Raw genomic sequence first — 223857 nt, forward strand, 5'->3', positions numbered from 1 at the left:
GAGCGGCTCTGCGCCGACCAGCTCGCGGCCATCGTCGAGCAGGAGGCCGACTCCGGCATGCCGCAGGCAGCCCGGGACGCCCTGACCAACCTCGGCGCCGGCGTGATGAAGCAGGGCCTGGGCGTGGTGACCACCGAGGTCGACGGCAAGCACTACGTCAGCCCGCTGCGCACGTTCACCGAGCTCGGCATGACGGTGCTGCGCAGCATGCAGCCGGAGGACGTGCAGGCCATGATGGAGGGCGCCAACTGACCTCTCCGCGGCCGCACCGGCGACCGCAGGCCCGGGCCCGGTACCACACGTGGTGCCGGGCCCGGCTCGTACCTCCCCTTGAAGCGAAAAAAGGACAAGCGTACTGTTTGAGGTCAGCAGGGCGTCATCGAGCCCACCTCTGCGGGCGCGACGGGGGTGCGCAAGACTCGGCCCTGGGTACCCGAACGAACCGCCGCATGGAGTTACACGTGACTGCACCTGCCAGCAAGAACAGCTTCGGCGCTCGAGACACGCTGAAGGTCGGTGACGCCTCCTACGAGGTGTTCCGGCTCGACAAGGTCGAGGGGTCGCAGCGGCTTCCCTACAGCCTGAAGATCCTGCTCGAGAACCTGCTGCGGACGGAGGACGGCGCCAACATCACCGCCGAGCACATCCGCGCGCTCGGCAACTGGGACCCGAAGGCCGACCCGTCGATCGAGATCCAGTTCACCCCGGCCCGGGTGGTCATGCAGGACTTCACCGGTGTGCCGTGTGTGGTCGACCTCGCCACCATGCGGGAGGCCGTCACGGAGCTCGGCGGCGACCCGGACAAGGTCAACCCGCTCGCGCCCGCCGAGCTGGTGATCGACCACTCCGTGATCATCGACATCTTCGGCCGCGCCGACGCCTTCGAGCGCAACGTCGAGATCGAGTACGAGCGCAACCGCGAGCGCTACCAGTTCCTGCGCTGGGGCCAGAACGCCTTCGAGGAGTTCAAGGTCGTCCCGCCGGGCACCGGCATCGTGCACCAGGTCAACATCGAGTACCTCGCGCGCACCGTCATGGCCCGGAACGGCCAGGCCTACCCCGACACCTGCGTGGGCACCGACTCGCACACCACGATGGTCAACGGCCTCGGCGTGCTGGGCTGGGGCGTCGGCGGCATCGAGGCCGAGGCGGCGATGCTCGGCCAGCCGGTGTCGATGCTCATCCCGCGGGTGGTCGGCTTCAAGCTCACCGGCGAGATCCCGGCCGGTGCCACCGCCACCGACGTCGTGCTGACGATCACCGAGATGCTGCGCAAGCACGGCGTGGTCGGCAAGTTCGTCGAGTTCTACGGTGAGGGCGTGGGCGCGGTGCCGCTGGCCAACCGGGCCACCATCGGCAACATGAGCCCCGAGTTCGGCTCGACCGCCGCGATCTTCCCGATCGACGACGAGACCATGCGTTACCTCAAGCTCACCGGCCGCTCGGAGGAGCAGCTGGCGCTGGTGGAGGCCTACGCCAAGGAGCAGGGCCTGTGGCACGACCCGAGCCACGAGCCCGAGTACTCCGAGTACCTCGAGCTGGACCTGTCGACGGTGGTCCCGTCGATCGCCGGCCCGAAGCGCCCGCAGGACCGCATCGAGCTCACCGACGCGAAGTCGTCGTTCCGCAAGTCGCTGCACGACTACGTCGAGCAGGACTACCCGGCGCCGCACACCAAGGTCGACGAGAAGGTCGAGGAGAGCTTCCCGGCCAGCGACGCGCCCGCCCTGTCCTTCGCCGACGAGGACGCCGCGCCCGCCCACTCGGCGGCGAACGGCGCGTCGGGCCGCCCGTCGAAGCCGGTGAAGGTGACCTCGGCCGAGCGGGGCGAGTTCGTGCTCGACCACGGTGCCGTGGTGATCGCCTCGATCACCTCCTGCACCAACACCTCCAACCCGTCGGTGATGCTCGGTGCCGCGCTGCTCGCCCGCAACGCGGTGGAGAAGGGCCTGACCGTCAAGCCGTGGGTCAAGACGTCGATGGCTCCGGGCTCCCAGGTCGTCACCGACTACTACGAGAAGGCCGGGTTGTGGCCGTACCTGGAGAAGCTCGGCTACCACCTGGTCGGCTACGGCTGCACCACCTGCATCGGCAACTCCGGCCCGCTGCCCGAGGAGATCTCCAACGCGGTGCAGGAGAACGACCTGACCGTCGTGTCGGTGCTGTCCGGTAACCGCAACTTCGAGGGCCGGATCAACCCCGACGTCAAGATGAACTACCTGGCCTCGCCGCCGCTGGTCATCGCCTACGCGCTGGCCGGGACGATGGACTTCGACTTCGAGAATCAGCCGCTGGGCCAGGACTCGGACGGCAACGACGTCTTCCTGCGCGACATCTGGCCCTCGCCCCAGGAGATCCAGCAGACGATCGACCAGGCGATCACGCAGGAGATGTTCACCAAGGACTACGCCGACGTCTTCGACGGCGGCGAGCGTTGGAAGTCGCTGCCGACGCCCGAGGGCAAGACGTTCTCGTGGGACCCGGAGTCGACCTACGTGCGCAAGCCCCCGTACTTCGAGGGCATGACCGCCGAGCCGGAGCCCGTCACCGACATCCACGGTGCGCGGGTGCTGGCCAAGCTGGGCGACTCGGTGACGACCGACCACATCTCGCCCGCCGGCGCGATCAAGGCCGACTCCCCCGCCGGCCGGTACCTGACCGAGCACGGCATCGACCGCAAGGACTTCAACTCCTACGGCTCGCGCCGGGGTAACCACGAGGTGATGATCCGCGGTACGTTCGCCAACATCCGGCTGCGCAACCAGCTCCTCGACGACGTGCAAGGCGGCTACACGCGCGACTTCACGCAGGAGGGCGGCCCGCAGGCGTTCATCTACGACGCCGCGCAGAACTACGCCAAGGCCGGTATCCCGCTGGTCGTCCTGGGCGGCAAGGAATACGGCTCCGGCTCGTCGCGGGACTGGGCGGCCAAGGGCACCCGGCTGCTCGGCGTACGCGCCGTGATCGCCGAGTCCTTCGAGCGGATCCACCGGTCCAACTTGATCGGCATGGGCGTCATCCCGCTGCAGTTCCCGGACGGCGAGTCGGCGGAGTCGCTCGGCCTGGACGGCACCGAGACGTTCGACTTCGAGGGCATCACGAAGCTCAACGAGGGCGAGACGCCGCGGACCATCAAGGTCACCGCGACCAAGGAGAACGGCGACAAGGTCACCTTCGACGCGGTCGTCCGGATCGACACCCCCGGTGAGGCGGACTACTACCGCAACGGCGGCATCCTGCAGTACGTGCTGCGGAAGATGACACGTTCCTGAGTGCGCTCGGCACCGCTGACGGCCCGGTTCCCGCGTTCGCCGCGGGGGCCGGGCCGTTCCCGTCGGAGGATCCCCGCCCGTGATGGACTGGCTCGTCGTGCCGGGGGCGCTTGTGCCGTTCCCTGCGTGCCGGCCATCTGCATACGCTGCGAGAAGCCGATCCGGGTGAGCCGGGAGCCAGAAACCCTCATGAGCTGCTCCGCTGACACTCCTCGTCGACAGAACGGTCCGCGAACACTCGTGGAACGGTCTTTACACGTTGCCGCGGACCACGGCGCGGGCGTCCCGCCGGCGGAATCCCTGAAGTCAGTGCGCGCTGGGTAGTGAGTCGGTGGGAGACGCCGATGAGCACCCGCCGTCGCGCCTGGAACAACGCACTCGCGTAGGCGAGGACCTGGCCACGTCTGCCACGCAGAACACGCACCGGCGGCCCCAACGGAGACGGAGCAGCTGCATCGCACCCGCGGATGTGCGCGGCAGCGAGCCGCACCTCCAGTGTAAAACGATCGTGGTACATTGGTCGGGTGACGACGACTCGTGAACGGATCATCAGCAGCACCGAACCTGTCTTCGACCAGCACGGTTTCGCCGGCATCGGCGTGGACCGGCTCACTGAGGCAGCCGGGGTCTCGTCCCGCACCTTGTACAAGCACATGGGAAGCAAGACCGGGCTCATCGCCGCGGTCCTGGATGCTCGCCGGGAACGCTTCAGCCGGGTATTCGATGTCTCGACGGTCGATGAGCTCTTCGATGCACTGGCGGCCTGGGTCCGGTCCGAGGGGGCACGCGGGTGCCTGTTCCTGCGTGCGCTGGGCGAGGGCGGACGCAGCATCCCGGAGGTGGATCGCGCGGTCTCGCAATACCGGGAACTACTGCACCGCGTGATGTCCCGGATCGTCGAGCACGAAACCGGCGGTGCGGACGAGCTTCTCGCCGAGCAGTTGCTCGTGGTCTTCGAGGGAGCGACCTCTGCGGCGTCCTACCGCGGGCAGCGGGCCATTGACGCCGCGCGGATCGTCGCGAGGTCCCTTGTCGTCACACGCACCTGAGTCAGTCCTCGCCTGTCGAACGGAGTTCCTCCTTATATGCATCTGCTGACCGTCTTCTCCCACCCCTTCACCGATCGCTATCCGGCCGCGGTGATGGAGGCTTTCCACGAACCATTCCGGCGGGCGGGACACACGATCGATGTCCTTGACCTGCACCGGGAAGGTTTCGACCCGCGATTCACCGAAGCTGACCACGCACATTTCTGGGGTGGCCCGATCCCGGACGGGATCGCCGAGATGCACCGCCGGGTCGAAGCCGCGGACAGGCTCGCTTTCGTTTACCCCGTCTACTGGTGGGGGATGCCCGCGATGATGAAGGGGTGGATCGAGCGCGTCTTCACCGGCGGCTGGGCGTACCAGTACGGCGATGGTGTCGACGACCGCGGCAAGCAGCCGCTCAACGCGCTGCTGCCGAGTATCCCCACTGTGCTCATCGGCGTGGCCGGGTCGAAGCAGCGAACCTATGACAAGTACGGCTACCGCGAGGCGATGCGCACCCAGATCGACGTCGGCATCTCGGCCTACTGCGGTATCGACGACGTCGAGAGCCACCTCATCTACGACGTCGAAGGCGATCACAACGCACCTCGGCGCGAGGCTGGGCTGGTTCAAGCCCGTGGCATCGCCGAGGCGTTCATCGCGCCTGACCGGGTGGCGCGGACAGCGAAGGCCGACCACTTGGCCGCCCGGCAGGAGCAGTCGTCGTCTCTCTGACTCGGCCCAGCGTCCGAGCCGGAAGGCATCGCCTCAGGCTACGCGTCCTCTTCGCAGTTGCCGCAGCAAAGCTGTGAACACGACATTTGTGCAGTGCGTGGGAGTGAGCCGGGTCGCGACGGTGGATGGAGTTGACAAGGTGCTGCCGACGGATGGGAGAGGGCGTGCTGTGGAGGACGACGCGTTCCTGAGCCTGCGCGGCACCGCTGACGGCCCGGTTCCCGTGTTCGCCGCCGGGGCCGGCACGTTCCCGTCGGAGGGTGCCCGCCCGTGATGGACTGGCTCGTCGTGGCGGGCCCGATCCTGCTGGTCGGGGCGGTGGTGCAGGGCGCGGCGGGTTTCGGCATGAACCTCGTCGCCGCACCGCTCTTGGCACTCGTCGAGCCCGCGCTCGTACCGGTGCCGCTGCTGATCGTGGCGAGCGCGCACGGCCTACTCACGATCGCGCAGGAGTACCGGGACACCGACTGGCGGGGCGTGGCCTGGGTGACGCTCGGCAGGCTACCGGGGACCGTGCTGGGTGTGCTGGCCGTGGCCACGCTCGCCGAGCGCCCGTTCGCCGCGATCGTGGGCGGGGCCGTGCTCGTGTGCGTGGTGCTGTCCGTGGTGTCGTGGCGCCCGCAGCCGCGGCCCGCCACGTTGTGGACCGCGGGCGTCGCGAGCGGCACCTTCGGCACGGCCGCGTCGATCGGCGGGCCGCCGATCGCGCTGGTCTACCAGCATCAGCCCGGTCCGCGAATCCGGGCGACGCTCGCCGCGTGCTTCGGCATCGGCACGGCCATCTCCCTGGCCGGACTCGGCATCGGTGGGCAGCTGCACCTGTCGCAGCTCGTCCTCGCCGCGGGGCTGCTGCCGTTTCTCGTGGCGGGTTTCCTGCTCTCGGGGCCGCTGCGGCGCGTGCTGGACAACGGCCGGATCAGGGTCGCCGTGCTCGTCATCTCGGGCGGCAGCGGACTGGCGCTGCTCCTGCGGAGCATCGTCGGCTGACGTATGGCCCCGGGCTGAAGGGCCCTCGGTTACCCGCTTCTATCCGGCGTCCCGCCGTGGGGCGTGAGGACGAAGATCGGGAACTCGCGGCCCGCCTCGTCCCGCTCCATGGCGTAGCCGGGCCAGAACTCCAGCAGCCGCCGCCACATTCGGTCCCGGTCCTCTCCGGTCAGTTCCCGCGCCCGTACCGGGACCTCGCGGCCACGAACGAGGACGGTCGCCTCCGCGCAGGCGCGCAGGTTGAGTGTCCACGCGGGATGGTGTTCGCGGCCCCAATTCGAGCCGGTGACGACGAAATCGGCGCCATCCGGGTAGTACAGCAGGTTTGTCGCGCGGGGCACGCCCGTCTTCCGACCTCGCGTGGTGAGCCGCAGCGACGGCAGCCCGGCGATGGTGACGAGGCTGACCCGGCCCTTCGACAGCCGATGCAGGCGGGTGTCGGCCCAGACGATGCCCTTCGCCAGCTTCATCAGCCACCGCTGCGTCCCCAGCGCGCGGGCGAGGACCGATAACGGGTTCGGCATGCCGCTATTCGATCATGCCGTGTCCCCACTGCACCGCGCGTGCCAGCGACACGCCGAACCGCCCCTCGTCGTCGGTCCACCATCGCTCCAGGGCGAGCCCGGCGTCGGCGAGCTCGGCGCGCACGCCGTCGGGCCGGAACTTCGCCGAGATCTCGGTCCGCAGGTGTTCCCCGGCCGCGAACGTGACCTCCATGCCGGCCCCGGGAATCCGCACCCGGACGTCCTGCTTCGCGCGTAGTCGCATCTCGATCCACTCGGTGTCCGGATCCCAGTGGGACACGTGCTCGAACGCGTCCGGATCGAAGTCCGCGCCGAGCCGCTGGTTGAGCACGTTCAGCACGTTCCGGTTGAACGCCGCCGTCACTCCGGCCGCGTCGTCGTAGGCTCGCACGAGCGTGCCGGGGTCCTTCACGAGATCGGTACCGAGCAGCAGCCACTCCCCCTCGCTGAGAACGTCGCGCACCGAGCGCAGGAATTTCGCGCGCTCGGCGGGCAGGAAGTTGCCGATGGTGCCGCCGAGGAACACCACCAGCCGCGGCCGTGTGCCCGGCAGTACCCCGAGGTGCTCGGTGAAGTCACCGACTACCCCGTGCACACCGATGCCGGGATAATCGGCCGCGATGGCGTCGGCCGCCGCCCGCAACGCCGACTCCGAGACGTCGAGGGGCACGAACTGCTCGAGCGATCCGTGCGCGGCGAGGGCATCGAGCAGGGTGCGCGTCTTCTCGCTCGACCCGGACCCGAGCTCGACGAGCGTGTGCGCGCCGGTGGCCGCCGCGATGGCGCCGGCCTCCCGGCGCAGCACCTCGCGCTCGGCGCGCGTCGGGTAGTACTCGGGCAGCTCGGTGATCCGCTCGAACAGTTCGCTGCCCCGCGCGTCGTAGAACCACTTGGGCGGCAACCACTTCTGCGTCGCCGAAAGCCCTTCACGCACGTCCTCCCGCAGTTCCCGCGTGACGTCCTCGGTGCTGCGCTGCACCTCGAGATTCACATCGCTCACGCCTGTCTCCGTTCTGTCGCACGGCCCGCATCGAGGGCGGTGGTCTCCACCGACGGCGGGCGACCCGGCCGGACCACCACGAGGTGGCCGTCCGGCACCGGGCGCCAGCCGGGGTCGTCGTCGCAGGGTTCGGATGCCACGAGCACCCCGTCGGCGCCCGCGTGCACCGACAACGCGTGTGTCCACGCGGTGCCGATGACGATGTCCCGCCCGGCCAGCAGCAGGTTCAGGCGCGAACCCGGCGCCGCCCGCTCGACGTCGGTGACGAGCTGGGCGATCTCGCCCACCGGGTCGGCGCTGCCGCGCAGCCGGTGCCGCAGCAGTGCCCACAGCAGGGCGGAGTCCGTCCGGGCCTCTAGCCGCAGCAGGTCGGCGACCGGCAGCTTCTCCGCGAGCCCGGCGACCGAGTCGGGCCAGCCGCGGACGACGCCGTTGTGGCTGAACAACCAGTCTTCGTCGGCGAACGGCGCGCACGCCGCCTCGGCCACCGGCATGCCCGCCGTGCCCGAGCGCACCGCGCCAACGTACACGGGTGCGCGCACGGTCTCCGCCAGCCGCGGCACCGTCTCGTCCGTCCAGATCGGACTCGACCGCCGGTGGCGTACGGTCCTGCCGTCGTCGGCGAACCAGCCGAGCCCGAAGCCGTCGGCGTTGACGGCGCCTCCGCCCCGCATGTCGCGCGGCGCGTAGGACTGGACCAGCAGCGAGTGCGGAGCCTGGAACGCCGGCCCAGCGGGTGAGCGCGGCGCACCGAGGTAGGCCAGGTGGCGGCACACGCTCAGACCTCGCCGGGACGCAGGTCGCGGGCACAGCGGAAGCCGGCGAAGATCTGCCTGCGGATCGGGTAGTCCCAGTTCCGGAACGTGCCGCGGATCGCGACCGGGTCGGTGCCGAACGACCCGCCCCGCAGCACCTTGTACTCCGGTCCGAAGAAGACCTCCGAGTACTCACGGTAGGGAAACGCCGTGAAGCCCGGGTAGCCGGCGAAGTCGCTGCTCGTCCACTCCCAGACATCACCGATCAGCTGGTGCACACCGAGCGGCGACGCACCCCGGGGATAGGCGCCCACGGCGGCGGGGCGAAGGTGGCGCTGGCCGAGGTTCGCGTGCTCGGCGGTCGGGTCCGCGTCACCCCACGGGTAACGCCGCGAGCGTCCGGAGACCGGGTCGTGACGGGCGGCCTTCTCCCATTCGGCTTCGGTGGGCAGCCGTTTGCCAGCCCATGCCGCGTACGCCTCGGCCTCGTGGAACGACACGTGCACCACGGGCTCGTCGGCGGGAACACGTTCGTACACGCCGAATCGGGTGCGCCACCAGCCGCCGGCCTCGCGGCGCCAGAACCGGGGCGCGGCGATGCCGTGCTGCTTGAGGTAGGCCCAGCCCGCCTCGCTCCACCACCGCCGGTCGGTGTAACCGCCGGAGTCCAGGAATGCCGTGTACTGGCCGTTGGTGACGGGGAAGGTGTCGATCGCGAACCCGTCGACGTGCACCTCGTGGGCGGGGCGCTCGTTGTCCAGCGCCCACGGCTCCACCGACGTGCCCATCACGAACGGGCCCGCGGGCACGATCACCTCGGCGGGCGCGGCCGCCGTGCGGCACGGCGGCGGGGCGGGCGCGTGCAGGACCGGCTCGCCCTTCCGCAGCTGATGGGTGGCGAGCATCGTCTCGTCGTGCTGTTGCTCGTGCTGGGCGACCATGCCGAACGCGAACGCCGACGCGGTGAGCCGGCGGCCCTCCAGTGGCGCCCGGTCGAGCGCCTCGAGGGCCTTCGCCCGGACCTGGCCGACGTAGTCGCGGGCCTCGGCGGGCCCCAGCAGCGGCAGCGACGGCCGATCGGCGCGCGGATGCTGGAAGGCGTCGTAGAGGTCGTCGATGTCGGGGCGCAGGGGTTCGCGGCCTCCGACGTCACGCACGAGCCAGATCTCCTCCTGGCTGCCGATGTGCGCGAGGTCCCACACCAGCGGCGACATGAGCTTCGAGTGCTGGCGGGTCAGATCGTCGTCGTCGACCGCGTCGGTGAGCGCGGCGGTGCGCTCGCGCGCCCGGGCCAGGGCCGCGGCGGCGTGGGCGCGCACATCCTCGGGGGCCAGCTCGGCGAGCGGGTTCGGCGACTCGATGTGAACGGCGGTCATGGTCACTCCCCTCCTCGGTACCGGACGCGCCGCTGGACGGCGTACGCGATGTCGGCGATCGTGTCGGCAGGCAGGTCGACGGTGGTCAGCTCGGCGCAGCCGAGGTCGGCGATGCGCCGGGCGGCATCGGCCAGCGCACGGTCGGCGAGTCCGAAGCGGGCGGCGTCGGACCAGCGCCCGGCCACCGGTTCGCACACGTCCAGCACGCGATCCACTGTGGATGGACGGCGCAGCAGGGCCGTCAGCAACGCCACGGGGTGCAGCCATCTGCCCGGCGGCTGGGCGTCGAGGTAGCGGATCTCCAGGTAGCCGTGGGGCCGCACCGGGGTGAACAGGGTCGTGAGGTGGTAGTCGAGGTCGTCGTAGGTGGGCGGTGGGAGTCCCGCCGCGGGACCGCGGCGACCGATCCAGTCGGCGAAGGTCAGTCCCGCGGGTGCGTCCCACGTGCCCTCGGGTCTGCGCAGCACCATGAGTGGCGTGTCCAGCACCCGCGCCGACCATGCCGCGGCCGGGTCCGCTCCGACCTCCGCGGCCGTGGTGCGCGCCGGCTCGGTGTCCATCACCGACCGCCAGCGCGCCGAGGCCAGTCCCGTGTCCCTGCCCGCGTGCGTCCGGGAGTTCGCGAACGCGGCCACCAGCACCGGGCCCAGGGCGTGGATGGCGGCCCAGCGCGCGGGCAGCTGCGCCTGCTCGCCGACGTCGACGCACACCTGGAGGGCCGCCGTGCTGCACATCATCGTCACGCCCGCCGGACCGAGCGGGGAGAACCGGCGTTCCATGGCGGCGTAGCGCTCGGTAGTCAGCGTGCGGACGGGCGGCCGGAACGGGTCGATGGCGTGCGGGCCGAGGCGGAGCCCGGCCGGGGCGAGCAGATCGGTGACGTAGGCGAGATCGGTCTGGGCCGCGGTGACGAGGTCGCGCAGGGAGCCATGGGGGGCGGTGGAAATCTCCACCTGGCAGCCGGGTTCGAGAGTGAGTGCGGAGCCCCCGGGCAACGGGACGGACGGACTGTCCGGGCGCAGTGTCCGCGGTGTGTGGGGACCGAGTGCCGAGCAGAGGCGAGCCGGATCGACGGGACGGCGGGGATCGGTGGCGTCGTGGACGAGGTATTCGAGTTCGACTCCGGTCAGCCGGGGCGGCCCGTGCTTGAAGCACACCGAGGCCACGTACGCCTCCCCCTCGGCGCGGTCCGCGACGACCCGGGCGGCGACATCCGTCGCCGTGACCGTGCTGTCACGCACCACCTGGCCGGCTGGCTCTGCGTGGGGAGGACCGTGTACCGCCGTCATCAGACCACCCGCCTCGGCTTGGGAGACCGTCGGTTCCGGACGCTACCCGGGGGGTCCGACAATCGCAGCCCTTCGCGTGCGGCCGGGGTACACCGACTCCCAGTACGTACGTACGGTTTGCGTTGGCCTCGGCCGGGGTGTCAAGATCGGTGAATGCCACGGGTGAGCCAAGACCACCTCGACGCGCGGAGGCGACAGATCCTCGACGGCGCGCGGGTGTGCTTCGGGCGCTTCGGCTACGAGGGTGCCACGGTGCGCAGGCTGGAGGAAGCCACCGGCCTGTCCCGCGGCGCCATCTTCCATCACTTCCGCGACAAGGAGTCGCTGTTCCTCGCCCTCGCCGAGGACGACGCCGCGCGCATGGCCGACGTCGTCGCGCAGCAGGGACTCGTGCAGGTCATGCGCGACCTGCTCGCCGGCGACACCGAACACCCTGCCGACTGGCTCGGCACGCGGCTGGAGGTGTCCCGCAGGCTCCGCACCGATCCGGAATTCCGGGCACGGTGGGCCGAACGCTCCGAACAGCTCACCACCGCGACCCGCAAGCGCCTCCTCTGGCAGCGCGAGGCCGGCAACCTGCGCGACGACATCAGCATCGAGGTGCTCACCGCCTACCTGGAGCTCTTCCTTGAAGGCCTGGTCTCGCACCTCGCGATGGGGCTGCCCGCCGACGACCTCGAACCCGTGCTGGATCTCGTGGAGGAAAGCGTCCGCAGGCATCGCGCCTCCGGCGGCGCCGGCTGACCCACTCGGGAACACGGCGGAGCCACGCCGCGTTTCACCTGGTTAAGATGGGTCCACTTCCCTGTTTCGTCGTGTTCCACGAGGAGTGACGTCGTTCGTGCGCGATGCGCAGTCACCTGGTGACAGTATCCGGCCGGGTGACCGACCCGGCTTTCTGATCTCTCCCGCCCGGGCCACCGAAGGCGGTGCGCGCTGATGGACGTGCTGCTCACGGTCCTCGGCCTCCTGTTCGTCGTGCTGCTGACCGTCGGAACCGGTCTCGCGGTCGCCGCGGAGTTCTCGCTCACCACGCTCGAGCGCAGCACCATCGAGTCGAATGTCCGCCAGGTCGGCGACCGCAGGTCGAAGACCGTGCTGAGGGCGCATCGCACGCTGTCCTTCCAGCTCTCCGGCGCGCAGGTGGCCATCACCCTCACCACGCTCGTCACGGGCTACGTCGCCGAGCCGCTGCTGGGCCGCGTCATCCGGCCCGCGCTCACCTCGCTCGGCATGTCCGGGGGCGCCGCGGCCGGCACGTCGCTGGTGGTGGCCATGCTGCTCGCGACGATGCTGTCGATGGTGATCGGCGAGATGGTGCCGAAGAACCTCGCCGTCGCTCGCCCACTGCAGACCGCCCGGGCCGTCGCCGGCTACCACTCCCGGTTCTCGGCCCTGTTTCGCTGGCTCATCGCCCTGATGAACAACAGCGCGAACTGGGTGGTCCGCAAGCTCGGCATCGAGCCTCAGGAGGAGCTCCGTTCGGCGCGCTCGCCTCAGGAGCTCGGGTCGATCGTGCGCACCAGCGCCCAGACCGGCACCCTCGACGTCTCCACGGCGCAGCTGCTCGACCGGTCGCTGCGCTTCGGCGAGCGCACGGCGGGCGAGCTGATGACGCCCCGCGTGCGGCTGGAGTCGCTCCACATCGACGACACCGTGCAGGACCTGGTGGCGCTGTCGCAGCGCACCGGGTTCTCGCGCTTCCCCGTCTATCGCGAGGACCTCGACGACGTCCAGGGCGCGGTGCACGTCAAGCAGGCGTTCACCGTGCCGGCGGCCGAGCGCACGACCGTGCCCATCGGCTCGGTGATGCGGCCGGTGCCGACCGTGCCGGAGTCGCTGCCGGGTGACGCCCTGCTCGACCGCCTGCGCGCGTCACGGTTCCAGCTCGCCATCGTGGTCGACGAATACGGCGGCAGCGCCGGTCTGGTGACGCTTGAGGACGTGGTCGAGGAGATCATCGGCGACGTCCGCGACGAGCACGACGAACGCGAGCAGCCCGCGTCCCAGCAGATCGGCGCCGACAGCTGGATGGTGTCGGGGCAGCTGCGCGACGACGAGGTCCTGGACGTCACCGGGTTCAAGATGCCGGAGGGTGATTACGAGACGATCGCCGGTCTCCTGCTGGAGCGGCTCGGCCGCATCCCGGCCGTCGGCGACTCGCTCGACCTCGACGGCTGGCGGCTCACGGTCACCGAGATGGACCGGCACCGCGTCGCGGAGGTCAACGTGGAGCGCCGGGAGGTGAGCGCGTGAACGACTGGGTCGCGATCTCGCTCATCGGGATCCTGCTGCTGCTGAACGCGTTCTTCGTCGGCGCGGAGTTCTCCCTCATCTCCTCCCGCCGCGACCGCCTGGAGGCGCTGCTCGACCAGGGCAAGGCTCGCGCGAAGATCGTCATGAACGCGGGTGAGCAGGTCTCGCTCATGCTCGCCGGCGCCCAGCTGGGCATCACGATCTGTTCACTGCTGTTGCTGCAGTTCGGTGAGCCCGCGGTCGCCCACCAGCTCGAAGCCGCCGTCCATGCCCTCGGCGTGCCGCTGCCCAGCTACCTCGTGCACGCCGTGGCGTTCGTCGTGACGCTCGTGGCGATCACGCTGCTGCACGTGCTGATCGGCGAGATGGTGCCGAAGAACCTCGCCATCGCCGAGCCCGAGCGAATGGCCCTGTGGCTGGTGCCCGTGCACGTCGCGTGGGTGCGGCTGACGAAGCCGTTCATCTGGCTGCTCAACGGCCTCGCCAACGGCGTGCTGCGGCTGATGCGGGTGGAGCCCAAGGACGGCATCGACTCCGGGTACACCTCGGACGAGCTGGCCGCCCTGCTCAGCGAGTCGCGCCGGGAGGGCCTGCTCGACCAGTCCGAGCACCGGCGGCTGTCGCAGACGCTGTCGTCGGTGGAGAAAACCGTGTCGGACGTGCTGGTGCCGGTGGACGAGCTGACCACCCTGCCCGCCCAGCCGACGGTCGGGGACGTGGAGCGCGCGGTGTCCTCCACCGGGTTCTCGCGCTTTCCGCTGCGCGCCGACACCGGCACGCTGGTCGGCTACCTGCACGTCAAGGACGTGCTGGATCAGGTCGGGGACGATCCCGGCGCCCGGGTCCCGGTGCGCAAGACACGGCGGCTGACCCAGCTCCCCCTCTACGCGCGGCTGGACCGGGCGCTGTCGGCGATGCGGCGCGAGGGCAGCCATCTGGCGACGGCGGTGGACGACACGGGACGGATCGCCGGCGTGGTCGCCCTCGAGGACCTCGTCGAGGAGTACGTGGGTACCGTCCGCGACGGCACCCACGTCGGGATGTAGGTATGCGGCTGACCGAAACCCAGTGGCGGGCACGAGCGGACGCGCACGCCGCGCGCATGCGCGTGTGGACGCTGCCACACCAGCGGCGCCGCTCCCGCGGCGAGAAGCACCCCGTGCTCGACTTCCTGTTCACCTACTACTCGCTGCCGCCGACGCATCTGGAACGCTGGCAGCCCGGCCCCGGTGTCGTCCTGGAAGGGCCCTCGGCACGCCGGTTCCTCGACCGTAAGGGCTACCACGAGGTGGACGGGGGCGTGGCGCTCGACCCGGCCGCGTTCACCGGCAAGCAGGCGCGGACGGCGCGCTACGTGCTGCGACTGCTGGAGGCGACGGCGTCCCGGGCACCGCGGCTGAGCTGCTTCGGACTGCACGAGTGGGCCATGGTGTACCGCCAGCCGCGGGACGAGATCCGCCACGCACAGTTACCCCTGCGGCTGGGCTCCGCCGGCACCGACGACGTCGTCGAGTCGCTCGACATCCGGTGCGGGCACTACGACGCGTTCCGGTTCTTCACCGCGCCCGCCCGTCCGCGCAACGCGCTGCAGCCGACGCGCGAGACGCAGCCCGAGCTCGACCAGCCGGGTTGCCTGCACGTCGGTATGGACCTGTACAAGTGGGCGTACAAGCTCGGCCCGTTCGTGCCGTCCGAGCTGCTCGGCGACTGTTTCGAGCTGGCGGCGGACATCCGCCTCCTCGACATGCGTGCCAGCCCGTACGATCTGTCGTCCCTGGGCCACAGTCCGGTCCGCATCGAGACGGCGGAGGGACGCGCCGAGTACGCCCGCGCGCAGGCGGCGTTCGCCCGCCGCGCCGCGCCGCTGCGGGAGCGGCTGATCGGCCTGTATCGCGAGCTGCTCGGCAGTGACCACCGTGCCGCGCGGGAAGTCGGATCGGGATCACACTGAACTCTCCCGCTCGCCTGTTAGAGTGGTAACGTTTTGGTCTCATACACAGAGCGTAGTCGACGCTCGACGCAGGCGAGAGGACACGCATGGGGCGGCACAGCAGGGTGGAGCACCCGGCTTCCGATCGGTCCGGCGCAGTGACGCCGGCCGCCGAGCGACCCGCCGTGGACGCGGCCACGATCCGCTTCCACAGCGTGCGTGGCCCGGCCGCCGAGCGTCGCGCCGGCGAGCGGACGTCGCCGCCGTCCCGCAGCACGGCGGGAGCCCGGGGCGGACACCGGACCACCCCGAGCACGCCCCCACGACCTGAGGGCCCGGCGTCCACAGGGCCACGGCGGGTGGCCGGCTCGGCCACCCGCCGCCGGCACGTCGAGTCCTCTCCCGAGCGGCCGGACGCACTCTCCTCGACCGGCAGCCAAGACGCCCTCACCGCGACCGGCAGCCACCGCGCCGTCGGCCGCAAGCCGAAGCGGCGCGTCGCGGCGTGGCCCATCGCCTGTCTGGTCCTCGTCGGCCTGCTCGTGGCCGGCTGGTTCGGCTGGAACTGGGCGGACGGCGTCGTCGCCAGCCGCGCGGAGGCCCAGGCGGCGGCGTGCGACGAGGGTGAGGCCACCTTGCGGGTGGCCGTCGCGCCCGCCGCCATGACGCCCGTGAGGCAGGCCGCGAAGACGTGGAACGACGCCAAGACCGTCGTGCACGGCCACTGCATCACCGTCGACCTCCGATCGGCACCATCCGAGCGGGTGCTCACGAGCCTCACCGGCGCGGGTGCCACCGGGGACGTCCCGGCCGCCTGGATCGCAGAGGACCCGTCGTGGATCGACAGGCTCCGTTCGCAGCAGGCCGACCGGATCGGTTCGACGCCCGAGACGCTCGCGCAGGGCCCGAAGGGCACCTTCACCTACGTCAGCCTTACCGGTGACGGTGTCGACGGCGTGCAGGAGCGCGCCGCCCAGTCGTTCCGGTCCTACCTGCTCGAACCGGCGCAGCGCCGCCACTTCACCGCGGCCGGCCTCATCGCGCACTGAGCGCGTCCGCCGTCGCCGCATCGGCGGGATAGAACGCCTCGATCGAGAGCTCGGACAGGGTCACGTCCAACGGCGTGCCGAACGTCGCAACCGTGCTGAAGAACGACAACTCGCGGCCGTCGCGGCGCAGGCGAAGCGGGAGGACCACATCTCCGGGGCCGGGCACCTCGATCTCCGGCTCCGGGTCCGCGCACGGGTAACCGCGGAGCTCCTCCAGCAGCCCCGCGAGTCCCGGATCCGCGGTGGCCGCCACCTCACGGCGCAGTCTGCCGAGCACGTGCGCCCGCCACTGCCCGAGGTTGGCGATGTGCGGCGCCATGCCGTCGGGATGCAGCGTCACGCGCAGCACGTTGACCGGCGGTTCCAGCAGCTCCGCCGCGACGGCCTCGACGAGCAGGCCGATCCCGTCGTTGCCGTCCACGAGATGCCAGCTCCGGTCGATCACCACGGCCGGGTACGGCTCGTGCGCCGCGAGGAGCCGCCGCACGGCGTCCCTGGCCGCGGCCAGTTCGCCACCGTCGAGCGGGCTGTGCGGGTACACCGGCGCGTAGCCGGCGGCGAGCAGCAGCCGGTTCCGCTCGCGCAGCGGCAGGTCGAGGTGCTCGCCGAGCCGCATCAGGAGATGCCTGCTCGGACTGGACCGCCCGGTCTCGACGAAACTCAGGTGGCGCGTCGAGACGTCCGCGGCCAGGCTCAGCTCCAGCTGGCTGATGCGGCGGCGTTCGCGCCACTGCCGGAGCAGCTCCCCCACCGGCTCGCGCGCCGCCGCCGTCACCGTGGTCACCGTCGTCATGAGAGATCACGCTACGGACCGCGCCGCCTCCCGGCCATGACGTGGCAGGTAATCGACGAGGCACGCCCGGGCCGCCAGTGTGGTCACCACGGTCGTTCACGACGGCCCGGCCGTATAGGTCGTTATACGGACTCTTACCGATTACCACCTCGGAGGAACGCACCCATGCCCGAGTTCACCACCCTGGCCGAGCGCTACCTGTCCATCTGGAACACCACGGACGCCGACACCCGGCAGAGCCTGGTGCGAGAGTTGTTCACCCCCGACGCCACCTACACCGACCCGCTGGGTTCGGTCCGGGGCTGGAGCGGCATCGACACCTTCATCGCCACCGCACAGGACCAGTTCGCCGGGCTGTCGTTCCGGCGCAGCGGCGCCGTCGACGGCCACCACGACATCGCACGATTCGGCTGGCATCTCGGGCCGGACGGGGAGCTGCCGATCGTGATGGGTTTCGACGTGATCGTCACCGCCGACGACCGCATTCGCGGCGTCTCCGGATTCCTCGACAAAGACCCCGGCCTGATCGACGGGCCGGTCAGCCGGTGCGGCGAGCCTTGCGGCGCTCGGACAACTCGTCCGGCACGGGCGTCTCGAGCTCGCCGCCGTCGGCACGCTCGGCGGGAAACTCGTGGATCGTTCCGGTGATCTCCTGCATGGCACCGCTGACGGCGATACCGAAAACCCCCTGGCCGCCCTGCAGTAAATCGACGATCTCCTCGGGCGAGGTGCACTCGTACACCGTGGTGCCGTCGGAGAACAACGTCACGCGCGCCAGGTCGCGCACTCCCCTGGCCCGTAGGTGCTCGACGGCCACCCGGATGTTCTGCAGGGAGACGCCGGTGTCGAGAAGGCGCTTGACGATCTTGAGGACGAGAATGTCCTTGAACGAGTAGAGACGCTGCGAGCCGGACCCGTGAGCGGTGCGGATACTCGGCGCCACCAGCTTCGTGCGTGCCCAGTAGTCGAGCTGCCGGTACGTGATGCCGGCAATCTGGCACGCTGCGGGACCGCGGTAGCCAACCAGCTCGTCCGGCAGCGACGCGTCGGGAAACAGCTCTCCCTGCTCGCCGTCGGCAGCCCTGATCGGGCTCTCGTCGACCACGCATGCCTCCTCTCGCCCGGCCGAAGCCGGCGAAACAAGACCGCCGGTCCGGGCCGGACCGACCGGTAGGAGAACCACGCCGGGCAGGCCACCCGCGGCCCGGTAATCACACCGGCGCGATTCATCGTTCCTTCGACGGTATGCCTGCCGAAGTGACCGGTCAACGCGACGCGCGGGGAGCACACGTCGATATCACGACTCGGCGGCGTCGGCACGCCGAAAACGGAGGAATCTTGCGGCATTTACTCAGGTAAGTTATTGTTTACTCATGCGAGTAAACACCAGAGACGAGTTCGGTGCGGGCACCGGGCTCACCGTGACCGAATCCGCCCGCCGGGCCCAGATCATCGCGGCCACCATCCGCACCCTGGCCGAGCTGGGCTACCAGAAGACGTCGTTCACGCGGATCGTCGAGCGCGCCGGGCTGAGCAGCACGCGGATGATCTCGTACCACTTCGGCACCAAGGACGACCTGATGCTCGCCACCGTCGGCGAGATCGTCGACCACCAGGACGCCTTCCTCGCCGAACGGCTCGGCAACGACACCGACCGCGCGAGCATGTTGCGTGCCTACATCACCTCGGAGGTCGCCTTTCTCGGCGCGTTCCCGCAGGAGGCGCGGGCGCTGTGGGAGATCGGGACCAACGCGCGCGACGCGGCCGGTACACCGTTGCTGGAGCACACCTGGAAGGCCATCACCGTCGGGCGACTACAGCGGCAGCTGATGCAGGGGCAACAGGAGGGCGCCTTCGGCACGTTCGACGTCGAGGTGATGGCGCTGGCGATCCGCCAGGCCATCGATGGGGTCGCCGGCAAGCTCGCTCGGCAACCGGAGCTGGACCTGGCCGCCTACGGCGAAGAACTGGCCAGACTGTTCGTGCGGGCAACCGCACCGGACCCGGCTCGGCGATAGCCGCGCCGTGCCTGTGGGACTAGGTGTCGGCGCCCCGGAAGTCCTCGGGAGAGACGGAGTCGAGGAACTCGCGGAACTTCTCGACTTCGTCCTCCTGCTCGTCGGGGATGATGAGCCCGGCTTCCTCGAGCACACCTTCCTCGGCGTGAATCGGCACACCCACCCGCAGAGCCAGGGCGACGGAGTCGCTGGGCCGCGCGGACACGCGGACATCACCATCGAACACGAGCTCGGCGAAGAACGTGCCCTCGCGAAGATCGGTGATGATGACCTGCTGGAGCTCCCGGCCGAGCGCGCCGATGACTTCCTTGAGCAGATCATGGGTCAACGGGCGGGCGGGACGGACACCCTGCTGCTCCAGCGCGATCGCGGTGGCCTCGACCGAGCCGATCCAGATCGGCAGATACCGCTCGCCTTCCGTCTCCCGCAGCAACAAGATCGGCTGGTTCGCGGGCAGCTCGACCCGGACGCCGACGACGCGCATCTCGCTCATCGGGCTTCGCCTCCCTCTCCTGCGCGCGGGCTGCAGCGCTCTGTTGAGGATCTCGCATCGACACTCTCGACGCTACCCGTCCTATGGGCGCTGTGCTCGCTACGAAGATCTGTAACTCGCTCGATTTTCGAGCCCTGCCACTAACCGTACGGCATCCCGGCGGCAACGTTGAGGGCTCACGACGGGGCTTAACCGCGGCGACACGTCGGTGGCCGCACAGCTCCGTCCGGATCAACCGCCCGTCATGCCGCGTATGCCCGCTTTGACCAACAGCGTGTGCAACGTGACGGACAGGGCCGCCAATTCCCGCACGAGCTCGTCGCCGCGTTCCCGGGCCCCGGCGTCGGGGTGCCGGTACACGGGCGCGGCGATCTGCTCCAGCAGCCCCACCTCCCGGTCGGCCGACGCACGGAAGGCGCGCAGGTGCCGCGGCTCGATTCCGAACTCGGTCATCGCCTTGACCGTCCGGGCGATCCGGACCGCGTCCGCGTCGTAGAAGCCGGCTGGACCGGGGCGGAGCAGTCCGTACTGCTGGAGCTCGCCCAGCATCGCGTCGTCGATACCCGCCTCGGCGACCAGTTGTTCCTGCGTCAGCCGGGTCTCGTGGGCGGTGACGAAGTCGTCCGCGGTCGGCATCGGCGACGAGCCGTCGTCGGCGTCCGCGCGGCCCAGCGGAACGAGCTTGCGCGGCAGGCGTGGCGACGACACACCGGGATCCGCGCCGCGATCGGCGGCGTCGAGCTGCTCCTTGATCACTTTGAGGGGCAGATAGTGATCCCGTTGTGCCGCCAGGACGAAGCGCAGCCGTTCGACGTCGGCGGCGGTGAACTGGCGGTAGCCGGACGGCGTGCGACCAGGCTGGACCAAGCCCTCGCTCTCGAGAAACCTGATCTTGGAGATCGTGACGTCGGGAAAGTCCTTGCGCAGTTGCGCCAGCACGGCCCCGATGCTCAACCCCTCACGCTGTGGCCGCCCGGCAGCCGTCACTGCGCCCCCTGACCTCCGTGCCCCGGGCCGGTCAGGAACACGAGGCGGAACTTGCCGATCTGCACCTCGTCGCCACCGGCGAGCACCGCCTGATCCACCGGCTCGCGGTTGACGTAGGTCCCGTTAAGGCTGCCCACGTCGATCACCACGAACGAACCGCCCTCGCGCCGGAACTCCGCGTGCCGCCGCGACACGGTGACGTCGTCGAGGAAGATGTCGCTGTCCGGGTGGCGGCCCGCGCTCGTGGTGTCACGATCGAGCAGGAACCGGGAGCCCGCGTTCGGGCCGCGCTTGACCACGAGCAACGCGGAGCCCGCAGGCAGCGCATCGACGCCGGCCTCCTGCGGCTCGACCGCCGGGGCCTCCTGACCCTCCGACTCCGACAGGAAGTCGGCCCGGAAAACGGAGGTCCGCTCCGGAGACTGCTCCGGGGGAACGCCGGGCCCGTCGTTCGTGCTCACCTGAGCTCTCCTTACGCACTGAAGTGTCGTCGTGAAAACGTGGTGTTGCCAACGTACCGTGCCGGACCGGTCGCGAGGTCCGGGGCTCCCCGATCAACCTTCGGTCAACCGCTGGTAGGCCTCGGCATCGAGCAGGCTCTCGACGCTGCCCGTGTCATCGAGTTTGATCTCGACGAGCCAGCCCTCTCCGTACGGGTCGCTGTTGATCAGCTCGGGCGTCTGCGTCACGGCCTCGTTGACCGCGACGATCTCGCCGTCCAGCGGAGCGAACACCTCGGACACGCTCTTGGTCGATTCGACCTCGCCGAACACGTCACCGGCGTCCAGCTGCCTGCCGACCTCGGGAAGATCGACGAACACGACGTCGCCGAGCTGGTCCTGGGCGTACTCGGTGATACCCACCCGCACCACCCCGCCCTCCCGCACGGCGACCCACTCGTGTTCCTCGGTGTAGCGCAGTTCCTCCGGAGTGGACAACTCCGTTCCCCTTTCCCGTTTCCGGCGCTCGCGTGGTGGTGCGCCATCTTCGCACAACGATCAGGTGCCGCGGCGGCGGGAAACGGCAATGACCGTCTGCGCGATGTAGAGCGCGCCGGACCAGAGGTAGAGGGCGCCGCCCCAGATGGTGAAGGCGTACGCGAACGGCCGCGCGATCTCGGCCGCGGTCGAGGCGCCCTGGGTCAGCAGGAGCAGCGGAAACGCGTACATGAGATTGAAGGTCGCGCCCTTGCCGACGTAGGTGACCTCGGGTGGCGCGAACCCGTTGCGGCGCAGCACCAGCAGTGCGACGCCGACGAGCAGCTCGCGACCCAGCAGCGCCGCGACTACCCACCAGGGCACGATCCCGCGGACCAGGAACGCCACGAGCGTGGCCGCGATGTAGAGCCGGTCGGCCGCCGGATCGAGCAGCTGACCGAGCCGGCTGGCCTGATCGAGCCATCGGGCGAGCTTGCCGTCGAGCCAGTCGGTCAGCGCGCTGAAGACCAGGACGGCAAGCGCCCAGCCGTCCTCCTCGGGACCGAGCAGCAACCACAGGAACACCGGCACGCCGGCCAGCCGCAGCAGGGACAGCATGTTCGGCACGGTCAGCGCCTGCCGGGCCAGTGATGGTTCGAGCGCAGCCGGGTCCGGCTGAACGTCGTCGCGCTCGCGGGGTCTTGCCGACTCGGTCACCCGCTCACCGTATCCGTTCGCCGGTGAACACCTGTCACGTGGAGCGCCGGAAACTCCAGCCACGACGGCGCAGGTCCTCCCCCGTCAACGCCTGCGGCCGGCCGTGCCGGTCGGTGCCCATCCAGCGCGGCCTGCCCGCGCCGCTCTCGAGGACGAAGGGCCTGCCCTGGCTCCACACCACGGTGCACGGCGTGGTGGGCGGGGTGTCCGCCGCGCGGTCGGTGCGGGCGGAACTGGACGCGTCGGGTGTGCTGTCGCTGCTCATCGCTCTCTGTACTCGTCTCCGGGTCGAAGGCCCTGGGTAGCCCGTCGGCGCGGCTCGAAACCTGCGGTCGGCCGCACTCACCTGGAGCATCGGCTCGCGGGCGCGATCCGTTAACTGTCAACGCGGATCTTCACCCGGGTGGTCACCCGCGAGCCGAGCACTCCAGGTCAACGACCGTCCAGAGTGGACGCAGCGACGAACGCCCGTCCGTCACGGAGCGTGATGGTCAGCTCTTCAGATTCGGGAAGTCCTCCTCCCGGAATTCCCCCGCGGGCCGTCCGTCGGCCGTCTCCTTCTCCTTGCCCCGCAGCTCGACGCGGCGGATCTTGCCGGAGATGGTCTTGGGCAGCTCGGCGAACTCCAGCCGGCGGATTCGCTTGTACGGAGCCAGATTCTCCCGGCAGAAGGCGAGAATGCTCTCCGCCGTCGCCGCGTCGGGCTGGTGGCCGGCCGCGAGCACCACGTAGGCCTTGGGCACCGCGAGCCGGATCGGGTCCGGCGCGGGCACCACGGCGGCCTCCGCGACGGCCTCGTGCTCCAGCAGGACACTTTCGAGCTCGAACGGCGAGATCCGGTAGTCCGAGGCCTTGAAGACGTCGTCGGTGCGGCCGACGTAGGTGATGTAGCCGTCCTCGTCGATCGACCCGACGTCGCCCGTGTGGTAGTAGCCGTTCGCGAACGCGGTCGCCGTGCGTTCCTCGTCGTCCGCGTAGCCGACCATGAGGCCGGCCGGTCGCCGCGACAGGTCGAGGCAGATCTCGCCCTCGCTCGCGCGCTCCCCCGTGACCGGGTCGACGAGCACGACCGAGAAGCCCGGCACGGCGCGGCCCATCGAGCCGGGCTTGACCCGCTGACCGGGCGTGTTCGCGATCTGCACGCTCGTCTCGGTCTGCCCGAAGCCGTCGCGGATGGTGACCCCCCAGGCCTTGCGAACCTGCTCGATCACCTCGGGGTTCAACGGCTCCCCCGCGCCCACGACCTTCGTCGGCGGCGTAGGCAGCGCGGTGAGGTCTGCCTGGATGAGCATGCGCCACACGGTCGGTGGCGCGCAGAAGCTCGTGATGCCGCACCGCTGCATCTGGCTCATCAGCGCGGCGGGGTCGAACCGCGTGTAGTTGTAGAGAAACACCGTGGCCTCGGCGTTCCACGGCGCGAACACGTTGCTCCACGCGTGCTTGGCCCAGCCCGGCGAGGAGATGTTGAGGTGCACGTCGCCGGGTTCGAGGCCGATCCAGTACATCGTGGACAGGTGCCCGACCGGGTAGGACACATGCGTGTGCTGCACGAGTTTCGGCTTCGCCGTGGTGCCGGAGGTGAAGTACAGCAGCAGCGGATCGGTCGCGGCCGTGGGGCCGTCGGCGCTGAAATCGGCGTCGGCGGCGTAGGCGTCGGCGTAGGGCAGCCAGCCCTCGACCGGCTCGCCCACCGCGATGCGCGTGTAGTCACCGGGCACGTCGGCGAACTTCTCCGCGTCGGCCGAGCGGATCACGACATGCTTCGCCGCGCCGCGGTCGACCCGGTCGCGCAGGTCCGCGGGACCGAGCAGGGTCGACGCGGGAATGATCACCGCGCCGAGCTTGATCGCCGCCAGGATGGTCTCCCACAGTTCCACCTGGTTGCCCAGCATCAGGATGAGCCGGTCGCCGCGCCGGACGCCGCGCGCCCGCAGCCAGTTGGCGACCTGGTTGGAGCGGGCGGACATCTCCGGGTAGGTCCAGCGGCCCTCCGAGCCGTCCTCCTCCACGATCCACAATGCGTACCGCTCGGCGTTGGCCGGATCGGCGGCGACGCGGTCGAACCAGTCCAGCGCCCAGTTGAACTCGGTGAACTCCGGCCACGCGAAGTTCGCATACGCGGTGTCGTAGTCCTCGCGGTGCGCGACAAGGAAGTCGCGCGCCTCGCGGAAGGCCTGGTGTGCCGCCGCAGCGTCGTTGCTCACGATGTCGTTCTCCTTGCTCGCCGCTCTACTCGCCGGTGAAGCGGGGCTGCCGCTTCTCCAGGAACGCTTGTACCGCCTCGCCGAGGTCCTTGCTGGGCAGGAACGCCGCGTTCCACGCCGAGACGTACCGCAGGCCGGCCTCGACCTGCTGCTCGGTGTTGACGGACAGTACGTCCTTGATCCCCTGCACCACCAGTGGTGGGTTGGCCGCCATCTCGCCGGCCAGCTCGCGGGCGGCCGTGAGCACCGCGTCGCGATCCGGGTACACGTCGTTGACCAGGCCGATCTTCTCGGCACGCGCCGCGTCGATGTCACGACCGGTCAGGGCGAGCTCGCGCAGGTGCCCCTCGCCGATGATGGTGGCCAGCCGCTGCAGGCTGCCGATATCGGCGACGATGGCGACCTTCACCTCACGCACGCTGAACGTCGCGTCGGCGCTGGCGAGGCGGACATCGACGGCGCTGATCAGGTCGACCCCGCCGCCGATGCACCAGCCGGACACCGCAGCGATCACCGGGGTGCGGCAGCGGGCCACGGCGGTGACCGAGTCCTGCATGCGGCGGATCTCGGCGAGGAACCGCATCCGCGGCCCGGCCTGTGCGTCACCGGCGAGGAAGTCGGCCCAGCCCGGCAGCATCGCGTTGAGGTCGAGACCGTAGGAGAAGTGCTCGCCGCTGCCGGTGAGCACGATCGCGCGCACCTCGGGGTCGGCGTCGAGCGCGCGGAAGATCAGCGGCAGCTCCCGCCAGAAGTCGGGGCCCATCGCGTTGCCCTTCGCGGGGCCGAGCAAGGTCACCTCGGCGACGTGCCCGCTGCGGCGCACGTCGAAGGCGACCGGATTCTCGGGAATCTCAGGCGCGTCGTTCATGAACGTCATCCTGTCGTACGCCGTTGACGGGCTGCCAGCCGCGTTAGCCTGGGATCATGAGCAGCCTCCCCGAGCTCGAGGAGACGCCGGCCCCGCGTCCGGTCGCTCCGGCACACGCGATCGAGCTGGCGGGCTCGTTCCAGTTCGGCGGGCACCGGCTGGCCTACACCGAGTTCGGGGCGGGCGACGCCGTGGTGGTGCTGACCCACGGCATCCTGTTCACCCGGCGCATGCACGCCCCGCTCGCGCGGGCGCTGGCCAGCGAGGGATTCCGGGTCGTGACGCTCGACCTTCTGGGGCACGGCGACTCCGACCGCCCCACCGAGTCGTGGCTGTACTCGATGCCCGCCTTCGCGGAGCAGACCGTGGCGCTCCTCGATCACCTGGGTGTCGACCGGGCCGTCGTCGGGGGTACGTCGCTGGGTGCGAACGTGACGCTCGAGGTCGCCGTCACCGCGCCCGACCGGGTACGCGGCCTCATCGTGGAGATGCCGGTGCTCGACAACGCGCTCGTGGGTGGGCTGCTCACGTTCGGCTCGCTGTTGTTCGCGGCCCGGTTCGTGCCGTTGTCGGTCCGGCTGGTCGGGGCGCTCGCCCGGCTGGTGCCGCACGGCAACCAGTGGGTGGACGTCGTCACCGACACGCTGGACCAGCGCCCCGCGTCGCTGGCCGCGCTGCTGCACGGCGTGTTCTTCGGCCGGATCGCGCCGCCGAAGTCGGTGCGGAGCGAGATCCGGCTGCCCGCGCTCGTGATCGGTCACCAGCGTGACCCGATCCACCCCTTCGGCGACGCCGACACACTGGCCGCCGACCTGCCCGAGGCGGAGTTCCTGCACGCGCGCAGCCCCGTGGAGCTGCGGCTGGACCCGGCGCGGCTGACCGACGCGATCACCGCGTTCGTCCGGCGTCGTTACGAGGGCTGACCGAGCTCGGCGACCGGGCCGATCACGGTGACCGCGGGCGGACGGATGCCCTGGGCCGCGGCGTCCGCGCCCACCTTCTTGAGCGTGGACCGCAGCACCTTCTGGGTGGGCATGGTGCCCTCCTGGATCATGGCGACCGGTGTGTCGTCCGGGCGCCCCGCGGCCATCAGCGCCTCGGCGAACTTCTCGATGCGCTCGACGCCCATCATCAGCACGATGGTGCCCTTCAGGCGGCCGAGCGCGTCCCAGTCCACGAGTGACTGGTCGTGCCCCGGCGGGACGTGCCCGGACACGACGACCACCTCGTGCGCCACGCCGCGGTGGGTCACCGGCACGTCGGCGACGGCGGGCACGGCGAACGCGCTGGTGATCCCGGGGACCACGGTCACGGGCACCCCAGCCTCGGCACAGGCGAGCACCTCCTCGAACCCGCGCCCGAACACGTACGGATCTCCGCCCTTGAGCCGGACGACGAACTTGCCCGCCCGGGCGTTGTCGATGAGCGCGCGGTTGATGACCTCCTGGCTCGCGGCGCGGCCGTACGGGATCTTGGCGGCGTCGACCACTTCGACGTGCGGGGCGAGTTCGTCGAGCAGGTCCCGCGGGGCGAGCCGGTCCACCACGACCACGTCGGCGCGCGCGAGCAGCCTGCGGCCACGCACGGTGATCAGCTCCGGGTCGCCAGGCCCGCCGCCGACCAGCGCGACGCCGGCAGTGGCCTGCTCGACGTCGTCTCCCGGATCCTCCACCGTGCCCGCCCGCAGCGCGTGGAGCAGGTTGTCGCGCACGGCGGCCGATCGGCGGTGGGTGCCCCCGGAGAGCACGCCCACGAGGAGGCCGTCGTGCTCACCCACGGCCGGGGTGACCGCGCTGCCCTGGAGCCCCGCGTCGGCGCGGACGCAGAAGACCCGGCGCCGCTCGGCCTCGGCGCAGACCGCCGCGTTCACCTCGGGGTCGTCCGTGCACGCCAGCGCATACCAGGCGGCGTCGAGGTCACCGTCGCGGTACGGCCGCTGCCGCCAGGTGATCTCCCCCGCGTCGGCCATGGCGCTCACCGACGGTGTGGTGTCCGGCGAGATCACCTCGACCACCGCACCGGCTCGGACCAGCCGGGGAAGCCGCCGCTGCGCGACCGTGCCACCGCCCACGACGACGACCCGGCGTCCCGCGAGGTCGAGACCGGCCAGGTAGTGCTGCTCCTCCACCATGAGGCAAGCATGCCGCCAGCCGATCGTGGCCGTGCGGTCAGGGTTGCAGCAGCGCGAGCATCTCCTCGTTGCCGAACATCCGCGCGGTCTCGATCGCCGACGGCTGCCCGGCATGCGGGTCCGCACCGCCCGCGAGCAGGGCTTTCACCACCTCGGGCTCCGCTTTGAACACGGCACCGGCGAGCGGGCTCTGGCCGCGGTCGTTGAGCCGGTTCGGGTCGGCACCGCGCCGCAGCAGCGCTGTCACGGTCCCGGCGTGACCGTGATACGCGGCCAACATCACAAGGGTGTCGCCCTTGTCGTTGGTGAGATTGACCGGGACGCCGGCGTCGACGTACGCGCCGAGGCGGTCGGTGTCCCCGTCGCGGGCGAAGTCGAACACGCGGGCCGCCAGCTCGAGCAGCTCGGGATCGGGCTGTCCGGGATCCGTCTCGCTCATGCCTCCAGCGTCCCACAACGTGGCCGGGCTCGGCCGGTCGTCGCGGTCGCGGTCGCGGTCGCGGTCCGGATAGTATTGATAATCGTTTTCATCTAGGATTCGGTCGTGACCGATTCGCAGCGTGTACCCCTCGTCCTGGTCGGCGGCCTGGCCGACGTTCCGGTGCGGCTGGTCGCCGACCGGCTGTGCGGCACCGACCGCGCGACCGCCTACGTCCACCACGACCTGCGCCGCATCGACGACGGCGTGGTGCGCCGCCACATCAGGCTGGGTGCGTGCGAGCACCTGGCCACGCTCCAGCTCGCCCACGGCTGCGTCTCGTGCACGCTGCGGGAAGACCTGCTGCCGCTGCTCCGCGGGCTCGCCCGGCAGCCCGAGGTGCGGCGCATCGTGGTCCGCCTGGACGCGGCGATGGCACCCGAGCGGGTGTGCCGGGAGCTGCACAACGGCGTCGTGGACGACGTGCCCGTGCTCGACGACATGGAGATCGAGGCCGTCGTGACCGCGCTCGACCAGTCGACCTGGTTCGCCGCCGCCACCGGCGACGACTCCCTGCGCGAACACGGCCTGCACGGCGGCCCGGACGACGACCGCACGCTCGCCCAGCTCGCCGTGGCCCAGGTGGAGTTCGCCGACGTGGTCGTGCTGGCGGGCACGGCCCCGGACGCCTGGACGGCCGCCAGGACCGGCGCCGTCCTGGAACGGCTCGCCCCGTCGGCTGCGCTGCTCGAGCTGTCCGGCGTGGACGCCGAGTCCGTCCGTGCCGCCGCGCCACCGGACTCGCCGCATGGGCTGCCCCGCGACCCGCACGGCTGGCTGGTCCAGGGCGAGCCGCCGCTGCAGCCGGACTGCGGCGTGGAGCTGCTGACGTTCGAGGCGCAGCGCCCGTTCCACCCGCTGCGGCTGCACGAGGCCATCGACGTGCTGCTCGACGGGGTCGTGCGCACGCGAGGCCGGGCGTGGGTGGCGAGCAGACCGGACGAGATGTTCTGGATCGAGTCGGCGGGTGGCGGACTCGGCATCCGGCACGCCGGGCCGTGGCTGGCCTCGCCGCACGGGCCCGCGTGGGAGGACGTCTCGGCGGAACGCCGGACGGTGGCCGCGCTGCGCTGGCACCCGGTGTGGGGCGACCGCGCGCAGGAGCTCGTCATCCTGACCCACCGAGCCGACCCGGCCGAGCTGGAGCAGGCGCTGCGACACGCGTTGCTGACCGACCGGGAACTCGCGGACGGGCGCGAGGCGTGGGCGCGCTATCCCGATCCCTTCGGCACCTGGCACACCGACCCGTGCGACGACGCGGGCAGTGCCGCCGAGCGCGAGGCCCTGGACGTACCCGCACGACCCGACGAACTCCCCTAGCGATCATCGATCGGTGACGCCACCACGCTGGTCCCCGGCACTCGGGCCGGGCACACCGGGCGCGTCACGCGCCTGCCGAGGGCCGGTACAGCAGGCCGAGGAACTCCAGCAGCAGGCGCTCACGCAGCCGCGCCGGTGCCACGGCGAGGAGGGCGTTGATCTCCGCCATCCGGGACGGCAGCCCACCGTCGCCGGCGAGGCGCGCCGCGGCGAGCAGGCCGGCGAACTCCTCCGCTGTCAGCCTGTCCGGGTCGAGAGCGGCGAGCAGCGCCTCGACGCCGGCGTCCACCTCGACGGGCCCGGCGTCGCGGGCGGCGGCGACGGCGGCCTCGAGGGCGGCCAGCAGCGCCGGTTCGTTCCCGCGGTTGGCGGCAGTGATCGTCAGGTGCAGGTTGGCGGGCGAGTCACCGTGGGCGAACTGCGGCTGGACGTACCACCCGCGCTCGGCCATCTCGTCGGCGACGGTGAACAGGTCGAACCCGGGCTCGCCGTCGAGCGCCACCGCCAGCAGGGTCGACTGCGGCTCGCCGAGCACCCGCAGGCCGTCGATCACCTCCACGCCGTCGCGGATCCACGCGGTGGCGGCGCGCGCGTCGAGGGCGAGGCGGGCGTAGCCGTCGTCCCCGATGTGCCGCAGCACCGCCCACGCCGCCGCGAGCGGACCGCCGGAGCGCGTGGACTGCAGCGTGGTGTTGAGCATCGGGTAGCCGGGCCAGTCGGCGCTCGCGAAGTACTGGCCACGGCGCAGGTCCGGGCCGGCGTGCAGCAGCACCGACACGCCCTTCGGACAGTACGCGTACTTGTGCAGGTCCACCGAGATGCTCGTGACCCCCGCGACGGTGAAATCGAACGCGGGTACGTCCGCACCGGCCCGCCTCAGGTAGGGCAGCACCCAGCCGCCGATGCACGCGTCGACGTGCAGCCGCACGCCCCGCTCGGCGGCGGCCACTGCGATCTCGGGCACCGGGTCGACGACGCCGTGCGCGTACGACGGCGCGCCCGCCACCACCAGCACGGTGGTGTCGTCGATGGCCTCCGCCATGGCCCGCGGGTCGGCCCGGAACGTCACCGGATCGACCGGTACGTCCACCGCGCGCACGCCGAACAGATGTGCGGCCTTACGGAACGCCGCGTGCGCGGTGGTCGGAACCACCATGGACGGTTCGGCGATCTCCCGGCGCCCCTCGCGCGCGGCGAGCACGGCCAGCAGGCAGGATTCCGTCCCGCCGGAGGTGACCGACCCGGCCGTGCCGGCGTCCCCGCCGAGCAGGCGCGCGGCTGCGCCGACGAGGTCGTTCTCCATCCGCAGCAGGCTGGGGAACGCGGTGGGGTCGAGCCCGTTGGCCGACGCGGCCAGCGCGTGGGCGCGGGCGGCCAGGGTGTCCACATCGGGCAGTCCGCTGTCGTAGACGTAGGCGAGTGTGCGGCCACCCTGTGTGGGCAGGTCCGCCTCGCGCAGCGCGGCCAGTTCGGCGAGGACGGCGTCCGCCGGTGTCCCGGCGGTCATCGGGCGGCGGGCGCCGCGTCCGCGGGCCGTCCGGTGTCGAGGACGCTGCGCCGAAGCAGGGGGATGGCCAGCGCGATGAGCACGGCGGGCAACGCCGAGAAGCCGAGCGTGATGGCCGTGACGGCACTGTCGGGTTGCGTGGCCGACGAGTCCGAACTGGACACGTATCCGCCCGCGGAGAGCACGAGACCGAACAGTCCCGGGCCCAGCGCGAGGCCGAGCGTCTCGGCCGCCGTCCACACTCCCGCGGTGACCCCCGCTCGCGTGGCGCCGGTGCGCTCCTCCTCCGCCGTGATCAGGTCGGGCAGGATCGCCAGCGGGAACACCTGGATACCGGCGTAGCCGACGCCGGCGAGCGCGACGAGCACGAACACCACCGCCAGCGGCAGTGCCTGGGCGAAAGCGAGCCCGGCGAGTGCGACGGCGAACACCGCCGAGGCGACACGGAATCCGGCGAGCTTGCCACCGGTCCGGCCGAGCCGGTCCCACACCGGCATCACGAGCAGCGCGGGGCCGACGAACCCGGCGAAGAGCAGCGATTGCAGACCCGGGTCGCCGAGGACGTAGCGGGCCACGTACCCGACCCCGGCCAGCAACGTCGCGGCGCCGAGCGCCTGGACGAAGTAGACGGCCAGCAGCCAGCGGAACGACCGCCACTCACGCATGGTCCGCAGCAGCGCCCGCCAGGTCGGCGTCGGCTGCCGCAACCGGCCGACCGGGGCGCCGCGGATGCCGACGTAGACGCACACGGTGCCGACCGCGATGAGCGCCCCGACGAACAGGCCCATCATCCGGTATCCGGCCACGCCGCCCAGCGCGTTCGCGATCGCGGGAGCCACGGCCCCCGAGACGAGAATCGCCAGTGCCAGCACGGAGATCCGCCACGATGTGAGGCGCGTGCGTTCGTGGTATCCCTCGGTGAGCTCGGCGGGCAGCGCGTTGAACGGCACCTGGAAGAACGCGAAAGCCGTGGCGCACAGGAAGAACACGACCACGACGTAGGCCGCGTCGGCACCCACCGACCCCAGTCCTGGATGGGCGAACAGGCCCGCGAAGCACACCGCGAGCACCAGACCACCCAGCAGCAGGAACCGCCGCCTGCTGCCGTGCCGGGCGAGCGCGCTGTCGGAGATGCGCCCGGCGACCGGGTTGAACAGCACGTCCCACGCCTTCGGCAACAGCACGATGGCACCCGCCGCGGCGGCGGGGACGGCCATCGTGTCGGTCAGATACGGCAGCAACAGCAGGCCGGGCACCGTGCCGAACGCACCGGTGACGAACGACCCGAGCGAGTAACCGAGACGTGTCCTCGTCCCCAGCGCCGACATGGCCCTCCTCGGATGATGCGGGTGGGGGAATCGTGTCACCCCCACCGGCATCCGCCCGAGGCGACCCGCCGTCAGGAGAGCGCGTCGGCGACCTTGCGCAACGTCGCGGCGTCGCCGCGGACGAGCAGCGTGGTCACCACGGTCTCCTCCCACGCCGCGAGCTCGTCTCGGATCTTCTCCGGCGGGCCGATGAGGGAGGTGTCCTCCACCAGTTGCGTCGGGATGGCGGCAGTGGCCTCGTCCTTGCGGCCGGCCAGATAGAGGTCCTGGACCTTGTCGGCGACGTCCGCATAGCCCATGCGCGCGAAGACGTCGTGATGGAAGTTCATGTTCTTGGCGCCCATGCCGCCGATGTAGAGAGCCAGCGACGGCCGGATGAGGTCCGCCGCCTGCTCGACGTCGTCGTGGACGATCACCCGCACCGACGCCGCCACCTCGAACTCGGCCGGACGTCCGGACCTGCGGGCGAAGCCCTCCTCGAGGGCGGCCCGGTAGAACCCGTCGCTCTTCGGCGAGAAGAACAGCGGCAGCCAGCCGTCGCAGATCTCGGCCGAGAGTGCCACGTTCTTCGGCCCCTCCGCGGCGAGGTAGATGGGAATGTGCCGGCGCAGGGGGTGCACGGTCGGCTTGAGGGGCTTGCCGAGACCGGTGCCGCCCTGCACCGGCAACTGGTAGAACGCCCCGTCATGGGTCACGGGCGCGTCCCGCGCCACGACCTTGCGGATGATGTCGACGTACTCGCGGGTGCGGGCGAGCGGCTTCGGGTAGGGCTGGCCGTACCAGCCCTCGACCACCTGTGGTCCGGAGGCGCCGAGGCCGAGCACGAACCGGCCGCCGCTGAGGTGGTCCAAGGTCAGCGCCGCCATGGCGGTGGCGGTGGGCGTACGGGCCGACATCTGGACGATGTTGGTGCCCAGTGTGACCCGGGACGTGGCGGCGCCCCACCACGCGAGCGGCGTCAGGGCGTCCGAACCGTACCCTTCGGCTGTCCACACCGAGTCGAACCCGAGCTCCTCCGCCGTCCGGATGGCGTCCAGCGCGCCGGCGGGCGGGCCGGAGGACCAATACCCGATGTGGTAACCGAGTTTCACGTCGCAGTCTCCTTCGACCTCTGCGTGCTGCCGGACGGCATCGTCCGCAGCGCGGCGGGAACGTAGTGCGTCGGCGAGTCGAGCTCGTCGGCGGGCGGCAGGTTCCGCGGCGGCGTCTCGACGGGCGGGGCGTCCACCGGATCCTTGCCCAGCGCTCGCCGCCAGCCCGCCCTGGCCCTCGGATGGTAACGCCGTTCCCACGGCACCAGACTGAACGCGGCGTTGAGCACGCGGCCGGCGAACCGGTGCAGCCGCGCGTCGCGCGCCGTCCAGCGGTAGCCGAGCCGGTCGCGGACCGGCTGGTCGTACATGCCGACGGTGAGCCACACGAAACCCCGGTGCAGCGGGCGGCGCAGCAGCGCCCACACCGCGTCGGGCAGGAAACGCAGGAACGGCGGCTTGCCGATGCGGGAGAGGTCCAGCACGTCGCGGGTCGCCTTGTTGTCCTCCAGCACGTCCCGGCACATGTGGTCCCAGTAGCGCTGGAACTCCTCCCACGTCGCGGGGACCGGCCGCATGGACATGTCGTACAGGCGGTACCAGCGCACGTGCTCGTCGAAGAGCCGGCGCTTCTCCTCCTCGGTGAGCCCGCCCATGAAGTGCTTCGCGATCAGCAGCGTGCTGACGAAGAAGGTGGCGTGCGCCCAGTAGAAGGTGTGCGGGTTGAGCGCGTGGTAGCGGCGGCCGGACGTATCGACGCCCTTGATCGTGGTGTGGTAGCCGCGGACCTCCAGGGCCGTCTCGCGGGCCCTCGGGCCGTCGTAGACCACGCCGCCGATCGGGTAGAGCGAGCGGAACAGACGCTCCCAGCGTTCGTCGAAGAACCTGGAGTGCTCCTCGACGCCCGCGCCGAGCTCCGGGTGCATGTTCTGCATGGATCCCGCCCAGAGCGCGATGAGCAGTCCGCGCCAGTCGCCGAAGATGCGCCACGTCAACGAGTCGGGACCGAGCGGCTCCACCTGTGTCATCGTCAACACCCCAAAGTGACTACGGCCGTTGTCAGGCTACGATTGACAACGTTCGTAGTCAATCAGGGGATCCGACATGCCTGTCGAGGGGCGCACGTGGGCGGGCACCACGCTGTCCGACCGCAAGGCCGCGCGCCGACGCCAGTTGCTGGAGGCCGGCCTGGACCTGCTGGGTTCGGGCGGGAGCAGCTCGGTGAGCGTGCGGGCGGTGTGCCGGCAGTGCAAGCTCACCGAGCGCTACTTCTACGAGAACTTCGCCGACCGCGACGAGCTCATCATCGCCGTGTACGAGAACGTGGTCACCGAGGCGCATCAGGCGCTGGTGGACGCCGTGTCCACCGCTCCCCGCGAGCGCCGGGCCCGGGCCGAGGCCGCGGTGACGGCCTTCGTCGAGCTCATCATCGACGACCCGCGCAAGGGCCGCGTGCTGCTGCTCGCCCCGTTCGCCGATCCGGCATTGAGCCGGCGCGGCGTCGAGCGGATCCCCATGTTCGCCGAACTCGTCCGCGACCAGCTGTCGGACAAGGTCGACGAGGACGACCGCGCCATGACCGCGACCGCCCTCGTCGGCGGCCTCGCCAACCTGTTCACCGCCTACCTCGGCGGCACGCTTCAGGTGAGCCGCGAGCGGCTCATCGCCCACTGCGTCCGGCTCGTGCTGGGTGTCGACGCGCTCCATTCCTGACCCCGCCGTCAGCCGGCCGCGCCTTCCTTCTCCCGCTCCGCGACCAGTTGCAGGGCGATGTCGATGATCATGTCCTCCTGACCGCCGACGTAGCGCTTCTCCCCCACCCGGTAGAGGATCTCGTGCGCCGGGACACCGTAGCGCTCGGCGGCCCGCTCGGCATGCAGCAGGAAACTGGAGTAGACCCCGGCGAAGCCCTGCACGATCGACGACCGGTCCATCACGGGCAGCCGCGTGATGTAGGGCCGCACCACGTTCTCCGCGGCGTCCATCAGGATGTCCTTGTCCACTCCGGTCTCGATGCCGAGCCGTTCGAAGGCGGCCGCGAGCACCTCGGTCGGGGAATTGCCCGCGCCCGCGCCGAGCGCCATCAGCGAACCGTCGATCTGGCGAGCACCCGCCCGGTAGGCCAGCACCGAGTTGGCGACGCCGAAGCTGAGGTTCTGGTGGCCGTGGTACCCGACCTGGGCCTCGCCGCCGACCTCCGCGACGAGCGCGGCGACACGGTCGGAGGCGTCCTCGAGGATCAGCGCCCCCGCCGAGTCGACGACGTACACGCACTGGCATCCGGCGTCGACCATGATGCGCGCCTGCTTGGCGAGGTTCTCGGGATCCGACATGTGCGCCAGCATCAGGAAACCGACGGTTTCCAGGCCGAGCTTGCGTGCCTCGGTGAAGTGCTGGATGGAGACGTCGGCCTCGGTGCAGTGGGTGGCGATGCGCACCGCCCCCGCGCCGAGATCGGCGGCGGCCTTCATGTCGCTCACGGTGCCCAGACCGGGCAGCAGCAGGACCGCGATGGTGGCCTGTTTCGCCTCCTCGACCGCGGCCTTGATCAGCGTGCGCTCGTCGACGAGGGAGAACCCGTAGTTGAACGTCGAACCCCCGAGCCCGTCGCCGTGGGTCACCTCGATCAGCGAGATGCCCGCCGCGTCGAGCGCCCGGACGGTGTCGCGCACGTTCTGCTCGGTGAACTGGTGGGCCATGGCGTGACTGCCGTCGCGCAGCGTTGTGTCCACCAGCCGGACCTCCCCGCTCATGCGCGCACCACCTTCCGCTCCACGATCCGCCCGGCGAGCAACTCGCCCACCTTCGCGGCGGCCGCGGTCATGATGTCGAGGTTGCCGGCATAGGCGGGGAGGTAGTCGCCGTTACCGGCGACCTCGAGGAACACGGCCACCCGGGCGCACCCGTTCCACTCCGGCCTCGGCTCGTCGAACTGGGGTTCCGCCTTGAGCGCATATCCGGGCACATAGGACTGTACACTTCGGACCATCCGGTGGATGGACTCCGTGACGGCATCCCGGTCGGCGGCCGGGTCGATCGCGCAGAACACGGTGTCCCGCATGATCATCGGCGGCTCCATCGGGTTGATGATGATGATCGCCTTGCCCCGCTCGGCGCCGCCGACCACCTCGAGGCCGCGCGCCGTCGTCTGGGTGAACTCGTCGATGTTCGCGCGGGTGCCCGGGCCCGCCGAGCGGGAGGACACCGAGGCGACGATCTCCGCGTACGGCACCGGGGTCACCCGGCTCACCGCGTGCACGATCGGGATCGTCGCCTGCCCGCCGCAGGTGATCATGTTGAGGTTGGGCGTGTCGAGGTGCTCGGGCAGGTTCACCACCGGGCAGGTGAACGGACCGACCGCCGCCGGGGTGAGGTCGATCGCCTGGATCCCGGCTTCGGCGTAGCGCGGCGCGCCTGCGAGGTGCGCTTTCGCCGACGTCGCCTCGAACACGAGATCGGGTTTGTCGTCCTGCGCGAGCAGCCAGTCGACGCCCTCCGCGGACGTGCGCACCCCCAGTGCCTCGGCGCGCGCCAGGCCCTCCGAGGCCGGGTCGACGCCGACCATGTAGCGCACGTCGATCAGCTCGCTGCGGCGCAGCTTGGCGAGCAGGTCCGTGCCGATGTTTCCGGGGCCGACGATCGCGGCCACCGCTCGGGCTTCGCTCATGCCATGACGCTGCGCCACCGCGTGGGGCATTATCAACGAATGTGTCCCGCTCACCGGAACGACGACGCGTCGACCGCCGCCCGGCTCACGGCCCTGCTCACGGCGTTCCGGCCCGGTGACGAGGCGCTGGGCGTGTCCCAGCTCGCGCGCCGGACCGGCCTGCCCAAGTCGAGCGTCCACCGGCTGGCCGGACACCTCGTCGCGCACGGGCTGCTGGAGCGCGACGATCGCGGCGCTGTGCGGCTGGCGCTCAAGCTGTTCGAGGTCGGGCAACTGGCCGTGCAGCAGCGCGGTCTGGTGGACGCGGCGCGACCGCATCTCGCCGACCTGCGCGAGGCCACCCGCAACACCGTGCACCTCGCGGTGCTGGAGGGCACCGAGGTCGTCTACCTCGACATTCTGCGCGGGCCCGACGCTCCCGCTCTGCCGTCCCGGGTCGGCGGCCGGTTCCCGGCGCACGCCACTGCGGTGGGCAAGGCGATCCTGGCCTTCTCGCCGGAGTCCGTCGTGGACGGTGTGATCGGCGGCGGTCTGGCGCGGGTCAGCAGGCGCACGGTCACCGCGCCGGGCATCCTGCGCAGGCAGCTGACGCGGATCGCCGAGGAGGGTGTCGCCTATGACCGCGAGGAGTCCGGCATCGGAGTCGTGTGCGCGGCCGCCCCGCTGCTCGGCTCGGACGGCTCCGCCCGCGGGGCGATCTCGCTGTCGGGCTGGACCAACCGGATGCGGCTGGACCGCGTCGCCCCCGCGGTGCGCACCGCGGCCCTCGCCCTCTCGCGCACGCTGCACTGACCGTCGCGCCGTGTCCGCCGTTCGCGCAGACGGCCGGCACGGCGGCCGGAGTCGGTGCCGGGCGTGGCTAGGGTGTCCGGCATGCCGAGCGACGAGCTGACCGAGTTCTGGCGCGAACGTCACCTGTGCACCCTCACGACGCTGCGGGCGGACGGCACCCCGCACGTCGTGCCGGTCGGCGTGACCGTGGACGAGGACTTCACCCTCGCCCGGGTGATCTGCTCGGGGGACAGCGTGAAGGCCCGCAACGTCCGGCGGGCCGGTGAGTCCGGCGCGCCGGTGGCGGTGAGCCAGGTGGACGGCCGCCGGTGGTCCACACTGGAGGGCCGCGCCGTGGTGCGGGACGACCCGGACTCGGTGCGGGAGGCCGAAGAGCGCTACGCGCGGCGCTACCGCACGCCCCGGGTCAACCCGAAGCGCGTCGTTCTGGAGATCACCATCGAACGCCGGCTCGGCCTGCGCTGACCGGTCAGCCGAACATCGCCCGCCACTGTTCGAGCGAGCTGGCCCGGAACACGACGTTGTCCCGCTTCACGGCCGACAGCGGCGCCGACGGTTCGGCCGAGTACAGGTGTCCCGGGTAGACCACCGGGTCGCCGGGCAGGTCGGCCAGCCAGCGCAGACTGCGGTACATCGCGTCGGCGTCGCCGCCGGGGAAGTCGGTGCGGCCGCAGCCCTCGAGAAACAGCGTGTCCCCGGCGACGAGCCGGCCGTCGACGAGGAAGCACTGGCTGCCGGGCGTGTGGCCGGGCGTGTGCAGCAGACGGACGCCGATCGCGCCGACGTCCACCTGGTCGTCGTGGTCGTGCGCGACGAGGTCGGTCCCGGACACGCCCGTGGTGCGCCGGACCCAATCCGACTCGGCGGAGCTGACGTGCACCGGCACCTGCTCGCGGGCGAGCAACTCGATGAGCCCGGGCAGCGCGATGCCCATCAGGTCGCCGCCGACGTGGTCGGGGTGGTGGTGGGTGACGAGCACACCCGCCAGCCGCATGTCGTCCGCCGCCAGAGCGTCGAGCAGATCCCCGACGGCGTAGGCAGGGTCGACGACGACGGCCTCCCGGGTCTCCCGGTCGCCGATGAGGTAGGCGAAGTTGCGCATCTGGGTGGCGACCGGGTCGCCGACGGCGAAGTCGCGGCCCGCGAGCAGTTGGCGGAAGTACAGCCGATCGGACATACGGTGATCGTAGACATCCGGGGTGGGGAGTGCTCGTGAGCGCGACGCGACGCTGGCAGGCCCAGCTGGAGGCCTGGCGGATCCCGGAATCGATCCTGGCCACCGCCGAGGACTCGCCGTGGGTGCTGCCGCGGCACCTGTTCACGCGGCGCGCCGACATGCTCGCCGGCCACCCCGAGGGCGCGTCGTTCCCCGCCGCGTGGCAGGCGCTCGAGAAGCCGGGCTCGGTGCTCGACGTCGGGGCCGGCGCGGGGGCGGCGAGCCTGCCGCTGGCGGCCCGGTGCACCACGATCACCGCCGTCGACCACGACGCCACGCTCCTCGCGGGGTTCCGCGCACGGGCGCGTGAACTGCGCGTCACCGCCCGCACCGTCGAGGGCACGTGGCCGGAGGCCGCGGCCGAGGCCGGGCCTGCCGATGTCGTGGTGTGCCACCACGTGCTCTACAACGTGCCCGACCCGGCGCCGTTCGTCCGGGCGCTCACGGTAGCCGCCCGCCGGCTCGTGGTGGTGGAGCTGGCGGCACGTCATCCGCTGACGGCGCTGGCCGACCTCTGGCGCCACTTCCATGGTCTCGACCGGCCCGACGGGCCCGCCGCCGAGGACGCGCTGGCCGTGCTGGGCGAGCTCGGGATCACGCCGGCCGTGCGCCGGTGGCGACGCGAGCGGTCCGCCTCGGCCGGTCATCCCGACTTCGCCGCCCTCGTCGAAGTCACCCGGCGGCGGCTGTGCCTGCCCCGCGAACGCGCCGGCGAGGTCGCCGAGGCGCTGCGGTCGCGGCCGGTGCCGGACACCGACATCGTCACGCTGACGTGGGTTCCGTGATGCGCTGGGTAGTCCTGCGGGCACGGATGCGACAATCCGCAGAACCTGCCCCCGTCCGTGAGGAGGGAGCGCGCCCGTGCTGCGCGCAGTGCTCACCGCGCTCGTCGCCGCGATGATCCTGGCCACCGGCGTGGCGAGTACGGCCATCGAGCCGCCGCGTGCCCGTCCGGCGGCCGCCGCTGCGTCCCGCGCCGAGCAGCCGCACCACATCCGCATCGTCGTCTCCGGACCGCCGGACACGCTGATGCGCGTGATCCGCGGCAGGACCGGCACCGACGTGGCCCTGGGCGGCCATACCTTCGACCACGCCTTCGTCGAACCCGCCGGCAGCAAGGGCTACCTCGGCATCAAGGTGCTCGCCGCGAGCAGGGAGCCGCGCGGTATCCCGGTGCGCTGCCGCATCGTCATCGACGGCAAGGTCGTGTCGTCCCATGCGGCGGCGCGGCCCGACCAGACCGGGCTCGCGCAAGTCCTGTGCACGGTGCCCCAGGGCGTCTAGCAGACTGGCGCCCATGAGCGGAACGGTTGTCGTCCTCGGCGGACGCAGTGAGATCGGCCTCGCGGTGGCCACCCGCCTCGCCCGGCAGGGCTCACGGGACTTCGTGCTGGCCGCCCGGCGCAGTCACGACCTCGACGCCGAGGAGGCCGCGCTGCGGGAGGCCGGGGCGACGACGGTGGCGCGGGTCGAGTTCGACGCCGACGACATCGACCGGCACCCGGACGTGCTCGGCGAGATCATGACCGCGCACGGCCCGGTCGACGTCGTGGTGACGGCCTTCGGCATCCTCGGCGACCAGCAGCGTGCCGAGCGCGACGCCGCGCACGCGCTGGCCATCGTCCATACCGACTACACCGCCCACGTCAGCGTGCTCACGCATCTGGCGAATCTGCTACGCGCGCAGGGCAGCGGCAACCTGGTCGTGTTCTCGTCGGTGGCCGGAGTGCGGGTGCGCCGGGCGAACTACGTCTACGGTTCGGCGAAGGCCGGCCTCGACGGCTTCGCGAGCGGACTGGCCGACGCCCTGGCGGGCAGCGGCGTCCACCTGCTTCTGGTACGGCCCGGATTCGTCGTCGGGCGGATGACCGACGGCATGTCGCCCGCTCCGTTCTCGAGCACCCCCGGCCAGGTCGCGGACGCGACGGTGGCCGCGCTGCGGCGCGGCAGGCACACCGTGTGGGTGCCACCGATCCTGCGGCTCGCGTTCGGCGCGCTGCGGCTGCTCCCGCGTCCGCTCTGGCGCCGGCTTCCCCGCTGATCGGCCGGGCGAAGCGGCAGGACCAACGGCCCTATGCGCATGCCCGAACAGGGCCGACGGTGGGGCAGGGACTCTCGAGAATGCGCGAGACCCCGACCACGCGGAAAGGCGTCGGATGCTGGACTCCTTCGGATTCGAGGTACTCCGTCGCGATCAATGCCTGGAGCTGCTCGCCGGGCTGGACGTCGGACGGGTGATCTTCACGCATCGTGGGCTGCCGGCCGTGCAGCCGGTGCGCTACATCAGTCACGGCGAGGAGGTGCTCTGCTGCGCACCGGAGGTCAGCGCACTCTTCCATGCCGCGGGCGACGCCGTCGTGGCGTTCGAGGTCGACGACTTCGCCGCCGACCGGGAGTCGGGCTGGTTCGTCACGGTGCTCGGCCGAGCCCGGTTGCAGGGGGCGGAGGGGGTTCCCGAATCGCTGCCCGCGATGTCGTGGCGGTCGGTCGGCGACGACCGCTACCTGTGCATTCCGATCGAGGTGGTGTCCGGGCGCCGGCGCAAGTAGTTCCCGCCGGAACGGAACGCACCTAGACTGCGACAGCAACAGCGCCGACCTTGGGGGCGTGGTGACGTACCGCAGCGACCGCCGCCTGCTCGAGGCAGTGGTGAGCGTCGCTCAGGATCTCCGACTCCAGGACGTGCTGCAGCGGATCGTCCGCGCGGCACGGGATCTCGTCGACGCCGAGTACGGCGCGCTCGGCGTCATCGGCGAGGACGGGCAGCTCAGCGAATTCATCACCGTGGGTATGGATGCCGGCACACGCGAACGCATCGGGCCCCTGCCCACCGGCGGGGGCGTGCTGGGCCAGCTCATTACCCACCCGCACCCGCTGCGGCTCGCCGACCTGCGGGAGCACCCCGCCGCGACGGGATTCCCGCCGCAGCACCCGCCGATGCGGTCCTTCCTCGGCGTGCCCATCCGTGTCCGGGACGCGGTGTTCGGCAACCTGTACCTCACCGACAAGCGCGGCGGTGAGTTCACCCAGTACGACCAGGACCTCGTGTGCGCGCTCGCCGCCTCGGCGGGCCTGGCCATCCACAACGCGTCGCTGTACGAACGCACCCGGCTGCGGCAACGCTGGCTCGAGGCCTCCCACGAGGTGACCAGCACGCTGTTGAGCGGCGGGAACCCGGCCGACGCGCTGCCACTCATCGCCGAGCGTGCCCGCACGGTGTCCGGCGCGTCGGTGGCGGCCATCGCACGCCCGGTACCGGGCGACGCGTCCCGACTGCGGTTCGACGCCATCGACACCGGTGACCTCGTCGCCGGTGACCTCTCCGGCCTGTGGGTGGCGGCCGAGGGCACAGCGACCGGCGAGGCGTTCAGCACCGGCAAGCCGGTGTCGGTCCGCGGCTACGGGCGCCTCGCGGCGGAGTACCAGCAGGGCTTCGGCACCCGCCTGCCCCCGTTCGTCGCCCACCTGGATTCCGCGCTCGCCGTTCCGCTCACCGTCGGGGACACCACGCTGGGTGTGCTCGTGGTGGCGAAGGTCGACGACACGGTGCCGTTCTCCGACGACGAGATGGAGTTCGTGCAGGGCTTCGCCACGCACGCCGCACTGGCGCTGGAGTTCGTGCGGGCGGCCGAGGACCGCGAGCGCATCGCGGTGTTCGAGGACCGTGAGCGCATCGCCCACGACCTGCACGACCTCGTGATCCAGCGGCTGTTCGCCATCGGGCTCGGGCTCGAGGCGCTCGGCAAGAGCACCGGCGAGCCCCGCGTCGCCGCCCAGGTCGGCACGTTCGTCGCCAATCTGGATCAGACCATTCGCGACATTCGCGACAGCATCTTCTCGCTGCAGGAGCCGAGCGAGGCACCCGGCAGCCTGCGCGGCCACCTGCTCGGTCTCGCACTCGAGGCGGCACCGGCGCTCGGGTTCCACCCGCGTGTGGGTTTCGACGGCCCGCTGGACACGGCGGTCCCGGACGTGGTGCGGCCGGACGTCACGGCCGCGTTGCGGGAGGCACTGTCCAACATCACCCGGCACGCTCGGGCTCGCTCGGTGTCGGCCGACGTGGCGGTCGACCGCACCGGCACCACGCTCACCCTCACCGTGGCCGACGACGGTGCCGGCATGCCGCCCCGGCCGCGCCACCGGGGCGGGCTCGACGCCCTCGCCCGCCGGGCCGCCCGCTGGGACGGACGGCTGTCCCTGCGCGAGACTCCCGGCGGTGGTACCACGCTGACGTGGGCCATTCACCTGCCTCGCGATGAGGAGGACAGCCCATGATCTCCGTCTTCCTGCTTGACGACCACGAGGTCGTGCGCGCGGGGCTGCGCACCGTGCTGGAGACCGAGCCCGACATCCATGTCACCGGTGAGGCCGGCACGGCCGCCGAGGCGCTCGCGCGGGTACCCCGGGTGCGCCCCGACGTGGCCATCCTGGATGTGCGCCTGCCCGACGGCGAGGGTGTGTCGGTGTGCCGCGACGTCCGGGCCGCCCTCGACCCGCCACCGGCATGCCTGATGCTCACGTCCTACTCCGACGACGACGCCCTGTTCGGCGCCGTGATGGCGGGGGCGGCCGGGTACCTGCTCAAGCAGGTCTCCGGCACGTCACTGGTGTCGGCGGTGCGCACGGTCGCCGGCGGGGGGTCGCTGCTCGACCCGCACCTGACCGAGCAGATGCTGGCCCGGCTGCGCGCCGACCGGGAACCGGATCCGCGCTATGCCGCTCTCAGCCCGCAGGAACGGCGCGTGCTCGACCTGGTGGCAAGGGGACTGACCAACCGGCAGATCGCCGAGGAGCTCACCCTCGCGGAGAAGACGGTCAAGAACTACGTGTCGTCGTTGCTGCACAAGCTGGGGTTCGAACGCCGCACGGAGGCGGCCGTGTTCGCGGCCAGGCGCAGGCGCACGCCGTTCGGCCGCAGGCCTTAGCTCCGCAGGGGGCACGGCATGCGGTAGGCACCCCAGGGCACGTAACCCGCCGGATGGCCCACGCGCATGAGCAGCTGCGGGACTCCGGTGATGCCGAGCCTGTCCACCAGCACCTGCCGGACACGCGGCCGGTGCAGCGGCCGGGTCTGCACGGCCGCCGCGAGTCCCATGTCCACCGCGGCCAGCCACGCGTGCTCCATCGCGATGCCGGTGCGCAGGTGGTCGATCCTGGTGTCCTCGGGTGCTGCGAACACGAGCAGGGTCTCGGCGCTCAACCGCTCCCGCAGCCGCTGGGGATCCGGCACCGTCGTGCCCGGCCGGACCAGACCCGCCCACGGCAGCGACGACCCGAGTGTCCCGAGGCGCGCGACGTCGCCCGCCCGCGGGTGCGGCCATTCGCCACCGGAGGTCCACAAGGGGACCTCGCCGTGGTCGTCCGGCGTCGCCTGCGCGTAGGACGCAGCGCAGGCCTGCACCTCGGCGAGCACGCCGGCCTGCTCCTCGCCGGCGACGAGCAGGCCCTGCACGCCGTCGTACGCGGCCGCCGTGGCCAGGTCCTTGCGATCGCAATCGGACACCGGCTGGGACAGGAACGGATACCGGTAACTGCAGCGGCGCGCGATGGCCGAGAAGCGGTGCAGGTCCACCTCGCTCGGCACCCGCGGCCCACGGGCACGCACGCGTGCGAGCAGATCCGGCTCGGTGTGGTCGGGAAGCAGGTGGATCTCCGTGTCCCGGCCGAGCACGCGCATACCCAGCTCGACGTTCGCGACGGCCGCGCCGCACGAGATGGCGACGTCGGGCGCGGACGCCCCGTCCCCCGGTCCCCGCCCGGCGACCGCGTACAGCAGGGCCTCGCCGCCGGGCAACCGCAGCGCCCACGGCTGTGTGTTGCCGACGGAGGGCGCCCGAACGACGGCGCGGGCCAGCACATCGGTCTCCCCCACCGACCACTCGGACACTGCTCTCATGGTGACCACGATCCTCTCCGGACGGAGCCGGGGCGCCGTGCGGAAGTCCCTTCCCGGAGGGACTTCCGGCCCGCGGGGCCCGCTCCCGTCGGATGTCGTGCGCGAGCCGGCACCGACGGCTACCGTGATGAGGTGCCCATCCGTGTGTTCCTGGTCGACGACCACGAGATCGTGCGCCGGGGCCTCGCGGACCTCCTCGAGGGTGAGCCGGACATGGAGATCGTCGGCGAGGCCGCGTCGGTCAGCGAGGCATTGGCGCGGGTTCCTGCCGCCGGGGCCGATGTGGCGGTGCTCGACGTGCGGCTGCCCGACGGCAACGGCGTCGAGCTGTGCCGGGAGCTGTCGTCCCGAGTGGACGGCCTGCGTTGCCTGATGCTCACCTCGTACGCCGACGACGAGGCCCTGTTCAACGCGATCATGGCGGGAGCGTCGGGTTTCGTGCTCAAGCAGGTGCTGGGCTCGGACCTCATCTCGGCCGTCCGCACGGTGGGGTCGGGCGGCTCGCTGCTGGACAGCCGCACCACGGCCGCGCTCATGAGCCGGATCCGGCGGGAGCGAGCCGAAGCCGATCCCGTGGCCGCGTTGTCGGAGCAGGAACGCGCGGTGTTCGACCTCATCGGTGAGGGCCTCACCAACCGCGAGATCGCGCAGCGGCTCTTCCTCGCCGAGAAGACGGTGAAGAACTACGTGTCCCGGTTGCTGGGCAAGCTGGGCATGCAGCGCAGGACGCAGGCCGCGGTGCTCGCCACGGAATTGCGCCGGGCGGGCCAGCAACCGCCCGAGAAGTGAGGCTCAGCGGATCAGCGCGTGCCACCGCACCGCGGTGCCACCGCCGGTCCGGTCGCTGATCTCCATCGACCCGCGGCACTGGCGGGCCCGCTGCAGGAGGTTGTCCAGGCCGCTGCGCCGAACGCCGGGCGGAATGCCCGTCCCGTTGTCGGTCACCTCGATGGTCAGCTCGTCCGCGGTCACGTCGACCGACACGGTGATCTCGTCGGCGCCCGAGTGCCGCAGCGCGTTGCTCAACCCCTCGCGGAGCACGGCCTCGGCGTGCTCGCCGACCTGAGGCGGCACGAACGTGTCGACCGCCCCGGAAATGCGCATCGCGGGCGAGACGGTGGTGTCGGTGGTCAGCTCGGCGGCGATGTCGAGCAGCCGCCTGCGCAGGCTGGACGGGCGCTCGGTGCCGGTGGTGTGCAGGTCGAAGATCGACGTGCGGATCTCGCGCACGGTGCGGTCGAGCTGTTCCACCGAGTGCTGGACGCGTTCCCGGGCGTGCTCGTCGGTGATCCTGCGCAGTGTGCCCTGCAAGCTCATGCCGGTGGCGAACAGCCGCTGGATCACGTGGTCGTGCAGGTCCTGGGCGATACGGTCGCGGTCGGCGAGCACGTCCAGCAGCCGCTGGTTGCGTTGCTTGTCGGCGAACTCCAGGGCGACCGCCGCCTGGTCGGCGAGCGAGGTCAGCATCGGCAGCTGGTCGGTGCGGAACACCGGCGCGCCCTTGGACCGAGCGACGACCACGACCCCGCCGGTGCCGGAGGCGCTGCACACCGGAACGGCCGCGGCCGGGCCGAACCCGCCGGAGGTCACCCGGGGCTCGTCGAGTGCGACAGCGAGATCCGGCAGCAGCAGGGGCTCACCGGAGCGGAGTATCCCCGCAATCGGCGAGTCGCCGGCGCCGTCGACAGTGAGCCCCATGAGCCCGGCTCCCCGTTCGCCCGCGGCGACGCTCACCGAGATGAGGTCGCTGCCCTCCTCGCCCGGCAGCAGCATGAAGGCGTCCTCGGCGCCGGCCAGCTCTCGTGCCCGCTCGGCGATGAGGCGCAGCGTCGCGGCCACCGAGGCGCCGCCGAGCAGCTCGCCGTTGATCTCCGCGACCGCGCCGAGCCAGCGCTCGCGCATCCGGGACTTCTGGAACAGCCGCGCGTTGTCCACGGCCACCCCGGCGGCCGCGGCCAATGCCTGCAGCACCACCTCGTCGGCCGAGGTGAACACCTCGCCGCCGCGTTTCTCGGTGAGGTAGACGTTGCCGAACACCCGGTCGCGCACCCGGATCGGCGCGCCCAGGAACGTCTTCATAGGCGGGTGGTTGCGCGGGAAACCCGTCGACGCGGGGTGCTGGGACAGGTCGTCCAGGCGCACCGGTTTCGGATCCTCGATCAGCAGCCCGAGCAGCCCACGCCCCTCGGGCAGGTGGCCCATCGAGGCGCGGGTCTCGTCGTCGATGCCCACATGGACGAACTCGGACAGGCCACCGTCGTCGGAGAGCACGCCGAGCGCCCCGTAGCGGGCGTCCACGAGATCCACGGCGGCCTGGACGATGCGCTGCAACGTCGAGTCCAGGTCGAGGCCGGTCGCCACTGCGAGCACCGCGTCGAGGAGGCCCTGCAGCCGGTCGCGGGTCTTGACGATCTCGTCGAGCCGGTCCTGGACCTCGTGCAGCAGTTCGTCCAGCCGTAGTCCCCCGAGCGCGCGGATGCCGGGCTCGGCGGGACCTTGACCCTCGGGCTCTGACGGATTCGCCGGCATCGGTCTCCGATCGTTCTGGCGTCCGCACCAGACACCTCGCACCGCGAACATCGAACGGGGATCCGACGGTATTACCTCGGCGAGCCGGTTCTCAACCCTCTGCCCTGCCCAGACGCAGCAACAGTTGCGGGCTGCCGCCGGGCCTGCGGGTGCGCACGACTCGCTGCCGGAACTCCCGGAACTGGAACGGACTGGTCTGCGGAGCCACCGTGAGCCCGCGTGCCCGCGCCGCGAGTGAGGCCTCCTGCAGGGCGGCACCGGCCAGCACCTGGTCGCGCCTGCTGTCGGACGTGGTGACCACGAGCAGTCCGGGATCCGGGGTGTGCCTGCGGCCCGCCGTAGTGAACGCGGGCAGCGGCACCAGCCATACCCCGGGCATGGTGCCGGCCTGGGCAATCTCGTCGACGAGATCGACGGGCAGCGCGGACGGGTCGACGGTGTGCCGGTGCGGTCTGTGGTCGAAGATCGCCTGGAACCGGCGAGCGTCGGCCGCGGACGGGCGTCGACGGTCCCGCGCGGTCACGGTCGCGATGGTGTCCGCGCGCGACGGATCGCCCAGCAACGCTGTCTCGGGCCGCCAGCCGAGCATGCGCACCGCGACCGCGACGCAGGCCACCGCGGTGCCGCAGGCGATCACCCGGTCGCGCCCCGTTCCCTCGTGATTCCAGGTGGGTGCGTCGAACCGCTCGTAGAGCTCGACGCGGGAACCGTGGATCTCGAGCGTCCACGGACCGCCCACGCCGCACGGGTAGGAGTTGAGCGCGGCGCGGGTGAGCACGCTGCGCTCATGCCCCGACCATGCGTGCTCGACGGGCCGGGTGAGCAAGGGACTACTGGTCATAGGGCCACTCCTGCATCGTGACGTCCTCGACGGGGCGACGCCGGGTGATCGAGACCGGGCAGCCGTAGCCGAGCCGGAACACCGTCTGGGGGTGGTGGCGGTCGCCGAGCATCGCGTGTAACACCGCCCGCGCGGAGGACACCTCGACCAGCGGCGACAGGAACGAGGCGCCGAGCCCGGCGGCCGTGGCGGCCAGCAGCACCCGCTGCATGGCCTGGCCCGCTCGGATGACGTCGCGCCGCGTGTCCCCGGGTGTGGTGAGCACGGCGACCAGGGGCCCGCGGCGCAATCCGCTGCCGCCGGGGCCCTCGGGCACGGTGTCGTCGGGCCGGGCGAGCAGCGGTTCGCCGGGCGTGGCACGGGGTCCGCCCGCGGTGGCGGGCACGCCGTCCGGCCGCCGTCCGGTGCGGGTCCACGCCCGCACCTCCTCCTGGAAGCCTTCGTCGCGGGCCTGCACGGCGTCGGCACGCCGCAGCAGCGCGGCGAGGGCGGCGAGCCGCGGCGGCTGTTCCAGGAGGAGCAGCTGGCCGCCCTCGGCGTGCGCGGCCATGACGAGTGTGTGCCGCACCGCCGTGGGCACCGGCCGGTCGAGGAAGGGCCTGCGGTTGGTGTGCCGGTGGCCGATGGCCGTGGCCAGCCGCAGCTCGTCCGGTGCCGGGCGATGCGGTCCGCCGACATGGACGCGCGCCAGCAGCCGGGGCCGGGCGGGGTCGGGCTGGATCCGCACCTCGGAGGCGTGCCCGCGTGCCGCGAGCACGAGGCGGATGTTGAGCAGGGCGGCGCCGCACGCGAGGGTCGCCTCCCGCGCGCCCGGGTCGCAGACGCCCAGGATCCGGGTCTCGTCGAGCAGCACGTCGATGCGGCCCGTGCCGACCCGGAACTCCCAGGGCTGGGTGTTGTGCGGCGACGGTGCCCGGACGGCCGCGAGCAGCGCCGCGTGGAGCAATCCGGTGAGGGGTGGGGTGGTCGTGTCGGTCATGGGGTGCTCCCGCCGCCTGGTGGCCGGACCGTGCGTCCGGGTGCCTGCCTCGTCGTGCTGCGCTGGGCGTGCAGGGCGCCCCCTGTCCTCCGCCGGCACGCGCGGCGCGGTGTCCGGGGCCGGTTCCCCGGCCCGGGACGGCTCGGCACACGACCGGCTCGACCGTGGGCGGGCGCGACACAGGCGTGGACCACCCGCAGTGGGACGGACCGGTGACCGGCCTCCACCGCGGCGGGCTCGTCACCGGCGACGGCCCGGTTCCGTACCCGTTCTCCCTGGCTCGGCACGGTTCCATCGTGCGCGGCAGGCAGGGGTGCGCGCGTGGGCCGAAAGCCCTTCGTTGTCCGGGTCCCTTGATCCCTTTCCGGCCCGGTTCCACCCGGGACGCAGCCGCGGACGGTCCCGGCCGGCGCGCGCGACGGCGGTGACCACCGGGTTTGGCGTCGCGTGCAGGGCGGCGTGGACGGATCGGAACCGACGACCGCACGATCCCGGGCCTCCGGCTCCGGCCACTCCGCCCAGGCAGCTCGCGGGCGTTCCCGGGCTCGGTGGCGGCGCGCTCCCCACCGGCCAGCCGCGCACCGCGCAGGATCCGATGGTTTTCCGCCGGCGTCCGATGCGCCCGCCGTGAGGAGGCGGCAGGCCATAGTGGACCGACGAGGCGCGGTGCGCCACGCGGCGTCGATCGTCGGGTCCGGCCACCGACGGCAACGCGGCGCCGGGTGACGAACACGGCCTACCGTGAACACCGACGGCAGGCCTGCGCGGCAATCCAGGAGGACTCATGACCGAAGCAGGGCACGTCCGTGGTCCCGTGGTGGCCGGTGTCGACGGCACCGAGGCATCGCTGCGTGGAGTGCGCTGGGCGGCGGCCACGGCGGCTCGCCACCGCGTGCCGCTGCGGCTGGTCCACGCGGCCGGCTACGCCGACTTCTACACCGGTGAGAGCATCCCGCCCCCGGAGCGGTTCAAGGAAGACCTGCGCAGGCAACGGTGGGAGTTCTTGCATGCCGCCCGCCGCGTCGCCGCCGAAGAGGGCAGCCCCGAGGTCCACACCGTCCTCGACGCCGACCCGCCCATCCCGTGCCTGGTCCGCATGTCCAGGACCGCGCGGATGGTGGTGCTCGGCTCGTCCGGGCACAGCGGCCTGGTGGGCCTGCTCGTCGGCTCGGCGACGCTCGCCCTGGTCAGCCACGCGTACTGCCCGGTCGTGTCCGTGCGGGGACAGCTCCCCGAGCCGGCCGAGGCCGACCCGCGGCCCGTGGTCGTCGGTGTCGACGGCAGCCCGCTGAGCGAGCGGGCCATCGGGTACGCCTTCGACGAGGCGTGCTTCCGCGGCGTCGACCTCGTGGCCGTGCACACCTGGAGCGACTCGGACACCGACATCTTCAGCCAGGCGCGGATGTACTTCGACTGGGAGCCCATGCGCGACACCGAGGAACGCCGGCTCGCCGAGCGCCTCGCAGGATGGCGGGAGCTCTATCCGGACGTCACCGTGCACCGGGTACTGGTCAAGGACCGCCCCCGCCACGAGCTGCTGGAGTGGAGCCGCAAGGCACAGCTCGTCGTCGTGGGCAGCCGTGGCCGGGGCGGGTTCCGCGGCATGCTGCTGGGTTCGACCAGTCATGCCCTCGTCCACAACGCGGAGTGCCCGGTGATGATCGCGCGCCCCGTACCGAGCCCGGCCGCGTGACCGCACCCGCCGGTCACCGCGGCACGAGCAGCACCCACACCGGCCCGGGTGCCAGCGGCAGCGGCCGGCCGGACCCGGTAACGAAGCGCGTCCCTTCGCCCGCCGCCGGCCTCGACCACCTGCCCTCGTAGGCCATGCCGTCCCGTAGGACGGTCGCCGGGCCGTCGCCGACCGTGATCGCCACCGGGGAGACCTGACCGGCCGCATCCCGCACCTGCATGCCTTCCCGGACCCGGATGCGCTGCACCACGACGGTCGCCGCGCCGACCCGCCCGCTCTCGGTCGTGATCAGCGGTTCGTCGTTCATCGAGACGACCCAGCGTCCCGCCTCGGGTGACCAGCTGAAGCGGTACGACGCCGCCCGGTACCCGACGTCGTGGCGAGTGGTGGCCGTTCCGCCCGCCGGGGCGGCACCGAACTGGAACACATGGCGTGGCCCGGGGCCTCCGCCGCCGCGCGGCAACCGGCCGGGCCGGACGTAGAGGTTGTGCGGGATCCGGCGGTCCGGGTCGCGGTAGAAGGCGCGGGGCGCGTCCCGGTCGGTGACCAGCATCATCGGCGCGCGACGCAGCAGCGGCTGGATCTCCGGTGCGCCGCCCGAGTACGCCAGGACCGGGTGGCCGTACTGTGCCAGCAGCTGGATGTCGGTCTCGCGTGCGCTGCGGACAGGCCCCACCACGTCGGGCAGGCGCGCGGAGTAGAGCGCGGCGAGCCGGGTCAGGCCGCCTTCCACCGGCTCGACGTACACGACGTCGGCCGCCGAGAGCCCGGTCTGGGGTTTGGCCGCGGCGACGTTGTCGATCTTGACGACCAGCACGTGGTCGGCCTGCGGGGGAACCGGCACGGCGGTGCCCGGCGGCGTGGCCGGTTCGTCCTCGCCGCCGTAGACCAGCAGCGCCGCGATCCCCGCCGCGACGACCACGAACACGCCGACGGCCGCGATCAGCTGCCGGACGGCCTTGGAGGGCACGGCGACCACCTCCTCCTCGCCGTGGCGACCACGCAGATCCACGACCGCCGCGGCAGAGCCGATCGGCTCCTCCAGTTCAGCACGGCGGGGCCGTGTCCGCGATTCCGGCGAGGCCGGTCAGGGGTCGAAGGCGGTGCGGTGTCAGCGCCGGGTCCACTCCCGCTCGACGCGTTCCCACTCCCGCTCCCAGTACACGCTGCGCGCGCGGGCCAGCAAGGCACGGAACCCGGCGTAGACGAGACCGCACAGTCCGACCACGGCGAGCCAGGCCGAAACACCGACACTCACACCGTCGGTGATCGCACCGGCCGGGGTGGCGGGCGGGGACGTCAGGTCGCCGGCGTCGTCGACCCACACCGCGATCTCGGTGCCCTGCGCCATGCCCCGGTAGGTCGAGACATCGCCGACACGGGGCGCGCCGTCCGGGGTGTACCACCGGGCGGGCACCTCGACATTGCGCAACTCGGTGGTCGACGTGCCGACCGGCGCGTCGGCGAGCAGCACCGCGGTCGTCTGGTGCTTGGTCCCGGCCTCGCGCTCGAGCGTGGCCATCCGCTCCGCGTAGACGTCACTCCCCCACGACGCGGCCACGGGGATCGCGCACAGGGCAAGCAGGATGAAGGACACCAGCAGCCGTGCCTCCCAGCGGTCCCCCGGCCGGGCCAGCGGGTTGCGACCGACGTGCAGCCGTCGCCACAGCCGCACCACCCTGCTCTCCCCCGATCCCACGTGTCCCCCTTCCACACCGGAAAACGGCAGACGCCTCTCTTCATTATTCCCGGGAGTTCCCGTTCCTATTCAACGACTACGTTCCCGAGAACACACGAAGGTGTCTGTGACGATGGCGACACCTTCGCTCAGTGTCACCGGCGCCGAAGGGGTCGACTGTCCACAGTGTCCGGTTGATGCGGCGCGGGTCACGACCCCGACTTCACCCGGGTGCCGTCCGGGGTGTCGTCCCAGACGTAGCCGAGCCGGTTCCGGACCTCGGCCACCCCGGGCACGCCCCGCGCCAGCCTGCCGGCGAGCTCGGCGTCGCTGCGGCTCTCGACCTGACCGAGCAGGGTCACGACCCCGTGCTCCACGGCGATGCCGACCGTGTCGGGTTCCACCCACAGGATGCGCGTGAACACGTCGGTGGCGATGTCGTGCCGGATGTCGTCGTCGGGCCGGGCGGGGACGCCCGCGACGTGCCGGTACGACAGGACGCCGGCGAGCACGCCGTCGTCCACCACGAACATCCAGCGCAGCCTACGCTGCTCGAGTTCCCTGGCCACCCGGCTCACCGGAGTGGCGGCATCGACGGTCGATGCGGGCGAGGTCATCACGTCACCGGCGCGGCGGTCTTGGGCGCTGCGCAGGCGCTGCTTGGCCCGCTGCCACTCGAGCCACGTCCGCCGAGCGCGGTGCCGCGCCCCGCCCCACGCACACATCAGGTCGGCCTCCGAAACCACGCCGACCGGCCGACCACGAGCGTCCACGACCGCGACGGCTCCCGCTTCCGCCGCGGCGAGCACCCGGGCGACCGTGCCCAGATCGGTCTCGGGTGTGACGCTGCGCGGGTCCGGGGTCATCACGTCCCGCGCGGTGAGTTCTGACATGGTGTGCTCCTCCCCTCGGGCCCGCGCCCGCGGCGACGGCCTGCGCCTTCACGGTCCGATTCGCGTCCCGCCCGCTGGTAGGGCACAACTGCCCTGACCGCGGAGTAGCCCGCGCTCGCCACCCGAACGGCCCATCGCCAGGGCGGGGTCCCCGCTCGGCCGATAGCCCGTTCGGACGCAAGCCTTCCCGCCTCGGTCGACAGCCCGGGGCAGGGACCGCCGTCCGCCGCCGCGGCCAGGGCCCGACGGCCCACGCGACGCCGGAGCGGTAGTGGCCGTAAGCGCCCTAAGCCCCGCGTCCGGACGGTGCCGCCCGGCCTCGGGCGGCGGCCACTCCCCCGCACGCAGCCATCGGTCCGCGGGAGCCACCGCCCCGGGAGCCGCGGTGCCCACGGGCGCGGCCGCCCGCCGTGAGCCGCGCGAGTTCCTTTACACCCCGCGGGGTGACCGCCAGACTGCTCGCGTCACCAACCGTGTCCAGTCAGCTGCTCAGGGGGAACCGTGTCCGCCGCGTCGTCGCCGAGTACCGCACCGAGCCGGGTGCGAGCCCTGGGTCTCGTCGCGGGGGCGCTCGGCCTCGCGGTCGTCGGCGCGCTTCTGCCCTGGCCCGCCGGCGCGATCACGCGGGCGCTCGCCGGATCCGCCCAGCCGGTGCCGCTCCCCGCGGGAACCGGCACCACCGCTGCCTGGGGACTGCCCGCGGTCGCCTGTCACGGCCTGGCGCTGTGGCTCGGCGGCACCGCGGCACGCTGGGTCGCCTGCACCGTGCGGGAGGCCCGAGCCGCCCGGTTCGCACGGACGGCGGCCGTGATCGCCGGGGTGGCCGGCTTCCTCGGCAACCTTCTCCTGCTCCTGGCGACCAGGGCGCGGGGCACTGCGGTCTGGGCACTGGAGGCCACGAGTGCCCTGGCCGTCCTCGCGTGCGCCGCCGCGCTCCCGGCGGCCGTGCTCGCCGGGTACGGTCTCGCCGTCCTGCTCTGGCGCTGCGTCGTCCACACACCCGAACGGCTCGCCGCCCGGCAGAGCGGCGACGTCCGGACCGAACCTCCCCGGCCACTTGAGGTGGATGACCCGGTCGTGCCCGGCGGCGCCGCGCCGGACAGGACCCGGTGGCACAACGCGTACGCCGTCCCGGACGTCGACCCGGGTGCGGTCACCGAGCGCTGGCGGCGCGGCGAGCACACGACCGGGATCTGCCTGTCCGGCGGCGGCATCCGCGCGGCGAGCGTGGCACTGGGCGCCCTTCAGTCACTCCGAACGGACCTGCTCGACGCGGACTACCTCGTATCGGTCTCCGGCGGCGGCTACACAGCCGGCGCCTTCCAGCAGGCGCTCACCGGCGCCTCCGCGGACGGCGGGGCGAGCGGCAACGGCCAGGTCGTGCGGGACCCTCGTTCGGTCTTCACGGAGGGCACAGCGGAGCTCCACCACATCCGCAGGAATTCGAGCTACCTGGCCGACACCCCGGCGCGCATGCTCGGCGCGCTCGGCCGGATCGCCCGCGGTCTGGTGCTGTCCCTGACGGTCCTGTTCGGACCCGCGATCGTGCTCGGTGTCCTCTTCGGACTCTTCTACGATCGAGTACCGATCACCGAGCTCGAACCCGGCCTGAGCGGCGTCCCGGTTCCGCGCCCCGGTGGCCTGTTGGCGCTCGGTGCGGTCACCGCTCTGGCGTTCCTGCTTGCGCTGTTCGCGCGCGGGAACGCACCCCGGCGCGTCCGTTCCGCGCGCCTCGCGCCGTCGGTCACGGCGCTCGCCGTCGTGCTGGCGGCGCTCGTCGTGGTCGTGCCCGCGCTGGTCTGGGCCGCGGGACGGTTGGTGTCCACGATGGACGCGGTGCGCGGCTTCGGTCCCGTGGGCACGGTTCTGCTGACCTACGCCGCCGCGCTGGCGTCGATGTTCTGGAAGCACCGTAGCCGGATCGGCGGCCAGGCCACGGGCATGTTCCGGCGCCGTTCAGGCGGGGTACCGGCCGCGCTCCCGAGTGGCGTCCTGCAGCGGTTGCTCGTCATCGTCACCACCGGCATCCTCGTCGTCGCGTGGCTGCTCGTCTTCGCCGGGTCCGCGGGAACACTCGGCGATCCGGCGGCACTCTGGACGGCCGCCGGGGTGGCCGTGGTGGTGCTCGTGCTCGGCATGGGCTTCGACAACACATCGCTGAGCCTGCATCCCTTCTACCGCAGGCGCCTCGCCGCCGCCTTCGCGGTGCGCCGGGTACGGCGCTCGGCAGACGGCCAGCTCGTCGCGGTGCCGTACGACCCGGCCGAGCGGACGACGCTGTCCGCCTACGGCAGGGTGGCCGGGGACGTCCGGTTCCCGCAGGTGATCTTCGCCGCCTCCGCCAACCTGACCGGCGAGAACCGGACCGCTCCTGGCCTGGGCTCCGTGTCGTTCACCCTCGGCGCGGACTGGACCGGCGGGCCCGACGTGGGCTGGGTCCGCACGCGCGACCTCGAGGAGGCGGTCACCCCGCGGTTCCGGCGCGACCTCACCGTGCAGGGTGCGGTGGCCATCAGCGGGGCCGCGTTCGCGTCGTCGATGGGCCGGTCGAGCCGCTGGTTCCAGGTGCTGCTCGCGGTGTCCGGCGCCCGGCTCGGCGCGTGGCTGCCCAACCCCGCGTTCGTCCGGCACGCGCGCGAGGCCGCCGACCGCGGCAACTGGGCGCATCCGTGGCTGCCCCGGGCACGCCGGTTGCCCTACCTCGTCCGGGAGGTGTTCGGCCTCCACCCGCACGACGAGCGGCTGCTGCACGTGACGGACGGCGGGCACTACGACAACCTCGGCCTCGTCGAGCTGTTCCGGCGCCGCTGCACCCGCATCTACTGCGTCGACGTGAGCAACGACACACCACCCAGCGCGAGCACTCTGGCGCAGGCCCTCACCCTTGCCCGGCAGGAGCTGGGCGTCCGGGTCGACCTCGACGAACCGTGGCGGGCCGATCCGGGCACGGCCGAACCGCAGGACACGGGCACGCCGGAGCTCACGGCCAGGCTGGCGTCCTCGCCGCTCATCACGGGAACCATCGTGTACCCGCCCGAGTCCGGGATCGCGCCGGAGGTCCGGGGCCGGCTCGTGGTGGCGCGGGCACAGCTCTGGCCGGAGCTGCCGTACTCCCTGCTGTCCTACGCCGCCCACCATCCGGAGTTCCCGAACGACAGTACCGGCGACCAGTGGTTCGACGACGCCAAGTTCTCCGCCTACACCGAGCTCGGCCGCCGGACCGGCGCGGAGGCCCGCCAGGCCATGGGCTCACCACAGGTCACCGTGGCGCCCCAGAAGGCCGCGGAGGACACCGGGGCAGCACCCGTGTTGCCGGATACGGCGTGACGGGCCCGCACACACACGTGGCCGGACCGGCAGGGCACGCCGGTCCGGCCACGCGGTGGGTTCGGTCAGTTCGAGACGCTCGCCAGGTAGGCGGCCGCCTTGTCCGGGTCCAGGAACCAGTGCTGGAAGTCCGTCGGGTCGGTGAAGCCATTGGCGAACCGTCGCGCCACCGCCGGGTTCTGCGCCGCGGCACCGACGATCTCGAGCACGTGCGGAGGCGGCGGCTGCAGCATCGCGTTGGTCCACTCGGTCACGTGCTTGGCGTAGTCCCAGTACCGTTCGAACGTCTGAACCATCCACGACTCGTCGAACGGCTGGTCCCCACGCTCCAGAATGGACTCCAAATACACCGCCGCGCACTTCGCCGCGTTGTTGGAGCCCTGGCCGGTGATCGGGTCGTTGGCCACCACGACGTCGGCCATGCCCAGCACCTTGCCGCCGGAGGGCAGCTTGCCGACCGGCTTGCGCACCACCGGGGTGTAGCCGCCGGCGAGTGTCGCTCGCGAGTCGGTGAGCTCGGCGTTGCGGGCGCGGTCGTACTCCCACGGCAGGAACCGCTTCATGAGGCTGAGAATGCGCTCGAAGTGCTCCTGCGGCCCGGGCCGGTCGGAGAAGCAGTCGAGCGGCCCGCCCGGAATCCCTTCGAAGAAGAGGATCTCGCAGTTGCCGGTGACGGTGTAGGCCGGGATGACGAACAGTTCACCGACTCCGGGGATGAGGTTGAACCGCACCGCCCGGTACTCCGGGTGCTCCGGCCGCGGGTCCACGCCGTGCGCGTACGCCAGCGACAGCGCGCGCTGCGGCTTCGTGTACGGCGAGCGGGAGGGATCACGGTCGAAGAGCTGCACGAGCTCGCCCTTGCCGGCCGCGACCACCACGAGGTCGTACATCTCGGCCAGCGAGTTCAGGTCCGCCGTCGTGACGCCGTGGATGATCAGCTTGCCACCGCGTTCCTCGAACAGTTCCAGCCAGCCGGCCATCTTCACGCGCTGGTCGACCGACTGCGCATAGTTGTCGAGGCGCGCGAACCAGTCGATCGCCCGGCTCGAATCCGGTGCGGCGACCGAGACACCCAGTCCCTCGACCTTGACCGTCTGCTCCTCCCAGAGGTTCAGACCGTACCGGCGCTCCGTCTCCAGCGAGTCGTGGAACATGCACTGCGTGGACATGACCCGGCCGTTGCGGATCTCGTCCGCCGTGCGCGCCGACATCACCGTGACGTCGTAGTCGTGCTGCTGCAGCGACAAGGCCAGCTGGAGGCCCGACTGCCCCGCGCCGACGACCAGAACCTTACGCATGTGCTCTTGCCCTTCCCGGTTCCGACAGTTCTGCCAGCGACAACGTGTAGCGCACGAGTTCCCGCAACGCTTCCGCCGTCGATTTCGGATCGCGCGCGTCACACGTGATGAGCGGAATCGCCGGGTCGAGGGCCAGCGCGTCCCGCACCTCGTCGAGGTCGTGGTGCACTTCGCCGTTGAACCGGTTGACCGCCACGATGAACGGCAGATCCGAGTCGTTCTCGAAATAGTTGATAGCCGCGAACGACTGCTCGATCCGGCGGGTGTCGACCAGCACGATGGCCCCCAGCGCGCCCCGCGACAGGTCGTCCCACAGGAACCAGAACCGCGCCTGGCCAGGGGTGCCGAACAGGTACAGCAACAAATCCGAGTGCAGAGTGATCCTGCCGAAGTCCATGGCGACGGTGGTCGTGGACTTGGTGCCGTCCACCGGCAGGTCGTCCACGCCGGTGCTCGCCTCGGTCATCCAGGCTTCGGTGTTGAGCGGAGGGACCTCGGAGACCGAACCGACGAACGTCGTCTTGCCGACGCCGAAGCCGCCGGCGATCACGATCTTCGCGGAAACCGTCAGCAGCCCCGCGTCGGCTCCTTCTTCCGTGGCCGCCTCCGCGCCGTCAGACCGGTAGCCGCTTGAGTCCATCGAGGATCCTCTCGAGTACGTTCCGATCGTGCTGATACGCGTACGCCGTGGGATGGATGTAGATCGCCCCCTGCGCGGCCAGGTCGCTGACCAGGACCCGGACCACGCCGAGCGGCAGCGACAGCGACACCGACAACTCGGCGATCGACACCCGGGTACGCGCACGCTCGTACAGCATGCGTGACTCCGGCATCAGGGAGTCGCTGAGGCTCGGGTCGTAGCGCGGCACCGACACCAGCGTTTCGACGAGCAGGTCGTAACGCGGTTTGGTGCGTCCGCCGGTGAGCGCATAGGGACGAATTCGCTTGCTGCGCATCCGCTTCGGCTGACCGGACCCATTCTCTGTGGACACGGTGATCACTTCCTCACCAGTGGGGTCACGCCTGCGCCCGGCGGGCGGTCAGCACGCGTCGCATGTCGGCACGGATCTCAGGAGTCAGGGCGTGGCCGGCGTTGCGCACGAACTGGGTCATCTCGTACGCCACGACCTTCATGTCGCAGTCGGGTCCGGTCAGCACGGCCAGTCCCGCGCCGGCCCCGATGCCCATGAACAGGAAGTAGCCGTGCGTGAGCCGGATGATGATCTGCTCACACGTGCCCTTGTCGAACAAGGTCGCACTGTTGCGGGCCAGGCTGAGCAACCCGCTCGCGATCGCCGCCAGCTGCTCGGCGTCCTCGTTGCTCACCTGCTCGGACGCCGTCAGCGGGAAGCCGTCGGAGGACATGATGAGCGCGTGCGTGACCCCGTGGACCTTGCGTACGAAGTCGTTGATCAGCCACGAGAAGTTCTGTTTCTGGGAGCTGTTCATGTCGGGTGTCACTGGCTGTCCTCAGAGCTGGTGTCCGCCTCGTCGCTGTCCGGCTGCGCATGCTTGGGCCGCCGCTCCTGCTCGGCGAGCGAGTTCGCGGCCGCCTGCTCGCCGTCACTGAACGCGTCCAGGTCGGCGAGGAGCTTGTCGTGGCTCTCCTCGAGCGACATGGGGTCCTCGGGCGGCGGCTCGTGCTCGCCTTCCGTCGAGCTGTTCCGCAGACTCCGGGACACGCGGCGGGGCAGCCCGCTCGGGGTGGTCCCGCCCACGGCGGGTGGCTGAATCGGCGGCCTGGGCCGCGGGCTGGGCGGGCTGGGGGGCGACGCGGGCGTATGACTCGCGCCGCGCTGCGGGAGCCGCCGGGGCAGCTCGCCGGAGATCGCGCCCGGCTGCTCGGTGAGCACGGCGGCGGGCTCGGGCTCGCGCTGCTCGACGACGCCACCGCCGCCGGGTCCCTTGGCGTAGAACACCGTGTCCGTGCCCGACCACGTCGCCTCGGGCAGCTCCGCCACCAGTCCGGGCGGCAGCAGCACGGTCGCGGTCGTGCCGTGCGGCACGCGGCGGGACAGCGACACCTTCATGCCGTGCCGCTCCGCGAGCCGGCGCACGACGGCGAGACCCATGTGGCGCACGCTGTCGTCGTCCAGCACCGGCGCGTGGGAGAGCCGGTCGTTGAGCTCGGCCAGCCGCTCCTCGGGCAGCCCGATGCCCTCGTCCTCGATCCGGATGAGCACGCTGCCCTGCTCGGTAAGGTGCGCGCTGACCCGGACCGGGGAGTTCGGCGGCGACTGGTTCGCCGCGTTGTCGAGCAGCTCCGCCAGCAGCCGGCTCAGGTCCTCCGCCGCGAAGCCGACCACGCCGAGCGAGACGACCCGGCCGATCGTGATCCGGGCGTACTGGTCGATCGACGACATCGCCGCGCGGACGGTATCGACGAGCGACGACGTCTCGGTGCTGGCGTCACCGGCGTCACGCCCCGCGAGCACACGCAGGTTCTCGGCGTTGCGCCGCAGCCGCGTCGCGAGGTGGTCGAGCCGGTAGAGCTGGCTCAGCCGGTCCTCGTTGTCTTCCCGGGTCTCCATCTCCTCGAGCTCGGACAGCAACGAGTCCACGAGGTTGAGGTCGCGCAGCGCGATACTCGCGCAGATGTCCACCAGCGCCTGCTCGGACGCCGGCTCGCGCCTCTCGGCCGGCTTCGCCGGTGCTTCGATCGCCAGTCGATCCGCACCGTACCTCGGAGGATCGAGGAATTGCGCTGCCGCCACCCGGGAGCGGTCCAGCAGCACTCGTGAGCGGTCCAGCAACTCTCTCGCTCTTGCCCGCCTCGCCATGCAGTCCACACTTTCTCGTCGCGTTACGGGCCTTCTGATCGGCCGTTCCCCCCGACCAACGGACGCCTATGCAAGCAGACGTCGCGAGTCTTGTCCACAACCGGTCCCCGTTCCATCGCTGGGCGTGACGACTACCTGTGACAACGCCGCTGGCGACCGCCCCGGCGCGCGTGTCGGGCGACCTAGATCACGACCGGAAACCCGTGCGGGGACACGGAAATCGCGCCTACAGTCACGGCTTTCGGCCGTCGCGGTGTGTCACCGGGCGGCAACGGACCCGAGTCGTCGCCGGGGTGGGCCGCTTTGGCAAGATACGGGCCTCCGGGACCAGCCTGCAGCTGCAGTGGCACGCGACCGCGGAAGGATTCTTCAGTGAGCACCCACACCGCGCAGGTCGACGATCTTCGTCTCGTCGCCTTGCCCAGCGCCCTGAACTGCACCGAGATGTTCGTGCGCTTCTCGCTGACCGAATGGTCGCTGCCGATGTTGCTGGAGCCGGTGACCGAATCCGCGCGACGGCTCGTGCAGCGCGTGATCGACAACACCGACCAGAAGGCTCCCGGCTTCGTCACCGTGCGGCTGCGGCTGGCCGGGGACTGCCTGGTGATCGAGGTCGAGGACGACCAGCTCGCGCACGTGCACGACGGCGCACCGAACCTCCGGGGCCGCAGGACGGGCACCGTCCCGCTGGAGGGCCGCGGCAAGCTCGTGTGGTGCGAGGTGCCCCTCCCGCCGGGATTGTCGGCATCGGACGTGCGGTTGCCGCACCGCGGCGAGCGGCGCCGCGCGCCCGAACCGCCTGCCCCGTCCCGGGCCGAGCCCGGCGGCGTCGACCCCGCCCTCGTCGACCGGGTGCTGGTCGGCCTCAAGAACCGCGAGTGGTGACGGCGGACACGCTCGCGGCCGCCTTCTACGAGCTCTGCACGCGGCGCCGCGACGTCCGGGCGGAGTTCACCGGCGAGCCCGTCGACGACGCGGCGCTGCACCGGGTGCTGGCGGCCGCGCACGCCGCGCCCAGCGTCGGGCTGAGCCAGCCGTGGGACTTCGTGCTCGTGCGGGACCGCGCCGTGCGGGAACGGTTTCGGGAGCACGTCCGCGTCGAGCGCGACACGTTCGCCCGGGACCTCAGCGGCGAGCGCGCGGCGACGTTCTCGCGGATCAAGATCGAGGGAATCCTGGAGTCGACACTGTCGGTGGTCGTGACCTACGACCCGGACCGCGGGTCCCCCGCCGTGCTCGGCAGGCACGCGATCGCCGACGCGGGCCTGTACTCGGTGTGCCTGGCGATCCAGAACCTGTGGCTGGCGGCCACCGCCGAAGGGCTCGGCGTCGGCTGGGTCAGCTTCTATCGCGAGGACGTGGTGCGCGAGCTCCTCGGCATCCCGGCCCACGTGCGGCCCGTGGCGTGGCTGTGCCTCGGACCGGTCACGCATCTGCAGCACACGCCGGACCTCGAGCGGCATGGCTGGCGCGAGCGGCTACCGCTGGAGGCGGTCGTGCACGAGGAGCGTTACCCGGCCGCGGCGGCGCGGAGGACGGCATCGGCGGAGCGGTCGACGTCCTCCTCCGTGGTCGACCAGTTCGACACCGACACCCGCACGTAGCGCCGGCCGCGCCAGGTGGTGCCGCCGAGCCAGCAGGTGCCGTCGCGCTGCACTCGCTCGATGACGCGGTCGGTCCGCGCGTAATCGCCGAACCGCGCGAGCACCTGATTGAGCACCACCTCGTTGCCGATCTCGGCGCCCCCGGCGGCCAGGCGTGAGGCGAACCGGCGCGCCAGCCGGCAGCACCGGTCCACGAGGCCGGCGACACCGGCACGGCCGAGCTCCCGCAGCGCCGCCCACACGGCGAACCCGCGCGCCCGGCGCGACGACTCCAGCGCGAAGTCGGCGAGACCGCCGGTCCCCGACGAGCCGACCAGATAGGCGGCGCTGTAGGAGACGGCGGCCGCGTGCACGTCCGGCCTGGCGCAGACGGCGAAGCCGCAGTCGTACGGGACGTTCAGCCATTTGTGCCCGTCACAGGCCAGGAATCGGCCAGCTCGACTCCGGCGACCAGGTGCGCCGTCCGCGGGCTCGCCGCGGCCCACAATCCGAACGCACCGTCCACATGCGACCAGCCGCCGTGGGCACGCACGAGGTGGCAGGCGGCGCCGAGGTCGTCGCAGGCACCGGTGTTGACGTTGCCCGCCTGCAGGCACACGATCGCCGGCCCACCCCGCGCGAGGACGCGCTCGAGGTCGGCGATGTCGATCGAGCCGTCCGGGGCCGCCGCGACCGGCTCGACGACCGCCGTGCCGAACCCCAGCAGGCGCAGCGACCGGTCGATGGTGGCGTGCCGCTCCTGCCCGGACACGACCCGGATACGGGGCCCGCCCGCGAGTCCGTCCCGTTCGACGTCCCAGCCGGCCTCGGCCAGCAGGTGATGCCGGGCGGCGGCCAACCCGACGGTGTTGGCGGCCTGGCCGTCGGTGACGAACCCCACCGACGCGGTGGCGGGCAGGCCCAGCAGGTCCTTGAGCCACTCCCCGCGCACTGCTCCGCTGCGGCGGCCGCCGGGGACCGCACGGCGTTGAACGCGCACTGGTCCCAGCCGGTGGTCAGCACGTCCGCCGCGGTCGCGGCCGGCAGCGAGCCGCCGATGACGAAGCCGAAGAAGCGCGGGCTCGCCGTCGCGATGAGGCCGGCCTCGGCGGCGTCCCGCAGCTCGGCGAGCACCCGCTCGGGCGGGCACGGGGCATCGGGCAACGGACCGCCGAAGGCCCGGGTGACGGCGCGGGTGTCGACGGGCCGGGCCACGGGCCGGTCGCGCAGTGACTCCCGGTACCGCGCGACATGCCCCACCGTCTCGGTCAGCAGCTCGTCCAGCTCCATGACCCGACCCTAGGACCACGACCGTCACGGGACCTTCAGCGCAGCCCGCACCAGCTCGAGCGGATGGCGCGCCTGCCGGTGCGTGCCGTGCGCGATCTGCTGCCGGCACGACACCCCGGTGGCCGCGACGACCGTGTCCTCGGGTTCCGCTCGGACCGCGGGGAACAGGCGGTCGGCACCCACGGTCATCGACACGTCGTAGTGTTCGGCCTCGAAGCCGAACGAGCCCGCCATGCCGCAACAGCCCGCGTCGAGCTCGACGACCTCCGCGCCCGGCAGCCGGTTGAGCAGGGCCATCGTCGCTGCCGTGCCGACCTCCGCCTTCTGGTGGCAATGACCGTGGAAGAGGACCCGCCTGCCCGCGGCGGGGTGCTCGGCGTCGAGGACGAGCCTGCCGTCGTCGACCGCGGCGGTCACCACCTCCTCCAGTTGGCGCACCCGCCCGGCGACGTCGCGGGCGCGCGGGTCGTCCGGCAGCAACGACAGCGCCTCGTCGCGCAGGGTCAGCACGCACGAGGGCTCGCATCCCACGATGGGCCCCTCGGTCGCGGCCAGCTCGGCGATCAAGCCGGACGCCTTGCGTTTCGCGTCGTCGATCAGGCCCTTCGACAGGCTCGACCGGCCGCAACAGCCGCGAGTCACCAGCCGCACCGAGTAGCCGGCTGCCTCGAGCAGCTCGATCGCCGCACGCCCGATCGCCGGCTCGGTGAAGGTGGTGAACGAGTCGGCGAGGAAGACGATCTCCCCCAGCGGTGCCGGACCGCCGCGCGGGCGCCGCTTCCGAAACCACGCACCGAGGTGGCGGCGCTCGTAGTGCGGCAGCGGGCGCGCGGCGGCGATGCCCAGACTGCGTTCCAGCAGCCTGCGCAGAGCGGGGATCCTGCCCGGGAGATTCGACAGGGGCGCGGTCGCCGATCCCAGCCGGTTGAGGGTCCGGATGGCGCCGAACACCCGGGACCGCACCGGCACACCGTGCACGTCGTGGTGGTGCGACAGCGCCTCGCTCTTCAGCTTGGCCATGTCGACGCCCAGCGGGCACTCGCTCTTGCACGCCTTGCACATGAGGCACAGGTCGAGGACCTCGTGCAGCCGCTCGTCGCCGAGCGCGGTCTTCGGGTCCGGTTCGGACAGTGCCTTGACCAGCGCGTTGGCCCGGCCCCGGGTGGAGTCGTCCTCGGTGCGCGTGGCCATGTAGGACGGGCACATGGTGCCCGCGTCGGCCTTGCGGCACAACCCGATGTTCATGCACCGGTCGGCGGCGGCACGCATGCCCCCGACGACCTCGAACGAGAGCCGGGTGCGCAGTGGGCCCGGTTCGGGAAGCTGCGGATCGCGCAAGTGTTCCGTCATCGGTGGCGCGTCGACGATCTTGCCCGGATTGAGTGTCCCCTGTGGATCGAACACCCGCTTGACGCGGCGCATCGCCTCGTACAGCTCGTCACCGAAGATCTCCCGGTTGAACTCGCTGCGGGCGAGCCCGTCGCCGTGCTCACTGGAGTTCACGCCGCCGTAGGAGGCGACGAGATCCTTGACCTCCTCGGCGACCTTCCGCATCGTCTCGACCTGCCCGGGTTTGGTGAGGTCCACGAACGGCCGGATGTGCAGGCAGCCGACCGAGCAGTGCCCGTAGAACCCGGCGTGCAGGCCGTGCCGGTCGAGGATCTCCCGGAACTTCGCGGTGTACTCCGCGAGATGGCGGGGGTCGACGGCGGTGTCCTCGACGAACGCGAGCGGCCGGTTCGCCCCGGTGCTGGCCGCCATGAGCAGGCCCAGGCTCGACTTGCGTACCTTGAGCAGCGCCGCCTGCTGCGCCGGCGTCACCGCCTCGAGGGTGTGGTAGCCGTGCCCGTGTTCCCGCCACGACGCGCTGAGCCTGCGCAGCCGGGCGATCAGCTCCCGCTCGTCGTCGCCGGTGAAGCTGACGAACAGCAGCGCGTCGGGGTCGCCCTCCAGGATCGTGCCGAGGGAGGCGTACTCGATCCGCTCGCGCGAGAGGTCGAGAATGGTGCGGTCCATGAGCTCCACGGCGGCCGGTTCACACGCGAGCGCGTCCTCGGTGGCCTCGATGGCGCCCTGGGTGGACGTGAAATGCCCCACCGCGATGACCGTGTGGCGGGGCTTCGGCACCAGGTCGACCACCGCGCTCGTCGCGACGACGAGCGTGCCCTCGGAGCCCACCACGAACTTCGCGAGGTCGAACGGCGCGCCGGTCAGCCGGTCGAGGCGGTAACCGCCCGCCCGCCGCCAGAAGCGCGGGAAGCCCTTCTCAATGGCGTCGCGGCTGTCCTCCACGATCGCGGGCAGCTCGCGGTACAGCGCACCTTCCAGGGTCGCCGCCTTGGCCCGTCGCCGGAGGGTGACGTCGTCCACCGGCGCGAAGTGGGCCGTCGTGGCGTCGGACAGCACGACGTCGAGCTCCCGGACGTGGTCGATGGTCATGCCGTAGCGCACCGAGCCACTGCCCGCGGAGTTGTTGCCGATCATCCCACCGAGCGTCGCGCGGTTGCTGGTGGAGGTGTCCGGGCCGAACATCAGTCCGTGGGGCGCGGCGGCCCGGTTGAGCTGGTCCTGGACGACACCCATCTGGACCCGCGCCGTGCGCGATCCGGGGTCGAGCTCGAGGATCCGGTTGAGGTGCCGCGAGAAGTCGAGCACGAGCCCGGGCCCCACGGTCTGCCCCGCGAGGCTCGTGCCCGCACCACGCGGCACTACGGGCACGCCGTGCTCGCGGGCGGCGGCGACGGCGGCCGCGACGTCGTCCTCGTCGCGGGGGAACACGACGCCGAGCGGGGTGATCGAGTACATGCTGGCGTCACGCGAGAACAGGTGCCGGGTGTAGTCGTCGAACCGCACCTCACCGGCGACATCGGCGGTCAGGCGCCGTTCCAGTTCGCTCGTCATGCCGCGGCTCCCGTCGTCAGCACCCGCAGCGCGGCGGTCACGCCGTCGCCCTCGGGCGGCAGGCCGGCAAGTTCCAGTCCCATCTGGACGCCCGCGAGCGTGCCCGCGAGCGCGACGTCGTTGAAGTGCCCGAGGTGGCCGATGCGGAACACGCGGCCCCGGAGCTTGCCCAGCCCGGCGCCGAGCGACATGTTGAACCGTTCGAGGATCACCTCGCGCACCTTGTCGGCGTCGTGCCCCTCCGGCAGGAGCACCGCCGTCAGCACGGGAGAGTGCTCACGCTCGTCGAGGCAGAGCACGTCGAGCCCCCAGGCCCGGACGGCCGCGCGGGTGGCCTCGCCGTGCCGGGCGTGCCGCTCGAACACGGCCGGCAGGCCTTCTTCGTCGAGCATCCGCAGCGCCTCGCGCAGGCCGTACAGCAGGTTGGTGGCCGGCGTGCTGTGGAAGAACCCGGTGCGGTTGGCCTCCAGGATGGGCGCCCAGTCCCAGTAGGACCGGGGCAGCGTGGCGGCCGCGTGTGCGCGCAGCGCCTTCTCGCTCACGGCGTTGAACCCCAGCCCGGGCGGCAACATCAGGCCCTTCTGCGAGCACGACACCGTGACGTCCACACCCCACTCGTCGTGGCGGTAGTCGACCGACCCCAGCGAGGAGATGGTGTCGACCAGCAACAGCGCGGGATGTCCCGCCTCGTCGAGCACGCGCCGGATCTCGGGAATCCGGCTCAGCGCGCCCGTGGACGTCTCGTTGTGCACCACGCAGACCGCCTTGATCGCGTGCCCGGAGTCGGCCTCGAGCCGCTCCGCCAGGGCGTCGGGGTCGGCGCCGTGCCGCCAGTCGCCGGGCACGACGTCGACCTGCAGCCCGAAGCGGCGTGCCATCTGCGACCACAGTGTCGCGAAGTGACCGGTCTCGAAGGCCACCACGCGGTCGCCCGCGCTCAGGGTGTTGACCAGCGCGGCCTCCCATGCCCCGGTACCGGACGACGGGTACACGATCACCGGCCCGGTGGTGCCGAAAACCGGTTTGACCGCGTCGAGAATGTCCAGGGTGAGCCGCGCGAATTCCGGCCCGCGGTGGTCGATGGTGGGCGCGGACATCGCCCGCAGAATGCGATCAGGAACGTTACTGGGGCCGGGAATTTGCAGGAAGTGCCGGCCGATCGGCTGTGCCATCGGATTCTCCATGTGTCTATTCAGGACTATTGACGACTACTGTGGCGCGCGCCATACTTCCTCGGTGCGGGGCCACGCTCTCGTCTCACGGGAAATGGTCGAAATTCTCCCCACACTCTGCCAATGCGGCCGCGAGCCAACGTCTGCCTCGAGGAGCCACATGTCCATACAGATTTATTCGATCGTCGGTCTGGTACTCATATTTCTTCTGGCGACCCTCCGTTCCGTGAATATGGGAGCCGTCGCTTTCCTCGGCGCGTTCGTGCTGAGCACCTTCGTCGTGGGAGAAAGCGAGGACGACCTGTTCTCCGGCTTTCCCGGTGACCTGTTCGTCGTCCTGGTCGGCGTGACACTGCTGTTCGCGATCGCCAAGACCAACGGCACCGTCGACTGGCTCATCCATGCGGGCGTGCGCGCCGTGCGTGGCCGCATCGCGCTGATCCCGTGGGTGATGTTCGCGATCACGAGCCTGCTGACGATGGTGGGTGCCGTCGTGCCCGGCGCGGTGGCGATCATGGCGCCGATCGGGCTCAACTTCGCCAACCGCTACCGCATCAACCCCATGCTGATGGGCCTGCTCATCATCAACGGCGCGAGCGCGGGTGGCTTCTCCCCGATCAGCATCTTCGGCAGCATCACCAACGGCGTCGTCGAGCGCAACGGGCTGCCGGGCAATCCCACTCTGCTCTGGGTGGCCTCGTTCGTCTTCAACGCCGCGCTGAGCGTCGTGGTGTTCTTCCTCTTCGGCGGCAAGCAATTGCTGGGCAGGCGCGTCGGCACGTCCGCCGAGCCCGCCGAGCCCGCCGAGCCCACAGAGCCCTCCGGACCCTCCGGTACCGGCGGCCCCGCACCGCTGCCCACCGGGGGCGGCACGGCCACCGCGACCCGGACGGGCGCACCGGCCTACACGCCGGTGACCACACTCGACACCCAGCGCACCGTCACGTTGATCGGGCTCGTGGTGCTTGCGGTGGGCGCGCTGGCACTGGAGTTCGACGTGGGCCTGCTGGCATTGAGCATCGCCACCGTGATCTGCGTGCTCTCGCCCGGCACCACCAAGGCGTGTGTGGGCCAGGTCGCGTGGCCGACGGTGCTCCTGATCTGCGGCGTGGTGACCTACGTGAGCCTGATGGAGCGGATCGGCACGATCGAGTTCCTGGGCGACAGCGTGGCCGGCATCGGCGTTCCGCTCCTGGCGGCGTTCGTCATCTGCCTGATCGGCGCGGCGGTGTCGGCGTTCGCCTCGACCACGGGCATCCTCGGCGCGCTGATCCCGCTGGCCGTGCCGTTCCTGCTGACCGGCCAGGTCGGCGCCGTCGGGATGATCATCGCGCTGGCGATCGCGTCGTCGGTGGTCGACTCCTCGCCGTTCTCGACCAGCGGCGCGCTCGTGGTCGCCAGCTCGCCGGAGGAGGTCCGTGACTCGGTGTTCCGCCGGTTGATGATCTGGGGCATGAGCATGATCCTCGTGGCCCCGGTGGCGGCCTGCGCCATCTTCGTGCTGCCCGGCTGGCTGTGAGCCGGGGCGAGCCCGTCGCCGGACGCGCCGGTGACGGGCTCGCCGCCCGCGACCGGAGGCTAGACTTCCGCCATGAGCGAGGGAATGCGCACGGTCCTCTCCGCCTTCCGGGTGCTCGAAGAAGTCGCCTACACCCAGCCCGTCGGAGTCGGGGAGCTCGCCCGCAGACTGCAGCTGCCGAAGAGCACCGTCCAGCGCGCCCTCCGGACACTGTGGACCGCGGGCTGGATCTGCCCCGACGGCGCCGAGGTCACGCGCTGGGTACTCACCACACGGGCGCTGCACATCGGTCAGCGCGCGATCGCCGACCTCGGTGTGCGCGACGCCGCGGCTGCCCTCATGCACGAGCTGCGCCGGGAGACCGGGGAGACGTCGCATCTCATGGTGCGCGAGGGAGACCACGCGGTGCTCATCGAACGGGTGGAGACCGCGCATCCCATCCGGGCCGTGATTCCGCTGGGCAGCGCCGTCCCGCTGCACGGCTCGTCGAACGGCAAAGCGATGCTCGCGTGGTTGCCCCGCGAGCAGGTGACCGAGATCCTCGCCGGGAAGCTGGAACGCTACACCGACAACACGATCGTGGACTGGGACGAGTTCTTCGCCGAGCTCGAGCGCGTCCGCAAACGCGGGTACGCCTCCAACGTCGGCGAGTGGCGAACGGACATCAGCGCCGTCGCGTCGCCGATCTTCGACCATGACGGCACCGCCGTCGCGAGCATCTCGATCTCCGCGCCGGGAAGCCGGATGACCGACGCGCTGCGCGAGCGCTACGGCGAGCTGGTGGTCGAGGCCGCCCAGCGCATCAGTGCCACGCTCGGCTACCGGCGTCCGGTCTGACCCTCGCACGGCACGGCCGGGCACGGCTCGTCACCGGCCCCGCCAGCGCGGCGGGCGCTTCTCGACGAACGCGGTGACACCCTCGCGAAAGTCCTCGCTGCCGTAGCACAGTTCGACGAGGTCCTCCCCCGGCGGCAACGCGTGCTCACGCAGCCGGCGGACGGCGGTCTTGGTGGCCAGCATCGTCAGGGGCGCCTGTGCAGCGAGCTGCGTGCACAGCTGGCCGACCCTGGTGTCCAGTTCGGACTCGGCAACGACCTCGGAAGCGAGTCCGATGTGGCCGGCTGTCTCGCCGTCCACGAATCCCGCCGTGTAGACCAGGTGCATGGCCCGGCTCGCCCCCACGAGCTGCACGAGGCGCGCGTAGCCCGCCATCGACAGACAGTTGCCCACCGTCCGCGCGATCGGCAGGCCGAACCGTGCGCGCGGCGTGCAGATCCGGAGATCGCACGCGGCGGCCAACGACAGCCCACCACCGGTGGCGTAACCGTCGACGACCGCGATCGTCGCCACCCGCACCTGTTCCACTCGCGCGAGTACCGAGTCGATGCGGCGCTCGTAGGCGAGCCCATCCGCGGCGCCGTCGAACTCCAGGAACTGGGCGATGTCCGTGCCGGCCACGAACGCCTTGCCACCCGCGCCGCGCAGCACGGCGACGCGGACGTCGGCGGCGGCGTCGACCCGGTCGCAGAATTCGGCGAGGGCGTCGTACATGGCCCAGGTCATGGCATTGCGGGCCTCGGGCCGGTTGAACGTCGCGACGGCCACGGGCGGGCGGAACTCGGTGAGCAGTTCCGTGGTGGTGTCCGCGGTCCCGGTCATGCCACGGCCCCCTCGGCACGCAGGGCACGAATGGCCTCGTCGTCGTAGCCCAGCGCGCGGAGTACCTCGTCGGTGTGCTCGCCGAGCCCGGGCGCGGTCCGGCGGATCGCACCCGGTGTGCCGGTGAGCTTCACCGGGATGCCGAGAGCGCGCACCGTCCCCTCGCGCGGGTGGTCCATCTCGACGACCATCTCGCGCGCCAGCGTGTGCGGGTCGGCGCACGACTGGCGATAGTCGCGGATCGGCCCGGCCGGAACACCGGCGGCCAGCAGCGCGTCGACCCAGTCGTCGGTGTCCCGCGTCTTCAACGTCGTGGCGAGCTCGGCGGCGAGCTCCTCGCGCCTGCGCACGCGGTCGGTGTTGGTGGCGTACCGCTCGTCGTCGCGCAGGTCCGGCCGATCGAGAACCTCGCACAGGCGGCGCCAGAGCCGGTCGTTGTTGGCGCCGATGGTCAGGTGACCGTCGCGGGTGGGCAGTGCCTGATACGGCGCGTTGACGCGGTGCGCCGAGCCGATCCGCTGCGGCACCTCGCCGGTCGCCCACAGTTCCGCGGTCTCCCAGATCGACAGGGCCAGCGCCGCGTCGTAGAGGGAGGTGTCCACCGACTGGCCCCGGCCCGTGTTCTCGCGGGCGAGGCACGCGCTGAGGATGCCGATCGCGCAGAACAGCCCGGCCGACATGTCGGCGACGGGAACGCCGCACTTCACCGGCTCACCGCCGGCGTCGCCGGTGACGCTCATGATCCCGGACATGGCCTGGGCTATGAGGTCGTAGCCGGGCCGCTGCGCGTAGGGGCCGGTCTGCCCGAAGCCGGAGATCGACGCGTGGACGAGCCGCTCGTTGACGGCGCTGAGGGTCTCGTAGTCGACGCCGAGCCGGGCGGCCACGCCGGGCCGGAAGCTCTCCACGACGACGTCGGCGTGGCGGACCAGACGCAGGAACGTGTCGCGGCCACCGGGGGTCTTCAGGTCGAGAGCGATGCTGCGTTTGTTGCGGTTCACGGCGAGGAAGGCCGCGCTCTCGCCGTGCGGGAGCCGGTGGCCTGTCGCCTGACGGGTGGCGTCGCCGGTGCCGAGCGGCTCCACCTTGATCACGTCGGCGCCCAGGTCACCGAGCAGCTGGCAGCAGTAGGGACCGGCCATCACCTGCGTCAGGTCGATGACCGTCAGGTCTTCCAGCGCGAACGCCATAGTTCCTCGCCAGGGTGGTGTGCCGTCTCACGGCACGGTGATCGCGGTACGGCACGACTGTACGAGCGCGGCAACTACCCGGTCAAGAAACTCGCGCCGGCACAGGGCATGCGGGATCGTCGTCACCATGGGGTTTGAGTCGATGACGCGGAAGCGGCCCGGCCCGGACGCGGTCGCGATGACCAACGGCGAGCGGCGGGTGCGCCTGCTCGACCGCGCGCGCGTCTACGCGTGCGGGCTCACGCCCTACGACGTGACCCACCTCGGGCACGCGGCGACCTTCGTCTGGGTCGACACGCTCACGCGCGTCCTGCGGGTGCTCGGTGTCGAGCCCATCCTGTGCCGCAACGTCACCGACATCGACGACGTCCTGCTGGAGGCCTCGCAGCGGGCTGGCACGGCGTACGAGGGCTTCGCGGCGTACCAGGAATTCCGGTTCGAAGGGGACATGGCCGCGCTCGGCGTGCGGGTTCCCGACTTCGAGCCGCGTGCCCACAGCTACGTCGGCGCGGTCGTCCGGCTGGCGTCGGCCTTGCTGGAGACCGGCCACGCCTATTCCGCCGGCGGCGGCGTGTACTTCCGCGGCGCCCACGTCGCCGCGCGCGCCGGGCTCGCCCACGGCGAAGCGTTGCGGCTCGCGCGCCGCTACGGCGGCAGGCCCGACGATCCGGCCAAGGAGGATCCCCTCGACGTCGCCGTGTGGCAGCGGGCCGAACCCGGCCACCCGGCATGGGACTCCCCGTGGGGGCCGGGCAGGCCGGGCTGGCATGCGGAGTGCGTGGCGATGTCGGCGTCCGTGTTCGGCGTGGGCGTCGACGTCCACGCCGGCGGTGCGGATCTGCGGTTCCCGCACCACGCCTACCACGCGGCGATGACGGAGGCGCTCAGCGGCGTCACGCCGTATGCCCGGGCGTGGCTGCACGTCGGCACCGTCACCGTGGACGGCGTCAAGATGGCGAAGTCGACCGGCAACCTCGTGCTTCTCAAAGACCTGCTCGCACGGTACCCAGCCCCCGTCATCCGGCTCGCGATCATCGACCGGGCATGGAACCGCAGCTGGGATTACACCCCGGAGGTCGTCGACCACGCCGCGGTGCGGCTCGAGCAGCTGCACCGGGCCTCAGGACGACCGCACGAGGCGAGCGAGGCCGAACGGGAGCGGCTCCGTGCGCTGCTCGCCGCCAACCTCGACGTGCCCGCGGCCCTGGACACCGCGATCGAAGCGGGCGGGCAGGCGGCCCGGCTGCTCACCGCCGCGCTGGGTCTCAGCTGACAGGTCGGCCGCGCTCGGCCACCCGAGAGCCCGTGGCCGCCCCGCACTGTGCACAGACAATGCCGCCGATCACTGTGCATTGTGTCCGTGGAGGGTGCCACGTAGCGATCCGTAGCTTCGGGATACGGCAGCACACCGACGGCCAGAAGGGGCTGACATGACCGAGCTTCTTTCCAACGCGGAGTTCCGAGCGGCACTCGAGGACGCCATCAAGGGCCGTGAGGCCAAGGACGCGTCGTTCAGCAAGGCGTGGGCGAACGGCGAGCTCCAGCGCCACCACTTCGCGCGTTGGGCGGAGAACCACTACCACTACGTCGGACCGTTCGCCGACTACCTCGGCTACATCTACGGCAACACCCCGGACAGCTGCACCGGAGCAAAGGACTTCCTCCTGCAGAACATGTACGAGGAGGAACTCGCCGACATCCGGCACACCGATCTGCTCATTCGCTTCGCCGAGGCGTGCGGCACCACACGGGAGCGGATCGAGGACCCCAACAACATGAACGCCGTCACCCGGGGACTGCAGTCGTGGTGCTACGCCGTGGCGATGCGGGAACACTTCGCCGTCGCGACCGCGGCGCTCGTCGTCGGCCTGGAGTCGCAGGTGCCGAGCATCTACAAGAAGCAGATCGTGCCGCTGCGCGAGACGTACGGCTTCACCGAGGACGAGATCGAATTCTTCGATCTCCACATCACCTCCGATGAGGTGCATGGCGAGCGCGGCTTCCAAATCGTGCTCGACCACGCCGATACGCCGGCGCTACAGCAACGGTGCCTCGAGTTCGTCCGGTGGGGCGCCGAGATGCGCTTCGCCTACACCAAGGCGCTGTACGACACCTACGTCGCCCCGGACCTGGTCGCGGCCTGATCCCATGGCCACCCGCGAACGCTGGGAGTATCTGACCGACGTGAGCGACCTGGCCAGGCGCGGGAAGCAGCTCGTCCGGGTGGGCGAGGAGAGCATCGCCCTCTTCCGCGTCGAGGACGAGGTTTACGCACTCCAGGACGCGTGCGTCCACAAGGGACGCTCACTGAGCAAGGGTTTCGTGCTGCAGGGGCGGGTGATCTGCCCCGGTCACCAGTGGCGGTTCGACCCTGCCACGGGCGAGGCCGACGACCGGCCGCTGTGCCAGCCCACCTACGACGTCCGCGTCGAGGACGGCAAGGTCTACGTGAACCTGGCACAGCGGCACCGCATCACAGCCGAATCGAGGTAGCAGTGCTCAACACCGTCGTGGTGGTCGGCGCGGGCCAGGCCGCTGCAGTGGCCGCACGCACGCTGCGCAGGCGCGGCTTCGACGGCCGGATCGAGCTCGTCGGCGACGAGCTCGACCGGCCGTACCAGCGGCCCCCACTGTCCAAGGAGTATCTGGAGACGGGTTCCGACGAGGACCTGTACCTGCTCGGCGAACAGTGGTGCGCGGAGTCCGGTGTGGACCTCCGGCTCGGCACCCAGGTGTCCCGGCTGGACCCCGGCACCGGATCGGTGGTGCTCGCCGACGGCACGGCCCTGGACGCCGACGCGGTGCTGCTCGCCACCGGCGGCAGGCCACGCCGGCTGCCCGGTGTCGACGGCACGCGGGTGCACACGTTGCGTACCAGGGCCGACGCCGACCGGCTGCGGGAGTCGCTGCGACCGGGCGCCCGCATCGTCATCGTCGGTGCCGGCTTCATCGGTGCCGAGGTGGCCTCCACCGCCCGGGCTCGCGGTGCCGACGTGGTGGTCCTCGACGCACTCGACGTTCCGATGAGCGGCGTGCTGGGCGCGCGCATGGGTGCCGTGTGCGCCCAGCTGCACCGCGCACACGGCGTCGAGCTACGGCTCGGCGAGCCCGTCGAGTCCGTGGTCGAGGGCCGGTCCGGCGTCACCGTGCGCACCGCGAGCGGGTGGCGCACCGACGCCGACGCCGTCGTGGTCGGCGCGGGGATCGTCCCGGCGGTCGAGGTCGCCGAGCGGTCCGGCATCGCGGTGCGCGACGGCATCCTCGTGGACGCGTCCGGCCGCACGAGCATGCCGAATGTCTACGCGGCGGGCGACGTGGCCAACCACGATCACCCGCTGTTCGGCACCCGCATCCGCGCCGAACACGTCGAGGCCGCGAACCGGCTGGCGACCGTCGCGGCCGACACGATGCTGGGCAGAGAGGCGGTGTTCGCCGACCCGCACTGGTTCTGGTCGGACCAGTACGGCACCAACCTGCAGTTCACCGGGTATGCCGCCGACCACGACCGGATTGTGCTGCGGGGTACGCCCGACGAGTTCGACTTCTGTGCGTTCTACCTGCGCGACGGCGTCGTGCGGGCCGCGTTCGCCGCCGAACGCGGCGAGGACGTCGTGGCAGCCAAGGAGCTCATCGGTCGGGCGCAGCGCGTCGATCCCGCTGTACTGGCCGATCCCGGCGCCGACCTGATGGACCTGGCGATGGAGGGGGTCTCGTGACCGCGAACCTGATCGGAGGCGAGTGGGTAGCGGCACGCGGTGGCCGGCTCGTCGAGCGACGCAACCCGGCCGATGTCCGGCGGGTCGTGGCCTCGGCGCCCGACTCGGCGGCGGAGGACGCGCACGACGCGGTCACCGCCGTGGCGGAGGGCTACCGCGAGTGGGCGCGGCAGTCCCCGGAACGGCGGGCCGAAGTGCTGGCCGCCGCGGCGGCCGTGCTCGAACGTGACCCGGAGAAGCTCGCCACCGAGCTCGTCACCGAGGAGGGCAAGACCTTCGCCGAGGCCCTCGGTGAGGTCAGGCGGACGCCTGCGAACCTGCGGTACTACGCGAGCGAGTCGCTGCGCCTGACCGGCCGCACCTATCCCGCGGCGAGCGGCCTGGTGTACACGGCGCGGCAGCCGGTGGGCGTGGTCGCCGCGATCACCCCGTGGAACTTTCCGCTGAACATCCCGTCGCGCAAGCTGGGACCCGCCCTCGCCGCGGGCAACGGTGTGGTGTTCAAGCCCAGCGAGGTCACGCCGGTGCTCGCGTGCAGGCTCGTGGAGGCGCTGCTGGAGGCGGGGCTGCCGCCCGGCGCGATCGCGCTCGTGCACGGGGGAGCCCGGGTGGGCGAGGCACTGACCCGCGACGACCGCGTCGCGGCGGTCACCTTCACCGGCTCGACGGCGGCGGGGCGCGCCATTCACGCGACTGTCGGGCCGCACCGGAGGTGTCAGCTGGAGATGGGCGGCAAGAACCCGGTGGTGGTGCTGGAGGACGCCGACGTGGACCGGGCGGCCGACCTTATCGTGCGGGGTGCGTTCGGCCTGTCGGGACAGGCCTGCACGGGCACCAGCCGGGTGCTGGCCCACGACGACGTCCACGACACACTGCTGGAGCGCGTCGTGGCACGCGCCGAGGCTCTGCGGCTCGGTGGTGGTCTCGAGGACGGCGTCCACATGGGACCGCTGGCGACGCGGGAACAGCACGCGAAGACCGCCGAGTACGTCGACGCCGCGCTCGCCGACGGCGCGCGGCTGCACACCGGCGGCGGCCCCCCGGAAGACCCGAGGCTCGCCCACGGGTACTTCTTCCGGCCCACGGTGTTCTCCGCGGTGTCGCGGACGTCCCGCCTCGCCCGCGAGGAGGTGTTCGGACCCGTGCTCGCGTTCCTCCGCGTCAGTTCCTTCGAGGACGCGATCGAGGTCGCCAACGGCACCGACTACGGGCTCTCGGCGGCCATCGTGACGCGCGACCTCGGCCGTGCGCTGGCGTTCGCCGAGGAGGTCGGCAGCGGGCTCGTGAAGGTGAACCAGCCGACGACGGGCATGGCGATGAACGCGCCGTTCGGCGGGCTGGGCGCGTCGAGCACCCAGACCTTCAAGGAGCAGGCCGGCGAGGTCATGTCGCACTTCTACACCGTCGAGAAGACGGTCTACGTCAGCAACGGATAGGAGCGTTCCATGGAGTTCGTCAAGGTCGCCCGCTCCGGCCAGGTGCCGGACGGCTATGTCCGCCGGTTCTACGCGGGTGAGCTCGAGATCGCGGTGGCCCGGCTGCGCGGCACGGCGTACGCGACGTCCAACTACTGCACGCACCTGGATTGCCTGCTCTCCTCCGGCAAGCTGGTGGACGAGGGCATCGGCTGCTCTTGTCACGGCAGCGTGTTCGACGTGGAGACGGGCGAGGCGGTGTGCCCTCCCGCCACGGAGCCGATCCGCACCTACCCGGTCAAGGAGGAGAACGGGGAGATCTACGTCGGTGTGACCGAGGAGGACCTCGCCGAGGGCGGTCCCCGGCGGCGCAAGGCGATCCGGTAAGGAGGCGACAGTGGTGGCAATGGTGGGCAGCGAACGCCGTGCCGTGCTCGCGGCCCGGAGGATGGTGGTGGCCGCCCACCCGGCCGTCAGCGCCGCGGGCCACCGGGTGCTCGCCGAGGGGGGCAACGCGGTGGACGCAACGCTCGCCATGGCCGCGATGTGCTGGCTGGCCCTGCCCGGTCAGTGTGGGATCGGGGGCGATGCCTTCGCCGTCGTCCGCGAGCCCGACGGTCGCGTATGGACGGTCGGCGGCAGTGGCTTCGGGCCCGACGGCGCGGAACCGGGCTTCCACGGCGATGGACCGGTTCCCACCCGGGGAGCGCTGTCCGTGGCGGTGCCAGGTGCGGTCGGCGCGCTGTCGGCGTTGCACCGGCAGGGCGCGAGCCGGTCCCTCGACGAGTTGTGGCGGCCCGCCGTCGAGGCTGCCGAGACGGGTGTCGCCTGCTCGGCGAAGACGCACCGGGACGTCGCGGACAACGTGGACCTCGTCCGTGGCGACGCGGGGCTCGCCGCGATGTTCCTGCCGCACGGATCGGTGCCCGCCCCCGGCGCCCGGCTGACCTTCCCTGAGTTCGCCGCGACACTCAAGACGCTCGCCGCCGCACCGGAATCGTTCTACGACGGCGAACTCGCCCACCGCGCGGTCGACCACCTGCGCGCGCTCGGCGCGCCGTTCTCCGGTGCCGAGTGGCAGGCCTGCGCCGTGCCGCTGACCGGTCCGCCGGTCACCGGCACGTACGGCGAGCTGACGGTGCATCAGACGCCGCTGCCCACGCCCGGGTGGATGATGCTGCAGCAGGCCGCCGTCTGCGACGGCGTGCTGAGTGGACTCCCCGCGCTCGGGGGCGACGCCGTGCACTGGCTCGCGGCCGCGGCACGCCGCGCCTTCGCCGACCGGTTCGCGTTCTGCGGCAGCGACAACGACGCCTGGCAGGACCTCCTCACGACTGCCGCGACCGCGGCGGCCCGGGAGGACATCCGGTCCGGGCGTCTCGCGCCGCCCGCGGGTACTCGCCCGGACGGTGACACCACCTCCACCGTCGCCGTGGACGACTCGGGGCGCGCGGTGAGCTTCATCCACTCGCTCGCCTTCACGTTCGGGTCCGGCGTCACCGTGCCCGGCACCGGGATCGTGCTGAACAACCGGTTCGGTCGGGGTGCCTACACGCTCGCCGGCCACCCCAACGAGGCGCGTCCGCGCCGGCGACCGCTGCACACGCTCAACGCCTGGATCGCCACCGATGCGCGGGGGCGGCTGCGGTTCGTCGGCAACACGCCGGGCGGCGACGGCCAGGTGCAGTGGAACATGCAGGTGCTCTCGCATCTCGCCGACCATGGACTCGACCCCCAGCAGGCGGTGTCGGCCCCGCGGTTCACCATCTATCCGGGCAGCGACGCCGACACGCTCGGCGACGCGCCGGAGCTGCGCTGCGAGGACCGGCTGGGCGACGATGTGCTCGCGGCCGTGGCGGCGCACGGTCACCGCGTCCGGCGGCTGGGCCCCTGGGAGGCGGGCGGGTCGGCGCTGGTCATCGCCGCCGACCACGAGACCGGCTCCCTCGCGGGCGGCGCCGACCCGCGGCAGGACGGGGTGGCGCTGGGTGACTGACCGGCAGGAGACCCGCCCCTCAGTGCCGCCGCAGGGCGACTACCGGGCCGCGATCGTCCACAATGGCCTGGTCTACAGCGCGGGGATGACGCCCCGGGTGGCCGGGACGCTGCAGACGCGGGGGCTCGTCGGCCGCGACCTGAGCCTCGCCGAGGCCCAGCAGGCCGCTGCCCTGGCGGCGTCCAACGCGCTACGGGCGGTGGCGGAGGCCGCAGGTGGGCTGGACCGGATCGAGCGCTGCCTGCGGATGACCGTGTTCCTGGCCTGCACCGAGGAGTTCACCGCCCATTCCGCCGTGGCGGACGGCGCGTCGGCGGCCCTGCGTGCGTGGCTCGGTGACCGGGGCGCGGTGGTGCGCTCCGCGGTCGGCGTGCGCTGCCTGCCATCGGGCGCGCCGGTGGAGGTGGAGCTGACCGCGGCCGTCGGGTGACGGCCGCGGTCCACGCGCAACGGGCTCAGCCGACCGGGGCGGCCTGTGCCGCGACGTGCTCGGCGAAGGCCCGCAGCGCGGCCGCACCCACGGCCTTGTCCTGCTCGCCGTTGCCGCCGCTGACCCCGACCGCGCCGACGATCTGACCGTCGTACTCGATCGGGAAGCCACCGACGAAGACGGCGAACTTGCCGGGCAGCATGTGGCTGATACCGAACGCCTCGTTGCCGGGCAATGCCGGCCCGTCAGGCGGCTCATTGAACTTGTGGGTTGCGCGCTCGTGCCCGGCTGCGGTGAAGGCCTTCGCCATCGCGATCTCCACACCGGTCAACCGCGCACCGGGCAGCCGGTGCAGGGCGATGACGTTGCCGCCGTCGTCGCAGACGCAGATTGTCTGCTTGACGCCGATCTCCTCCGCCTTGGCGCGAGCGGCGTCGAGCATCGGCAGGGCGTCGTCGAGCGTAATGCGGTGAACGGTGTGCACGTCGGTCCTCCTCGGGGTCAGCGATGATGTCACCAAATCTGCCGCTTGCGTTTCCGGTGCGGCAATGGTCAAGCTGCCGTAGCGACGCCGCGCAAACCTGTGCACCATGACCAGCAAGGGGGCAGCGTTGACCGCGACCACCGACGAGCCCTGCGCCACGCACCCACCGGGTGAGTTGACCCTCGCCCGCCTGCTCCAGGAACAGATGCTGCGCGATGCCAGGGCCAGCGGCCCACTCGACCGGGTCGTGACGTGGTGCCTGCCGTGGGAGCAGGCCGTGGAGGCCTCGTCCCTGGCCGGTGTCCTGGTCTACGCCGCCGCCACGCCACCGGACCCCACCGTGCTCGCCGAGTTGTGCCGCCGGGATCCGGCGGCCGTGCTCATCGCCGGCACCGTGAGCGCCGACCGGTGGACCAAGGTCCGCGACACCTGCGGGCGCGTGCCGGTCGTCTCGCTCGGCGAGCACATCGGCTTCCGCGAGATCGGCAGGCTGGTCGCGGAGCTCACGCTGGCGCACGAGGCGCACGTGCTGCGCTACGGCGTAACAGTGCACCGGGTTCTGGCCGAACTGCTCTACCGTGGCGCCGGAATGCCCGCGCTGGCCCACCAGCTGTCGCGGCTGTCGCACTGCACGGTCGCGATCCTGGACGCCAGGCTGCGCATTCTGGCGTTCGCCCAACCCGCGACGGGCAGCCTGGACCAGGAGGAGCTCAGCCGGACGCTGGCCGAGGACCCTCCCGCGCTGATCGACGAATCGCTCGGGGGGCACGGCCCGGCCGTCGGTGAGGCCACGGTCGGCGGCGACTCGGCCACCTGTGTGGTCGCACCCATCGTGCTCGGCGGCAGGCACGATGGCTGGGTGCTGCTCATCGAACCGGCCACGCCGCACCCGCATGACCTCGCCCAGCACCGAGTGGTCGTGGAGCAGGCCGTGACCATCGTCGGCACGGAGATGCTGCGCATGCGGAGCATCTCCGAGGCCGAGGAGCGAGCCCGGGGCGACTTCGTGCACGCCTTGCTGCACGGGCGCTTCGGCAACGCCTCCGATCTGGAGGCCCGCGCCGCGCACTACGACTTCCCCACCAGTGCCACCTACGGCGTGCTCGTGGCGGAGGTGGACCCGCCGGGCACGGCCCGCGGCCTGTCCCGGGAGGCGACCAGGCTCACTCCCCCGTCCGGCCCCCGGCCCCTCGCCGCGGCGATCGGTGACGTGATCGCCGTCGTCCGTCCCTTCGACCCGCCCCGACGGGCGGCACCCGATGCCGCCAACCGCATCGTGGCCGACTACGCGCAGACCCTGGAAAAGGACCTGGGCCAGCGCGTCGGCGGCCCGGTCCGCGTGGCCTACGGGCGCCCGGTCCGCGGAGCCGTCCGGATCGCCGACAGCTACCGGGAGGCCCGCATCGCCCTCGAACTGCGCGGCCAGCTCGGACTGGAGCACGCGTGCGGCTTTCACGACCTGCGCGTGTTCGCGGCACTGCGCGACCTCGCGGACAGCGAGCAGGGCCGCACGTTCGCCGACGACCTGCTGGCGCCGCTGCGGTCCTCCGGCGCGGGTGGCGGTGAGCTCGAACGGGCCGTGGTCGCCTACCTCGAATGCGGTGGCAACGTCAACGCCGCCGCCCGGCGCCTGCACGTGCACCGCAACACGATGCTCTACAAGCTCGAGCGGGCCTCCCGCGTGTTGCATCTGGACCTGCGCCAGGCCGAGCACCAGTTCTCGCTGTGGCTGGCGTACAAGCTGGATCTGCTCGCCCGCGCCACGGCCGGCGTGGACCGCGAGCTGCGGGCCACCTGAGCCGTCACGCCGGATCGGTTCCGGCGAAGCTGACCGCGAGCCCCAGCAGCGCGAGCGCCGCGCACCCGCCGAACACCCCGAGCGGCGGCATTGTCGCGTAGGTGAGCCCGGCCCATGCGGTGCCCAGGGCCGCGCCGCCGAAGCGGAGCGAGTTGAACAGCCCGAGCGCGGATCCGGCCTGGCCCGCCGTCGAGCGGGTCGCCCCCGCCGCCGCTGTGGTCTGGACCAACGCGACGCCGGTACCGACGGCGACGAGCAGCGCCGTCACGGCGACGATGCTCGTCCCCTGCCCGCCGAGGTACGCACCCAGACCGACCTCGGCGGTGGCGAGGACACCCAGGCCCGCGCGGAGCACCCAGCGTGGCCGCGTGCGCTCGCTCACCAGCCCGACCGCGCCCGCGAGCACCGCCATCGTCAGCGGCAGTACGAACACGACCAAACCGGTGAGCTGCGTGGACAGCCCGAGGGCTCCGGTCGCGTAGAGCGGCATCGCGACGAGCGTGGCGCCGAGGCAGAACATCTGCACACCCGCGGCGACGCCGCTGCGCAGGAAACGTGGCTGCACCACGAGCCGAGGTGGGATGAACGCGTCGGCCGCCCGGCGCGACACCAGCACGAATCCGGCCAGCGCGCCGGTTCCCGCCACCCCGAGGCAGGCGAGCACGACCGGTGGGAGCGCGGAGCCGGACGCGAACACGACGGCGCTCATCACCAGCGCCGTGCCCGTCGTGAACGCGATGGCGCCCGGCCAGTGCAGGCGCGCGCGCCCGGGCGGGTCGGCGGGCACGAGCAACGCCAGCGCCGCCACCAGCAGCCCGCTGAGCGGTGCCAGGCACCAGAAGATCGCTCGCCAGCCCAGCACGCCGGCCACCAGACCGCCCAGTGGCGGGCCGAGCGCCTGGCCGATGCCGTTCGCGGCCGCCCACGCGCCGATCACCCGATGCCGCCGCACCGGGCCGTACAGGCTCGCCAGCAGGCCCATCACACATGGCGGCGCCGCCGCACACGCGAGCCCCTGTGCACCGCGGCAGGCGACCAGGACGCCCAGCGACGGTGCCAGGGCCGCCGCAGCAGTCGACGCCGCGAGCATCGCCTGCGCGGCGACGAGCGTGCGCACCCGGCCGAACCGGTCCCCGACCCAGCCCATCACCGGCATCGCCGCGGCCAGCACGAGAGCGAACGCGCTCACCGCGAGTACCCCGGAGGACAGGCTGGTTCGCAGGTCCGCGGCGATGTCGCGCAGGGCCACAGTGACGACGTTGTTGCAGACGGTGCCGAGAGCGGTCACCGCGAGCAATGTCACGAGCACCGATCTTCCGGGAGCGGCAGCGGTTTCCACGTGTCGGACAGACCTTTCCGGACGGACGTGTGCGATCGGCACGACACCGGTGTCGCGCTCCGGTTACATCGTTGTTGCATGGAGATCCACTTCAGACTGCTCGTGTAACGCGGCCCGGCACCAGGGCAATGTGCACAAACATCGCGACCCGCACTGTGCACATGATCGGTAGACGCAGCACTGCCCCCGCGCGGAACCTCATCCGTTAACGCCACGACTTCCGGCCGAAAGGAAGCCCATGCCCCTTACCGCAGCCCACTGGGTCTACCTGGCAGGCGTCGTCGTCATCCTCGCGACGATGATCGCGCGCAAGAACATCGTGGTGCCGGCGGTGGCCGCGACGTTCCTCACGGCGCTCGTGTTCTCGGGCAGTCTCGTCACCGGCCTCACCGCCGTCTTCAACGCGAGCCTGGTCGCCGCCACCAACCTGTTCAACATCTTCTTGATCATCGCGCTCGTCACCGCGATGCTCCACGCGCTGCAAGTGCTCGGGGCCGACCGCAAGATGGTCGCGCCGTTCCGCGGCGTCATGCGCAACGGCCATATGGCGTTCTGGGCACTCGTCGTGGTGACGTACTTCATCTCACTGTTCTTCTGGCCGACCCCGGCCGTTCCGCTGATCGGCGCGGTACTCGTACCGGTTGCCATCCGCGCGGGCCTTCGGCCGATGGCAGTGGGGCTGGTGATGGCCTGCGCAGGACAGGGCATGGCACTGTCCTCGGACTACGTGATGCGCGTGGCGCCTGGACTGTCGGCCCAGGCAGGCGGAATGAACCCCAACGTGGTGGCCGACAAGGCCATCGTGCTCTCGCTCGTGGTCGGTGGCGTCGCCCTCGCCATCGGCTACGCCCTCGAGTGGCGCAAGATGCGCAGGCCCTCGGCCGCCCTCCTGGTCGAATGGGAACGCGGTGAACAGCTGGCGACGACACCGGCCGGAAGCACCGATCAGGTGACGGCACCGCCGGCACGCCGATTGGTGGCGAGCGGAGCGGCCGCCCGCGCCACCATGGGCGGTGACGGACCGGCGTCCGGCAGTGCCGGGATCCCGGCCGAGCCCGCCGACCCGGTTCCCGCGGACGGCGCACGCGCCCACCCGAGGGCCTCGACGTTCTTCGCCGTGTTCGTTCCGCTCGCGTACCTGTCGCTGATCGGCTACATGATCGTGGCGAAAGCGTCGGCGAGCGTGCCCGACCTGGAGTCGGGCGAGGCCGCAGGGCTCGTCGGGGGCGTCGCCGCCCTCATCGTGTTCCTCGCGGCACTCGTCGGCGACGGCCGTGGGTTCCTCGAAACGTCGGCTACGCATTTGGTCGACGGGCTGGTGTTCGCCTTCAAGGCGATGGGGATCGTACTGCCGATCGCCGGCTTCTTCTTCATCGGCAACGCCGAGTTCGCCACCGACATCCTCGACATGGACATCCAGGGCGACGGCATCCTGTTCGACTTCGTCGCCGCCGTCCAGAGCCACATCCCGGAAAGCGGGTTCGTCGCCGCGTTCGCGATCTTGATCATCGGGGTGATCGCCGGCCTGGACGGGTCCGGATTCTCCGGGCTCCCGCTGACCGGCGCCCTCGCGGGCAGTCTCGGCGACGACGCCGGGGTCAGCGACACGACACTGGCTGCGCTCGGCCAGCTGGGTAACATCTGGTCGGGTGGCGGCACGCTCGTCGCGTGGTCGTCACTCATCGCCGTCGCGGGCGTGGCCCGCGTTCCGGTGCTCGACCTGGCGCGGCGCTGCTTCGTCCCCGTGTTGTGCGGGCTGGCCGCGGCGGCGGTGGTCGGGGTGGTTCTCCTGGGCTGACGGCCGCGACATGTCGTCCGGAGCGCCGCTGTCGTGGTTGAATCCGGTGATCCGGACACGGACGGCGGTGGTGACGACGACTGCGAACCCGGAGCCGAGCGGACCACGGCGGCTGCTGATCGTGTCCGCGACCATGGGCGAGGGCCACAACGCCACGGGCCGCGCGCTGCGGACCGCCGCGGCCAGGGTGTGGCCGGATGTCGAGGTCGGCTGGCTCGACGTCCTGGACGCCATGGGGCGCGGCACCGGGCCGGCGTTCCGGTGGATCTACCGCGTCGCCGTCGAACGGCTGCCGTGGCTGTACGAGTTCTTCTACGCCTGGGTGTGGCACCACCGCTGGTTCGCCCGCGCCGCGAAGCGCGTGATCGGCGCGTGGAGCGGACGCGCCCTGGCACCGCACATCGACGGAGCACGACCGGATATCGTGCTCTCGACGTACCCGATGGGCAGCACGGGGCTGGAGTGGCTGCGTCGCCACCGGGGGCTGGCCGTGCCCACCGCGGCGTGGATCTCCGACTTCGCACCGCATCCCTCGTGGGTGCATCGGGACGTCGACCTCAACCTGGTGCTGCACGACGTCGCGGTCGCGCCGGCGCGCGAGAGCGTCCCCGGGGCGTCCGTGGGGGTGTCCGCGCCACCGGTCGGCGACGCGTTCAGGCCCGGTGACCGGTCTCGGGCACGGCGTCGGCTGGACCTGCCCGACCACGGGTTCGTCGTCGCGGTCTCCAGTGGCTCGCTCGCGTTCGGCCGCGGTGACGAGGCGGTGCGGGAGATCCTCGCCGGCGCGCCCGACGCGCACGTCGTCGTGGTGACGGGACGCAACGACGGCCTGCGGACCCGGCTGGAGCGCGCGTTCGGCGACCGGCCCCGGGTACGCGTCCTCGGCTGGGTGGAGGACATGGCGACCCTGTTCACGGCCGCCGACGTCGTGGTGAGCAACGCGGGGGGCGCCACCGCGCTCGAGGCGCTCGCGTGCGGCCGGGCCGTGGTCCTCCACCGGCCGATCGCCGGACACGGCCGCGCCAACGCGGTCCTCATGGCCGACGCCGGGCTCGCCACGGTGTGCACCCTGCCGGGCGAACTCGCGCGCACGATCCGCGAGTACGCCACGAACCCGGCCGGGCTCCGGGCGCGGGAAGACGCGGCGATCGCATTCGCCCGCGGGCGGCGGCTCGAGGATGTCCTGCGCGCCGTCGCCGGAACCCGCGCACCGGCTCGCGCTCGGCCGCTCGCCGCGCCGGATGCCCTGTTCCTGCACGCGAGTACCCCGGAGGTGCCGCAATACGTGGGCACGGTGTTGGTCCACGAGGCGGGCCCGCCACTGACCCTGGAGCACTGCGCGGGGATGCTCGCCACGGTACCGGGAATCGGGGGCCGGTTCCTGCCCGCGACGACGTTCCGACGGGCACGGTGGGATCCCGGCGACGGTGCGGACCCCCTGTCGCTTGTGGACGATCTCCGGTGCGCGGATCTGACCCGCGCCGTCGACGAGTTCTTCTCCGAGCCGCTCGACCCGGCGCGGGCGCTGGGCGCGGGCAGGCTGGTCACCGGCCTGCCGGACGGCCGGCGGGCCCTCCTCGTCAAACTGCACCACGCGCTCGGCGACGGCATGACGGTGCTGCAGGCGCTGCTGTCCGACACCGACACGGCGACCGGCTTGTCCTGGGCGACCAGACCGGCGACCCCGGTGGGTGACAACGGGTTCCGGCCCGCGCCACGCACCCTCGTCCGCGGGCTGTGGCGGCTCGCGCGCGCCGGCCGTGCACCCACGTGCGCGCTCGACACCGAGATCCCGGACGCGCGCCGCCACCACGCGATGGTCCGGTTGCCCGGGCGACGGGTCCGCCAGGTGGCGCGCGCCCTCGGCGTGACACCCGCCGAACTCCTCAAGGCGGCGTTCGCGCAGGCCCTGCACGACGTCGTGGAACCGGAAGCGTTCCGGCTGATGGTTCCGTGGTCGCTGCGCGGAACCGACAGCCTGCGCGCAGCGGGAAACCACACCGGGGCGGTCTCCGTCGACCTGCCGCTCGGCCCGATGGACGTGCGGCAGCGCGCGGAGCTCATCGCCCGGCAGCTGCGGGACCACCTCGACGGCGGCGCGCCCGAGGCCGCGCACGCTGTCGTGCGGCTCATCGGGCACCTGCCGCCGCGGCTGCACGCGGTCGCGGCACGCGCGGTGTATCGCGGCGACTGGTTCAACGCCATCGCCACCGTCATGCCCGGTCCGCGCCGCACGATCTACTGGCACGGCTCGCACATGTCCGAGGCGTATCCGGTGCTCGCACTCGCGCCCGGCAGCGGGCTCGCGTGGGGCGCGATGACCTGGGGTGAGTGGATCACGATGGTGTTCACCGGCCCGCCCGCGCTCGCCGACTGCACCGACCGGATCGCGGAGCGCACGGACACCGTCATCGCCGAACTGGCCGGTGCCGACGGTTCGCCATGACCGGCGCGGGCTCACAGCTGTGGGTGGCGGTACCGGCCGCGATCCTGGCAGCGGCCGCGTTCGGTCTCACCGGCGCGCTCCAGCACCGCGCCGCACGCCGGGTTCCCGGCGGGCCCGCCGTGCGGTGGGGGCTGGTGTTCACGCTGCTCCGGCAACCGCTGTGGGTGGCGTCGCTGCTCACCAACGGACTCGGCATCGTCCTGCAGTGGATCGCGCTGAGCAGTGCTCCCCTGGTGCTCGTGCAGCCGCTCCTGGTGACCGCGCTGGTGTTCGCGGTGCTCGGCAGCGACGCGTTGCGCCGGCGACGGCCCGACGGCATCGTGCTGCTCGGCGCGGGGCTCTGTGTCGTGGGCCTGACGACGTTCTTCCTCGTCGCACGGCCCGCGGCGGGTCACGGCAGGCTGGAGCCGAGCGAGGCGCTCCCGCTGGCGGTCGGGCTCGCAGTGCTGGTCGCCGGGTCGCTGGCGGTGGCCGCACGGTGGGCGGGGCGGCCGCGGGTGATGGCGCTGGCCACCGCGACCGGCGTGCTGTACGGCGTCACCGCGGGCCTGACGAAGCTCGCGGCGGACGATCTTCGCCGCGGCCCGGCAGCGATGTTCGGGCAGTGGCACGTGTACGCGGTGGTGCTGTGCGGCGTGACCGGGTTCCTGCTGAGCCAGAACGCGTTCCGCGTCGGGGTCGCGCTGGCGCCCGCGCTGGCGGTGATCGTCGCGCTGGACCCGTTGGTGAGCATCGGGCTGGGAGCGTTGTGGTTCGGCGAGGAGCTGCCGAGCGGAGCGGCTGCCATCGCGGGACAGGTGGCCGGGCTCGCGGTGGCCATCGCCGGCATCGCCCTGCTCAGCCTGCGGGCGCCGGTGGTGGCGCGGGCGGCCGGCGACGACGTGAGGGAGGACGTGTGATCGCACCCGGGACGAACGCCGTGGTCACCGGAGGTTCTTCCGGCATCGGGGCCGCGACGGCGGAGCTGCTCGCCCGCCGGGGCTGCTCGGTGCTTGTCGTCGGCCGGGACGCCGATGCGCTCGGCGACGTGGCACACCGCACCGGTGGCCGGGCGTGCGTGGCCGACCTCACCGATCCGGCCGCGGCCGACCAAGTGCTCGCCGAGGCGGGGCCCGTCGACGTGCTCGTCTGCAACGCGGGACTGGGCTGGGCGGGTCCGCTGGAGGCGATGCCGGCGGACACGCTCGAGAAGCTGGTGCAGGTGAACCTGCTGGCGCCGGCGCGGCTCGTGCGGGCGGCGTTGCCCGGGATGGTGGCACGAGGCCGGGGGCATCTGGTGTTCGTGTCGTCGATCGCGGGCAGCATGAACGTCGCACACGAGGCTGTCTACTCGGCGACGAAGGCCGGTCTGGACGCGCTCGCCGGGAGTGTGCGCGGCGAGCTGGCCGGGCGCGGTGTCGGGGTCTCCGTCGTGGTGCCCGGGGTGGTGGACACACCGTTCTTCGCCCGCCGAGGCGTGCCGTACGTGCGACGCCGTCCGCGCCCGGTCCCGGCGGAGCGGGTGGCCCGGGCGCTGGTCCGTGCCGTGGAGCGGGACCGGGCCGAGGTGTTCGTCCCGGGCTGGCTGCGCCTGCCCGCGCGGCTGCGCGGCATCGCTCCGGTGCTGACCGACGCCCTCCAACGCCGCTTCGGCTGACACTCGCCGTGTCTGCCGTCCACGTCGCCGTGTCCGCCGTCGACGTCGGGATGTCGGCCGCCCACGTCGCCGTGTCTGCCGTCCACGTCGGCGTGTGTGCCGTCCACGTTGGCGTGTCGGCCATCCAGGTCCAATGCAGGCCGCCCCGGGCTCGAGTTCGGCCGATTCGGCAACGCCAACCGCTAACACGACGACACGAACGGCAGACACGGCTACACCAACCGCAGACACGGCTACGCGAGCGGCGGACACGCCAGCGCGGTCAGGTTTCGCGGGCGGCCCGGATCGACTCCTTGAGCGAGCTCATCGTGGCCAGCACAGAGGTGGGCTCGTAGCCGCAGTGGGCCATGCAGTTGGCACACCGGGGGTCACGACCACGCCCGTACTTCTCCCACTCGGTCTCCTCCACGAGCTCCCGGTAGGTCGTCGCGTAGCCATCACCCATCAGATAGCACGGGCGCTGCCAGCCGAACAGGGTGTACAACGGCACGCCCCACGCCGTGCACTCGAAGTCCACTTTGCCCTCGAGGAAGTCGAGGAACAGCGGCGAGTGCACCAGCCGCCACCGTTTCCGGTTACCTCCCGCGAAGGCCTTGCGGAACAGTTCCCGCGTCTCGTGCACGCCGAGGAAGTGTTCCTGATCCGGCGCCTTCTCGTAGGCGTAGGCGGGCGAGAGCATCAGCGAGTCGATCTTCAGCTCGTCGTTGAGGTAGTCGAGCACGTCGATCACCGATTGCGGTGTGTCGGTGTTGAACACCGTGGTGTTGGTGGTGACGCGGAATCCGCGGCGCTGGAGTTCCCGGATCGCCGCGACCGCCTCGTCGAACACGCCCTCCTTCGCCACGGCCGCGTCGTGGCGCTCCCGCAAGCCGTCGATGTGGATGGTGAACGCGAAGTACTTGGACGGCTTGAGGTCCAGCTTGTCGATCTTCTTGCGCAGCAGCACGGCGTTGGTGCACAGGAAAACGTATTTCTTGCGCTTGACGAGCTCGTTGACCATCGTGTCGATCTGCGGATGCATCAGCGGCTCGCCACCCGCGATGGACACCATCGGCGCGCCGGATTCCTCGACCGCCGCGACGGCCTGCTCCACCGGCATGCGCTGCTTGAGGATGTGGGCCGGGTGCTGAATCTTGCCGCAGCCGCCGCATTTGAGGTTGCAGGCCAGGATCGGCTCCAGTTCCATGATGAACGGGTACTTCTTCCGCCCGCGTAGTTTCTGGGTCACGACGTGCCGGGCGACCCGGATGGCCTGGTGCAGTGGCATGTTCATGGATGCCGCACCTCCTTGGGAAGACTGAAGTTCACGGTCTCGGTCGCGGTGGTGCGCTCGGTCACGTCCAGGTTGCCCAGTCCGGACAGCGCGTCCACGATCTCGTCCACCAGCACCGTCGGCGCCGACGCGCCGGCGGACAGCCCGACGGTGCGCGCGCCGGCGAGCCAGTCGAGGTCGATCTCGGTCACGTTGTCCACGAGGTATGCCCTGGCGCCCTCGCGTTGTGCCACCTCCACGAGCCGGCGCGAGTTCGAGGAGTTCGCCGACCCGGCCACGAGCACGACGTCGGACTCGCGAGCGACCGCGCGCACGGCGTCCTGCCGGTTGGTGGTCGCGTAGCAGATGTCGTCGGAACCGGGGCCCTTCAACGCCGGGAACCGTTCCCGCAACGCCGCCACGATCCCTTCGGCCTCGTCGAGGGCGAGCGTGGTCTGCATCAGGTAGGAGACGCGCTCGGGATCGGCCACGTCGAGGGTCGCGACGTCCTCGGCACGCTCGACGAGAATCGTCCGCTCGGGCGCTTCGCCGAGTGTGCCCTCCACCTCCTCGTGTCCGGCGTGACCGATGAGGAACACGGTGTGGCCGTCCCGTGCGAACCGTCTCGCCTCACGGTGCACTTTGGACACCAGCGGGCAGGTGGCGTCCACGACGTCCAGACCACGGCGCGAGGCGTCCTCCCGCACCGCGGGCGAGACCCCGTGCGCCGAGAACACCACGGTGGCGTCCTCGGGCACTTCGTCGAGCTCCTCCACGAACACCGCACCGCGACGTTCCAGCTCGCCCACCACGCGGGAGTTGTGCACGATCTGCTTGCGCACGTAGACGGGCGGGCGATGCCGTTCGAGGAGGCGTTCGACGATCTCCACGGCACGTTCCACCCCGGCGCAGAACGACCGCGGTCCCGCCAGCAGTACCGTCCGGTCGCCGGTGGCCGCCGCCCACCGGTGCAGCGCGGGACCGATCGCACGCAATGACGACAACGCGGCGATGCCTCCGGGCACGGTTGCCGGGTGCAGCAGCGACCGGGTCGGCGTGTCGACCACGGCCCGCACCACCGCGGCGGGCCGGGAGCCGATCATGTCCAGCAGGCGCGCCGACTCCATGTCCACCGCGATGGCGCCGTCGAGCGCGAGTCGTGCCCCCTCGGGCTGCCAGACGACGTGGTCGGTCTCCACCATCGGTCCGACGTGGACGGTCAGCCCGAGGCTGCGCAGGCAGGTGGCCAGCAGCGGCGCCGACCGGCAGTGGTGGGTGCCCTGAGCCGACCGCACCTCGCTCGCCACCACGACGTCACCGGGCTTGAGCTCGTCGACCAGCGCTCCCGCGACCCCGGCGACGGCCACCGGCCTGCCCGGCTGCTGCCGCAACGCCGCCGCGACCCGTTTCGCCCTTCGCGCGTGCGGACCCGCGCGGACCACACATCCGCGGCCGAGCCCGCGCCGCACACTGCCGACCTCCAGCATGAGCGGTGAGACCACGATGAGGTCGTCAGCCGGTGTGATCATGACCGCCTCACCTCCACGTATCGGCCGAGCGCCGTGAGCGGGAACACCAGCCGGTACAGGTGGTAGTTGATGTAGAAGTCACCGGGGAAACCGGTGCCGGTGAACTGCGGTTCGTCCCAGCCGCCGTCGCCGCGCTGGGCGCGCACGAGCCAGCCGACACCGCGCCGCACGGGCTCCCCGTGCTGCCCCGCGGCCAGCAGGGCGAGCAGCGCCCACGCCGTCTGCGACGCGGTCGACTCCCCCTTGCCGACCCAGCTCGGATCCACATAGGACCGCATGTCCTCCCCCCAGCCACCGTCGGGGTTCTGGTGCCGGACCAGCCAGTTCACGGCCCTGCGCACGGCCTCGTGCTTGCGCGGCACACCGCAGGCGACGAGCGCGGGCACGACGGCTCCCGTGCCGTAGACGTGGTTGGCTCCCCACCGGCCGAACCACGACCCGTCGCGCTCCTGGTGGTCGAGCAGCCAGCGCACGCCCCGCCGCGCCGCCACGGAACGTTCCTGCCCGCACGCGGCCAGCATCTCGACGACGTGCGCGGTGACATCGGCCGAGGGCGGGTCGATCACCGCGCCGAAGTCGCAGAACGGCAGCTTCTCGCACAGCCACTGGGTGTTGTCGGCGTCGAACGCGCCCCAACCGCCGTCGCGGGACTGCATTCCGGTCACCCACGCCACCGCGCGCCGCACCGTCGCGCCGAGCCGCGCCGGCTCCGGGTGCTCCACCCGCCGCAGGCCGAGCACGACCTCGGCGGTGTCGTCGGTGTCGGGATAGTGGTCGTTGGCGAACTCGAAGGCCCAGCCCGACGGCGTGAGATCGGGCCTGCGCACCTGCCAGTCTCCGGGCTCGGTGATCTCCTCCCGCAGGACCCAGTCGGCGGCCCGCACGAGCGCCGGGTCGTCCGGGGGCAGGCCGGCGTCCAGCAGCGCGGTGATCGCCAGAGCCGTGTCCCAGACGGGCGACTGGCACGCCTCGAGGCGCCGGACCCAACCCTCCGGTGTCTGCTCGCGGATGGTGAATCCGTCCAGCCCGTCGAGAGCCTTGCGCAGCACCGGGTGGTCCGTGGAGTACCCGCGCAGGTGCAGGGCCAGGATCGAGTACACCCACGGTGGCTGGATGCCGCCCCAGCCGCCGTCGGCCTCCTGGCGGTCGAGGATCCACCGTTCCGCCCGGGCGAGCGCGCGCCCGCGCAGCGGCTTCACCGGTATCCGCTCGAGCAGGTGCAGGGCGCCGTCCAGCCGGTGGAAGGCACCCGCCCATGTGAGCAGCGACGCGGGTTCCGGTCGCGGCCGTCCGGTGCGCAGCTCCCGGACGCTCACGCCCAGCGGCCTGTTCGGCCGGGCCGAGCCGACGATCGTCAGCGGGACCACGGTCTGGCGCGCCCAGCACGCCCAGTCGTAGATGTTGAGCGGGAACCAGCCGGGCAGGAACATCAGCTCCGGGGGCAGCACCGGCAGCTCGTCCCACGACCACTCGCCGAACAGCGCGAGCCAGATCCGCGTGAACACCCGGGTGGCCTCGATGCCGCCGTGGTGGAGGATGTACTCCCGGGCCCGGCGCAGGTGGGCCGCGTCGAGCGGATCGCCGGCCACGCGCAGCGCCACGTACGCCTCGACGGTGGTGGACAGGTCGGGCGGCCCGCCGTGGAAGTTGGCCCAGGTGCCGTCGGCACGCTGGCACGACCGGATCCACCGCGCCGATTCCGCCAGGGTCTGCTCGTCGAGCACCCCGAGGAATCGGCGCAGCAGGATGTCCTCGGCGTCCATTGTCACGTTGGTCTCCAGCTCGCCCTTCCACCAACCCTGCTCGTGCTGGAGCGAGAGCAGGTAGTCGCGAGCCCGCTCGGTCGCCGCGCGCGCGGCCGCGACGGTCTCCGCCGTCTCCGTCCGGTCGATCACCCCGCTCACCGGTCACGCTCCACGACGAAGCGGGTGAGGTCGGCGAGCGCGGCGTGGATCGGCTCGGGGGGGTGCAGCCGGTCGAGACACGTCGTGGCCCGGACGACGTACTGCCGCGCCTGATCCCGTGTCCAGTCCAGTGCACCGGAGCGTTCGATCAGCTGTGCCATCGTGGTCAGGTCCTCCTCGCTCGGCGGGTCTGGTTGCTGGTACAGCCGGCGCAGCGCCGCGCCGTCCTCGGTCCCCGAGGTCAGTGCGGCGACCACGGGGACGGACTTCTTGCGCACCCGCAGGTCGGCGAGCACCGGCTTGCCGGTGACCTCGGGGCTGCCCCAGATGCCGAGCAGGTCGTCGACGAGCTGGAACGCCATGCCCAGGCAGCGGCCGAACTCCGCCAGCAGGCGGGCGGCCACCGGGCTCGCCCGGCCCAGCAGGGCGCCGACCTCGGCGGAACACCGCATCAGTGCCGCCGTCTTGCCCTCCGCCATCGCGAGGCACTCCTGCGGGTCGACGTCGAGGCGGGTCTCGAAGTCGACGTCGGCCGCCTGGCCCGCGATGAGGTCCTGCACGGCCGCGGTGAGGCAGCGGGTGGCCACCGGGTCGGCGGACCGGTCAAGGACGTCGATCGCGAGCGTCAGCAGCGAGTCGCCCGCGAGGATCGCGGCGGGTGTGCCGAAGAGCCGCCACACGGTCGGCCGGTGCCTGCGTTCGACGTCCCCGTCCATGACGTCGTCGTGCAGCAGCGAGAAGTTGTGTACGAGTTCGACGGCCACGGCACCGGGCACCGCGACCTCGGGCCGCGCGCGGACGGCCTGCGCGGCGAGCAGCGCGAGTGCCGGCCGCAGGGCCTTGCCACCGCCGCCGTCGGCGGGTTCGCCGTGCTCGTCGGTCCAGCCCAGGTGGTAGCTGACGACGCGGCGCATCGCCCCGGGCAGCTCGTCCACCGCGGCGCGCAGTGCGGGCCGCACGAGCGCCTGGGAGGCGCTCACCTCGGCAGGCAACGTGACGGTCACGGCGCACCACCCCCGAGGTGTGCTGCGAGTTCGTCGGCCGCGTGATGTCCGCTTCGCACGGCTCCCTCCATCGTGTCGGGCCATCCGGTCGCGGTCCACGCCCCGGCGAGCACGAGTCCCGGCAGCGACGTCCGCGCGGGGGGACGCAGCCGTGCGGTGCCCGGTGCCTGCCGGAACGTGGCCCGCCGCTCGCGGGTGACGAAGAACCGGGTGCAGGGTGTCGTCGCTGCCGCGGGCAGCAGCCGGCCGAGCTCGGGCAGGAACACGTCGCGGAGCTCGGCGACGGGGCGGTCGAGCCAGGTGCGGGCGGCCGAGAGCGACACGGCGAGGTACTGGCCGCGGTCGAGCCCGGCCACGGCGGTGCGGTCGAACACCCATTGCACCGGGGAACCGACGGCCGCCGCGAACGACAGATCGGTGACCGGGGCGGCGAACACGGCGTGCACGTTGACGATCGGGCTCGCGCCGAGCCCGGCGAGCCGCCGGGCGGACAGGCCGGCGGCGGGCGGGCACACGGCCGCGGCCGTCTCCGGTGGTGCCGTGACCACCACGGCGTCCGCGCGCACCGTCTCGTCGCTGAGCCGGACGGCGAACCCCGGGCCGTCGCGCTCCACGGCCCGCACGGCGCTGCGAAGCCGGACCTCCGCGCCGCGCGTGAGGAGGTATTTCTCCGCCGGGCGCACGTGCAACTCCTCCAGCGGCCAGCGCGGGATCCCGATGTCGGCCCCGTCGGCGCGGTCGAGCAGGGCGGTCCGGAACACCATCGCGGCAAGCGCCAGGGACGCCCCGTCCGCGTCGCAGTTCAGTGCCGCCACCGAGACGAGGTTCCACAGCGCTCCGATCGTGGTGTCGTTCTGCCCGTGTCCGCGCAGCCAGTCGCCGAAGGTGCGCTCGTCAAGTGCCGGGTCCGCCGGGTCGAGCAGCCGCAGTGCCGCGGCCGCCGCGAACGCGCGCAGCCGGTCGGTCACCGGGAGCGCGCCGTAGGTCGCGAGCCCGGCGACGAGGTGCAAGGGTGCGGGGCCGCCGGTGCGGGCCAGCGCTGTGCGGGGGCGGCCGGGCGCGAGCACGGGCATGCGGAACCGTTCCTGCAGCACCACGCCGTCGGCGGTGCCGAGCCGCGCCAGCAACCGCTGGTACTCGGTGCAGCACCGCAGCAGCACGTGCTGGCCGTTGTCCACGGCGAGCCCGTCGCGCTGGAAGGAGAACGTCGCGCCGCCGAGCCGGGCGCGGCTCTCCAGCAGGGTGACGCGGGCACCGGCGTCGGCGAGGTCGCAGGCGGCGGTCAACCCGGCAAGCCCGCCCCCGACCACCACGACGTGCGCGCTCATGGCCGTGCCCCGGCGAGCGCCCGAGCCGCGACGGCGGCCTTCTCCCAATCCGGCAGCGACGTGCGGCCGTGCAGCACCGACCGTGGCCGCAGGGCGATCCGGCGCAGCAGCCGGTGGTAGATCCCCGCCATCGCCCCGCAGCACGCGCGGCTGCGCGGGTCCAACGCCGGCAGCAGGCGCAGTCCCCTGGCGTACCAGTCCTCGGCCCGGGCGGCCTGGTACTCGAGCAGGCGCAACAGGGCGTCCTCGTCGTCGGCGAACGCACCGGACGAGTCGAGCCGCAGGGTGCAGCCGAACCGGCGCAGGTCCTCGGCGGGCAGGTAGATCCGGTCGTCGCGGCGGTCTTCCAGCACGTCGCGCAGGATGTTCGTCAACTGCAGCGCGATTCCCAGGTCGTCGGCGGTGCGGGCGTCCCGCGCCGGGTCGGCACTGCCGAACACGGCCAGTGACAGCCGGCCGATCGACCCGGCGACGCAGCGGCAGTAGTGGTGCAGCTGGTCGAACGTTTCGTAGTGGGTGCCGAGGACATCGGCGCGACAGCCGTCGATGAGCTCGTCGAACGCGCCGAGGGGCAGCTCGAAGCGCCCCGCGGCGTCGGCGAGTCCGACCAGCACCGGGTCGTCCGGCCGCTGGTCGAGGGTGTGCAGCTGCTTGCGGGCGAGTTCGAGCCGCTCGAGCTTGACCTCGCGCGCGAGGTCGCCGTCGCCGATGTCGTCGATCCGCCGCGCGAACGCGTACACGGCGCTCAGCGCGCGCCGCTTGGGCGGGGGCAGCAGCCGGATCCCGTAGGAGAAGTTGCGTGCTTCCCGGCGCGTGATGCGCTCGCATTCGTCGTACGCGTCGGCGGTTCTCACCGTGCACCGCCGGTGAGCAGCAACCGCACCCATTCCGCCGCGGTACGTGCCCGGGACGGCCTGGGCGTTGCGGTGAGCACGTCGAATCCGGCCTCCGCCAGCGCCACGGCCGTTGCCCGCCCGCCCGCGACGTAGCCGGCGACGGCGGCGCGCGCCGCGCCGGTGAGGGTGCCGACCAGGGGCGTCCCCTCGTCGAGCAGCGCCACGGCGCGTTGCACCTCGAACGCGACGAGCGCCCGGAGGCCCCGGCTCGCCTGCGAAGCCACCAGGTCCCGTTCGGAGACGCCGAAGTGCTCCAGATCCTCGGCGGGCAGATAGATCCGGCCGGCACGGGCGTCCTCGGCGACGTCCTGGCAATGCTCGAGCACCTGGAGTGCCGAGCAGATCCGGTCCGAGAGCGCCTCCCGCTCCGGCGTCACGACGTCGAACACGGCCAGCACCAGGCGGCCGACCGGGTCTGCGGAGAACGTGCAGTAGCCGAGCAGGTCGTCGAACGTGCGGTAGTGGTGCACGGTCTGGTCCCGCCGGTTGGCCTCGACCAGCCGGTCGAACGGCTCGCGCGGCAGGTCGCACGCCGCGATGGTGGCGGCGAGCGGCCGGTACAGCGCGTGGTCCGGCACGTCGCCGCGGTAGATCCGGTCGAGTGCGTGGGTGATGGCGTCGAGTGCGGAGCGGCGGTCACCAGGGGCTTCGTCGCCGAGGTCGTCGACCATTCGGGCGAATGTGTACAGGTTCTGGAGGTGGCGGCGCTTGGCGGGGGGCAGGAACCGCAGCGCGACAGGGAAATTCTCGGTGTGTGCGGTGGCGAGCACCCGGTGCCGCAGGGTCGCGGTGGCGGCGCTCCCGTGCGCACCCGGCGGCTCCGTCTGCCGTACCGACTTCTGCGCTGGTGTCACGCACACCTCCCGGGCGACGCCGGACCGGGGCGGCCACGACGGCGCGTCATGTGTTGCCGCGTCGTTTCGCCGCCGACTCGATCACGTGACATCGCAGGGCGTGACGGGAGCCGCGGCCGCGAACCCACTGGTCCGAGCCAGGCGCCGGACCGGCGCCATGTTCCCCTCACCGGGTTGAACCTGCCGAGCGCATACATGCGATCGCCTCGTCCCGTTCGGCCAGTGCACCCACGGTCGGAGCATGGGAACAACCATTGTCCGCCAGTGCCACGACGATGGGCAACTCCCCCGTTCGCACCATCGCCGCCGCAGCCGGCGGCGCCCGTGCTCCCGGCCTTGCCCATGATCTTATGCCGCTCACCAGGCGACGCAACACTTTTCGAACGGCCTGCCCACCGGCCGGATACGGTGAAAACCGTTCACCAGAAAGGCATTTTCACCCCGCACGGGCGCGAGTAGACCGATACTGCACGAGCATCGTCCGGAAAACCACGTGGAGTCCGTTGTAGACGTTGAGCGGAGTCGGCTCAGCCCGCCACCGCTCCCGCCTCCTCGGCGACCACCCTCTGCACGTCATCGACGGCGGTGTACGGGCCGTCGCCCGCGGTGCTCGCGCACAGGACCCGGCCGCCCAGCACCGCGGTCACCTGGACCCGCGTGCGCCTGCCGTCCCGGGACAGCGCCGCCCGCAGCTCGTCCACGAGCCCTGCCACGCTGAGCGCGTGGAGCTGGTCGAGCGCGTAGCCGACACACGCCGGGTCCACGCCGATACCGACGGTCACCCGCACGGCGTCGCTCGCCGCCCGTTCTTCCGGGCGTTCACTGCAGTCACGGGAACCAGAATCAGCCGACCCACGCGTGTGTTCCAAGGGTATTTCGGCCCTCTTTTCCGACTGGTCACGACGGTTATAGGGACGAACGACTCTAGGAACGATCGCGCGGAACTGGGAACGTGGATATCGCGGTTCGGAGGAGGAATATGGCACAGCAGGCCCGCTGGACGATCTCGGTCGTCCTCGACGAACACGACGGCACCACCCAGGCACGCATCCGGCTCGGCGACGACGCCGGTAACCACTTCATCGGCATCGGCCTGGCCCACCGGGGCGTCGACGTCGCCCGGGTGCCCCAGGTCGCGGGCGAGCTCGCGATCGCGCGGGCGCTCACCGATCTCACCGAGGAATTGCTCACGGCCGTCGCGGCGGACATCGAGTCGGCGCACGACCACGCGTCCGCGCCCGGAATTCCCGAGCAGTTCGTCCACTGAGGATTTCTCTGCCGTCCTATGTGAACTCGTGATGGCAGTGGCGCGGCCGGACGGGAGAATGTCCAGATGGAATTCGCCAATCGACGGGAAGCCGGGCGCGAGCTCGCAGGCCGGCTCGAGTATCTGCACGGGCACCGGCCCGTCGTGCTCGGCCTTCCCCGCGGTGGCGTGGTCGTGGCTCGCGAGGTGGCGGACGCGCTCGGCGGGGATCTGGACGTCGTCCTGGTCCGCAAACTCGGCGCACCGGACCGGCCGGAGCTGGCGATCGGTGCCGTCGGTGAAGGCGGGGTCGTCGTCACCAACGCCGACATGATCCGGCGCCTGCGGCTCACGGACGAGGAAGTCGAGGAGGCCGCGCGCCGCGAGTTCGCGGAGATCGACCGGCTGGACACCCTCCTGCGCCGGGGCAGGCCACCGTTGCCGCTGAAGGGACGGGCGGTCGTCGTGGTCGACGACGGGATCGCCACGGGTGCCACGACGAGGGCCGCGCTGCGGGTGGTGCGCACACACGACGCCCGCTGGCTCGCGCTGGCCGTGCCGGTGGCGCCCGCCGACATCCTGGAGGAGCTTTCCCACTCGACCGACCACACGGTCTGCCCGAATCCGCGCGTGTGGATGCGGGCGGTCGGCCTCTGGTACCGCGACTTCTCCCCCGTGTCCGATGCCGAGGTCGCAGGCCTCCTGCACGCGCCGAACCCGGTGGCCGCGCCGCGGGCGGAGACCACCTGAGCGGCCGCCGGCTCAGCGTGGTGCGCGCACGACGGCGGTGAGCCGTTCCTCGGCGTCGACGCCCGCGCGCACGCGGGGCAGCCGCAGCACCAGCACAAGGCCCGCCAGCGCCCAACCCCCGACGATGACCCATTCCGACGGCCAGTCGAGCTCGGCGGGCATGCCCGGCAGGAACAGCACCGTCACGGCCAGGCTGAGTACGATCGCCGCCACGCCGACGGTGCGGCCGGCGGGCACCCGGAACGGGCGCGGCATGTCCGGCTCCCGCACCCGCAGCACCAGGAAGCACACCGCCACCATCAGGTAGGCCACGACGATGCTGAGGCTGCCGGCATCCGAGAGCCACACCAGCATCTCCCTGCCGAACAACGGTGCCAGCACGGACAGCGCACCGACGAGGAGCACCGCGTTCGAGGGGGTGCCGAACCGCGGGTGCAGGCGACCGAACCAGCGCGGCAGCATCCCGGACGACCCCATTGCGAACACCAGGCGGCTCGCCCCGATCAGGAAGCCGTTCCAGCTGGTGACGATGCCGATCACCCCGCCGAGGACCAGGACGGTCCCCATGGCCTGGCTTCCCCACAGCGACGCCATCGCGTCCGCCGTGGGCAGTTCCGACCCGGCCAGCCGGGCGTCGTTCAGTCCGGAACCCACGGTCAGCATGACCATGACGTACCAGGCGATCGCCATCAGCACCGAAACGAGCAGCAGCGAGCCGATCCGCTTCGGCGGCAGGTCGATCTCGGCCGCCGACTGCGGGATCACGTCGAACCCGACGAACAGGAACGGCGTCGCGACCAGGACCAGCAGGACTCCTGACAGACCACCGGTGAACAACGGCTCCATGTTCGCCACCGACCCGCCGGTGACGGCGCCGGCCGTGAGCAGGACACCGACCGCGAGCAACCCGAGAACGGCGACGGTCTGGAACACCGCGGCGGGACGCACGCCGACGTAGTTGAGCGCGGTGAGCACGATCGCACCACCCACGCCGACTGCCACCCACGTGGCGTAGACGTCGTACCCGGCGACCGTCCACAGCTTGCCCGCCAGCATGTCCGGCGCCAGGTACAGCAGCGTCTGCGGCAGCGCCACCGCCTCGAACGCCACCACTGAGACGTAGCCGAGCACCAGCGCCCAGGACGTGACGAACGCGGGCCGGGAGCCCAGTGCGCGCAGCGCGTAGTTGTGCTCGCCGCCGGCCGCGGGCATCGCCGACACGAGTTCCGCGTAGGTCAGGCCGACCAGCGCGACCACCACACCGCCGATGACGAATGCGAGCGCCGACCCGAGACTTCCGGCGTCCTCGAGAAAGCCGCCGGTCAGGACGATCCAGCCGAACCCGATCATCGCGCCGAATGCCAGCGCCACGACATCGAGCCTGCCCAGAACCCGGACGAACCCGCCGCCTGGATCGCGCTGCGTCATGTCCGCTCCCTTCCGCCCCGGTCGAAGATCACCAGGGTCGTCACTCGGGAGCGGCACGTCAAGAGGCAGCCGACTCCGGAAAGGTCAGTTCGAAGTGGACGGTCCGACCGGTTTTCCGGCGCAACAGCCGGTGCAGCAGCGGAACGAGGGTGTGCAGCACCGGGTACTTGCGCCGGAGCAACCGCGCGGCATGCCTGTCCTCCGCACCGTGGAGCAGCCGTGCCGTGCCCGCGACTGCGGGCCCGGTCGTGGTGCCCCGGCGGGTGCAGGGCGCCACCTCGACCCGCGGATCCCGGCGCAGGCGCCGCGTCTTGAGGGCCCGCTCGAAACTCCGGACATACGCGCGATCGCCGTCGACCACGATGCTGACGGGAGTGGCGCCCCGGGTGCCGTCCTTGCGGAATGTGGTCAGGAGGACCGTCCTCTGCCGGAGAAACGGGGCGAGGGTGGGCGTGGTGGCCGGCTGCCGTGATCCGTGTCGTGGTGTGCGTGTCATGTCCGCCTCCCGGTCTCGTGGGGCCGCAGCGGTGACGAAACCGGGAGGCGGAACGTGACAGGCGCGGTCAGCCCATCGTCTTCGCCCCGTCGAGCGACTCGCGGATGATGTCGGCGTGGCCCGCGTGCTGCGCCGTCTCGGCGAGCACGTGCAGCAGCACCCGGCGGATCGACCAGCGCGCACCCGGGGTGAACCACGGCGCCTCGGGCAGCGGGTACGACACGTCGAGATCGGGCGTCGTGGCCACGAACTCGTCGGTGCGGCGGGCGATCTCCTCGTACTCGACCAGCAGCCCGGCGAGCGTCTCCCCCGGCAGCATCCGGAATTCGTTCCGCCGGTCGGCATTGACTCCGGCGATGGCGGCGGGATTGCCCTGCGCGAACTCCAGCCATCCGAGCTCGGTACGCGCGACGTGCTTGATGATCCCGCCGAGGGTCAGCTCGCTCACCGTGGTGCGCCGGGCTGCCTGCTCGTCGTCGAGACCGTTGACGGTGTAGTGCAGGAAGAACCGGTGCTGCGCCAGGGCCTGCAGCAGGTCGGCGCGCTCGTCCGTGGTGATCGGGTCGGTCGTGGCGGTCATGTCGAGGTCCTCTCTCGTCGGTGGCGAGACCGACGCTACGGACCATTCCGGCCGCTTTCCGTCCTGAATAACGGACGCCGCGAAAAGCGGGACCAAAACCCCAGACGCACCTCGGGTGGGCGAGCCGGGAGCTCGCCCAAACCGATAATCGTCGCTGCTAGCGCGCCGCGTGCCGCGCGCGATCGACGGCGGGTAGGAACCGGTCGCGGACGGCGCGCCACGCCTCGGCCACCTCGGCACGCCGGTCGGGCTCCACGGCGTCGGTGGACCCGTCACCGTGGAACGACAACAGCGTCTGCACGACCCTGGCGACGACATCGGGATGCCCGAGCGGCACGGGTGGCTCGATCCGCACCGCGAGGTCGTCGTCCCGGCTGACGGCGCACACCACCCGGACGTCGCGGTCGGTCAGCTCACGGCGGAGCGGTTCGGTCTCGCTGTCCCACCAGTCGGCGAGTGAGCCCGGCTCACCCGGCGGCGCCGCGCCCGGGCGGGCGGGGTCGACCGCGACGACGGAGCTGACCTGGTCGGTGTGCTCCCGCGCCAGGCGCAAGGCCGGCACGGCCGCGCTGCCGGCCGCCACGAGATGAGCGCGGTGCCGGACGTCGCCGAGAATCTCCTCGACCGTCTCGTCCTCCGCCTCGGCGGGCAGTCGGCACCAGCCGACCCTGATGTGCTCGGCGAGCGGGCGCCAGGTCGCGGGCAACTCGTTGTGCTTGGCTTCTCCCGCCGGGTCCAGCACCAGGACCACCGGGGCGTCCTCGGGGCCCCGCCAGACCACCGCCGGGCCCGCGGACCGAACCTCGTCGTCATCGAATTCGCGCACGTTGTGCCACCTCCACGGCACGCGGCATACCCGAGACCGCCGTCGGGGAAACGGCTCAGCCCGCGGCCTTGCGGCGGAACAGCCACGCCGACGCCGGCACGACGACGATCAGCACGCCCGCCCACCAGAGCAGCGAGAGCCAGCCGGCATTGCCCACGGGCACCCCGAGGAACCACGCGCGCACCGCGTCGGCGACGAGGCTCACCGGCTGGTTCTCGGCGAACACGCGCAGCACGTCGGGCATGGTGCTCGGTGGCACCAGCGCGCTGCCGACGTACGGGATGAACACCAGCGGCATCGACAGGCCACTCGCGCCCTCGACCGTCTTCGCCGCGATCCCGAGCAGTACCGCGATCCACGACACGGCGGTCGCGAACAGCACCAGCACCCCGAGCGCACCCAGCCACTCCGCGAAACCCCCGACGGGACGGAACCCGACGAGGAACCCCGCGCCGACCACGACCGCGATGGACACGAGGTGCCGGACGAGGGCCGCGGAGACGTGACCGAGCAGCACCGTGGCACTGCGCATCGGCATGGAGCGGAAGCGCGCGACGATGCCCTCGAGCATGTCCTGGCACACCGCGACGCTCGTCACCGTGGCGTTGAAGGTGATGGCGACGGTGATGATCCCCGGCAGGACGTAGTTGACATAGGCGGTGCCGCCGGTCTGGATGGCGCCACCGAACAGGTAGCGGAACAGCAACAGCAGCATCACCGGGAGGAACAGCATCAGCATGAGCTGCTCCGGGCTCCGGGCGACGTGCCGCAGGCACCGGCCGCTCAGTGCGCGGGCCTCGGCCAGCGCCGCGGCGAGTTCGGACCGCCCGCCGACGTCCGCGGTGTGGATGGTGGTCATCTACTGCCTCCTGCAGAGGCGCCGGTGAGGGTGAGGAAGACGTCGTCGAGGGTCGGTTTGGCCACGAACAGCTCCTCGGGCTCGGCTCCGGACGCGGCGAGCCGGTCGAGGACCTGCTTGACCTCCTTGGCGTGCTCGACGGGGACGCTCACGGTCAGCACCCGCTCGGCGTCCGCGGGCTCCGCCGGCAGGATCCGCCGCGCCAGGGCGACCGTCTCGGCGTCGCCGAAGGTCAGCTCGAGGCGTTCGGCGCCCACCCGTTGTTTCAGCTCGGCCGGGGTTCCCTCGGCGACGATCCGGCCGCCGTCGACCACCGCCACCCGGTCGGCGAGCTGGTCGGCCTCCTCCAGGTACTGCGTCGTGAGCAGCACCGTGACACCCCCTGCCAGAAGGTCGCGCACGGTGTCCCACACCTCGGTGCGGCTGCGCGGGTCGAGGCCCGTGGTCGGCTCGTCGAGGAAGAGCACGGGCGGGGCGGTGATGAGGCTGATCGCGAGGTCGAGGCGGCGCCGCATGCCACCGGAGTAGGTCTTCACCTGGCGGTCGGCGGCGTGGTCGAGGCCGAACCGGTCGAGCAGCTCGCGGGCACGTTTCCTGGGTGCCGTGCCGCGCAGCCGGAACAGGCGCGCCATCAGCACGAGGTTCTCGAACCCCGTCAGCAGCCCGTCCACGGCGGTCTGCTGGCCGGTGAGCCCGATCGAGCGCCGGACGTTCGCCGGCTGCGTCACCACGTCGAAGCCGTTGACGAGCGCCGTGCCGGAGTCCGCCGCGAGCAGCGTGCTGAGAATGCGGACGGTCGTCGTCTTCCCCGCGCCGTTGGGGCCGAGCAGCGCCAGCAGGCTGCCGCGCCGAACCCGTAGGTCGACGCCCTTGAGCACCTCCACCGAACCGTAGGCCTTCCGCAGGCCGCGCACCTCGATCGCCTGTCCGGGATCCATCCCCATCTCCCAACTGTGTATGTGATACACGTTTGTGTACTTGATACACAGTTTTAGGATGACGGTCAAGCACGACCGAGCGGAGCGGGATGTCCACAGAACCGAGAAAGCGCCTCGAACTGTTGTGGGGCGTATCGACGAAGGCGAGCCGGGGACCGAAACCGAAGCTGAGCCTGGAACGGATCGTCACCACCGCCATCGACATCGCCGACCGCGAGGGCATCGACGCGCTCTCCATGCAGCGGCTCGCCGCCGAGCTCGGCTACACGACGATGTCGCTGTACCGGTACGTGCCGAGCAAGGAGGATCTGCTCGAGCTGATGATCGACCAGACGCCCGAGCCTCCCCCGTCGGCGGGCGACGCACAGGACTGGCGAACGGAGCTGGAGACCTGGGTCAGCGCGCTGTGGGAGACCTACCGGCGGCATCCGTGGGTGTTGCGCGTGCAGATCACCGCACCGCCCGTAGGACCAGGGCAGCTCGCCTGGTTCGACGCCGGCCTGCGCCCGCTGCGGAAGGCGGGACTCGACGGCGGAGACCAGGTGTCGGTGCTGCTGTTCCTCCTCGGCGCCGTGCGGCAGCTGGCGCTGATCTCGATCGACGTCGAACACGGCCGGGAACAGGCGGGCCTGACCCCCATCGAGGCGGAGACCGATTACGACGCGGCGCTGCGGGAGTTCGTCGACCCGGAGCGGTTCCCCGCGCTGACGGCGCTCGTGAACGAGGGCGCCTTCACCCCGTCCGGCCGCCCGGACGCGGGCGTGGACCTGGACCTGCAGTTCGGTGTGCGGCGGGTGCTGGACGGCATCGAGGCCTACGTCCTGTCCCGCGACCGTAAAACGGGAACGACCTCGGCCGCCGAGCGTCTCAAAGGGTGATGTCGAAAGCTCGCCGCCGGATTCGACGTAGTGGTGAGCGATGTCGAAGGAGCCCACCATGTACGCCGCTACCCACCGCTCGCTGGCGATGCTGAAGGCCGTCGCGGCCGGGCGCGCCGAGCTGACGTGCAGCAGCGAACCGGATCTGTTCGTCGACGGGCTGCCGTGCTGCGACCAGTCCGCCGCGCACGAGCTGGCCCGCGCGGGCCTGATCGCACCGGTGCGCCCCGGCGCCCTCGGCCAGCGGGTGCCCGCACGCCTCACCCCGGCAGGCCACGACGTCCTCGCCGCCGTCACCGCGGCGGCGTGAACTCGCCGTCCCGGACGCGCGCGTGCGGCCTCGGCGTGTGGGCTGCGCGCCCGCGTGGGAACACGGCCTTCGCGCCTGAGCCGGCCGGGAGTACGCCTCGGCGCCGTGCAGGCCACCGGGAACGGCCGATCGCGCCGGGCCTGCCGTGTCCACGGCGAGTCGGCGGCGCGGCTCCGGTATCCGGCACGCTCACCTTGGACCTGGTGTGCCCGTCACCGACAGGGCACGCACGTCGATGCCCTCGACGGAGAGCAACCCGAGGAGTTCCCCGCCCACCGCGCCGTTGCGCGGCACGAGAGCGGAGGATTGGACCACCGTTGCCACTAGACCTTATAGTTACTACAGGGGCGATGCTAGCGACATGTTGTCCATCAGCGAGTTCGGCCAGATGTGCCAGCTACCACCGCAGACGCTGCGGTTCTATCACTCGGAGGGCCTTCTCATTCCCGCCGAGGTAGACGAGCAGACCGGCTACCGCTCATACACCTTCGACCAGATCGAGCGGGCCATGCTCATCACCGTCCTGCGCGACACGGGAATGAGCATCAAACTCATCCGCCGCGCACTCGACGAGCCCGACACGGTCCGCGACCTGTTGCACCAGCACGTCACAGAGGTACACCGCCAGCGACGGAAACAGGACGAGGCGATCAGCGACGCGCGCCAGTTCTTCACCTCCTCACCCGAGCCGCGTCGACGCCACGTGCCCGAGATGACCGTGGTGTCGACCGTGGTGCCCGGATCGCCATCCTCGGCCGACCAGTTCGACTGGGAAACATCCGACGCCGCCACCGCCGCCACCGTGGCAGGCCTGGTGAGAACGGTGGAATCCTGCGGAGCCAAGGTGACGGGAACCGCGTGGCGGACCTGGGCCATGGAGACCCCGGAGCAGAGGACGGCCACCCTCACCACCATGGAAGGTCCACACTGGCTGGTGAAGGTTCCGATCGCGGGAGGCGACGACATGCCCGTCGACCTGCCCGGCGACATCGAAGTGCAGACCTTCGAGGCTCGGGAGGAGTTGTCGATATTCATCCCGGGCAGGAGCTCGATGGCCAAGTTCGGCACGGCGATGTCGCGTCTGGCCACACACCAGCTCGACGGAGCCTGGGTCGACATCACCCGCATGCGGCAGATCATCCACGAAGACGGCACCGAAACGAGTGCGGCACTCTGCAAGTTCGACGAGAAGGACATGACGTCGCTACTCGGCTGGTTCACCCCCTAGCCGACCGGTGTCGGCCGCCCGCGTCGCCGTGTCTGCCGCCCGCGTCGGCATGTATCGGCCCGGCAGCCCCCTCACCGGAGCCCCACACATCACCGCCCGGCCGGCCACACGCACCGATCCCCTGGCCGACAACCTCCGGCTACCAGCCCGAACGGCAACCACGGCGAACGACCAGCGACGGTCCACAACGGACCACATCACGGCCGCCGGACGTTCCGCAGGTTGGAGCGAGCCAGCTCGACCATCTTGCCCACGCCGCCGTTGAGCACGACCTTACTCGCGGCCAGGGCGAACCCCTTCACCTGCTGTGCCGTGATGTGCGGAGGGATCGACAGCGCGTTGGGGTCGGTGACGACGTCGACGAGCGCCGGACCGGGCCGGGCGAGAGCGTCGGCGAGCGCCGGGCGCACCTCCCCGGGCTCGGTGACGCGCGCGCTCGGGATGCCGGCGCCACGGGCGATCGCGGCATAGTCCACACCGGGATGGTCGGTCTGGTGATCCGGCAACCCGTCGACCAGCATCTCGAGCTTCACCATGCCCAGCGACGCGTTGTTGAACAGCACGATCTTCACGGGCAGGTCGTGCAGGCGGACGGTGAGCAGCTCGCCGAGCAGCATCCCGAGGCCCCCGTCGCCGGACATCGAGATCACCTGCCGCCCCGGATACGCGAGCTGCGCGCCGATGGCGTGGGGCAGCGCGTTGGCCATGCTGCCGTGCAGGAACGAGCCGATCACCCGCCTGCGCCCGTTCGGTGTCACGTACCGTGCCGCCCAGACGTTGCACATCCCGGTGTCCACAGTGAACACCGCGTCGTCGGCTGCGAGATCGTCCAGCACGTCGGCGACGTACTCGGGGTGGATCGGCACACGACGCCCCACGTCCTTGGTGTACGCGTCCACGACGGTCTCCAGCGCGCGACAGTGCTCGCGCAGCATCTCGTCGAGGAAGTCGCGGTTCGTCTTCTGCTCGACCAGCGGCAACACCGCGCGCAGCGTCTCGCGGACGTCACCGTGCACGCCCAGCTCCAGCGGTGTCCGCCTGCCGAGTCGCGCGGCGTCGTGGTCGATCTGCACCGTCCTGGCGAGAGGGAGGAACCCGTCGTACGGGAAGTCGGTCCCCAGCAGCACCAGCAGGTCGGCGTCGTGTGTGGCGCGGTAGCACGCGCCGTAACCGAGCAGTCCGCTCATCCCGACGTCGTAGGGATTGTCGTACTGCACCCACTCCTTGCCGCGCAGCGAATGCCCGATCGGCGCGTGCAGCCGGCCCGCCAGCTCCATGACCTCGGTGTGCGCGCCCGCGACGCCGGCGCCGCAGAACAGGGTCACCGACCGCGCGCGGTTGAGCATCTCCGCCAGCGCCCGCACCTGGCCCGGCGGCGGCACCGCGACCGCGCGCTCGGTGACGAACGTGCTCGTTCCCGTGGGGCCGGCCGCGTCCTTGTGCGCGACGTCGCCCGGCATCACCAGCACGGCAACCTCCCCGCGGCCGAGCGCGTGCTGGATCGCGATGCGCGGCACGCGCGGCACCTGCTCCGGTGTACTGATCACGTCGCAGTAGCCGCTGCAGTCGACGAACAACCGCTCCGGGTGCGTCTCCTGGAAGAAGCCCGTGCCGATCTGGCTCGCCGGGATGTGCGAGGCGAGCGCGAGCACCGGCGCGCCCGTGCGGTGCGCGTCGTAGAGCCCCTGCACCAGGTGCGTGTTCCCCGGCCCGCAACTGCCCGCGCACACGGCGAGTCGCCCGGTGAGCTGCGCCTCCGCCGAGGCGGCGAACGCGCCGGCTTCCTCGTTGCGCACATGCACCCACTCGATGCCGGGGGTGCGCCGGATCGCGTCGACGATCGGGTTCAGGCTGTCGCCGACGACGCCGTAGATTCGCGAGACGCCCGCCTGGACCAGCACCTCGATGAACTGCTCCGCGACCGAGGTCCTGGCCATGCCGGTCTCCTTCCGCTGGCTGCGCTGCCTCTCGCTCGATTGTCGGGGCGGCACGGCGCCGCCGCACGGCGAGCGGACGCCGGTCAGCTCGCGAGGGCGGCGAAGACGAGGTGCTTGATCTGTTCGGCGTCGGCGATCCGGTGCTTGCTGATGCTGAGGTCGTGCACGATGTTCAGCGCGGCGTGCACGGCGAGCCGGGCGTACGTGGCCCGGGTGTCACCCCGCACGGCCACCACGAGCCGGACCCACTGCTCGACGTGCTCGCGCTGGACCTTCCGCAAGGCGCGCCGGTCGTCGGGGGGCAGGTTGCCGTACTCGGACAGGTACACCGCGGCGAGGTCACTGTCCTGGTAGGTGTAGGCGACGTAGGCGTCGACGAGCTTGCGCAGCGCCTCACCGGGATCGGTCGCGGATTCGATGGCCGTGCTCGTGGCGACGGCGAGCCGCTCGGCGGCCCGGTAGTACACGGCGGCGAGGAGGTCGGCCTTGCTCGCGAAGTGCCGGTACACACTGGACCCGCCGATTCCCGCGGCGGCCCCGAGCTCCTCCATCGTCACCGCGTGGAACCCGCGTTCGCGGATCGGCCGCAAGGCGGAGACGACCAGCCGTTCCCGCCGGGACACGAACTCGCCGACGGTGGCGGGCTCGGGCCATCCGGCGGCCCGCTCGGTCGTGAGCCGGGGCGGCAGGCCGGTCGCGAGCACTCCCAGCGCGATCCCGCGCAGGCCCTTCTCGGCCACCCGGTCGGACACGGGCGTGCGGTGGGTCGACAGGCTCGCGATGGCGCTGAGTGAGGCGGCGGCCAGCGTGGTGCGGTCCGCCTCGGGCAGCCGTGGCCTGCTCTCCCCCAGCAGATCGGCGACCGTGCGGACGAGCGACGAGATGGTCGCCGTGAACGTCGCGTGGTCCTCGGGCTCGAGGTAGCGCCGTTCCCACTGGTAGAGCTGCGCGCTGCGGCGCCGTTCGATGACCAGCTTGGTCAGGGCGCGGGTCATCGCGTCGAGCCGTTCCCACGGCGCGCCCGTCGCGGGAACTCCGGCGACCGCGGTGTCGATCGCGGCGGCCAGGTCGTGTGCGGCGGCGGCGAGGACGGCCTGTTTGTTCCGGAAGTGCCGGTAGATCGCGGGGCCGGTGATGCCGGCCCCGGTCGCGATGTCGCCCAGCCCGACGGCGTGGTAACCGCGTTCGCAGAACAGGTCGGCGGCGATCCGGGCTAGCTGGGATTTGCGGTCCGGACGGCGACGTGTGGTGGCGGGCGAGCCGGCCTCCGGCTGGTTCACTGCGTTACCTCCGACTCGTTCCGCCGTTGTCACAGACAACGATCCGACCATACCGGGTGCCCTGAACCACTACTTGACAACGACCCGTGTCAGACCGCTACGTTAATCGCAATTCGCAACGGCGCTACTTCGGAGGAATCATGGACGACGCCTCCCGCCCCGACCAGGACTCGCTGCCCGGCCCGGGTTCGGTGACCTGGGAGCACTTCGCCGCCGCGCCCGGCGTCTTCCTCGCCGGCACCGGACTCATGCTCCAGGTGGCACATCCGGTGGTGGGCGCGGGCGTGCTCGACCACTCCGAGTTCAAGGACAGGCCGTGGAAACGCGCCTGGGAGACGCACCTGTCGACCATGCGCTTCGTCTACGGCCTGGGCGGCGGCGCCCATGCCGAGGGGCGCAGGCTGCTCGAACTGCACAAGGACATCAAGGGCGTCGACCGCACGGGCAGGCGCTACCACGCACTGAATCCCGAGGCCTACGCGTGGGTGCACCTGACACTGGCGCGGTACATGGTGGACACGGCGAAGTGGTTCGGCGACCCGATGACCGACGAGGAACTCGAGCAGATGTGGCAGGAGTTCCGCGCCATCGGACTGGCCCTCGGCATCAAGCAGCACCACATGCCACCCGACTGGGCCTCGGCCGACGCCTACTTCGACGAGGTGGTGCGGACGACGCTCGAAGCCAACCAGAGCACCACAGACGTCCTCACGGCACTGACCGAGCCGAAGAAGCCGATCCGCTACCTGCCGACTCCACTGTGGAAGCTGTTCGCCGTGCCCGCGGGCAGCCTGGTGCGGCTGACCACCGTGGGCACGCTGCCACCGGTCCTGCGCAAGCGGCTCGGTCTGTCGTGGACGGACCGCGATCAACACTCCTTCGACCGGCTGGCCACGCTGGTGCGCGCGGTGCACCGGAGAGCGCCCGGGCCGCTGCGCTACGCGCCGCTGGCCTACGGCCTGATGCTGCGGGAACGTCTCGCCCAGCGTCGCCCGGCACGGCCCTCCGAGGTCGCGTCCACCCGGGCTGCCTGATGGGCTACGAGGCACCGCAGGCGCGCACGGCCGTGGGCGATGCCTTCGCGCAGGCCGGGATGCTGCTGAGCTTCACGGTGCAGACGTTCACCGCGCTGGGCCGGGTGCTCCTCCGCCGCCGGCTCGCCTGGCGGGAGGTGCTCGAGCAGGCGTGGTTCCTCGCCTCGGTCACCACGTTCCCGTCGCTGCTGGTCACCATCCCGCTCGGCGTCGTAGTCGCGCTCAACGTCGGGTCGATGGCAGGCCAGCTGGGCGCCGAGGGATACGGCGGCGCGGTCGTGGCCTTCGTGATCGTCGCGCAGGCGTCCCCGCTGATCTGCGCGCTGATGATCTCCGGTGTGGGCGGTTCCGCGATGTGCGCCGACCTCGGGGCTCGCACGATCCGCGAAGAAGTCGACGCACTGGAGGTCATGGGGATCCCGGCCGTGGAGCGGTTTGTGGTGCCCCGGGTGCTCGCCTCGCTCATGGTGACCACCCTGCTGGCGTGCCTGGTGATGGCCATCGGCATCTCGGCCAGCTACGCGTTCCAGACTGTCGTGCTCGGCGACTCGGCCGGGAGCTTCCTCGGCAGCCTCACCGAGTTCTCCCGTATCGAGGACTTCCTCATCGCCGAGGTGAAGGCCGCCGCGTTCGGCGTGCTGGCCGCACTCGTCGCGTGCTTCAAGGGGCTGACCGCGAAGGGCGGCCCGAGCGGGGTCGGCGACGCCGTCAACGAGGGCGTCGTGCTGGCCTTCATCCTCGTCTTCGTCGCCAACACGGTCCTCACCGAGCTGTACGCGGCCGTCGTCCCCGCCCGCGGAGCGTATTGATGACCGCCCGCACCTTCCTCCCGTCACCCGCGGTGCTGAGACCCGCCGTCGAGGGTTTCGCCGCGCTGGGCAGGCATTCCACGTTCTACGTGAAGGTGGTCCTGCACCTGCCGGGCGCGCTGGTGCGGTACTGGCGGCACGTCATCCGGCACGTCAGCGAGATCAGCTTCGGCTCGGCCTCGCTGCTGGCGGGTGGCGGGACCATCGGCGTCGTGTTCGCCATGTCGGCCGTGGCGAGCACGCAGATCGGGCTCGAAGGCTACCGTGGCCTGGACATCATCGGCCTCTCCCCCATGACCGGCCTGATGTCGGCACTCGTCAACACCCGCGAGATCGCGCCCGTGGTGGCCAGCGTCGCCCTGGCCGCCAAGGTCGGCACCGGGTTCACCGCACAGCTCGGCGCGATGCGGATCTCCGACGAGATCGACGCGCTCGAGACCATGGCCGTGCCGTCGCTGCCGTTCCTGGTCAGCACCCGGATGGCCGCCGCGTTCCTCTCGGTGATCCCCCTCTACCTCGTGGGCCTGTTCGCCTCCTACGCGGCGACGAGCCTCGCCGTGGTGCACGTGAAGGGTCAGTCCAGCGGCACCTACGACTACTACTTCCACCTGCTGCTGACCCCCACCGACGTCGGCTACTCCCTGCTCAAGGCCGTCGTCTTCGCGATGATCATCACGCTGGTCCACTGTGGATACGGCTTCTACGCGGCCGGTGGCCCGGAGGGTGTGGGCAAGGCCGCCGGACGGGCGCTGCGCACGTCCATCGTCAGCATCGCGATCGTGGACGTGCTGCTGACGCTCGCGCTGTGGGGCGCCCGGCCGACGCTGCCGGGTCTGGGGTCGTAACCATGGTACGGGACACAAGTACGGCGACGCTGGCCGTCCGCGGGATCGTGGTGGCGGTGGCCGTCCTGCTGGGCGCGGGTGCGCTGGTGGCCGTCGGCACCGGGGCCTCGTTCACCGCGGCACCGACGATCACCGCGGTGCTGCCGGCCTCAGCCGGGCCGATCCGGGCGAACTCCCCGGTGCAGTACCACGGCGTCACCGTCGGCAGGCTGGCGGCCGTCGACGGTGATCTCGACGGCGCCACCCTCACCCTGAGGATGGACGCCGAGCTCATCGGTCAGGTGCCCGCCAACGTCGAGGTCCGGCTGCTGCCGCGCAGCCTGTTCGGCGACCAGTACATCGACCTCGCCGTGCCCGCCGGCGACCGGCCGCGCGGGGGCCTGTCCGGCGGGGTGACGCTCGCCGCCGATACATCGGGCCGCACGGTGCAGCTCTACGACACCTACGCCCGGTTCTACGACGTCATCACACAGCTCCGGCCCGCCGACCTGCAGGTGGCGCTCACGGCTCTGTCCGACACACTTCGCGGTCGCGGCGCCGAGCTCGGCACGATGATCGACTACGCCGCCGCGCTCATGGACGAGGCCCCGCCGCTGCTCGACTCGCTCGGCGAGGACATCACCACGGTGGCCCGGCTCAGCCGCGAGGTCTCGGGCGCGGCGCCGGACCTGCTGCGGTCGCTCGACAACGCAGTCGCGCTGTCCCGCACCGTGGTGTCCGAACGCGACTCACTACGCGAGGTGCTCGCCGCCGGTATCGAGGGGACGGCGTCGGCGGAGCGGCTCCTGGTGGACCACGGCGAGCGCGTCGTCCAGCTCACGGAGGCCGCGCGTCCGGTCAGCGAGGTGCTGTCCCGGTACCCGCACATCGCCGGCGAGGCGCTCGACGCCGCCGGATTCTTCCTCGACGGCGGCAAGCGTGTCTTCTCGTCGGGACTGTTCAAGATCGAGGCGGGCCTGACGTTCGACCAGCCGTACCCCTACACCGCCGAGGACTGCCCACGCTACCCCGGCCTGAACGGCCAGAACTGTGGCCAGGCGCCGTCGTCCCGCTACGAACGGCAGTTCCCACAGCCGCTGCCCCGGCAGGCACGGCAGCAGGAACCACCGCACCCGGAGCCGCCGCCCACGGGTGGCGTGACCGGCCCCGTGGGCAGCAGCCAGGAGAAGGAGGCGATGCGGCGGCTCGGCCCGCTCGTGCCGGGCCTGCCGGGCGGCACCGCCGACGAGCCCGACCTCCTCGCCCTGCTGCTCGGGCCGCTGGTGCGCGGCGAGCGGGTGGTGGTCCCGTGAGGGTCGCCCGGATCGTCGCCAAGCTGACCGCGTTCGTCACCGGCTGCGTGCTCTCGGCCGTCCTCGTCGTGAACACGCTCACCGACCCGCTGACCGGTGACACCGCGACCTACCACGCGGTGTTCACCGATGCCCACGGCCTCTACCCCGGCTCCGACGTGACGGTCGCCGGTGTCCGGGTCGGCACCGTGCGGGAACTGGAACTCCGCGACGGCCACGCGCACGTCACCTTCGACGTACGCACCGATCAGCGCATCCCCGTCGACACCCGCGCCATCATCCGGTACGCCGATCTGCTCGGCTCGCGCTACCTCGCGCTCACCGAGGGCTCGAACACGCGGTCCGCCGAGCTCGAGCCGGGCGCGACCATACCCGTCGACCGCACCCGGCCAGCGCTCGACCTCACCGCCCTGTTCAACGGCTTCAAACCGCTCTTCGCCGCCATCGACCCCGCCCAGGTGAACGAGCTCGCCGGCAACCTCGTGGCCGTGTTCCAAGGCGAGCGCGGCACGCTGGACGCGCTCCTCGCCAAGGTCATCTCCCTGACCTCCACAATGGACAGCCGCGAGCAGGTCCTCGGCCAGGTGCTGGACAACCTCACCGCCGCGATGGGCACGATGACCCACCACGACGAGGACCTCCGCGCGCTCGTGAGCAGTCTCGCGCAGCTCACCTCGTACGCGGCCGGTCACCGCGGCGAGATCGCCACCGCGCTCGACAGCGGCGCCGAACTCGCCGGATCACTGACCGAGCTGCTCGGCGACATCGAGCCGCACCTCACCGAGGACATCCGGTCCCTGCGGTCGCTCAGCGGCACGCTGGTGGCCAACACCGACGCGTTCGACGCGCTCGTCAAGGGCGCGCCCGCGTTCCTCGACACGCTCGGCCGAGCCACCGACTACGGGTCCTGGGTCAACGTCTACGTCTGCAACCTGCGCGTGAACGTGGTCGGCGGCGAGCCGGTGAACCTCAGTCCCGGCCCACACTCGGAGGTGTGCCGATGAGGATGCCCGGCATCCAGGGCAGGCGCGGGCCCGCGTTCGGCGGGGCCGTCGGAGCCCTCGCGCTGGCGGTGCTCGTCGCGGCGGCCGTGGCGGTACCGCAGCTGCGATTCCAGGCCTCGACCACGGAGTACACGGCGGAGTTCGCCAACGCCGCCGGGCTCTCCTCCGGCGACCAGGTGCACGTCGCGGGCGTGCCCGCGGGCCGGGTCACGGATGTGGAGCTGGCAGGCGACCGCGTGCGGGTGGAGTTCCGGCTCGACAACGCCCAGCCGCTCGGCGACACCACTACAGCGGCCGTGAAGCTCGCCACCGTGCTCGGCACGCGGTACCTCGCCGTCCAGCCGGGCGGATCGGGCGAGCTGCCCAGCGGCACGATCCCGATGCACCGCACCTCCGTGCCCTACAGCCTCGGCGACATCGCGGACACCGCGAAACAGACCGCCGAGCAGCTCGACGTCACGGCGCTGCGGGGCATGATCTCCGCGCTGCAGGAAGCCGCACCCGACGGCCGGCTGCTCGGCGACGCCCTCGCCGGGGTCGGCCGTGCCACGAGCATCGTCGGTGAGCGCAACGACCAGTTCCGAAGCCTGCTGCAGGGCGTGCGGACGCTGACGACGTCACTGCTGGACCAGCGGGAGACCCTGGTGACCTTGCTCGGGGACGCCGGACTCGTCGCCGAGACGGTGAACGCCCGGCGCGGCACCATCCGGCAGCTCATCACCGACCTCGACGCGCTCACCAGCGCACTCGACCGCGTGCTCCGGGAGAACGAGCCGCAGTTCGGCCCCTTGCTGAGCGACCTGCACAGCATCACCGACACGCTCGAGCGCAACGACGCCCAGCTCGCCGAGGTACTGACCAAGCTCGGGCCGGGCAGTCGTTACCTCGCGAACGCGACCGGCAACGGACCGTGGGGCGACGTGTCCGGGCCCGCCGGGCCGTTGCCCGACAACCTGTTGTGCCTCGCCGCGTTGCTGGAGGGGTGCCGATGACCCGCACGCTCAGTAGAACGGTCACAGTGCTACTGGTCGTGGCGCTCGCCGCGGCCACGGCGTGGTACGTGTTGCTGCGCCCCGACCCGCGGCTGCGCATCGCGGCGGACTTCCCGGCGGCGGACGGCATCTTCGCCGGGAGTCGCGTCGCCCTGCTCGGGGTACCGGTCGGCCACGTCGAAGAGGTGCGGCCGCAGGGCTCCACGGTCCGCGTGACGATGAGCCTGCCGGGCGAGTCCCGCGTGCCCCGCGACGCCCACGCCTACATCATGAGCCCGGCCGTGGTGAGCGACCGGTTCGTGGAGCTCTCCCCCGCCCACACCAGCGGTCCTTCGCTCGAGGATGGCGCCGTCATCCCGGTCGAGCGCACGCACGCCCCGGTGAAGTGGGACGAGCTGACGACGTCGCTCGACGAGCTGCTCACCGCGCTCGGCCCGCAGGGCGCGGATGCCGGCGGCGGCATCGGTGGACTGCTGAGCACGGCCGCGGACTCCCTCGGCGGCAACGGCCCCGCGTTCCGGGAAGCGCTGAGCGACCTCACCCAGGCCACCGATGTGGTCGCGAGTGCCAGCGGCGACATCGGCGCGGTACTCGACAATGTGGACCGTCTGCTCGAGCTGCTGGCCGACCACCGCTCCACTCTGGACATCCTGACCACCACCGTGTCGCAGGTGTCGGCCGACATCACCGAGCAGCAGACCGCGATCACGCAGTCGATCGACCAGCTCTCGCACGCGCTCGGCACGTTCAGCAGGTTGCTCACCGACCACGGCGACGAGCTCACGGGGGATGTGTCCCAGCTGACCGATCTCACCACCACCGTCGTCGCCCGCCAGCGCGAGCTTGCCGAGACACTCGACACCCTGCCGCTCGCCCTGGACAATTTCGGCCGCGCGGTCACCCACGACGACCGGCTGCGCATCCGGCTCAATCTCTCCACCAACCTGAGCCAGTTCGGCACCACCCGGCAGCTGTGCGAACAGCTGCCCATCCCGCTGTGCGCCGGCGCCGGCCTGGTCAACCCGATCGACTTCCCGCCGCGCATCCCCGACGTGCTCGGGCTCGGCACGCTCCTGGGCGGAGGTGGCCGATGAGGCGCACGCTGCTGGCCGCCGTCGCCGCGGTCACCACACTGACGGCCGGCTGCGGGCTGAGCCTGCAGAACACGGCGAGCCTCGGCGACACCGGGCCGACGTACCGGGTGACCGCCGTGTTCTCCGACGTGGCGAACCTGCCGCTGGGCGGCACCGTCCAGGTCGGACAGGCGGTCGTCGGCCGCGTCGCGGGCATCCGCACCGAGGACTTCCTCGCCTACGTCGACCTCGACATCACCTCCGATGTGGACCTTCCCGCGAACACCGCGGCCCGGCTGGAACTCACGTCGGCCCTCGGGGACGAGTACGTCGTCCTCGAACCGCCGCCGGGCGCGCGGGGCGGTGCGACACTCGCGGACGCGGCGACGATCCCGCTGGAACGCACGTCGCGCGGTCCCGACGTCGAACACACGCTCGCCGCGCTCGGCACCCTGCTCACGGGCTCGGGCATCGACCAGGTCCGCACGATCGTCTCCGAGGTCAACACCGCCCTCGGCGGCCGCACCGGCGAGGTGAAGCGACTGGTGCACGACCTGGACTCAGTGCTGGGCTCGCTGGACCGGCGCAGCGGGGAGATCGTCGGCGTCATCGACTCGATGCACGCGCTCTCGCGGCGCCTCGCCGAGGGCACGCCGGCCCTCGAGGCCGCCCTCACCGACATCCGGCCGGCACTTCAGGTGCTCCTGGACGAACGCGAGCGGTTCACCACACTGCTCGGCAACGTCGGCTCGCTCGGCACCGCCGCGCAGGGCCTGCTCGACAAGACCGGGACGGCGCTCACCGAGCAGCTCGACCAGCTCAGGCCGGTGCTGCGCGATCTCGAGTCGCTCGACGGCAAGCTCGGTCCGACCCTGACGGCGCTCAAGGATTTCGCCGACCTGGTGCAGCGGGCCACGCCGGGCGACTACCTCAACCTCGACGGCACCATCGACGTGCCGCTCACCGTGGCCGAACTGCTCGACCCGGATCTGGGGGCGGCGGCACCGGCCACCGCCCGGCCGGAACCCGGCGGCCTCGGCGATCTGCTCGGGGGTGGCGCCCGATGACCCGGCTCGCCCTCGTCCAGCTCGTCGTGTTCGCGGTGGTCGCCCTCGCCTGCGGCTACCACGTGGCGACCAGCGTCCTCGGTCCGCAGGCGTTCCAGGAGCCGATACAGGTCACCGTGCGAATGCCCGACACGGGCGGGTTGTCCGTCGGCTCCCAGGTCACCTACCGCGGCGTGGATGTCGGCGAGGTGTCGGACGTGCGGATCGCCGGCGACGGGGTGGAGATCGCCGTGTCGCTGGACGCCGACAGCCGGATCCCGGCGGACGCCACCGCCGTGGTCACCATGGAGAGCCCCATCGCGATCCTGCGCCTGGACTTCCGGCCACGCGCGGATTCCGCGCCGTATCTGGCGGACGGCGACGTTGTCACCTCCGGGCAGACCCGCAGGCCGCTGCCGCTGGATACCTTGCTGGAGGACTTCCTCCGGCTCGCCGACAGCCTGCCCACCGAGGACCTGGCGGTCGTGGGCGACGCACTCGCCACCGGCCTGCGCAACGCCTCCCCCGAGCTGACCCGGATCCTCGGCAACACGCGGGTGCTGCTCGACCTGGCCCGCGACCGTACTCCGCAGATCGAACGCATCCTCGACAACGCCAGGCTCCTGGCCGGACCGGACGGCGTCCGCATCGGCGAGCTGGCCTCCGCGATGCGCCGGCTCTCCGGGTCGCTCCGCGACACCGAACCAGCGCTCACAACCCTGCTGCACGAGGTGCCGGGGCCCGTGCGCCAGGTGGCGGAACTCGTGCGCGCCAACGAGCCCGCACTGGCCACGCTGCTCGGCAATCTCGTCACCACGGGTCAGCTCGTGAGTGTCCGTGCACCCGCGCTCGAGCAACTGTTCCTCTCCCTGCCGCACAGCCTGACCAAGCTCGGGCGCATCGTCGAGGGTGACACCGCGAACTTCTATCTCGTCGGCACCCTGGGGCCCGTCTGCTACAACGACACACCCCGCCGCACGCCCCAGCAGACGGAGCCCCGCGACCCACAGCTCACCTGGCACTGCACGCCGGGCGAAGACCTCTCGCAGCGCGGCGCGATGAACGCGCCACGGCCCGCGCCCGCGACGGGTACCACCTACGACGCCACCACCGGTGCGGCCGCGCCGTTCCAGCTCGGCTCCACCGGAGGCCAGGCCACCGTGCTCGGTCCTCGATCCTGGTCCTCGATGCTGTTGCAAGGAGCTCAATGATGCGCGTGACCCTGTCCGACCGCAGGCCGTCCCCGACCCCGCGATCCACAGTGGAGGACGACGATCACACCGAGGCCAGCACGGCCACCGGGGACAGCCCCGCCGAGCCGGCCGACGACGGTCCACAGCGGACCCGGGTCTCGATGCGACCCCGGATCGTGCTGGCCGTCCTGCTCGCAGTGGCGTTCGCGGGCGGGCTGGCCTTCGCCGGCGTGCAGTTCTTCAACCAGCGCGCCGAGGAGACGGCCCGGGTGGAGGCGCTCGCCGCCGCGAAGCGCTACGCGACGGACCTGTCCTCGTACGACTACCGCAACCTCGACGGCAACTTCCGCGCCGTCGAACAGAACGCCACGGGCGAGTTCGGCGAGCAGTACCGGCAGGTGAGCCGGAACCTGACCGAGCTGATCAAGCAGCACCAGGCCGTGTCGAAGGGCGCGGTGCTGTCGGCAGGCCTCGTCGAGTCCGGCACGGATCGGGCCGTCGTCGCACTCTTCGTGGACCAGACCATCACCAACACCAACAGCCCGCAGCCACGCATCGACCGCAACCGGATGCAGATGACTCTGGTCCGGCAGGACGACCGCTGGCTCGTCGACAATGTCACGCTGCTGTGAGAGGAGCGACAACCGTGGTCACCGAAGCCGACGTGCGGACCAGGCTGGGGTCCTGGACGGTCCCCGCCCTGATCCGCCGCAACGCCGCCGAGCACGCCCACATACCGGCGCTGTCCAGTACCACCGAGACGCTGACCTGGGCCACGCTGCGCGAGCACATAGCGGCCGCCGCGCACGGCCTGCGGGCAGCGGGCCTGCACCAGGGCGACCGCATGCTCATCGACGTCTCCAGCCGCCCCGAACACTGGGTGGCCGACTTCGCCGCCATGCACCTCGGCGCGCTGCCGTGCACCACCTACGCGACGCTGAGCATCGACCAGATCCGCCACGTCGCCACCCACAGCGCCGCGACCATCGTGGTGCTCGAGGGGTCGGCGCAACTGCGCCGGTGGGGGCCGGTGCTCGACGAGCTGCGCTCGCTGCGCGCGGTCGTCGTCCTCGACAGCGCGGCCGTCCCGGCGGGCGACTCGCGGTTCATCGGCTACGACGACCTGCTGCGCGGCGGCACGGAACTGCACCGGCGGGACCCGTCCGAGCTGGAACGGTGGACCGACGCGGTGCGGCAGGACGATCCCGTCGGGATGATCTACACCTCAGGCACCACGGGCGATCCGAAGGGCGTCGTGCTCAGCCACGCCAACGTGCTGTACCAGGCGGCGGCGCAGGAACTCATCCAGCCGGTGGAGCCGAACCCGCGGATGGTCGCCTACCTGCCGCTGGCGCACGTCGCCGAGCGCGTGCTCGGCATGTACCTCATGGTGTTCGCCGCCGCGCACGTCACCGTGTGCCCGGACCAGAGCGGGCTGCTATCCACGCTGAAAGCCGTGCGGCCGCACGGGTTCTTCGGTGTGCCGCGCGTGTGGGAGAAGATCGCCGCCGGTGTCCAGGGCATCCTGGGCAGCCTCCCGGAGGAGCACCGGGCGGGCATCGACAAGGCGCGGGAGATCGCCTCCGCGGTCTACCGCCTCGCGGCCGACGGCAGCGAGCCGGACGCCGAGCTCGCGGCCGCGTTCGAGCGGGCCGACGCCGCGGTGCTGCGTCCGTTGCGGGAGCAGCTCGGCCTCGACCACGCCACGCGCCTCGGCAGCGGGGCCGCACCCATCCCGGCGTCGGTGCTGGAGTTCTTCGGCAGCCTCGGGATGACGATCATGGAGGTCTGGGGGCTGTCCGAGACCACCGGCGCGGCCACGTCGACGTTGCCGAACCGCTACCGCGCAGGCACCGTCGGCATGCCGATGCCGGGCATGGAGGCCCGTCTCGCCGCGGACGGTGAGATCGAGGTGCGCGGCCCGCTCGTGTTCCTCGGCTACCTGCGCCAGGACGGCGCGATCGAGCCCGCGGTCGACGCCGACGGCTGGCTCGCGACCGGCGACATCGGCACGATCGACGCCGACGGCTTCCTCTCGATCACCGACCGCAAGAAGGAACTCGTCATCACCTCCAGCGGCAAGAACATCGCGCCGAGCAAGGCCGAGGGGCTGCTGCGGGCGCACCCGCTGGTGGGCTACGCCGCGATCATCGGAGACGGGCGGCCGTACGTGACGGCTCTGCTGACGCTGGACGAGGAAGCCGCCCCCGCGTGGGCGAAGACGCACGGCGTCGAGACCACGGACCTCACCAAGCTGGCACGCGACCCTGGAGTGCTGGCCGAGCTCGACGCGGCGGTCGAGCAGGCCAACCGGCAACTCTCCCGGCCGGAACAGATCAAGACGTACCGCGTGCTGGGCACGCCGTGGACACCGGAGAGCGGCGAGCTGACGCCGACCATGAAGCTCAAACGCCGGGTGATCGCCGACGTGTACTCGGCCGACATCGAGGCGATGTACGCCACCGATCGAAAGGCAGTCGCACAGTGATCTCCACCCTGACCGACGAGCAGCGCGATTTCGTCGAGGCCGTCGGCGAGTTCTGCCGGCGTGAGGTGACCGATTCGGTCGCCCGGCCGCACGACGACGCGCTCTACCGCGAGATGGCCAAGCTGGGCTGGCTCGGGATCTCCCTGCCCGAGGAGTACGGCGGCGCCGGCCGTGGCATGCGCGACCTCGTGCTGTTCCTCGAGACCAGCGCCTACTGGCGGGCACCGACCGGCGGCTACGCCACGTCCGTCATCACGGCGGCCGCGTACGAGAAGTTCGGCAGTGCCGACCAGAAACGCCGGGTGCTCACCGACTTCCTCAACGGCGAGGTGCTGTCGATCTCCATGTCGGAGCCCGGTGCGGGCTCCGACGTCGGCGGGCTGACCTGCCGCGCGGAGAAATCCGAGGACGGCTGGGTGATCAACGGCCAGAAGACGTGGTGTTCCAACGCCCACATCGCCAAGCACATCCTGCTCGTCGCGCGCACGTCGACCGAAGGCGGCAAGCACGAGGGACTGACGATGTTCAGTGTGCCCGCCGACTCGCCGGGACTGGAGATCCGCGGCATCGACACGATGGGCGGCCGAGAGGTCAACGACCTCTACTTCACCGACTGCGTCCTGCCTGCCGCCGCCGTCGTCGGTGTGGAGGGCAAGGCGTGGCCGCAGCTGATGGCCGGGCTGAACATCGAGCGGATGATCCTGGCCGGGCTCATGCTCGGCACGGCGCGGCGGGCGTTCGACGACGCGCTCGCCTACGTCCGGCAGCGCGAGCAGTTCGGCCGCCCTGTCGGATCGTTCCAGGCGCTCAAGCACCGGCTGGCCGATCACGCCACCGAACTGGAATGCACCCGGCTGCTCGTGCACGACGTCGCCGAGCGCATGGACGCCGAACCCGGCACGCTGTTCCCGCGCGAGGCGTCGATGGCGAAGCTCAAGGCCACCGAGTTCGCGAAGGCCATGGCACTGGACGGGATGCAGATGCTCGGCGGCTACGGTTACGCCACCGAATACGGCATGGAGGGCCTGCTGCGCTCCACCGTCGTGTCCACTGTGTACGGCGGCACGAGCGAGATCCAGCGCGACATCATCGGCAAGTCCCTCGGGCTGTAGGCATCCCGGTGGGTACGGGCGCGCCGGCCCGTACCCACCGGGATGCGGCTCAGTGCGCGGCGGCCGCCCGTTCCGGCCTGACGTTCACCGACGCGGCCCGGTCATCGTGGAGAAGCCCCCGGCGGGCCAGTTCGGGGCGCACGCCCTCCCCCACCCAATACGCCTCTTCGAGATGCGGGTACCCGGACAGGATGAATTCGTCGATGCCCAGGGCGTGGTACTCCTCGATCCGGTCGGTCACCTCGGTGTGGCTGCCGACCAGCGCGGTTCCGGCACCACCCCGGACCAGCCCCACCCCCGCCCAGAGGTTGGGCGAGACCTCCAGACCCCGGACGCCTTTGTCGAGACCGCCGCCGTGCAGGGCGACCATCCTGCGCTGACCCACGGACTCGCTCGCCGCCAGCACCTCCTGCGCCCGCCGCACCTGCTCCGCGCCGAGCCCGTCGAGCAGTCGCTGCGCCTCGGCCCACGCGGCCTCGGACGTGTCCCGCGTGATCGTGTGCAGCCGGATGCCGAAACGTACGCGGCGGCCCTGCCGGTGTGCCAGCGCCCGCACGGTGCCGATCTTCTCCGCGACTTGCTCCGGTGGCTCACCCCAGGTCAGGTAGACGTCGGCGTGCCGGGCGGCCACCGGCAGGGCGGCGGGCGACGACCCGCCGAAGTACACGCCGGGCACCGGATCGGGCGGCGCGAGCAGCGTCGCGCCCTCCACCCGCAGATGCTCGCCCGCGAAGTCGAACGGCTCCCCGCGCCACACGCCGCGCACGATCTCGAGGAACTCGTCCGTGCGGGCATACCGCTGGTCATGCTCGTGCCAGTCCCCGAAGCGCCGCTGCTCCACCGCATCACCCCCGGTGACGACGTTGAGCAACAGCCTGCCGTCGGAGATGCGCTGATAGGTCGCGGCCATCTGCGCCGCGAGGGTCGGCGAGACGACACCCGGCCGGAACGCCACGAGGAACTTCAACGTCCGGGTCTCCCGGATCAGCGCGGCGGTGGTCAGCCACGCGTCCTCGCACCAGGTGCCGGTCGGTGTGAGAACGCCGTCGAAGCCGAGCTGCTCCGCGGCGCGCGCCACCTGCGCGAGGTAGTCGATGGTCGCCGGACGCGAGGTGTCCGAGGCCAGCGCCCGTGCGGCATGGAACCGTTCGACGATCCCGCGGCTGTCGCCCGAAGTCGGGAGGAACCAATGCAGGGTCACGCCCATGAGATCACTTCTCCTTGGTCAGCGGGTCGAGGTCGGCGGCGTAGCGGCGGTCGACGAAGTCACCGAACCGAATCTCGGTGGGTACGACACGGTCGTCACGGAACGCATTCGCGAGGTCCTGCTGGGATGCCACCACCGTGTCGTCGAGCGGGATCGGGTGGTCGACGAAGGTCCGGGCCGCCTCCCGGGCGACCCCGGGGATCGAGCCCGGTGTCGGCAGACCACACGCGCGCCCAGTCCTCCCGGTGGGTCTGCGCCCAATGCTGTGCTTGGGCGAGCCGCACGAGGTAGTCCTTCAGCGCCGTGTGCTTGCCGGCGTCGGACAGTGCCTCGAGCCCGGCCACCTGGAACGTGTAGCCGTTCGCGGTCCCCGTGCCGTCCGCGAGTACCCGTCCGTTCGCCTCCAGCCTGGCCTGCGAGGAGTAGGGCTCCCACACCGCCCAGGCGTCCAGGCGGCCCTGGGTAAACGCGCTGTAGGCATCCGCGGGTTGCAGATAGGACAGTGTCACGTCCCGGGTGGACAGACCGGCTTCGCGCAGCAGGTACAGCAGCTGGCCGTGCGCGGAGCTGCCCTTGGCCACGCCGATCGTCTTCCCGCGCAGGTCGCCGACCCGCCGCACCGGCGAATCCTGCGGCACCAGCAGCGCATCCCCCGCGACATCGCGCTGGGCCGCGGCCACCACGGCGATCTTCGCATTCGCGGCGGCGGCGAAGATCGGCGGCGTGTTGCCGGTCCGGCCGATGTCGACCGCACCCGCCGAGGCCGCCTCCAGCAGCGGCGGGCCGGACGTGAACGTCGAGAACTCGATCCGGTAGGGCAGGTCGTCCAGCTTGCCCGCGGCCTTGAGCAGGGCCTGCGACCCGCCCTTCTGGTCGCCGACCCGCAGTGTCACGTTCGCCAGATCGGCCGCACTGACGGGTGCGGGAACCTCGGCCGAGCGGGCGTGCTCTCCGGCACCACAGCCGGCCAGAACCGCCGCCACCGTCCCCAGCACGGCCAGCGCCACAGCCCTACGCAGTCGCATAGTCGTTCACTCCCAGGTCGTCGAGGATGTCCGCGCGGACACCGAAGTGGTCCTGCAGACGGCGCGGGCGGGCAGGCGCCAGCGGGTACTCGCTGATCAGGCGTCCCTGCTCGCCGAGGACCAGCACACGATCGGCGAGCAGCAATGCCTCGTCGACGTCGTGGGTCACCAGCAGCACACCCGGCTCGTGTTCCCGCCACAGGTCCTCGACCAGCCGGTGCATGGCCAGCCGGGTCAGCGCGTCGAGTGCGCCGAACGGTTCGTCCAACAGCAACAGCCCGGGCTCGCGAACCAGCGCCCTCGCCAGCGACACGCGCTGCGCCTCGCCGCCGGAGAGTGTGCGCGGCCAGGCGTCGGCATGGCCGGCCAGCCGAACCTCGGCCAGCGCCCGCTCGGCGAGAGCGCGGTCGCGGCTGCGCTCCCCCAGTCCGAGCACGACGTTGCGCCAGACCCGCCGCCACGGCAGCAGGCGCGGCTGCTGGAACGCCACCGACACCGTGCCGTCCACCCGCACCTGACCGTGCACGTCGGTGTCGAGCCCGGCCAGGATTTTCAGCAACGTCGACTTGCCCGAGCCGCTCCGGCCCAGCAATGCGACGAACTCCCCGCGCCGGATGCTCAGGTCCACACCGGACAGCACTTCCCGGGGCCCGAAACGCTTGGTCAGTCCGGCCACGTCGACGATCAATTCCCGCGCCATCGCAATGCCCTCCTCTCGATCAGGCGCACGAGGGCATCGGTGGCCAGTCCGAGCGCGGCGTACACGACGAGCCCCACGACGATGACGTCCGTGCGCAGGAACTCCCTGGCGTTGTTGATGAGATAGCCCAGGCCCGCATCGGCGTTGACGGTCTCGCCGACGATGAGCGCGAGCCAGGCGATGCCCAGCGACTGTCGCAACCCGACCAGTGTCTGGGGCACGGCGGAGGGCAACACGACGTGGGCCAGGCGCTCCCACCGGGTGTACCCCAGCGCGGTGGCGGCCTCGAGCAACTGGGGGTCGGTGCCGCGGATGCCCGAGTGCACGTTGAGATACAGCGGGAACGCCACGCCGAGCGCCACCAGCATGATCTTCGGCTGTTCCCCGATGCCGAACCAGAGGATGAACAGCGGGATCAGCCCGAGGAAAGGCAGGGTGCGCAGCATCTGCACCGGCGGGTCGATGAGGACATCGCCCCAGCGGGAGAGCCCGGCGACCACGCCGAGCGTGAGCGCCACGGCCGCGCCGAGCACGAAGCCGACGGCGACCCGGCCCACCGAGACGGCGAACGCGTCGCCCAGTTCACCGGTGCGGGCGGTCTCGATGCCGGCCTGCAGGACGGTCCAGGGCGAGCTCAGCTTGTCGGGCGGCAGGACACCCGTCGCGCTCGCGACCTGCCACAGCGCGATGAGCGCGAGAGGGCTGATCCAGCGGCGCAGGCCGGGCAACCGTCGTCTCCGGCGCTGCGGCGGCGCTCCGGCCTCGGTCTCCGCAGGCGAGAGGACGCCCGTGGCGGAAAGGGACACGTTTTCTCCAGAGGGAAACGGGAAAGGAAACCGATCACGGTCTGACCGGCCCGATACTTCCCAGGAGATGGCATTACCGTCAATCGCGTCCCGCTATCCGGAAAAGGACGCCACTAAATTTCACAGCGTTTTCTTCTCCGCGAAAAGAAATGCTGCGGCTCAGGCCCCGAGCAACGACAACGGGTGGTCGTAGAGCTCGGTGAGCAGGCCCGTGCAGGCGGCCATCGCCTGGACGTCCCGCCCGAACCGGGTCACCTCGACGCGGCCCACACCCGGGAGCACGGTCGTCTCGGCGAACGTCCGCCGGAGGTCCTCCAGATACGCCGGCGCCTCGGTGATCGCCTGTCCACCCAGCACGACGAGATCCGGGTTCACGACGTCGCGCACCATGGCGACCGCCCGGCCGAGGGCGCGGGCCCGGTCGGCCAGGATGCGGTCCGCCGCCGCATCCCCGGCGCCGGCCGCGGCCACCAGTGCGCGGAAGTCCGGCTGCGCGATCGCCCCGGCCCGCACCGCCTGCTCCAGCACCGACCGCTCGGCCACCGTCGCCTCGAGGCAGCCGGTGCGCCCGCACGGGCAGCGCACGTCACCGCCGACGGGCAGGTGCGCGATGCTGCCCGACTGCCCGGGGCCGCGATGCAGCACCCCGTCGACGGCGATGGCGACCCCCACCATTTCGCGGGCGTAGAAGTACAGCGAGCTCCGGGCCCGCCCGGAGACACCGAACAGCAGCTCGGCCGTCGCCATGGCGGGCACATGGCCGTCCAGGTGGACCGGCAGGCCGGTGACCTCCTCCAGGACCGCCCTGGCAGGCACCTCGCGCCAGCCGAGCGGTTCGTGGTCGAGCAGGCCGTTCTCCGCATCGACCTGGCCGCCGATGGCCAGCCCGACCCCGATGATCCGGCGTTCCGGCCACTCGCGGAGGAACTCCCTGACCTCCTCGGCGATGCGCCGGAGTACCTCGCGCGGGGTGCCCTGTGGGGTCGGGATGCGCTCGCTGCCGAGCAGCTCGCCGCTGAGGTTGGTGAGCCCGTACGTGGTGGTCGTGATGCCGATGTGCACGCCGCAGGCGGCGATCACGGCGTCGTTGAGGCCCACCGGAACGGTCGGCCTGCCGATGCCCCCGGCGGGCGCGGCGTCGCGGACCTCGCGCAGCAGGTCCAGCTCGATGAGCGCGGCGACCTGCCTGCTCACGGTCGGCATGCTCAGGGACGTCAGGCGGGCGATCGCCGCCCTCGACAGCGGGCCGTCGCTGCGGACGGCGCCGAGCACCGCCGCGGCGTTCGACTCCCTGACCCCACCCGCGCCCGGCACGTCACGCACCGCCGCCGGAAGCTGCTTGCCCACACCGACCTCACTTTCGTCTCGCCCGAAACAATACGTCGTCCCGCCGCCTGTCAACCCATTCCGCTCTCCGGGACGCCCGGGCCATTTAATTTCAGGAAGTTACAAAATGGCGCGTTATGACCCGTCGCTCAAAATGCGGGAAACAGTGGACCACACATCGCCGCTATGCCACGATCGGGTGTCATGGGTAGGCAACCGGTCGCGCCTGTTTCCACGCCGTTGGTCCAGCGCCGCCACATCGATCTGCTGCGGGTGAATTCCGCCTTCTGCCGCCGGGGCTGACAAAGACCCTGCTCACCCTTCGACCCTGAGGTCAGCATGCACACACTTCTGCTGTTCGGACTCGCCGGTTTTCTCGCCCAGCTCGTCGACGGCTCGCTCGGGATGGCGTTCGGCGTGACGGCGACGACGACGCTCGTCACGGTCGGCACGGCGCCCGCGGTCGCGTCCGCCGCCGTGCACCTGGCCGAGGTCGGCACCTCGCTGGCGTCCGGGGTATCGCATTGGAAGCTCCGCAACGTCGACTGGCGCACCGTGGGAATTCTGGCGCTGCCCGGCGCCGCGGGCGCCGTCCTCGGCGCGTACGTGCTGACGTCGCTGTCGACGTCCTCCGCGGAGGTCTGGATCACCGCCGTCCTGCTGGTGCTGGGTCTGTACGTGCTGGTCAGGTTCGCCTTCCTCAAGCTGGGCAAGCTCATCACCACCCGGCGCCCCGGCGCTCGCTTTCTGGCGCCACTGGGGCTCGTGGCCGGGTTCGTCGATGCCAGCGGCGGAGGGGGCTGGGGGCCGGTGGCCACCACGACGCTGCTGTCGTCCGGCAGGCTCGAACCGCGCAAGGTCGTCGGCTCGGTGGACACCTCGGAGTTCATCGTCGCGCTGGCCGCGAGCCTCGGCTTCCTCGTCACGCTGTCGCAGGAGGAGGAACTCAACTACACCGTGGTCGCGGGGCTGATGCTCGGCGGTGTCATCGCGGCTCCGCTCGCGGCGTGGCTCGTGCGGCGGTTGCCGCCGCGGGTCCTCGGTGCCGCGGCGGGCGGGCTGATCGTCTTCACCAACGCCAAGACGTTGCTCTCGTCGTTCGACGCCGGAGGGCAGGTCACCACCGTCGTGCTGGCCGCCATCGCCCTGTTGTGGGCGACCGGACTGGCCGCGGCGCTGCGCTCGGTGCGCGAGGAGAAGCGCATCAACGCGCTGGCCGGAGAGACCGGGGCCGGCGAGAGCACCGCCCGGGTCGAGACCTGACCACGCCCGGCTAGGGGCCCTGGCGGTCGTAGACGCCGAACTCGGCGAAGAGCTGTTCGTCGAGTTCGAGCGTGTCCCGGGCGTTGTGCCCGGCCGCCGCGGCCACCCCGGCGGCCAGTGCCTGCACGAGCGCGGTGAAGGCTGTCACCGAGCGCAGCACCGACGGTCCGGCCGCGTCCGCGTAGAGCGTCAGCTCGGCCGAGGGCACCAGGGGTGACGACGCGTTGTCGGTCAGCACGAGGCACCGGGCGCCCTGCTTGGCCGCCCACGTGGTCGCCCGGACCGTCTCGGCGGTGTAGCGGTGCACCGACACCGCGACGAACGTGTCGCCCTTCTTCACGCGGCGCAGGCCGTCGATGAGCAGCCCGGCCTCGCCGCCGATGGTGTGCACGCCCTCGCGCACCATGCCCAGGAGGTAGCCGAGCAGGTACGCGGGGGCGTGACACTTGCGCAGGCCCAGCACGTGCACCCGAGGCGCGTCCGCCAGCAGCCGCACGCCCGCCTCCCAGCTCGCCGAGTCCAGGCGCGCGAACGTGCGCGCGATGTTGGCGGCGTCGAGCTCGGCGGCCTGCCGCGGCAGCGCCGCCTGCGCGTCCGGCTGCTGCTCGAGGGTCTCGAACCGGCGCAGTAGGTGGGCCTGCTCCCGCAGCCGCTCCCGGCACACGCTCTTGAGCTGCGGGAATCCCTTGAACCCGGCGGCCGCGGCGAACCGCACGACCGTGGCCTCGTTGACGCCCACGGCCGAGGCGAGCTCGGAGACGGTCATGAACGCCACTCCCTCCGGGTCCGCGAGCACGCGCTGCGCCAGCAGCCGGTGCGACCGGGACAGCTCGGGCAGCGCGCGGCGCAGACGCTCGGCGAGCTCGTCGAACGTGCGAGGCGGGGCATCGGTCATGGCCACATCATTCAAGCATCATGCCCGCAATCCCTGCTCGATCGCCGCGACGATCCGGGGACGCAGCTCGTCGGGCCGGATCACCGCGTCGACCGAACCGACCTCCACGGCGCGCTGGATGCTGTGCACGCTGTCGAACTCGGCGGCCACCTCGCCGAGCTTCTCCGCCCGCACCGCCGCCCGCACGTCGGCCAGTTCGGCTGTCAGCAAGGCACGCTCTCCCCCGCCGGCCTCGGCGATCCGGCGCTCCAGCTCGCGCACCCGCTCGTCCTTCGCCGTCCGGGCGTCGACGTCGCCGGCGAACACCACCGCCGCGGCCGGGGCACCGCCCAAAACCGACGCGAACGAGCCGTCCACGGCCAGGACCGTCATGTTCGGGTTCAGCGCCTTGGAGAACACGACGAACGCGCCGCCGTGGTAACGGGAGATCACGCAGAACACGATCGGCCCGCGGAAGTTGACGACCGCCCGGCCGATCTCGGCGCCGTACTCCAGCTGCAGCTTGCGCATCGACTCGGGAGAACCGTCGAATCCGGACAGGTTCGCGAGCACCACGAGCGGCCGGTTTCCGCTGGCGGCGTTGATCGCCCTCGCCGCCTTCTTCGACGAGCGCGGGAACAGCGTGCCCGCGGTGTAGGTGTCCGGGCCGTCGGTCGGCGGGAACCCGCGCCGCGGCACCGACCGTGACTCGATCCCGAGCAGGCACACCGGATAACCGCCCAGGTGCACGTCCTGGACGACCGCGGTCTCGGCGTCGGCCATGCCGGCCCAGCGCTCCAGCACCGGGTGGTCCTGGTCGGCCACCGCGCGCATGACGGTCCGGATGTCGAACGCCTTCTTGCGACCGGGATTGGCCTCCCGCGAGAAGATCTCGCCGACCGTGGTGAAGTCGCTGCCCACCACGTTGTGCGGGAAGTCCGAGATGTCGCGGTCGACGGGGTCGGTGCTCTCCGCCCGTCGCGGCCGGTCCTCGCCCGGGGCGACGTAGGTGTGGTCGTAGTGGGCCAGGAGCACGTCGCGGGCGCCCGCGAGGTCGTTGGCCCAGTACTGCGCCTGGCCGTTGGGCCCCATGACCCGGTCGTAGCCACCGATGCCGAAGTTGTCCTCGGCGGACACGCCACCGGAGAAGTCCAGCGACTGCTTGCCGGTGAGCACCATCGCCGAATCGGGCGTCATCACGAGGATGCCCTTGGTGTGCATGAGCATGGTGGCCTCGGCGTTCCAGTACGGCTGCGCGCCGACGTTGATGCCGGCCACGACGACATTGATCTCGCCGCCGTCCTGGGTGAAGTGCACGATCCGTTTGAGGGCGGCGGCCACCCAATCCATGTTCTCCGTGCCGGAATCCATGGCGATCCGCGCTCCCGCCGAGAGGGCGAACCACTCCACGGGGACGCGCATCTCCTCGGCGAGATCGAGGGCCGCGATCACGCGGGCACACTCCGGCTCGGACAGCGCCCCGAGCGCCTTGGTGGGGTCGCCGAACAGGGCGACGCGCGTCATGCCCTCCGGATACCGGGGTGTCGGCGTGGTGACGACCCCCGCGACGATGCCGGCCTTGTTCCGTCCCTTCGGCCGGTCGACGGGCACGAGCCTGCCGGTGTCGTCGAGGTCGTACTCGACGAAGGTGCCGCCGGGGCCGGCCAGCATGTCGGTGAGCTCGTAGGGGTAGACGGTGCCGCGCCGCCGGGCCCGGAGCACCTTCTGGCCGTAGTCGTCGAGCGGCTGGATGAGCTCGGTCGGCGGCTCGGTGACGGAGATCCGCACGCCGGCGCCGACGTGGTAGGAGATCCGTACCGCGATGTCGGTCAGCTCGCCGGTCTCGGCGTCCCGCTGACGGCCGAGGAAGAGCACCTCCTCGAGTCCCGCCCCCGCCGTGGTCGGCACCACCCGCTTGGCGATCGCGTTGAGCTCGTCCATCGTGAGCTCGCTGGGCGGCCACACGTAGAGCAGCACACGGTTGGTGTCGAACCGCTTCTTCGCGGGCCGCTGGGCCTGCACCTTCCGGATCGCGTCGAGGCAGGCGTCGAGCGTTCCCTCGACGGCCGGCAAGGCGAGCATGCGGCCTTCGTCGTCGCGCAGCGGTGTCAGGTCGCGCACCTGGGCCATGGCGACGAGCCGTTCGTCGGCCGGGTTCTCCGGCGCGACGCACCGGTACAGGTAGACCTCCTCGTCGGCCGAGGGCAGGCGGGTGAGTTCGAAGTTCTGCCACCGGGCGAGCTGCAGGCGCTGCGCGATCAACGGGTGCAGGCCACGGATCAGCCGGTCCTCGGCGAGCCCGTCCTGCGCGGGCCGGAACGTGAAGTGGTGGTGCATGGCGGCACCGCTGCGCCCGGCGACGCTCGTGGTGACGCGCCGGAGACGCTCCGGCAGCGGCGCCCCGGCGACGACCTCGCGCAGCTGCTCCGCCATCGCGTCGGCGTCGGCGGGCTGGTCCTTCCACGTCAGGTAGACGTCGGCGACGAGGTCGGCGGGCTCGGCGCCGGCGGCCAGTTCCCCGACGGCCCGCAGCGCGTCACCGAGCCCGGCGAAGTCCGTGGCGGTGGCGACGAGCCGCAGCCGGCTGCCGTCGAGCCGGTACTCGGCGGTGACGCAGTCGAACCCGGACCGGGAGAGGCCGCGCACGTTCTGCAGCCTGCGGCTGTGGTAGTACCGCCGGCTCAGCACCTCCAGCAACGCCTTCTGGTCGGTGCCCGGCCTGCCGATCCGCTGCCCGATCATGCGCACCAGCGGTTCGGGGCTCGCCACCATCTCGGCGATCCGCTCCTCGCGGTCGGGCGCGTCGGGATGGGCGTCCAGGTGCCGGAGGTGCCGCCGCACGGCGGTGTAGATCTCCGCGCGGTTGCGCCGGAGCATGGGCTGGGCGAACCAGCGGAACACGAGGCTCCGCGCGAGGTCGCCCACGGCCGGGAAGCGCAGCTGCGTGGCGACGATGAGGTGCTCCAGTTCCTGCCCCACCATCTGCCGCAGCGAGTTCCCCGGCGCGGGCTCGGTGAGCCACTGCTGCAGCAACGTGGTCACCACGACGACGTCGGAGGCCGCCCGCTGCTGCGCGAGGAAGATCCGGAAGACCGCGTCCTCCAGTGCCGGGGTGCGCTCGAGATCCGCGACGCCGTAGTGCGCGAGCACGCGCGTGAGTCTGATGCGGAACCCCTCCGAGAGGCCGGCGCGTTCCGCGTCGAGACTCTGCAGGTAGGTGTGGAAGTACTCACGCGGGCTGTGCACCCGGGTGTCGGCCTTGGTCTCCTCGCCGGCAGGCCGGTTGCGGCTGAGCTCGCAGAGGTCGGCGAACACTCGAAGCAGCTCCACCTCACCGGCGACCGGCCGCTGTCCCTCGGACACCAGCTCGGCGCGTGCCTTGAGGTACTCGGCGAGCGTGCGGCCCTGGTCGTGCGGGTCGGCGTCGTAGCCGAGCAGCAGGCTGCGCAGCTCGTCCAGCCCGTGCCGCACCCGGTCGGCGGCGGCCGTCTCGGCGGGCTCGGGCGGCAGCTCGAGATCCGTGGCCTGCACGCGCTGCGGGGAACCGCCGGCCGCGTCGACGTCACCGAGCGGCTCCAGGCGCAGCAGGATCGCGCCGGTCTCCACCTGGCTCCCGACGGACACGGGCCGCTGCGTGAGCCGAGCCGGGTAGGGCGCCCGCAGAACCGTCTCCATCTTCATGCTCTCGAGCACGAGCACCGCCGCGCCCTCGTCCACCTCGGCGCCGACCTCGACCGGCGTCGCCACGACGAGCGCGGGCGCGGGCGAGCGCACAACGCCGCCCTCGTCGCGGCTGATCCGGTGCGTGACGCCGTCGACCTCGACGAGATGGATCGGGCCGTGCGTGCCGGTCACCAGCCGGTACCGTCGGGTGTGGACGGTCAGCTGACCGGAGCGGTCGTCGAACCGGTCGATCTCGGCGTCGAACGGCGGCGTCGTGGCGGCACCGTCGATGGCGATGCGGAACCGGCGCGCCCCGGTACGGGCGACGCTGACGCGGTAGCTCTCGCCGCGCAGTTTGAGGTCGATGGACTCGCCACCCTCGTGCTGGACCTGGGGCCGCCCGCCGTAGGCGGTGGAGAGCAGCCGCTGTTGCTCGGCGCGCTCGGCCTCCTCGTAGGCCTCGATGGCCGCAGCCGCGAGGGCGACCCCGGAGTGCCGGTGCGTCGACAGCCTGCCCTCGGCGCGGACCCGGTCGATCCACCCGGTGTCGGCGCTGCCGTCGATCACCTCGGGCGCGTCCAGCAGGTCGAGCAGGAAGCTCTTGTTGGTGGCCCCGCCCTCGATGAGGACCGTCGTCTCCCGCACCGCCCGGCGCAGGCGGGCGAGCGCCTCGTCGCGGGTGCGGCCGTAGGCGATGATCTTGGCGATCATCGAGTCGAAGTCGGCGGGGATCGTGTCGCCCTCGCCCACGCCGGTGTCGACGCGGATACCCGGCCCGCTCGGCAGGTCGAGCAGTGCGATCCGGCCGGGGGCGGGAGCGAAGTCGCGATCGGGGTCCTCGGCGTTGAGCCGCGCCTCCACGGCGTGCCCGGACTCGGCGGGCGGCGCGCCGGTGAGCCTGCCCCCCTCGGCGACCTCCACCTGCGCCTTCACCAGGTCGAAGCCGGTGGTCGCCTCGGTGATCGGGTGCTCCACCTGGAGCCTGGTGTTGACCTCGAGGAAGGCGAACAGCTTCTCCCCCGGGTGGTACAGGAATTCCACGGTGCCCGCACCGCGGTAGCCGACCGCGAGCGCCAGCCGTTCGGCGGCGGCCTTGAGCTCGCGGGTCTGCTCGTCATCGAGGAGCACCGAGGACGACTCCTCGATGACCTTCTGGTTCCGCCGCTGCACCGAGCAGTCCCGCACACCCAGCGCCCACGCGGCGCCCTGCCCGTCGGCGATGATCTGCACCTCGACGTGGCGGGCGCCGGTGACGAGCCGCTCCAGGAACACGACGCCGCTGCCGAACGCGCGGGCGGCCTCGGCGCTGGTGCGCTCGTAGGCGTCCCGCAGCTCGTCCTCGGAGCGGACGACCCGGATGCCGCGGCCGCCACCGCCCGCGGTCGCCTTGAGCATGAGCGGATAGCCGATCTCCTCGGCAGCGCGCAGCGCCGCGTCGAGGTCCTCGACGGCACCCCGGCTCCACGGCGCCACCGGAACACCGACCTCCTCGGCGATGAGCTTCGCACCGATCTTGTCGCCCAGCTTGCGCATCGCCTCCGGCGACGGGCCGATGAACGCGACGCCGAGGCGGTCACAGAGCTCGGCGAACGCCGGGTCCTCGGCGACGAAGCCCCAGCCCACCCACGCGGCGTCCGCCCCGGTCTCCGTCAGCGCCCGCTCGAGTACCCCCAGGTCGAGGTAGGGCCGGGCGGAGGCCGGGCCGAGGTAGTAGGCGTGGTCGGCTTCCCGCACGAACGTGGCGGCGCGATCGGCATCCGTGTAGAACGCGATGGTCTCCCGGCGCGGCCCGCCCTCGGCGTTCAGCTCGCGGACGGCGTGGATCAGCCGCATCGCGGCCTCTCCACGGTTGACGATGGCGATGCGCGTGAACAAGAGCGGCAAACCTCACAACCTGCGACAACGTACGAAGGGCGACGCCCGGTTCGCGGCCGTCGCCCACCCTGTCCCCAACCCTCCCGGTTACCGCCGAGTCCGGGAATGATCGGACTCACCACGACGCGCCGCGCCGGTTTGTAGGGTCCCGCCAAAAGGGTGGCCGGGCGGTCAGCTCAGGATGCCCTGCGTCGCGAGATGCTCCACGAGGAGCTCGCCGACGTGGTGGATGTGCTCGCTCATCGCGGCGCGGGCGGCCGCGGCGTCGCGCGACCGCAGCGCGGCGAGGACGGCCATGTGGTCGTGTGCCGACGCCGCCGGCCAGCCCTCGATCCGGCCGAAGAAGCGCAGCGGCACATAGCTCACGGTGAGGTTGAGCAGGGACGCCATCCGCGACGACTCGGACGCCTTGTTGATGGTGCGGTGGAACTCGTGGTTCAGGCCGTCCACGAGCTGGGCGTCACCGGCTCGTTCGGCCTCGACGATCCGGTGCTGGAGGGTCGCGAGGTGGTCGAGCTCGTCGTCGCCGAGCCGGGTCGCCGCCCGCGCGGCCAGCTCTCCGGCGATGTAGGCCTGGACGTCGAAGAGGTCACGGACGTCGCGGGCACTCAGCGCGACGACCCGGTAACCGCGCCGCGGTTGCCAGCGGACGGAGCCCTCGCTGCGCAGGATCATGAGCGCCTCGCGCACCGGCGTCTGGCTGACGCCCAGCTCGGCGGCGAGGTGCTCGGTGCGGATGAACTCGCCCGCCGGGAACTGCCCGGCCATGATCCCCTCGCGGACGTAGGCGGCGACGTGCTCGCTGAGCTGCTGCTTGTCGACGCCACGGCGCCGCGCGGACAGCACGCCGCCGGGCTCGCTCGCCGGCCGGTCCGCCCGGGTCATCTGCCCATCCTTGTCCATCCCACGCGTGCATTCTATAGAATGCAGCGGTCACGACCGAAGGAGATCGAGCGATGCGGGGATGTGCATGACGGCGCCCGACACCGAGAGCCTGCGTCACTACGTCGAGGGCTGGCGGCCCGGCCCCCAGGTCCACGAGGGGGTGATCTCCGCGGAGCCGGTCGCCGCACTGTCGGCCGTGCTCGACCAGCCCACCGCCGCGGGCCCCGGTGATCCGCTGCCACCGCTGTGGCACTGGCTGCACCTGCTGGAGTGGCCCGCCCAGAGCGAGCTCGGTCCCGACGGCCACCCGCTCGCCGGCCACTTCCTGCCGCCCATCCCCGACCGCCGCCGCATGTTCGCGGGAGGACGGGTGCGGCTGGCGCGCGCACTGGAGGTCGGGGCGCCGGCGCGCCGGGCATCCACGATCGCCGACTGCGTCGTCAAGGAGGGACGCTCCGGCGAGATGGCGTTCGTGACCGTGCGCAGCGAGTGGAGCCAGCACGGCGAGATCAGGCTCACCGAGGAACTCGACTACGTCTACCGCTCCGGCGACGACACCCCGCGTGCGTTCACCGTCCCCGAGGAGGAACCGCCCGCCGCCGACGTGCCGTGGCGGATCGTGCCCCGGACCGGGCCCACGGTGCTGTTCCGGTTCAGCGCGCTGACCGCCAACGCGCACCGGATCCACTACGACTTTCCCTACGCCACCCAGGTCGAGGGGTATCCGGGCCTGGTGGTGCACGGGCCGTTGCTGGTGCTGCTCATGCTGGAGCTGGTGCGCCGCAACGACGATCGTCCCGTGGAGTCGGTGAGCTTCCGGCTGCGCCGCCCGGTGTTCGGCGGCATGCCGATCGCCGCGCAGGGCGGCCCGGCCGCCGACGGCACCGTCGAACTCGCCGTCGCCAGCGCCCTCGAACCTCGCCACGCCACCGCCCAGGTGCGCTTCGCCTCGTAGACGGGAGCAGTCCATGACGCCGGAACTCGACAGCGACGAGCTGGCCATCGTCGACACCGTCCGGGAGTTCGTCGACCGCGAGGTCCGCCCGGTGGTGCGGGAGCTCGAGCACGACAACGCCTACCCGGAGAAGCTCATCGAGCAGATGAAGGAGCTCGGCATCTTCGGGCTCGCCATCCCGGAGCCGTATGGCGACGTGCGGGTCTCGACGCCGTGCTACGCCATGGTCACCGAGGAGCTGGCGCGCGGCTGGATGAGCCTGGCCGGTGCCATGGGCGGGCACACGGTGGTGTCGAAGCTGCTCCTGGACTACGGAACCGAGGAGCAGAAGCGCAAGTACCTGCCGCGCATGGCCACCGGCGAGCTGCGCGCCACGATGGCGCTCACCGAGCCCGGCGGTGGGTCGGACCTGCAGGCCCTGCGCACGGTGGCCGTGCGTGACGAGAACGGCTACGTCGTCAACGGGTCCAAGATGTGGATCAGCAACGCCCGCCGCTCCGGACTCGTGGCGCTGCTGTGCAAGACGGACCCGCACGCCCAGCCGGCCCACAAGGGCATCAGCGTGCTGCTGGTGGAGAAGGTGCCCGGGTTCACCGTCTCCCGGGACCTGCCCAAGCTCGGCTACAAGGGCGTCGAGAGCTGCGAGCTGTCGTTCGACGACTGCCGGGTGCCTGCCGATGCGCTGCTGGGCGGTGTCGAAGGCAAGGGCTTCGCCCAGATGATGCGCGGGCTGGAGATCGGCCGGATCCAGGTGGCCGCGCGCGCCACCGGTGTGGCCAGGGCGGCGTTCGACGACGCGCTGCGCTACGCCCAACAGCGGGAGTCGTTCGGCACGCCGATCTGGAAGCACCAGTCGGTCGGCAACCACCTCGCGGAGATGGGCACCAAGCTGACCGCCGCCCGGCAGCTGCTGCTGTACGCCGCCCGCCGCTACGACTCCGGCGAACGCTCGGACATGGAGGCGGGCATGGCGAAGCTGTTCTGCTCGGAGGTCGCGATGGAGATCGCACTGAACGCCGTGCGAGTGCACGGCGGCTACGGCTACTCCACGGAGTTCGACGTCGAGCGCTACTTCCGCGACGCGCCGCTGATGATCGTCGGTGAGGGCACCAACGAGATCCAACGCAACGTCATCGTGTCGCAACTCGTGGCCCGCGGCGGTCTGTGACCGGACCAGTGCGCGGTGCCGGACGGCAGGCCTGCGACCGGGCCCGCTTCGCCGGCCGGACACCGAACGTGGCACGGTTGGGCTGAACCACCGGACAGCGCAGGCGCGCCGGGGTGCGTGACGACCATGCGCGCCGCCACCTCGGTGACGGCAGCGGACAGCGCGGGAGAGGACCGGCGTGACCGAGGACGACGACAGACGCGGACAGGTACGGATCGTGTGCCCCAACTGCGCCGGTGAGGGTCATGTGCTCATCGCGCGGGCCGCGGTCCTCGCCGGCACGTCCAGGACGGTCCTCGCGCCGAATCCGTGTCCGCAGTGCGGTGAACGCGGGCACCTGTCCGGTCTCCACCCGCCCGGGTAGCGACTTCGACAGCCGTACCGGCACCATCCGACGCCGCCGGCACGACGCTGATCGAGGTGCGGCGCGTTTCCCGCACCACCCGGCTGAGGACTATCCCCGCCCGTGCCGGGTATCCACCGGGACATGACGACGATGCCGTTCGAGCCGCGGCCCGAGTCCGGTGACGAGGAGATCGCCGCCGCCGACGTGGGCCGGGGAGGGCCGCAGCCGGCACCCGGGTTCGGCGTGGCCGGTGAGGAGCCCGACCAGACCCACGACGCGGAGCAGGAACAGGCCGAGGACAAGTCGGACGCCGACTAGCTACCGGCTCGGCGCGCGGACCTTCGCTGCGCGCGTCGACGGCCGGGGGCGCTTGGTCACGCCGACGGCCATGAGCGCGATGTCCACGTACCGGCCGGCCAGCTCCTCCGGGGCCAACGGCCCTCCGGGGTGGTACCAGCGCCCGATCGACTGGCACATGCCGAGGATCGCGCGGGCCGTCTCGTCCGGCAGCGACGCGGTGAACACCCCCTGCCGGACACCCGCGCGCACGATGCCGGCCATGAGGTTCTCCACCTCCTTGCGCCGCGCCGCGTAGCGCTTGCGGTTCGGCGGGGAGAGGTGCCGCAGCTCGGGGTCGAGCGCGGCGAGCCGCACCCGGTGCGTCATGTACAGCACGATCGCCTCGACGACGTAGGCCAGCTGGAGGTCTGCGCGGTCCCCGCCCTCGGCCGCCGCCGCCTCGGCCCGCCATGCGACGTCCGTGGTGCCCATTTCGAGCAGGGTGGCGAAGACGCCTTCCTTGTTCTCGTGGTGATAGTACAGCGACGGCACGGTCTGTCCGACGCGCCGGGCGATGTCGCGCACCGTGGTGCCGTGGAAGCCGTGCTCGTAGAACGCCTCCAGCGCGGCGGCGAGAATGGGCGTCAGTTCGAGAGGCTCGAAACGCCTCCAGTCGGCGCCGGCCTGCCCGGCCTCGCCACCGGACGCGGCGCCGTTTCTCCGTGCCATCTCCCAAGCCCATCGCGACGTTCCCGACCACCCAGCACGATACACACGCCCACCGTCGCCCGGCGTGCCGCCACGGCGGTCCGGAGTGGACAGTGTGGTGCGGTGGGCGGCAGCGCGGGCTGTCCCTGCGCTGCCGCCCACCGGATCAGCGCGGCGCCATGCGGATGGCGCCGTCGAGGCGGATCGTCTCGCCGTTGAGCATCGGGTTCTCGACGATGTGCCGGGCCAGCGCGGCGTACTCGCTGGGGTCACCGAGGCGCGACGGGTGCGGCACCTGCGCGCCGAGCGAGGTGATGGCCTCCTCCGGCAGGGTCGCGAACAGCGGCGTGTGGAACAGGCCGGGCGCGATGGTGACCACGCGGATCTTCAGGCTCGCCAGGTCCCGCGCGATGGGCAGCGTCATGCCGACGATGCCGCCCTTCGACGCCGAGTACGCCGCCTGCCCGATCTGCCCGTCGAAGGCCGCCACGGAGGCGGTGTTGATGATGACGCCGCGCTCCTCACCGATCTCCTCGGCCTGGGACATGCGCTCGGCCGCGAGGCGGATGACGTTGAACGTGCCGATCAGGTTGATGTTGATGACCTTGGTGAAGTCCGCCAGCGGGAAGGCGCCCTTCTTGGACACCGTCTTGATGGCGTTGCCGATGCCCGCGCAGTTGACGGCGATGCGCAACGGGCCGAGCTTCGCGGCCGCGTCCAGCGCGGCGGTGGCGTCCTCTTCCTTGGTGACGTCGCCCGCGGAGAACACGACGTTCTCGCCGAGCTCCTTGGCGATGGACTCGCCGTCCGATGACGGCAGGTCCAGGATCACGACCTTGGCGCCCTGTGCGTGGAGTTCGCGCACGGTGGCCAGGCCGAGGCCCGACGCCCCGCCGGTGACGACAGCGACTGCCCCCGCGATGTCCATGAATCCTCTCCTTCGTGCCGTGCTGATCAGGCGCCGACCGTGCCGGCGAGCCTGCCCTTGATGAGTTCCTCCGCCTCGGCGATGATGCGCTCGACGAGCTCGGCGACGGTCGGGATGTCGTGGATGAGCCCCTGCACCAGGCCGGCCGACCAAATGCCGCCGTCGATGTCGCCGTTCTCCAGGACCTCGATACGTCCCCGGTTGCCGGCGACCAGGTCGCGCACGTCCTCGAACTGCCCGCCCTCCTCGAGGATCTGGACGACCTGCCGACTGATCGCGTTGCGGGCGACCCGCGCGGTGTTGCGCAGCGGGCGGAAGATGAGGTCGGTGTCGCGCTCGGTCGCCTCGACCATGCGCTGTTTGACGTTGTCGTGCACCTGGGCTTCCTGCGTGGCCACGAACCGCGTACCCATGTTGATGCCGTCCGCGCCCAGCGCCAGCGCCGCGACGAGGCCGCGGGCGTCGGCGAACCCGCCCGAGGCGATCATCGGGATCGTGATCTTCTCCGCCGCCGCGGGAATGAGCACGAGCCCGGGGATGTCGTCCTCGCCGGGATGGCCGGCGCACTCGAAGCCGTCGATGGAAATGCCGTCCACACCGAGTTCCTGTGCCTTGACGGCGTGCCGGACGCTCGTGCACTTGTGCAGCACCCTGACCCCGGCGGCGCGGAACGCGGGAAGGTGCTCGGCGGGGTTGAAGCCGGCGGTCTCGACGATCTTCACGCCGGAGTCGATGATGGCGTCGCGGTACTCGGCGTACGGTGGCGGGTTGATCGAGGGCAGGATCGTCAGGTTCACGCCGAAGGGCTTGTCCGTCATGTCGCGGCAGCGCGCGATCTCCTTGGCGAGATCCTCGGGGGTGGGCTGCGTCAGCGCGGTGATGAAGCCGAGGGCGCCCGCGTTTGCGACGGCGGAGACCAGTTCCGCCCGGCCGACCCACTGCATGCCGCCCTGCACGATCGGGTGTTCGATCCCGAATTCGGCGCAGAACTTCGTGTGCACCATCGCGCGAGTTCCTTCCTGCCGCCCTGCAGTCCGCGACCGGAGCGTAGCCACTTAACGAGCGATAGCTCTCGCCACGTGACCTACGTCTCCCCCCACGTCCGGCGGGGGCGGGAACCTTGACACGCCGAGAGCACTTATCGATCGTTATATCAGCGCAGAGGCGCCATCGGAGACGCCGAGAAGGGACCGCCCATGACCACCGCGGTAATCGTGGACGTCGTTCGTACCCCGTCGGGCAAGGGCAAACCCGGCGGTCAGCTGTCCGGAATCCACCCCGCCGACCTGCTCTCCCGCGTGTTGCGTGGTCTCGTCGAGCGTAACGATCTCGATCCCGGCCTCGTCGACGACGTGATCGGCGGCTGTGTCGGACAGGCCTCCGAGCAGGCCCTCAACATCACGCGCAACGCGGTCCTCGGCGCCGGCTTCCCCGAGTCGGTCCCTGCCACCACGGTCGACCGGCAGTGCGGGTCGAGCCAGCAGTCGGCGCACTTCGCGGCGCAGGGCGTGATCGCGGGGGCCTATGACGTCGTCATCGCCTGCGGTGTCGAGTCGATGAGCCGCGTGCCGATGGGCACGTCACCGATGGGCAAGGATGCGTTCGGCCCTGCCGTCACGGCCCGCTACCCCGACGGACTCGTCGGCCAGGGTATCTCGGCCGAGATCATCGCGGGCCGCTGGAAGCTGGACCGGACCACACTCGACGAGTTCTCGGCGCGCTCGCACGCCCGGGCGGCCGCGACCGCCGCGGCGGGCGGCTTCGACGGCGAGATCCTGCCCGTCACCGTCACCGGTGAGGACGGCACCGAGCGCACGGTCACCACGGACGAGACCGTCCGCGCGAACACCACCGTGGACGGCCTCGCCGGGCTGAAGCCGTCGTTCTACGACGCCGACCTCGGCGCACGGTTCCCGGAGATCGGCTGGCGCATCACGCCGGGCAACTCGTCGCCGCTCACCGACGGCGCGTCGGCGGCGCTCATCATGAGCGAGGAGAAGGCCGCGGCCCTGGGCCTGACGCCGAAGGCGCGGTTCCACAGCTTCGCCGTCACGGGCAGCGACCCGCTGCTCATGCTCACCGGCGTCATCCCCGCCACCCAGAAGATCCTCGACCGGTCGGGAATGTCCATCGAGGACATCGACGCCTACGAGGTGAACGAGGCGTTCGCACCGGTGCCGCTGGTGTGGCAGCGCGAACTCAACGCCGACCCCGAGAAGCTCAACCCGCGCGGCGGGGCGATCGCGCTCGGCCACCCGCTCGGCGCGTCCGGCACCCGGCTGCTCGCGACCCTGGTCGGTCAGCTGCAGGCGACCGGCGGCCGGTACGGCCTGCAGACCATGTGCGAGGGCGGCGGCATGGCCAACGCCACGATCATCGAGCGGCTCTAGCGAGCCCTCCCCCGTACCGGGGCGGCGACGGCGGTGTTCGGCGTCGCCGCCCCGCATCATGTCCGTCTACTGTGGCATGACACGATTCATGCCGCCGACGCATCGAGGTGACACAACAGTGGCTGGACCGCTCACCGGTCTCAAGGTCGTCGAACTGCCCGGGATCGGGCCCGCGCCGCACGCGGCGATGGTGCTCGCCGACCTGGGCGCCGACGTCGTTCGTATCGAGCGGCCCTCGGGGTCGCTCGATGTGAGCGGCGGCAAGCCGGATCACGTGATGCGCGGCAAGCGGTCCGTGGCGGCGAACCTCAAGACCGACGAGGGCCGGCAGCTGGTGCTGCGGCTGGTGGCGAAGGCCGACGTTCTCATCGAGGGCTTCCGGCCGGGCGTGGCCGAGCGGCTGGGTGTCGGACCGGACGACTGCCACGCGGTGAACCCCCGGCTCGTCTACGGCCGGATGACCGGCTGGGGCCAGGACGGGCCGCTGGCGCAGCGCGCCGGCCACGACATCAACTACATCAGCCTCACCGGGGTGCTGCACGCCGTCGGCAGGCAGGACGAGGCGCCGGTGCCGCCGCTCAACCTCGTCGGTGACTTCGGCGGCGGGTCGATGTTGCTGCTCACCGGCGTGCTGTCGGCGTTGTGGGAGCGCGAGCGCTCCGGCGAGGGCCAGGTGGTCGACGCCGCGATGGTCGACGGCGCGAGCGTGCTGGCCCAGATGGTATGGGCGTTGCGCGGGGTCGGCGCCTGGTCGACGGAGCGCGCGGCCAACCTGCTCGACGGGGGCGCGCCATTCTACGACACGTATGTCTGCGCCGACGGACGGTACGTCGCGGTCGGTGCGCTCGAGCCCCAGTTCTACGCCGCGCTGCTCGACGGGCTCGGCCTCGATCCGGCCGAGCTCCCCGACCAGAACGACCGGTCCGGCTGGCCTGTGCTGCGCGCGCGACTCACCCAGGTGTTCGCCAGCCGGACGCGGGACGAGTGGGCGAAGGTGTTCGCCGACACCGACGCGTGCGTCACGCCGGTGCTGACCTTCGACGAGGTCGCCGACCACCCGCACGTCGCGGCCCGGCAGACGCTCATCGAGATCGACGGCGTGGTGCAGCCCGCGCCCTCTCCCCGCTTCTCCCGCACGGCGCCCGACACCCCGGCCGGTCCACCGAAACCGGGTTCGGGCAACGACGAGGTGCTGCGCGACTGGCAGGCGTGACCCTCCGGCCGATCCCGGGTGCGCCGCCGGGCACACCCGGGTTGGCAGGATGAGCGGCATGGCCGCACCCGAGATTCCCCGGCGCGTCGTCCGCGGCATGGCCGTGCTCACCGCGGTCGCCGTCGCTCTGTTCGTCATGATGGTCGCGATGTACGAACCGAACGGCGGTATGTGGTTCTTCGGGTGCGTGATGCTGCTCAGCGCAGTCGCCTTCTGGGCGGCGTACTTCGCCCAGCGCAGGCGGGGCCGGTGAGCCACGCCTGGCACAGGTCAGATCGTCGACCGTAGCGACGTGCGCAGTACCGGCGCCCCACCGGACCGGAACCGTTCGAGAAACAGCAGGATCTCGGCTGCCACGCTGCGGTGGTGGGCATCGTGCAGGACGTCGTGGCCGCTGTCGGCAACACTCACGAGCCGCACCCGCGGCCAGCTCGCCACCCGCTGCCGGACCCGCAGCGACGGGGACAGCACGTCCGCCTCCCCGTGCAGGACCAGCGTGGACACCGTCGGCACGCCGATCATCGGGCGCGGCGGGCTCCGGAGCAGTTCACCGTGCCGGACGTCGTCGCTCACCCGCAGCGCCGCCTGCCGATCCGGGTCGGCGACTCGCCACGCGATCTCCTCATCGCGACCGACCGGCCGCGCGGGCCTCCACTCGGGATCACCGGGCAAGCCGGCCAGCACCAGGGCGGACACCGGCATCCGTTGTGCCGCCTCGAGCGCCACATGCGCGCCGGTGTCGGCTCCGAGCAGGAACCATGGGTGCTCGGCCCGGACCACCGGCTCGCCGGGTGCGGTCACCTCCACCCGGTAGCCCTCAGCAGCCAACCGGGTGGCCAAGCGCCGGTAACGACCGATGCGCTCGCCACGGCCCGGAAGGACGACGACCGTGCCTCTCCGTACGCCGTCGGGCGTCCACGTGCGGCCGGCGGGCCGGTGCTCGACAATCGTCATCCCGGCTCCCCCGTCAGATGCAGGTCGCGCCGCCGGATCGCCGCGGTGGCCCCCGCACTCACCACGGCGACGGCCACCAGGTACGCGCACACCCACCCGATGCCGCCGCCTCCGGCCGCGACCAGTGCGGTGACGAGCATCGGGGTCAGCCCCGACGCATAGATCCCCGAGAACTGGTACACAAAGGACATCCCGGTGTAGCGCGTCCGGGTCGGGAAGAGCTGCGCGAACAACGTCCCCTCCGGCGCGTAGCTGACCGCGTACGCCACGCCGAGTGTCAGCACCAGCACGGTTCCCACCACGATCGGCTCCTTCGTCTGGAAACCGAGGAACGCCGGGTACACCGACAGCCCGAACAGGACCATACCGGCCAGATAACCGGTGCGTGCTCCGTACCGGTCGGCCACCCGGCCCATCACCGGAATCAGGGCCGCCATCAATGCGGCGCCGGCCGTCACCGCGATCAGCACGGGCGTCCGGTCGAGGCCGAGCGTCGTGGTGCAGTAGGTGAGCGCGAACACCGCCCAGGTGTTGAAGGCCACTCCGTCGCCCCACCGGGCCAGCAGGCCGAGCACCACGTGTCGCCGGCTCGCCCGGTCGCGGAACAGCTCGACGAACGGCACGACGTCGCGGGACGTCGCTCCCGCGCGCATCCGTTCGAACTCCGGCGTCTCCTCGACCCGGAGACGCACCAGCAGCCCGACGACCACCAGCACGATGCTGAGCAGGAACGCCGCGCGCCAGCCGTAGGACAGGAACTGCTCCTCGTCCATCAGCCGGCCCAGCAGCGCGAACAACCCGGTGCCGAGCGCGAGTCCGATGCCGAGGCCGACCTGCGGCCAGCTGCCGTACCAGCCGCGCCGGCCCACCGGGGCGTACTCGACGGCGAGCAGCACCGCACCGGCCCACTCGCCGCCGATGGCAAGCCCCTGCAGCACCCGCAGCACCACGAGCAGGATCGGCGCCACGACTCCGGCCTGAGCGTAGGTCGGGAGTAGACCGACCAGGGCCGTCGCGACGCCCATGATGAGCATCGTCGCGACGAGGGTGCGTTTGCGTCCGAGACGGTCACCGATGTGGCCGAACAGGACCGCGCCGACCGGCCGCGCGATGAATCCCACGAAGAACGTCGCGAACGACAGCATGGTGCCGACGACGTCGTTGCCCGCCGGGAAGAACAGTGGGCCGAACACGAGGCTCGACGCTGTGCTGTAGAGGAAGAAGTCGTACCACTCGACGGTGGTGCCGATCATGCTCGACGCCAGCACCGTCCGGTGCCTGACCGGCGTGGGAGCAGCCCGTGCCGCACTGACGCCCAGGATCACCGGGCGGCTCCGGCGAACGGGATGCTCACGTCCTCTTCGCCGACCGCACCGTCCGGGTGCTCCCACAGCCCCCGGCTGCGCAGGATCGGCAGCACACCCTCCCCGAACCAGTACGCCTCCTCCAGGTGCGGGTGCCCGGACAGGATGAATTCGTCGATGCCGAGCGCGTGGTACTCCTCGATGCGCTCGGCGACCTGCGTGTGGCTCCCGACGAGCGCGGTCCCGGCGCCGCCGCGGACGAGGCCGACCCCGGCCCACAGGTTCGGGTAGATCTCGAGGTCGTCGCGCGAACCACGGTGGAGATCGAGCATGCGCTGCTGCCCGGTGGACTCGCTGCGGGACAGTCCACGCTGGACGTTCTCGATCAGCGCCGGATCGAGCGCGTCGAGCAGCCGGTTCGCCTCGGCCCACGCCGCCTCGGCGGTGTCGCGGGCGATGACGTGCAGGCGGATGCCGAAGCGGATGTCCCGGCCGCGGTCGGCGGCGAGCTTGCGGATCCAGGCGATCTTCTCGGCGACGGCAGCCGGCGGCTCGCCCCAGGTCAGGTACACGTCGGCGTGCTCGGCGGCGACCTCGCCCGCGGCGGGCGAGGACCCACCGAAGTAGATGTCCGGCACCGGATCCGGGAGCCGGGAGAGCCGGGCGTCCTCCACACGCAGGTGCGTGCCCTGGTGGGTGACCCGCTCGCCCCGCCACAACGCCCGCACGATCTCCAGGAACTCGCCGGTACGGGCGTAGCGGCCGTCCTTGTCGAGGAAGTCGCCGTAAGCGCGCTGCTCGTGGCTCTCGCCGCCGGTGACGACGTTGAGCAGGAGCCGCCTGCCCGAGTGCCGCTGGAACGTCGCGGCCATCTGCGCGGCGAGTGTCGGGGAGGTGAGCCCCGGCCGGAAGGCGACGAGGAACTTCAGCCTGCGCGACAGACCGGCGAGCATGGCCGTGGTGAGCCACGCGTCCTCGCACCACGCGCCGGTGGGCGTGAGCGCCGCCTCGAACCCGAGCTGCTCGGCGCTGCGGGCGATCTGGCCGAGGTACGCGAGCGTGGCCGGCCGGCTCTGGCCGGTGGTGCCTGTCGGCACGCCGTGGCCGCCGCCCACGAGGTAGCGGCTGTCGCCGTAAGTGGGCAGGAACCAGTGGAACGTCAACGACATCGGGGCGAACCTTTCTCGGACGCGGTCAGGATGCGACGGCCAGTCGCGCGCGCCGGTGCAGCGCTTCGGAGAACGCATCCACAACGGACAACAACGTGGGCTCGGCTTCCGGATCGATCGCCACGTCCCCGCCGGACATGGTGACGAGGCGGTCGAGCAGGAAGTAGCCCTGCACGACGTGCTCGGCGCCCATGGACTGCAGCACGGGGCGGAAGGCGTAGTCGAGGGCCAGGACGTGGGCCAGGCTGCCGCCGGTCGCCAGTGGCAAGACGGTCTTGCCGTCGAGGGCGAACTGCGGCAGCAGGTCGAGCAGCGATTTGAGCAACCCGCTGTAGGCCGCCTTGTACACCGGCGAGGCGACGATGAGCCCCTCGGAGCTCGCGATGGCGTCGGCGACCGCGGCGATGTCGGGGTGCGTGGCGTCGCCGGCGAGCAGGGCGCCGGGCGGCAGTTCCCGCACCGGCGTGACGGCGACGCGGTGCCCCTGGCCGCGCAGGCGCACCGCCAATCGTTCCACGACCGCCTCGGTGCGGGAGGTCGGTGACGGGCTCCCGGTGAGCGCGAGGATTCTGGACATGGTCGAACTCCCGGTGGTCTAGAGCTGCCCGGTGCGGGGTGGCAGCGTTCCATTCAGTGCGTAGCGGCCGATGTGCTGGACCTTCCAGCGAACGGGGTCGTGCAGGGTGTGCGTGCGCGCGTTGCGCCAGTGGCGGTGCAGGTTGGCTTCCTCGGCGGCCGAGCGGGTCCCGCAGACCTCGAACAAGGCGCTGCCGAGCTCCACGGCCGCCCCGTCGGCGCAGGCCTTGGCCGCCGCGACCGCCACCGACGCCGCGCCGGCGGTCTCCTCGGTGAGGTGCGCGCGGGCGTCGTCGACCGCACGCGCGGCGCTGTCGAGGAGAGCCTCCGCCGCCCTCACCCGGACCTCGAGCTCACCGAACCGCTGGATGGTGAGCGGGTCCTCGCACGCGCGTTCCACCCCGGCGTCCGCCCACGGACGGCTCCGGGTGCGCACGAACTCGGCGGCGTCCCGCAGCGCCGAGCGGGCGATCCCGACGTCGATCGCCGCGTGCAGCACCTGAGCGAGCGCACCGTGGAGCTGCGGCCGGGTGAACGTCAGATGGTGCGGCACGACATGGTCGGCCGGCACTCGCACCTGGTGCAGGCGGACGGAGCCGCTGGCGGTGGTCCGCTGGCCCATTCCCTCCCAGTTGTCGACCACCGTCACACCCGGTGCGCCGGCAGGGACGTACGCCACCTGCAGCCGGCCGTCGTCGTCCTTGGCGAGCACCGAGATCCAGTGCGCGAACAGCGCGCCGGTGGCGTAGTGCTTGGCGCCGTCGAGCACGAAGCACCCGTCCGAGGCACGGGTGAGCCGGGTCGCGATGTCCAGCGCGGTGCGCGTGCCCCGCTCGGCCTGGGCGTTGCCGAACCGGCATCCCGCGAGGACCTCGGCGAAGAAGAACCGGCGCTGAGCCTCGGTGGCGTTCTCCCGCAGGACGTTGACATAGACGAAGTGGCTGTGCGGAATCTGTGCGATGTTGGGGTCGGCCACGGCGAGCCGGCGTATCACCTCAGCGAGCGTCCGTACGTCGACGTCCGCGCCACCGTGCTCCCGCGGCACCGTGATCGCGAGCAGCCCGCTACCGGACAACACGTCGATCTCCCCGCGCGGCAACCTCCGGTCGGCGTCGCGTTCGCAGGCCTCGGTGGCGAACCACTCGGCGAGCCGCTCGGCCTCCGCGAGTGCCTCCTCGCCGTCGCGGACGACCCGGGCGGGCGCGTCCGGGCGCGTGGCGATGGTCATGGCCGGGCTCCCACGTCGAGCGGGTCGGCGTCGGCGCGCCGCACGGGAGTGCTGGTGATCCGGGCAACCGAATACGCGAATCGCGAGAAATAGGTCGACATACGCTCCTCACACTAACAACCGCCCGCTTTTCGATCGAGCGGGTCGAATATTTTCCGAGCGAAAAGAAGAGGCCGCCGATCACCCGGAGAAAATAACGCGGCGAAAAGAAATCCGGCGGCGCGCGACCACAGGGAACGGTCAGCGCGGATGACGCTCCCCCGCTTCGACGGCGAACGGCACCATGTTGCCCACCGGAGGCCGGGGGCAGGTGCCGTACGGGGTGAAGGCACCGCGGGTCGAACGCACGGTTGAAGTCGAGTAGCGCCATGCCCGCCCGCGGCCGCGGCACGGACGGCACCCGCCACGACGCGACGGCGCGGTCGCTGGTGCGCTCGCGGAACGCGACGGTCAGGGCACTGCCACGGCCAGGGTGGCGGGCAAGGGAGCGCTCGTGGCACCCGACGGCGAAGTGGAGCGTTCCCACGACGTCCATGCGCTGCCGCACGGACGGTTGCGACGTCGGGAACGCCAGCGTGCGGGGAACCGGCTGCACCGCGAATCGCGCCGGTATCACCGACTGCGGCGTAGGCGGGTACGCGGGAACCTCGGAGAACCCCCGGCTCGCACCGGCGACCGGGGTCGCGCACTCGGATTCCGTACCGTCCCTCACGGCGCAGCACCTCCAGCCGGACGTCACCGACCGATCCGCACACAGCGGATCTCTGCTGACGAATGCTCGATCTCGTCGGTCCGTCGACCGGACGGCCCTCGATGACGAGCCCGTCGCCGGCGCGGGCGCTCACGCACACGGCCCTGGAGTCGGCACTCCACCGGCCGGGAAGGTCGTCGAGAGGTCGTGGGCGCTCGTCAAGCCAGTGCAGCCCGGTCAGGCTCAGCCAGCCGTGGGGTTCCCGGAGCTCGCGGTGCCGGGCATCACGCCACCGCCGCCACTCCTCGAGGAGGGAGGCCTCGGCCACCGGGGTCGTCGTCAGGAATGTCGTCATCACATCGTCCGAATTGCAGAAGACAAAGGTCCGAAAACACCATGTCCGCCGGGGAAGGTGGTGCTTTCTTGGCGACGAGAATGCCCGCGGTACGCAATTCCGGCAACGGTGTCCGGATGATGGACCGGTCTCAGCTCCAGCCGAGCGTGGCGAGTAGTTCCCGGTCGAGAATGGGAACCAGTGTCTGCATGTACGCGGACGTCACGTGGTTGTCATCGAGGTAGACGAGGACGTCTGCCGATCACCGGTGGACACACCTCCGCGGTGCAGAAGTAGTCGCTGAAGACGAGGAAGTAGACGGTCGACGGCAGGTCGGCGAGCGCCGCGTACGGCGGTTCCGGCGGAACACCGCGGCTCGAGGTGTCGAGCAGTCCGGCGGGGAGGCGCCCCGCCGCTCGACACAGGCCGAGGGCGGCGCGTCGTAGCGCGAGTTGTCCCGCACGGCCACCACGGGGATCCCGCCTCGGCACCCGTCGCCACTGCGTGTCATAGCCGGGCGGGGTCCATGTCCGCCAACCGCGGGCGCGCGTCCCGGGTCGCCATGGCAAACACCGTGTCCGGGCGCAGGCCGGCGATTTCCCCGGCCGCCGGTTCCACTTCACCTACCCGGTGTCGATGGGGTCGTGCTCGGTGACCGTCGAGAAAGGACACCCACCGCGGCCCGTCGAGATCGCCTGCCCGTTGCGCCCCCCGCGCGATGGGCCGCAGCGCCGCGACGTACTGCTGCGCGTGCGAGTCGCCCGCCACGACGACCCGCACGCGACGACGGGGCCCGCGCCGGACGGCGCGGGCCCCGTCGTGGTCGCTGTCAGGCCGTTGTCATGCCGCCGTCAACGGTGCCGCCGTCGCGGCGACGACCTGCTCCTCGGTGACGCCGGGAGCCAGCTCCCGCAGCACGAGGCCGTGCTCCGCCACGTCGATCACCGCGAGGTTGGTGATGATCCGGTGCACCACGCGGGCGCCGGTCAGCGGCAGGGTGCACTCGGGCAGGATCTTCGGCTCACCCTTGCGCGTCGTGTGCTCCATCAGGACGAGCACACGCCGGGCACCGTGCACGAGATCCATCGCGCCGCCCATGCCCTTGACCATCGCGCCCGGCACCATCCAGTTGGCGAGGTCACCGCGCTGCGACACCTGCATGCCGCCGAGGACGGCGGTGTCGATGTGGCCGCCGCGGATCATGCCGAACGACAACGCCGAGTCGAAAAAGGACGCTCCGGCCCGGACGGTCACCGTTTCCTTGCCCGCGTTGATCAGGTCGGGATCGACCTCGTCGTCGGTGGGATAGGGCCCGGTGCCGAGGATGCCGTTCTCACTGTGCAGCATGACGTCCACGCCCTCGGGCAGATACGCCGGGATCAGCGTCGGCAGCCCGATGCCGAGGTTGACGTACTCGCCGGGATTCAGCTCTCGGGCCGCGCGGGCCGCCATCTCCTGACGGGACCAGCCCGTCACCGCTGTCGTCATCGCCGGGCCTCCTCGCTCGCGGGACGGACGGTGCGCTTCTCGATGCGCTTCTCCTGCGGCCCGCTGTGCACGACGCGCTGCACGAACACGCCGGGCAGGTGCACGCGCGCCGGATCGATCTCGCCCGGCTCGACGAGCCGCTCCACCTCGGCGATCGTGATCCGGCCCGCCATGGCGGCGAGCGGGTTGAAGTTCATCGCCGTCTTGTTGAAGACGAGGTTGCCCTCGGTGTCGCCCACCTCGGCGTGCACGAGCGCGAAGTCGGCGGTGATCGCCTTCTCGAGGACGTACTCGCGGCCGTCGATCTCCCGCGTCTCCTTCGGCGGGGACGCCACGGCCACCGACCCGTCGGTGTTGTACCGCCAGGGCAGGCCACCGTCCGCGATCGGCGTGCCGACCCCGGCCGGGGTGTAGAACGCGGGCACACCGACGCCGCCCGCCCGGAGCCGTTCGGCGAGCGTGCCCTGCGGCGTCAGCTCGACCTCCAGCTCGCCGGCGAGGTACTGGCGGGCGAACTCCTTGTTCTCGCCGACGTAGGACGCCGTGACCCGCGCGATGCGGCCGGCGGCGAGCAGCACGCCGAGGCCGTGCCCGTCGACGCCACAGTTGTTGGAGAACACCTCGAGCCCGGTGGCGCTGCCCTCCGCGATGGCCGCGATGAGCGTGTCGGGGATGCCGACCAGGCCGAACCCGCCGACCGCGAGCTTCGCGCCGTCACCGATGTCCGCGACCGCCTCGGCGGCGGTCGCCACGACCTTGCCCGTCATCGTTCGGTACCCGTGGCCGGGAGGATGCGGCCCCGCACCTCGCCGAAGCCGAGCCTGCCCCCACCGGCGGCGGGCGCGGTGGCGGTGATGGCGACCTCGTCGCCGTCCTGCAGGAAGGTGCGCTCCTCGCCCTTCACCGTGATCGGCTCCTTGCCGCCCCAGGTCAGCTCGATGAACGCGCCGCGCTGGTGCTTCTCCGGTCCGGAGATGGTGCCCGAGGCGTACAGGTCGCCGGTGCGGCTGGCCGCGCCGTTGACCGTCATGTGCGCCAGCATCTGCGCGGGCGACCAGTACATCGTCCGGTACGGCGGGCGCGAGACCACCTCGCCGTTCCACTCGACGGCGAGGTCGATGTCAAGGCCCCACGACTCGCTTTCCCGCAGGTACGGCAGCGGCTCCGGGTCCTGCCCGGGCAGCGGCACCCGGGCGGCTTCGAGCGCCAGGATCGGCACCACCCACGGCGAGATCGACGTGGCGAAGCTCTTGCCGAGGTTCGGGCCGAGCGGCACGTACTCCCAGGACTGGATGTCGCGGGCCGACCAGTCGTTGACCAGGACGGCGCCGAACACGCGGTCGGCGAACTCGTCGGCGGGCACGGTGGAGCCGAGCGGCGAGCCGGTGCCCACGATGAACCCGAGCTCGGCCTCGATGTCCAGGCGCTTGCTCTCCCCGAACGTCGGGGCGGCCTCGTCGGGCGCCTTGCGCTGCCCGCACGGCCGCACGATGTCGGTGCCCGACACCACGACGGTGCCCGCTCGGCCGTGGTAGCCGACCGGCAGGTGCTTCCAGTTCGGCATGAGCGGCTCGGCGTTGGGCCGGAACAGCCGGCCGAGGTTGGCGGCGTGGTGCTCCGAGGCATAGAAGTCGACGTAGTCGGCGACCTCGACGGGCAGGTGCAGCGTCACGCCGGACACGGGGTGGACGGCGTCGTCGGGAAGGTCACCCGAGACGAGCTCGGTGACCTGACGCCGCACCTCCTCCCAGCGGAGCCGGCCCTGCGCCATGAAGGCGTTGAGCGAGGGCTGGGCGAAGACGTCGTCGCCGAGCGTCGCGGCAAGGTCCACGACCGAGTCGGCGACGCGCACGCCGACTCGGGGCGCGGTGCCCGGTGTCGAGAACACGCCGTAGGGCAGGTTCGCAAGCCCGAAGAGGGAGCCCTCCGGGATGTCGATTCTGGTCACGCGGTGACTCCTTCTCCGCTGCGCACGGACTCGGGAACGAGAGCAAGCTCCACGAGCTCGTCGAGCGGCTCGGTGATACTGCAGGTGCCGAAGGACACGAATGCCCTGCGGGCGGCCGCCGCCCGCTCGTCGCCAAGGCCGCGCACCGCGGCCGCGACCGTATCCCCGTCGCGTTCGGAGAGCACGCCCACCAGGTCCGCCTCCCCGGCGCCGCCGAGGGCGGCATCGGTGGCGAGCAGCAGGTTGAGGAACCCGTGTTGCTCGAACCCGGTCTTCGGGTCGGTGTTGCGGAGGGCGTGGTGCAGCCCGGCCGTCGCCTTGAACGGGACGTTCGCCTCGACGACCGCGGCGATCGCGGCGGCGAGCTCCCGCTCGTCGGGGTAGAGCTCGGCCTTGACGCCGCCGGTGCGGAACTTCGCCTTGTGCCCGCTCGCGGCGATCGCCGCGATCACCTCGGGCCTGCGCTCGTCGCGCGGCACTTCCACGTAGACCGTGGCGCCGGGGGCGGCCGCACACGCGCGGCCGAGCGCGCCGACGAAGTCCGGGACGGTCATCTCGGCCGGAACGGCGACCTCGAACGCGACGATGTCCACGGGCAGGGCGCGCGCCTGCTCGACGGCGGCCGTGACCTGGTCCGGGCCGGCCGGCGCGGTGACCGCGAGGTCCAGGCGGTCACCGTCGCCGATCAGCGTGCCCAGCTCGGCGAGCGCGGGGGCGGCGAGGACGAGCGGCCCCACCAGCTCGCCGTACGAGCCGGCCCGGTGCTCCCGGTGCGCGGGCACGGCGTCGGCGAGCGGGGCGAGCCCGGGCGGGAACACCGCCGCGTCGTCGCACAGCCCCCTCGCGAAGACGGGAAGCCGGCTCACTGCTGCGGCCCCCTGCCCGACCAGGTCCAGGCGTAGCCGGGGTCCTCGCACGCCAGTGCGCCCTCGCCGAGCTCGAGCGGCCGGAAGGTGTCGACCATGACGGCGAGCTCGTCGAAGAACTCGGCGCCGATGCTCTTCTCCACGGCGCCCGGCTGTGGACCGTGCGAATGGCCACCGGGGTGCCAGGAGATCGAGCCCTGCCCGATTCCCGAGCCCTTGCGTGCCTCGTAGTCCCCGCCGCAGTAGAACATGATCTCGTCGGAGTCCACATTGGAGTGGTAGTACGGGACCGGAATGGACAGTGGGTGGTAGTCCACCTTGCGCGGCACGAAGTTGCAGATGACGAAGTTGTGGCCCTCGAAGGCCTGGTGCACGGGCGGCGGCTGATGCACGCGGCCGGTGATCGGCTCGAAGTCGTGCACGTTGAAGGTGAACGGGTACAGGCAGCCGTCCCAGCCGACCACGTCGAACGGGTGCTGCGGGTACACCATCACCGTGCCGCCGATGGCGCCGCCGACCCGGTGCTTGACGTACACCTCCACGTCGGTGCCCTCGGCCTGCAGCGGTTCGGTCGGGCCGTGCAGGTCGCGCTCGCAGTAGGGCGCGTGCTCCAGCAGCTGGCCGTAGCGCGACAGGTAGCGCTTGGGCGGCGCGATGTGGCTGTTGGCCTCGATCGCGTACGCGCGCAGCGGGCCCTCACCGTGGGGCAGCCAGCGGTGCGTGGTCGACATCGGTAGGAACACGTAGTCGCCGGACTTGACCTCCAGCGAGCCGAACACGGTCTCCACGGTGGCCTGGCCGGACTCGATGTAGACCATCTCGTCGCCGGTCGCGTTGCGGTAGAGCGGCGAGTCCTTGGTGGAGACGGCGTAGGAGATCCGCACGTCGCCGTTGCCCAGCACCAGCCTGCGCCCAGTGACCACGTCGGTCTCGGCCCAGGTCTCCTTCGGGAACAGGTCGTGCAGCTTCAGATGCCGCGGCTTGAGGGGGTGGTTCGGCGTGGTGGAGAGGTCGGGCAGCTCCCAGACGCGTGAGTCCACGATCGCCGAGGGAATGTTGCGGTGGTACAGCAGCGAGGAGTCGGAGACGAAACCCTCTTCGCCCATCAGCTCCTCGTAGTACAGCCCACCCTCGGGGTTCCGGTGCTGAGTGTGGCGCTTGGGCGGCACGGTGCCGACCTGGCGGTAGTACGCCATGACTGCCTCCTTGCTGTCGGTCGAGGGCGGAAGACGCTTCCTGTAATAGTTAATGTATGTACTAGTTGCCGTCAAGCCCTCGGGCCGGACCGGATCGGCGTGGGAGCGTGTGACGTCAGTTGCGGCCGCGCACGTCGAACTGGTCGCGGTTGGTCACCAGTTTGTCGAGCAGCATGATGAGAATCCGCTGCTCCTCGGCTGAGAGTACGCTCGCCCAGCCGTGCTCGCGCTCGTTGTGCTCGCGGAACACGTCGATCATCTCCCGGTGTCCCGCGTCGGTGAGCGACAGCAGCACCGACCGGCCGTCGTGCTCACCCGGAGTGCGGCTCAGGAGACCGTCGGCGACAAGTGTCTTGGTGAGGTTGGAGACCGCGGCCCGGCTCATCCCGGTGAGCTCGGCGGCCTTCTTCGCCTCGAGCGGGCCGGCCAGCCACGTCACGAACAGCAGCCGGAACCCCGACCACGACCGGCCTCTCGGGCGGTGCACCGAGGCCTCGAGGTCGTAGGTGACGATGTTGGAGGCCCGGTTGAGGGTGAGCAGCAGCTCGGTGGCGAGCTGGTGCCGGAAGCCGTACTCGCTGGACAGCCGGCGGTTGGCGAGCTCGACGAAGGACCAGAAGTCCAGTTCACCGCGCTCGCCCGCCGCCATGCCGCCAACCTTAGTACCTGGAGAAATTAGTTAACATCGAAACTACTACGAGGTGGTCACGGGCGCGACCTGCTCGGCCTCCGGCGCCCGGGACTCGCGCGGAACCTTGAGGAACGCGAGCATCAGGGCGCAGACGAGCAGGCAGCCGATCGGGAAGTACAGCCCCAGCGACACGTCGTCCGCGGTGGCGTTCTGACCGATCACGTACGGGCCGAAGAACCCGCCGAGTGCCGCGACCGTGTTGATCGCCGCGAGCCCGACCGCCGTGTGCTCCCGCGACAGCACACGCGACGCCATCGCCCAGTACGGAGCCATGTAGCCGAGGACACCGACCGCGACCATCGACAGGCAGGTCAGGCCGAGCACGGTGTCGCACGGCGAGATCGCGTCCTCCGTCATCGGCATCTCCGCCGTGGTGCCCCAGAACGGGAGCGCGCAGACGAGCATCGGCCTGTCGTTGTGCGAGGTCGGCGACGAGGACGCCCTCGGCGCGCTGGTGGTCGACGCCGCCCGCCGGCTGGGCAGCCTGCTGCGCTGAGGCACCGGACCGCGGCGAGTGCCGGGGTCATTGGCGCGGGGGCGGTCGAGATGCGCGGGCACGGTGCTGTGCAGGGTTCGGTACCGCGCCGCGGTCGGCAGCTGTGCCGCTGCCGGGCGACGTGCGCCTCGCCCGGCAGCGTGCCGGAGCTCCCGGAGTCGTGCCGCCTATGCGCAGGCGACAGAGCAGGCTAGGCGCCGTCGTCCCCGGAACCGGCTCCGTCGCCCGGCCAGCGGACATACGGTGTGTACTGGTTGTGCTTGCGGACGTAGTTGGCGATGAACGGGCACACCGGCACGAGCGTCTGGCCGCGCCCCATCGCGTCGTCGAGCGCCCCGGCCGCGAGCGTCGTGCCGAGCCCCTGGCCCTCGTAGGCGTCGTCCACCTCGGTGTGCTTGAACACCGTCCGACCGCCCTGCTCCCGGTACTCGCTGTAGCCCGCGACCGTGTCGCCGACCCACACCTCGTACCGGCTCGACTCCTCGTTGCGCACCACGCGTGTCGCCTCATCGGCCATGACCTCATCCTCTGGGCCACGCTGCGAGCGCACAAATCGGCGTCACACCAGCGGCTTGCCTCTCCGCAGCCGGCGTCGCAGGTCCCACAGGTAGGCGTTGTACGGGAACTCCCGTAGCGGGGTAGGCAGCGCCCGGATGACGCGGCCGGTGACCGCCGTGAAGCGGTCGAAAGCCTGCTGCCTGCGCGGAGACCACGGCAGGCGCATCTGGTCCCGGAACTCCTGAGGCAGAAAACCCGTCGTGACGAACAGGTTGAACGGTCCGAAGAGGACACTGAACGGCCGGGGAAGGAACCGCAGGGTCGCGATGCCGTGGAGGTACTCGCGCACGGTGTCGTCGATGGACACCTTCTCCAACGACCGCTCCCAGTACTCCTGGAACGCCGCCCGGTCGGCGGGCCACATCTCCGGCTTCACCTGCAGCGTCGTGCCCAGTGGCGCCGCGGCGCGGTACACCGCGTCCAGCTCGCCGGGCTCCAGGCGTCCGACGAAGGCGTGGTAGATGTCCTCGAATCCCTTGTACAGGCAGGCGGCGACCCAGAGCTGCAGGTCCGGGTCGAACGCGTTGTACTGCACGGGGCTCGTCTCGGTCGAGCGGACCTGCGCGTGCTGCCGGTTGACGGCGCGCCGGTAGGCCTTGCGCTCCTCGTCGGTGCCGAGCATGGCCACCGCCAGGTACGTCAGCGTGGTACGGGTGCGCTTGAGCGGGCGTTTGTACACATTGCCGTCGTCGACCCTGCTCTCGACCACGCCGTAGCCCACGCCCGGCCGCGCCAGCTGCATGATGATGTTCGCGGCCCCGGCCATCAGCCCGGCTCCGATCACCACGTCCTGCCGGACGTCGGACAGCTTCGTCACGGTGGCATCCATCGTCGGCTCCTCCTCGGCCGGGCCAATCTGCACACGCCCGTTCGCAGATATGCAACGCGATCATCGCCGGGGTGTCAAGATGGAGGCATGGACAGCGCACCGCTGCGGACCTACGGGGGCGTGACCGGCAGCGACCGGCAGGCCGAGCGGAGAGCCCAGCTGCTCGAAGCGGGACTCGAGCTGCTGGGCGCCGTGGACGGCGAGCACAACCTCAGCGTGCGCGGCGTGTGCCGGCAGGCGGGCCTGGCGGCACGGTACTTCTACGAGAGCTTCGCCGACCGCGACGCTTTCGCCGTCGCCGTCTACGACCACGTCGTCGAGGACATCGCCGCCACCACCTTGGAGGCCGTGCAGGCTGCCCCCGAGAACGCACGCGCGAAAGTCCGGGCCGGCCTGACGCGGCTCGTACGCACGATCGCCGACGACCCACGCCGCGGCAGACTGCTGTTCTCCCCCGCGCTCAACGGCACCGTGCTCGCCGCTCGGCGGGTCGAGTCGACGCGGATGTTCGTCACCCTGCTCGGCCTGCAGGCCCGCGAGTTCTATGGCATGGGCCGCAGCACCCGGCTCGAGATCGCATCCGAGATGCTCGTCGGCGGTCTGGCACAGACGCTCACCTCATGGCTCAACGGCACCCTTCCCGCCACGGAGGAGGAGATCGTCGAGTACTGCGCCGAGCACTTCCTGGCGGTTGCGGGGCGGTTTTGAGGGGGCAGAGCAGGGCGGTCCCGGTAGGACGGTTGCTTCCATGGCGCGCCGCGAACACGGCGTCCTTCAGGTTGCTGTCGACTCTGGCCGTTTTGGAGTCGGCCGGCGTTTGTGATGGTTGCCGGAAGTTGCTTGGGTGATCGGGTTTCAAGCACGCCTTCGGCGCGCCGTGAGAAACTGCCGCTGCACGCATCACCTTGCATTGTCTGATTGCCATCGGCAGTTCCCCACGGAACGGGCATCGTGGTAACATTCCGTTGTTTCTTGCTTCACCCTTTAGGTCCGTCATTCTCCGGTAGAATCGTTGACATGGGGGAAGGTTCTATCGAGTGCCTGGTCGAGCTGGAGCGCGAGATTGCTCGGCTGCAGGCGTTGCAGGTACGGGAGATCGCCGACTATTCGGCGACGCGTGGTGAGACTGCTGATGTGGCGTCCGAATTGGCGTTGGGATTGTCGATTTCGGAGAATGCGGCGCGGATCAGAATAGGGCTGGCGCGGGATTTGGTGTCCCGACTTCCGGGGACGCTGGCTGCGTTGTCGAGGGGCGATATTGATGCGTACAAGGCGTCGAAGGTTTCCGAGCCGACCGCCGTCCTATCCGACTCGCTGGCGCGGGCCGTCGATGCAGTCGTAGCTGATCGGCTGGCTGGGCGGGACCCCTCGTCGATTCGGCGGATGGTCAACCGGGCGGTGCAGAAGGTCGATCCGGAGGGCGCGGCGGCGCGGGCGGAGGCCCGGCGGCGGGAACGGCGTGTCGAGCTGCGGCACACCGTTCATGCGATGGCCACCCTGACTGCTGACCTGCCCGCCGAAGTTGCCTCGGCCGCCTACGCCCGGATCGACCGCCGGGCCCGTTGCCTGCGCAACTCCGGGGATCAGCGCACCATGGACCAGCTCCGCGCCGACGTGTTCACCGACTTGTTGCTCGGCGAGCACTCGAGCGGTGGCTCGCCGAGGGCGGAAATCTTCATCCACATCGATTTCGCCACGTTGACCGGTCTGGCGAGCAACCCCGGAGACCTCGCCGGCCACGGACCACTCCCGGCGCCGATCGCCCGCGCGATCGCGTTCGACCCCAACTCCACCTGGCGGCGCATCATCACCGACCCGCACACCGGCGCCCCGATCGACGTCGGCTGCGAACGCTACCGGCCACCGGCCGTCACCGCCGACCACGTCACCATCCGCGACCGGGAATGCCGCTTTCCGACCTGTCACCGGCCCGCCCAGTTCACCGATCTCGACCATGTCATCCCGCACCAGCGCGGCGGCGCCACCAACACCGGCAACCTCATCGGCCTCTGCCGACGCCACCACCGCACCAAACACACCCCCGGCTGGCACTTCGACCTCACCGACACCGGCACTCTGCACATCACCACACCCGCCGGCCACACCTACCGGACGCCATAACGCCGGGCACACCGAGACAGGGGCAGCCCCGCGCGACTCAGGGCACGGAGTGATGCGCACGCGCGTACCCGGGCCGACCCGCCACTATCGCCTGCCGGCGGTCAACCGAGCGAGCGGACTCGGGGGCGGCCACCCATGCCATACCCGCACGCCCGCCAGGCATGACGGGCCAGCGCAGCACGCCGTTGCCCACCGGGTCTGCACCTCGTTGTCGTGCCGCTGCCACGACACCGGCCGGCAGGTGAGCGAAACGCCTTCGACACCGAGCTCGAACACGCTAACCGAGAACGGCCGCTCCCGGCACGACTGAACGACCCAGCCCGCCGCCCTGCCAAAACTCACCGACCGAACCCGCCGCCATCACGAGCCCGCCGTGTGCAAGCCACTGCCGACCAACCCCGCGCCATCACGGCCTGGAACGGATGCCGCCGCCGAGAATGTGGTCGACCAGCCCGTACTCGCGGGCCTGCTCGGCGTCGAACCAACGGTCGCGGTCGCCGTCGGCGAGGATGCGCTCGACGGGCTGCCCGGTTCGTTCGGCGATCAGCTCGGCGATCTCCTGCTTGCTCCGGCAGAGCATCTCCGCCTGCGTGCTGATGTCGGACGCCGTGCCGCCGATCCCGGCGGTCGGCTGGTGCATCATCACGGCCGTGTGCGGCAAGACGTAACGCTTGCCGGGCGTGCCACAGGTGAGCAGTACCTGCCCCATCGACGCCGCCAGGCCCATCCCGACCGTGACGACGTCACAGTCGATCAGCCGCATGGTGTCGAGGATCGCCAGCCCCGCTGACACCGATCCACCGGGCGAGTTGACGTAGAACGCGATGTCGCCGGCCGGATCGTCCGCGGCCAGCAACAGCAGCTCCGCGGTGATCCGGTTGGCGACGTCGTCGTCGACTTCCTGGCCCAGCACGATGATGCGTTGCCGCAGCAAGCGCCCGGCGAGCGTGTCGGAAAGGTCAGCTCCCGAAATCAAGTCTGAGGTCATGCCCGTGGACGCTAGAGCACCGAGCCGTGTGTCCACAGTGTTCGAACGCCGAATTCGCTTGCGGCGAAAGGATTTCGCCCGCAGCGGACAGTCAGGAACGGCGACGCCGACGGCGCCACCACCGGGCGCGCGGCTCGCTCGGCCGCGGTACGTCCGGCGTGCGCTCGGGACGGACCGGCGTGGGGCACGCCGCCTTCCAGTCCGCGACGACCTCGTCCACGTCGACAGGCGCGACATGCACCCGCGGTCCGACACCTGAGCGGATCCACCGCGCGATGCGGAGGTTGAGCTCGTGCGCGGTCCTGCGGACCTCGTCCTCGGTGCGCAAGCCGGCGACGGTGTCCGGCAACCGCTCGACCTCCTTGCGCAGGAGCAGCGGCTCCGGAAGGGCAGCCTCGAGCGACAGCCCCTCGCGTTCGGCGTAGGTCGTCAGCCACGGACGGTCCAGGTTGGACAGCGGCTTCCCGGCACCGGGGAGGTTGTCGAACTCACCGCGCTCCTCGGCCTCGCGGATCTGCTTCTCGATCCACGACTCGAAGCTCATCCCCGGCGGCTTGCGTTCGGCCATCTCACACCCCCTGGTTATGATACATGTGTATCACCAAGGAGCGACCCGTGCCAAGAACCGCCGACCATGCCGAACGCCGTGCGCAGATCATCGACGGCCTCCTGTCCTTGGCCGCCCGCGAAGGCCTGCACGCGGTCACCCTGCGGGCGGTGGCAGCCGAGGCGGGCGTGTCGCTGCGTCTCGTGCAGTACTACTTCCACACCAAGGCAGCGCTCATGCACGCCGCGCTCGTCGAGCTGGAACGGCAGAGCCACCGGCGGTTGGCCGCGCGACTCGCCACGCTGCCCGATCCCGTTCCGGCACGCACCCACGTCGAGGCGCTGCTGGCCGAGGCCCTGCCCACCGACGAGCGCAGCCGGGCTTTCCACCGCACGTGGACGTCGTACGCCGTGCTCGCCATGACCGACCCGGAACTGGCGGCACAGCCGTTCGTCGACGGGCCGCGCCGGCTCGAACGCGAACTCACGACGGTCCTCGCCCGCGCCGCGGGGCAGCTGGCCCCGGACGCCGATCCAGCGGCCGAGGCGGCACGGCTGCTCAACCTCGCCCACGGCCTCGGCACCGGCGTGCTCGTCGGACAGCGCACGGTCCCCGAGGCGCAGGACGTCCTGGGATATCACCTCGACCGGCTCTTCGACCGGGAGCCGGAGTTCGCGGGCGCGGCCACGGTCTGGGACCGTCGTGGCAACGCCGACTGACCATTCCCGGAGGAGCACCATGCAGACCCGCACGCTCGGCAGCACCGGCCCGACCGTCTCCGCCCTCGGCCTGGGGCTCATGGGCATGTCCGATCTGTACGGTCCGGCCGACGACGCCGAGTCGATGGCCACCATCCACGCCGCCCTCGACGCGGGCGTGACCCTGCTCGACACGGGCGACTTCTACGGCATGGGCCACAACGAGCTGTTGCTGCGCGACGCCCTGCGCGGCCGGGCGCGGGAACAGGCCGTCATCAGCGTGAAGTTCGGAGCACTGCGCGACCGGGAAGGCGGCTGGAACGGCATCGACGGCCGCCCCGAAGCCGTCAGGAACTTCGCCGCCTACAGCCTGCAGCGGCTCGGCACCGACTACATCGACATCTATCGTCCGGCGCGGGTGGACCCGGCGGTGCCGATCGAGGACACGGTCGGCGCCATCGCCGAGCTGATCGAGGCCGGTCACGTGCGGCACATCGGCCTGTCGGAGGTGAACGCGCGGACGCTGCGCCGGGCGGCGGCCGTCCACCCCATCGCCGACCTGCAGATCGAGTACTCGCTGATCACGCGCGACATCGAGGCCGAGATCCTGCCGGCCGCGCGGGAGCTCGGGATCGCGATCACCGCGTACGGCGTGCTCTCCCGCGGGCTACTCAGCGGACACTGGACCCCGGACCGCGAGCTCACGCCGGGCGACTTCCGCGGCATCACCCCGCGTTTCCACCGGGGCAACGTCGAGCGCAACCTGGAGCTGGTCGACGCGGTGCGTGGCATCGCCGAGACCAAGGGCGTCACGGTCGCGCAACTGGCGATCGCCTGGGTCGCCTCGCGCGGGGATGACATCGTGCCGCTTGTCGGTGCCAGGACGCGCGAGCGGCTCGCCGAATCACTCGGCGCCGCGGACGTCACGCTCACCGACGACGATCTGGCCGCCCTCGAGAAGGCGGTGCCGCCGGGCGCGGCCGCCGGTGCGCGGATGGCCGAGCCCCTGCTGGAGGAACTGGACAGCGAGCGGTAGCGCTGGTGCACCGGCCCCGCCCGGGTCTGTCGGAACCCGAACGGGGCCGGGGGTCGTTCAGCGCACTCGCGCGGCGATCGATGCGCAGTCGGCGAACACCTCCGGGCCGACCCGGTCGCCGAGCAGCATCGCGAGCCTGGTCAGAAAACCCTCGCGGTCGGATTCCTCGGCGCCGTCCAGTGCCTCCGACAACGCCAGCCACACATTCTCGCGGGCCTGTTCGGCGGCGGGCGCCGAGCTGGCGGCCTCCTCCGGAGCCGTTCCGGCGGGCGCGGTGCCGGCGAGCACGTGGGCGGCGAGGTCGCTCAGCTCGGCCACGTCGGTCGTGCGGCAGAGGACGAGACCGTCCGGGCGCACCACGAAGACCTCGCCGGGCCGCGCGCCGAGCGTGGCCGCGATCTCGCCGCCGGCGTCGTCGAGCACGGTCAGGTCCTCGCCGGGATCGAGCGTCGTGCCAGGCGCGGACACGACCACGGCCTTCACCGTCTCCGGAGCCAGCGACTTCTCGAGCTGTTCGGCCGCAGCGGCCACGACGTCCGCGATGGCGGGCCCGACCCCGAACCCGAACAGGGCGAATCCCGTGCCACGGACGTCGTTGAGGGAGGTCTCCTCGACACCTGCCGCCGTCACCCGGCGCACCCGCCGGTCCTCGAGCGGGTCACCGGGCAGCACGCCCTCCACGGCGGGGTCGATCGGCCACGTCAACGGCGAGGCGTGGGCGTGCGTGGCGCTGGACTGCCGCGGGTTCAGCAGGTGCGAGAACTCCGGACGTGTCGTCGCGAGCGCGAGGATCGCGTCCCGGGTGGCGCGGTAGCCGTGCGTGCCCGGCGACATGATGAGCGTCGACTTGCCCGCGTTGTCCACGTTCTGCTGCCACGCCGACCGGCGCTCCGCCGAGTACACGCGCAGCAGCGCCTCGTCGGCCTCGTTCTCCAGGACGGCGGCGAGCTGCCACGCGAGCGTCTCGGCGTCCTCCATCCCGGAGTTGAGCCCGCGCACACCGAAGATCGGCACCAGGTGGGCCGCGTCGCCGGCGAACACCACGCGGCCGTGCACGAACTCGCGCAGGGCCAGGGCGCGAGCGCGGTAGAAGCCGTGCCATTCCAGCGTCCACGGGACGTCGTTCTCGAGCCACGACAGGTGCCGCGCGATGCGGTCGCGGATGCGGTCCTCGCCGGTCTCGACCTCCGGGTCCTCGGCCGCGTCGAGCTGGTAGTCGATCCGCCAGATGTCGCGCGGCTGGCGGTGCATGATGATCGTCGAGCCGGGGTTGCTCGGCGCGTCGAACCAGACGAGCCGCTCGGCGGGCAGGTCGGACGGCCAGTGGATGTCGGCGATGACGTAGTTGCCCTGGTAGCTGGTCCCCTCCAGCCGCAGGCCCGCCAGCGAGCGCATCGCGCTGCGACCGCCGTCGGCGGCGACGACCCAGCGGGCGCGCAGCGTTCGCGGGCCGAAGGCGGTGCCGACCTCCAGCCGGACCTCCTCGCCGGTCTGCTCCAACCCGGTCACCTCGGCCGACCAGTGCAGGGTGACCAGCGGGTGCGCCAGCAGGGCGTCCACCATCACCTGTTCGATCTCGGACTGCGACACGTTGACCATCGGGGGCCGCACCGCGTAGTCACCGTGCGGCATCTCGAAGTGCAGCACCTCCTGGTCGCGGTAGAAGCTGCGGCCACCGACCCACGGGAGCACGATCTTCTCCAGCTCGGGTCCGAAGCCGAGCCGGTCGGCGACCTCCAGGCTGTGCCGCGAGATGCAGATCGCCCGGCTGCCGAAGGACACCTGGTCCGCCGCCTCCAGCACCGTCACCCGGATTCCGCGCCGGGCCAGCCCGAGCGCGACCGCCATCCCGACCGGGCCCGCTCCGGCCACCACCACGGGCAGCGGCTCATCGGCCTGCCCCATCGAGGTGAAGTCCGACGCGGGGTACTTCTTCGGGTGGTAGTAGGCGGTCATGTCAGGCCTTCACCTCCTGCTTGCTGGTCTCCGGAAGCGCCAGGATCGAGCCGAGGCTGATCAGCGCCAGCACGACGAAGTAGCCGGTGATCGCGAGCGAGTGACCGAACCCGGCATAGAGCGACGTCGCGAGGAACGGGGCGAGACCGCCGCCGAGGATCGCGCCGATCTGGTAGCCGAGGGACGCGCCGCTGTAGCGGACGTGCGCGGGGAACAGTTCGGCGAACAGCGCCGACTGCGGGCCCGCGGTGCAGCCGAGCACGAAGCCCATCACCACCATCGCGAGCGCCATGAGCGGCAGCGACGCGGTGTCGAGCAGCGGGAAGAACACGGCCGCCATCACGACCAGCGCGGTGGAGCTGACAATGTAGACGCGACGCCGGCCGAGCACATCGGACTTCCACGCGCTGAGCGCCATCCCCGCCATCCACACCGGACACGCGGCGATCAGCAGCCACAGCATCGTCGAGCGCTCGAAACCGAGCTCCTCGGTGCCGTAGGTGAGGACGTAGACCATGAACGCGTAGGCGATGCCGTTGGTGGCGATGAAGGTGCCCGCGGCGAGCAGCACGGTCTTCCAGTTGCGGGTCAGCACCTCGACGATCGGCATCTTGGCGACGCGCTCGGTGCGCTGCACCTCGCGAAACTCCGGGCTCTCCAGAACGCCCAGCCGGATCCACATCGCCACGCCCACGAGCACGGCGCTGGCGAGGAACGGGATGCGCCAGCCCCATGAGGTGAACTGCTCGTCGCTGAGCAGCGACGTCATGAGCAGGAAGACGAGATTCGCGCTGAGCACACCCGCAGGCACACCCAGCTGCGGCGCGGCACCGTAGAGGCCGCGCTTGCCGGGTGGCGCGTTCTCCGTCGCCATGAGCACTGCGCCGCCCCACTCACCGCCGACGCCGATGCCCTGCAGGAAGCGGAGCAGCACCAGCAGAATCGGGGCGGCCAGGCCGATCGAGTCGTAGGTCGGCAACAGGCCGATGGCCACCGTCGCCGCGCCCATGAGGCTCAGCGAGAGCACGAGCATGGACTTGCGGCCGATCCGGTCGCCGTAGTGCCCCATCACCACGCCGCCGATCGGGCGGGCGACGAACCCGACCGCGAACGTCGCGAACGCGGCCAAGGTGGAGGCCAGGGACGAGTCACTGGGGAAGAACTGCGGTCCGATCACGAGCGCCGCGGCCGTGCCGTAGATGAAGAAGTCGTACCACTCGATCGCGGTACCGATGAAGCTCGACACGACTGCTCTGCGTGCCTGCTCCGCGGACGCAGCGGGTGTCTGGTCGACGGTCGCCGTCATTGGTCGTCTCGCCTTTCCGGATCAAACGCGGGCCCCAACGCCACGCGCACCGGGAAGCATCGCCGCTGCGGTGAGTGGTTGAAAAGCGCAACTATCCCGCTTAGTTCGCCGGAGAATCCTGGGAAGTGTCCGCCCGAGCCGCCACGAACTGCACGAACAGTCGCGACACCTTGCTCAGCATCGAGGCCGAATGCCACGCGACGACGACGTCCACGGGGTCCGGCTGCGGGTCCAGTTCGGTCTTGACGACGACCTCGAGACCCTCGTACGTGACGTCGTGGCGCGGCCGCTGCACGAGCAGCGTCCAGCCGAGCCCGCGGCCCACGAACGCGCGCGCGGTCTCGAAGTTCTCGGTCCGATAGGCCACGCGGGGAGCGAACCCGGCCTGCCGGCACACGTCGAGCGCGTGCTCGGAGCTCGGCGGCGCGTCCAGCAGCACCATCGGGTCCTCGGCGAGCTCGGCCAGCCGCAGGCGGCCGCGGCAGGAGGCCAGCCGGTGCCCTGCGTCGAGCAGCACGGTCGGTTTGCGGGTCGCGAGCCGCGTCGTGCGCCATTCGGGCGAGAGCTCGAGGTCGTAGACGATGGCGAGGTCGAGCTCCCCGTCGTCGAGTTGCTTGCGGAGCCGGTTCTGGGTGTCCTCCCGCAGCTCGACCCGCACCTTGGGGTAACGCTGCGTGAACGACCGCAGCAGCGCCGGCAGCACCGTGGGGCTCAGCGAGGGGTAGCAGCCGATCACCAGCGGCCCGGCCACGACGCCGCCCTCGCCGGCCGCGTCGGCCTGCAGCTCACTCGCCTGCTGCAGGAGCACCTTGGCCCGGGCGAGCACCGCTTCCCCGGTGGGCGTCAGCTGCACTCCCCTGGCCCGCCTGCGCACCGTGAGCTGCACTTTCAGCGCCTTCTCCAGGTCCGTGAGCGCCGAGGCCAGCGCCGACTGCGACAGGTGCATGCGCTCGGCCGCACCGCCGATCGTTCCCGTCTCGGCCACGGCCACGAACGCGGCGAGCTGGCGCATCGTGTAGGTCGGCAGGTTCTCGGCACGCGACATGTACCGACAGTAACGCCGCGGTTGGTCCGACCGTGGGATGGCACGGATGTGGCCGCCGCATGATCCCCGCGTCGGCGGCAGCGAGCGGCTAGCGTCGTCGCATGGCGAAGGATTCGGCGGTGGAGGTCGAGGTCGGCGACCGCACCCTGCGTATCTCCAACCCGGACCGCGTGTACTTCCCCGCGCGCGGCGAGACGAAGCTCGACCTGGTCGAGTACTACCTGTCCGTCGGGGACGGCATCGTGCGCGCGCTGCGGGAGCGGCCGTGCATGCTGCACCGGTTCCCGAAGGGCGTGTCGGGTGAGAAGGTGCACCAGAAGCGCATCCCGTCCGGCGCGCCGCCGTGGCTGGAGACCGTGCGCGTGCACTTCCCCCGGTACAACCGGCACGCCGACGAGCTGTGCGTCACCGAGCTGGCCAGCGTGATCTGGGCGGTCCAGATGTCCACTGTGGAGTTCCATCCGTGGAACTCGCGGCGGGCCGACACCGAGCGACCCGACGAGTGGCGCATCGACCTCGACCCCATGCCCGAGTGCGACTTCGCGCGGGTGCGGCGCGTCGCCAAGGTGGCCCACGAGGTGCTCGACGAGCTCGGCATCACGGGCTTCCCGAAGACGTCCGGCGGCCGGGGGCTGCACATTTACGTCCGTATCGAGCCCCGCTGGGGGTTCTCCGAGGTCCGGCGGGCGGCACTCGCGTTCGCCCTGGAGGTCGAACGACGTGCGCCCGACGACGTGACCACGGCGTGGTGGCGCCGGGATCGTGACCCCGCGCTGCTCTTCGTCGACTACAACCAGAACGCGCGTGACCACACCATCGCCAGCGCCTACTCGGTCCGCGGTGTGCCGGAGGCCACAGTGTCGACGCCGATCCGCTGGGACGAGGTCGACGACGTGGAGCCGCGTGAGTTCACCATCGCGACGGTGCCGCGGCGGTTCGCCAAGGTCGGGGACCTGCACGCGCGCATCGACGACACCGCCTACTCCCTCGAGACGCTGCTCGAGTGGGCCGACCGGGACGGACTCGAGGACTGATCTCCGGGTCCACCTCCGGGTGGTCCCCGATGCCGCGGGCCGCCGGATCGGGCACGGTGGAGGCATGAGCACGACGACGAAGCTGACGCGATCGCGCGACGACCGGATGATCGCCGGGGTGTGCGGGGGCCTGGCCCGCCGCGTCGGCTGGCGGCCGCGCAACATGAGGCTGCTGTTCCTGGTGTCCTGTGTCCTGCCCGGACCGCAGTTCCTGCTCTACCTCGTGCTGTGGTTCGTCATGCCCGACGACCGCCGGTAGGCCACCCGTCACGGCAGCGGCGAGCTGGCACCGAGCCCCTTCTCCGCCGCCGCCCCTCGAACGGCCTCGATCACGAGCTGCAGCGACGGCCTCGGCGTGGTGGTGGCGCGGTGGGCGATCGACACGGTGCGCATCACCGGCTCGGTGAGCGCCACGATGTCCACACCGGGCGGGAGCAGCGACAGCCCGAGGTCCGACACGAGCGTGACCCCGAGCCCGGCGGCGACCATCGCGAGCGCGGTCGCCTGCTCACCCACCTCGTGGTTGATCTTGGGCTCGAATCCGCTGCGCTGGCACGCGATCCGCACCGCACGGCCGAAATGGGACCGCGGCCCGGCGAGGATCCACGGGTGTTCGGCCAGGTCGGTGAGCGACACGCTGCCCGCGGGCACCACCCCGGTCGGCACCGCGGCGTGCAGCCGCTCCACCGCGATGACCTCGCGCGCCAGCGACGGGTCCCACGGCATCGGGTAGTCCGAGTAGTCGATCACGAACGAGAAGTCCAGCGACCCGTCCCGGACCGCCCCCGCCGTCTCCTCCGGCGCCAGCTCCCGTGTCCGGACCTCGATGCCGGGGTGGTCGGCGGCCAGCGCGGTGAGCGCCGAGGGCAGCAGGCCCGACGCGACGGACGCCCACACGCCGGCCGTCAGCCGGGCGGAGAGCCCGTCCTGTGCCCGCTCGAGCGCCATGGTCGCGCGCTCCACCGAGCCGAGGATGTCCTCGGCGTGCTCGGTGAGCAACATCCCGAGCTCGGTGAGCTGGACCCGGCGGCCGAGCCGCTCGAACAGTTTCACCCCCACGTCGCGTTCCAGCTGAGCGAGCTGCTGGGACACCGCCGAGGCGGTGTAGTGCAGCGCCCCAGCAGCGGCCGTGACGGTCCCGCGCCGGTGCAGTTCCCGGAGCATCCGTAAGCGGTGCAGCGAAAGCTCCATGCCGATCAGCCTAGGCAAACCGCTGCTCGAGCGCGCTGTGCAGGAAGCGTGAACGTAACCGTGCAAGATCCTTAACTGGACGCGCACACGCGGCAGGGCGCACGCTGGAGTCACCGGCCCAGGGGTGAGCAACCCGGTGTTCTCGCAGCTCAGCAGCCGTCCCAGCGTCCACCGTCGACAGCTCGGAGGGCTGGCTGTCGTGCGCTCGAAACCCTGGCGCCGGAACCGGAGTACGGCGAGTGACGACGTTGGAGGTGGGTTTCTGGTGACCACGATGCACGACCCGTGGCAGGGCACGAGCACCGAGCGCACGGAACGCGTGCCCGAGCCGGGCATCGCGGACATTCGGCACAGCGAGCCGCTGCTGCGGCTCACGTGGACCGACCCGGTCACCGGTGCCCACGGCTACCTCGTCGTGCACACGCTGGTCTCGGGACTCGCCACGGGCGGCACGCGCATGCGGGCGGGCTGCACCATGTCGGAGGTCGAGGACCTGGCACGCGGCATGGCGGCCAAGACGGCGACGTTCGAGCTGCCGGTCGGCGGCGCGAAGGGTGGTATCGACTTCGACCCGAAGGACCCGCGCGCGGTCGGCGTGCTGGAACGGTTCTGCCAGGCGATGCGCCCGTGGCTGGACGCCCACTGGGTGACCGCGGAGGACCTCGGCGTCCCGCAGCACCTCATCGACGACGTGTTCGCCCGGCTCGGGCTCGAGCAGTCCTACCACGCGGCGATCCGCCGGTCGGCGCACCCGGAACGCACGCTGCGCCGCGTGCAGGCCGGGCTCAACGCCCCGGTGCCAGGCGGTCTGCTGCTCGGGGACGTGGTCGGTGGGTACGGCGTCGCCCAGGCGTGCCTCGGAGCGGCGAGCGCCTGGGGCTGGGACCACGCCGAGACGACCGTCGCGATCCAGGGCATCGGCACGATGGGCGGTGGCGCCGCCTGGTACCTGCACGAGGCGGGCATGCGGGTCGTGGCCGTGGCCGACGCGGCAGGCACGCTGTACCGGCCGGAAGGTCTGGACGTGCCGGCACTGCTGGAACTGCGCGACGCCTACGGCGAGATCGACCGTTCCCGCGTTCCCGACGACGTCCAGCGGCTGCCCCGCGCGGCCGTGCTCTCCACGGAAGCCGACATCGTCGTACCGGCGGCGATCTCCTACGCCATCCGGCCGGACAACGTGCCGGACGTGGCGGCGAAGGTGGTCGTCGAGGCCGCCAACTCGGCCACCACCCCGGAGGCGGAGGCGATGCTCGCCGCGCGGGACATCCCGGTGGTGCCGGACTTCGTGGCCAACGCCGGCGCGGCGGCGTGGGCGTGGTGGCTGCTGCTCGGCCAGGTCGGCGCGGACCCGGCCGACTCCTTCCTCCGCCTGCGCACCGAGATGCAGGCCAAGGTGGCCCTCTTGCTCGGCGCGTGGATCGTCGACGGCGTGCCGCCGCGGCAGACGGCCTGGGAGCTGGCGTCCACCAACCGGACGGCTCTCGCCGACGCACCCGAGCTCACCGTTCCGTAAGGGCCGATCGCTCCCCGGTGTGGCCGCCCCGCCACATCGGGGAGCACGTCCTCGCGGTCCGGTGTGGACTGTTGTCGTGCGCTCAGGGCCCGACGGTGCCGTCGATGCCCTCACGCAGGAGGTCGGCGTGCCCGTTGTGGCGGGCGTACTCGTGGATGAGGTGCAGCATCACCAGCCGCAGCGACACGTGGGCCTCCCAGCGTGCGACGTAGCCGGTCACGTCGAGGGAATCGGCTTCCCGCTCGATCCGGCGTGCGTGCGCGACCTCGGCCTCCCACGCCGCGAAAGCCTCGGAGCGGGTGGCGGCAGAGAGGTCGAACGCCTCCTGGAAATCACCCCGGCCCGACCAGACGAGCGGGATGTCCTCGCCGTTGACGACCCGGCGGAACCAGGTGCGCTCGACCTCCGCCAGGTGCCGGACGAGTCCGAGCAGGGTGAGCATGGACGGCGGCATCGACCGGCGCCGCAACTCGTCGTCGGTGAGTCCCTGGCACTTCATGGCGAGGGTGGATCGGTGGAAGTCCAGGTACGCCCGCAGCATCTCGCGTTCCCCGCCCCGCAGCGGCGGGGACTGTCTCGGCAGCATGCGGTGAGCCTATCCTCGGCGGCCTGCGCCGAGCGATCACCGTGACCGTCCACACGCGACGTTCATGGACGGGCTATGCCCCGAGCAGCCCCACTCCCCCGGCGATCAGGGCGGCCACTTTGACCACTTCCAGTGCGATGTAGACGTAGTGACCACGAGAGCGTGGCGCATCCTTGCCGGCGAGCACCTCGTCCGAACGGCGGGACAGGCGCGGCCGCACCCCGGCGAGCTGCACCAGCAGCGCGGCGATCGCGACGGCGACCGGCACGAGCGCGGACACCGGCGGAACCGACACGAGCACGGTGACCACGAGCGCCACGGCCAGCACCGTCTCGACGATGTTCAGGGCGCGGAACACCAGCCGTCCGATTCCGAGCCCGATCCGCAGCGTGACGTCCGGTGCCCGGAACTTCAGCGGCGCCTCGAGGAACGAGATGGCCAGCACCATGCCGAGCCAGACGAAGACGAGAGCCGACGCCACCGCCCACGTGCTGTTCACGCGTCCATCCCCTTCCGGAGGTCCGGTCAGTCCTTGAAGTAGACCAGCTGGTGACTGGTCGCGAGCAGGGTGCCGTCGGCGCCCCACAGCCGCGCGGACTGGTCGAAGTACCCCTTGCCGAAGTGGTGGGCCCGGGCGCGGCCGAGCACGGGCCGGTCCGCCTGCGCGGAGACCAGGTCGGCGTCGGCGTGGAAGTACGTGGTCAGGGACACCGTCCCCGCCGGTACGAACCGTCCGCGGCGCAGCAGGATGCGCGGGTAGAAGATGTCGCACAACGCCGCCAGCCCGGGAAAGTCGAGGGGCCGCGCCGGCGCGTCGCGCACCCACACGGTCGTCGTCGAGTCGTCCGACTCGCTCGCGCCCGGTTCCGGCATGGCGCCGTCGACGTAGCGCATCTCGTAGTTGCGGCCCCAGGCCACGAACTCCGGGAACGGCCGCACCGCCACCTCGTCCGCGGCCGGCACGGCCGGGAACACCGCCTCCGTTGACGACCAGGTCTGCCGCCGGATCCCGTACACCGCGGTCGCGGTGGTGCAGACCTCGCCGTCCTGGGCGAGGTCGAGCGACCAGTGCTGCGTGGAGCGGTTGGTGCGCACCTGGCGAGCGGTGACCTCGAACGGACCGTCCGCCACCGGGCCCGCGTAGTTGACCGTGAGCGAGAGCGGCATACCCAGCCGGTCCGGGTGCTGCTCGACCGCCTGCAGGAGCGTGGCCGCCGTGATCCCGCCGAACGGGCCGACCATGTTGGCGTAGGCCGGGTGTGTGTGGCCGGTGTAGCGGCCGTCGCCGAGTGCCTCGAGGGCGACCGCGGCGTCGAACGGGTGGACGGCAGAGCCGGCGAGTTCGCTCACGGAACCTCCTTCGTCGCGTTAAGTATGACAACCTACATAATGGGCGACGACGCGCGCGAGGAGGGATGACCGATGACACGGCGAGCGGATCCGCGACCCCGGGCCGCGATGGTCGCCAGCGCCGTCGCGCTGATGCGGGAGCGCGGGGTCGCCGCGACCTCGTTCGCCGACGTCCTCGCGCACAGCGGCGCCCCGCGAGGGTCCGTCTACCACCACTTCCCCGGCGGCAAGGCGCAGCTGATCCAGGAAGCGACGCGGTTCGCCGCCGACCACCTGACCGACGGCATCACGCGCGTCCTCGACGCCGGGGACACCGGCTCGGCGCTGCGCGCGCTGGTCGATCTGTGGCGGCGCGGGCTCGAGGAACGCGACTACGCCGCGGGCTGCCCCATCGTCGCGGCCGCCCTGGGCACCGACGAGGGCGCACGCGGGCTCGCCGGCGAGGCGTTCGACCGGTGGACCAGCCTGATCGCCGACTCCCTCGTCGCGGACGGGCTGCCCATCGCACGGGCGAGGTCGCTCGCCGTCCTGATCGTCAGTGCGCTCGAAGGGGCGCTCGTGATGGCGCAGGCACAGCGCAGCTCCGCCCCGCTCGACGACGTGGTGACCCACCTGGAGACGCTCGCGCGCGCGACCGGCTGACCGGCCTACGCACGCAACGACTCGAGGTGCGTCCTGACGGCCGCGGTCGTCCGGTCACGGTCGCCGGTCGCCAGCAGGTCGAGCAGCGCGCCGCGCAGTACGGCGAGGACATAGGTCCGGCGGGCCAGCCCGACCCGGCTCGTCCGTTCCGAGGGAGGCTGACTGTCCGCCAGCAGGGACAACCAGTCCCGCACGGTCGCCTCGGCGAACCCCGCCCAGGACCCGTCGGGGTCGACCAGCGAGCGCGCATACCCCTCGACCCAGAGCTTCAGCAGCGCCCGATGCTCGTCCGCGGCGAGCCAGCCCCACAGTCGCTCGGCGACCACGGCCAGCCCCGCGGGGCGCCCGCCTGCCTCGACGGCGACCCGCTCGAGCAACGCCAGCTCGTCCGCGCGAGCGCGAGCGAGAATCTCCCTGATCAACCCGTCCTTGCTGCCGAACAGGAACAGCAGCACCCGCGGGCTCGACCCGATCGCGGACGCCAACGGCCGCAGGGACAGGTCGGCCAGCCCGTGTTCGAGCGCGTAGCGGTAGGCACGCTCCAGCAGCTCCGCTTTCCGCGCCGACGGGGTTGAGGTCGTCTCGGCCACGGGACTAGTGTCCCTGACTGACACAGTTGTTTCAGTAGGTGGAGGGCCGTTGCGATGGCCACGGACGACACCGGCGTACTGATCCGGCCGCTTGGCGCACCCGGCGACCTGGGCTGGGTGGTGATGAAGCACGGCGAGCTCTACGCCAAGGAGTTCAGGTGGGACGCCGACTTCGAGGCACTGGTCGCCCGGATCGTGGCGGACTACGCGCAGCGGCACGATCCGGAGCGCGAAGCGGCGTGGATCGCCGAGGTCGACGGCGCGCGCGCCGGCTGCGTCCTGTGCACCGCAGCGGACGAGACCACGGCCAAGTTGCGGGTTCTGCTCGTGGACCCGGTCGCGCGTGGTCGTGGCCTGGGCGCCCGGCTGGTGGATCGCTGCGTCGATTTCGCCCGCGACCACGGATACGCGCGCATGACATTGTGGACGAACAACGTCCTCGTCGCCGCCCGGCGGATCTACCGGTCGCGCGGATTCCGCCTCGTGGAGGAGGAATCGCACCACAGCTTCGGCCACGACCTCGTCGGCGAGTACTGGATGCGCGAGCTCACCCACGACTGACGCGGGACCACCGGGCTACTCCGCGTCGGCCTCCCAGGGATTGACGACGTCGACCCCCGTTCCGGAGAAGTCATCGACATTGCGGGTGACCAGCCGAGCACCGTAGCAGCGGCAGATCGCGGCGATCTGCGCATCGGCGACACTGATCGGCCGCCCGTCGCGTTCCCGGGCCACGGCGATCTCCGCGTAGTGCACGGCGGCGGCGTCGTCGAACGGCAGAACCTGATCCTGGAGGTCCTCGGTGAGCAGGGCGTCCACCTGCACGGCCAGCTCCCGCTTGCGGCGACCGTCCCGCAACCGGGCCGCCCCGTAGCGCAGTTCGGCCGCCGTCACCGCCGTGACGAACACGTCGTCAGGGGGAAATCGGTCGACCCAGGACACAACACGTGGCTCCGGCTCCCGCCGCATGAGCTCGGAGACGACGTTGGTGTCGAGGACGATCACTCATCCAGCTCCGCGGCGCGCGCCCGTTCGGTGCGCTGCGGCGGCTCGATCGGCATGTCCTCGCCGCCCGCGAAGCGGCGCCGGATCCGGGTCGCCATCCCGGGACCGGACGACGGCCTGGTCAGCACCGACCGCAGGATCTCGCGCACCTCGGCCTCCATCGAGCGCCCGCGTTCCGCTGCACGAACGCGCAGCGCGGCTTTGAGCTCGTCGTCGAGGTCCCGGATCGTCAACGTCGCCATCGCCACCTCCGTGCTGTCACTGCAGTCAATGCTAGCACTCGGCGACCGGCAGACCCCGGCTCCGGCACAGCACGAGCCCCTGGCCTCGAAGCACGAGATCAGGGGCTCGCTCGGCACCGTGGGTCCGGGCCGGCGAGCGCCGCCGGCCCGGACGCCGGATCACTTCTTCAGGTCGAACCGGTCGAGGTTCATGACCTTGTCCCACGCGCGCACGAAGTCGCGGACGAACTTCTCCCGCCCGTCGTCGCACGCGTAGACCTCGGCGACCGCGCGCAGCTCGGAGTTCGAGCCGAACACGAGGTCGACGCGGCTACCGGTCCACTTCAGCTCGCCCGTGGCGCGGTCCCGGCCCTCGAAGGTCTCCGAGGTCTCGGAGTTCTCGGACACCGGCTTCCACTCCGTGCTCATGTCGAGCAGGTTGACGAAGAAGTCGTTGGTCAGCGAACCCGGCTTGTCGGTGAACACACCGAGCTTGGAGTTGTCGTAGTTCGCGCCCAGCGCCCGCATGCCACCGACGAGCACCGTCATCTCCGGCGTGCTCAGCGTGAGCAGGTTCGCCTTGTCGATGAGCATGTACTCGGCGGGCAGCGGCGCGGCCTTGCCGACGTAGTTACGGAACCCGTCGGCGAGCGGCTCGAGGTGCGCGAAGGAGTCCGTGTCGGTCTGCTCCTCCGACGCGTCCATGCGACCCGGCGTGAACGGCACCTGGATGTCGAAGCCCGCGTTCTTCGCGGCCTGCTCGACGCCCGCGCAGCCGGCGAGCACGATCAGGTCGGCGAGCGAGATCTTCTTGTTGCCGGTCTGGGCGGAGTTGAACGACTGCTGGACGCCCTCCAGCGTCCGGAGGACCTTCGCCAGCTGGTCGGGGTTGTTGACCTCCCAGCTGCGCTGCGGCTCCAGCCGGATGCGGGCACCGTTGGCGCCGCCCCGCTTGTCGCTGCCGCGGAACGACGAGGCCGCAGCCCAGGCCGTCGACACCAGCTCGGACACCGACAGACCCGAGTCGAGGACCTGCCGCTTGAGGTTGGCGATGTCCGCGTCGTCGACCAGCTCGTGGTCCACGGCGGGGATCGGGTCCTGCCAGATCAGCGTCTCGCTGGGCACCTCGGGGCCGAGGTAGCGCTGGATCGGGCCCATGTCGCGGTGGGTCAGCTTGAACCACGCGCGAGCGAAGGCGTCGGCGAACTCGTCCGGGTTGTCCTTGAACCGCCGGGCGATCGGCTCGTAGATCGGGTCGAACCGCAGCGCCAGGTCCGTGGTGAGCATGTTCGGCGCGATCTTCTTCTCCGGGTCGTGCGCGTGCGGAACCGTACCCTCACCCGCGCCGTCCTTCGGCTTCCACTGCCAGCCGCCACCCGGGCCCTTGTACAGCTCCCATTCGTAGTTGAACAGGTTCTCGAAGAAGCCGTTGCTCCACTGGGTGGGCGTGCTGGTCCAGGTGACCTCGAGCCCACTGGTGATCGTGTCGGCGCCCTTACCCGTGCCGTAGCTGTTCTTCCAGCCGAGTCCCTGCATCTCGAGCGGGGCGGCCTCGGGGTCGGGGCCGTTGTGGGTGTCGGGAGCGGCACCGTGGGTCTTGCCGAAGGTGTGCCCACCGGCGATCAGCGCGACGGTCTCCTCGTCGTTCATCGCCATCCGGCCGAACGTCTCACGGATGTCGCGAGCGGCGGCGACGGGGTCCGGCTTGCCCTCCGGACCCTCCGGGTTCACGTAGATGAGACCCATGTGGGTGGCGCCGAGCGGGTTCTCCAGCTCACGCTTCTCGCCGCCGCTGATGCGCATGTCGCTGCCGAGCCACTCGGTCTCGGGGCCCCAGTACACGTCGTCCTCGGGCTCCCACGTGTCCTCGCGGCCACCGGCGAAGCCGAAGGTCTTGAAGCCCATCGACTCCAGCGCGACGTTGCCGGCGAGGATCATCAGGTCGGCCCACGAGATCTTCTTGCCGTACTTCTGCTTCACCGGCCACAGCAGGCGACGGGCCTTGTCCAGGCTGACGTTGTCCGGCCAGCTGTTGAGCGGGGCGAACCGCTGCTGGCCGGCGCCCGCACCACCGCGGCCGTCGGACACGCGGTAGGTGCCGGCGCTGTGCCACGCCATCCGGATCATCAGCGGGCCGTAGTGACCGAAGTCGGCGGGCCACCAGTCCTGCGAGGTGGTCAGCACCTCCTGGATGTCCCGCTTCACGGCGGGCAGGTCGAGGCTGTTGAACGCCTCGGCGTAGTCGAAGTCCTCGTCCATCGGGTTGGACACGGGCTGGTTCTTGGCGAGGATCTTCAGGTTCAGCCGGTTCGGCCACCAGTGGGTGTTGCCGACACCCTGAGTCGGGTGGGGCAGCCGCTTGCCGTGTGCGACCGGGCAGCCGCCTGTGGCCGCTTCGGTGTTCTCGGACATGGAAATCCCTTCAGATGGTTCAGCTGCGCTCAGGAACTGGTTGCGGTGGAGCAGTTGGGGCACAGACCCCAGTAGATGACCTCCGCCTCGTCGATGCGGAAGCCGTGGTCGTCCGATGCGGTCAGACAGGGCGCGGTGCCCACGACGCAGTCGACATCGGCGATGACCCCGCACGACCGGCACACGACGTGATGGTGGTTGTCCCCCACCCGTGACTCGTAGCGGGCCACGGAGCCGGGCGGCTGGATGCGCCGCAGCAGACCCGCGCCGGTCAGGGCACGGAGCACGTCGTAGACGGCCTGGTGAGACACCTCCCCGAGATCCGCACGGACCGCCCGGATGATGGAGTCCGTGTCGGCGTGCGGACGGCCGTGCACCGCGGACAGCACCGCCACGCGAGGACGCGTCACCCGCAGCGAGGCCCCGCGTAACATGCGCTCGTAGTCCGAAGTCGTTGGCACGCCCCGCAGTGTGCACCATAATCTGGACTCAATCAAGATTGGGGTGCCGGCGTGTCGGGACCCACGCCGCCGAGGCTCCGGACGGCGAGCCGGTGGCTCGCCGTCGGCGCGGTTCAGACCCGTGCCGCGACCGGTCGTGATGAACCGGGCGTCGCACCCGCCGGGTCGCAGACGGCTGGCCGCTGAACCGGAGGGGACAGCCGGGACAGCCGCACCTTGGTCCGGCCGGCTCAACGGCCGGCGGGCAGGCACCGGGGTCGGTTGTTGCAGGTGTCCACACCGGACACGACAATCCTCCACGACATCGGAGTCGTCCGGCAAGCAGCCATCGCTCCCCGTTGTCACCGTGGCCGGTTTCGAGAAGAGTGCCCTGTTCCAGCTCTCGACCTGCCCTATGTCGAGCGAATCCTCTCCGGCTTCACGGGGATTCGCGATTTCGTCGTCTTCACCGACAAGCGCCTGATCGCGGTCAATGTCCAGGGCATGACCGGAACGACGAAGGACTTGACCTCGCTTCCGTACAGCGAGACCAAGCTTTCTCCATCGCAACAGCGGGACCTTCGACGCCGAACTCGACCTGTGGTTCAGCGGGCTCGGCACGGTGCGACTCGAATTCCCGGGGAGTTCGGACATTCGCCAGCTCGGGGCATATCATCGCGTCCCACGTCCTGGAGCAGACGCCGAAACCGTGCCCGTTATCGGATCTCACCGACTACCGGCTACCAGTAGTGATGCCGGTGCCCGTCGGTGTCGGCGATGAAGATCACCGCGTCGGTTCCGTCCAACCCGGCCGGGTCGAGCGGGATGTGGCCGGGCACGATCGGTGTGCCCGCGCCGACCGACGGGGGTAGCGCGTCACGCAGAGCCTGTGCGGGGAACAGGGCGCGGCGCGTGGTGGCGTCGGCCAGCATGTGCTGGAGGGTGCCCGGATCGGCGTCCGGAGCGGCGTCGGTCGCGAGGACCACGTAGCGTTCGCCGAGGACGAGCCCGACGAGCGCGCCGGCGCTCCCCCAGCGCGCGGTGTCGTCGCCGATCGGAGGCTGCGAGCGCTGCAGGTGCGCGTTGTGCGCGAAGACCAGACTGGGCCCACGGTTCTGCTCCTGCGCGACGATCGCGAGCAGGTTCTCGGCCATCATCTCGGCGCGCAGGCCGAGCAGCGTCGCGATGCGATCGGGTGCGGGGCTCGCCATGGCCGCGTGGTAGCGCAGCAAGCCCTGGGCAGTGCGCGCGTGCGCGAGGGCATGGTCGTAGCCGGCCGGATCGGCGGGGCGCAGACCGGGTGCCGCGCGGCGCAGCGCACTGGCGAGGTCGTCGGCGACGATGCGCAGGGCACGCGCGCGGTCGGAGTCGCCGATGGACGCTGCGGGGTCGAACATGGCCGCCGGGCTCGTCCAGGCTGTGTCCTCGGCGTCCTCGCCGAGCAGAGCCTCGAGGTCACCGGCGGACCCGGGCCGCAGCGCCGGGGGCAGGTAGTCGACGACCGAGGACAGCGCGCGTCGCGGGCTCGGCGCCCCGGAGTACTCCACCGGCGCGTCGAAGCCGTGGAAGCGCACCCTCTCCGCCGGCGGACGGTCGGCGTTGTACGCGCGGAGCCATTCGACGAGCTCGCGGTTGCCCGGCACGGCCCCGAACCCGTGACTGAACCCGGTCGCGAGCACGGTGTCGATGTCCGCCGCTCCCCCGGCCACGTAGTCGTCGACGACGGATGCGGCGAAGAGGTCGGTCTCCAGCACCACCGACCGGAACCCCCGGCCGACGAGGTGGCCGAGGATGTCGTTGCGCAGCAACGGAAACGCCTCGATCCCGTGGGTCGGCTCGCCGAGGGCGAGCAGGGCCGGCGGCACGGACCGCGCGTCGAGCAGGTCGTCGAGAGCACGGCCCAGGTCGGCCGGGTCGTCGAGCCGGCGGCCGATGGCATGCAGTGCTGCGGCAGTGGACATGAACACCCCTTCTCCAAACTGATCTGCCCTCGACCGTATCGTTGAAGATTCGAGTGAAACTTCTGCGACAGCTGCCTGCGGGTTCTGCCGGGAACCTTCAAACGGAGGTGCATGCTGCGACCCATCGATCTCGCCCGGGAGCACGGGTTGTCCGCGCAGGCGATCCGCAACTACGGCGACGCGGGCGTCCTCCCGCCGACCGAGCGCAGCGAGACCGGCTACCGGCGCTACACGTCCCTGCACGCGCAGGCATTGCGTGCGTTTCTCGCGTTGCGCCGTGGCCACGGGCACCAGCAGGCGGTGGAGATCATGCGCGCGACGAACCGCGGCGACATCGAGTCCGCCTACCGGCTCATCGACGCCGCCCACGCCGCGCTGCTCGCCGAACGGGAGACCCGCACCGAGGTCGCGGCCGCACTGGGCGCCCTGTCCACCACCACGCCCAGCCCTGTCCACGGTCGACCGTTGACCGTGGGAGAACTCGCGCGCCGGCTCGGCGTACACCCGGCAACGCTGCGCACGTGGGAGGCCGAGGGCATCCTGCGCCCCGCACGCGACCGGGCCACGGGATATCGCGAATACGGACCGGAGGGCGTGCGCGACGCCGAGATCGCGCGCCAGCTCCGCCGCGGCGGGTACCGGCTGCACCAGGTCGCGCGGTTCCTCGAGTCGGTGCGCGAGGCGGGCGGAGCGGACGCGCTGACGACCTTCCTCGACTCCTGGCAGGACCGCCTCACCACGCGCAGTCGCGACCTTCTCGCCGGCGCGGCCCAGCTGGACGCCTACCTCACCCTGGTCGACCGGACGTCGCCGTAGCGGCCGATGGCCGCGCCCGTCCGGGATCCCGCAACCCTGGCCGTCGCAGGGAACCGCCGCTCACACCGTCGGTTAGAGTGTGGAGTCCCGCCGAGATCCTGGCCCGAGATGTCATGAGTGAGCACACCGACGCAGCCCGATCGACCCGCCGCAGCGGCGAGGAGCTGCGGGAGGCCATCCGTGATGCCGTGCGTGGCGAACTGTTCGCGCGGGGATACGCCGGGCTCACCTTCGACGGAGTCGCCCAGCGGGCGCACACGAGCAAGCCGGTGATCTACCGTCGCTATTCGACCCGCGCGCAGATGGTCATCGACGCATTGGTCCGGACCACTCCCCCGGACCTGCCCACAGAAACCACCGGCAGCCTCCGCGGCGACCTGATGGCACTGGGCGCCGCGCTCGCGCGCGGGGTCGAGCAGATCGGTGCCGACACGTTGCGGCGCCTCATCGCCGAGGTGGACGACGAGTTCCTGCCCGAGCTGGCGGAGCTCAGCTGGACCTCGGCCCAGGAGATGCTCGGGCACTTCCTCGAGGCCGCCCGCGACCGCGGCGAGATCAGCCAGGATCCCCTGCCGCGCCGGGTGGTCATGCTTCCCTTGATGCTGCTGCGTGACGAACTGCTGTTCAGCGACCAGGTCGACGAGGCCGCGGTGGCCGACATCGTCGACACGATCTGCCTGCCGCTGCTGTGCAGGCCCGCCTCGTAACGGCACTCGCCGGGCGGCAGGAACGCAGGGCTCCCTCCGCATCGCCTGATACGGAGGGAGCCCTGCGCTCTCTGAGGAGGTCAGACCCTGGAGACCTCGCGTTCGGCGGCATGGTCCTTGTAGTGGTCGGCGAGGTAGTCGCGCTCGAGCTTCTCGCCCTCGACGTCCACGTTGGGGACGATCCGGTCGAGCCAGCGCGGCATGTACCAGGCCTTCTCCTTCATCAGGTACATCAGCGCCGGGATGAGCAGCATCCGGATGACGAAGGCGTCGAAGACCACCGCGACCGCCAGCGCGAAGCCCATCGACTTGATGATGACGTCGTCCATGAGGATGAAGCCGGCGAACACCGAGGTCATGATGAGCGCGGCCGCGGTGACGACGCGGGCGGAGTTGCGGAAGCCGTCGACGATCGCTTCCTTGTACGACGCACCGTGCACGTGGGCCTCGCGGATCCGGGTCACCAGGAACACCTGGTAGTCCATGGCGAGACCGAACACCACACCGATCAGCAGGATCGGCATGAAGCTCACGATCGGGCCGCCGTCGAAGAGCCCGAACCAGCCTTGCTGGAACAGCGCCACCGTGACACCGAGCGTGGCCAGGATCGAGAGCAGGAAGCCCAGCGTCGCGGTGAGCGGCACCAGCAGTGACCGGAACACCACGACCAGCAGGATGAAGGCAAGCCCGACCACGATCGCCAGATAGGGCGCCAACGCGTCGTTCAACTTCTGCGAGATGTCGGCCATGATCGCCACCGTCCCGGTGACGGCCAGGTCGACGCCGGTCCGCTCCTCGATCGCCGCCTCACCCGCGCGGAGGTCGTCGAGCAGCCGCTCGGTGGCCTCGTCCTCCGGCCCCGTCTCCGGGTGGATGAGCACCATGGCGCCCTTGTCGTTGCCGGGAGCGGCGACGACATGGCGGACGCCGTCCTGCTGTGCGGCCCACTCCTGCGTCTGCTGGTAGGCCGCCTGCTGCGCCTGCGGATCGTCGGCGATGCCGCGGGCGTCCACGACGAGCATCAGCGGGTCGAGCCGGCCCGGGCCGAACGCGTCACTGATCAGCTCGCTGGCCTGGCGCCGCGAGCTGTCCTCGGGAGCGGTGGAGTCACTCGGCATACCGAGGCGCAGATCCTTGAACGGGATCGCGAACAGGCCCAGGACGATGACGACCAGCAGGGTCCACACCAGCGGCTTCTTGCCGACGAAACGCGACCAGCGGACGCCGTTGTTGAGGATGCGGCCGGAGTCCTCGCGCTTCGGGCGGTAGGAACGGAACGTCAGGCCGAACGTCGTGCCCTTCAGCATGCCGAGCACCGCCGGCAGCAGGGTCAGCGCGACGAACACCGCGATCACCACGGTGGCGGCGGCCGCCAGACCCATCGTCGTGAGGAACGGAATTCCGACGACACTCAGCGCCGCGAGCGCGATGACCACGGTCAGACCCGCGAACACGACCGCCGAACCCGCGGTCCCGACGGCGCGGCCGAGTGCGACCTGCCGATCGTCGGTGTGGTCCAGTTCGCTCCGGTAACGAGCCAGGATGAAGAGCGCGTAGTCGATGCCGACCGCCAGGCCGATCATCGTGGCCAGGATCGGCGTCGTCGACGAGATGTCGGTGAACGCTGTCATCCCGGTGATGCCCAGGGAGCCCAGTCCCACGCCGATGCCGGCGGTGACCACCGGCATGCCGGCCGACACCAGCGAACCGAACGTCAGCGCCAGGATGAGGAGCGCCATGACGATGCCGACCAGTTCGGCGGTGGCGCCGGAGAACTCCATCACCTGCATCCCCGAGCCGCGCACCTCCATCGTGAGGCCCGACTGCTCGGCGTTCTCCTCCACCACGCCGAGAATCTCGGTCTGCGTGGCCGGCTCGACGTCGGTGACCTTCTCGACCTCCAGCGCGAAGTCGATCAACCCGGTACGCCCGTCCTCGGACAGCGGCGAGGACGCGGCGAGCGTCGGCTTGATCTGCTCGAGCGCCGCCTCCCTGTCGAAGGGCCGGCCGGCGGCTTCGGCCTGCTGCTGGGCGGCCTGCAGCGCCTGCTGCTCGGTCGCGGCGGCGAGCTGGACCGGACCGAGGAGGTCGGTCTCGCCCTGGGGAACGGTGTCGACCTGCCGAAGGTCGGCGATCAGTCGATTCACGGCCTCGACGTTGTCCGGCTCGGCGAGCGTCTCGCCCTCGGGAGCCTGCACCACGATCTGGACGCTGGCCTCGTCCATCGGCGACGAGCCACCGTCCATCAACTCGGGGATGGTTTCGGCGGCTTCGACGGACTCGATACCCGGGATCGTGAACTGGTCGGACATCGGCTTCGACTGCGTCACGGCGAAGCCACCGACACCGACGAGCACGACGAGCCAGCCGATCAGGAAGAAGGGCCAGCGCCGATACGCGGTCTTTCCGAGGCGGTAGAGGAGTTGTGCCATGCGGGTTGTCGGCTCCCGGGTGAGTGATGATCGAACACGTCGTCAGTCGGTCAGCTGGTGCGCGTCGCCGTGCCGAAGCGATGCGCGCCGTTCGCGCGGGCGCCCATCCGGTGGGCAGCCGCCGGCGCCACAGGTGAGGCGCACGTCCACCCTCAACTCGCTGGATCCCCTCGACCCACGACGACCGGTCCCACCTGTCCGCGGCTCCGACCACAGGTAGATACGCATCGTTTCTTACGGGATGACGCCAGAGTACCTCACTCCTTCAGGCGACTTCACCGAAGCCGATCGCGGCCTGGGTCACACTTCGGGTGCTCAGAACTAGGCGCGCCGGCGCCGGCCATCCCCCGGTCGAGGCGATTCTGACGAGTGGCCGACTGCACGCTGCGACATGTCTCCGGCAGGCACGAGTCAAACTCGGACGCCGGGCTCACGTCCGCGCCATGCGGGACCGGAGACTCTTCACGCGCTCGGTATGGACGCTGTCCGTAACGGACGTGCGTGAGCCCGCGGCCCGGGTAACAGCGCGGGAACGTCGAGGGCGGTCTCCCTGCGGGCCAGGTCGGCGAGAAGCCTACGGCGGCGCACGGCCAGGGCGACCGGGTCGGCAGCCGTGCGGTAGATCGTGACACTCCGATGGAGTACTCCACACAGCTGGGTGCACCCGGCCGCCCACGGGGCCCACAGCGGATCGCGGTGCCGGCCCAGGTGCACCCCGGCCGGCACCCGGGCGTGGCCGGATCGCTACGGGCGAGCTCACTGGTTGTCGGTCTCGTAGATCCGGAGGAGCTCCTTCGAGAGGCGGACCGCCTCGGTGAGGTCACGCTGGACGATAGGTCCGTCGATGGCTTGCACCCGCTGGCGACAGTGCTCGAGGACGGCGATGGCGTCGGTGTACCAGTCGACGACGCTGCGAGGACGAGGTGGCGTGTTGGTCATGGCGTTCTCCCGTGCTGTGAGTGCCGGCCGACCGCTTCCCCCGATCGGCCGGCACACCCCAAACGTTAGAACGTATGTTCGAATCCCGCAACGGCGCCCGCGTCACACCGCAGGCCGTGACCAGCGGATTCCTGAGCGCGATCGGCCGGCGGAGAGATCGCGGTCGTCGCGCCGCCCTCCGCTTATGCCCGGGCATGGGAGGGAGAGCGCAGAGAGCGCATGGTCACCGGCGAGGGTGCGCCGGCGGTGAAGGCCACGCGACGACGTACCGACGATCCAAGCCAACCTGCCCGATTTCCCGAGCCGGAACTATCGCGCCTGCCCCGCGACGCCGCTCGTGGTCAGCACCCCGTCGACGCGCCGCAGGATGCCGAGCGGGTTGTCATCACGGAGCGCGGCGGGCAGCAGGGGCTCGGGCATGTCCTGGTAGGTGATCGGACGCAGGAACCGCCGGATCGCTGTGGCACCCACCGACGTGTGCAAGACGGCCGTGGTCGCGGGCCACGGGCCACCGTGGTGCTGCGACCAGGTCACCGCCACGCCCGTGGGCCACCCGTTGTAGATGAGTCGCCCAACTCTGGCTCCCAGCGCAGCCGCGGCGGAAGCGGCGCCGGGGTCGTCCGGCTCGGCGTGCAGGGTGCCCGTCAGCGCCCCAGGAATGAGAGCAAGGGCAGCCGCGAGTTCCTCCTCGGTCGAGTAGGTGACGAGAAGCGTCACCGGGCCGAAGCACTCCTCCGTCAGGACGGCGGCGTTGGCCAGGAACGTCCGCGCGTCGGCGGTCACCACTTGCGGGGCTACCCGGTGCCCGGCACCGGTCGGCTCCGGCACGTCCAGCAGGGCGCGCACTCCCGGCACCTTCAGCAGGCGTTGCAGACCCTCGCGGAATCCGGCTTCGATCCGCGCCGTGAGCAGCGGGGCGAGGTTCGCGGCGGCGACCCGCTCAGCGACCCGGCCAGGCAGGCCGGCCGCCTCGGGGACGAACACCAAGCCGGGCTTGGTACAGAACTGCCCGCTGCCGAGCATCGCGCTGCCCGCCAGGCCATCCGCGATGTCGTCGGGCCTGGCCTCGCCCGCGGCGGCCGTCACCACCACCGGGTTGATGCTGCCCAGCTCACCGTAGAACGGGATCGGATCGGGGCGGGACATGGCGATGTCGAACAGGGCGCGGCCACCACCGGGCGAACCGGTGAACGCGACAGCCGTAACCGCCGGATCCGCCACCAGGGCCCGGCCCGCCGCCTCGCCGTGCACCAGGGTCAGCACGCCCTCGGCTGCACCGGCGGCGGACAGGGCGGCGGCCAGGATCTCCGCGGTGCGCACCGACAGCCCCGGGTGCCCCGGGTGCGCCTTGACGACGACCGGGCAGCCGGCGGCGAGGGCGCTCGCCGTGTCGCCGCCCGCGACGGAGAAGGCGAAGGGGAAGTTGGATGCGGCGAACACCGCCACCGGCCCCAGCGGGACGAGCATGCGGCGCAGATCGGTGTGCGGGGGTACCGCCTCCGGATCGGGACTGTCGAGCGTGGCCTCGCAGAACGCGCCGTCCCGGAGCACTTCCGCGAACAGGTCGAATTGCGCGGCGGTGCGGGCCAGTTCGCCGGTAAGGCGCTGCCGACCGAGCGCGGTCTCGGTATCGGCCAGTGCCACCAGCTCGTCGGAGTGGTCCCGCAAAGCCTGGCCGAGAGCCGCGAGCACCGCGGCTCGCTCCTGGAAGGAGAGGCCGCCCAGCCACGGCGCGGCCTGTGCCGCCCGCGCACAGGCGTCGCGGATCTCCTCTGTTGTGGTGTCGGCGATCTCCGGTCCGACCGCGGCTCCGGTGCGGGGATCGATGGCGCGGCTCATCGGCTACCTCCTCCGGTGACGGGACAGCGCAACGGTTTCCCGGCCAGCGCCCGTTCGGCCTCCTCGGCGGCCAGCCGTTGCAGCGCAGCCAGCGAACTGTCCGAATAGAACGCAGCGTGCGGGGTGAACAGGATCTGCGGCAGGTCTCGCAGCGGTGAGTCCGCCGCGAGCGGCTCGGGGTCGAAGACGTCCAGCGCAGCCGCGGCCACCCGGCCGGCCCGCACCGCCCCGGCGAGCGCGTCGTGGTCGACCAGTCCACCACGTGACGTGTTGACCACGACCGCCCCCTCACGCATCCGGGAGAACGCCGCGGCATCGAGCAGGTGCCGCGTCCGCGGGGTCAGCGGTGCGTGCAGCGAGACGGCGTGTGACTCGTGTAGCAGCGTGTCCAGATCGGTGAGGGTGGGCCCGTCGGCGGGCTCGGCGTAGGGATCGTGGGCGAGCACGCGGAAACCGAACGCGGCGAGCCTGCGGTGCACCGCGAGCCCGATCCGGCCCAGACCGACCAGTCCGACCGTGGTGTCGGCGAAGCCGGGCAGCGACCCGAGGTCACGCGGGGCACACCACCCGGTCTCGCGGATGCGGCGATCGTAAGCCGGGATCTTCCGAAGCAGGGTCAGCAACAGGGCGACGGTGTGGTCGGCGACGGTGTCGCTGCCGTAGTCCGGGACCGTGGCCACCGAGACTCCACGCGCCTCGGCCGCGGCGACATCCACGTTGTCGTAGCCGATGCCGTAGCGGATCACCGTCGCGCCTGGCGCCATCGCCGCGAGCACAGCGTCCGTCACCGGGGCGAAGTTCACGAACGCCACGTCGGCGCCGGTCACCGCCTGGATCGTCTGCTCCTCGGTGCGGCAGGCATGCACCGAGAACTCCGCACCGAAGCGCTCGGCAACGGCAGCCTCCTCCTCCACCCCACCGAAAGCGTGATCGGTGACGACCACCCGGGTCATGAACCCACCTCCACCGTGGTGCGCAGCAGACCGCGCTCGGCGAGGTTCGCCATCAGCGCCCTGATGCCGAAGGTCCAGTCCTCGGCCGCCTCCGCGGTGGTGACGACGTTGACCAGGGTGCCCAGGGCCGGCGAGCTGATCGCGACGACGTCGCCCGGCCGGTGGGTGAAGCCCTGCCCCGGTTCGCCACGGTCCTCGGTCGGCGCGAACATCGTGCCGGTGAACAGAACGAACCCGTCGGGGTAGCTGTGGTGGTCCCCGTGCGCGTGCCGGACCAGGTCGGTGAGGTCCCGGCTGATCTCGCTCACCGGGTTCACGCCGTGCAGCGTGAACCCGTCGTCACCGGTGATGTCCAGCGCGACCTCGGTGGCTCGCGCGTCGTCCAAGGTGAAGTTGTCGTCGAACAGCCGCAGGAACGGGCCGATCGCACACGAGGCGTTGTTGTCCTTCGCCTCGGTGAGCAGGAGCGCGCTGCGCCCCTCGAAGTCGCGGAGGTTCACGTCGTTGCCCAGGGTGGCGGCGATCGGGGTGCCTGCCGAACTGACCGCGAGGACGAGCTCGGGCTCGGGATTGTTCCAGGTGGAGCGGGCCAGCACGCCGATCTCGGCGCCGGTGCCGACAGCGGACAGGACGGGCGCCTTGGTGAAGATCTCCGGGTCGGGACCGATGCCGACCTCGAGGTACTGGGACCACAAGCCCTCCTCGACCAGTACCTCCTTGACGCGGGCCGCCTCCGGCGATCCGGGACGCAGCTGGGCGATCCGGCCGCGGACGACCTCGGCGATCCGGGACCTGATCTCCTCGGCCCGGGCGGGGTCCCCCTTCGCACGCTCTTCGATCACGCGCTCGAGCATGCTGCGGACGAACGTCACGCCCGCCGCTTTGAGGACCTGCAGGTCGACCGGCGCGAGCAGGTGGGGAACGGTTCGGTCGCGCCGCAACGTGGCCTCGATCAGCGCGGACACCTCCCACTGACCACGACCCTCGTGCCCGCGGACGATCGACACCGCGTCGGGCAGGTCCAGCAGTTCGGACACCGTCGGGACGACGTGGGTCAGGTCCACGGCACGGTCGCCCCGGACCGCCGCCACACACGGTCCCCCGACCGCGGGATCGAACACACGGGCCACGAGGGTGGCCCGCTCGGCATCGGCGGGGAGCACGGCCCCGGCGTAGGCGTGCAAGTTCATGGATTGACAGCCCTCCTCGTCGCGCGCCCACCCGGGCGCCCGTCTGTCCTATCATCGTACAAATACGGGCGTCAATGAGACCGGCCGTCCGCCTTCAAGACGCACAGCAGGAACCACGCGGGCGGGTTTGTCGTACGATCTGCGAATGGCCGAAGCACTCCACAAGCGCCTCTCGGAAACGCTCGCGGACAAGCTGCAGGACGAGATCGTGCGATTGGCACCCGGCGAGCGCCTTCCGACGGAAGCCGACCTCGCCCGTCGCTTCGACGTCTCGCGCACCGTGGTGCGGGAAACGGCACGGCTGCTGATCCAGCGCGGGCTGGTCACCGTGAAGCCCGGTCGCGGCATGACGGTCGCGGAGCTGGACGGACGGCTGATCGCCGAGCAGTACGGCCTACTGATGCGGCGCAGCGAGGGCTCGTTCGCCCAACTCCTCGAACTGCGCCTGGTACTGGAGGTCGAGATGGCACAATTGGCCGCTGCTCGACGCACCGACCAGCACCTCACCGACCTCGACGAAGCCAACCGGCGGCTGGCCGACGCGCTCGACCGCCCCGAGGCCCGCGACGAATTCCTGGACGCCGACCTGCGGTTCCACGAAATCGTGGCGACGGCGAGCGGCAACCCGTTCTTCTCCCTGGTGATCCGCCCGCTCAACGGCTTCCTGCGCGACACCTATCGCACCGGGCCCGGATATCCGTCCGAGGCAGCCAACACACTGGAAGAGCACGTACAGATCGCCGAGGCCATCGCCGCCGGCGACCCATCGCGTGCGCGCTTCGCCACCGAGAACCACCTCCGCCGTGTCATGCGGCACAGCGACCGCCTGCTGGCGGAGAACCGGGCGATCACGACCCACAGCTGAGCCGGCGTCATTAACCCTCTTGCGCGACGAAGCCGCCCGTTCTAAGGTCCGATCATCATACAAAGATCGCACCGCTGCCGCGGACAGTCCGCGTGCACCAGGGAGTTGACGCAATGCAGCCCGATGACTCCGTCGACGCTGACCACTCCGTGCTCGTCTGCCGGAACTTCGTCGCGGGAACCTGGCAGGACACCGCGGGACCGGGAATCGAACGGGCCAATCCCGCCACCGGCAGAGTCGTCGCGGTAGCCCCACGCTCCACCGCCACGGAGGTCGACGCGGCCGTCCGCGCCGCTGCCGACGCCTTCCGCGGCTGGCGCCGCGCCGTGCCGGCCGAACGCGCCGCGTGCCTGCACCGGCTCGCGGAAACCTGCGCCGGCCGGGTGGACGACCTCGCCACAGCGATCACTCGCGAGCAGGGCAAGCCTCTGGACGAGGCCCGGGGCGAAGTCCGCAAGTTCATCACCGCGCTGCACTACTACGCCGAAGAGGCCACCCGCGTCTACGGCCGCACGATCCCGAACGACGCTCCCGGTTTCACCAGCATCGTGGAGAAGGAACCCATCGGCGTCGTCGCCGGGATCGTGCCGTGGAACTACCCCATCGAGCTCATCGGCTGGAAGCTCGCCGGTGCCGTCGCGGCCGGGTGCACGATCGTGCTCAAGCCGTCCGAGTACACCCCGGGATGCGCGCAAGTCCTGTCCGAGTGCCTCGCCGGGACACTGCCCCCGGGCGTGGTCAACGTCGTGTTCGGGGACGGCTCCACCGGGCAGGCGCTGGTCGCACACCCCCAGATCGCGAAAGTGGCCTTCACCGGCTCGATGGCGACCGGGCAGGCGCTGTACCGTGCGGTCACCGGAATCACCGGGCTGTCGCTTGAACTCGGCGGAAGCTGCCCGATGATCGTCACCGGCACGGCAGACGTGCCCGAGGCGGTGCGTGGGGCCACTCGCCGCGCATTCCGCAACGCCGGCCAGATCTGCATCGCGATCAACCGAATCTACGTGCACGACTCGGTCTACGACGACTTCGTCGACGGGCTCGCGGCCGCGGCGGACGCGCTCACCGTCGCCGACGGGCTGGCCAACCCGTCCGCCGACGTCGGCTCGCTGACGATGGACGAGACCTACCGGCGCACACTCGACCACATCGCGGACGCGGAGAAGCGTGGCGCACGGATCGTGGCAGGCGGCGGACCGCTGGACGGCCCCGGTTTGTTCCTGCGCCCCACCGTGATCGCCGACGCGCCCGACGACGCGCTTGTCATGACCGAGGAAACGTTCGGTCCCGCCGTCGGTGTCGCCCGCTTCACCGACCTGGCCGACGCGATCGACCGGGCCAACCGCGTGCCCGGCGGCCTCGCCGCGTACGCCTACACCACCGACACCCGCGAAACCTTCACGCTCGCGGGCGACCTGGACTTCGGCAACGTCGCCATCAACAACGTGGACGCCGGGATCATCAACGCGCCCTACGGGGGCCGCCGCGAGAGCGGGTTCGGGTCCGAGCACGGCCCCGAAGGCCTCGAGTCCTACCTCCAGCTCAAGCACGTGAGACTTCGCCACGGCGCGCGATGACGCGCGGAAAGCGCAATGACGCGCGAGAAAGGACAACACGAACATGCTGATCGGCATCGACCTGGGTACCTCGGCGTGCAAGGTCATCGCGGTGTCACGGTCCGGTGAGGTGGTCGCCAAAGCGCTACGCGACTACCCCGTGCACACCACCCATCCCGGCTGGGCGGAGCAGGACCCCGCCGATTGGTGGGCGGCCACCGACGAGGCGCTCGCCGCCCTCACCGCGAGCTTGCCCGATCGCGGCCGAGAGGTGACGGGGATCGGCCTGTGCGGGCAGATGCACGGGCTGACGGCCTTGGACGGCGCGGGTGAACCGTTGCGACGAGCGATCCTGTGGAACGACCAGCGCGCCGCACGGGAGTGCGAGTGGATCACCGAACGAGCCGGCGGCCTGGACGAGCTGCTGCGCATGACCCGCAACCGGATGCTGCCCGGCTTCACCGGCTGCAAGATCGTGTGGTTCCGCGACCACGAGCCGGACCTGTTCGCCCGGACTCGCCGCATCCTCAACCCCAAGGACTACCTGCGGCTCCGGCTGACCGGTGAGTACGCCACCGACGTCTCCGACGCCTCGGGCACCGGCCTGTTCGACGTCGCCCACCGCCGCTGGTCCGACGAACTGCTCGGGCTCCTCGGCATCGACCGCGCACTGCTGCCCGACGTCGTCGAGTCGGTCGAGGCCACCGGCGCCGTGCTGCCCGCACTCGCCGCCCGATGGAACCTTCCCGAAGGTACGCCGGTGTTCGGGGGCGGTGGTGACGCGGTCATCCAGACCACCGCGATGGGCCTGCTCGACACCGGGCCGGTCGGGTTCACGATCGGCACCGCCGGCATCGTGGCCGGCGGGGCGTCCCGGTGTCCGGACAACCCCGGTGGACGGGTGCAGGTCTCCTGCGGCAACGAGCCGGGCCGCTGGCACGTGATGGGGGTTTCGCTCAGCGCGGGCGGGGCCTTCCAGTGGCTGCGCGACGCGCTGGCCCCCGCCACCACCGCCGACCCGGTCACCCTGGAACGGCTGTCCAAGCTCGCCCGCGAGATCGGCCCCGGCTCCGAAGGCCTGTTGTTCCTGCCGTACCTGCTCGGCGAACGTTCGCCGCACGTCGCCCCCGAGGCGTCGGCGAGCTGGGTGGGACTCACCCCGATGCACCACCTGGGCCACATCGCGCGCAGCGTGATGGAAGGCGTCGTGCTGAACATGCGGGAGATCCTCGAGGTCTACCGACAGGCGGGGCTACCGTGCGACCGGGTGGTGGCCTCGGGCGGCGCGACCAAGGAACCGCTGTGGCTGCAGATCCTCGCCGACATCCTCAACAGGGAAACCGTCACCGTCACCGGGGTCACCGAAGGCGGCGCCTACGGTGCCGCGCTGGCCGCCGGAGTGGGAATCGGCTGGTGGCGGGATCTCAGCCAGGCCGTCGGGATGCTGGCCGTGGAGCAGACCTTCACCCCCGACCCCGCCGCCGTCGCGGTCTACGACCACATCTTCCAGCGCCACCGGCGGCTGTACGAGGGCCTGCGCCCGCTGTTCACCGAAACGGTGCCGGCGTGACGCGGGCAGTGGTGCTCGACCTGGACGGCACGCTGGTCGACAGCGCCCCGGACATCGCCCGGGCACTCACCTGCGCACTGACCGCCCACGGTCTGCCCGGGATCGACACCGACCGGGTTCGGGCTCTGCTGGGCGGCGGTGCCGAGGAGCTCGTCCGCGGTGCCCTGGACGCGGTCGGCGGTGATCCCGCACTCGCCGGGCCGGTTCTGGACGCGTACTCCAGGGCCTACCGGGCGGAACCGGCAGCGGCGACCACCGTGCACGCCGACGCCCGCGAAGCTCTCCAATCGTTGCGGGACAAGGGAATCCGAATCGGGGTCTGCACCAACAAACGCACCGGCCTGTCCCACGACGTCCTCGCCGCCACCGGGCTCGCCCCGCTGGTCGACGTGGTCGTCGGGATCGACGCGGTACCCGCGGGCAAGCCCGACCCAGGGCATCTCCAGGCCGCGCTCACCGCGCTGGAGGTCTCCCCCGCCGACGCGCTCTACGTCGGCGACACCGGCATCGACGCGCTCACCGCACAGCGAGCCGGGGTGCCCTATCGGCACGTGTCCTGGGGACGCCCGCTCTCCAGCGTTACCACCATCGACACCTTCGGCGCACTGGCCGAGGGCTTAACGGACAAGGAGTTCCATGCAACCGAGCAGTGAGCAGGACCGGGCCAAGTGGGCGGCCGGAGTCGGCGCCATCGAAACCTACGTCCAGGATGGAATGAAGCTGGGCCTGGGTTCGGGGACGACCTCGCACTGGTTCGTCCGCGCGCTCGGCAAGGCGGTGGCCGACGGCCTCGACGTCGTCGGGGTGCCGACCTCCACCGCCACCCGGGACCTCGCCATCGAGGGCGGAGTGCCGCTGACCACCCTCGCCGAGGCAGTCCGGCTGGACCTCACGATCGACGGTGCCGACGAGATCGACCACAACGGCGCCATGATCAAGGGTGGCGGCGCCTGCCTGCTGTGGGAACGCATCGTGGCCGACGCGTCGGAGCGGATGGTCGCGGTGGTGGACGACAGCAAGCTCGTCCCCACGCTGGGCGCATTCCCGCTGCCGATCGAGGTCATCCCCTATGAGTGGGAATCCACGAAACGCTCGATCGCCCGGTTGCTGGACAAACTCGGCCATCCCGCCGCCGACCTGATGCTGCGCACCCGTGACGGCGCGCCAGTCGTCACCGACAGCGGCAACTACCTCATCGACGCCCATCTGAAGTCCATCGCCGATCCGCTGGCGATCGACGCCCAGCTCAACTGGATCCCCGGCGTGGTCGAAAACGGCCTGTTCACCGGCATCGCGGACGAGATGGTCGTCGGACGCGCCGACGGCACCTACGACGTCCGTGACTGCGGCAGCGCACCTACCGCACGCCCGACCACAACCCCGCGAGGTGACCGATGACCGGCACGACCCCGACCCTGCCCGTGTTTTCCCTGGCCGGCCGCACGGCCATCGTGACCGGTGGTGCCCAGGGCATCGGCGAAGCCATCGTCGCCGCCCTGCGCGACTCCGGCGCCCGGGTGTTCATCTGCGACATCAACCCCGATGTCGGCAAGGCCACCGCAGAACGGCTCGGCGTCGACTTCATCGCCGCGGACGTCACCGACTCCGCCGCCGTCGAGGCCGCGTTCGACCACGTGGTCGCCACCGCCGGCCGGATCGACATCGCCGTGAACAACGCCGGCATCGTGCACAACCATCCCAGCGAGTCGCTCACCGATCACGACTGGCGCAAAGTGCTCGCCGTCAACCTCGACGGAGTGTTCCACTGCTGCCGCGCCGCAGGTTCGCGGATGCTCGCCCAGGGCGGCGGGAGCATCGTCAACACCGGCAGCATGAGCGGGCACATCAGCAACTTCCCGCAGCCGCAGGCCGCCTACAACGCGGCGAAGGCGGGGGTCATCCACCTCACGAAGTCGCTGGCGGGAGAGTGGGCCGGCCGCGGCGTCCGGGTCAACTCAGTGTCCCCCGGCTACGTCGGCACCGAACTGACCCAGCGCGGGATGGACAACGAGGAGTGGCGCCGCGCATGGCTCGCGGGCACCCCGATGAAGCGGGTCGCTACACCGGCCGAGATCGCGCCCGCAGTGGTCTTCCTGGCCTCCGACGCGGCCAGCTTCTGCACCGGCACCGACCTCGTGGTCGACGGCGGCTACACCATCTGGTGATCCGGCGCTGATCCAGCCCCTCCACCGCTCGGCGGCGGTTCCGCCCTGCGGGTCTGCACCCTGCCCGGAAACGGGCACGAACCACTTCAGGAGAACTCGATGGGGAGCATCTTCGTTTCCGAGCTGATCGGCACAGCTCTGCTTGTGCTGCTCGGCTGTGGGGTTGTCGCCAACGTCGCCCTTACCGGGTCGAAGGGATATGGCGGTGGCTGGCTGCTGATCAGTTTCGGCTGGGGCCTCGCCGTGTTCGCGGGGGTCTACACCGCCGCCCGTTCCGGAGCCCACCTCAACCCAGCCGTCACGCTCGGCCTGTGGATCGCTGGGCAGGACTTCGCACCTGGCGTCGCCGGGGATCTATCACACGCCGCCGTCTACGCGGCAGGCCAGCTCACCGGCGCGATGGCCGGCGCCGTCCTCGTCTACCTGTGCTACAAGAAGCACTTCGACGTCGAGACCGACAGCGACGCCGTACTGGGCGTGTTCGTCACCGGGCCGGCGATCCGGAAGCCCGCGTGGAATGTCGTCACCGAAACGATCGCCACCTTCGTCCTGGTCTACGTGGTTCTGCTCCTCGGCGGGACACCGTCTGGGCTCGGCCCGCTCGCCGTCGCCCTTCTGGTCGTCGGCATCGGAGCGTCCCTCGGCGGCCCGACCGGTTACGCCCTCAACCCGGCACGCGACCTCGGCCCGCGCATCGTCCACACCATCCTGCGGCTCGGCCGCAAGACCGGATCGGACTGGGCATACGCGTGGATCCCCGTGGCAGGACCGTTCATCGGTGGCCTCATCGCCGGCCTGACCTACCACGTCAGCCCGATGCCGCTCTGAGACCGGCCAACTCTCGGGCTCGCCAGCACGGACGCTCATCCGGAGCCGCAGATGCGCCACGTGGCAGTTGTCCAGACGAGGTTGGGGTGGTGACTACCGGCAAGAGCTGGGAGTCGCGCTCGTGAGCAGGGTCGTCTCGGGACCGTCGCTTCGACCCGCTACGACCGACTCGGTCACTGCGACGGCTTCGTGGTGTAGCGCGAGGGGAAGTCCGCCGGACGGCGTTTCCGCGAATGCCCTCAGTCCTTCGTGGGCGTCGGGTGAGGTGAAGGCCTGCTGTCCGTACAGCGCCTCGCTGTGGAAAGCCAGCTCCTGTGGGAGGTCACCGAGGCCGCCGGTGTCGACCCCGAGTCGATCGCCGCCTTCGACGCCGCCAACGGCCTTGGCCTTGGCCGTGGACAGGCCGCTCACATGATCGAGAACGTGACCGCGATCCTCGGTGTCCGCCAGGCGGCGCGACGAACTTCGTGATCAACGGAGCCGACGTGCTCGAGCCCGGCCAGACGGCCGGCGTCAGCGCGGGTGGTCGCCGAGCAATCCGTCCACGATGAGCTCGGCAAGTTGGCGCGCGGTGCGCTCCTGGCTTTCCCGGGTGACCGGCTGCGGCCGGCCGAGTCGCTGCGCGAGCGGCACTTGCACGAGTCCGGCGACAGGGCTGATCACGACGAAGGAGAGCACATCCATGGGCACGGTGGGCATACGGCCCGCTGCCATGAGCCGTTCGACGGCCGCAATGAGCGGCGCCAGCGTCGGCTCCACGTACTTCTCGTACAGGTAATCCAGCCGCTCCGACTCACGGCCGAACTCGTCGGCCAGCAGGCGACCGAGCAGCGAGGCCTCCACAGCGGACTGGTAGAAGTGGACGATCACCGCACGAACCCGCTCGGCAACGTCCACATCGGCTTCGAGCAGCCGCTCAAGCGCTGCCGGACCGCGGCGACCATCTCCGCGGTGTGGATCCACGGGTTGCCCGTGATCCTTCCCATTCGATGTCGACCGGACCGTCGTAACCGCTCGTCGCCACAATCCCGAACGCCCGGTCCAGGTCGCGGGCGCAAGGACGAGGTGGCGGAGCGCCATGCGGTTGTGAGCGAGCGCATGGTCGCACGGCCCGTGAACGAAGTCGCACCCTGAAGTTTTGTTGTACGCCACGATGTCGGTGTCCCGGTAGTCCCGGGTGTCGTCGAGGTGCCGGCAATCCTTGCGTCGGCGTCGCGTCATACTTGAACGCCTGTCGCGCGTCCACATTTGATCGATGATCACTATCAATCAATCGCAACAAAGTCTTTGTCTTCAATCACTGTTGTCCTTACCGTGAGCAGACTGGCGGCAAGGTCAGCAAGGAGGTCGCTCTGGAACTGACCCACCTGCGCTGCCTCGTCGCCGTCGCGGAGACCTCTCGCGGTGGCAAGCCCGCTGGTTGATCGCTGAGGCGGGCCGGCACCGGCGGCACCCGGCCACCTGATTCGTCCCCGCGGAACGGAGCGGAGGAAGAAGAGGGGAAAGGGATTCGACAACGTGGTCGACGAGCTGCCGACGCGTCCGGAGATCCTCGCCTCCTGGCGCCGGACCCAGGAGGCGGGACTGGCTCCTGATTCACGGCTCGACCCGGACAAGACGGAGCCCTTCGACGAGGCCAGCAGGCTGCGCCGGGCCGCGGCTCCGGTGCTCGACGAGCTCGCGGCCGCGCTCGACGGCTCCCGCTACACCCTCATCCTCGCCGATCAGAACGCCCTGCTGGTCGACATCCGCTACGGCCGCGACGCCATGCGCTCCGCGCTCGACGAAGTCGGCGCGGTGGTGGGAGGGCGGTTCACCGAGGCGGCGACCGGGACCAACTCGATCGCGACCGCCCTCGAGCTGCGCCGCGGCCTGAGTGTGCACGGGTCGGAGCATTACCTGGAGAGCTTCCGCCGGTTCGCCTGCTACGGCTTGCCGATCACCGATCCGGCCACTCGGCGCAACGCCGGGGTCCTCGACATCACCTGCCTCGAAGAGGATGCCTCCGAGCTGCTGCGGCCGTTCCTGCTCCGAGGCGTGCGCGACATCGAAGCCCGGCTGCTCGGGGACACCCGGCGGGCCCACCGCAGGATGCTGGCCGCATTCGACGCCGCGGCGCTTGCGACCTCCGACGCGCTCGTCGGGCTCGCCGCGGATCTCGTCCTCACCAACGATGCGGCGGCGGAGCTGCTCGAGCCCGCCGATCACGCCGCCCTGCAGTCGGTGGCGCTGGACATGGAACGGATGCGCCGCCGGACCTGGCGGTGTGCGTTCGAACTGAACTCGGGGGTGCAGCTGGAGCTGGAGGCGACAGTCCTGGACGGCGGGGTGCTCGTGCGACTCATGCACGGACGTCGCACCGCTCCGGTCCGGAGGCGACGCCGCGTCGACGCGAGCCCGGACTGGCACGCCCCGCTGGAACGCGACCTCGCCCGCTACCGCGCAGCGGGCAGCTCCGTGCTCGTGCACGGCGAACCCGGCACCGGCCGGCGGACCGTCGCGCGCAGGCTCACCACGGAGGGGCCGCTCGAGCGTGGCGGCCATGGCTCGACCATCGAGCTCGACGGGCCGTCGGTGTCGCCGAACACCGTCGGTGACATCCCACCCGGCACGCGGACCGTGCTCATCACCGACGCCGATCTGCTGTCCGAAGAGGTCGCCGCTCTGGTGGAGCGCCGGGTGGCCAGAGACGACCTTCGGCTCGTGCTCACCACGACGGCCACCGCGCTCAAGGGGCACGTCGCGATGCTCGTCGCCCGGTGCCCCGTTCGTCTCGAACTGCCCACCCTGCGCTCGCGCCGGGACCGGATTCCCGGCCTCGCCACGGCGCTGCTGCGTGAACGCAACGCCGGCCTCCGGCTCACGCCGAACGCTCTGCGTGTCCTCGCTTCCCAGGACTGGCCGGGAAACTTGCGAGAGCTGATCTCGGTCATCGAACACCTCGCGGACCTACGTAGCACTGGAGACCTCACCGAGGCCGATCTCCCGCCGGGCTACCGAGTGCTGCGACGCGCGACACCGGGCGCCATGGAACAGGCCGAGCGCGACGCGATCATCGAGGCACTCCGCGAGTGTGACGGCAACAAGGTGCATGCCGCGGCAAAGCTCGGGATCAGCCGCACGACGCTCTACAAGCACATTCGGATGCACCGCATCGACGTGGCCGCGCTTCGCCTCGGCTCGGACGTGGCCGGCTGACGTTCCGCTCGTCACCCGATCGGACTGTTCAGCAACTGGACAGATAGCGAAGGCAGACGTGGGAGAGGGTCGCCGTAGTGGCCGCCGGCCCGATCGACCCAATGAAGGAGCTCGAATCATGTCCTCGACGAACCACGACCGGCTCTATATCGACGGCGACTGGGTTGTGCCCAGTTCGTCGGCACGGATCGAGGTCATCTCGCCCAACAGCGCTGAGGGCATCGGCTCGGTGCCCGAGGCAGCCGAAGCCGATGCCGATGCCGCCGTGGCCTCTGCCCGCAGGGCACTTCCGGAGTGGGCGGCCACACCGGTGGCCGAGCGTGCGCGGATCCTGCGTACCTTCGCCGATGCGATCGAGAAGCGGGCCGACGACATGCACCAGACCGTCGCGTCCCAGAACGGAATGCCCATCGCGGTGGCGAGCCAGCTGGAGACGAACTACCCGACCACACTGCTGCGGATGTACGCGAGTCTCATCGAGTCCGAGACCGACGACGTCCGTGACGGCGCCTGGGGCGGGCGAATCAGCGTCGAACGCGAACCCATCGGTGTCGTCGCGGCGATCGTGCCGTGGAACTTCCCGCAGACCCTGGCTTCGTTCAAGTACGCTCCCGCGCTCGCGGCCGGCTGCACCGTGGTGATGAAGCCGTCCCCGGAGACCGTGCTCGACTCCGTCCTGCTGGCTGAGGCCGCGATCGACGCCGGGCTGCCTCCCGGCGTGCTCAACATCGTGCCTGGCGGTCGTGGGCTCGGCGCGTACCTGGTGGAGCACCCCGGGATCGACAAGGTCGCCTTCACTGGTTCCACCGCGGCGGGGCGTCGGATCGGGGAGACCTGCGGGCGGCTGTTGCGACCGGTCACCCTCGAGCTGGGCGGCAAGTCCGCCACCATCGTGCTGGACGACGCCGAGCTCGACCTGGCGAAGATCGGAAACGACCTGTTCGTCGCCACCCTGGCCAACAACGGGCAGACCTGCTTCCTCGGCACCCGCGTGCTCGTCCCACGGTCGCGCTACTCCGAGGTCGCGGACCTGATCACCGCGTTCGCCGAGTCGATGACCGTCGGGGACTCGCTCGACCCCGCCACCCAGATCGGGCCGCTGGCGACCGAGCACCACCGCGAGCGGGTGGAGGGTTACATCGCGAAGGGCGTTGCCGAGGGCGGCCGGATCACCACCGGTGGCGGGCGACCCGACCGGCCCGGCTGGTTCGTGCAGCCGACGGTCTTCACCGAGATCGACAACAGCGCGACCATCTGCCAGGAGGAGATCTTCGGCCCGGTGCTCACACTGACCCCGTACGAGAACGACGCGGAAGCCGTGCGCATCGCCAACGATTCCAGCACGGGACTCGGCGGATCGGTGTGGACCTCGGACCCGGAGCGCGGAATGGCCGTGGCCAAGCAGATCCGGACGGGCACGATCGGCATCAACCGGTACATCCCCGACCCGGCCGCCCCGTTCGGTGGCGTGAAGGAGTCGGGTATCGGCCGCGAGCTCGGCCCCGAGGGCCTCGCCGGCTACCGCCAGCTCAAGTCGATCTACCGCTGACCCGGGTTCGGACCAGGGTCACGGATGCCGGGATCGTGCTAGAGGTAAGTCCCGGCGGCACGGACCTGACACCCACCGACCGGGTGATCTTCCGCCCGTGTACGGGCGGTGCCGGGACTGTGCCCCGGGACATGACCAACCCTGGTGCGAGTTGGTAGGCGGCGACCTTGAAGGTGCACGTGCGGGGACATTCAACCAACCTGTCAGCGGGAGAACCGAGGAGTATCCGGACTTCACGTCGAACAGTTGAAACCGATCGAACTCGGTGACCCACGTCGGCATTGACAACACGGACCGATTCGCGCAGACGGCTTTCCTCCCCGCAATATGAGCAAACCACCGAGCTGGACGTGGCGGCCAGCCCGATGTCGTACTTCGTATGTTCCGGGCTGCACGTTCCCCGTCATCTCACCAAACGTCGGCCCGGGCACGACGGCCTCTGAGGGCCTCAGCGGGTCTGGCTGGCCGGGATGAGGCGGCTGGTGTAGCCGGCGGCGATCAGGCGTTCGTAGGCGGCGCGGACCTCGCCGGGGATGTCCTGCGGGTCGATCTCGCCGGACTTGCCTTGGAGTTCGAGACGCTGGGTGTCGCCGACGAGCATGTTCGCCACGCGGTCGGGCTCGCCGATGATGGCGACGTAGGTATCGAGATCGTGTTGCGCGCCCGAACAGAGGATCTCCACGTCGGGCCACAGTTTGGCGGCGATGGCCTGTGCCCGCCGCTGCTGGTACGGCCGGGAGATCAGCAGCACGCTCTGGGGCGAGACGCCCTCGGCGGCCAGCAAGTCACGCGTGTAGTTGATGTTCTCGACCGTGTTGGTGGCGCGGGTCTCGACGCGGATCGCGGAGGCCGGCACCCCGTACTCCTGGGCGATCTCCCGGAAGTGGACCGCCTCGCCACGCGGGAACCGCTCGACGGTGGTGGGCGCGTTCGCGCCGGTGAACACGATCAGCGGGAACAGGCCGCGCCGGTACAGCTCCGCGGCGTAGACGGCCACACCACCGTCGTGGCTACCCAGACCCACGGCGACATCGACCGGTCGTAGCTCGTCGTCCACCCGGTGGAAACGCCACAGCGTCTCCACATCGCGACGGACGTCGGGTGACCAGGGTTCGGCGTGGTGCGTCGTCATGGCTCCGTGCTTCTCGGGCTAGTCCGGGATCTGAAAACTGTACGTCCACGCAAACCGGGACGCCGCGTGCACGCCACGGGCGAACTCAACCGGCACGTCCTCGACCGTGAACGTCGTCCGATGCAGCACAACGACCGGTTCACCAGACGGTAGCTCGAGCTCGTCGACTTCCTCCGGCGTCGGCATACGGGCCCGGATCGTCTCGGTCATGTGGTCGGGCTCCAAACCCTGCACGGTCAGGACAGCGAACCCGCCCCCGGGCGTCGCGGTGCCAGGCTTCGGGTCGGTGATGGGCGTGCCCTCGACATGCTCGGGCCGGTAGTAGCGCGCCGCACAGGCCATCCGGGCCACGCAGCTTCTTGTCCAGGGTGTAGCTCCACATCTCGGGCTTCGTGGCACCTACTTCTTCGGCATGGCTACATCCTTGTTCCCAACGTGACGCGCCTTTACAAACTCAGCGCGCTCATCCTGTCGGTGCCACTGCCAGCGTCTCGGGATCCAGACCCGAACTCCAGTCCCAAGGGAAGTGGTCGAAGTAGGCGGCGAAGGGACTCCCGCCCTGCCAAAGCCACTGATCGGCGTTCGAGGGCGGAGTCTCTCTACTGGACTCCATTCCCGGATGCAGACGTCGACGACAAACGCCGGGTCCTACGCCTGGTCGCTCGCCCACCACGGGAGCGACCGGTGCGGCGTGCGAGCAACAGCACGGCCCCACCGATCACGCTACAAACGGCAGTGATCATCACGCCCAATGCCGCCACGAGCCCGTACGTTCCACTGGTGGCAAGGTCGAGCATCACAGAGCCCGCGACCTGGGATGAAGGGCCGGCCAACATTGCCGACGCGGTCAGGTCGCCGGCGACGAGCACGAAGACCATCACCCATCCGGCGAGTAGACCAGGCAACATCAGCGGTACGACGACCCGGACGAAGGTACGCCCTTCGGAAGCACCCGAGATCAGGCTCGCCTCGGACAACGTGGGCCCCAGTTGGGAGAGCGCGGAGTTCGCGTTCACACTCGCCTGAGGCAGATACATCACCAGATAGCCCACGAACAGAATGACCAGTGTGCCCTGCAGGTTGAACGGCGGACCCGACACAGCCACGATCAGGGCCAACGCGACCACGACATGGCTCAGCGCGCCCGGCAACTTCGCGACCGCGTCTGCACCCCGGCCCAGCCAGCTCTTGGGGCGCCGCTCCATGAAATAGGCGATGATCGCTACCACAGCCATCGCCACACATGCGGTCAGCGCCCCGAGCAGCACGCTGTTACGCAAGGCCTGCACCGTGACCGAACCATTCGAGAGCAGGTCGCGATAGTGGTCGAAGGTCAGCCCTGCGAAGGTGAGCTCACCAGACCAGAACGACTGGAGTGAGACGTAGACGAGCGCGAGGACCGGAAGCACCGCCGCGAAAGCAACGTAGGCCAACATGAGAAGTCGCGCCACCCACGTGAACCAGCCCAGGTCCACCCGGCTCGGGCTCGAGGTCTTGCCTTCCAGACGCGCGTGGCGAGCCAGCTTGGTCACCCGCCGTTGCAGCAGCAGCGAGGAACCGATCACGAGCACCACCAGCAGTCCGAGGACGGACGCCTGATCAACTCGCGCCGGGAATTCGTAGGTCGTCAGTCGTACGACCCGTACGATGAGGTTGTCGATTCCGGCCGACGAACCGACCAGGAACGGGATCGAGAACAGGGCGAAACCGGCGGCCAATGCCAACAACGCAGCATTGATCAGTGCGGGGCAGATCGCCGGCAGTGTCACCTTCAACAGCGTTCCGAACGCACCGACGCCGTTGACCCTCGACGCCTCCTCCAGCGACGGTTCCAGATTTCTCAACGCCGCAGAGACCACCAGGTAGACATGCGGTACCAGACTGATGGTGAACAGAACGAGGATGCCGGGCCATGAGAAGACGTCGACAGGCCCTTCGAAGCTCACGTCCACCCCGATCATGGCCGCGAGTTCCTTCATGAGCACGTTGAGCGTGCCGGATCCGGGGGTACCCAACAGGACCCAGCCGATCGCCGAGGCCAGGGGTGGGACAAAGAGAGGCAGAACAGGCATCACTTGTGTCAGCCAGTTCATCTCGGCCGTGGTGCGCTCGGTAAGCCAGGCGAACACCGTGCCGATGATCAGGGCGGCGGCCACACCGATACCCACCGCGATCAGGGTGTCACGCAGCATCGGCCAGAACCACGGCGCACTGAATACCTGGCCGAATGCGCCCTGAAGCGTGCCTTCGTCACCGAAGGTGAGGTTGTAGATCATCATTGCCAGCGGTGCGATGATCAGCACGATCATCGCTGCCGACGTCGCCCGGCCCACACCAGCGAATTTGCTCCGCCGCGGCACACGGACGATCGGCACTCCCGACGCAGGGCTATGCGTTGAGAAAGTGCTCATGATTGCTCCTCAGCGAACACAAGCAGGTCGTCGGGCGCGACCGAGAGCCACACCCTCTCGCCCTCGGAAGGCGCCCTACCGTGTCCCGCCCACACCCGAATGAGGCCTATGGCCGTTCGCACTAAACATTCGGTGCGGGAGCCCGCTAGGAACAGCGCTGCGTTGACCTCACCAGCAAGGACATTCGGGCCTTCGGGCCTCTCTGCATGGATGATCCACCGCTCCGGGCGTGCCATCAACACCACTCTGTCAGGCAGTTCGGCGTCGGTGTGGACAAGCCACTGGTCGCCGTTCTCAGTCTGCGCATGAAGCTGTCCCGGCGCGGAGCGGTCGGTGACGGTGGCAGGCATCTCGTCTACCGTGCCGACGAAACGGGCGACGTACGCGCTCGCAGGATGCTCGTAGATCTCCCGAGGCGGACCCAATTGCGCGATCCGACCCTGGTCCAAGACGGCAATCCGGGTGCCGAGCGCCATCGCCTCGTCCTGGTCGTGGGTTACGTAGACGGCAGTGAAACCGAGTTGCCGCTGTAGCCGCAGGATCTCAATGCGCAACTGGTCGCGGACCTTGGCGTCGACATTCGAAAGCGGCTCGTCGAACAGCACTACGTCGCTGGCGGAGACGACCGCTCGCGCCAGCGCGACGCGCTGCTGCTGTCCACCGGAGAGCTGGGTCGGATACTGCTGCTCCAGCCCATCGATGCCGACCGTTGCGATGATCTCGCCCACCCGCTGTTGGATCTCCGCCTTGGCCACCTTGGCCGCCCGCAACGGGTACGCGACATTGTCGAAGACCGTCATATGAGGCCATAGCCCATAGGACTGGAACACCATCGAGACCGGTCGTCGCTCCGGAGGCACGTTGCTGCGACGGGAAGCTGAGAAACAGGTGATGTCGTTGATCTTGATGGTTCCTGAGTCTGGAGAATCGAGACCCGACAGTGCGCGGAGCAGCGTGGTCTTTCCGCACCCACTGGGGCCGAGCAGGATGAGAATTTCTCCCGAGTAGACATCGAGGTCGATCCCGTCGATGGCCCGAGTTACCTCGCCATCTTCGCGAGCGAATGCCTTGTGCAGATTCCGCACGCTGATGCGTGGCGGATGCGAGGACCCAGCGACCGCCTCGGTAACGTCAGTCGCTTGCCGTGCCGCGAGACTCATCGCAACCCCAGCTGACCCAGAATCGTGCTGCGCTGCGCATCGGCTTCGTCTGGCGCGATCTGCTCATACCCATCCGGCTTGGGGTCGGTGCCCGGTAGCGCACCCAGCGGCGAGACCGTGTTGACGTTGAGCTCCTCCTGGCCGGCCTTGGAGAGCAGGTAGTCGTAGAACAGTCGACCGGCATCCGCGTTGGGGGCGTCAGTAGCCAAAGCGGTGGAGAACTCGACACCGACGGTCGGCGAGAGCGCGATGAACTCCACCGGTGCGCCCTTCGCCTTGACCAGTTCCGTGGTTGGCCTGGTGCCGGGAACCGACAGTTCCGCTCCTCCAGATGCCACCGTCTGGGTCGCGTTGACGATGCTGGGGAAGATCGCAGGCTTCTGCGCGGCGATCTTCTCGAGGAAATCATCACCGAGCTCTCGACTCAGCAGGTAGTCCAGCTGCAGATAGGCCGGAACGTTGCGAGGGTCACCGAACTGAATCTTGCCCTTGTAGGCGGGATCGAGAAGGTCCTCCCACTGCTGCGGCGGCTCCTTGACCAGGTTCGTGTTGTAGGTGACGCCCAGCGGCACGATGCTTACGAGTGCGACGCCCTGGTCGTATGAGTCCTTAGGCCAACCGTCCAAGGAAGGCAACTCGGGCTTCGTCTCGAACCAACCGTCCTCGCGGCCACTCACGAAGAATTCCGGATCGCCGACGGTGACCACGTCGGCCGGCGAAGATCCCGCCGTCCGCTCCTGAGAATACCTCGCAGTCACCTGGCCGGTGGTCAGCCGCTGCACCTGGACGCTCACGCCGGGGTACCGCTCCTCGAACGCTTGAGCCGTGGCTTCCGCGGTATCTGTGTCAACCGAGGTGTACCAGGTCAGCGACCCGTCGGCCTTGGCGGCCTCATACAACGGATTGTCCGTATCCGTCTCGGCATCAGAGTTCTGTGACGCGCACGCGGCGAGGGTTGTCAGGGCCAGAGCCGCGGCGCATCCCCGAACCACCGCCCGGAAGCGGGGGCCGCGACGGCGACGGTGCCGGTTCGGCTGGTCAGTCATGTGATTCCTCCGGGAATTGAGGGCGCGAAGACCAACGCACTCAGCTTCGCTCCTGCGAACTATGCTTCGCCCTGGGCGCATATTACCCACGTCACACATCGCGTCAAGGGCCCGATCCCGCACGAAACCTCCTTCAACCCAGGCGCGTTGACAACCCCACGCGCGCTTCCTATGGTTCGCCCTATAGAAGTCGACTTCGCCAGGACGTAGGAGCTTGCATGGATAGTCCAGGGCAGCGTGCGTGGCGCACGGAGAGGCAGCGGACCGGACCACTCGCCGGCCTGAAGGTCATCGACCTCACGACCGTGGTGATGGGTCCCTTCGCCGCCCAGATCCTGGGAGATCTCGGTGCCGACGTCGTCAAGGTCGAGTCGCCCACCGGAGATTCGATCAGAGGAATCGGACCGTGGCGCAACGAGGGCATGGGTCCGCTCTTCCTGCAGAACAACCGCAATAAGCGCAGCGTGGTCCTCGACCTCAAGTCACCCGAGGATAGAGCGAACCTGCTGAAGCTGGCCGACACCGCGGACGTCTTCATCTCCAACATCCGACCGGCAGCCATGATGCGCCTGGGCCTGACGAGTGATGAGTTGGCCGCGCGCAACCCCCGCCTGATCGTCTGCAATGCAGTCGGTTATGGATCCGGTGGGCGCCGGTCTGGACAGGCCGTCTACGACGACCTCATACAGGCTGCTGCTGGCATCGCCGGACTCTTCGGCGCCGTCGACGGCACTTCCCGATATGCACCGACGAACATCGGAGACCGTACGGCGGCCCTGTACGTGGTGATCGCGGTCCTGGCGGCTTTGCGTCATCGCGAACAAACCGGCCAGGGCCAGTCGGTCGAAGTCCCGATGTTCGAGACGATGGCGCAGTTCGTCCTTGCCGATCACATGGGCGGTGCCGCCTTCGATCCTCCGTTGGGCCCCATGGGATACCGTCGGCTCCTGTCACGCCACCGTGGTCCCTACCCGACGGCGGACGGGCACCTCAGCCTGGTCGTATACACCAACGACCAGTGGCGACGCTTCCTTCCACTGGTAGGCGCCGAGGGCCTGCTCGACGACGACCCGCGGTTCGCAAGCCAGGAAAGCCGGACGGCGCACGCGGATGAGGTCGGCCGATGGCTCGCCGGCCATCTCACATCGCGCACGACTGAGGAATGGCTCAAGCTGCTCGCAGAAGTCGACATCCCCGCCAGCCGCGTGAACACCCTCGAAACACTCCTGGAGGACCCACATCTCAATGACGTCGACTTCTTCGTCGACTACGACCACCCAAGCGAGGGCCGGCTTCGTACGACGCGGTTCCCGATCGAGTTCAGCGCGTCACCGTGCGACATGCCTGCTCCGGCGCCAACACGCGGGGCACACCGGCTCGCCGACATTTTGAACGAGCCAAAATCCGGGCGCGCAACCCAGTCGTCTGATGCAACGTTCGCCCCCACCACAACGACAGGAGAGCGAAATGAAGGGTCTTGAAGCCTACGCGGACACCGAAGACCGCATCGCCATCCGTGACGCCGTCAAGGCGATCTGCGACAAGTTCGACGATGAGTACTGGCGCGAGCTCGACCGCACCGGCAAGTTCCCCTTCGAATTCACCCAGGCCATCGCCAATGGCGGTTGGCTGGGGATCGCAATGCCCGAGGAGTACGGTGGCGGCGGCATGGGCATCACCGAGGCCTGCATCATGATGCAGACCATCGCGGGTTCCGCAGGTACGATGGCCGCGGCGTCCTCAGTGCACATCAACATCTTCGGCCCCCACGCGATGGTCGTCCACGGTACCGAAGAGCAGAAGAAGCGCTGGATCCCATCGATGGTCGACGGCACCACCCGTGCCTGTTTCGGGGTCACCGAACCCGACGCAGGCCTCAACACCACCCGCCTGTCGACCAAGGCCGTGCGAAATGGTGACCACTACGTCGTCAACGGACGCAAGATGTGGATTTCCACAGCCCAGGAGGCCGACAAGATCATGCTCCTGGCCCGCACCACCCCGCTCGAGGACTGCGCGCGCCCCACCGATGGCCTGTCCGTCTTCTTCACCGACTTCAACCGCGAGTTCATCGAGGCACGCGAGGTCGAGAAGATGGGTCGGCACGCGGTGGACTCCAATGCCCTGTTCATCGACAACCTCCCCGTTCCCGTGGAGGACCGTATCGGCGAGGAGGGCAAAGGTTTTTACTACATCCTCGACAGTCTCAACCCCGAACGGATGCTCAACGCCGCCGAGGCCATCGGGATCGGACGACGAGCCCTGAGCAAAGCCGCCCAGTACAGCAACGAACGGATTGTGTTCGACCGACCCATCGGCAAGAACCAGGCAATCCAGCACCCTCTAGCCGAGAGCTGGTCGGAGCTGTACGCCTCGGAAATGATGCTGCTGCACGCCGCCAGCCTCTACGACACCGGGCAATCCTGTGGTCTTCAGGCTAACGCCGCCAAGTACTTGGCCGCTGACGCTGCCTTCCACGCAGCCGACCGAGCGGTACGTACTCACGGCGGCATGGGCTACTCGGTGGAGTACAACGTCGAACGGTACTTCCGTGAGTCCCTGCTGCCCCGGATCGCACCGGTCTCCCGGGAGCTGATCCTCTGCTTTATCGCCGAGCGTGCCCTCGACCTGCCGAAGTCGTACTGATCATGTCCCACAGCCCCGCCATTCTCACCGAGCGCCGCGGCCGCGCGTACTGGGTGAGCATCAACCGCCCCGAGCAGCGCAACGCGATGAACACAGCCGTTCTCGACGGCATCGCGACCGCACTGCACCGCGCCGAGGCCGACGAGGCCATCCGTGCGGTAGTTCTCACCGGTGTCGGCGATCGCGCCTTCTGCGCCGGCGCCGATCTCACCGACGGCCCCGACACATTCACAGCACAGCTCGCCGACCCCATGACCGACTTCGGCCGCCTAGGGCGTGTCCTGTAAATGATCTAGCTGCGGATGGGGTTTGATCTTGTCCGTGGTTGGTCGGGGTGAGTTGACGGATCGGGCCTGGGCGCGGATTGAGCCGCTGCTGCCGGCGGTGTCGGGGCCGGGGCGGCGGTGGCGGGATCACCGGCAGGTGATCAATGCGATTCTGTGGAAGCTTCGGACCGGCGCGCCCTGGCGTGATCTGCCCGAACGGTATGGGCCGTGGAAGACCGCCCATGAGCGGCTGCGGTTGTGGACCAAGGACGGTACCTGGCAGCGGATTCTGGACGAGGTGATCGTCAAAGACGACGCTGTCGGGGACGTGGAGTGGGTGATCAGTGTCGATTCCTCGGTGGTCCGGGCTCACCAGCATGCTGCGGGAGCCCGGAAAAAGGGGGCTGCACGCCCGCCATCGAGGCGATCGCGGTCGACGGCGAAGGACTCGGACGTTCCCGCGGCGGATTGAGCACCAAGATCCACCTCGTGGTCGAGGGACGCGGGCTGCCCATGCGGGTTGTGCTCACCCCGGGGCAGGCTGGTGACAATCCACAATTGGTGCCGCTGCTGGACGGGATCCGTGTCGCTCGCACCGGGCCTGGCCGCCCACGCCGCCGTCCCGAGGTGGTGATCGCGGACAAGGCCTATTCGCACCCCTCGACCCGCCACGCCCTGCGACAACGCCGGATCCGGTTCGTCAGCCCCGAACGCGACGACCAAATCGCCCGCCGCGCCGCGCACGGCTCACGGGGCGGACGCCCGCCCGCCTTCGACGCCGAGTTGTACAAGCAGCGCAACGTCGTCGAACGCTGCTTCAACCGGCTCAAACAGTTCCGCGACCTAGCCACCCGCTACGCCAAACGCGCCGCCTACTACCAGGCAGAACTCACCATCGCCGCCATCATCCTCTGGCTACGATGAATTGCAGGACACGACCTAGCCCGGCAGGTACGGGTATTCAGCAAGCCAATCATCGCGCGAGTCAACGGAGCATGCGTGGCAGGTGGCATGGCGTTGCTGAGTTTGTGCGACCTGTCAGTTGCCTCCGCGACTGCCCGGTTCGGGCTTCCGGAGGTGAAGGTCGGCGTCTTCCCGATGCAGGTCGCCGTCTATCTGCGTCACACCCTCACTCCGCCCCAGCTGGCCGAACTGGCATATACCGGGGAACTCATCGACGCGGCCCGCGCCGAACGCCTTGGACTGGTCGGCCGGATCGCCCCAGCCTCCGAGCTCGACGCCACCGTCACGAATCTCGTCGCGAACATCGAGCTCGGCGCACCACAGGCAATCCGCCGAGGCAAATACGCACTGGCGGCAATGGCGAACATGTCCTTCGACGAGGCGCTCGCCTTCGCCGAGACCCAGATTGCTGTCACATCGCGCACCCCTGAGGCGATCGAGGGAATCGCTGCCTTCAACGAGCGTCGCCGTCCCGCCTGGCAGCTGACTGTTGAGGAGCAGGATTGAGCAGTCATCACACATCCCGTAGCGTCAGCATTGGTGGTGCTTCAGGCGCATGGGGCGACAGCCCACTGGCGATCGGCCAACTCCTCGGCGAAGACATCGACTACCTGATGATGGATTACCTGGCCGAGGTGACCATGTCACTGCTCGCGCGCGCCCGCGCCAAGAACCCCGAGGCCGGCTACGTGCCCGACCTGCTCGCTTACCTCAAGCCACACCTAGCCACCCTTGCCGAGCGCGGGATTCGCGTGGTTACCAATGGCGGAGGACTCAACCCGCTAGGTGCACAGCGCGCCCTGCAATCGGCAATCGACGAAGCTGGGCTCAAGCTCAAAGTAGCAGCGGTGACCGGCGACAATGTCCTGTATGACATCAAGAAATTGGCCGCGTCGGACAGCGTCCGCACAGAGAACGGGGAACCAGTTCCCGAGGGCCTGCTGACCGCGAACGCCTACCTAGGTGCCCTACCCATTCGCGCAGCCCTCGACGATGGGGCATCGATCGTCATCACCGGCCGCTGCGCGGACAGCGCTCTGGCATTGGGCGTCCTCCAACACGAATTCGGCTGGTCGGCCGACGACTACCACCGCTTGGCGGCCGGGAGCCTCGTCGGCCACGTTCTCGAATGCGGCCCGCAAGCCACCGGCGGTACCTTCACCGACTGGTGGAAGGTCCCCGAATGGCACAACATCGGTTACCCAATCGCTCACTGCTCTCCTGACGGCAGCTTCGTACTGACAAAACCACGCGGGACCGGGGGCCTCATCGACTCGCGATGCGTCGCCGAGCAGATCCTGTACGAGATCGGTGACCCCAAAGCATACGTACTCCCAGATGTAATCGCTGATTTCTCCCACGTACGAGTGCGACGCATCGACGCCGATCACGTGCAAGTCTCCGGGGCACGTGGCCGGCCTCCGACGTCTAGTTACAAAGTCTCCGCGACGCTCCAAGAGGGCTACAAGTCCGTCAGCACCGTCTCCATCGTCGGCCCGCACGCTGCTGCGAAAGCACAGCGCACCGGTGAGGAGATGATCAAACGCGCTGAGCGGATCTTCGCCGAACTCGGCCTTGGACCCTACATCGACACCCGGATCGAGGTTCTGGGGGCGGAGTCGGCCTACGGATCACGCGCGGCCAACCGTGATGTGCGCGAGGTGGTGCTCCGCCTGGTGACCACGCACCCTCTCGAGAAAGCGCTTGCCTTGGCCGCCCGCGAAATCGGTTCGATCGGGCTCAGTTTCGCACCGGGCACCACCGGCATCATGGGTGGCCGTCCGAGGCCCACACCCCAGCTGGTGCTACGGACCCTATACCTGGACAAAAAAGCTGCACCAGCGGTGCATGTCGTCACCTCCGAGGGTGCCAAGCTCGTCAGAGAAGCTTTTTCTCCGGTGCCGCGAGGAAGCCAGAGCTGGTCGGCGCCGAGCAGAAGCGCCACCACTACGGATACGGCACCCCACGTCCCCTCGGACACCATCTCCGAGCCCGGGGTGGAAGTGCCGCTACATCGGATCGCCCACGCCCGTTCGGGAGACAAGGGAAACAGGGCGAACGTTGCCATAATCGCGCGCCGTCCTGAATTCTTCGAGTTGTTGCGCACGCAGGTTACGCCGGGAAAGATGGCCCGTCTATTTGCCGAGCAGGTTGCGGGACGGGTACAGGTCTTCGAGGCGCCCGGCTTATATGCGATCAACTTTTTGATGGACGACGCCCTTGGGGGCGGGGGAATTTCCTCCCTCCGCATCGACCCGCAGGGCAAGGCCTATGCACAGATGGCACTGGAGCTCACCGTAACCGTCCCCGCATCGATGACGGAACTGCTCGAGAACACGGCGCCCTCTGACGACTCGATGCCCTGGCGCGCACATCGCGACGTGGTGGCACAATGATTACGCGCACCCGGTCGACAGAGAGCGAGAGTCTGAGGCATGTCTAAGATTGTTGAGCGCACCATCGACTTCTTCGAACTCTTCGCGCGGGAGCAACGGCCGCTAACCTTGTCCGAGATCGCACGTTTCCTCGATATCCCGCTATCCAGTTGCCATGACGTCGTATCGACGCTGCGGCAACGTGGCTACGTGTACCAGGTGGGACAGCGCGAAGGGTTCTACGTGACCCGGCGCATGATGGATCTGACCACGAAGGCTTCGCGCGTAGACCTCACCGTGCAGCGGGCCGAATCACGGCTCCGAGCACTACGCGATGCCACCGGCGAGACAGTTGCACTGGCCCGCGGCAGCGCTATGACTCTGACGTATGTGCTCGTCGTCCCGTCGCTGAGCTCCTTCAGCGTGCATATCAACGTCGGTGATCCGGTGCGCGCCTATCACGCGACTTCAGCGGGAAAGGCGTTTCTCGGTGGAATGCCAGTGGACCAGCAGCGTGCATACCTTCGAAACTCTGGTCTCGAGCCGCTCACATCCAACACCATCACCGATGTCGAGCAACTGATCACCGAACTTGCCCTGTCGGAACAGCAGGGCATTTACCTCAACCGCGAAGAATCCGTCGAGGGGGTCACAACCGTCTCTGGCCGATTCACGTTCTCGGGTGTAACCTATGTGATCACCATTCCTGGCCCGTCGGTGCGTGTCCTTCACAAGCTCGACGAGGTGATCGAGCAGGTCAAGGCGGCTTGTGCTGATCTCTCCCGCGAACAAGATGCCCGCACAGATTCTATTGCCCAACTCTCGCCGACGTGACCATAAAGCAGTCGCGGAGCGAACGGGTGGCCACACTTCCGCATGCTGAACATCGAACCAACGACCGTGGACACATGCTCAAACCCGTCGATCGGCGGTGAAAGGCATACCCTCCCGATGATCAAGTAGACGGCAACACGACCGCTTGTGGAAAGTGGCCTTGGGCGCCCAAGCACTGTGGCTTCTGCCTATAGGACACGAATGCGGTACTCGCCGACAACGCCGACGACTTCGCCCAGCCCCCTCCATCATCACCACGTTCCACCGGCCTAGCCGAGACAACTTGGAGCCGCATACTGGACAGGTTCGGCGCCGCCCGCCCGCGATCGGCAAGTCAAGGCCGCGATCGCCCATGCCGTCACGGCTTGGAGTGCCGCTCGTCGATGGCTGCAAGATCACACGCACCCCGTGGCTACCCGGATGCTCCCGTCGCATGTCTCTCGGGTCGACAGGATGTGAACCGGCAACCCGTGACTCCCAGCCACGACACCCGGTGCGCGCAAGCAGCGGTCTCGGTCTGAGACGTTCGACAGTCAGGACGCTGCCGAAGAGTGGATTGAACGGCTTCGGACGCTGGCTCAGCGAGGTGTCGACCCGGCTGCGGCGACGCAGACGTTGGCTGAGTACGGCGAGACGGTGGGGCCGCTCGCGCTCCGGGGCTTGGAGGCGCAGAGCTCGGTCCGCGCCGCTGATCGAGGAGGTCCGGCCACTCTCCTGGCCAAGGCCGGCGACGATCCGATGGCGCGGCTTGTTCACCGACCCCAGTGGCGGTCGCATCACCACGCCGTCCTGCGGATGCCACGCAGACCACGACGCAGCGGTACCTGCACCCCCGCCATGAGCCGATCGCGGGCGCTGGTGATCTGCTGACCAACTACCTACGCCGGTCCCAAAGTGGTCCCAAGCTCAGGGCGGTGTCGATCATGGCCGTGATCACCGGCCGGACATACGAAGAGCCCCTGACCTGGGACGTTGTCCCGGATCAGGGGCTCTGTGCCGACCGTCGGGCTGACAGGATTTGAACCTGCGACCCCTTGACCCCCAGTCAAGTGCGCTACCAAACTGCGCCACAGCCCGGCCATCACCCTCCGTGGAAGGCGATGCACAGAGCTTACCGCCTCCCCCTACGCGCGCTGCAGGCAGGTCCCGTCCCCGCGTTCACGCTGGTCAGCCGGCTCCCGCGCGGGCGAGCAGCGGGATCCGGCCGCCGGCCAGGACCGCGTCCACCTGGCGTTCGGAGAGCCGGTGGAACACGGCATAGTCCTCGCCCTTCGTCTCGTTGCGGATGCCGAGGTCCGGGCCGCCCGGGAGTTGCTCGCGCAGGTGGTGCAGGGCCAGCGTGTCGCCCTGGTCGATCCGGTCGTAGTCGGCCGGCTCGCGGAACTCCAGCGCGAGGATCCCGAAGTTGGCGAGGTTCTGCCAGTGGATACGAGCGAACGACTTCGCCAGCACCGCCTTCAGCCCGAGGTGACGTGGCGCGATGGCCGCGTGCTCGCGTGACGAACCCTGCCCGTAGTTGTCGCCGCCGACGACGATGTGACCGTCTTCCCCTGCCTGCTGGGCGCGCTCCGGGTAGGTCTCGTCGATCTGAGTGAACGTGAACTCCGCGAGCTTCGGCACGTTGGAGCGGTACGGCAGGGCCCGTGCGCCCGCGGGTGAGATCTCGTCGGTGGACACGTTGTCGCCCACCTTGAGCAGCACCGGCGCGGTGATGCTGTCGGGCAGCGACGGGAAGTCGGGCAGGGACGAGACGTTGGGTCCCTTCACCAGCTTCTCGTGGCGCGCCTCCTCGGGCGGCAGCGGCGGCACGAGCATGTCCGTGTTCACCGAGGCGCGCTCCGGGAGCCGGAGGTCCGGCCACTCCAGGTCGACCTTCTCGGCGAGGTCGCGCGGATCCGTGATCACACCCGTGAGCGCGGCCGCGGCGGCCGTCTCGGGCGAGCACAGCCACACGCGGTCCTCCTTCGTTCCGGACCGGCCGGGGAAGTTGCGCGGGAACGTCCGCAGCGAGTTGTGCCCGACGGCGGGCGCCTGCCCCATGCCGATGCAGCCCATGCACCCGGCCTGGTGGATCCGGGCGCCCGCGGAGATGAGGTCCAGCGTGTCGCCGCGCTTGGTCAGGTCGGCGAAGATCTCCCGCGACGAAGGGTTGACGTCGAAACTCACCGCGTCGTTGGTCTGCCTGCCGCGCACCATGTGGGCGGCGATGGCGTAGTCGCGGAGCCCCGGGTTGGCCGACGATCCGATGACGACCTGGCCCACCTCGGTACCCGCCACCTCGCGCACCGGCACCACGTTGTCCGGAGAGGACGGTCGCGCGATCAACGGCTCCAGAGTGGACAGATCGATCTCGTCGGTGTCGTCGTAGGAGGCATCGGGATCGGGCAGGATCTCGGTGAAGTCGTCCTCGCGGTCCTCCGCACGCAGGAACGCGCGCACGGCATCGTCGGCGGGGAACACCGTGGTGGTGGCGCCGAGTTCGGCGCCCATGTTCGCGATCACGTGCCGGTCCATCGCGGACAGCGTCGCCACACCCGGGCCGTGGTACTCGACGATGCGGTTCAGCCCGCCCTTGACGCCGTGCCGGCGCAACATCTCCAGGACCACGTCCTTGGCCGACACCCAGGGCGGCAGCTCCCCGGTCAGCCGCACGCCCCAGATCCGCGGCATGCGCAGGTAGACCGGCTCGCCTGAGATGGCCATCGCGGCTTCGAGCCCGCCGACCCCCATCGCGAGCATCCCCAGCGAGCCCGCCGCGCACGTGTGCGAGTCGGACCCGACCATGCTCGTGCCCGGCTTGCCGAACCGCTGCATGTGCGTGGGATGGGATACGCCGTTGCCCGGCTTGGAGAACCACAGCCCGAACCGGCGGCACGCCGAGCGCAGGAACGCGTGATCCTCGGCGTTCTTCTCGTCGGCCTGCAGCAGATTGTGGTCGACGTACTGGACGCTGGCCTCGGTCTGCGCGCGCTCCAGCCCGAGCGCCTCGAGCTCCTGCATCACCAGTGTGCCGGTGGCGTCCTGGGTGAGGGTCTGGTCGATCCGCAGGCCGATCTCCTCACCCGGCGTCATCGTGCCGCTCACGAGGTGATCCGCGATGAGGTGATGCGCAACGCTCCGTCCCATGGCCGGGGTCTACCCGGCGTACCGGGTCGGCAATCATGGAGCGCATGGCCGACACACACCGTTGGGACGTGCTGCTCGCGGTCGCCATGGGCGGCGCGCTGGGCAGTCTAGCCCGGTACGGGCTCGGCCTCGCGTTGCCGCATCCGCCCGGTGGCCTGGCCGTCGCGACGCTGCTCGGCAACGTGCTGGGCTGCCTGGCGCTCGGGGCCCTGATGACGGCGCTGGCCCGCACGACCGACCCACCACGGCTGCTGCGGCCGTTCCTCGGCGTGGGCGTGCTCGGTGGATTCACCACGTTCTCCACCTACGTGCTCGACGCCGTCGAGGCGGCCCGTCTCGGTCACGCGGGCATCGCGGTGGTCTACGCCGTCGGGTCGGTGGTCGCCTCGCTCGTCGCGGTGGCCGTGGGCATGGGCGTCACCCACGCGGCGCTGCGGCGCAGCGCTGCGCGGAGGGTGTCGTGACCGTCGCGCTGGTGCTGCTCGGCGGCGCGGGCGGCGCGGTGCTGCGGTACCTGGTCGACCACCGCGTCCAGCGCAGCCACGCCTCCGCGTTCCCGTGGGGCACACTCACCGTGAACATCACCGGCTCCGGCTTGCTGGGGCTGGTGACGGCGTGGGTGTTCGTGGCGGGCGATCCGGCGAGCACTGAGACCGTGCGCGCGCTCGCGGGCGCGGGCCTGTGCGGGTCGATGACCACGTTCTCGACGTTCGGCTACGACACCGTGCGGCTGTTCGCAGGCAAGGCTCATCTGCACGCGGTCGCCAACGTCGTGCTCACCGTGCTCGCCGGGTTCGGTGCCGCCGGCGCCGGACTGGTCCTCGGCACGGCCCTGTGGGGCTGACGGCACCGCGGGCGTCTCCTACCCCGGCGCCAGCGCGTGCACCTGCTCGAGCGGGTCGTCGCCCGTCGGCAGCAGCATGATCACCGGCGTGGTGACGCCGTTGTGCACATAGGACTCGATCCGCTCCCGGCAGGCCTGCGGGCTCCCATGCACGATGAGGTCGTCCACCACCTCGTCCGGGATGACGGCATTGGCCTTCTTGCGCTCGCCTGCCGCCCACGCTTCGTGCATCGGGGCGAGCAGCTCGCCCCGGCCGAGCCACTCGTGGAACGCCCGGTACACCGGAACGGTCAGGTAGCTGCTGATGAGCTTCCGGCCGAGAGCGCGGGCGGCGTCGGCGTCCTCGGTGGGGCAGACGAAGATCCGGGCCACCAGCTCGGCCTCCTGCCCGAGCTCGGCGCGCACCGTCGGGACGTCGGCGGGCGCGAGCCAGTTGGTGATGGCGCCGTCGGCCTCCCTCCCCGCGAGCCGCAGCATCCCCGGCCGCAGGGCGGCGAGCATGATCGGCGGCGCCGGTTCCGGTGCGCGCTCCAGACGGAACCCGCGCACCGTGAACGTCGGGTATTCCTCGCTGACCTTCTCCCCCGTCAGCGCGCTGCGCAGGAACCGCAGGGTGTCCCGCGTGCGCCCGTAGGGTTCGCTGAACTCGCCCGCGTTCCAATTCTCCACGATCACCGGCGAGGACGTGCCGATGCCGAGCACGAACCGGCCGGGCGCGCACTCCGCGAGGCTCGCCGCGCTCATCGCGATCAGGCCCGGCCCGCGCGTGTACACCGGCACGATCGCCGTGCCGAGCCGCAGCCGCGGCGCCCACTGCGAGACCAGCGCGAGCGGGGTGAACGCGTCGGTGCCGCTGGCCTCGGCGGACCAGACGTCGGTGTAGCCGAGGTCCGGCAGCCGGGTCACCAGCTCCCGGTGCGCGGGCAGCGGAACCCCGGTCACGGGCAATGTGAGGCCCCAGCGACTCACGCCAGTTCCTTCCTGATCCACTCGACCTGCAGCAGCATCAGGTTCTCCGCGACCTCCTCCGCCTGCGGCGTCATGTGGGTGGCGCCCGCCAGCGGCAGGAAGGTGTGCTGCCGGCCCGCCGCCAGCAGCGCCGACGACAGCCGCAGCGCGTGGGCGACGAACACGTTGTCATCGGCCAGGCCGTGCACGATGAGCAGCGACCGACTCAGGTTCTTCGCGTCGGCGAGCAGCGAGTTGCGTTCGTAGGTCTCCGGCTGCTCATCGGGGTGGCCGAGGTAGCGCTCGGTGTAGTGCGTGTCGTAGAGCGCCCAGTCGGTCACCGGGGCGCCCGCGACCGCGGCCTTGAACACGTCCGGCCGCCGCAGCACCGCCGCCGCGGCGAGGTAGCCGCCGAACGACCAGCCACGGATGGCGACCCGGTCGAGGTCGAGGTCGCCGATCTGCTCCGCCGCGGCGTGGAGGGCGTCGACCTGGTCGGCGAGCGCGACGTCGGCGAGGTCGCCCGCCATCTCCTTCTCCCACGCCGGACCGCGCCCGGGCGACCCGCGGCCGTCGACGACGAGCACCGCGAACCCCTGGTCGGCGAACCATTGGGACGTGAGGAACGCGTTGCGGCTGTGCAGCACCCGCTGGGCGTGCGGGCCCCCGTACGGGTCGAGCAGCACCGGCAGCTTGCCACTGCCCGGGGTGTGGCCGGTGGGCAGCAGCAGCGCCGCCCGCAGCCGCCGCTCCCCCAGCTCCAGCCAGCGCAGGTTGAGCTCGAGTCCGGGGTCGACCGTGGCCGAGGCGACCTCGGCGATCCGGGTCCCGCCGGACAGCACCGAGACGCGCGGCCCGCTGTGCTCCAGACTCCACGACGAGAGCACGGTGAGCTCCGCCGTCCCCGCGCCGACGTGCACACCGTCCATTGTGGACAGCCGACGGGCGGCGCCGTTCTCCGTGCGGTAGACGTGGATCTGCGTCGGGTCCTGTTCCGACGCACTGAACAGCACCTCGTCACCGACGTGCAGCACCGACCGCACCTGCAGCTCCGGCCCGGTGACCGGCTTGCCGTCGATCAGCAGCCGGTAGCTGCCATCGGCGGCGCTGACGTGCACGAGCCTGCCGTCCGGGGTCCACGCGGGCACGCCGGTCACGATCTCCACCCAGTGCGGGTCGCTCTCGGCGTGCACGAGGGTGGTCGAGCCGTCCCCGGGGTCGACGGCGTAGACCTCGAGGCGTTTCTGGTCCCGCGGTTGCACGGCGATCAGGGGCGCGCCACCGCCGGACCAGTGCACGGCGACGAGGTATTCCCAGTCGCCCGCCTGCACGTCGACGCGGCTGCCGTCGAGACCGAGGAACGACAGCGAGACGCTGACGTTCGTGGTGCCCGCCGCGGGATAGGCGACCGTGTTCACGGGCACGTCCGGGCTGGCGGGGTCGGCGATGCTCCAGCGCGGCACGGCCGACCGGTCGCTACGCTCCACCAGCAGGCTCTGCCCGTCGGGCGACCACCAGTAGCCGCGCACCCGGCGCATTTCCTCGGCGGCGATGAACTCCGCCAGCCCCCAGGCGATGTCGTCGCCCGGTTCGTCGACGAGCACGCGGTCCTCGCCGGTCGCCAGCTCCACCACCCGGAGCCGGCGCTCGCTGACGTAGGCCACGTGCGTGCCCGGCGGGTTCGGTCGCGGGTCGACGACGGCGCCGTCCACGAGCGTGCGGATCTCGCCGCTGCGCAGATCGACGGTGTGGAGCTTGCCGGACAGCGAGAAGGCCGCCACCGTGAACGCCTCGTCGACGGCGTAGCCGACCACGCCGCCGGAGGTCTCGCGGGCCCGCTCCCGGCGGGCGCGTTCCTCGGGCGGGATCTCCTCCTCGCCCGGCAGCAGCTCCGCGGCGTCGACGAGCTTGGCCTCCTCCCCCGAGGCGAGGTCGAGCTGCCACAGGCTGTTGCGGCGGTCGTAGCCCGACTCGGCGCGCAGGAACAGCAGCCGCGAACCGTCGGGCGCGGCGCGGAATTCCTTCGGTGCACCGAGAGTGAATCGCTGCGTGCGGGCTTGCTTGCGCAGGAAGGAGAGCTCGTCTGTCACGAGGCCTCACTCTGGCAGACCGCCCCGCCCCCGCGCCAACACCACACCGAGCGAAACGAATCGTTTTCCGAACCCGCGAACCACGCAACGATCATCGCGTCCAAGCAACGGATTCCGGCTGATCTCGCCGAGCAACCCGGCCTAACCTGAACGCATGACGACGTTCGCCGACGGCACCACGACCGCCACCTCCGCCGACTACATCGCGCTCGACGAGCGGTGGAGCACGCACAACTACCACCCGCTGCCGGTGGTGATCGCCGAGGCCGAGGGGGCCTGGGTCACCGATGTCGAGGGCAACCGCTATCTCGATTTCCTCTCCGGCTACTCGGCACTGAACTTCGGCCACCGGCATCCCCAGCTCGTCGCGGCGGCGAAGGAGCAGCTCGACCGGGTGACCCTGACGTCGCGCGCGTTCCACCACGATCAGCTGGGCCGATTCTGCGCGGAACTGGCCCAGCTCACCGGTACCGAGATGGTGCTGCCGATGAACTCGGGCGCCGAAGCCGTCGAGTCCGCGATCAAGATCGCGCGCAAGTGGGCCTACCGCGTCAAGGGCATTCCCGACGGCGAGAGCCGGATCGTCGTCGCCGCGTCGAACTTCCACGGCCGCACCACGACCATCGTCTCGTTCTCCACCGATGAGACCGCGCGCGCCGACTTCGGTCCGTTCACCCCGGGTTTCGACGTGGTGCCCTACGGCGACGCGGCCGCGCTCGCCGCGGCGATCACCGACCGGACGGCGGCCGTGCTCGTGGAGCCGATCCAGGGGGAGGCGGGCGTCATCGTGCCCCCGCAGGGATACCTCGCCGAGGCGCGCCGGCTGTGCGACGAGGCGGGTGCTCTGCTCATCGCCGACGAGATCCAGTCCGGCCTCTGCCGCACGGGACCGGTCCTCGCGCTGGACCACGAGGGCGTGCGCGCGGACCTCTACACGCTCGGCAAGGCGCTCGGCGGCGGCATCGTCCCGGTGTCCGCGGTCGTCGGCCGCGCCGACGTGCTCGGCGTGCTCAAGCCCGGCGAGCACGGGTCCACCTTCGGCGGCAACCCGCTGGCCTGCGCGGTCGGGCGGGCGGTCATCCGGCTGCTGTCGACGGGCGAGTTCGCCGAGCGCGCGGCCACCCTCGGTGAGCGCCTGCACCAGCGGCTCGCCGGGCTCCTAGGGCACGGGGTCGCCGGCGTGCGCGGCCGGGGACTGTGGGCGGGTGTCGACATCGCGCCGGGTGGCCCCAGCGGCCGGGAGGCGTCCGAGGCCCTCAAGGCGCGCGGCGTGCTGTGCAAGGAGACCCACGGATCGACGCTGCGGATCGCGCCGCCGCTGGTCATCAGCGAGGCCGACCTCGACCGCGGGCTCGACGCTCTCGTCGAGGTCGTCACCCGGAGCTGACCGCCGGCTCGGCCCCGCGGGACACTGCTGGACGTGACCGTCCGCCCCGCCCTGTCCGTGGCCGTCGTCGCCG

General features: G+C 70.9%; 216 protein-coding genes, 1 tRNA gene and 2 pseudogenes (2 of these 219 only partly in view). 102 read left to right on the forward strand and 117 right to left on the reverse strand.

Going from position 1 to position 223857, the window contains the following annotated elements; all coding sequences use genetic code 11:
• The 5 genes from ACFSZT_RS19310 to ACFSZT_RS19330 form a co-directional block, all read left to right on the forward strand.
• Window positions 1-252, forward strand: the final stretch of a protein-coding gene (locus ACFSZT_RS19310) for a flagellar basal body protein FliL (RefSeq protein WP_377391017.1). Its footprint begins 1206 nt before the window's first position; 252 of the gene's 1458 nt are visible here — the last part of the coding sequence; the start codon falls outside the window, past its left edge; its stop codon occupies window positions 250-252.
• 197 nt (window positions 253-449) lie between these two features.
• The gene (locus ACFSZT_RS19315) at window positions 450-3272 is read left to right on the forward strand and encodes an aconitate hydratase (protein ID WP_377391019.1); all 2823 of its coding nucleotides are present in this window, start codon (window positions 450-452) and stop codon (window positions 3270-3272) included.
• Between the two features lie 524 nt (window positions 3273-3796).
• Window positions 3797-4321, forward strand: a complete 525-nt coding sequence (locus ACFSZT_RS19320; RefSeq protein ID WP_377391021.1) for a TetR/AcrR family transcriptional regulator — start codon at window positions 3797-3799, stop codon at window positions 4319-4321.
• Between the two features lie 36 nt (window positions 4322-4357).
• Entirely contained in the window at window positions 4358-5035 is a 678-nt protein-coding gene (locus ACFSZT_RS19325) for an NAD(P)H-dependent oxidoreductase (RefSeq protein ID WP_377391023.1), read from the forward strand.
• Window positions 5036-5308: 273 nt separating this feature from the next.
• Window positions 5309-6022 carry a sulfite exporter TauE/SafE family protein gene (locus ACFSZT_RS19330; protein WP_377391025.1) on the forward strand — a complete coding sequence of 238 codons (714 nt, stop codon included), beginning with the start codon at window positions 5309-5311 and terminating at the stop codon, window positions 6020-6022.
• 29 nt (window positions 6023-6051) lie between these two features.
• On the opposite strand, the gene ACFSZT_RS19335 is transcribed toward ACFSZT_RS19330, so the two are convergent.
• Genes ACFSZT_RS19335 through ACFSZT_RS19355 form a run of 5 tightly spaced genes read right to left on the reverse strand, consistent with a single transcriptional unit; the run spans window position 6052 to window position 10966 of the window.
• Window positions 6052-6546, reverse strand: a complete 495-nt coding sequence (locus tag ACFSZT_RS19335) for a nitroreductase family deazaflavin-dependent oxidoreductase (RefSeq protein ID WP_377391027.1) — start codon at window positions 6544-6546, stop codon at window positions 6052-6054.
• 4 nt (window positions 6547-6550) lie between these two features.
• Window positions 6551-7546 carry an L-histidine N(alpha)-methyltransferase gene (egtD, locus tag ACFSZT_RS19340; protein ID WP_377391029.1) on the reverse strand — a complete coding sequence of 332 codons (996 nt, stop codon included), beginning with the start codon at window positions 7544-7546 and terminating at the stop codon, window positions 6551-6553.
• The gene (gene egtC / locus ACFSZT_RS19345; protein WP_377391031.1) at window positions 7543-8322 is read right to left on the reverse strand and encodes an ergothioneine biosynthesis protein EgtC; all 780 of its coding nucleotides are present in this window, start codon (window positions 8320-8322) and stop codon (window positions 7543-7545) included. The genes egtD and egtC overlap by 4 nt, the downstream gene beginning before the upstream one ends.
• Window positions 8323-8324: 2 nt before the next feature.
• Window positions 8325-9677 carry an ergothioneine biosynthesis protein EgtB gene (gene egtB / locus ACFSZT_RS19350; RefSeq protein WP_377391033.1) on the reverse strand — a complete coding sequence of 451 codons (1353 nt, stop codon included), beginning with the start codon at window positions 9675-9677 and terminating at the stop codon, window positions 8325-8327.
• A gap of 2 nt (window positions 9678-9679) precedes the next feature.
• Entirely contained in the window at window positions 9680-10966 is a 1287-nt protein-coding gene (locus tag ACFSZT_RS19355; RefSeq protein WP_377391035.1) for a glutamate-cysteine ligase family protein, read from the reverse strand.
• A 153-nt stretch (window positions 10967-11119) separates the two neighbouring features.
• On the opposite strand from ACFSZT_RS19355, the gene ACFSZT_RS19360 reads away from it, so the two are divergent.
• From ACFSZT_RS19360 to ACFSZT_RS19380, 5 genes are all read left to right on the forward strand, one after another.
• Window positions 11120-11710, forward strand: coding sequence for a TetR/AcrR family transcriptional regulator (locus tag ACFSZT_RS19360; RefSeq protein ID WP_377391037.1), 591 nt, complete (start codon window positions 11120-11122; stop codon window positions 11708-11710).
• Window positions 11711-11905: 195 nt separating this feature from the next.
• Window positions 11906-13222: a hemolysin family protein gene (locus ACFSZT_RS19365; RefSeq protein WP_377391039.1), complete on the forward strand. Its 1317-nt coding sequence runs from the start codon at window positions 11906-11908 to the stop codon at window positions 13220-13222.
• Window positions 13219-14268: a hemolysin family protein gene (locus ACFSZT_RS19370; RefSeq protein ID WP_377391041.1), complete on the forward strand. Its 1050-nt coding sequence runs from the start codon at window positions 13219-13221 to the stop codon at window positions 14266-14268. Before ACFSZT_RS19365 ends, ACFSZT_RS19370 begins: the two co-directional genes overlap by 4 nt.
• 2 nt (window positions 14269-14270) lie before the next feature.
• Window positions 14271-15173 (forward strand): 3-methyladenine DNA glycosylase, encoded by a 903-nt coding sequence (locus tag ACFSZT_RS19375; protein ID WP_377391043.1) that lies wholly within the window; start codon window positions 14271-14273, stop codon window positions 15171-15173.
• Window positions 15174-15259: 86 nt separating this feature from the next.
• A complete protein-coding gene (locus tag ACFSZT_RS19380; protein ID WP_377391045.1) occupies window positions 15260-16201 on the forward strand; it encodes a hypothetical protein in 942 nt (313 codons plus the stop codon).
• Here ACFSZT_RS19380 and ACFSZT_RS19385 read toward each other — a convergent pair.
• Window positions 16188-16994: a helix-turn-helix domain-containing protein gene (locus ACFSZT_RS19385; protein WP_377391046.1), complete on the reverse strand. Its 807-nt coding sequence runs from the start codon at window positions 16992-16994 to the stop codon at window positions 16188-16190. The genes ACFSZT_RS19380 and ACFSZT_RS19385 overlap by 14 nt on opposite strands.
• A gap of 165 nt (window positions 16995-17159) precedes the next feature.
• Here ACFSZT_RS19385 and ACFSZT_RS19390 point away from each other — a divergent pair, with 165 nt between their 5' ends.
• A complete protein-coding gene (locus tag ACFSZT_RS19390; RefSeq protein WP_377391048.1) occupies window positions 17160-17642 on the forward strand; it encodes a nuclear transport factor 2 family protein in 483 nt (160 codons plus the stop codon).
• Here the strand turns inward: ACFSZT_RS19390 and ACFSZT_RS19395 are convergent.
• Complete coding sequence (locus tag ACFSZT_RS19395) at window positions 17533-18099, reverse strand: MerR family transcriptional regulator (RefSeq protein WP_377391050.1); 567 nt, start codon at window positions 18097-18099, stop codon at window positions 17533-17535. The two genes, ACFSZT_RS19390 and ACFSZT_RS19395, sit on opposite strands and share 110 nt — an antisense overlap.
• 268 nt (window positions 18100-18367) lie before the next feature.
• Here ACFSZT_RS19395 and ACFSZT_RS19400 point away from each other — a divergent pair, with 268 nt between their 5' ends.
• Window positions 18368-19012, forward strand: coding sequence for a TetR/AcrR family transcriptional regulator (locus tag ACFSZT_RS19400; protein ID WP_377391052.1), 645 nt, complete (start codon window positions 18368-18370; stop codon window positions 19010-19012).
• A 19-nt stretch (window positions 19013-19031) separates the two neighbouring features.
• Here the strand turns inward: ACFSZT_RS19400 and ACFSZT_RS19405 are convergent, their stop codons facing one another.
• The 8 genes from ACFSZT_RS19405 to ACFSZT_RS19440 all read right to left on the reverse strand — a co-directional run bounded on the left by ACFSZT_RS19405 (window position 19032) and on the right by ACFSZT_RS19440 (window position 25198).
• A complete protein-coding gene (locus ACFSZT_RS19405; RefSeq protein WP_377391054.1) occupies window positions 19032-19505 on the reverse strand; it encodes a bifunctional nuclease family protein in 474 nt (157 codons plus the stop codon).
• A gap of 231 nt (window positions 19506-19736) precedes the next feature.
• On the reverse strand, window positions 19737-20492 hold the full coding sequence (gene ftsR / locus ACFSZT_RS19410; protein ID WP_377391056.1) for a transcriptional regulator FtsR: 756 nt from the start codon (window positions 20490-20492) through the stop codon (window positions 19737-19739).
• Window positions 20489-20953 (reverse strand): glycogen accumulation regulator GarA, encoded by a 465-nt coding sequence (gene garA / locus ACFSZT_RS19415; protein ID WP_377391058.1) that lies wholly within the window; start codon window positions 20951-20953, stop codon window positions 20489-20491. The genes ftsR and garA overlap by 4 nt, the downstream gene beginning before the upstream one ends.
• A 93-nt stretch (window positions 20954-21046) precedes the next feature.
• Window positions 21047-21430 carry a glycine cleavage system protein GcvH gene (gcvH, locus tag ACFSZT_RS19420; RefSeq protein WP_377391060.1) on the reverse strand — a complete coding sequence of 128 codons (384 nt, stop codon included), beginning with the start codon at window positions 21428-21430 and terminating at the stop codon, window positions 21047-21049.
• A gap of 60 nt (window positions 21431-21490) precedes the next feature.
• The gene (locus ACFSZT_RS19425; protein WP_377391584.1) at window positions 21491-22027 is read right to left on the reverse strand and encodes a CDP-alcohol phosphatidyltransferase family protein; all 537 of its coding nucleotides are present in this window, start codon (window positions 22025-22027) and stop codon (window positions 21491-21493) included.
• A 133-nt stretch (window positions 22028-22160) separates the two neighbouring features.
• The gene (locus ACFSZT_RS19430; protein ID WP_377391062.1) at window positions 22161-22391 is read right to left on the reverse strand and encodes a hypothetical protein; all 231 of its coding nucleotides are present in this window, start codon (window positions 22389-22391) and stop codon (window positions 22161-22163) included.
• Between the two features lie 226 nt (window positions 22392-22617).
• Window positions 22618-24330 carry an AMP-binding protein gene (locus ACFSZT_RS19435; protein ID WP_377391064.1) on the reverse strand — a complete coding sequence of 571 codons (1713 nt, stop codon included), beginning with the start codon at window positions 24328-24330 and terminating at the stop codon, window positions 22618-22620.
• Between the two features lie 25 nt (window positions 24331-24355).
• Window positions 24356-25198 carry a crotonase/enoyl-CoA hydratase family protein gene (locus ACFSZT_RS19440; protein ID WP_377391066.1) on the reverse strand — a complete coding sequence of 281 codons (843 nt, stop codon included), beginning with the start codon at window positions 25196-25198 and terminating at the stop codon, window positions 24356-24358.
• Window positions 25199-25254: 56 nt separating this feature from the next.
• Here ACFSZT_RS19440 and ACFSZT_RS19445 point away from each other — a divergent pair, with 56 nt between their 5' ends.
• The gene (locus ACFSZT_RS19445; protein WP_377391068.1) at window positions 25255-26121 is read left to right on the forward strand and encodes an alpha/beta fold hydrolase; all 867 of its coding nucleotides are present in this window, start codon (window positions 25255-25257) and stop codon (window positions 26119-26121) included.
• On the opposite strand, the gene cobA is transcribed toward ACFSZT_RS19445, so the two are convergent.
• A complete protein-coding gene (gene cobA, locus ACFSZT_RS19450) occupies window positions 26109-27329 on the reverse strand; it encodes a uroporphyrinogen-III C-methyltransferase (RefSeq protein WP_377391070.1) in 1221 nt (406 codons plus the stop codon). The two genes, ACFSZT_RS19445 and cobA, sit on opposite strands and share 13 nt — an antisense overlap.
• Before the next feature lie 37 nt (window positions 27330-27366).
• Window positions 27367-27768, reverse strand: a complete 402-nt coding sequence (locus tag ACFSZT_RS19455; protein ID WP_377391072.1) for an ankyrin repeat domain-containing protein — start codon at window positions 27766-27768, stop codon at window positions 27367-27369.
• Between the two features lie 105 nt (window positions 27769-27873).
• Between ACFSZT_RS19455 and mrf the strand changes: the two genes are divergently transcribed.
• The gene (gene mrf / locus ACFSZT_RS19460; protein WP_377391074.1) at window positions 27874-29127 is read left to right on the forward strand and encodes a ribosome hibernation factor-recruiting GTPase MRF; all 1254 of its coding nucleotides are present in this window, start codon (window positions 27874-27876) and stop codon (window positions 29125-29127) included.
• 64 nt (window positions 29128-29191) lie between these two features.
• Here the strand turns inward: mrf and ACFSZT_RS19465 are convergent, their stop codons facing one another.
• The 4 genes from ACFSZT_RS19465 to ACFSZT_RS19480 form a co-directional block, all read right to left on the reverse strand.
• On the reverse strand, window positions 29192-30634 hold the full coding sequence (locus tag ACFSZT_RS19465; protein ID WP_377391076.1) for a pyridoxal phosphate-dependent decarboxylase family protein: 1443 nt from the start codon (window positions 30632-30634) through the stop codon (window positions 29192-29194).
• Window positions 30631-31962 carry an MFS transporter gene (locus ACFSZT_RS19470; RefSeq protein ID WP_377391078.1) on the reverse strand — a complete coding sequence of 444 codons (1332 nt, stop codon included), beginning with the start codon at window positions 31960-31962 and terminating at the stop codon, window positions 30631-30633. Before ACFSZT_RS19470 ends, ACFSZT_RS19465 begins: the two co-directional genes overlap by 4 nt.
• A gap of 71 nt (window positions 31963-32033) precedes the next feature.
• The gene (locus ACFSZT_RS19475; protein ID WP_377391080.1) at window positions 32034-33053 is read right to left on the reverse strand and encodes an LLM class F420-dependent oxidoreductase; all 1020 of its coding nucleotides are present in this window, start codon (window positions 33051-33053) and stop codon (window positions 32034-32036) included.
• On the reverse strand, window positions 33050-34021 hold the full coding sequence (locus ACFSZT_RS19480) for an oxygenase MpaB family protein (protein WP_377391082.1): 972 nt from the start codon (window positions 34019-34021) through the stop codon (window positions 33050-33052). The genes ACFSZT_RS19475 and ACFSZT_RS19480 overlap by 4 nt, the downstream gene beginning before the upstream one ends.
• A gap of 76 nt (window positions 34022-34097) precedes the next feature.
• On the opposite strand from ACFSZT_RS19480, the gene ACFSZT_RS19485 reads away from it, so the two are divergent.
• Window positions 34098-34706 carry a TetR/AcrR family transcriptional regulator gene (locus ACFSZT_RS19485; RefSeq protein ID WP_377391084.1) on the forward strand — a complete coding sequence of 203 codons (609 nt, stop codon included), beginning with the start codon at window positions 34098-34100 and terminating at the stop codon, window positions 34704-34706.
• An 8-nt stretch (window positions 34707-34714) separates the two neighbouring features.
• Here ACFSZT_RS19485 and dmpG read toward each other — a convergent pair whose 3' ends face one another.
• Together dmpG and ACFSZT_RS19495 are read right to left on the reverse strand one after the other, a co-directional pair.
• A complete protein-coding gene (dmpG, locus tag ACFSZT_RS19490) occupies window positions 34715-35746 on the reverse strand; it encodes a 4-hydroxy-2-oxovalerate aldolase (protein WP_377391086.1) in 1032 nt (343 codons plus the stop codon).
• Window positions 35743-36660 carry an acetaldehyde dehydrogenase (acetylating) gene (locus ACFSZT_RS19495; RefSeq protein WP_377391088.1) on the reverse strand — a complete coding sequence of 306 codons (918 nt, stop codon included), beginning with the start codon at window positions 36658-36660 and terminating at the stop codon, window positions 35743-35745. Before ACFSZT_RS19495 ends, dmpG begins: the two co-directional genes overlap by 4 nt.
• A gap of 39 nt (window positions 36661-36699) precedes the next feature.
• On the opposite strand from ACFSZT_RS19495, the gene ACFSZT_RS19500 reads away from it, so the two are divergent.
• Window positions 36700-37452 (forward strand): IclR family transcriptional regulator, encoded by a 753-nt coding sequence (locus ACFSZT_RS19500; RefSeq protein WP_377391090.1) that lies wholly within the window; start codon window positions 36700-36702, stop codon window positions 37450-37452.
• Window positions 37453-37533: 81 nt separating this feature from the next.
• On the forward strand, window positions 37534-37917 hold the full coding sequence (locus ACFSZT_RS19505; RefSeq protein ID WP_377391093.1) for a PPOX class F420-dependent oxidoreductase: 384 nt from the start codon (window positions 37534-37536) through the stop codon (window positions 37915-37917).
• Window positions 37918-37921: 4 nt separating this feature from the next.
• Here the strand turns inward: ACFSZT_RS19505 and ACFSZT_RS19510 are convergent, their stop codons facing one another.
• The gene (locus ACFSZT_RS19510; RefSeq protein WP_377391095.1) at window positions 37922-38629 is read right to left on the reverse strand and encodes an MBL fold metallo-hydrolase; all 708 of its coding nucleotides are present in this window, start codon (window positions 38627-38629) and stop codon (window positions 37922-37924) included.
• A gap of 35 nt (window positions 38630-38664) precedes the next feature.
• Between ACFSZT_RS19510 and ACFSZT_RS19515 the strand changes: the two genes are divergently transcribed.
• The 6 genes from ACFSZT_RS19515 (at window position 38665) to ACFSZT_RS19540 (ending at window position 43593) form a co-directional block, all read left to right on the forward strand.
• Window positions 38665-39453, forward strand: coding sequence for a class I SAM-dependent methyltransferase (locus tag ACFSZT_RS19515; RefSeq protein WP_377391098.1), 789 nt, complete (start codon window positions 38665-38667; stop codon window positions 39451-39453).
• Window positions 39454-39529: 76 nt separating this feature from the next.
• Window positions 39530-39952: a hypothetical protein gene (locus ACFSZT_RS19520; protein ID WP_377391101.1), complete on the forward strand. Its 423-nt coding sequence runs from the start codon at window positions 39530-39532 to the stop codon at window positions 39950-39952.
• A 13-nt stretch (window positions 39953-39965) separates the two neighbouring features.
• On the forward strand, window positions 39966-40709 hold the full coding sequence (locus ACFSZT_RS19525; RefSeq protein WP_377391103.1) for an SDR family NAD(P)-dependent oxidoreductase: 744 nt from the start codon (window positions 39966-39968) through the stop codon (window positions 40707-40709).
• Between the two features lie 115 nt (window positions 40710-40824).
• Window positions 40825-41217 carry a pyridoxamine 5'-phosphate oxidase family protein gene (locus tag ACFSZT_RS19530; RefSeq protein WP_377391106.1) on the forward strand — a complete coding sequence of 131 codons (393 nt, stop codon included), beginning with the start codon at window positions 40825-40827 and terminating at the stop codon, window positions 41215-41217.
• A 58-nt stretch (window positions 41218-41275) separates the two neighbouring features.
• Window positions 41276-42943, forward strand: a complete 1668-nt coding sequence (locus tag ACFSZT_RS19535) for a GAF domain-containing sensor histidine kinase (RefSeq protein WP_377391108.1) — start codon at window positions 41276-41278, stop codon at window positions 42941-42943.
• Window positions 42940-43593 (forward strand): response regulator, encoded by a 654-nt coding sequence (locus ACFSZT_RS19540; protein WP_377391111.1) that lies wholly within the window; start codon window positions 42940-42942, stop codon window positions 43591-43593. Before ACFSZT_RS19535 ends, ACFSZT_RS19540 begins: the two co-directional genes overlap by 4 nt.
• Here ACFSZT_RS19540 and ACFSZT_RS19545 read toward each other — a convergent pair.
• A complete protein-coding gene (locus tag ACFSZT_RS19545; RefSeq protein ID WP_377391113.1) occupies window positions 43590-44564 on the reverse strand; it encodes a nitroreductase family protein in 975 nt (324 codons plus the stop codon). The genes ACFSZT_RS19540 and ACFSZT_RS19545 overlap by 4 nt on opposite strands.
• 132 nt (window positions 44565-44696) lie before the next feature.
• On the opposite strand from ACFSZT_RS19545, the gene ACFSZT_RS19550 reads away from it, so the two are divergent.
• Window positions 44697-45353, forward strand: coding sequence for a response regulator (locus ACFSZT_RS19550; protein ID WP_377391116.1), 657 nt, complete (start codon window positions 44697-44699; stop codon window positions 45351-45353).
• Between the two features lie 3 nt (window positions 45354-45356).
• Here the strand turns inward: ACFSZT_RS19550 and ACFSZT_RS19555 are convergent, their stop codons facing one another.
• The 3 genes from ACFSZT_RS19555 to ACFSZT_RS19565 all read right to left on the reverse strand — a co-directional run bounded on the left by ACFSZT_RS19555 (window position 45357) and on the right by ACFSZT_RS19565 (window position 48913).
• Entirely contained in the window at window positions 45357-47093 is a 1737-nt protein-coding gene (locus ACFSZT_RS19555) for a sensor histidine kinase (protein ID WP_377391119.1), read from the reverse strand.
• A 91-nt stretch (window positions 47094-47184) separates the two neighbouring features.
• A complete protein-coding gene (locus ACFSZT_RS19560) occupies window positions 47185-47934 on the reverse strand; it encodes a hypothetical protein (protein WP_377391122.1) in 750 nt (249 codons plus the stop codon).
• The gene (locus ACFSZT_RS19565; protein WP_377391125.1) at window positions 47924-48913 is read right to left on the reverse strand and encodes an Acg family FMN-binding oxidoreductase; all 990 of its coding nucleotides are present in this window, start codon (window positions 48911-48913) and stop codon (window positions 47924-47926) included. Before ACFSZT_RS19565 ends, ACFSZT_RS19560 begins: the two co-directional genes overlap by 11 nt.
• Before the next feature lie 784 nt (window positions 48914-49697).
• Here ACFSZT_RS19565 and ACFSZT_RS19570 point away from each other — a divergent pair.
• Window positions 49698-50606, forward strand: coding sequence for a universal stress protein (locus tag ACFSZT_RS19570; RefSeq protein ID WP_377391128.1), 909 nt, complete (start codon window positions 49698-49700; stop codon window positions 50604-50606).
• A gap of 13 nt (window positions 50607-50619) precedes the next feature.
• Here ACFSZT_RS19570 and ACFSZT_RS19575 read toward each other — a convergent pair whose 3' ends face one another.
• The 3 genes from ACFSZT_RS19575 to ACFSZT_RS19585 all read right to left on the reverse strand — a co-directional run bounded on the left by ACFSZT_RS19575 (window position 50620) and on the right by ACFSZT_RS19585 (window position 53177).
• Window positions 50620-51618 carry a DUF3048 domain-containing protein gene (locus ACFSZT_RS19575; protein WP_377391131.1) on the reverse strand — a complete coding sequence of 333 codons (999 nt, stop codon included), beginning with the start codon at window positions 51616-51618 and terminating at the stop codon, window positions 50620-50622.
• A gap of 99 nt (window positions 51619-51717) precedes the next feature.
• Window positions 51718-52305 (reverse strand): Rv1733c family protein, encoded by a 588-nt coding sequence (locus ACFSZT_RS19580; protein ID WP_377391133.1) that lies wholly within the window; start codon window positions 52303-52305, stop codon window positions 51718-51720.
• A 188-nt stretch (window positions 52306-52493) separates the two neighbouring features.
• Window positions 52494-53177, reverse strand: a complete 684-nt coding sequence (locus ACFSZT_RS19585) for a CBS domain-containing protein (RefSeq protein ID WP_377391136.1) — start codon at window positions 53175-53177, stop codon at window positions 52494-52496.
• Window positions 53178-53678: 501 nt separating this feature from the next.
• On the opposite strand from ACFSZT_RS19585, the gene ACFSZT_RS19590 reads away from it, so the two are divergent.
• Window positions 53679-56504 (forward strand): patatin-like phospholipase family protein, encoded by a 2826-nt coding sequence (locus ACFSZT_RS19590; protein WP_377391138.1) that lies wholly within the window; start codon window positions 53679-53681, stop codon window positions 56502-56504.
• Between the two features lie 65 nt (window positions 56505-56569).
• Here the strand turns inward: ACFSZT_RS19590 and ACFSZT_RS19595 are convergent, their stop codons facing one another.
• The 5 genes from ACFSZT_RS19595 to ACFSZT_RS19615 all read right to left on the reverse strand — a co-directional run bounded on the left by ACFSZT_RS19595 (window position 56570) and on the right by ACFSZT_RS19615 (window position 60582).
• Window positions 56570-57802 (reverse strand): styrene monooxygenase/indole monooxygenase family protein, encoded by a 1233-nt coding sequence (locus tag ACFSZT_RS19595; protein WP_377391141.1) that lies wholly within the window; start codon window positions 57800-57802, stop codon window positions 56570-56572.
• Window positions 57795-58442 carry a GTP-binding protein gene (locus ACFSZT_RS19600; RefSeq protein ID WP_377391143.1) on the reverse strand — a complete coding sequence of 216 codons (648 nt, stop codon included), beginning with the start codon at window positions 58440-58442 and terminating at the stop codon, window positions 57795-57797. The genes ACFSZT_RS19595 and ACFSZT_RS19600 overlap by 8 nt, the downstream gene beginning before the upstream one ends.
• Complete coding sequence (locus tag ACFSZT_RS19605; RefSeq protein ID WP_377391587.1) at window positions 58417-58758, reverse strand: DUF742 domain-containing protein; 342 nt, start codon at window positions 58756-58758, stop codon at window positions 58417-58419. Before ACFSZT_RS19605 ends, ACFSZT_RS19600 begins: the two co-directional genes overlap by 26 nt.
• Before the next feature lie 61 nt (window positions 58759-58819).
• A complete protein-coding gene (locus ACFSZT_RS19610) occupies window positions 58820-59251 on the reverse strand; it encodes a roadblock/LC7 domain-containing protein (protein ID WP_377391590.1) in 432 nt (143 codons plus the stop codon).
• 8 nt (window positions 59252-59259) lie between these two features.
• Window positions 59260-60582, reverse strand: coding sequence for a sensor histidine kinase (locus tag ACFSZT_RS19615; RefSeq protein ID WP_377391146.1), 1323 nt, complete (start codon window positions 60580-60582; stop codon window positions 59260-59262).
• A gap of 372 nt (window positions 60583-60954) precedes the next feature.
• Here ACFSZT_RS19615 and ACFSZT_RS19620 point away from each other — a divergent pair, with 372 nt between their 5' ends.
• Together ACFSZT_RS19620 and bluB are read left to right on the forward strand one after the other, a co-directional pair.
• Window positions 60955-61467 (forward strand): ATP-binding protein, encoded by a 513-nt coding sequence (locus tag ACFSZT_RS19620; protein ID WP_377391149.1) that lies wholly within the window; start codon window positions 60955-60957, stop codon window positions 61465-61467.
• The gene (bluB, locus tag ACFSZT_RS19625) at window positions 61464-62186 is read left to right on the forward strand and encodes a 5,6-dimethylbenzimidazole synthase (RefSeq protein WP_377478311.1); all 723 of its coding nucleotides are present in this window, start codon (window positions 61464-61466) and stop codon (window positions 62184-62186) included. The genes ACFSZT_RS19620 and bluB overlap by 4 nt, the downstream gene beginning before the upstream one ends.
• Here bluB and ACFSZT_RS19630 read toward each other — a convergent pair.
• The 3 genes and pseudogenes from ACFSZT_RS19630 to ACFSZT_RS19640 form a co-directional block, all read right to left on the reverse strand.
• A pseudogene (locus ACFSZT_RS19630) lies at window positions 62093-63455 on the reverse strand (pyridoxal phosphate-dependent decarboxylase family protein). The gene bluB and the pseudogene ACFSZT_RS19630 overlap by 94 nt on opposite strands.
• 24 nt (window positions 63456-63479) lie before the next feature.
• The gene (locus ACFSZT_RS19635; protein ID WP_377391154.1) at window positions 63480-66356 is read right to left on the reverse strand and encodes an FAD-binding and (Fe-S)-binding domain-containing protein; all 2877 of its coding nucleotides are present in this window, start codon (window positions 66354-66356) and stop codon (window positions 63480-63482) included.
• Complete coding sequence (locus tag ACFSZT_RS19640) at window positions 66353-67528, reverse strand: pyridoxal-phosphate-dependent aminotransferase family protein (protein ID WP_377391157.1); 1176 nt, start codon at window positions 67526-67528, stop codon at window positions 66353-66355. The genes ACFSZT_RS19635 and ACFSZT_RS19640 overlap by 4 nt, the downstream gene beginning before the upstream one ends.
• Window positions 67529-67688: 160 nt before the next feature.
• On the opposite strand from ACFSZT_RS19640, the gene ACFSZT_RS19645 reads away from it, so the two are divergent.
• A complete protein-coding gene (locus ACFSZT_RS19645; RefSeq protein ID WP_377391160.1) occupies window positions 67689-69047 on the forward strand; it encodes an SLC13 family permease in 1359 nt (452 codons plus the stop codon).
• A 72-nt stretch (window positions 69048-69119) separates the two neighbouring features.
• Window positions 69120-69884 carry an IclR family transcriptional regulator gene (locus ACFSZT_RS19650; RefSeq protein ID WP_377391163.1) on the forward strand — a complete coding sequence of 255 codons (765 nt, stop codon included), beginning with the start codon at window positions 69120-69122 and terminating at the stop codon, window positions 69882-69884.
• Window positions 69885-69914: 30 nt separating this feature from the next.
• On the opposite strand, the gene ACFSZT_RS19655 is transcribed toward ACFSZT_RS19650, so the two are convergent.
• Window positions 69915-70706 carry an enoyl-CoA hydratase/isomerase family protein gene (locus tag ACFSZT_RS19655; protein WP_377391166.1) on the reverse strand — a complete coding sequence of 264 codons (792 nt, stop codon included), beginning with the start codon at window positions 70704-70706 and terminating at the stop codon, window positions 69915-69917.
• On the reverse strand, window positions 70703-71896 hold the full coding sequence (locus ACFSZT_RS19660; protein ID WP_377391169.1) for a CaiB/BaiF CoA transferase family protein: 1194 nt from the start codon (window positions 71894-71896) through the stop codon (window positions 70703-70705). The genes ACFSZT_RS19655 and ACFSZT_RS19660 overlap by 4 nt, the downstream gene beginning before the upstream one ends.
• A 127-nt stretch (window positions 71897-72023) precedes the next feature.
• Between ACFSZT_RS19660 and ACFSZT_RS19665 the strand changes: the two genes are divergently transcribed.
• From ACFSZT_RS19665 to ACFSZT_RS19700, 8 genes are all read left to right on the forward strand, one after another.
• Window positions 72024-73169 carry a cysteine--tRNA ligase gene (locus ACFSZT_RS19665; RefSeq protein WP_377391172.1) on the forward strand — a complete coding sequence of 382 codons (1146 nt, stop codon included), beginning with the start codon at window positions 72024-72026 and terminating at the stop codon, window positions 73167-73169.
• Window positions 73170-73326: 157 nt separating this feature from the next.
• Window positions 73327-74040, forward strand: coding sequence for a TenA family transcriptional regulator (locus ACFSZT_RS19670; RefSeq protein WP_377391175.1), 714 nt, complete (start codon window positions 73327-73329; stop codon window positions 74038-74040).
• Window positions 74041-74044: 4 nt separating this feature from the next.
• A complete protein-coding gene (locus ACFSZT_RS19675; RefSeq protein WP_377391178.1) occupies window positions 74045-74389 on the forward strand; it encodes a Rieske (2Fe-2S) protein in 345 nt (114 codons plus the stop codon).
• 2 nt (window positions 74390-74391) lie between these two features.
• Complete coding sequence (locus ACFSZT_RS19680; protein WP_377391181.1) at window positions 74392-75612, forward strand: NAD(P)/FAD-dependent oxidoreductase; 1221 nt, start codon at window positions 74392-74394, stop codon at window positions 75610-75612.
• Window positions 75609-77048 (forward strand): aldehyde dehydrogenase family protein, encoded by a 1440-nt coding sequence (locus ACFSZT_RS19685; RefSeq protein WP_377391184.1) that lies wholly within the window; start codon window positions 75609-75611, stop codon window positions 77046-77048. Before ACFSZT_RS19680 ends, ACFSZT_RS19685 begins: the two co-directional genes overlap by 4 nt.
• Before the next feature lie 9 nt (window positions 77049-77057).
• Window positions 77058-77414, forward strand: a complete 357-nt coding sequence (locus ACFSZT_RS19690) for a Rieske (2Fe-2S) protein (RefSeq protein ID WP_377391187.1) — start codon at window positions 77058-77060, stop codon at window positions 77412-77414.
• Window positions 77415-77433: 19 nt separating this feature from the next.
• The gene (locus tag ACFSZT_RS19695; protein ID WP_377391593.1) at window positions 77434-79023 is read left to right on the forward strand and encodes a gamma-glutamyltransferase family protein; all 1590 of its coding nucleotides are present in this window, start codon (window positions 77434-77436) and stop codon (window positions 79021-79023) included.
• On the forward strand, window positions 79016-79453 hold the full coding sequence (locus ACFSZT_RS19700) for a RidA family protein (protein ID WP_377391190.1): 438 nt from the start codon (window positions 79016-79018) through the stop codon (window positions 79451-79453). Before ACFSZT_RS19695 ends, ACFSZT_RS19700 begins: the two co-directional genes overlap by 8 nt.
• 25 nt (window positions 79454-79478) lie before the next feature.
• Here the strand turns inward: ACFSZT_RS19700 and ACFSZT_RS19705 are convergent, their stop codons facing one another.
• Window positions 79479-80045 carry a GlcG/HbpS family heme-binding protein gene (locus ACFSZT_RS19705; protein ID WP_377391596.1) on the reverse strand — a complete coding sequence of 189 codons (567 nt, stop codon included), beginning with the start codon at window positions 80043-80045 and terminating at the stop codon, window positions 79479-79481.
• On the opposite strand from ACFSZT_RS19705, the gene ACFSZT_RS19710 reads away from it, so the two are divergent.
• Window positions 80044-81735 (forward strand): PucR family transcriptional regulator, encoded by a 1692-nt coding sequence (locus ACFSZT_RS19710; protein ID WP_377391193.1) that lies wholly within the window; start codon window positions 80044-80046, stop codon window positions 81733-81735. The two genes, ACFSZT_RS19705 and ACFSZT_RS19710, sit on opposite strands and share 2 nt — an antisense overlap.
• A gap of 4 nt (window positions 81736-81739) precedes the next feature.
• Here ACFSZT_RS19710 and ACFSZT_RS19715 read toward each other — a convergent pair whose 3' ends face one another.
• Window positions 81740-83023 carry an MFS transporter gene (locus tag ACFSZT_RS19715; RefSeq protein WP_377391196.1) on the reverse strand — a complete coding sequence of 428 codons (1284 nt, stop codon included), beginning with the start codon at window positions 83021-83023 and terminating at the stop codon, window positions 81740-81742.
• 289 nt (window positions 83024-83312) lie between these two features.
• On the opposite strand from ACFSZT_RS19715, the gene ACFSZT_RS19720 reads away from it, so the two are divergent.
• From ACFSZT_RS19720 to ACFSZT_RS19735, 4 genes are all read left to right on the forward strand, one after another.
• On the forward strand, window positions 83313-84872 hold the full coding sequence (locus ACFSZT_RS19720) for a hypothetical protein (RefSeq protein ID WP_377391199.1): 1560 nt from the start codon (window positions 83313-83315) through the stop codon (window positions 84870-84872).
• Between the two features lie 70 nt (window positions 84873-84942).
• Window positions 84943-87318, forward strand: coding sequence for a wax ester/triacylglycerol synthase domain-containing protein (locus ACFSZT_RS19725; RefSeq protein ID WP_377391202.1), 2376 nt, complete (start codon window positions 84943-84945; stop codon window positions 87316-87318).
• A complete protein-coding gene (locus tag ACFSZT_RS19730; RefSeq protein ID WP_377391205.1) occupies window positions 87315-88217 on the forward strand; it encodes a DMT family transporter in 903 nt (300 codons plus the stop codon). Before ACFSZT_RS19725 ends, ACFSZT_RS19730 begins: the two co-directional genes overlap by 4 nt.
• Window positions 88214-88954: an SDR family NAD(P)-dependent oxidoreductase gene (locus ACFSZT_RS19735; protein ID WP_377391208.1), complete on the forward strand. Its 741-nt coding sequence runs from the start codon at window positions 88214-88216 to the stop codon at window positions 88952-88954. The genes ACFSZT_RS19730 and ACFSZT_RS19735 overlap by 4 nt, the downstream gene beginning before the upstream one ends.
• A 262-nt stretch (window positions 88955-89216) precedes the next feature.
• Here ACFSZT_RS19735 and hpnH read toward each other — a convergent pair whose 3' ends face one another.
• The 8 genes from hpnH to ACFSZT_RS19775 all read right to left on the reverse strand — a co-directional run bounded on the left by hpnH (window position 89217) and on the right by ACFSZT_RS19775 (window position 98503).
• Window positions 89217-90227 (reverse strand): adenosyl-hopene transferase HpnH, encoded by a 1011-nt coding sequence (hpnH, locus tag ACFSZT_RS19740; RefSeq protein ID WP_377391211.1) that lies wholly within the window; start codon window positions 90225-90227, stop codon window positions 89217-89219.
• Entirely contained in the window at window positions 90224-91735 is a 1512-nt protein-coding gene (locus ACFSZT_RS19745) for a 4-hydroxy-3-methylbut-2-enyl diphosphate reductase (RefSeq protein WP_377391214.1), read from the reverse strand. Before ACFSZT_RS19745 ends, hpnH begins: the two co-directional genes overlap by 4 nt.
• The gene (gene shc / locus ACFSZT_RS19750) at window positions 91732-93630 is read right to left on the reverse strand and encodes a squalene--hopene cyclase (RefSeq protein ID WP_377391599.1); all 1899 of its coding nucleotides are present in this window, start codon (window positions 93628-93630) and stop codon (window positions 91732-91734) included. Before shc ends, ACFSZT_RS19745 begins: the two co-directional genes overlap by 4 nt.
• A 5-nt stretch (window positions 93631-93635) precedes the next feature.
• On the reverse strand, window positions 93636-94643 hold the full coding sequence (locus ACFSZT_RS19755) for a polyprenyl synthetase family protein (protein WP_377391216.1): 1008 nt from the start codon (window positions 94641-94643) through the stop codon (window positions 93636-93638).
• Window positions 94640-95971 carry a hydroxysqualene dehydroxylase HpnE gene (gene hpnE, locus ACFSZT_RS19760; RefSeq protein ID WP_377391219.1) on the reverse strand — a complete coding sequence of 444 codons (1332 nt, stop codon included), beginning with the start codon at window positions 95969-95971 and terminating at the stop codon, window positions 94640-94642. Before hpnE ends, ACFSZT_RS19755 begins: the two co-directional genes overlap by 4 nt.
• Complete coding sequence (hpnD, locus tag ACFSZT_RS19765) at window positions 95968-96858, reverse strand: presqualene diphosphate synthase HpnD (protein ID WP_377391222.1); 891 nt, start codon at window positions 96856-96858, stop codon at window positions 95968-95970. Before hpnD ends, hpnE begins: the two co-directional genes overlap by 4 nt.
• Entirely contained in the window at window positions 96822-97721 is a 900-nt protein-coding gene (gene hpnC / locus ACFSZT_RS19770; protein WP_377391225.1) for a squalene synthase HpnC, read from the reverse strand. Before hpnC ends, hpnD begins: the two co-directional genes overlap by 37 nt.
• Window positions 97722-98248: 527 nt before the next feature.
• A complete protein-coding gene (locus ACFSZT_RS19775; protein ID WP_377478313.1) occupies window positions 98249-98503 on the reverse strand; it encodes a hypothetical protein in 255 nt (84 codons plus the stop codon).
• A gap of 197 nt (window positions 98504-98700) precedes the next feature.
• On the opposite strand from ACFSZT_RS19775, the gene ACFSZT_RS19780 reads away from it, so the two are divergent.
• Window positions 98701-98988, forward strand: a complete 288-nt coding sequence (locus tag ACFSZT_RS19780; RefSeq protein ID WP_377391231.1) for a dsRBD fold-containing protein — start codon at window positions 98701-98703, stop codon at window positions 98986-98988.
• 66 nt (window positions 98989-99054) lie between these two features.
• Window positions 99055-99717, forward strand: a complete 663-nt coding sequence (locus ACFSZT_RS19785; protein ID WP_377391234.1) for a phosphoribosyltransferase — start codon at window positions 99055-99057, stop codon at window positions 99715-99717.
• 12 nt (window positions 99718-99729) lie between these two features.
• Here the strand turns inward: ACFSZT_RS19785 and ACFSZT_RS19790 are convergent, their stop codons facing one another.
• The 6 genes from ACFSZT_RS19790 to ACFSZT_RS19815 form a co-directional block, all read right to left on the reverse strand.
• Window positions 99730-101145 carry an APC family permease gene (locus ACFSZT_RS19790; protein WP_377391237.1) on the reverse strand — a complete coding sequence of 472 codons (1416 nt, stop codon included), beginning with the start codon at window positions 101143-101145 and terminating at the stop codon, window positions 99730-99732.
• 58 nt (window positions 101146-101203) lie between these two features.
• The gene (locus ACFSZT_RS19795) at window positions 101204-101641 is read right to left on the reverse strand and encodes a PPOX class F420-dependent oxidoreductase (RefSeq protein WP_377391240.1); all 438 of its coding nucleotides are present in this window, start codon (window positions 101639-101641) and stop codon (window positions 101204-101206) included.
• Between the two features lie 67 nt (window positions 101642-101708).
• Window positions 101709-102221 (reverse strand): DinB family protein, encoded by a 513-nt coding sequence (locus tag ACFSZT_RS19800; RefSeq protein WP_377391243.1) that lies wholly within the window; start codon window positions 102219-102221, stop codon window positions 101709-101711.
• A 157-nt stretch (window positions 102222-102378) separates the two neighbouring features.
• Window positions 102379-103047: a hypothetical protein gene (locus tag ACFSZT_RS19805; protein ID WP_377391246.1), complete on the reverse strand. Its 669-nt coding sequence runs from the start codon at window positions 103045-103047 to the stop codon at window positions 102379-102381.
• A gap of 55 nt (window positions 103048-103102) precedes the next feature.
• The gene (locus tag ACFSZT_RS19810) at window positions 103103-103906 is read right to left on the reverse strand and encodes an ABC transporter permease (protein ID WP_377391249.1); all 804 of its coding nucleotides are present in this window, start codon (window positions 103904-103906) and stop codon (window positions 103103-103105) included.
• Window positions 103903-104844: an ATP-binding cassette domain-containing protein gene (locus ACFSZT_RS19815; RefSeq protein ID WP_377391602.1), complete on the reverse strand. Its 942-nt coding sequence runs from the start codon at window positions 104842-104844 to the stop codon at window positions 103903-103905. Before ACFSZT_RS19815 ends, ACFSZT_RS19810 begins: the two co-directional genes overlap by 4 nt.
• 89 nt (window positions 104845-104933) lie before the next feature.
• On the opposite strand from ACFSZT_RS19815, the gene ACFSZT_RS19820 reads away from it, so the two are divergent.
• Both ACFSZT_RS19820 and ACFSZT_RS19825 read left to right on the forward strand, forming a co-directional pair.
• On the forward strand, window positions 104934-105722 hold the full coding sequence (locus ACFSZT_RS19820) for a TetR/AcrR family transcriptional regulator (RefSeq protein ID WP_377391252.1): 789 nt from the start codon (window positions 104934-104936) through the stop codon (window positions 105720-105722).
• Window positions 105723-105780: 58 nt separating this feature from the next.
• Window positions 105781-106032, forward strand: a complete 252-nt coding sequence (locus tag ACFSZT_RS19825) for a hypothetical protein (protein ID WP_377391255.1) — start codon at window positions 105781-105783, stop codon at window positions 106030-106032.
• A 189-nt stretch (window positions 106033-106221) separates the two neighbouring features.
• Here ACFSZT_RS19825 and ACFSZT_RS19830 read toward each other — a convergent pair whose 3' ends face one another.
• Window positions 106222-106347, reverse strand: coding sequence for a hypothetical protein (locus ACFSZT_RS19830; RefSeq protein ID WP_377391257.1), 126 nt, complete (start codon window positions 106345-106347; stop codon window positions 106222-106224).
• A gap of 46 nt (window positions 106348-106393) precedes the next feature.
• Between ACFSZT_RS19830 and ACFSZT_RS19835 the strand changes: the two genes are divergently transcribed.
• Complete coding sequence (locus ACFSZT_RS19835; protein ID WP_377391260.1) at window positions 106394-107260, forward strand: MerR family transcriptional regulator; 867 nt, start codon at window positions 106394-106396, stop codon at window positions 107258-107260.
• Between the two features lie 197 nt (window positions 107261-107457).
• Here ACFSZT_RS19835 and ACFSZT_RS19840 read toward each other — a convergent pair whose 3' ends face one another.
• Window positions 107458-109197 carry a pyruvate dehydrogenase gene (locus ACFSZT_RS19840; protein ID WP_377391263.1) on the reverse strand — a complete coding sequence of 580 codons (1740 nt, stop codon included), beginning with the start codon at window positions 109195-109197 and terminating at the stop codon, window positions 107458-107460.
• A gap of 83 nt (window positions 109198-109280) precedes the next feature.
• Window positions 109281-110477 (reverse strand): TetR/AcrR family transcriptional regulator, encoded by a 1197-nt coding sequence (locus ACFSZT_RS19845; protein WP_377391266.1) that lies wholly within the window; start codon window positions 110475-110477, stop codon window positions 109281-109283.
• 140 nt (window positions 110478-110617) lie between these two features.
• Between ACFSZT_RS19845 and ACFSZT_RS19850 the strand changes: the two genes are divergently transcribed.
• Genes ACFSZT_RS19850 through ACFSZT_RS19905 form a run of 12 tightly spaced genes read left to right on the forward strand, consistent with a single transcriptional unit; the run spans window position 110618 to window position 123365 of the window.
• Complete coding sequence (locus ACFSZT_RS19850) at window positions 110618-111511, forward strand: oxygenase MpaB family protein (protein WP_377391269.1); 894 nt, start codon at window positions 110618-110620, stop codon at window positions 111509-111511.
• Entirely contained in the window at window positions 111511-112320 is an 810-nt protein-coding gene (locus tag ACFSZT_RS19855; RefSeq protein WP_377391272.1) for an MlaE family ABC transporter permease, read from the forward strand. The genes ACFSZT_RS19850 and ACFSZT_RS19855 overlap by 1 nt, the downstream gene beginning before the upstream one ends.
• Window positions 112320-113165 carry an MlaE family ABC transporter permease gene (locus ACFSZT_RS19860; protein ID WP_377391275.1) on the forward strand — a complete coding sequence of 282 codons (846 nt, stop codon included), beginning with the start codon at window positions 112320-112322 and terminating at the stop codon, window positions 113163-113165. The genes ACFSZT_RS19855 and ACFSZT_RS19860 overlap by 1 nt, the downstream gene beginning before the upstream one ends.
• A gap of 2 nt (window positions 113166-113167) precedes the next feature.
• Window positions 113168-114457, forward strand: a complete 1290-nt coding sequence (locus ACFSZT_RS19865; RefSeq protein ID WP_377391278.1) for an MCE family protein — start codon at window positions 113168-113170, stop codon at window positions 114455-114457.
• Window positions 114454-115461, forward strand: coding sequence for an MCE family protein (locus ACFSZT_RS19870; protein WP_377391281.1), 1008 nt, complete (start codon window positions 114454-114456; stop codon window positions 115459-115461). Before ACFSZT_RS19865 ends, ACFSZT_RS19870 begins: the two co-directional genes overlap by 4 nt.
• A complete protein-coding gene (locus tag ACFSZT_RS19875) occupies window positions 115458-116453 on the forward strand; it encodes an MCE family protein (protein ID WP_377391284.1) in 996 nt (331 codons plus the stop codon). Before ACFSZT_RS19870 ends, ACFSZT_RS19875 begins: the two co-directional genes overlap by 4 nt.
• Window positions 116450-117547: an MCE family protein gene (locus tag ACFSZT_RS19880; RefSeq protein WP_377391287.1), complete on the forward strand. Its 1098-nt coding sequence runs from the start codon at window positions 116450-116452 to the stop codon at window positions 117545-117547. Before ACFSZT_RS19875 ends, ACFSZT_RS19880 begins: the two co-directional genes overlap by 4 nt.
• Window positions 117544-118593, forward strand: coding sequence for an MCE family protein (locus tag ACFSZT_RS19885; RefSeq protein WP_377391290.1), 1050 nt, complete (start codon window positions 117544-117546; stop codon window positions 118591-118593). Before ACFSZT_RS19880 ends, ACFSZT_RS19885 begins: the two co-directional genes overlap by 4 nt.
• A complete protein-coding gene (locus ACFSZT_RS19890; protein WP_377391293.1) occupies window positions 118590-119783 on the forward strand; it encodes an MlaD family protein in 1194 nt (397 codons plus the stop codon). Before ACFSZT_RS19885 ends, ACFSZT_RS19890 begins: the two co-directional genes overlap by 4 nt.
• The gene (locus tag ACFSZT_RS19895; protein ID WP_377391296.1) at window positions 119780-120397 is read left to right on the forward strand and encodes a hypothetical protein; all 618 of its coding nucleotides are present in this window, start codon (window positions 119780-119782) and stop codon (window positions 120395-120397) included. The genes ACFSZT_RS19890 and ACFSZT_RS19895 overlap by 4 nt, the downstream gene beginning before the upstream one ends.
• Before the next feature lie 14 nt (window positions 120398-120411).
• Window positions 120412-122253, forward strand: a complete 1842-nt coding sequence (locus tag ACFSZT_RS19900; protein ID WP_377391299.1) for an AMP-dependent synthetase/ligase — start codon at window positions 120412-120414, stop codon at window positions 122251-122253.
• The gene (locus tag ACFSZT_RS19905) at window positions 122250-123365 is read left to right on the forward strand and encodes an acyl-CoA dehydrogenase family protein (protein WP_377391302.1); all 1116 of its coding nucleotides are present in this window, start codon (window positions 122250-122252) and stop codon (window positions 123363-123365) included. The genes ACFSZT_RS19900 and ACFSZT_RS19905 overlap by 4 nt, the downstream gene beginning before the upstream one ends.
• Before the next feature lie 49 nt (window positions 123366-123414).
• Here the strand turns inward: ACFSZT_RS19905 and ACFSZT_RS19910 are convergent, their stop codons facing one another.
• The 6 genes from ACFSZT_RS19910 to ACFSZT_RS19935 all read right to left on the reverse strand — a co-directional run bounded on the left by ACFSZT_RS19910 (window position 123415) and on the right by ACFSZT_RS19935 (window position 128450).
• On the reverse strand, window positions 123415-124572 hold the full coding sequence (locus ACFSZT_RS19910; protein ID WP_377391304.1) for an LLM class flavin-dependent oxidoreductase: 1158 nt from the start codon (window positions 124570-124572) through the stop codon (window positions 123415-123417).
• 4 nt (window positions 124573-124576) lie between these two features.
• Complete coding sequence (locus ACFSZT_RS19915) at window positions 124577-124705, reverse strand: hypothetical protein (protein WP_377391307.1); 129 nt, start codon at window positions 124703-124705, stop codon at window positions 124577-124579.
• Window positions 124668-125597 (reverse strand): ABC transporter substrate-binding protein, encoded by a 930-nt coding sequence (locus tag ACFSZT_RS19920; RefSeq protein WP_377391310.1) that lies wholly within the window; start codon window positions 125595-125597, stop codon window positions 124668-124670. The genes ACFSZT_RS19915 and ACFSZT_RS19920 overlap by 38 nt, the downstream gene beginning before the upstream one ends.
• A complete protein-coding gene (locus ACFSZT_RS19925) occupies window positions 125584-126297 on the reverse strand; it encodes an ABC transporter ATP-binding protein (protein ID WP_377391312.1) in 714 nt (237 codons plus the stop codon). The genes ACFSZT_RS19920 and ACFSZT_RS19925 overlap by 14 nt, the downstream gene beginning before the upstream one ends.
• Complete coding sequence (locus ACFSZT_RS19930) at window positions 126282-127103, reverse strand: ABC transporter permease (protein WP_377391315.1); 822 nt, start codon at window positions 127101-127103, stop codon at window positions 126282-126284. Before ACFSZT_RS19930 ends, ACFSZT_RS19925 begins: the two co-directional genes overlap by 16 nt.
• Window positions 127104-127262: 159 nt before the next feature.
• Window positions 127263-128450: an ROK family transcriptional regulator gene (locus ACFSZT_RS19935; protein WP_377391318.1), complete on the reverse strand. Its 1188-nt coding sequence runs from the start codon at window positions 128448-128450 to the stop codon at window positions 127263-127265.
• Window positions 128451-128633: 183 nt separating this feature from the next.
• On the opposite strand from ACFSZT_RS19935, the gene ACFSZT_RS19940 reads away from it, so the two are divergent.
• Both ACFSZT_RS19940 and ACFSZT_RS19945 read left to right on the forward strand, forming a co-directional pair.
• The gene (locus ACFSZT_RS19940; RefSeq protein WP_377391321.1) at window positions 128634-128732 is read left to right on the forward strand and encodes a putative leader peptide; all 99 of its coding nucleotides are present in this window, start codon (window positions 128634-128636) and stop codon (window positions 128730-128732) included.
• A gap of 36 nt (window positions 128733-128768) precedes the next feature.
• The gene (locus ACFSZT_RS19945; protein WP_377391324.1) at window positions 128769-129692 is read left to right on the forward strand and encodes a sulfite exporter TauE/SafE family protein; all 924 of its coding nucleotides are present in this window, start codon (window positions 128769-128771) and stop codon (window positions 129690-129692) included.
• A gap of 10 nt (window positions 129693-129702) precedes the next feature.
• On the opposite strand, the gene ACFSZT_RS19950 is transcribed toward ACFSZT_RS19945, so the two are convergent.
• The 3 genes from ACFSZT_RS19950 to ACFSZT_RS19960 all read right to left on the reverse strand — a co-directional run bounded on the left by ACFSZT_RS19950 (window position 129703) and on the right by ACFSZT_RS19960 (window position 136989).
• Window positions 129703-130587, reverse strand: coding sequence for a MurR/RpiR family transcriptional regulator (locus tag ACFSZT_RS19950; RefSeq protein WP_377391327.1), 885 nt, complete (start codon window positions 130585-130587; stop codon window positions 129703-129705).
• Window positions 130588-130605: 18 nt separating this feature from the next.
• Window positions 130606-136104 (reverse strand): ATP-binding protein, encoded by a 5499-nt coding sequence (locus tag ACFSZT_RS19955; RefSeq protein WP_377391605.1) that lies wholly within the window; start codon window positions 136102-136104, stop codon window positions 130606-130608.
• A gap of 171 nt (window positions 136105-136275) precedes the next feature.
• Window positions 136276-136989 carry a GntR family transcriptional regulator gene (locus ACFSZT_RS19960; protein WP_377391330.1) on the reverse strand — a complete coding sequence of 238 codons (714 nt, stop codon included), beginning with the start codon at window positions 136987-136989 and terminating at the stop codon, window positions 136276-136278.
• Window positions 136990-137074: 85 nt separating this feature from the next.
• On the opposite strand from ACFSZT_RS19960, the gene ACFSZT_RS19965 reads away from it, so the two are divergent.
• The 3 genes from ACFSZT_RS19965 (at window position 137075) to ACFSZT_RS19975 (ending at window position 139776) form a co-directional block, all read left to right on the forward strand.
• Entirely contained in the window at window positions 137075-137944 is an 870-nt protein-coding gene (locus ACFSZT_RS19965) for an FAS1-like dehydratase domain-containing protein (protein ID WP_377391333.1), read from the forward strand.
• Window positions 137945-137957: 13 nt separating this feature from the next.
• Entirely contained in the window at window positions 137958-139112 is a 1155-nt protein-coding gene (locus tag ACFSZT_RS19970; RefSeq protein WP_377391335.1) for an acyl-CoA dehydrogenase family protein, read from the forward strand.
• 487 nt (window positions 139113-139599) lie between these two features.
• Complete coding sequence (locus ACFSZT_RS19975) at window positions 139600-139776, forward strand: hypothetical protein (protein WP_377391338.1); 177 nt, start codon at window positions 139600-139602, stop codon at window positions 139774-139776.
• Here ACFSZT_RS19975 and ACFSZT_RS19980 read toward each other — a convergent pair whose 3' ends face one another.
• The 3 genes from ACFSZT_RS19980 to ACFSZT_RS19990 form a co-directional block, all read right to left on the reverse strand.
• Window positions 139777-140466 carry a TetR/AcrR family transcriptional regulator gene (locus ACFSZT_RS19980; protein WP_377391340.1) on the reverse strand — a complete coding sequence of 230 codons (690 nt, stop codon included), beginning with the start codon at window positions 140464-140466 and terminating at the stop codon, window positions 139777-139779. It lies immediately after the preceding gene.
• Window positions 140467-140611: 145 nt separating this feature from the next.
• Window positions 140612-141373, reverse strand: a complete 762-nt coding sequence (locus ACFSZT_RS19985; protein WP_377391342.1) for a 3-hydroxyacyl-CoA dehydrogenase — start codon at window positions 141371-141373, stop codon at window positions 140612-140614.
• A gap of 26 nt (window positions 141374-141399) precedes the next feature.
• Entirely contained in the window at window positions 141400-142377 is a 978-nt protein-coding gene (locus ACFSZT_RS19990) for an NAD(P)H-dependent flavin oxidoreductase (protein WP_377391345.1), read from the reverse strand.
• A gap of 192 nt (window positions 142378-142569) precedes the next feature.
• Here ACFSZT_RS19990 and ACFSZT_RS19995 point away from each other — a divergent pair, with 192 nt between their 5' ends.
• The 3 genes from ACFSZT_RS19995 (at window position 142570) to ACFSZT_RS20005 (ending at window position 145229) form a co-directional block, all read left to right on the forward strand.
• The gene (locus tag ACFSZT_RS19995) at window positions 142570-143763 is read left to right on the forward strand and encodes a thiolase family protein (protein ID WP_377391347.1); all 1194 of its coding nucleotides are present in this window, start codon (window positions 142570-142572) and stop codon (window positions 143761-143763) included.
• A 118-nt stretch (window positions 143764-143881) separates the two neighbouring features.
• Window positions 143882-144976 (forward strand): CaiB/BaiF CoA transferase family protein, encoded by a 1095-nt coding sequence (locus ACFSZT_RS20000; RefSeq protein WP_377391350.1) that lies wholly within the window; start codon window positions 143882-143884, stop codon window positions 144974-144976.
• Window positions 144977-145034: 58 nt separating this feature from the next.
• Window positions 145035-145229, forward strand: coding sequence for a hypothetical protein (locus ACFSZT_RS20005; RefSeq protein ID WP_377391353.1), 195 nt, complete (start codon window positions 145035-145037; stop codon window positions 145227-145229).
• 17 nt (window positions 145230-145246) lie between these two features.
• On the opposite strand, the gene ACFSZT_RS20010 is transcribed toward ACFSZT_RS20005, so the two are convergent.
• The 13 genes and pseudogenes from ACFSZT_RS20010 to ACFSZT_RS20070 form a co-directional block, all read right to left on the reverse strand.
• Window positions 145247-145930 (reverse strand): alpha/beta hydrolase, encoded by a 684-nt coding sequence (locus ACFSZT_RS20010; protein WP_377391356.1) that lies wholly within the window; start codon window positions 145928-145930, stop codon window positions 145247-145249.
• On the reverse strand, window positions 145927-147183 hold the full coding sequence (locus ACFSZT_RS20015; RefSeq protein ID WP_377391359.1) for an MFS transporter: 1257 nt from the start codon (window positions 147181-147183) through the stop codon (window positions 145927-145929). Before ACFSZT_RS20015 ends, ACFSZT_RS20010 begins: the two co-directional genes overlap by 4 nt.
• A 68-nt stretch (window positions 147184-147251) precedes the next feature.
• Complete coding sequence (locus ACFSZT_RS20020) at window positions 147252-148403, reverse strand: LLM class flavin-dependent oxidoreductase (RefSeq protein ID WP_377391362.1); 1152 nt, start codon at window positions 148401-148403, stop codon at window positions 147252-147254.
• Window positions 148404-148428: 25 nt separating this feature from the next.
• Window positions 148429-148980: an NADPH-dependent FMN reductase gene (gene ssuE, locus ACFSZT_RS20025; RefSeq protein ID WP_377391365.1), complete on the reverse strand. Its 552-nt coding sequence runs from the start codon at window positions 148978-148980 to the stop codon at window positions 148429-148431.
• A gap of 18 nt (window positions 148981-148998) precedes the next feature.
• Entirely contained in the window at window positions 148999-150207 is a 1209-nt protein-coding gene (locus tag ACFSZT_RS20030) for an SfnB family sulfur acquisition oxidoreductase (RefSeq protein ID WP_377391368.1), read from the reverse strand.
• 240 nt (window positions 150208-150447) lie between these two features.
• Window positions 150448-150946: pseudogene (locus ACFSZT_RS20035) on the reverse strand (DUF1684 domain-containing protein).
• A gap of 1126 nt (window positions 150947-152072) precedes the next feature.
• Window positions 152073-152720: a CoA transferase subunit B gene (locus tag ACFSZT_RS20040; protein WP_377391371.1), complete on the reverse strand. Its 648-nt coding sequence runs from the start codon at window positions 152718-152720 to the stop codon at window positions 152073-152075.
• The gene (locus ACFSZT_RS20045) at window positions 152717-153487 is read right to left on the reverse strand and encodes a CoA transferase subunit A (RefSeq protein WP_377391374.1); all 771 of its coding nucleotides are present in this window, start codon (window positions 153485-153487) and stop codon (window positions 152717-152719) included. Before ACFSZT_RS20045 ends, ACFSZT_RS20040 begins: the two co-directional genes overlap by 4 nt.
• The gene (gene fahA / locus ACFSZT_RS20050) at window positions 153484-154668 is read right to left on the reverse strand and encodes a fumarylacetoacetase (RefSeq protein ID WP_377391378.1); all 1185 of its coding nucleotides are present in this window, start codon (window positions 154666-154668) and stop codon (window positions 153484-153486) included. Before fahA ends, ACFSZT_RS20045 begins: the two co-directional genes overlap by 4 nt.
• Complete coding sequence (locus ACFSZT_RS20055; RefSeq protein ID WP_377391381.1) at window positions 154665-155534, reverse strand: hypothetical protein; 870 nt, start codon at window positions 155532-155534, stop codon at window positions 154665-154667. The genes fahA and ACFSZT_RS20055 overlap by 4 nt, the downstream gene beginning before the upstream one ends.
• Window positions 155531-156730: a homogentisate 1,2-dioxygenase gene (locus ACFSZT_RS20060; RefSeq protein WP_377391384.1), complete on the reverse strand. Its 1200-nt coding sequence runs from the start codon at window positions 156728-156730 to the stop codon at window positions 155531-155533. The genes ACFSZT_RS20055 and ACFSZT_RS20060 overlap by 4 nt, the downstream gene beginning before the upstream one ends.
• Window positions 156731-156845: 115 nt before the next feature.
• Window positions 156846-157379 (reverse strand): MarR family winged helix-turn-helix transcriptional regulator, encoded by a 534-nt coding sequence (locus ACFSZT_RS20065; protein WP_377391387.1) that lies wholly within the window; start codon window positions 157377-157379, stop codon window positions 156846-156848.
• Window positions 157380-157424: 45 nt separating this feature from the next.
• Entirely contained in the window at window positions 157425-157778 is a 354-nt protein-coding gene (locus tag ACFSZT_RS20070) for a hypothetical protein (RefSeq protein ID WP_377391390.1), read from the reverse strand.
• A gap of 16 nt (window positions 157779-157794) precedes the next feature.
• Here ACFSZT_RS20070 and ACFSZT_RS20075 point away from each other — a divergent pair, with 16 nt between their 5' ends.
• Window positions 157795-157917 carry a hypothetical protein gene (locus ACFSZT_RS20075; protein ID WP_377391393.1) on the forward strand — a complete coding sequence of 41 codons (123 nt, stop codon included), beginning with the start codon at window positions 157795-157797 and terminating at the stop codon, window positions 157915-157917.
• 190 nt (window positions 157918-158107) lie between these two features.
• On the opposite strand, the gene ACFSZT_RS20080 is transcribed toward ACFSZT_RS20075, so the two are convergent.
• Both ACFSZT_RS20080 and ACFSZT_RS20085 read right to left on the reverse strand, forming a co-directional pair.
• Window positions 158108-158434, reverse strand: a complete 327-nt coding sequence (locus tag ACFSZT_RS20080) for a GNAT family N-acetyltransferase (protein ID WP_377391396.1) — start codon at window positions 158432-158434, stop codon at window positions 158108-158110.
• A gap of 42 nt (window positions 158435-158476) precedes the next feature.
• Window positions 158477-159304, reverse strand: coding sequence for an oxygenase MpaB family protein (locus ACFSZT_RS20085; RefSeq protein ID WP_377391399.1), 828 nt, complete (start codon window positions 159302-159304; stop codon window positions 158477-158479).
• Window positions 159305-159391: 87 nt separating this feature from the next.
• Here ACFSZT_RS20085 and ACFSZT_RS20090 point away from each other — a divergent pair, with 87 nt between their 5' ends.
• Window positions 159392-160012, forward strand: coding sequence for a TetR/AcrR family transcriptional regulator (locus ACFSZT_RS20090; RefSeq protein ID WP_377391402.1), 621 nt, complete (start codon window positions 159392-159394; stop codon window positions 160010-160012).
• A 309-nt stretch (window positions 160013-160321) separates the two neighbouring features.
• Entirely contained in the window at window positions 160322-161425 is a 1104-nt protein-coding gene (locus ACFSZT_RS20095; protein WP_377391404.1) for an HNH endonuclease signature motif containing protein, read from the forward strand.
• A gap of 406 nt (window positions 161426-161831) precedes the next feature.
• Here ACFSZT_RS20095 and ACFSZT_RS20100 read toward each other — a convergent pair whose 3' ends face one another.
• Window positions 161832-162413, reverse strand: a complete 582-nt coding sequence (locus tag ACFSZT_RS20100) for a ClpP family protease (protein WP_377391407.1) — start codon at window positions 162411-162413, stop codon at window positions 161832-161834.
• Window positions 162414-162504: 91 nt separating this feature from the next.
• The gene (locus ACFSZT_RS20105) at window positions 162505-162981 is read right to left on the reverse strand and encodes a DnaJ family domain-containing protein (RefSeq protein ID WP_377391410.1); all 477 of its coding nucleotides are present in this window, start codon (window positions 162979-162981) and stop codon (window positions 162505-162507) included.
• Window positions 162982-163028: 47 nt separating this feature from the next.
• On the opposite strand from ACFSZT_RS20105, the gene ACFSZT_RS20110 reads away from it, so the two are divergent.
• Both ACFSZT_RS20110 and ACFSZT_RS20115 read left to right on the forward strand, forming a co-directional pair.
• The gene (locus ACFSZT_RS20110; RefSeq protein ID WP_377391413.1) at window positions 163029-163679 is read left to right on the forward strand and encodes a TetR/AcrR family transcriptional regulator; all 651 of its coding nucleotides are present in this window, start codon (window positions 163029-163031) and stop codon (window positions 163677-163679) included.
• A gap of 19 nt (window positions 163680-163698) precedes the next feature.
• The gene (locus tag ACFSZT_RS20115) at window positions 163699-164694 is read left to right on the forward strand and encodes an aldo/keto reductase (protein ID WP_377391416.1); all 996 of its coding nucleotides are present in this window, start codon (window positions 163699-163701) and stop codon (window positions 164692-164694) included.
• 57 nt (window positions 164695-164751) lie between these two features.
• Here ACFSZT_RS20115 and ACFSZT_RS20120 read toward each other — a convergent pair whose 3' ends face one another.
• The 3 genes from ACFSZT_RS20120 to ACFSZT_RS20130 form a co-directional block, all read right to left on the reverse strand.
• Window positions 164752-166650 (reverse strand): FAD-dependent monooxygenase, encoded by a 1899-nt coding sequence (locus ACFSZT_RS20120; RefSeq protein ID WP_377391418.1) that lies wholly within the window; start codon window positions 166648-166650, stop codon window positions 164752-164754.
• 1 nt (window position 166651) lies between these two features.
• Complete coding sequence (locus ACFSZT_RS20125) at window positions 166652-167956, reverse strand: MFS transporter (RefSeq protein WP_377391421.1); 1305 nt, start codon at window positions 167954-167956, stop codon at window positions 166652-166654.
• A 100-nt stretch (window positions 167957-168056) separates the two neighbouring features.
• Complete coding sequence (locus ACFSZT_RS20130) at window positions 168057-169001, reverse strand: LysR substrate-binding domain-containing protein (RefSeq protein ID WP_377391424.1); 945 nt, start codon at window positions 168999-169001, stop codon at window positions 168057-168059.
• A 101-nt stretch (window positions 169002-169102) separates the two neighbouring features.
• On the opposite strand from ACFSZT_RS20130, the gene ligD reads away from it, so the two are divergent.
• Together ligD and ACFSZT_RS20140 are read left to right on the forward strand one after the other, a co-directional pair.
• Window positions 169103-170035, forward strand: coding sequence for a non-homologous end-joining DNA ligase (ligD, locus tag ACFSZT_RS20135; RefSeq protein WP_377391427.1), 933 nt, complete (start codon window positions 169103-169105; stop codon window positions 170033-170035).
• 64 nt (window positions 170036-170099) lie between these two features.
• Window positions 170100-170294, forward strand: a complete 195-nt coding sequence (locus tag ACFSZT_RS20140; protein WP_377391429.1) for a PspC domain-containing protein — start codon at window positions 170100-170102, stop codon at window positions 170292-170294.
• 8 nt (window positions 170295-170302) lie between these two features.
• On the opposite strand, the gene ACFSZT_RS20145 is transcribed toward ACFSZT_RS20140, so the two are convergent.
• On the reverse strand, window positions 170303-171226 hold the full coding sequence (locus ACFSZT_RS20145; RefSeq protein ID WP_377391432.1) for a LysR family transcriptional regulator: 924 nt from the start codon (window positions 171224-171226) through the stop codon (window positions 170303-170305).
• 265 nt (window positions 171227-171491) lie between these two features.
• Between ACFSZT_RS20145 and ACFSZT_RS20150 the strand changes: the two genes are divergently transcribed.
• Window positions 171492-172742, forward strand: coding sequence for a Glu/Leu/Phe/Val dehydrogenase dimerization domain-containing protein (locus tag ACFSZT_RS20150; protein ID WP_377391435.1), 1251 nt, complete (start codon window positions 171492-171494; stop codon window positions 172740-172742).
• Between the two features lie 82 nt (window positions 172743-172824).
• On the opposite strand, the gene ACFSZT_RS20155 is transcribed toward ACFSZT_RS20150, so the two are convergent.
• From ACFSZT_RS20155 to ACFSZT_RS20165, 3 genes are all read right to left on the reverse strand, one after another.
• Window positions 172825-173328 carry a DinB family protein gene (locus tag ACFSZT_RS20155; protein WP_377391438.1) on the reverse strand — a complete coding sequence of 168 codons (504 nt, stop codon included), beginning with the start codon at window positions 173326-173328 and terminating at the stop codon, window positions 172825-172827.
• 73 nt (window positions 173329-173401) lie between these two features.
• The gene (locus ACFSZT_RS20160; RefSeq protein ID WP_377391608.1) at window positions 173402-173776 is read right to left on the reverse strand and encodes a hypothetical protein; all 375 of its coding nucleotides are present in this window, start codon (window positions 173774-173776) and stop codon (window positions 173402-173404) included.
• Between the two features lie 77 nt (window positions 173777-173853).
• Complete coding sequence (locus tag ACFSZT_RS20165; RefSeq protein WP_377391441.1) at window positions 173854-174678, reverse strand: acyl-CoA thioesterase; 825 nt, start codon at window positions 174676-174678, stop codon at window positions 173854-173856.
• Window positions 174679-174750: 72 nt separating this feature from the next.
• On the opposite strand from ACFSZT_RS20165, the gene ACFSZT_RS20170 reads away from it, so the two are divergent.
• The gene (locus ACFSZT_RS20170; protein WP_377391444.1) at window positions 174751-175320 is read left to right on the forward strand and encodes a TetR/AcrR family transcriptional regulator; all 570 of its coding nucleotides are present in this window, start codon (window positions 174751-174753) and stop codon (window positions 175318-175320) included.
• Window positions 175321-175325: 5 nt separating this feature from the next.
• On the opposite strand, the gene ACFSZT_RS20175 is transcribed toward ACFSZT_RS20170, so the two are convergent.
• A complete protein-coding gene (locus ACFSZT_RS20175) occupies window positions 175326-175910 on the reverse strand; it encodes a TetR/AcrR family transcriptional regulator (RefSeq protein WP_377391447.1) in 585 nt (194 codons plus the stop codon).
• 54 nt (window positions 175911-175964) lie between these two features.
• Here ACFSZT_RS20175 and ACFSZT_RS20180 point away from each other — a divergent pair, with 54 nt between their 5' ends.
• On the forward strand, window positions 175965-176471 hold the full coding sequence (locus ACFSZT_RS20180) for a GNAT family N-acetyltransferase (protein WP_377391450.1): 507 nt from the start codon (window positions 175965-175967) through the stop codon (window positions 176469-176471).
• Between the two features lie 15 nt (window positions 176472-176486).
• Here ACFSZT_RS20180 and ACFSZT_RS20185 read toward each other — a convergent pair whose 3' ends face one another.
• The 4 genes from ACFSZT_RS20185 to ACFSZT_RS20200 all read right to left on the reverse strand — a co-directional run bounded on the left by ACFSZT_RS20185 (window position 176487) and on the right by ACFSZT_RS20200 (window position 180009).
• A complete protein-coding gene (locus ACFSZT_RS20185) occupies window positions 176487-176915 on the reverse strand; it encodes a type II toxin-antitoxin system VapC family toxin (RefSeq protein WP_377391453.1) in 429 nt (142 codons plus the stop codon).
• Window positions 176912-177157 (reverse strand): FitA-like ribbon-helix-helix domain-containing protein, encoded by a 246-nt coding sequence (locus ACFSZT_RS20190; RefSeq protein ID WP_377391456.1) that lies wholly within the window; start codon window positions 177155-177157, stop codon window positions 176912-176914. The genes ACFSZT_RS20185 and ACFSZT_RS20190 overlap by 4 nt, the downstream gene beginning before the upstream one ends.
• A gap of 159 nt (window positions 177158-177316) precedes the next feature.
• The gene (gene katG / locus ACFSZT_RS20195; RefSeq protein ID WP_377391459.1) at window positions 177317-179548 is read right to left on the reverse strand and encodes a catalase/peroxidase HPI; all 2232 of its coding nucleotides are present in this window, start codon (window positions 179546-179548) and stop codon (window positions 177317-177319) included.
• A gap of 29 nt (window positions 179549-179577) precedes the next feature.
• Window positions 179578-180009: a Fur family transcriptional regulator gene (locus ACFSZT_RS20200; RefSeq protein WP_377391462.1), complete on the reverse strand. Its 432-nt coding sequence runs from the start codon at window positions 180007-180009 to the stop codon at window positions 179578-179580.
• A 270-nt stretch (window positions 180010-180279) separates the two neighbouring features.
• Between ACFSZT_RS20200 and ACFSZT_RS20205 the strand changes: the two genes are divergently transcribed.
• Window positions 180280-180738, forward strand: a complete 459-nt coding sequence (locus ACFSZT_RS20205; protein WP_377391465.1) for a PH domain-containing protein — start codon at window positions 180280-180282, stop codon at window positions 180736-180738.
• Here ACFSZT_RS20205 and ACFSZT_RS20210 read toward each other — a convergent pair.
• Entirely contained in the window at window positions 180729-181949 is a 1221-nt protein-coding gene (locus ACFSZT_RS20210) for an erythromycin esterase family protein (protein WP_377391468.1), read from the reverse strand. The genes ACFSZT_RS20205 and ACFSZT_RS20210 overlap by 10 nt on opposite strands.
• A 111-nt stretch (window positions 181950-182060) precedes the next feature.
• Here ACFSZT_RS20210 and ACFSZT_RS20215 point away from each other — a divergent pair, with 111 nt between their 5' ends.
• Both ACFSZT_RS20215 and ACFSZT_RS20220 read left to right on the forward strand, forming a co-directional pair.
• On the forward strand, window positions 182061-182765 hold the full coding sequence (locus ACFSZT_RS20215) for a MerR family transcriptional regulator (protein WP_377391471.1): 705 nt from the start codon (window positions 182061-182063) through the stop codon (window positions 182763-182765).
• A 113-nt stretch (window positions 182766-182878) separates the two neighbouring features.
• Window positions 182879-183472, forward strand: a complete 594-nt coding sequence (locus ACFSZT_RS20220) for a TetR/AcrR family transcriptional regulator (protein WP_377391474.1) — start codon at window positions 182879-182881, stop codon at window positions 183470-183472.
• 80 nt (window positions 183473-183552) lie between these two features.
• On the opposite strand, the gene ACFSZT_RS20225 is transcribed toward ACFSZT_RS20220, so the two are convergent.
• The 5 genes from ACFSZT_RS20225 to ACFSZT_RS20245 form a co-directional block, all read right to left on the reverse strand.
• Window positions 183553-185904 (reverse strand): MMPL family transporter, encoded by a 2352-nt coding sequence (locus tag ACFSZT_RS20225; protein WP_377391477.1) that lies wholly within the window; start codon window positions 185902-185904, stop codon window positions 183553-183555.
• A gap of 756 nt (window positions 185905-186660) precedes the next feature.
• Window positions 186661-186843 (reverse strand): hypothetical protein, encoded by a 183-nt coding sequence (locus ACFSZT_RS20230; protein WP_377391480.1) that lies wholly within the window; start codon window positions 186841-186843, stop codon window positions 186661-186663.
• Window positions 186844-187152: 309 nt separating this feature from the next.
• Entirely contained in the window at window positions 187153-188682 is a 1530-nt protein-coding gene (locus tag ACFSZT_RS20235; protein ID WP_377391483.1) for an aldehyde dehydrogenase (NADP(+)), read from the reverse strand.
• Window positions 188679-189635, reverse strand: a complete 957-nt coding sequence (locus tag ACFSZT_RS20240; protein ID WP_377391486.1) for a C-terminal binding protein — start codon at window positions 189633-189635, stop codon at window positions 188679-188681. The genes ACFSZT_RS20235 and ACFSZT_RS20240 overlap by 4 nt, the downstream gene beginning before the upstream one ends.
• The gene (locus ACFSZT_RS20245) at window positions 189632-190825 is read right to left on the reverse strand and encodes a fumarylacetoacetate hydrolase family protein (protein ID WP_377391489.1); all 1194 of its coding nucleotides are present in this window, start codon (window positions 190823-190825) and stop codon (window positions 189632-189634) included. The genes ACFSZT_RS20240 and ACFSZT_RS20245 overlap by 4 nt, the downstream gene beginning before the upstream one ends.
• A 145-nt stretch (window positions 190826-190970) precedes the next feature.
• On the opposite strand from ACFSZT_RS20245, the gene ACFSZT_RS20250 reads away from it, so the two are divergent.
• The 8 genes from ACFSZT_RS20250 (at window position 190971) to ACFSZT_RS20285 (ending at window position 198280) form a co-directional block, all read left to right on the forward strand.
• On the forward strand, window positions 190971-191690 hold the full coding sequence (locus ACFSZT_RS20250; RefSeq protein ID WP_377391492.1) for a FadR/GntR family transcriptional regulator: 720 nt from the start codon (window positions 190971-190973) through the stop codon (window positions 191688-191690).
• Between the two features lie 113 nt (window positions 191691-191803).
• Complete coding sequence (locus ACFSZT_RS20255; RefSeq protein WP_377391495.1) at window positions 191804-193267, forward strand: aldehyde dehydrogenase family protein; 1464 nt, start codon at window positions 191804-191806, stop codon at window positions 193265-193267.
• Window positions 193268-193310: 43 nt separating this feature from the next.
• The gene (xylB, locus tag ACFSZT_RS20260) at window positions 193311-194816 is read left to right on the forward strand and encodes a xylulokinase (protein WP_377391498.1); all 1506 of its coding nucleotides are present in this window, start codon (window positions 193311-193313) and stop codon (window positions 194814-194816) included.
• Complete coding sequence (locus tag ACFSZT_RS20265) at window positions 194813-195469, forward strand: HAD family hydrolase (RefSeq protein WP_377391500.1); 657 nt, start codon at window positions 194813-194815, stop codon at window positions 195467-195469. The genes xylB and ACFSZT_RS20265 overlap by 4 nt, the downstream gene beginning before the upstream one ends.
• Entirely contained in the window at window positions 195453-196214 is a 762-nt protein-coding gene (gene rpiA, locus ACFSZT_RS20270; RefSeq protein ID WP_377391503.1) for a ribose-5-phosphate isomerase RpiA, read from the forward strand. The genes ACFSZT_RS20265 and rpiA overlap by 17 nt, the downstream gene beginning before the upstream one ends.
• Complete coding sequence (locus ACFSZT_RS20275) at window positions 196211-196981, forward strand: SDR family NAD(P)-dependent oxidoreductase (protein ID WP_377391506.1); 771 nt, start codon at window positions 196211-196213, stop codon at window positions 196979-196981. The genes rpiA and ACFSZT_RS20275 overlap by 4 nt, the downstream gene beginning before the upstream one ends.
• 99 nt (window positions 196982-197080) lie before the next feature.
• Window positions 197081-197809, forward strand: a complete 729-nt coding sequence (locus ACFSZT_RS20280; protein ID WP_377391509.1) for an MIP/aquaporin family protein — start codon at window positions 197081-197083, stop codon at window positions 197807-197809.
• A 297-nt stretch (window positions 197810-198106) separates the two neighbouring features.
• The gene (locus ACFSZT_RS20285; RefSeq protein WP_377391512.1) at window positions 198107-198280 is read left to right on the forward strand and encodes a hypothetical protein; all 174 of its coding nucleotides are present in this window, start codon (window positions 198107-198109) and stop codon (window positions 198278-198280) included.
• 42 nt (window positions 198281-198322) lie between these two features.
• On the opposite strand, the gene ACFSZT_RS20290 is transcribed toward ACFSZT_RS20285, so the two are convergent.
• Window positions 198323-199072 carry a hypothetical protein gene (locus ACFSZT_RS20290; protein ID WP_377391515.1) on the reverse strand — a complete coding sequence of 250 codons (750 nt, stop codon included), beginning with the start codon at window positions 199070-199072 and terminating at the stop codon, window positions 198323-198325.
• Window positions 199073-199327: 255 nt separating this feature from the next.
• Between ACFSZT_RS20290 and ACFSZT_RS20295 the strand changes: the two genes are divergently transcribed.
• Together ACFSZT_RS20295 and ACFSZT_RS20300 are read left to right on the forward strand one after the other, a co-directional pair.
• Window positions 199328-201007, forward strand: a complete 1680-nt coding sequence (locus ACFSZT_RS20295; RefSeq protein WP_377391518.1) for a sigma-54-dependent Fis family transcriptional regulator — start codon at window positions 199328-199330, stop codon at window positions 201005-201007.
• 118 nt (window positions 201008-201125) lie between these two features.
• Entirely contained in the window at window positions 201126-202556 is a 1431-nt protein-coding gene (locus ACFSZT_RS20300; protein ID WP_377391521.1) for an aldehyde dehydrogenase, read from the forward strand.
• Window positions 202557-203004: 448 nt separating this feature from the next.
• Here the strand turns inward: ACFSZT_RS20300 and ACFSZT_RS20305 are convergent, their stop codons facing one another.
• From ACFSZT_RS20305 to ACFSZT_RS20325, 5 genes are all read right to left on the reverse strand, one after another.
• On the reverse strand, window positions 203005-203688 hold the full coding sequence (locus ACFSZT_RS20305) for a YdcF family protein (protein ID WP_377391524.1): 684 nt from the start codon (window positions 203686-203688) through the stop codon (window positions 203005-203007).
• Window positions 203689-203706: 18 nt separating this feature from the next.
• Entirely contained in the window at window positions 203707-204030 is a 324-nt protein-coding gene (locus ACFSZT_RS20310) for a UTRA domain-containing protein (RefSeq protein ID WP_377391610.1), read from the reverse strand.
• Between the two features lie 257 nt (window positions 204031-204287).
• Window positions 204288-206099 carry an ABC transporter permease gene (locus ACFSZT_RS20315; RefSeq protein WP_377391527.1) on the reverse strand — a complete coding sequence of 604 codons (1812 nt, stop codon included), beginning with the start codon at window positions 206097-206099 and terminating at the stop codon, window positions 204288-204290.
• Window positions 206096-207259 carry an ABC transporter ATP-binding protein gene (locus ACFSZT_RS20320; protein WP_377391530.1) on the reverse strand — a complete coding sequence of 388 codons (1164 nt, stop codon included), beginning with the start codon at window positions 207257-207259 and terminating at the stop codon, window positions 206096-206098. The genes ACFSZT_RS20315 and ACFSZT_RS20320 overlap by 4 nt, the downstream gene beginning before the upstream one ends.
• Complete coding sequence (locus ACFSZT_RS20325) at window positions 207256-208305, reverse strand: extracellular solute-binding protein (protein WP_377391533.1); 1050 nt, start codon at window positions 208303-208305, stop codon at window positions 207256-207258. Before ACFSZT_RS20325 ends, ACFSZT_RS20320 begins: the two co-directional genes overlap by 4 nt.
• Window positions 208306-208523: 218 nt before the next feature.
• Between ACFSZT_RS20325 and ACFSZT_RS20330 the strand changes: the two genes are divergently transcribed.
• From ACFSZT_RS20330 to ACFSZT_RS20360, 7 genes are all read left to right on the forward strand, one after another.
• Window positions 208524-209786 carry a CaiB/BaiF CoA transferase family protein gene (locus tag ACFSZT_RS20330; protein ID WP_377391536.1) on the forward strand — a complete coding sequence of 421 codons (1263 nt, stop codon included), beginning with the start codon at window positions 208524-208526 and terminating at the stop codon, window positions 209784-209786.
• On the forward strand, window positions 209773-210951 hold the full coding sequence (locus ACFSZT_RS20335; RefSeq protein WP_377391539.1) for an acyl-CoA dehydrogenase family protein: 1179 nt from the start codon (window positions 209773-209775) through the stop codon (window positions 210949-210951). The genes ACFSZT_RS20330 and ACFSZT_RS20335 overlap by 14 nt, the downstream gene beginning before the upstream one ends.
• 2 nt (window positions 210952-210953) lie before the next feature.
• Window positions 210954-211238 (forward strand): enoyl-CoA hydratase-related protein, encoded by a 285-nt coding sequence (locus ACFSZT_RS20340; protein ID WP_377391542.1) that lies wholly within the window; start codon window positions 210954-210956, stop codon window positions 211236-211238.
• Window positions 211239-211272: 34 nt separating this feature from the next.
• A protein-coding gene (locus tag ACFSZT_RS20345; RefSeq protein WP_377478175.1) for an IS5 family transposase occupies window positions 211273-212141 on the forward strand; the annotation gives its coding sequence in 2 pieces (ribosomal slippage) (window positions 211273-211638 and window positions 211641-212141; 867 coding nt in all).
• Window positions 212142-212687, forward strand: coding sequence for an enoyl-CoA hydratase-related protein (locus ACFSZT_RS20350; RefSeq protein ID WP_377386836.1), 546 nt, complete (start codon window positions 212142-212144; stop codon window positions 212685-212687). It begins immediately after the preceding gene.
• The gene (locus tag ACFSZT_RS20355) at window positions 212684-214576 is read left to right on the forward strand and encodes an acyclic terpene utilization AtuA family protein (protein ID WP_377385417.1); all 1893 of its coding nucleotides are present in this window, start codon (window positions 212684-212686) and stop codon (window positions 214574-214576) included. The genes ACFSZT_RS20350 and ACFSZT_RS20355 overlap by 4 nt, the downstream gene beginning before the upstream one ends.
• 39 nt (window positions 214577-214615) lie before the next feature.
• Window positions 214616-215389 (forward strand): IclR family transcriptional regulator, encoded by a 774-nt coding sequence (locus ACFSZT_RS20360; RefSeq protein WP_377385420.1) that lies wholly within the window; start codon window positions 214616-214618, stop codon window positions 215387-215389.
• A gap of 1003 nt (window positions 215390-216392) precedes the next feature.
• Here ACFSZT_RS20360 and ACFSZT_RS20365 read toward each other — a convergent pair.
• Both ACFSZT_RS20365 and ACFSZT_RS20370 read right to left on the reverse strand, forming a co-directional pair.
• Window positions 216393-216466 (reverse strand) — tRNA-Pro (locus ACFSZT_RS20365).
• A 90-nt stretch (window positions 216467-216556) separates the two neighbouring features.
• Entirely contained in the window at window positions 216557-218515 is a 1959-nt protein-coding gene (locus ACFSZT_RS20370; RefSeq protein WP_377385423.1) for an aconitate hydratase, read from the reverse strand.
• Between the two features lie 44 nt (window positions 218516-218559).
• On the opposite strand from ACFSZT_RS20370, the gene ACFSZT_RS20375 reads away from it, so the two are divergent.
• Together ACFSZT_RS20375 and crcB are read left to right on the forward strand one after the other, a co-directional pair.
• Window positions 218560-218979, forward strand: coding sequence for a fluoride efflux transporter FluC (locus ACFSZT_RS20375; protein ID WP_377385426.1), 420 nt, complete (start codon window positions 218560-218562; stop codon window positions 218977-218979).
• Window positions 218976-219359: a fluoride efflux transporter CrcB gene (crcB, locus tag ACFSZT_RS20380; protein WP_377385429.1), complete on the forward strand. Its 384-nt coding sequence runs from the start codon at window positions 218976-218978 to the stop codon at window positions 219357-219359. Before ACFSZT_RS20375 ends, crcB begins: the two co-directional genes overlap by 4 nt.
• An 18-nt stretch (window positions 219360-219377) precedes the next feature.
• Here crcB and ACFSZT_RS20385 read toward each other — a convergent pair whose 3' ends face one another.
• Complete coding sequence (locus ACFSZT_RS20385; RefSeq protein WP_377385431.1) at window positions 219378-220328, reverse strand: LLM class F420-dependent oxidoreductase; 951 nt, start codon at window positions 220326-220328, stop codon at window positions 219378-219380.
• The gene (locus ACFSZT_RS20390; protein WP_377385434.1) at window positions 220325-222397 is read right to left on the reverse strand and encodes a S9 family peptidase; all 2073 of its coding nucleotides are present in this window, start codon (window positions 222395-222397) and stop codon (window positions 220325-220327) included. Before ACFSZT_RS20390 ends, ACFSZT_RS20385 begins: the two co-directional genes overlap by 4 nt.
• A 154-nt stretch (window positions 222398-222551) precedes the next feature.
• Between ACFSZT_RS20390 and rocD the strand changes: the two genes are divergently transcribed.
• Together rocD and ACFSZT_RS20400 are read left to right on the forward strand one after the other, a co-directional pair.
• The gene (gene rocD, locus ACFSZT_RS20395; RefSeq protein WP_377385437.1) at window positions 222552-223784 is read left to right on the forward strand and encodes an ornithine--oxo-acid transaminase; all 1233 of its coding nucleotides are present in this window, start codon (window positions 222552-222554) and stop codon (window positions 223782-223784) included.
• A 33-nt stretch (window positions 223785-223817) separates the two neighbouring features.
• Window positions 223818-223857, forward strand: partial view of a phosphatase PAP2 family protein gene (locus tag ACFSZT_RS20400; RefSeq protein WP_377385440.1) — the beginning only. Its footprint extends 596 nt past the window's final position; the window shows 40 of its 636 coding nt (coding positions 1-40); it begins with the start codon at window positions 223818-223820; the stop codon falls past the right edge of the window.

This window comes from Prauserella oleivorans (assembly GCF_042685745.1).
GTDB lineage: Bacteria > Actinomycetota > Actinomycetes > Mycobacteriales > Pseudonocardiaceae > Prauserella_A > Prauserella_A oleivorans.

Excerpts from the sequence above, each read along its gene's own strand:
- ACFSZT_RS19315 (WP_377391019.1), top strand. The coding sequence starts at position 450 with ATGGAGTTACACGTGACTGCACCTGCCAGCAAGAACAGCTTCGGCGCT.
- ACFSZT_RS19325 (WP_377391023.1), top strand. The coding sequence starts at position 4,358 with ATGCATCTGCTGACCGTCTTCTCCCACCCCTTCACCGATCGCTATCCG.
- ACFSZT_RS19330 (WP_377391025.1), top strand. The coding sequence starts at position 5,309 with ATGGACTGGCTCGTCGTGGCGGGCCCGATCCTGCTGGTCGGGGCGGTG.
- ACFSZT_RS19335 (WP_377391027.1), bottom strand. The coding sequence starts at position 6,546 with ATGCCGAACCCGTTATCGGTCCTCGCCCGCGCGCTGGGGACGCAGCGG.
- egtB (WP_377391033.1), bottom strand. The coding sequence starts at position 9,677 with ATGACCGCCGTTCACATCGAGTCGCCGAACCCGCTCGCCGAGCTGGCC.
- ACFSZT_RS19355 (WP_377391035.1), bottom strand. The coding sequence starts at position 10,966 with ATGACGGCGGTACACGGTCCTCCCCACGCAGAGCCAGCCGGCCAGGTG.
- ACFSZT_RS19360 (WP_377391037.1), top strand. The coding sequence starts at position 11,120 with ATGCCACGGGTGAGCCAAGACCACCTCGACGCGCGGAGGCGACAGATC.
- ACFSZT_RS19365 (WP_377391039.1), top strand. The coding sequence starts at position 11,906 with ATGGACGTGCTGCTCACGGTCCTCGGCCTCCTGTTCGTCGTGCTGCTG.
- ACFSZT_RS19375 (WP_377391043.1), top strand. The coding sequence starts at position 14,271 with ATGCGGCTGACCGAAACCCAGTGGCGGGCACGAGCGGACGCGCACGCC.
- ACFSZT_RS19380 (WP_377391045.1), top strand. The coding sequence starts at position 15,260 with ATGGGGCGGCACAGCAGGGTGGAGCACCCGGCTTCCGATCGGTCCGGC.
- ACFSZT_RS19385 (WP_377391046.1), bottom strand. The coding sequence starts at position 16,994 with ATGACGACGGTGACCACGGTGACGGCGGCGGCGCGCGAGCCGGTGGGG.
- ACFSZT_RS19390 (WP_377391048.1), top strand. The coding sequence starts at position 17,160 with ATGCCCGAGTTCACCACCCTGGCCGAGCGCTACCTGTCCATCTGGAAC.
- ACFSZT_RS19400 (WP_377391052.1), top strand. The coding sequence starts at position 18,368 with ATGCGAGTAAACACCAGAGACGAGTTCGGTGCGGGCACCGGGCTCACC.
- ACFSZT_RS19405 (WP_377391054.1), bottom strand. The coding sequence starts at position 19,505 with ATGAGCGAGATGCGCGTCGTCGGCGTCCGGGTCGAGCTGCCCGCGAAC.
- ACFSZT_RS19425 (WP_377391584.1), bottom strand. The coding sequence starts at position 22,027 with ATGCTGTCCCTGCTGCGGCTGGCCGGCGTGCCGGTGTTCCTGTGGTTG.
- ACFSZT_RS19430 (WP_377391062.1), bottom strand. The coding sequence starts at position 22,391 with ATGAGCAGCGACAGCACACCCGACGCGTCCAGTTCCGCCCGCACCGAC.
- ACFSZT_RS19440 (WP_377391066.1), bottom strand. The coding sequence starts at position 25,198 with ATGAACGACGCGCCTGAGATTCCCGAGAATCCGGTCGCCTTCGACGTG.
- ACFSZT_RS19445 (WP_377391068.1), top strand. The coding sequence starts at position 25,255 with ATGAGCAGCCTCCCCGAGCTCGAGGAGACGCCGGCCCCGCGTCCGGTC.
- cobA (WP_377391070.1), bottom strand. The coding sequence starts at position 27,329 with ATGGTGGAGGAGCAGCACTACCTGGCCGGTCTCGACCTCGCGGGACGC.
- ACFSZT_RS19455 (WP_377391072.1), bottom strand. The coding sequence starts at position 27,768 with ATGAGCGAGACGGATCCCGGACAGCCCGATCCCGAGCTGCTCGAGCTG.
- ACFSZT_RS19465 (WP_377391076.1), bottom strand. The coding sequence starts at position 30,634 with ATGACCGCCGGGACACCGGCGGACGCCGTCCTCGCCGAACTGGCCGCG.
- ACFSZT_RS19470 (WP_377391078.1), bottom strand. The coding sequence starts at position 31,962 with ATGTCGGCGCTGGGGACGAGGACACGTCTCGGTTACTCGCTCGGGTCG.
- ACFSZT_RS19480 (WP_377391082.1), bottom strand. The coding sequence starts at position 34,021 with ATGACACAGGTGGAGCCGCTCGGTCCCGACTCGTTGACGTGGCGCATC.
- ACFSZT_RS19485 (WP_377391084.1), top strand. The coding sequence starts at position 34,098 with ATGCCTGTCGAGGGGCGCACGTGGGCGGGCACCACGCTGTCCGACCGC.
- dmpG (WP_377391086.1), bottom strand. The coding sequence starts at position 35,746 with ATGAGCGGGGAGGTCCGGCTGGTGGACACAACGCTGCGCGACGGCAGT.
- ACFSZT_RS19495 (WP_377391088.1), bottom strand. The coding sequence starts at position 36,660 with ATGAGCGAAGCCCGAGCGGTGGCCGCGATCGTCGGCCCCGGAAACATC.
- ACFSZT_RS19500 (WP_377391090.1), top strand. The coding sequence starts at position 36,700 with ATGTGTCCCGCTCACCGGAACGACGACGCGTCGACCGCCGCCCGGCTC.
- ACFSZT_RS19505 (WP_377391093.1), top strand. The coding sequence starts at position 37,534 with ATGCCGAGCGACGAGCTGACCGAGTTCTGGCGCGAACGTCACCTGTGC.
- ACFSZT_RS19510 (WP_377391095.1), bottom strand. The coding sequence starts at position 38,629 with ATGTCCGATCGGCTGTACTTCCGCCAACTGCTCGCGGGCCGCGACTTC.
- ACFSZT_RS19525 (WP_377391103.1), top strand. The coding sequence starts at position 39,966 with ATGAGCGGAACGGTTGTCGTCCTCGGCGGACGCAGTGAGATCGGCCTC.
- ACFSZT_RS19530 (WP_377391106.1), top strand. The coding sequence starts at position 40,825 with ATGCTGGACTCCTTCGGATTCGAGGTACTCCGTCGCGATCAATGCCTG.
- ACFSZT_RS19540 (WP_377391111.1), top strand. The coding sequence starts at position 42,940 with ATGATCTCCGTCTTCCTGCTTGACGACCACGAGGTCGTGCGCGCGGGG.
- ACFSZT_RS19545 (WP_377391113.1), bottom strand. The coding sequence starts at position 44,564 with ATGAGAGCAGTGTCCGAGTGGTCGGTGGGGGAGACCGATGTGCTGGCC.
- ACFSZT_RS19555 (WP_377391119.1), bottom strand. The coding sequence starts at position 47,093 with ATGCCGGCGAATCCGTCAGAGCCCGAGGGTCAAGGTCCCGCCGAGCCC.
- ACFSZT_RS19560 (WP_377391122.1), bottom strand. The coding sequence starts at position 47,934 with ATGACCAGTAGTCCCTTGCTCACCCGGCCCGTCGAGCACGCATGGTCG.
- ACFSZT_RS19565 (WP_377391125.1), bottom strand. The coding sequence starts at position 48,913 with ATGACCGACACGACCACCCCACCCCTCACCGGATTGCTCCACGCGGCG.
- ACFSZT_RS19570 (WP_377391128.1), top strand. The coding sequence starts at position 49,698 with ATGACCGAAGCAGGGCACGTCCGTGGTCCCGTGGTGGCCGGTGTCGAC.
- ACFSZT_RS19585 (WP_377391136.1), bottom strand. The coding sequence starts at position 53,177 with ATGTCAGAACTCACCGCGCGGGACGTGATGACCCCGGACCCGCGCAGC.
- ACFSZT_RS19595 (WP_377391141.1), bottom strand. The coding sequence starts at position 57,802 with ATGCGTAAGGTTCTGGTCGTCGGCGCGGGGCAGTCGGGCCTCCAGCTG.
- ACFSZT_RS19600 (WP_377391143.1), bottom strand. The coding sequence starts at position 58,442 with ATGGACTCAAGCGGCTACCGGTCTGACGGCGCGGAGGCGGCCACGGAA.
- ACFSZT_RS19605 (WP_377391587.1), bottom strand. The coding sequence starts at position 58,758 with ATGCGCAGCAAGCGAATTCGTCCCTATGCGCTCACCGGCGGACGCACC.
- ACFSZT_RS19610 (WP_377391590.1), bottom strand. The coding sequence starts at position 59,251 with ATGAACAGCTCCCAGAAACAGAACTTCTCGTGGCTGATCAACGACTTC.
- ACFSZT_RS19615 (WP_377391146.1), bottom strand. The coding sequence starts at position 60,582 with ATGGCGAGGCGGGCAAGAGCGAGAGAGTTGCTGGACCGCTCACGAGTG.
- ACFSZT_RS19635 (WP_377391154.1), bottom strand. The coding sequence starts at position 66,356 with ATGACGAGCGAACTGGAACGGCGCCTGACCGCCGATGTCGCCGGTGAG.
- ACFSZT_RS19640 (WP_377391157.1), bottom strand. The coding sequence starts at position 67,528 with ATGGCACAGCCGATCGGCCGGCACTTCCTGCAAATTCCCGGCCCCAGT.
- ACFSZT_RS19645 (WP_377391160.1), top strand. The coding sequence starts at position 67,689 with ATGTCCATACAGATTTATTCGATCGTCGGTCTGGTACTCATATTTCTT.
- ACFSZT_RS19650 (WP_377391163.1), top strand. The coding sequence starts at position 69,120 with ATGAGCGAGGGAATGCGCACGGTCCTCTCCGCCTTCCGGGTGCTCGAA.
- ACFSZT_RS19655 (WP_377391166.1), bottom strand. The coding sequence starts at position 70,706 with ATGACCGGGACCGCGGACACCACCACGGAACTGCTCACCGAGTTCCGC.
- ACFSZT_RS19660 (WP_377391169.1), bottom strand. The coding sequence starts at position 71,896 with ATGGCGTTCGCGCTGGAAGACCTGACGGTCATCGACCTGACGCAGGTG.
- ACFSZT_RS19665 (WP_377391172.1), top strand. The coding sequence starts at position 72,024 with ATGGGGTTTGAGTCGATGACGCGGAAGCGGCCCGGCCCGGACGCGGTC.
- ACFSZT_RS19670 (WP_377391175.1), top strand. The coding sequence starts at position 73,327 with ATGACCGAGCTTCTTTCCAACGCGGAGTTCCGAGCGGCACTCGAGGAC.
- ACFSZT_RS19675 (WP_377391178.1), top strand. The coding sequence starts at position 74,045 with ATGGCCACCCGCGAACGCTGGGAGTATCTGACCGACGTGAGCGACCTG.
- ACFSZT_RS19690 (WP_377391187.1), top strand. The coding sequence starts at position 77,058 with ATGGAGTTCGTCAAGGTCGCCCGCTCCGGCCAGGTGCCGGACGGCTAT.
- ACFSZT_RS19695 (WP_377391593.1), top strand. The coding sequence starts at position 77,434 with ATGGTGGGCAGCGAACGCCGTGCCGTGCTCGCGGCCCGGAGGATGGTG.
- ACFSZT_RS19710 (WP_377391193.1), top strand. The coding sequence starts at position 80,044 with ATGACCAGCAAGGGGGCAGCGTTGACCGCGACCACCGACGAGCCCTGC.
- ACFSZT_RS19705 (WP_377391596.1), bottom strand. The coding sequence starts at position 80,045 with ATGGTGCACAGGTTTGCGCGGCGTCGCTACGGCAGCTTGACCATTGCC.
- ACFSZT_RS19720 (WP_377391199.1), top strand. The coding sequence starts at position 83,313 with ATGCCCCTTACCGCAGCCCACTGGGTCTACCTGGCAGGCGTCGTCGTC.
- ACFSZT_RS19730 (WP_377391205.1), top strand. The coding sequence starts at position 87,315 with ATGACCGGCGCGGGCTCACAGCTGTGGGTGGCGGTACCGGCCGCGATC.
- hpnH (WP_377391211.1), bottom strand. The coding sequence starts at position 90,227 with ATGAACATGCCACTGCACCAGGCCATCCGGGTCGCCCGGCACGTCGTG.
- ACFSZT_RS19745 (WP_377391214.1), bottom strand. The coding sequence starts at position 91,735 with ATGATCACACCGGCTGACGACCTCATCGTGGTCTCACCGCTCATGCTG.
- hpnE (WP_377391219.1), bottom strand. The coding sequence starts at position 95,971 with ATGAGCGCGCACGTCGTGGTGGTCGGGGGCGGGCTTGCCGGGTTGACC.
- hpnD (WP_377391222.1), bottom strand. The coding sequence starts at position 96,858 with ATGGGTGCGGTTGCTGCTCACCGGCGGTGCACGGTGAGAACCGCCGAC.
- ACFSZT_RS19780 (WP_377391231.1), top strand. The coding sequence starts at position 98,701 with ATGGCACAGCAGGCCCGCTGGACGATCTCGGTCGTCCTCGACGAACAC.
- ACFSZT_RS19785 (WP_377391234.1), top strand. The coding sequence starts at position 99,055 with ATGGAATTCGCCAATCGACGGGAAGCCGGGCGCGAGCTCGCAGGCCGG.
- ACFSZT_RS19790 (WP_377391237.1), bottom strand. The coding sequence starts at position 101,145 with ATGACGCAGCGCGATCCAGGCGGCGGGTTCGTCCGGGTTCTGGGCAGG.
- ACFSZT_RS19795 (WP_377391240.1), bottom strand. The coding sequence starts at position 101,641 with ATGACACGCACACCACGACACGGATCACGGCAGCCGGCCACCACGCCC.
- ACFSZT_RS19800 (WP_377391243.1), bottom strand. The coding sequence starts at position 102,221 with ATGACCGCCACGACCGACCCGATCACCACGGACGAGCGCGCCGACCTG.
- ACFSZT_RS19810 (WP_377391249.1), bottom strand. The coding sequence starts at position 103,906 with ATGACCACCATCCACACCGCGGACGTCGGCGGGCGGTCCGAACTCGCC.
- ACFSZT_RS19815 (WP_377391602.1), bottom strand. The coding sequence starts at position 104,844 with ATGGATCCCGGACAGGCGATCGAGGTGCGCGGCCTGCGGAAGGCCTAC.
- ACFSZT_RS19820 (WP_377391252.1), top strand. The coding sequence starts at position 104,934 with ATGTCCACAGAACCGAGAAAGCGCCTCGAACTGTTGTGGGGCGTATCG.
- ACFSZT_RS19825 (WP_377391255.1), top strand. The coding sequence starts at position 105,781 with ATGTACGCCGCTACCCACCGCTCGCTGGCGATGCTGAAGGCCGTCGCG.
- ACFSZT_RS19835 (WP_377391260.1), top strand. The coding sequence starts at position 106,394 with ATGTTGTCCATCAGCGAGTTCGGCCAGATGTGCCAGCTACCACCGCAG.
- ACFSZT_RS19840 (WP_377391263.1), bottom strand. The coding sequence starts at position 109,197 with ATGGCCAGGACCTCGGTCGCGGAGCAGTTCATCGAGGTGCTGGTCCAG.
- ACFSZT_RS19850 (WP_377391269.1), top strand. The coding sequence starts at position 110,618 with ATGGACGACGCCTCCCGCCCCGACCAGGACTCGCTGCCCGGCCCGGGT.
- ACFSZT_RS19855 (WP_377391272.1), top strand. The coding sequence starts at position 111,511 with ATGGGCTACGAGGCACCGCAGGCGCGCACGGCCGTGGGCGATGCCTTC.
- ACFSZT_RS19860 (WP_377391275.1), top strand. The coding sequence starts at position 112,320 with ATGACCGCCCGCACCTTCCTCCCGTCACCCGCGGTGCTGAGACCCGCC.
- ACFSZT_RS19865 (WP_377391278.1), top strand. The coding sequence starts at position 113,168 with ATGGTACGGGACACAAGTACGGCGACGCTGGCCGTCCGCGGGATCGTG.
- ACFSZT_RS19875 (WP_377391284.1), top strand. The coding sequence starts at position 115,458 with ATGAGGATGCCCGGCATCCAGGGCAGGCGCGGGCCCGCGTTCGGCGGG.
- ACFSZT_RS19880 (WP_377391287.1), top strand. The coding sequence starts at position 116,450 with ATGACCCGCACGCTCAGTAGAACGGTCACAGTGCTACTGGTCGTGGCG.
- ACFSZT_RS19885 (WP_377391290.1), top strand. The coding sequence starts at position 117,544 with ATGAGGCGCACGCTGCTGGCCGCCGTCGCCGCGGTCACCACACTGACG.
- ACFSZT_RS19890 (WP_377391293.1), top strand. The coding sequence starts at position 118,590 with ATGACCCGGCTCGCCCTCGTCCAGCTCGTCGTGTTCGCGGTGGTCGCC.
- ACFSZT_RS19895 (WP_377391296.1), top strand. The coding sequence starts at position 119,780 with ATGATGCGCGTGACCCTGTCCGACCGCAGGCCGTCCCCGACCCCGCGA.
- ACFSZT_RS19910 (WP_377391304.1), bottom strand. The coding sequence starts at position 124,572 with ATGGGCGTGACCCTGCATTGGTTCCTCCCGACTTCGGGCGACAGCCGC.
- ACFSZT_RS19920 (WP_377391310.1), bottom strand. The coding sequence starts at position 125,597 with ATGCGACTGCGTAGGGCTGTGGCGCTGGCCGTGCTGGGGACGGTGGCG.
- ACFSZT_RS19925 (WP_377391312.1), bottom strand. The coding sequence starts at position 126,297 with ATGGCGCGGGAATTGATCGTCGACGTGGCCGGACTGACCAAGCGTTTC.
- ACFSZT_RS19940 (WP_377391321.1), top strand. The coding sequence starts at position 128,634 with ATGGGTAGGCAACCGGTCGCGCCTGTTTCCACGCCGTTGGTCCAGCGC.
- ACFSZT_RS19945 (WP_377391324.1), top strand. The coding sequence starts at position 128,769 with ATGCACACACTTCTGCTGTTCGGACTCGCCGGTTTTCTCGCCCAGCTC.
- ACFSZT_RS19950 (WP_377391327.1), bottom strand. The coding sequence starts at position 130,587 with ATGACCGATGCCCCGCCTCGCACGTTCGACGAGCTCGCCGAGCGTCTG.
- ACFSZT_RS19960 (WP_377391330.1), bottom strand. The coding sequence starts at position 136,989 with ATGACCCGGGCGGACCGGCCGGCGAGCGAGCCCGGCGGCGTGCTGTCC.
- ACFSZT_RS19965 (WP_377391333.1), top strand. The coding sequence starts at position 137,075 with ATGACGGCGCCCGACACCGAGAGCCTGCGTCACTACGTCGAGGGCTGG.
- ACFSZT_RS19970 (WP_377391335.1), top strand. The coding sequence starts at position 137,958 with ATGACGCCGGAACTCGACAGCGACGAGCTGGCCATCGTCGACACCGTC.
- ACFSZT_RS19975 (WP_377391338.1), top strand. The coding sequence starts at position 139,600 with ATGACGACGATGCCGTTCGAGCCGCGGCCCGAGTCCGGTGACGAGGAG.
- ACFSZT_RS19980 (WP_377391340.1), bottom strand. The coding sequence starts at position 140,466 with ATGGCACGGAGAAACGGCGCCGCGTCCGGTGGCGAGGCCGGGCAGGCC.
- ACFSZT_RS19985 (WP_377391342.1), bottom strand. The coding sequence starts at position 141,373 with ATGGACATCGCGGGGGCAGTCGCTGTCGTCACCGGCGGGGCGTCGGGC.
- ACFSZT_RS19990 (WP_377391345.1), bottom strand. The coding sequence starts at position 142,377 with ATGGTGCACACGAAGTTCTGCGCCGAATTCGGGATCGAACACCCGATC.
- ACFSZT_RS19995 (WP_377391347.1), top strand. The coding sequence starts at position 142,570 with ATGACCACCGCGGTAATCGTGGACGTCGTTCGTACCCCGTCGGGCAAG.
- ACFSZT_RS20005 (WP_377391353.1), top strand. The coding sequence starts at position 145,035 with ATGGCCGCACCCGAGATTCCCCGGCGCGTCGTCCGCGGCATGGCCGTG.
- ACFSZT_RS20010 (WP_377391356.1), bottom strand. The coding sequence starts at position 145,930 with ATGACGATTGTCGAGCACCGGCCCGCCGGCCGCACGTGGACGCCCGAC.
- ACFSZT_RS20015 (WP_377391359.1), bottom strand. The coding sequence starts at position 147,183 with ATGATCGGCACCACCGTCGAGTGGTACGACTTCTTCCTCTACAGCACA.
- ACFSZT_RS20020 (WP_377391362.1), bottom strand. The coding sequence starts at position 148,403 with ATGTCGTTGACGTTCCACTGGTTCCTGCCCACTTACGGCGACAGCCGC.
- ssuE (WP_377391365.1), bottom strand. The coding sequence starts at position 148,980 with ATGTCCAGAATCCTCGCGCTCACCGGGAGCCCGTCACCGACCTCCCGC.
- ACFSZT_RS20030 (WP_377391368.1), bottom strand. The coding sequence starts at position 150,207 with ATGACCATCGCCACGCGCCCGGACGCGCCCGCCCGGGTCGTCCGCGAC.
- ACFSZT_RS20040 (WP_377391371.1), bottom strand. The coding sequence starts at position 152,720 with ATGACGACAGCGGTGACGGGCTGGTCCCGTCAGGAGATGGCGGCCCGC.
- ACFSZT_RS20045 (WP_377391374.1), bottom strand. The coding sequence starts at position 153,487 with ATGACGGGCAAGGTCGTGGCGACCGCCGCCGAGGCGGTCGCGGACATC.
- ACFSZT_RS20060 (WP_377391384.1), bottom strand. The coding sequence starts at position 156,730 with ATGGCGTACTACCGCCAGGTCGGCACCGTGCCGCCCAAGCGCCACACT.
- ACFSZT_RS20065 (WP_377391387.1), bottom strand. The coding sequence starts at position 157,379 with ATGGCGGCGGGCGAGCGCGGTGAACTGGACTTCTGGTCCTTCGTCGAG.
- ACFSZT_RS20070 (WP_377391390.1), bottom strand. The coding sequence starts at position 157,778 with ATGACGGAGGACGCGATCTCGCCGTGCGACACCGTGCTCGGCCTGACC.
- ACFSZT_RS20080 (WP_377391396.1), bottom strand. The coding sequence starts at position 158,434 with ATGGCCGATGAGGCGACACGCGTGGTGCGCAACGAGGAGTCGAGCCGG.
- ACFSZT_RS20085 (WP_377391399.1), bottom strand. The coding sequence starts at position 159,304 with ATGGATGCCACCGTGACGAAGCTGTCCGACGTCCGGCAGGACGTGGTG.
- ACFSZT_RS20090 (WP_377391402.1), top strand. The coding sequence starts at position 159,392 with ATGGACAGCGCACCGCTGCGGACCTACGGGGGCGTGACCGGCAGCGAC.
- ACFSZT_RS20095 (WP_377391404.1), top strand. The coding sequence starts at position 160,322 with ATGGGGGAAGGTTCTATCGAGTGCCTGGTCGAGCTGGAGCGCGAGATT.
- ACFSZT_RS20100 (WP_377391407.1), bottom strand. The coding sequence starts at position 162,413 with ATGACCTCAGACTTGATTTCGGGAGCTGACCTTTCCGACACGCTCGCC.
- ACFSZT_RS20105 (WP_377391410.1), bottom strand. The coding sequence starts at position 162,981 with ATGGCCGAACGCAAGCCGCCGGGGATGAGCTTCGAGTCGTGGATCGAG.
- ACFSZT_RS20115 (WP_377391416.1), top strand. The coding sequence starts at position 163,699 with ATGCAGACCCGCACGCTCGGCAGCACCGGCCCGACCGTCTCCGCCCTC.
- ACFSZT_RS20120 (WP_377391418.1), bottom strand. The coding sequence starts at position 166,650 with ATGACCGCCTACTACCACCCGAAGAAGTACCCCGCGTCGGACTTCACC.
- ACFSZT_RS20125 (WP_377391421.1), bottom strand. The coding sequence starts at position 167,956 with ATGACGGCGACCGTCGACCAGACACCCGCTGCGTCCGCGGAGCAGGCA.
- ACFSZT_RS20130 (WP_377391424.1), bottom strand. The coding sequence starts at position 169,001 with ATGTCGCGTGCCGAGAACCTGCCGACCTACACGATGCGCCAGCTCGCC.
- ligD (WP_377391427.1), top strand. The coding sequence starts at position 169,103 with ATGGCGAAGGATTCGGCGGTGGAGGTCGAGGTCGGCGACCGCACCCTG.
- ACFSZT_RS20140 (WP_377391429.1), top strand. The coding sequence starts at position 170,100 with ATGAGCACGACGACGAAGCTGACGCGATCGCGCGACGACCGGATGATC.
- ACFSZT_RS20145 (WP_377391432.1), bottom strand. The coding sequence starts at position 171,226 with ATGGAGCTTTCGCTGCACCGCTTACGGATGCTCCGGGAACTGCACCGG.
- ACFSZT_RS20155 (WP_377391438.1), bottom strand. The coding sequence starts at position 173,328 with ATGCTGCCGAGACAGTCCCCGCCGCTGCGGGGCGGGGAACGCGAGATG.
- ACFSZT_RS20160 (WP_377391608.1), bottom strand. The coding sequence starts at position 173,776 with ATGGTGCTGGCCATCTCGTTCCTCGAGGCGCCGCTGAAGTTCCGGGCA.
- ACFSZT_RS20170 (WP_377391444.1), top strand. The coding sequence starts at position 174,751 with ATGACACGGCGAGCGGATCCGCGACCCCGGGCCGCGATGGTCGCCAGC.
- ACFSZT_RS20180 (WP_377391450.1), top strand. The coding sequence starts at position 175,965 with ATGGCCACGGACGACACCGGCGTACTGATCCGGCCGCTTGGCGCACCC.
- ACFSZT_RS20190 (WP_377391456.1), bottom strand. The coding sequence starts at position 177,157 with ATGGCGACGTTGACGATCCGGGACCTCGACGACGAGCTCAAAGCCGCG.
- katG (WP_377391459.1), bottom strand. The coding sequence starts at position 179,548 with ATGTCCGAGAACACCGAAGCGGCCACAGGCGGCTGCCCGGTCGCACAC.
- ACFSZT_RS20210 (WP_377391468.1), bottom strand. The coding sequence starts at position 181,949 with ATGTCCACTGCCGCAGCACTGCATGCCATCGGCCGCCGGCTCGACGAC.
- ACFSZT_RS20215 (WP_377391471.1), top strand. The coding sequence starts at position 182,061 with ATGCTGCGACCCATCGATCTCGCCCGGGAGCACGGGTTGTCCGCGCAG.
- ACFSZT_RS20220 (WP_377391474.1), top strand. The coding sequence starts at position 182,879 with ATGAGTGAGCACACCGACGCAGCCCGATCGACCCGCCGCAGCGGCGAG.
- ACFSZT_RS20225 (WP_377391477.1), bottom strand. The coding sequence starts at position 185,904 with ATGGCACAACTCCTCTACCGCCTCGGAAAGACCGCGTATCGGCGCTGG.
- ACFSZT_RS20230 (WP_377391480.1), bottom strand. The coding sequence starts at position 186,843 with ATGACCAACACGCCACCTCGTCCTCGCAGCGTCGTCGACTGGTACACC.
- ACFSZT_RS20235 (WP_377391483.1), bottom strand. The coding sequence starts at position 188,682 with ATGAGCCGCGCCATCGATCCCCGCACCGGAGCCGCGGTCGGACCGGAG.
- ACFSZT_RS20240 (WP_377391486.1), bottom strand. The coding sequence starts at position 189,635 with ATGACCCGGGTGGTCGTCACCGATCACGCTTTCGGTGGGGTGGAGGAG.
- ACFSZT_RS20245 (WP_377391489.1), bottom strand. The coding sequence starts at position 190,825 with ATGAACTTGCACGCCTACGCCGGGGCCGTGCTCCCCGCCGATGCCGAG.
- ACFSZT_RS20250 (WP_377391492.1), top strand. The coding sequence starts at position 190,971 with ATGGCCGAAGCACTCCACAAGCGCCTCTCGGAAACGCTCGCGGACAAG.
- ACFSZT_RS20255 (WP_377391495.1), top strand. The coding sequence starts at position 191,804 with ATGCAGCCCGATGACTCCGTCGACGCTGACCACTCCGTGCTCGTCTGC.
- xylB (WP_377391498.1), top strand. The coding sequence starts at position 193,311 with ATGCTGATCGGCATCGACCTGGGTACCTCGGCGTGCAAGGTCATCGCG.
- rpiA (WP_377391503.1), top strand. The coding sequence starts at position 195,453 with ATGCAACCGAGCAGTGAGCAGGACCGGGCCAAGTGGGCGGCCGGAGTC.
- ACFSZT_RS20275 (WP_377391506.1), top strand. The coding sequence starts at position 196,211 with ATGACCGGCACGACCCCGACCCTGCCCGTGTTTTCCCTGGCCGGCCGC.
- ACFSZT_RS20280 (WP_377391509.1), top strand. The coding sequence starts at position 197,081 with ATGGGGAGCATCTTCGTTTCCGAGCTGATCGGCACAGCTCTGCTTGTG.
- ACFSZT_RS20300 (WP_377391521.1), top strand. The coding sequence starts at position 201,126 with ATGTCCTCGACGAACCACGACCGGCTCTATATCGACGGCGACTGGGTT.
- ACFSZT_RS20305 (WP_377391524.1), bottom strand. The coding sequence starts at position 203,688 with ATGACGACGCACCACGCCGAACCCTGGTCACCCGACGTCCGTCGCGAT.
- ACFSZT_RS20310 (WP_377391610.1), bottom strand. The coding sequence starts at position 204,030 with ATGGCCTGTGCGGCGCGCTACTACCGGCCCGAGCATGTCGAGGGCACG.
- ACFSZT_RS20315 (WP_377391527.1), bottom strand. The coding sequence starts at position 206,099 with ATGAGCACTTTCTCAACGCATAGCCCTGCGTCGGGAGTGCCGATCGTC.
- ACFSZT_RS20320 (WP_377391530.1), bottom strand. The coding sequence starts at position 207,259 with ATGAGTCTCGCGGCACGGCAAGCGACTGACGTTACCGAGGCGGTCGCT.
- ACFSZT_RS20325 (WP_377391533.1), bottom strand. The coding sequence starts at position 208,305 with ATGACTGACCAGCCGAACCGGCACCGTCGCCGTCGCGGCCCCCGCTTC.
- ACFSZT_RS20330 (WP_377391536.1), top strand. The coding sequence starts at position 208,524 with ATGGATAGTCCAGGGCAGCGTGCGTGGCGCACGGAGAGGCAGCGGACC.
- ACFSZT_RS20335 (WP_377391539.1), top strand. The coding sequence starts at position 209,773 with ATGAAGGGTCTTGAAGCCTACGCGGACACCGAAGACCGCATCGCCATC.
- ACFSZT_RS20340 (WP_377391542.1), top strand. The coding sequence starts at position 210,954 with ATGTCCCACAGCCCCGCCATTCTCACCGAGCGCCGCGGCCGCGCGTAC.
- ACFSZT_RS20360 (WP_377385420.1), top strand. The coding sequence starts at position 214,616 with ATGTCTAAGATTGTTGAGCGCACCATCGACTTCTTCGAACTCTTCGCG.
- ACFSZT_RS20370 (WP_377385423.1), bottom strand. The coding sequence starts at position 218,515 with ATGGGACGGAGCGTTGCGCATCACCTCATCGCGGATCACCTCGTGAGC.
- ACFSZT_RS20375 (WP_377385426.1), top strand. The coding sequence starts at position 218,560 with ATGGCCGACACACACCGTTGGGACGTGCTGCTCGCGGTCGCCATGGGC.
- rocD (WP_377385437.1), top strand. The coding sequence starts at position 222,552 with ATGACGACGTTCGCCGACGGCACCACGACCGCCACCTCCGCCGACTAC.